Source organism: Novosphingobium sp., from assembly GCF_027531025.1.
Taxonomy (GTDB): Bacteria; Pseudomonadota; Alphaproteobacteria; order Sphingomonadales; family Sphingomonadaceae; genus Novosphingobium.
Genome location: NZ_JAPZQX010000003.1, coordinates 168177 through 393682, shown reverse-complemented (window position 1 = coordinate 393682; position 225506 = coordinate 168177). Strand labels below are relative to the sequence as shown.

The 225506-nt window shown below is 66.5% G+C and carries 218 protein-coding genes, 7 tRNA genes and 1 pseudogene (2 of these 226 cut by a window edge); 94 read left to right on the top strand and 132 right to left on the bottom strand.

The genetic code is table 11. The features are described 5' to 3' along the window. The 3 genes from O9281_RS04965 to O9281_RS04955 all read right to left on the bottom strand — a co-directional run. A protein-coding gene (locus O9281_RS04965) for a DUF6504 family protein (RefSeq protein ID WP_298183461.1) crosses the window boundary here: on the bottom strand, positions 1–338 show its 5' end (the start). 1234 nt of this gene lie to the left of the window's left edge; only the first 338 of its 1572 coding nucleotides appear in the window; its start codon is at positions 336–338; its stop codon lies off the left edge, out of view. Beyond that, positions 241–1020: a hypothetical protein gene (locus O9281_RS04960; RefSeq protein ID WP_298183460.1), complete on the bottom strand. Its 780-nt coding sequence runs from the start codon at positions 1018–1020 to the stop codon at positions 241–243. Before O9281_RS04960 ends, O9281_RS04965 begins: the two co-directional genes overlap by 98 nt. A 153-nt stretch (positions 1021–1173) precedes the next feature. Then, entirely contained in the window at positions 1174–2724 is a 1551-nt protein-coding gene (locus O9281_RS04955) for an amino acid permease (protein ID WP_298183459.1), read from the bottom strand. 143 nt (positions 2725–2867) lie between these two features. On the opposite strand from O9281_RS04955, the gene panB reads away from it, so the two are divergent. Further along, positions 2868–3737, top strand: a complete 870-nt coding sequence (gene panB / locus O9281_RS04950; protein WP_298183458.1) for a 3-methyl-2-oxobutanoate hydroxymethyltransferase — start codon at positions 2868–2870, stop codon at positions 3735–3737. A gap of 34 nt (positions 3738–3771) precedes the next feature. After that, entirely contained in the window at positions 3772–4839 is a 1068-nt protein-coding gene (locus O9281_RS04945) for a DUF475 domain-containing protein (protein ID WP_298183921.1), read from the top strand. On the opposite strand, the gene O9281_RS04940 is transcribed toward O9281_RS04945, so the two are convergent. From O9281_RS04940 to O9281_RS04910, 7 genes are all read right to left on the bottom strand, one after another. Beyond that, entirely contained in the window at positions 4836–5789 is a 954-nt protein-coding gene (locus O9281_RS04940) for a bile acid:sodium symporter family protein (protein ID WP_298183457.1), read from the bottom strand. The two genes, O9281_RS04945 and O9281_RS04940, sit on opposite strands and share 4 nt — an antisense overlap. Positions 5790–5793: 4 nt before the next feature. After that, positions 5794–6855, bottom strand: a complete 1062-nt coding sequence (locus tag O9281_RS04935) for a CaiB/BaiF CoA-transferase family protein (RefSeq protein ID WP_298183455.1) — start codon at positions 6853–6855, stop codon at positions 5794–5796. Positions 6856–6929: 74 nt separating this feature from the next. Further along, complete coding sequence (locus tag O9281_RS04930) at positions 6930–8756, bottom strand: tetratricopeptide repeat protein (protein WP_298183454.1); 1827 nt, start codon at positions 8754–8756, stop codon at positions 6930–6932. Continuing rightward, positions 8749–10113 (bottom strand): PEP-CTERM-box response regulator transcription factor, encoded by a 1365-nt coding sequence (gene prsR / locus O9281_RS04925; protein ID WP_298183453.1) that lies wholly within the window; start codon positions 10111–10113, stop codon positions 8749–8751. Before prsR ends, O9281_RS04930 begins: the two co-directional genes overlap by 8 nt. Further along, positions 10113–12245, bottom strand: a complete 2133-nt coding sequence (gene prsK / locus O9281_RS04920; RefSeq protein ID WP_298183452.1) for an XrtA/PEP-CTERM system histidine kinase PrsK — start codon at positions 12243–12245, stop codon at positions 10113–10115. Before prsK ends, prsR begins: the two co-directional genes overlap by 1 nt. Then, the gene (locus tag O9281_RS04915; protein WP_298183451.1) at positions 12246–13631 is read right to left on the bottom strand and encodes a TIGR03013 family XrtA/PEP-CTERM system glycosyltransferase; all 1386 of its coding nucleotides are present in this window, start codon (positions 13629–13631) and stop codon (positions 12246–12248) included. Positions 13632–13708: 77 nt separating this feature from the next. Continuing rightward, the gene (locus tag O9281_RS04910; protein ID WP_298183450.1) at positions 13709–15100 is read right to left on the bottom strand and encodes a short-chain fatty acyl-CoA regulator family protein; all 1392 of its coding nucleotides are present in this window, start codon (positions 15098–15100) and stop codon (positions 13709–13711) included. A gap of 143 nt (positions 15101–15243) precedes the next feature. Between O9281_RS04910 and O9281_RS04905 the strand changes: the two genes are divergently transcribed. The 3 genes from O9281_RS04905 (at position 15244) to O9281_RS04895 (ending at position 17714) form a co-directional block, all read left to right on the top strand. Beyond that, positions 15244–16830, top strand: coding sequence for an isocitrate lyase (locus O9281_RS04905; protein WP_298183449.1), 1587 nt, complete (start codon positions 15244–15246; stop codon positions 16828–16830). A gap of 32 nt (positions 16831–16862) precedes the next feature. Continuing rightward, positions 16863–17039 (top strand): hypothetical protein, encoded by a 177-nt coding sequence (locus O9281_RS04900; protein ID WP_298183942.1) that lies wholly within the window; start codon positions 16863–16865, stop codon positions 17037–17039. 129 nt (positions 17040–17168) lie between these two features. Continuing rightward, entirely contained in the window at positions 17169–17714 is a 546-nt protein-coding gene (locus tag O9281_RS04895) for a hypothetical protein (RefSeq protein ID WP_298183448.1), read from the top strand. 28 nt (positions 17715–17742) lie between these two features. On the opposite strand, the gene O9281_RS04890 is transcribed toward O9281_RS04895, so the two are convergent. The 5 genes from O9281_RS04890 to efp all read right to left on the bottom strand — a co-directional run bounded on the left by O9281_RS04890 (position 17743) and on the right by efp (position 21159). Then, positions 17743–19062, bottom strand: coding sequence for a M20 family metallopeptidase (locus O9281_RS04890; protein WP_298183447.1), 1320 nt, complete (start codon positions 19060–19062; stop codon positions 17743–17745). A gap of 146 nt (positions 19063–19208) precedes the next feature. Beyond that, a tRNA-Leu gene (locus O9281_RS04885) sits at positions 19209–19292 on the bottom strand. A 54-nt stretch (positions 19293–19346) separates the two neighbouring features. Beyond that, the gene (locus O9281_RS04880) at positions 19347–19676 is read right to left on the bottom strand and encodes a hypothetical protein (RefSeq protein WP_298183446.1); all 330 of its coding nucleotides are present in this window, start codon (positions 19674–19676) and stop codon (positions 19347–19349) included. 86 nt (positions 19677–19762) lie between these two features. Continuing rightward, entirely contained in the window at positions 19763–20584 is an 822-nt protein-coding gene (locus O9281_RS04875) for an inositol monophosphatase family protein (RefSeq protein ID WP_298183445.1), read from the bottom strand. Between the two features lie 8 nt (positions 20585–20592). After that, entirely contained in the window at positions 20593–21159 is a 567-nt protein-coding gene (gene efp / locus O9281_RS04870; RefSeq protein ID WP_298183444.1) for an elongation factor P, read from the bottom strand. A 169-nt stretch (positions 21160–21328) separates the two neighbouring features. Here efp and O9281_RS04865 point away from each other — a divergent pair, with 169 nt between their 5' ends. Next, positions 21329–21688, top strand: a complete 360-nt coding sequence (locus O9281_RS04865; RefSeq protein ID WP_298183443.1) for a hypothetical protein — start codon at positions 21329–21331, stop codon at positions 21686–21688. A 9-nt stretch (positions 21689–21697) separates the two neighbouring features. Here the strand turns inward: O9281_RS04865 and thiE are convergent, their stop codons facing one another. Next, positions 21698–22315, bottom strand: a complete 618-nt coding sequence (gene thiE / locus O9281_RS04860; RefSeq protein WP_298183442.1) for a thiamine phosphate synthase — start codon at positions 22313–22315, stop codon at positions 21698–21700. Between the two features lie 42 nt (positions 22316–22357). After that, complete coding sequence (locus O9281_RS04855; protein ID WP_298183441.1) at positions 22358–23005, bottom strand: lysoplasmalogenase; 648 nt, start codon at positions 23003–23005, stop codon at positions 22358–22360. Between the two features lie 71 nt (positions 23006–23076). On the opposite strand from O9281_RS04855, the gene trmFO reads away from it, so the two are divergent. The 3 genes from trmFO (at position 23077) to O9281_RS04840 (ending at position 26248) form a co-directional block, all read left to right on the top strand. Beyond that, positions 23077–24438: a methylenetetrahydrofolate--tRNA-(uracil(54)-C(5))-methyltransferase (FADH(2)-oxidizing) TrmFO gene (gene trmFO / locus O9281_RS04850; protein WP_298183440.1), complete on the top strand. Its 1362-nt coding sequence runs from the start codon at positions 23077–23079 to the stop codon at positions 24436–24438. 108 nt (positions 24439–24546) lie between these two features. Then, positions 24547–25308 carry an outer membrane beta-barrel protein gene (locus tag O9281_RS04845; RefSeq protein WP_298183439.1) on the top strand — a complete coding sequence of 254 codons (762 nt, stop codon included), beginning with the start codon at positions 24547–24549 and terminating at the stop codon, positions 25306–25308. Positions 25309–25486: 178 nt separating this feature from the next. Beyond that, positions 25487–26248, top strand: a complete 762-nt coding sequence (locus tag O9281_RS04840; protein ID WP_298183438.1) for an outer membrane beta-barrel protein — start codon at positions 25487–25489, stop codon at positions 26246–26248. Positions 26249–26308: 60 nt separating this feature from the next. On the opposite strand, the gene O9281_RS04835 is transcribed toward O9281_RS04840, so the two are convergent. Together O9281_RS04835 and O9281_RS04830 are read right to left on the bottom strand one after the other, a co-directional pair. Next, positions 26309–26776, bottom strand: a complete 468-nt coding sequence (locus O9281_RS04835) for a hypothetical protein (RefSeq protein WP_298183437.1) — start codon at positions 26774–26776, stop codon at positions 26309–26311. Positions 26777–26797: 21 nt separating this feature from the next. Then, a complete protein-coding gene (locus tag O9281_RS04830) occupies positions 26798–27454 on the bottom strand; it encodes a squalene/phytoene synthase family protein (RefSeq protein WP_298183435.1) in 657 nt (218 codons plus the stop codon). Positions 27455–27649: 195 nt separating this feature from the next. Here O9281_RS04830 and O9281_RS04825 point away from each other — a divergent pair, with 195 nt between their 5' ends. The 6 genes from O9281_RS04825 (at position 27650) to O9281_RS04800 (ending at position 33111) form a co-directional block, all read left to right on the top strand. Next, entirely contained in the window at positions 27650–28870 is a 1221-nt protein-coding gene (locus O9281_RS04825; protein WP_298183434.1) for a Tad domain-containing protein, read from the top strand. Beyond that, positions 28867–29334 carry a TadE/TadG family type IV pilus assembly protein gene (locus O9281_RS04820; protein ID WP_298183433.1) on the top strand — a complete coding sequence of 156 codons (468 nt, stop codon included), beginning with the start codon at positions 28867–28869 and terminating at the stop codon, positions 29332–29334. Before O9281_RS04825 ends, O9281_RS04820 begins: the two co-directional genes overlap by 4 nt. Beyond that, positions 29331–29765: a TadE/TadG family type IV pilus assembly protein gene (locus tag O9281_RS04815; protein WP_298183432.1), complete on the top strand. Its 435-nt coding sequence runs from the start codon at positions 29331–29333 to the stop codon at positions 29763–29765. The genes O9281_RS04820 and O9281_RS04815 overlap by 4 nt, the downstream gene beginning before the upstream one ends. A gap of 141 nt (positions 29766–29906) precedes the next feature. Beyond that, positions 29907–31844, top strand: coding sequence for a TadE/TadG family type IV pilus assembly protein (locus O9281_RS04810; RefSeq protein WP_298183431.1), 1938 nt, complete (start codon positions 29907–29909; stop codon positions 31842–31844). Beyond that, on the top strand, positions 31841–32440 hold the full coding sequence (locus tag O9281_RS04805) for a TadE/TadG family type IV pilus assembly protein (protein ID WP_298183430.1): 600 nt from the start codon (positions 31841–31843) through the stop codon (positions 32438–32440). The genes O9281_RS04810 and O9281_RS04805 overlap by 4 nt, the downstream gene beginning before the upstream one ends. Then, entirely contained in the window at positions 32437–33111 is a 675-nt protein-coding gene (locus tag O9281_RS04800; RefSeq protein WP_298183427.1) for a pilus assembly protein, read from the top strand. The genes O9281_RS04805 and O9281_RS04800 overlap by 4 nt, the downstream gene beginning before the upstream one ends. 23 nt (positions 33112–33134) lie before the next feature. Here O9281_RS04800 and O9281_RS04795 read toward each other — a convergent pair whose 3' ends face one another. The 7 genes from O9281_RS04795 to grxC all read right to left on the bottom strand — a co-directional run bounded on the left by O9281_RS04795 (position 33135) and on the right by grxC (position 38023). Further along, on the bottom strand, positions 33135–34487 hold the full coding sequence (locus O9281_RS04795; protein ID WP_298183425.1) for a pyruvate dehydrogenase complex E1 component subunit beta: 1353 nt from the start codon (positions 34485–34487) through the stop codon (positions 33135–33137). Next, positions 34487–35563, bottom strand: a complete 1077-nt coding sequence (gene pdhA / locus O9281_RS04790) for a pyruvate dehydrogenase (acetyl-transferring) E1 component subunit alpha (RefSeq protein WP_298183424.1) — start codon at positions 35561–35563, stop codon at positions 34487–34489. The genes O9281_RS04795 and pdhA overlap by 1 nt, the downstream gene beginning before the upstream one ends. A 133-nt stretch (positions 35564–35696) precedes the next feature. Further along, on the bottom strand, positions 35697–35966 hold the full coding sequence (locus tag O9281_RS04785) for a septum formation initiator family protein (protein ID WP_298183421.1): 270 nt from the start codon (positions 35964–35966) through the stop codon (positions 35697–35699). 149 nt (positions 35967–36115) lie between these two features. Continuing rightward, a tRNA-Arg gene (locus O9281_RS04780) sits at positions 36116–36192 on the bottom strand. A 224-nt stretch (positions 36193–36416) separates the two neighbouring features. Continuing rightward, entirely contained in the window at positions 36417–36908 is a 492-nt protein-coding gene (locus O9281_RS04775) for a DUF1178 family protein (protein WP_298183420.1), read from the bottom strand. 8 nt (positions 36909–36916) lie between these two features. Then, positions 36917–37735, bottom strand: a complete 819-nt coding sequence (locus O9281_RS04770) for a carbon-nitrogen hydrolase family protein (protein ID WP_298183418.1) — start codon at positions 37733–37735, stop codon at positions 36917–36919. A gap of 9 nt (positions 37736–37744) precedes the next feature. Then, positions 37745–38023 carry a glutaredoxin 3 gene (grxC, locus tag O9281_RS04765; protein WP_298183417.1) on the bottom strand — a complete coding sequence of 93 codons (279 nt, stop codon included), beginning with the start codon at positions 38021–38023 and terminating at the stop codon, positions 37745–37747. Between the two features lie 136 nt (positions 38024–38159). On the opposite strand from grxC, the gene O9281_RS04760 reads away from it, so the two are divergent. Further along, entirely contained in the window at positions 38160–38633 is a 474-nt protein-coding gene (locus O9281_RS04760; RefSeq protein ID WP_298183416.1) for an Hsp20 family protein, read from the top strand. Between the two features lie 240 nt (positions 38634–38873). Here the strand turns inward: O9281_RS04760 and O9281_RS04755 are convergent, their stop codons facing one another. The 3 genes from O9281_RS04755 to tpiA all read right to left on the bottom strand — a co-directional run bounded on the left by O9281_RS04755 (position 38874) and on the right by tpiA (position 41827). Beyond that, positions 38874–40508, bottom strand: a complete 1635-nt coding sequence (locus O9281_RS04755) for a CTP synthase (protein ID WP_298183415.1) — start codon at positions 40506–40508, stop codon at positions 38874–38876. A 107-nt stretch (positions 40509–40615) separates the two neighbouring features. Further along, a complete protein-coding gene (gene secG, locus O9281_RS04750; RefSeq protein WP_298183919.1) occupies positions 40616–40984 on the bottom strand; it encodes a preprotein translocase subunit SecG in 369 nt (122 codons plus the stop codon). 84 nt (positions 40985–41068) lie between these two features. After that, the gene (gene tpiA, locus O9281_RS04745; RefSeq protein ID WP_298183414.1) at positions 41069–41827 is read right to left on the bottom strand and encodes a triose-phosphate isomerase; all 759 of its coding nucleotides are present in this window, start codon (positions 41825–41827) and stop codon (positions 41069–41071) included. A 235-nt stretch (positions 41828–42062) separates the two neighbouring features. Here tpiA and O9281_RS04740 point away from each other — a divergent pair, with 235 nt between their 5' ends. From O9281_RS04740 to lexA, 11 genes are all read left to right on the top strand, one after another. Further along, a complete protein-coding gene (locus O9281_RS04740; protein ID WP_298183412.1) occupies positions 42063–43994 on the top strand; it encodes a peptidylprolyl isomerase in 1932 nt (643 codons plus the stop codon). Between the two features lie 10 nt (positions 43995–44004). Then, entirely contained in the window at positions 44005–45516 is a 1512-nt protein-coding gene (locus O9281_RS04735) for an anthranilate synthase component I family protein (protein WP_298183410.1), read from the top strand. Between the two features lie 185 nt (positions 45517–45701). Beyond that, positions 45702–46310: a hypothetical protein gene (locus O9281_RS04730; RefSeq protein ID WP_298183408.1), complete on the top strand. Its 609-nt coding sequence runs from the start codon at positions 45702–45704 to the stop codon at positions 46308–46310. Positions 46311–46317: 7 nt separating this feature from the next. Then, a complete protein-coding gene (locus tag O9281_RS04725) occupies positions 46318–47388 on the top strand; it encodes an alpha/beta fold hydrolase (RefSeq protein WP_298183406.1) in 1071 nt (356 codons plus the stop codon). 8 nt (positions 47389–47396) lie between these two features. Further along, entirely contained in the window at positions 47397–48353 is a 957-nt protein-coding gene (gene pip, locus O9281_RS04720) for a prolyl aminopeptidase (protein WP_298183404.1), read from the top strand. A gap of 183 nt (positions 48354–48536) precedes the next feature. Then, positions 48537–49127, top strand: coding sequence for an aminodeoxychorismate/anthranilate synthase component II (locus O9281_RS04715; RefSeq protein ID WP_298183402.1), 591 nt, complete (start codon positions 48537–48539; stop codon positions 49125–49127). Between the two features lie 38 nt (positions 49128–49165). Continuing rightward, positions 49166–50089: an anthranilate phosphoribosyltransferase gene (gene trpD / locus O9281_RS04710; RefSeq protein ID WP_298183918.1), complete on the top strand. Its 924-nt coding sequence runs from the start codon at positions 49166–49168 to the stop codon at positions 50087–50089. Then, positions 50086–50862, top strand: a complete 777-nt coding sequence (gene trpC / locus O9281_RS04705; RefSeq protein WP_298183400.1) for an indole-3-glycerol phosphate synthase TrpC — start codon at positions 50086–50088, stop codon at positions 50860–50862. The genes trpD and trpC overlap by 4 nt, the downstream gene beginning before the upstream one ends. Before the next feature lie 184 nt (positions 50863–51046). Continuing rightward, a complete protein-coding gene (gene moaC, locus O9281_RS04700; protein WP_298183398.1) occupies positions 51047–51517 on the top strand; it encodes a cyclic pyranopterin monophosphate synthase MoaC in 471 nt (156 codons plus the stop codon). After that, positions 51517–52731 carry a molybdopterin molybdotransferase MoeA gene (locus tag O9281_RS04695; RefSeq protein WP_298183397.1) on the top strand — a complete coding sequence of 405 codons (1215 nt, stop codon included), beginning with the start codon at positions 51517–51519 and terminating at the stop codon, positions 52729–52731. Before moaC ends, O9281_RS04695 begins: the two co-directional genes overlap by 1 nt. Positions 52732–52842: 111 nt before the next feature. Then, a complete protein-coding gene (gene lexA, locus O9281_RS04690; RefSeq protein ID WP_298183395.1) occupies positions 52843–53532 on the top strand; it encodes a transcriptional repressor LexA in 690 nt (229 codons plus the stop codon). Here the strand turns inward: lexA and O9281_RS04685 are convergent. After that, positions 53526–55739 (bottom strand): ComEC/Rec2 family competence protein, encoded by a 2214-nt coding sequence (locus O9281_RS04685; protein ID WP_298183392.1) that lies wholly within the window; start codon positions 55737–55739, stop codon positions 53526–53528. The two genes, lexA and O9281_RS04685, sit on opposite strands and share 7 nt — an antisense overlap. A gap of 29 nt (positions 55740–55768) precedes the next feature. Here O9281_RS04685 and gltX point away from each other — a divergent pair, with 29 nt between their 5' ends. Both gltX and O9281_RS04675 read left to right on the top strand, forming a co-directional pair. Beyond that, positions 55769–57211: a glutamate--tRNA ligase gene (gene gltX / locus O9281_RS04680; RefSeq protein WP_298183390.1), complete on the top strand. Its 1443-nt coding sequence runs from the start codon at positions 55769–55771 to the stop codon at positions 57209–57211. 13 nt (positions 57212–57224) lie between these two features. Continuing rightward, positions 57225–58508 carry a citrate synthase gene (locus O9281_RS04675; protein ID WP_298183388.1) on the top strand — a complete coding sequence of 428 codons (1284 nt, stop codon included), beginning with the start codon at positions 57225–57227 and terminating at the stop codon, positions 58506–58508. Here O9281_RS04675 and O9281_RS04670 read toward each other — a convergent pair. The 4 genes from O9281_RS04670 to O9281_RS04655 form a co-directional block, all read right to left on the bottom strand. Then, positions 58505–59932, bottom strand: coding sequence for a HAMP domain-containing sensor histidine kinase (locus tag O9281_RS04670; protein ID WP_298183386.1), 1428 nt, complete (start codon positions 59930–59932; stop codon positions 58505–58507). The genes O9281_RS04675 and O9281_RS04670 overlap by 4 nt on opposite strands. A 3-nt stretch (positions 59933–59935) precedes the next feature. After that, positions 59936–60889 carry a hypothetical protein gene (locus O9281_RS04665; RefSeq protein WP_298183384.1) on the bottom strand — a complete coding sequence of 318 codons (954 nt, stop codon included), beginning with the start codon at positions 60887–60889 and terminating at the stop codon, positions 59936–59938. A gap of 24 nt (positions 60890–60913) precedes the next feature. Next, the gene (locus tag O9281_RS04660) at positions 60914–62089 is read right to left on the bottom strand and encodes a hypothetical protein (protein WP_298183383.1); all 1176 of its coding nucleotides are present in this window, start codon (positions 62087–62089) and stop codon (positions 60914–60916) included. 118 nt (positions 62090–62207) lie between these two features. Then, entirely contained in the window at positions 62208–62510 is a 303-nt protein-coding gene (locus tag O9281_RS04655; protein ID WP_298183381.1) for an Hpt domain-containing protein, read from the bottom strand. 70 nt (positions 62511–62580) lie between these two features. On the opposite strand from O9281_RS04655, the gene O9281_RS04650 reads away from it, so the two are divergent. Then, a complete protein-coding gene (locus O9281_RS04650) occupies positions 62581–65163 on the top strand; it encodes an ATPase (RefSeq protein WP_298183378.1) in 2583 nt (860 codons plus the stop codon). Between the two features lie 59 nt (positions 65164–65222). Here the strand turns inward: O9281_RS04650 and O9281_RS04645 are convergent, their stop codons facing one another. From O9281_RS04645 to rpsB, 23 genes are all read right to left on the bottom strand, one after another. Then, positions 65223–67184: a potassium transporter Kup gene (locus tag O9281_RS04645; protein WP_298183376.1), complete on the bottom strand. Its 1962-nt coding sequence runs from the start codon at positions 67182–67184 to the stop codon at positions 65223–65225. 89 nt (positions 67185–67273) lie between these two features. Next, complete coding sequence (locus O9281_RS04640; protein ID WP_298183374.1) at positions 67274–67954, bottom strand: tetratricopeptide repeat protein; 681 nt, start codon at positions 67952–67954, stop codon at positions 67274–67276. Further along, complete coding sequence (locus O9281_RS04635; RefSeq protein WP_298183372.1) at positions 67951–68367, bottom strand: cytochrome c-type biogenesis protein; 417 nt, start codon at positions 68365–68367, stop codon at positions 67951–67953. Before O9281_RS04635 ends, O9281_RS04640 begins: the two co-directional genes overlap by 4 nt. After that, complete coding sequence (locus O9281_RS04630) at positions 68364–68912, bottom strand: DsbE family thiol:disulfide interchange protein (RefSeq protein ID WP_298183370.1); 549 nt, start codon at positions 68910–68912, stop codon at positions 68364–68366. The genes O9281_RS04635 and O9281_RS04630 overlap by 4 nt, the downstream gene beginning before the upstream one ends. After that, positions 68909–70852 carry a heme lyase CcmF/NrfE family subunit gene (locus O9281_RS04625; protein WP_298183367.1) on the bottom strand — a complete coding sequence of 648 codons (1944 nt, stop codon included), beginning with the start codon at positions 70850–70852 and terminating at the stop codon, positions 68909–68911. Before O9281_RS04625 ends, O9281_RS04630 begins: the two co-directional genes overlap by 4 nt. After that, positions 70849–71295: a cytochrome c maturation protein CcmE gene (ccmE, locus tag O9281_RS04620; RefSeq protein ID WP_298183365.1), complete on the bottom strand. Its 447-nt coding sequence runs from the start codon at positions 71293–71295 to the stop codon at positions 70849–70851. Before ccmE ends, O9281_RS04625 begins: the two co-directional genes overlap by 4 nt. Beyond that, positions 71292–71432: a hypothetical protein gene (locus tag O9281_RS04615; RefSeq protein WP_298183363.1), complete on the bottom strand. Its 141-nt coding sequence runs from the start codon at positions 71430–71432 to the stop codon at positions 71292–71294. Before O9281_RS04615 ends, ccmE begins: the two co-directional genes overlap by 4 nt. A gap of 13 nt (positions 71433–71445) precedes the next feature. Next, positions 71446–72210 carry a heme ABC transporter permease CcmC gene (gene ccmC, locus O9281_RS04610; protein ID WP_298183361.1) on the bottom strand — a complete coding sequence of 255 codons (765 nt, stop codon included), beginning with the start codon at positions 72208–72210 and terminating at the stop codon, positions 71446–71448. Positions 72211–72275: 65 nt separating this feature from the next. Next, the gene (locus tag O9281_RS04605; RefSeq protein WP_298183359.1) at positions 72276–73340 is read right to left on the bottom strand and encodes a Glu/Leu/Phe/Val dehydrogenase dimerization domain-containing protein; all 1065 of its coding nucleotides are present in this window, start codon (positions 73338–73340) and stop codon (positions 72276–72278) included. Positions 73341–73382: 42 nt separating this feature from the next. Next, positions 73383–73459: transfer RNA gene (locus O9281_RS04600), tRNA-His, on the bottom strand. Between the two features lie 254 nt (positions 73460–73713). Further along, on the bottom strand, positions 73714–73944 hold the full coding sequence (gene rpmE / locus O9281_RS04595) for a 50S ribosomal protein L31 (protein ID WP_298183356.1): 231 nt from the start codon (positions 73942–73944) through the stop codon (positions 73714–73716). Between the two features lie 127 nt (positions 73945–74071). Then, positions 74072–74560 carry a 3-hydroxyacyl-ACP dehydratase FabZ gene (gene fabZ / locus O9281_RS04590; RefSeq protein WP_298183354.1) on the bottom strand — a complete coding sequence of 163 codons (489 nt, stop codon included), beginning with the start codon at positions 74558–74560 and terminating at the stop codon, positions 74072–74074. A gap of 22 nt (positions 74561–74582) precedes the next feature. Continuing rightward, positions 74583–75365 carry an OmpH family outer membrane protein gene (locus O9281_RS04585; RefSeq protein ID WP_298183350.1) on the bottom strand — a complete coding sequence of 261 codons (783 nt, stop codon included), beginning with the start codon at positions 75363–75365 and terminating at the stop codon, positions 74583–74585. Continuing rightward, entirely contained in the window at positions 75365–78091 is a 2727-nt protein-coding gene (gene bamA / locus O9281_RS04580) for an outer membrane protein assembly factor BamA (RefSeq protein WP_298183916.1), read from the bottom strand. Before bamA ends, O9281_RS04585 begins: the two co-directional genes overlap by 1 nt. 161 nt (positions 78092–78252) lie before the next feature. Next, entirely contained in the window at positions 78253–79368 is a 1116-nt protein-coding gene (gene rseP / locus O9281_RS04575; protein WP_298183347.1) for an RIP metalloprotease RseP, read from the bottom strand. After that, positions 79365–80522 (bottom strand): 1-deoxy-D-xylulose-5-phosphate reductoisomerase, encoded by a 1158-nt coding sequence (dxr, locus tag O9281_RS04570; RefSeq protein WP_298183343.1) that lies wholly within the window; start codon positions 80520–80522, stop codon positions 79365–79367. Before dxr ends, rseP begins: the two co-directional genes overlap by 4 nt. Then, on the bottom strand, positions 80522–81163 hold the full coding sequence (locus tag O9281_RS04565; RefSeq protein ID WP_363321447.1) for a phosphatidate cytidylyltransferase: 642 nt from the start codon (positions 81161–81163) through the stop codon (positions 80522–80524). The genes dxr and O9281_RS04565 overlap by 1 nt, the downstream gene beginning before the upstream one ends. 22 nt (positions 81164–81185) lie before the next feature. Continuing rightward, on the bottom strand, positions 81186–81857 hold the full coding sequence (gene uppS / locus O9281_RS04560) for a polyprenyl diphosphate synthase (protein ID WP_298183914.1): 672 nt from the start codon (positions 81855–81857) through the stop codon (positions 81186–81188). 17 nt (positions 81858–81874) lie between these two features. After that, positions 81875–82432, bottom strand: coding sequence for a ribosome recycling factor (gene frr / locus O9281_RS04555; protein WP_298183338.1), 558 nt, complete (start codon positions 82430–82432; stop codon positions 81875–81877). Positions 82433–82436: 4 nt separating this feature from the next. Next, positions 82437–83156: a UMP kinase gene (gene pyrH, locus O9281_RS04550; protein WP_298183336.1), complete on the bottom strand. Its 720-nt coding sequence runs from the start codon at positions 83154–83156 to the stop codon at positions 82437–82439. An 87-nt stretch (positions 83157–83243) separates the two neighbouring features. Then, positions 83244–84260 (bottom strand): aldo/keto reductase, encoded by a 1017-nt coding sequence (locus O9281_RS04545; protein ID WP_298183334.1) that lies wholly within the window; start codon positions 84258–84260, stop codon positions 83244–83246. 148 nt (positions 84261–84408) lie between these two features. Next, entirely contained in the window at positions 84409–85353 is a 945-nt protein-coding gene (tsf, locus tag O9281_RS04540) for a translation elongation factor Ts (protein ID WP_298183331.1), read from the bottom strand. An 88-nt stretch (positions 85354–85441) separates the two neighbouring features. Then, on the bottom strand, positions 85442–86239 hold the full coding sequence (gene rpsB, locus O9281_RS04535; protein ID WP_298183328.1) for a 30S ribosomal protein S2: 798 nt from the start codon (positions 86237–86239) through the stop codon (positions 85442–85444). Positions 86240–86577: 338 nt separating this feature from the next. Here rpsB and O9281_RS04530 point away from each other — a divergent pair, with 338 nt between their 5' ends. Further along, a complete protein-coding gene (locus O9281_RS04530) occupies positions 86578–86853 on the top strand; it encodes a hypothetical protein (RefSeq protein ID WP_298183326.1) in 276 nt (91 codons plus the stop codon). Here O9281_RS04530 and O9281_RS04525 read toward each other — a convergent pair. The 3 genes from O9281_RS04525 to O9281_RS04515 are packed head-to-tail and all read right to left on the bottom strand — an operon-like array spanning position 86789 to position 89472. Next, complete coding sequence (locus tag O9281_RS04525; protein ID WP_298183912.1) at positions 86789–87541, bottom strand: phosphatidylcholine/phosphatidylserine synthase; 753 nt, start codon at positions 87539–87541, stop codon at positions 86789–86791. The genes O9281_RS04530 and O9281_RS04525 overlap by 65 nt on opposite strands. 50 nt (positions 87542–87591) lie before the next feature. Continuing rightward, complete coding sequence (locus O9281_RS04520) at positions 87592–88341, bottom strand: phosphatidylserine decarboxylase (RefSeq protein ID WP_298183323.1); 750 nt, start codon at positions 88339–88341, stop codon at positions 87592–87594. Between the two features lie 3 nt (positions 88342–88344). Beyond that, positions 88345–89472 (bottom strand): beta-ketoacyl-ACP synthase III, encoded by a 1128-nt coding sequence (locus O9281_RS04515; RefSeq protein ID WP_298183322.1) that lies wholly within the window; start codon positions 89470–89472, stop codon positions 88345–88347. A gap of 153 nt (positions 89473–89625) precedes the next feature. On the opposite strand from O9281_RS04515, the gene O9281_RS04510 reads away from it, so the two are divergent. The 5 genes from O9281_RS04510 (at position 89626) to O9281_RS04490 (ending at position 93467) form a co-directional block, all read left to right on the top strand. Next, positions 89626–89711, top strand: a tRNA-Tyr gene (locus tag O9281_RS04510). A gap of 41 nt (positions 89712–89752) precedes the next feature. Then, on the top strand, positions 89753–90559 hold the full coding sequence (rlmB, locus tag O9281_RS04505; RefSeq protein ID WP_298183320.1) for a 23S rRNA (guanosine(2251)-2'-O)-methyltransferase RlmB: 807 nt from the start codon (positions 89753–89755) through the stop codon (positions 90557–90559). A 5-nt stretch (positions 90560–90564) separates the two neighbouring features. Continuing rightward, on the top strand, positions 90565–91431 hold the full coding sequence (locus O9281_RS04500) for a hypothetical protein (RefSeq protein WP_298183318.1): 867 nt from the start codon (positions 90565–90567) through the stop codon (positions 91429–91431). Positions 91432–91440: 9 nt separating this feature from the next. Further along, positions 91441–92667, top strand: coding sequence for a bifunctional glutamate N-acetyltransferase/amino-acid acetyltransferase ArgJ (gene argJ, locus O9281_RS04495; protein ID WP_298183316.1), 1227 nt, complete (start codon positions 91441–91443; stop codon positions 92665–92667). Beyond that, the gene (locus O9281_RS04490) at positions 92664–93467 is read left to right on the top strand and encodes an inositol monophosphatase family protein (RefSeq protein ID WP_298183314.1); all 804 of its coding nucleotides are present in this window, start codon (positions 92664–92666) and stop codon (positions 93465–93467) included. The genes argJ and O9281_RS04490 overlap by 4 nt, the downstream gene beginning before the upstream one ends. On the opposite strand, the gene trxA is transcribed toward O9281_RS04490, so the two are convergent. The 9 genes from trxA to O9281_RS04445 form a co-directional block, all read right to left on the bottom strand. Then, complete coding sequence (trxA, locus tag O9281_RS04485) at positions 93464–93784, bottom strand: thioredoxin (protein ID WP_298183312.1); 321 nt, start codon at positions 93782–93784, stop codon at positions 93464–93466. The two genes, O9281_RS04490 and trxA, sit on opposite strands and share 4 nt — an antisense overlap. 66 nt (positions 93785–93850) lie before the next feature. Further along, the gene (addA, locus tag O9281_RS04480; protein ID WP_298183310.1) at positions 93851–97357 is read right to left on the bottom strand and encodes a double-strand break repair helicase AddA; all 3507 of its coding nucleotides are present in this window, start codon (positions 97355–97357) and stop codon (positions 93851–93853) included. Next, on the bottom strand, positions 97354–100347 hold the full coding sequence (addB, locus tag O9281_RS04475) for a double-strand break repair protein AddB (RefSeq protein ID WP_298183308.1): 2994 nt from the start codon (positions 100345–100347) through the stop codon (positions 97354–97356). Before addB ends, addA begins: the two co-directional genes overlap by 4 nt. Further along, on the bottom strand, positions 100340–101074 hold the full coding sequence (locus tag O9281_RS04470) for a nucleotidyltransferase family protein (protein ID WP_298183305.1): 735 nt from the start codon (positions 101072–101074) through the stop codon (positions 100340–100342). Before O9281_RS04470 ends, addB begins: the two co-directional genes overlap by 8 nt. After that, positions 101071–102054, bottom strand: a complete 984-nt coding sequence (locus tag O9281_RS04465) for a phosphotransferase (RefSeq protein ID WP_298183303.1) — start codon at positions 102052–102054, stop codon at positions 101071–101073. The genes O9281_RS04470 and O9281_RS04465 overlap by 4 nt, the downstream gene beginning before the upstream one ends. Next, positions 102045–102494, bottom strand: coding sequence for a tRNA (adenosine(37)-N6)-threonylcarbamoyltransferase complex ATPase subunit type 1 TsaE (gene tsaE / locus O9281_RS04460; RefSeq protein ID WP_298183301.1), 450 nt, complete (start codon positions 102492–102494; stop codon positions 102045–102047). The genes O9281_RS04465 and tsaE overlap by 10 nt, the downstream gene beginning before the upstream one ends. 13 nt (positions 102495–102507) lie before the next feature. After that, positions 102508–104865 (bottom strand): PAS domain-containing sensor histidine kinase, encoded by a 2358-nt coding sequence (locus tag O9281_RS04455; RefSeq protein ID WP_298183299.1) that lies wholly within the window; start codon positions 104863–104865, stop codon positions 102508–102510. A 140-nt stretch (positions 104866–105005) separates the two neighbouring features. Then, a complete protein-coding gene (ahcY, locus tag O9281_RS04450) occupies positions 105006–106418 on the bottom strand; it encodes an adenosylhomocysteinase (RefSeq protein ID WP_298183297.1) in 1413 nt (470 codons plus the stop codon). Positions 106419–106540: 122 nt separating this feature from the next. Continuing rightward, positions 106541–106999 (bottom strand): S-adenosyl-L-homocysteine hydrolase, encoded by a 459-nt coding sequence (locus O9281_RS04445; RefSeq protein ID WP_298183295.1) that lies wholly within the window; start codon positions 106997–106999, stop codon positions 106541–106543. A gap of 176 nt (positions 107000–107175) precedes the next feature. On the opposite strand from O9281_RS04445, the gene O9281_RS04440 reads away from it, so the two are divergent. Next, positions 107176–107655, top strand: coding sequence for a peroxiredoxin (locus tag O9281_RS04440; RefSeq protein WP_298183292.1), 480 nt, complete (start codon positions 107176–107178; stop codon positions 107653–107655). A 4-nt stretch (positions 107656–107659) separates the two neighbouring features. Next, positions 107660–108016, top strand: coding sequence for a DUF3147 family protein (locus O9281_RS04435; RefSeq protein WP_298183290.1), 357 nt, complete (start codon positions 107660–107662; stop codon positions 108014–108016). On the opposite strand, the gene O9281_RS04430 is transcribed toward O9281_RS04435, so the two are convergent. From O9281_RS04430 to O9281_RS04420, 3 genes are read right to left on the bottom strand one after another with little or no spacing between them, the layout of a single operon-like run. Beyond that, a complete protein-coding gene (locus O9281_RS04430) occupies positions 108017–108445 on the bottom strand; it encodes a PaaI family thioesterase (protein ID WP_298183288.1) in 429 nt (142 codons plus the stop codon). A 1-nt stretch (position 108446) separates the two neighbouring features. Further along, on the bottom strand, positions 108447–109046 hold the full coding sequence (folE, locus tag O9281_RS04425; RefSeq protein WP_298183286.1) for a GTP cyclohydrolase I FolE: 600 nt from the start codon (positions 109044–109046) through the stop codon (positions 108447–108449). Beyond that, positions 109043–110545 (bottom strand): phospholipase D-like domain-containing protein, encoded by a 1503-nt coding sequence (locus tag O9281_RS04420; protein WP_298183284.1) that lies wholly within the window; start codon positions 110543–110545, stop codon positions 109043–109045. The genes folE and O9281_RS04420 overlap by 4 nt, the downstream gene beginning before the upstream one ends. An 81-nt stretch (positions 110546–110626) precedes the next feature. Between O9281_RS04420 and O9281_RS04415 the strand changes: the two genes are divergently transcribed. Next, entirely contained in the window at positions 110627–112003 is a 1377-nt protein-coding gene (locus O9281_RS04415; RefSeq protein ID WP_298183281.1) for a phospholipid carrier-dependent glycosyltransferase, read from the top strand. Positions 112004–112043: 40 nt separating this feature from the next. Here the strand turns inward: O9281_RS04415 and O9281_RS04410 are convergent. Together O9281_RS04410 and O9281_RS04405 are read right to left on the bottom strand one after the other, a co-directional pair. Continuing rightward, positions 112044–112120 (bottom strand) — tRNA-Arg (locus tag O9281_RS04410). A 45-nt stretch (positions 112121–112165) separates the two neighbouring features. After that, the gene (locus O9281_RS04405) at positions 112166–112570 is read right to left on the bottom strand and encodes a (deoxy)nucleoside triphosphate pyrophosphohydrolase (protein WP_298183278.1); all 405 of its coding nucleotides are present in this window, start codon (positions 112568–112570) and stop codon (positions 112166–112168) included. 81 nt (positions 112571–112651) lie between these two features. Here O9281_RS04405 and O9281_RS04400 point away from each other — a divergent pair, with 81 nt between their 5' ends. Further along, a complete protein-coding gene (locus O9281_RS04400; RefSeq protein WP_298183275.1) occupies positions 112652–112846 on the top strand; it encodes a Flp family type IVb pilin in 195 nt (64 codons plus the stop codon). A 96-nt stretch (positions 112847–112942) separates the two neighbouring features. Next, entirely contained in the window at positions 112943–113122 is a 180-nt protein-coding gene (locus O9281_RS04395) for a Flp family type IVb pilin (protein ID WP_298183273.1), read from the top strand. Between the two features lie 90 nt (positions 113123–113212). On the opposite strand, the gene O9281_RS04390 is transcribed toward O9281_RS04395, so the two are convergent. The 5 genes from O9281_RS04390 to O9281_RS04370 form a co-directional block, all read right to left on the bottom strand. Next, positions 113213–114700: a M48 family metalloprotease gene (locus O9281_RS04390; RefSeq protein WP_298183271.1), complete on the bottom strand. Its 1488-nt coding sequence runs from the start codon at positions 114698–114700 to the stop codon at positions 113213–113215. Positions 114701–114777: 77 nt separating this feature from the next. Then, entirely contained in the window at positions 114778–115737 is a 960-nt protein-coding gene (locus O9281_RS04385; protein ID WP_298183269.1) for an acetyl-CoA carboxylase carboxyltransferase subunit alpha, read from the bottom strand. 10 nt (positions 115738–115747) lie between these two features. Next, positions 115748–116650 carry a tyrosine recombinase gene (locus O9281_RS04380; RefSeq protein ID WP_298183267.1) on the bottom strand — a complete coding sequence of 301 codons (903 nt, stop codon included), beginning with the start codon at positions 116648–116650 and terminating at the stop codon, positions 115748–115750. Continuing rightward, complete coding sequence (locus O9281_RS04375) at positions 116637–118493, bottom strand: hypothetical protein (protein WP_298183266.1); 1857 nt, start codon at positions 118491–118493, stop codon at positions 116637–116639. The genes O9281_RS04380 and O9281_RS04375 overlap by 14 nt, the downstream gene beginning before the upstream one ends. Next, a complete protein-coding gene (locus O9281_RS04370; RefSeq protein ID WP_298183263.1) occupies positions 118490–118636 on the bottom strand; it encodes a hypothetical protein in 147 nt (48 codons plus the stop codon). Before O9281_RS04370 ends, O9281_RS04375 begins: the two co-directional genes overlap by 4 nt. A gap of 67 nt (positions 118637–118703) precedes the next feature. Between O9281_RS04370 and O9281_RS04365 the strand changes: the two genes are divergently transcribed. The 3 genes from O9281_RS04365 (at position 118704) to O9281_RS04355 (ending at position 121957) form a co-directional block, all read left to right on the top strand. Next, positions 118704–119288: a shikimate kinase gene (locus O9281_RS04365; protein ID WP_298183261.1), complete on the top strand. Its 585-nt coding sequence runs from the start codon at positions 118704–118706 to the stop codon at positions 119286–119288. Further along, complete coding sequence (gene aroB / locus O9281_RS04360; protein ID WP_298183258.1) at positions 119279–120385, top strand: 3-dehydroquinate synthase; 1107 nt, start codon at positions 119279–119281, stop codon at positions 120383–120385. Before O9281_RS04365 ends, aroB begins: the two co-directional genes overlap by 10 nt. Before the next feature lie 63 nt (positions 120386–120448). Continuing rightward, positions 120449–121957, top strand: a complete 1509-nt coding sequence (locus tag O9281_RS04355) for a peptide MFS transporter (RefSeq protein WP_298183255.1) — start codon at positions 120449–120451, stop codon at positions 121955–121957. Here O9281_RS04355 and O9281_RS04350 read toward each other — a convergent pair. Beyond that, positions 121954–122730 carry a thioesterase family protein gene (locus tag O9281_RS04350; RefSeq protein ID WP_298183252.1) on the bottom strand — a complete coding sequence of 259 codons (777 nt, stop codon included), beginning with the start codon at positions 122728–122730 and terminating at the stop codon, positions 121954–121956. The two genes, O9281_RS04355 and O9281_RS04350, sit on opposite strands and share 4 nt — an antisense overlap. 48 nt (positions 122731–122778) lie before the next feature. Between O9281_RS04350 and O9281_RS04345 the strand changes: the two genes are divergently transcribed. Then, a complete protein-coding gene (locus O9281_RS04345; RefSeq protein ID WP_298183251.1) occupies positions 122779–123549 on the top strand; it encodes a cyclase family protein in 771 nt (256 codons plus the stop codon). Continuing rightward, a complete protein-coding gene (locus O9281_RS04340) occupies positions 123546–124334 on the top strand; it encodes an enoyl-CoA hydratase/isomerase family protein (RefSeq protein ID WP_298183249.1) in 789 nt (262 codons plus the stop codon). Before O9281_RS04345 ends, O9281_RS04340 begins: the two co-directional genes overlap by 4 nt. Before the next feature lie 3 nt (positions 124335–124337). Here the strand turns inward: O9281_RS04340 and O9281_RS04335 are convergent, their stop codons facing one another. The 7 genes from O9281_RS04335 to O9281_RS04305 are packed head-to-tail and all read right to left on the bottom strand — an operon-like array spanning position 124338 to position 132221. After that, a complete protein-coding gene (locus tag O9281_RS04335) occupies positions 124338–126356 on the bottom strand; it encodes an acetyl/propionyl/methylcrotonyl-CoA carboxylase subunit alpha (RefSeq protein WP_298183247.1) in 2019 nt (672 codons plus the stop codon). Positions 126357–126367: 11 nt separating this feature from the next. Further along, the gene (gene scpA / locus O9281_RS04330; RefSeq protein WP_298183244.1) at positions 126368–128494 is read right to left on the bottom strand and encodes a methylmalonyl-CoA mutase; all 2127 of its coding nucleotides are present in this window, start codon (positions 128492–128494) and stop codon (positions 126368–126370) included. Between the two features lie 11 nt (positions 128495–128505). Further along, a complete protein-coding gene (locus O9281_RS04325; protein WP_298183242.1) occupies positions 128506–129117 on the bottom strand; it encodes a glutathione S-transferase family protein in 612 nt (203 codons plus the stop codon). Continuing rightward, a complete protein-coding gene (locus O9281_RS04320) occupies positions 129117–129905 on the bottom strand; it encodes an enoyl-CoA hydratase-related protein (protein WP_298183238.1) in 789 nt (262 codons plus the stop codon). Before O9281_RS04320 ends, O9281_RS04325 begins: the two co-directional genes overlap by 1 nt. A 35-nt stretch (positions 129906–129940) precedes the next feature. After that, positions 129941–130393, bottom strand: coding sequence for a methylmalonyl-CoA epimerase (gene mce, locus O9281_RS04315; protein ID WP_298183236.1), 453 nt, complete (start codon positions 130391–130393; stop codon positions 129941–129943). Continuing rightward, a complete protein-coding gene (locus tag O9281_RS04310) occupies positions 130390–130665 on the bottom strand; it encodes a hypothetical protein (RefSeq protein WP_298183231.1) in 276 nt (91 codons plus the stop codon). Before O9281_RS04310 ends, mce begins: the two co-directional genes overlap by 4 nt. An 8-nt stretch (positions 130666–130673) precedes the next feature. Beyond that, positions 130674–132221, bottom strand: coding sequence for an acyl-CoA carboxylase subunit beta (locus O9281_RS04305; RefSeq protein ID WP_298183228.1), 1548 nt, complete (start codon positions 132219–132221; stop codon positions 130674–130676). Positions 132222–132340: 119 nt separating this feature from the next. Between O9281_RS04305 and O9281_RS04300 the strand changes: the two genes are divergently transcribed. After that, positions 132341–133735, top strand: a complete 1395-nt coding sequence (locus O9281_RS04300; protein ID WP_298183225.1) for a short-chain fatty acyl-CoA regulator family protein — start codon at positions 132341–132343, stop codon at positions 133733–133735. Positions 133736–133738: 3 nt separating this feature from the next. Here O9281_RS04300 and O9281_RS04295 read toward each other — a convergent pair whose 3' ends face one another. The 3 genes from O9281_RS04295 to pgi all read right to left on the bottom strand — a co-directional run bounded on the left by O9281_RS04295 (position 133739) and on the right by pgi (position 137766). Then, on the bottom strand, positions 133739–134779 hold the full coding sequence (locus O9281_RS04295) for an NAD-dependent epimerase/dehydratase family protein (RefSeq protein WP_298183222.1): 1041 nt from the start codon (positions 134777–134779) through the stop codon (positions 133739–133741). Between the two features lie 59 nt (positions 134780–134838). Beyond that, positions 134839–136185, bottom strand: coding sequence for a glutathione-disulfide reductase (gorA, locus tag O9281_RS04290; RefSeq protein WP_298183219.1), 1347 nt, complete (start codon positions 136183–136185; stop codon positions 134839–134841). Positions 136186–136251: 66 nt separating this feature from the next. Beyond that, positions 136252–137766, bottom strand: a complete 1515-nt coding sequence (gene pgi, locus O9281_RS04285; RefSeq protein ID WP_298183217.1) for a glucose-6-phosphate isomerase — start codon at positions 137764–137766, stop codon at positions 136252–136254. Between the two features lie 164 nt (positions 137767–137930). Here pgi and lepB point away from each other — a divergent pair, with 164 nt between their 5' ends. The 4 genes from lepB to O9281_RS04265 all read left to right on the top strand — a co-directional run bounded on the left by lepB (position 137931) and on the right by O9281_RS04265 (position 141201). Next, the gene (gene lepB, locus O9281_RS04280) at positions 137931–138764 is read left to right on the top strand and encodes a signal peptidase I (protein ID WP_298183214.1); all 834 of its coding nucleotides are present in this window, start codon (positions 137931–137933) and stop codon (positions 138762–138764) included. A 7-nt stretch (positions 138765–138771) separates the two neighbouring features. Further along, on the top strand, positions 138772–139440 hold the full coding sequence (rnc, locus tag O9281_RS04275) for a ribonuclease III (RefSeq protein ID WP_298183211.1): 669 nt from the start codon (positions 138772–138774) through the stop codon (positions 139438–139440). Between the two features lie 50 nt (positions 139441–139490). Continuing rightward, positions 139491–140399 carry a GTPase Era gene (gene era / locus O9281_RS04270; protein ID WP_298183208.1) on the top strand — a complete coding sequence of 303 codons (909 nt, stop codon included), beginning with the start codon at positions 139491–139493 and terminating at the stop codon, positions 140397–140399. An 82-nt stretch (positions 140400–140481) separates the two neighbouring features. Beyond that, a complete protein-coding gene (locus O9281_RS04265) occupies positions 140482–141201 on the top strand; it encodes a sterol desaturase family protein (protein WP_298183205.1) in 720 nt (239 codons plus the stop codon). A 30-nt stretch (positions 141202–141231) separates the two neighbouring features. On the opposite strand, the gene O9281_RS04260 is transcribed toward O9281_RS04265, so the two are convergent. From O9281_RS04260 to O9281_RS04235, 6 genes are all read right to left on the bottom strand, one after another. After that, positions 141232–141741 (bottom strand): hypothetical protein, encoded by a 510-nt coding sequence (locus tag O9281_RS04260; protein WP_298183200.1) that lies wholly within the window; start codon positions 141739–141741, stop codon positions 141232–141234. A 13-nt stretch (positions 141742–141754) separates the two neighbouring features. Continuing rightward, a complete protein-coding gene (locus tag O9281_RS04255) occupies positions 141755–141934 on the bottom strand; it encodes a hypothetical protein (protein WP_298183911.1) in 180 nt (59 codons plus the stop codon). A 49-nt stretch (positions 141935–141983) separates the two neighbouring features. After that, positions 141984–142472, bottom strand: a complete 489-nt coding sequence (locus tag O9281_RS04250; protein WP_363321446.1) for a response regulator — start codon at positions 142470–142472, stop codon at positions 141984–141986. Positions 142473–142480: 8 nt separating this feature from the next. After that, positions 142481–142618: a hypothetical protein gene (locus tag O9281_RS04245; RefSeq protein WP_298183197.1), complete on the bottom strand. Its 138-nt coding sequence runs from the start codon at positions 142616–142618 to the stop codon at positions 142481–142483. A 191-nt stretch (positions 142619–142809) separates the two neighbouring features. Beyond that, on the bottom strand, positions 142810–145371 hold the full coding sequence (topA, locus tag O9281_RS04240; protein ID WP_298183194.1) for a type I DNA topoisomerase: 2562 nt from the start codon (positions 145369–145371) through the stop codon (positions 142810–142812). Between the two features lie 65 nt (positions 145372–145436). Further along, a complete protein-coding gene (locus tag O9281_RS04235; protein WP_298183192.1) occupies positions 145437–145799 on the bottom strand; it encodes a hypothetical protein in 363 nt (120 codons plus the stop codon). A 42-nt stretch (positions 145800–145841) separates the two neighbouring features. Here O9281_RS04235 and O9281_RS04230 point away from each other — a divergent pair, with 42 nt between their 5' ends. Continuing rightward, positions 145842–146804 carry a 2OG-Fe(II) oxygenase gene (locus tag O9281_RS04230; protein ID WP_298183189.1) on the top strand — a complete coding sequence of 321 codons (963 nt, stop codon included), beginning with the start codon at positions 145842–145844 and terminating at the stop codon, positions 146802–146804. Positions 146805–146815: 11 nt separating this feature from the next. On the opposite strand, the gene O9281_RS04225 is transcribed toward O9281_RS04230, so the two are convergent. From O9281_RS04225 to plsY, 3 genes are all read right to left on the bottom strand, one after another. Next, positions 146816–148348: a VWA domain-containing protein gene (locus O9281_RS04225; RefSeq protein ID WP_298183186.1), complete on the bottom strand. Its 1533-nt coding sequence runs from the start codon at positions 148346–148348 to the stop codon at positions 146816–146818. 99 nt (positions 148349–148447) lie between these two features. Further along, entirely contained in the window at positions 148448–149536 is a 1089-nt protein-coding gene (gene dprA / locus O9281_RS04220; RefSeq protein WP_298183183.1) for a DNA-processing protein DprA, read from the bottom strand. Continuing rightward, the gene (plsY, locus tag O9281_RS04215) at positions 149533–150114 is read right to left on the bottom strand and encodes a glycerol-3-phosphate 1-O-acyltransferase PlsY (protein ID WP_298183908.1); all 582 of its coding nucleotides are present in this window, start codon (positions 150112–150114) and stop codon (positions 149533–149535) included. Before plsY ends, dprA begins: the two co-directional genes overlap by 4 nt. Before the next feature lie 76 nt (positions 150115–150190). Here plsY and murI point away from each other — a divergent pair, with 76 nt between their 5' ends. Genes murI through hemA form a run of 3 tightly spaced genes read left to right on the top strand, consistent with a single transcriptional unit; the run spans position 150191 to position 153186 of the window. Continuing rightward, a complete protein-coding gene (gene murI / locus O9281_RS04210) occupies positions 150191–150994 on the top strand; it encodes a glutamate racemase (protein ID WP_298183180.1) in 804 nt (267 codons plus the stop codon). Next, on the top strand, positions 150994–151920 hold the full coding sequence (locus O9281_RS04205) for an MBL fold metallo-hydrolase (protein ID WP_298183177.1): 927 nt from the start codon (positions 150994–150996) through the stop codon (positions 151918–151920). The genes murI and O9281_RS04205 overlap by 1 nt, the downstream gene beginning before the upstream one ends. A 51-nt stretch (positions 151921–151971) precedes the next feature. After that, positions 151972–153186: a 5-aminolevulinate synthase gene (gene hemA / locus O9281_RS04200; RefSeq protein WP_298183174.1), complete on the top strand. Its 1215-nt coding sequence runs from the start codon at positions 151972–151974 to the stop codon at positions 153184–153186. A gap of 75 nt (positions 153187–153261) precedes the next feature. Here hemA and O9281_RS04195 read toward each other — a convergent pair whose 3' ends face one another. From O9281_RS04195 to O9281_RS04175, 5 genes are all read right to left on the bottom strand, one after another. After that, positions 153262–154467: a type III PLP-dependent enzyme gene (locus tag O9281_RS04195; RefSeq protein WP_298183171.1), complete on the bottom strand. Its 1206-nt coding sequence runs from the start codon at positions 154465–154467 to the stop codon at positions 153262–153264. 162 nt (positions 154468–154629) lie between these two features. Beyond that, positions 154630–155874, bottom strand: a complete 1245-nt coding sequence (locus O9281_RS04190; protein ID WP_298183168.1) for a serine hydrolase — start codon at positions 155872–155874, stop codon at positions 154630–154632. 36 nt (positions 155875–155910) lie between these two features. Next, positions 155911–157110 carry a carboxynorspermidine decarboxylase gene (locus O9281_RS04185; RefSeq protein WP_298183165.1) on the bottom strand — a complete coding sequence of 400 codons (1200 nt, stop codon included), beginning with the start codon at positions 157108–157110 and terminating at the stop codon, positions 155911–155913. Between the two features lie 3 nt (positions 157111–157113). Then, positions 157114–157875, bottom strand: coding sequence for an alpha/beta hydrolase (locus O9281_RS04180; protein ID WP_298183162.1), 762 nt, complete (start codon positions 157873–157875; stop codon positions 157114–157116). Between the two features lie 2 nt (positions 157876–157877). Beyond that, a complete protein-coding gene (locus O9281_RS04175) occupies positions 157878–159089 on the bottom strand; it encodes a saccharopine dehydrogenase family protein (RefSeq protein WP_298183159.1) in 1212 nt (403 codons plus the stop codon). Between the two features lie 49 nt (positions 159090–159138). On the opposite strand from O9281_RS04175, the gene O9281_RS04170 reads away from it, so the two are divergent. From O9281_RS04170 to O9281_RS04160, 3 genes are all read left to right on the top strand, one after another. After that, positions 159139–160116 carry a threonine/serine dehydratase gene (locus tag O9281_RS04170; protein WP_298183157.1) on the top strand — a complete coding sequence of 326 codons (978 nt, stop codon included), beginning with the start codon at positions 159139–159141 and terminating at the stop codon, positions 160114–160116. A 71-nt stretch (positions 160117–160187) separates the two neighbouring features. Continuing rightward, positions 160188–160622 carry an MAPEG family protein gene (locus O9281_RS04165; RefSeq protein ID WP_298183154.1) on the top strand — a complete coding sequence of 145 codons (435 nt, stop codon included), beginning with the start codon at positions 160188–160190 and terminating at the stop codon, positions 160620–160622. A gap of 16 nt (positions 160623–160638) precedes the next feature. After that, positions 160639–161082, top strand: coding sequence for an MAPEG family protein (locus O9281_RS04160; protein ID WP_298183151.1), 444 nt, complete (start codon positions 160639–160641; stop codon positions 161080–161082). 45 nt (positions 161083–161127) lie between these two features. On the opposite strand, the gene O9281_RS04155 is transcribed toward O9281_RS04160, so the two are convergent. Further along, positions 161128–163677: a TonB-dependent receptor gene (locus O9281_RS04155; RefSeq protein ID WP_298183148.1), complete on the bottom strand. Its 2550-nt coding sequence runs from the start codon at positions 163675–163677 to the stop codon at positions 161128–161130. A 230-nt stretch (positions 163678–163907) separates the two neighbouring features. Between O9281_RS04155 and infA the strand changes: the two genes are divergently transcribed. The 5 genes from infA to O9281_RS04130 all read left to right on the top strand — a co-directional run bounded on the left by infA (position 163908) and on the right by O9281_RS04130 (position 166013). Continuing rightward, positions 163908–164156, top strand: coding sequence for a translation initiation factor IF-1 (gene infA, locus O9281_RS04150; RefSeq protein WP_147090742.1), 249 nt, complete (start codon positions 163908–163910; stop codon positions 164154–164156). 8 nt (positions 164157–164164) lie between these two features. Continuing rightward, positions 164165–164743, top strand: coding sequence for a nucleoside triphosphate pyrophosphatase (locus O9281_RS04145; RefSeq protein ID WP_298183144.1), 579 nt, complete (start codon positions 164165–164167; stop codon positions 164741–164743). Next, the gene (locus O9281_RS04140) at positions 164736–165686 is read left to right on the top strand and encodes a ribonuclease E/G (RefSeq protein WP_298183141.1); all 951 of its coding nucleotides are present in this window, start codon (positions 164736–164738) and stop codon (positions 165684–165686) included. The genes O9281_RS04145 and O9281_RS04140 overlap by 8 nt, the downstream gene beginning before the upstream one ends. Continuing rightward, positions 165683–165853 carry a DNA gyrase inhibitor YacG gene (gene yacG, locus O9281_RS04135; protein ID WP_298183137.1) on the top strand — a complete coding sequence of 57 codons (171 nt, stop codon included), beginning with the start codon at positions 165683–165685 and terminating at the stop codon, positions 165851–165853. The genes O9281_RS04140 and yacG overlap by 4 nt, the downstream gene beginning before the upstream one ends. A gap of 84 nt (positions 165854–165937) precedes the next feature. Further along, positions 165938–166013: transfer RNA gene (locus O9281_RS04130), tRNA-Phe, on the top strand. 18 nt (positions 166014–166031) lie between these two features. Here O9281_RS04130 and O9281_RS04125 read toward each other — a convergent pair. Then, the gene (locus tag O9281_RS04125) at positions 166032–166664 is read right to left on the bottom strand and encodes a glutathione S-transferase family protein (RefSeq protein ID WP_298183134.1); all 633 of its coding nucleotides are present in this window, start codon (positions 166662–166664) and stop codon (positions 166032–166034) included. A gap of 178 nt (positions 166665–166842) precedes the next feature. On the opposite strand from O9281_RS04125, the gene O9281_RS04120 reads away from it, so the two are divergent. The 3 genes from O9281_RS04120 to O9281_RS04110 all read left to right on the top strand — a co-directional run bounded on the left by O9281_RS04120 (position 166843) and on the right by O9281_RS04110 (position 169635). Then, entirely contained in the window at positions 166843–167514 is a 672-nt protein-coding gene (locus tag O9281_RS04120) for an energy transducer TonB (protein ID WP_298183131.1), read from the top strand. 107 nt (positions 167515–167621) lie between these two features. Next, a complete protein-coding gene (locus O9281_RS04115; protein ID WP_298183127.1) occupies positions 167622–168965 on the top strand; it encodes a TrkH family potassium uptake protein in 1344 nt (447 codons plus the stop codon). After that, complete coding sequence (locus O9281_RS04110) at positions 168958–169635, top strand: TrkA family potassium uptake protein (RefSeq protein WP_298183124.1); 678 nt, start codon at positions 168958–168960, stop codon at positions 169633–169635. Before O9281_RS04115 ends, O9281_RS04110 begins: the two co-directional genes overlap by 8 nt. Positions 169636–169644: 9 nt before the next feature. Here O9281_RS04110 and O9281_RS04105 read toward each other — a convergent pair whose 3' ends face one another. After that, positions 169645–170433: an enoyl-CoA hydratase/isomerase family protein gene (locus tag O9281_RS04105; protein ID WP_298183121.1), complete on the bottom strand. Its 789-nt coding sequence runs from the start codon at positions 170431–170433 to the stop codon at positions 169645–169647. 5 nt (positions 170434–170438) lie between these two features. After that, on the bottom strand, positions 170439–171689 hold the full coding sequence (locus O9281_RS04100) for an acetyl-CoA C-acetyltransferase (protein WP_298183118.1): 1251 nt from the start codon (positions 171687–171689) through the stop codon (positions 170439–170441). Between the two features lie 99 nt (positions 171690–171788). On the opposite strand from O9281_RS04100, the gene O9281_RS04095 reads away from it, so the two are divergent. Next, positions 171789–173279, top strand: coding sequence for an acetyl-CoA acetyltransferase (locus O9281_RS04095; RefSeq protein WP_298183116.1), 1491 nt, complete (start codon positions 171789–171791; stop codon positions 173277–173279). A 3-nt stretch (positions 173280–173282) separates the two neighbouring features. On the opposite strand, the gene O9281_RS04090 is transcribed toward O9281_RS04095, so the two are convergent. The 5 genes from O9281_RS04090 to O9281_RS04070 form a co-directional block, all read right to left on the bottom strand. After that, positions 173283–174260, bottom strand: coding sequence for a nitronate monooxygenase family protein (locus O9281_RS04090; RefSeq protein ID WP_298183113.1), 978 nt, complete (start codon positions 174258–174260; stop codon positions 173283–173285). Between the two features lie 14 nt (positions 174261–174274). Further along, entirely contained in the window at positions 174275–175432 is a 1158-nt protein-coding gene (locus O9281_RS04085) for an acyl-CoA dehydrogenase family protein (protein ID WP_298183111.1), read from the bottom strand. 7 nt (positions 175433–175439) lie between these two features. Next, on the bottom strand, positions 175440–176651 hold the full coding sequence (locus tag O9281_RS04080; RefSeq protein ID WP_298183108.1) for an acyl-CoA dehydrogenase family protein: 1212 nt from the start codon (positions 176649–176651) through the stop codon (positions 175440–175442). Beyond that, complete coding sequence (locus O9281_RS04075) at positions 176648–177742, bottom strand: acyl-CoA dehydrogenase family protein (protein WP_298183105.1); 1095 nt, start codon at positions 177740–177742, stop codon at positions 176648–176650. Before O9281_RS04075 ends, O9281_RS04080 begins: the two co-directional genes overlap by 4 nt. Before the next feature lie 134 nt (positions 177743–177876). Continuing rightward, positions 177877–179031: an alpha/beta hydrolase gene (locus O9281_RS04070; protein ID WP_298183102.1), complete on the bottom strand. Its 1155-nt coding sequence runs from the start codon at positions 179029–179031 to the stop codon at positions 177877–177879. 68 nt (positions 179032–179099) lie between these two features. Between O9281_RS04070 and O9281_RS04065 the strand changes: the two genes are divergently transcribed. The 10 genes from O9281_RS04065 (at position 179100) to O9281_RS04020 (ending at position 187930) form a co-directional block, all read left to right on the top strand. After that, entirely contained in the window at positions 179100–179786 is a 687-nt protein-coding gene (locus tag O9281_RS04065) for a VOC family protein (protein ID WP_298183100.1), read from the top strand. A gap of 62 nt (positions 179787–179848) precedes the next feature. Then, the gene (gene purB / locus O9281_RS04060) at positions 179849–181162 is read left to right on the top strand and encodes an adenylosuccinate lyase (protein WP_298183097.1); all 1314 of its coding nucleotides are present in this window, start codon (positions 179849–179851) and stop codon (positions 181160–181162) included. 69 nt (positions 181163–181231) lie between these two features. Next, complete coding sequence (locus tag O9281_RS04055) at positions 181232–181552, top strand: DUF1049 domain-containing protein (protein ID WP_298183095.1); 321 nt, start codon at positions 181232–181234, stop codon at positions 181550–181552. A gap of 1 nt (position 181553) precedes the next feature. After that, positions 181554–182228, top strand: coding sequence for an orotidine-5'-phosphate decarboxylase (pyrF, locus tag O9281_RS04050; RefSeq protein ID WP_298183092.1), 675 nt, complete (start codon positions 181554–181556; stop codon positions 182226–182228). 57 nt (positions 182229–182285) lie between these two features. Next, entirely contained in the window at positions 182286–183044 is a 759-nt protein-coding gene (locus tag O9281_RS04045) for an SIMPL domain-containing protein (protein WP_298183089.1), read from the top strand. A 25-nt stretch (positions 183045–183069) separates the two neighbouring features. Beyond that, a complete protein-coding gene (locus O9281_RS04040; protein WP_298183087.1) occupies positions 183070–183711 on the top strand; it encodes a phosphoribosylanthranilate isomerase in 642 nt (213 codons plus the stop codon). A gap of 78 nt (positions 183712–183789) precedes the next feature. Next, a complete protein-coding gene (gene trpB, locus O9281_RS04035; protein WP_298183084.1) occupies positions 183790–184998 on the top strand; it encodes a tryptophan synthase subunit beta in 1209 nt (402 codons plus the stop codon). Beyond that, positions 184995–185786, top strand: coding sequence for a tryptophan synthase subunit alpha (gene trpA, locus O9281_RS04030; RefSeq protein WP_298183081.1), 792 nt, complete (start codon positions 184995–184997; stop codon positions 185784–185786). Before trpB ends, trpA begins: the two co-directional genes overlap by 4 nt. A 3-nt stretch (positions 185787–185789) precedes the next feature. After that, on the top strand, positions 185790–186638 hold the full coding sequence (gene accD / locus O9281_RS04025) for an acetyl-CoA carboxylase, carboxyltransferase subunit beta (RefSeq protein WP_298183078.1): 849 nt from the start codon (positions 185790–185792) through the stop codon (positions 186636–186638). Between the two features lie 5 nt (positions 186639–186643). Further along, entirely contained in the window at positions 186644–187930 is a 1287-nt protein-coding gene (locus O9281_RS04020) for a folylpolyglutamate synthase/dihydrofolate synthase family protein (RefSeq protein ID WP_298183075.1), read from the top strand. Here the strand turns inward: O9281_RS04020 and O9281_RS04015 are convergent, their stop codons facing one another. Continuing rightward, the gene (locus O9281_RS04015) at positions 187931–189262 is read right to left on the bottom strand and encodes an MFS transporter (RefSeq protein ID WP_298183072.1); all 1332 of its coding nucleotides are present in this window, start codon (positions 189260–189262) and stop codon (positions 187931–187933) included. Positions 189263–189325: 63 nt separating this feature from the next. Here O9281_RS04015 and O9281_RS04010 point away from each other — a divergent pair, with 63 nt between their 5' ends. The 3 genes and pseudogenes from O9281_RS04010 (at position 189326) to rsmD (ending at position 191998) form a co-directional block, all read left to right on the top strand. After that, complete coding sequence (locus O9281_RS04010; protein WP_298183069.1) at positions 189326–190486, top strand: aromatic ring-hydroxylating dioxygenase subunit alpha; 1161 nt, start codon at positions 189326–189328, stop codon at positions 190484–190486. Positions 190487–190517: 31 nt separating this feature from the next. Further along, positions 190518–191270 (top strand): annotated as a pseudogene (locus O9281_RS04005) (pseudouridine synthase); the annotation flags it as partial. Between the two features lie 176 nt (positions 191271–191446). Beyond that, positions 191447–191998, top strand: coding sequence for a 16S rRNA (guanine(966)-N(2))-methyltransferase RsmD (gene rsmD, locus O9281_RS04000; RefSeq protein WP_298183066.1), 552 nt, complete (start codon positions 191447–191449; stop codon positions 191996–191998). Here rsmD and O9281_RS03995 read toward each other — a convergent pair. Then, on the bottom strand, positions 191982–193235 hold the full coding sequence (locus tag O9281_RS03995) for an MFS transporter (protein ID WP_298183063.1): 1254 nt from the start codon (positions 193233–193235) through the stop codon (positions 191982–191984). The genes rsmD and O9281_RS03995 overlap by 17 nt on opposite strands. A gap of 86 nt (positions 193236–193321) precedes the next feature. On the opposite strand from O9281_RS03995, the gene O9281_RS03990 reads away from it, so the two are divergent. Together O9281_RS03990 and O9281_RS03985 are read left to right on the top strand one after the other, a co-directional pair. Continuing rightward, entirely contained in the window at positions 193322–195607 is a 2286-nt protein-coding gene (locus O9281_RS03990) for an ATP-dependent helicase (protein WP_298183060.1), read from the top strand. 94 nt (positions 195608–195701) lie between these two features. After that, positions 195702–197216: a M20/M25/M40 family metallo-hydrolase gene (locus O9281_RS03985; RefSeq protein ID WP_298183058.1), complete on the top strand. Its 1515-nt coding sequence runs from the start codon at positions 195702–195704 to the stop codon at positions 197214–197216. Between the two features lie 21 nt (positions 197217–197237). Here the strand turns inward: O9281_RS03985 and O9281_RS03980 are convergent, their stop codons facing one another. Beyond that, complete coding sequence (locus O9281_RS03980; RefSeq protein WP_298183055.1) at positions 197238–198644, bottom strand: DEAD/DEAH box helicase; 1407 nt, start codon at positions 198642–198644, stop codon at positions 197238–197240. Positions 198645–198754: 110 nt separating this feature from the next. Then, complete coding sequence (locus O9281_RS03975) at positions 198755–199360, bottom strand: hypothetical protein (RefSeq protein WP_298183051.1); 606 nt, start codon at positions 199358–199360, stop codon at positions 198755–198757. Positions 199361–199477: 117 nt separating this feature from the next. Here O9281_RS03975 and O9281_RS03970 point away from each other — a divergent pair, with 117 nt between their 5' ends. Both O9281_RS03970 and O9281_RS03965 read left to right on the top strand, forming a co-directional pair. Next, a complete protein-coding gene (locus O9281_RS03970; protein ID WP_298183049.1) occupies positions 199478–200935 on the top strand; it encodes an FAD-binding oxidoreductase in 1458 nt (485 codons plus the stop codon). 57 nt (positions 200936–200992) lie between these two features. Then, complete coding sequence (locus tag O9281_RS03965; protein ID WP_298183047.1) at positions 200993–201781, top strand: SapC family protein; 789 nt, start codon at positions 200993–200995, stop codon at positions 201779–201781. 184 nt (positions 201782–201965) lie between these two features. On the opposite strand, the gene O9281_RS03960 is transcribed toward O9281_RS03965, so the two are convergent. Continuing rightward, the gene (locus O9281_RS03960) at positions 201966–202919 is read right to left on the bottom strand and encodes an N-formylglutamate amidohydrolase (RefSeq protein WP_298183044.1); all 954 of its coding nucleotides are present in this window, start codon (positions 202917–202919) and stop codon (positions 201966–201968) included. A 126-nt stretch (positions 202920–203045) separates the two neighbouring features. Here O9281_RS03960 and cpdR point away from each other — a divergent pair, with 126 nt between their 5' ends. Continuing rightward, on the top strand, positions 203046–203420 hold the full coding sequence (cpdR, locus tag O9281_RS03955; RefSeq protein WP_298183041.1) for a cell cycle two-component system response regulator CpdR: 375 nt from the start codon (positions 203046–203048) through the stop codon (positions 203418–203420). A gap of 82 nt (positions 203421–203502) precedes the next feature. Then, positions 203503–203577 (top strand) — tRNA-Val (locus O9281_RS03950). Positions 203578–203714: 137 nt separating this feature from the next. Here the strand turns inward: O9281_RS03950 and O9281_RS03945 are convergent. After that, positions 203715–204482, bottom strand: a complete 768-nt coding sequence (locus O9281_RS03945; protein ID WP_298183038.1) for a crotonase/enoyl-CoA hydratase family protein — start codon at positions 204480–204482, stop codon at positions 203715–203717. Between the two features lie 147 nt (positions 204483–204629). Here O9281_RS03945 and O9281_RS03940 point away from each other — a divergent pair, with 147 nt between their 5' ends. Then, positions 204630–205853, top strand: coding sequence for an NADP-dependent isocitrate dehydrogenase (locus O9281_RS03940; protein ID WP_298183035.1), 1224 nt, complete (start codon positions 204630–204632; stop codon positions 205851–205853). A gap of 89 nt (positions 205854–205942) precedes the next feature. Next, complete coding sequence (locus tag O9281_RS03935; protein WP_298183032.1) at positions 205943–207721, top strand: cation:proton antiporter; 1779 nt, start codon at positions 205943–205945, stop codon at positions 207719–207721. A 29-nt stretch (positions 207722–207750) separates the two neighbouring features. Here O9281_RS03935 and alaS read toward each other — a convergent pair whose 3' ends face one another. From alaS to O9281_RS03895, 8 genes are all read right to left on the bottom strand, one after another. Then, entirely contained in the window at positions 207751–210399 is a 2649-nt protein-coding gene (alaS, locus tag O9281_RS03930) for an alanine--tRNA ligase (RefSeq protein ID WP_298183029.1), read from the bottom strand. A 70-nt stretch (positions 210400–210469) separates the two neighbouring features. Then, a complete protein-coding gene (locus O9281_RS03925; RefSeq protein ID WP_298183026.1) occupies positions 210470–211288 on the bottom strand; it encodes a class I SAM-dependent methyltransferase in 819 nt (272 codons plus the stop codon). 66 nt (positions 211289–211354) lie between these two features. Then, positions 211355–212164, bottom strand: a complete 810-nt coding sequence (locus O9281_RS03920; RefSeq protein WP_298183025.1) for an agmatinase family protein — start codon at positions 212162–212164, stop codon at positions 211355–211357. Positions 212165–212246: 82 nt separating this feature from the next. Continuing rightward, entirely contained in the window at positions 212247–212633 is a 387-nt protein-coding gene (locus tag O9281_RS03915; protein ID WP_298183022.1) for a hypothetical protein, read from the bottom strand. Further along, positions 212621–212896: a hypothetical protein gene (locus O9281_RS03910; protein ID WP_298183020.1), complete on the bottom strand. Its 276-nt coding sequence runs from the start codon at positions 212894–212896 to the stop codon at positions 212621–212623. The genes O9281_RS03915 and O9281_RS03910 overlap by 13 nt, the downstream gene beginning before the upstream one ends. 186 nt (positions 212897–213082) lie before the next feature. Then, complete coding sequence (locus O9281_RS03905) at positions 213083–213277, bottom strand: hypothetical protein (RefSeq protein ID WP_298183016.1); 195 nt, start codon at positions 213275–213277, stop codon at positions 213083–213085. Between the two features lie 260 nt (positions 213278–213537). After that, positions 213538–214605: a recombinase RecA gene (gene recA / locus O9281_RS03900; RefSeq protein ID WP_298183013.1), complete on the bottom strand. Its 1068-nt coding sequence runs from the start codon at positions 214603–214605 to the stop codon at positions 213538–213540. A gap of 153 nt (positions 214606–214758) precedes the next feature. Then, on the bottom strand, positions 214759–215223 hold the full coding sequence (locus tag O9281_RS03895; protein ID WP_298183011.1) for a hypothetical protein: 465 nt from the start codon (positions 215221–215223) through the stop codon (positions 214759–214761). On the opposite strand from O9281_RS03895, the gene O9281_RS03890 reads away from it, so the two are divergent. Both O9281_RS03890 and O9281_RS03885 read left to right on the top strand, forming a co-directional pair. Further along, positions 215222–215827 (top strand): TetR/AcrR family transcriptional regulator, encoded by a 606-nt coding sequence (locus O9281_RS03890; protein ID WP_298183008.1) that lies wholly within the window; start codon positions 215222–215224, stop codon positions 215825–215827. The genes O9281_RS03895 and O9281_RS03890 overlap by 2 nt on opposite strands. A gap of 56 nt (positions 215828–215883) precedes the next feature. Beyond that, on the top strand, positions 215884–217110 hold the full coding sequence (locus tag O9281_RS03885; RefSeq protein WP_298183005.1) for an NAD(P)/FAD-dependent oxidoreductase: 1227 nt from the start codon (positions 215884–215886) through the stop codon (positions 217108–217110). Here O9281_RS03885 and O9281_RS03880 read toward each other — a convergent pair. From O9281_RS03880 to smpB, 3 genes are read right to left on the bottom strand one after another with little or no spacing between them, the layout of a single operon-like run. Further along, positions 217107–219524, bottom strand: a complete 2418-nt coding sequence (locus tag O9281_RS03880) for a response regulator (protein ID WP_298183002.1) — start codon at positions 219522–219524, stop codon at positions 217107–217109. The two genes, O9281_RS03885 and O9281_RS03880, sit on opposite strands and share 4 nt — an antisense overlap. After that, positions 219521–220102 carry a DUF2062 domain-containing protein gene (locus O9281_RS03875; protein WP_298182999.1) on the bottom strand — a complete coding sequence of 194 codons (582 nt, stop codon included), beginning with the start codon at positions 220100–220102 and terminating at the stop codon, positions 219521–219523. The genes O9281_RS03880 and O9281_RS03875 overlap by 4 nt, the downstream gene beginning before the upstream one ends. Then, positions 220099–220581, bottom strand: coding sequence for an SsrA-binding protein SmpB (smpB, locus tag O9281_RS03870; protein ID WP_298183906.1), 483 nt, complete (start codon positions 220579–220581; stop codon positions 220099–220101). The genes O9281_RS03875 and smpB overlap by 4 nt, the downstream gene beginning before the upstream one ends. Positions 220582–220820: 239 nt before the next feature. On the opposite strand from smpB, the gene O9281_RS03865 reads away from it, so the two are divergent. Together O9281_RS03865 and O9281_RS03860 are read left to right on the top strand one after the other, a co-directional pair. Beyond that, a complete protein-coding gene (locus tag O9281_RS03865) occupies positions 220821–221252 on the top strand; it encodes a hypothetical protein (RefSeq protein ID WP_298182996.1) in 432 nt (143 codons plus the stop codon). 96 nt (positions 221253–221348) lie between these two features. Beyond that, entirely contained in the window at positions 221349–221786 is a 438-nt protein-coding gene (locus tag O9281_RS03860) for a hypothetical protein (protein WP_298182993.1), read from the top strand. On the opposite strand, the gene O9281_RS03855 is transcribed toward O9281_RS03860, so the two are convergent. Beyond that, the gene (locus O9281_RS03855) at positions 221783–222292 is read right to left on the bottom strand and encodes an MAPEG family protein (RefSeq protein WP_298182990.1); all 510 of its coding nucleotides are present in this window, start codon (positions 222290–222292) and stop codon (positions 221783–221785) included. The two genes, O9281_RS03860 and O9281_RS03855, sit on opposite strands and share 4 nt — an antisense overlap. Beyond that, positions 222292–223173, bottom strand: a complete 882-nt coding sequence (gene dapA / locus O9281_RS03850; protein WP_298183904.1) for a 4-hydroxy-tetrahydrodipicolinate synthase — start codon at positions 223171–223173, stop codon at positions 222292–222294. The genes O9281_RS03855 and dapA overlap by 1 nt, the downstream gene beginning before the upstream one ends. 116 nt (positions 223174–223289) lie before the next feature. Between dapA and O9281_RS03845 the strand changes: the two genes are divergently transcribed. Continuing rightward, positions 223290–225218, top strand: coding sequence for a lytic transglycosylase domain-containing protein (locus tag O9281_RS03845; protein WP_298182987.1), 1929 nt, complete (start codon positions 223290–223292; stop codon positions 225216–225218). Between the two features lie 38 nt (positions 225219–225256). Further along, a protein-coding gene (locus tag O9281_RS03840) for a GreA/GreB family elongation factor (RefSeq protein ID WP_298182985.1) crosses the window boundary here: on the top strand, positions 225257–225506 show its 5' portion. 245 nt of this gene lie beyond the right edge of the window; 250 of the gene's 495 nt are visible here — the first part of the coding sequence; the start codon lies at positions 225257–225259; its stop codon lies off the right edge, out of view.

Here is a 225506-nt window from a genome sequence, read left to right as displayed (position 1 = left end):
CACGGCCCCCAGCGCTGCGCCCACAGCGCCAGCGCCTCCAGCGCGGCGCGGTCCCCCGCCGGATCGGCCGGGGCAACCGCCAGTTCGGGGCAGAGCGCGCGAGCATCGGCCAGCAGCATGTCAGACCGCACCCCGGCCTGCCGGGCGGCATCGTTCACCGCGGCCAGGCGCGGGCCATGGGCGGTTTCGGCAATCAGGGCCAGCGGGGCGGCGTCGCTACCCTGCCCCGGCCGCAGCCCTTCAGCCAGCCGCCAGCGGTCGATCGCCAGCCGGGGCAGCCAGATCGCCATGATGCGGCGCTGGCTGGGCCGGCTCGGCGGTGAGGACCTGTCCGTCATTGCGCAGGATCCATTCTCCGGGCGGGTGATTACGGGCGCGGAACAGTTCGGCCTGCCAGGCGGGTGCGCCGGGGGCCTGGGCATTCCAGCGTGGCGGCAGCGAGGGCGCAGCACGCACCGTCCAGCGCTGGCGGGCCGAGGACAGGTCGCGCTCTGCCCCCACCCGCAACAGCCACAGCGGCACGCCATGCTTTTCCGCCACCAGGCTGAGCCGACGCTGCGCGGTGAGCGAAAGGGCGCGGGGATTGCCTGCGATTTCGCCCACCACGAAAGCCAGGTCGCGGCAGCGCAGCCCCTCTTCCAGCGCGAACAGCGCATCCTCGGGCGTTTTCGCCGCGACATGGATCAGCCGGTGCCGCAGCATCGGCGGCAGGCCGGGTCGATAGGGCCGCCCGGTCAGCCGCAGCGCGGCGGCATCCTGCACCCACAGCCAGGGCCGCTCGTCCGGATAGTCGGCCACCGGATCGGCCGCCTGGCCGCGCAGCTGGGCCATTGCGAAAGCCAGCGCCAACCCCGCCCCGGCGGCATCGCCGGGTGCGGCGAACAGCTCGCTGTGCCGCTCATCGGGCCGTTCATTGGGCCCCGGCTGCCAGAGGCGGGTTTCCGCAGGCGCGGGCAGAACCGCGCCAAAGCGGCGGCGGCGGGCAAAGGCGGCCAGCGGGGTGGGAGCAGAAATGGTCATCGCATCGGTTCCAATGTTCTATTTATGTTCTCATCGGGTGCGATTCGCAACGAGTCTTTGCAGGGGCGGCTGGCAGGCAAAAAGAAAGGGCCGCTTCCCTTTCAGGAAGCGGCCCCTCTCCCCACCCGCTGGGGGGTGTCTGGTTATGCCGGATCAGTTGACATCGGCACCCGGCATCGGCGGCACGGGCAGGCCCGGCGCGTCCTTGTCGGTTTCATGCACTTCGACCAGGCCGCGGCCCACGTGGCTCTTGCGCCGACCATAGGCGAAGTAGACCACCAGGCCGATCAGTGCCCAACCCAGGAACATCAGCTCGGTGTAACCCGACAGGTTGAAGAACAGGTAGGCGCAGCCGATCACCGCCAGCGGACCGACCAGCCAGATCGCGGGCGTGCGGAACGGACGGTGGCGATCCGGCGCGGTGCGGCGCAGGATCAGCACGCCGATCGCCACGGTCATGAAGGCGAACAGGGTGCCCGAGTTCGAGATGTCAGCCAGTTTGCCAACCGGGAAGAAGGCGGCAGCGCAGGTCACGAAGATGCCGGTGATGATGGTCACCACGTGCGGCGTCTTGAACTTCGGGTGCACCTTGGCCAGCCCTTCGGGCAGCAGACCATCGCGCGCCATCACGAAGAAGATGCGGGTCTGGCCGAACAGCATCATCAGCACGACCGAAGGCAGCGCCAAGAAGGCGGCGAGACCAAGCAGGTTGCCGACGTTGACATAGCCGATCTCGCGCAGGACGTGGGCCAGCGCCTCGTCCGAGCAGACCAGCGGCACATTGCCCGCGCTGGTCAGCGCGGCGCACTGGGCCTGCAGCTCCTTGCTGCCCGTGGCCAGCACTTCACCCGCCGCGCCGAACACCGGCTGGGCGCCCACCGCACCGATCGCCCCGGCGGCGACCAGCAGGTAGAAGATGGTGCAGATCACGAGGCTGCCGATCAGGCCGATCGGCATGTTGCGCTGCGGGTTCTTGGTTTCCTCGGCCGCGGTGGAAACCGCATCGAAGCCGACGTAAGCGAAGAAGATCGAGGCTGCCGCCGCCGACACCCCGGCAAAGCCGAGCGGGGCGAAGGGTTCGAAGTTCTCCATCTTCATCACCGGCACGGCCAGGATGATGAAGGCGGTGAGCGCGACGACCTTGATCACCACCAGCACGGCGTTGAACGTGGCCGATTCCTTGGTGCCGACCACCAGCAGGGCGGTGACCAGCAGGGCCACGAAGATCGCCGGCAAGTTGATCCCGCCACCGACAGCCGCGAAAGCGCCCTTGGTGAAGAAGGCTGGCAGTTCCACCCCTAGCCCGGATTGCACCAGCCCGACGAAATAGTTGGACCAGCCGACCGAGACCGCCGAGGCGGCAATCGCATATTCAAGGATCAGCGCCCAGCCCACGATCCAGGCGACAATCTCGCCCATCGAGGCATAGGAATAGGTATAGGCCGAACCCGAAACCGGCACCATCGAGGCCATTTCGGCATAGCACAGCGCCGCCACTGCGCAGACGAAGCCCGCGATGATGAAGCTGACCATCATGCCCGGCCCCGCCTTTTGCGCGGCTTCGGCGGTCAGCACGAAGATCCCGGTGCCGATGATGGCACCGATCCCCAGCATGGTCAGCTGGAAGGCACCAAGCGAGCGATGGAGTGATTTCTTTTCGGCAGTGGCCAAAATGGCGTCGAGTGATTTGACGCGACCGAACATGCAAGTCCCCTAGAATCGTGCAGCCGGATGCAATGCCCGGCCGACCATTAGCTATGGCGGCGGAAGCTAGCGGCAACTATGTCATTGGCAAGCGCTAAAAGCCGGGCCTTCCCCAGATTTGCGAGACGGTCTAAGGCTCGGTTATGTCCACGACCTTCCAGCTCGACACGGCGACCAGCCGCGCCAACCCCACCCCGGCCCCGATGAAGCGGCTGACCATCCCGGCGATCCGTCGTCGCAAGGTTGACGGGGTGACCGCCGAACCGATCGTCATGCTCACCGCCTATACCGCGCGGCAGGCCCAGCTGCTCGACGCCCATTGCGACCTGCTACTGGTGGGGGATTCGCTCGGCCAGGTGATCTATGGCCTGCCCTCGTCGGTGCCGGTGACGCTAGACATGATGGCGGCGCATGGTGGTGCCGTGGTGCGGGGTTCGTATCACGCTGCTGTGGTGGTCGACATGCCCTTTGGTGCCTATGAAGCATCCCCTCAGCAGGCCTTCGAGAGTGCAGCACGGCTGCTCAAGGAAACCGGCTGCGCGGCAGTGAAGCTCGAAGGCGGCGCGGCCATGGCCGAAACGGTCGCCTTCCTCAGCCAGCGCGGCATCCCGGTCATGGGCCATGTCGGCCTGACCCCCCAGGCGGTCAACGTGCTGGGCGGCTACAACGCCCGCGGCCGGAGCGATGCCGAAGCGGAGAAAATCGTCAACGATGCCAAGGCATTGGATGACGCCGGGGCTTTCGCGATCGTCGTCGAAGGCGTGGTCGAACCGATCGCCATCGCGGTGACCAAGGCGGTCAGCTGCCCGACCATCGGTATCGGCGCCTCGGCCCAGTGCGATGGACAGGTGCTCGTCACCGAAGACATGCTGGGCATGTTCGAGCGCGTCCCCCGGTTCGTGAAGCGCTACGAGGAAATTGCCGAAACCATCTCCGCTGCCGCCGCCCGCTATGCCGCCGAAGTTCGGGATAGATCGTTCCCGGGGATTGAACAGACCTACCAGCCGAAATAGGGCGATCCGCTCAAACTGGTGGGGGGTCACCGTGCTGCTGCGTTATTACAAATTCTCGATCCTGTTCACGCTCGCCTGCCTGGGGCTGGGCGTGTGGTACGGCTGGGCACAGACCGGCAGCGTGGCGGCGACCGCCTCGCTGCTGTGGATCATCTTCGTCCTGTCGATCCTCGAAGTGTCACTCTCGTTCGACAACGCGGTGGTCAATGCCTCGGTGCTGAAAGACATGAGTGAGATCTGGCAACGCCGGTTCCTCACCTGGGGGATGCTGATCGCCGTGTTCGGGATGCGGATCGTCTTCCCGCTCGCCATCGTGGCTGTCGCCGCCGGGATCGGCCCGATGGATGCCGTCACGCTCTCGCTCAACAGCCCCGAGGAATACGAGCGGATCGTTTCCGGCGCCCATGTCGGCATTGCCGGGTTCGGCGGGGCATTCCTCGCCATGGTCGGTCTGTCGTTCTTTTTCGACGGCGAGAAGGATGTTCACTGGATCAGTTGGATCGAGGAAAAGCTGAGTGTCGTTTCAAACATCAAGGCCGCCGAAATCGCCCTGCTGCTGCTGGTGATCTATGGCATCTCGCTGCTGCTGCCGCCTGCTGACGCGCTGACCTTCATGGTCTCCGGCACACTCGGTCTTGTCACCTTCATCGCGGTCGAGGCGATCTCCACGATCCTTGAAATGCGCGAGGAAGCGCTGAAGCTGCAGGGCGCGGTGGTGCGTTCCGGGCTTGGCGGGTTCCTCTATCTCAATATCCTCGACGCCTCATTCAGCTTCGATGGCGTGATCGGGGCCTTTGCCCTTTCAAACAACATGGTGGTGATTGCGCTTGGCCTGTCGATTGGGGCGATGTTCGTCCGCTCGATGACGATCCACCTGGTCAAGCAGGGTACGCTGGCGCAGTACCGCTATCTTGAGCACGGCGCGTTCTGGGCCATCATCGCGCTTGGCGGCATCATGCTGTTTTCGGCCGTGATGCACATTCCCGAAACTATCACCGGGCTGATCGGGGCCGTGCTGATCGGACTGTCGCTGTGGTGGTCGATCCGCCACAACAAGCGCAACCCGGACAGCGAGATCGAGGACGCGGTCCGGGCCGACTAACGGACAGGCGGATTGAGCCGGGCTGCAATCGGCGCGGCGATCACCAGCTGAACCAGGTGGTAAAGCAGGATCGGCAGCAGCACGATCCCTGCCGCCGCCGGTGGGAACAGCACGGTGGCCAGCGGGGCGCCCATGGCGATGCTTTTCTGCGCGCCGGCAAACAGGAAGGTGATCCTGGTGGGCCGGTCCAGCCGCATTGACCCCGCCAACAGCCAGGCCCCAAGGTGACCAAAGACCAGCAGCAGCATTGTACCGCCCAGCAGCCAGCCCCACCCCGCCAGGTCGATCCGCTCCCAGAAGCGCTGCTCGACCGCACCCGAAAAGGCGACATAGACCGCAATGGCGATCGAGCTGCGATCCATCCGCGTCACCAGCTGGCGATTGCCCGCCACCCAGCCGCCGAGCCGCCCCTGCAAGGCCTGACCCAGCAGGAACGGGATCAGCAGGATCGTGACCACCTTGAGCAGGCCAGAGGCATCGAACGTCGCCGCCCCGCTCCCCGCCAGCAAGGAGAACAGCGGGGCGGTGAAGAACACGCCGAGGATATTCAGCAGCGCCGCCGCGACAACCGAGGCGGCAACATTGCCCCCGGCGAGCGAGGAATAGGCCGTGGCCGATTGCACGGTTGAAGGCAGGCACCCCAGGTACAGGAACCCCAGCGCCAGCAAGGGTGGCATCCACCCCTGCCCGCCCTGCCAGACCAGCCAGCCGCCCAATGCCATCGCGCCATAGACCCAGCCAACCAGCGGCCAGAGCAGGCGGTGATTGCCCATGCCGGCCAGCACCTCGTGGCGCGGCAGGCGCAAGCCATTCAGGAAAAACAGCAGGAAGACTGCCGCGTTGGCAACAAACTGCGCGGCATCGCGCCAGCCCCCGTGGACCGGCACGAGCAGCGCCAGGCCGATCGCCAGCGCGAGCAGCCGCACCATCGGGTCGATGCGGCTCAGCAAGCGATCAGCGCCCGGCCAGCGAGACCGGCGGGGCCGGCGTGGCCGAGAAGCGCGGCGCCGGGGCCGGCTGGACCATGCCGCCATCCTCCACGAAGGTGCTCCGGGCCACGTTGTGCGGATGCTGCGGCGCTTCCTTGAGACTCAGCACCGGCGCGAAGCAGATATCGGTCCCGTCCATGATCGCGCACCATTCGTCGCGCGTCTTGGTCAGGATCAGCGCGGTCATCCGGGCCTTCAGTTCGTCCCACTTCAGCGGGTTCATCTGCTGGGCGAAATCGGGATCGCCGGCGAGGCCGGTCTTTTCCAGCAGCAGGGCATAGAACTGCGGCTCGATCGAGCCGAGCGAGATGTACTTGCCGTCGCTGGTTTCATAGGTGTCGTAGAAGTGCGTGCCGCTGTCGAGTAGGTTGACCCCACGCTCATCGCGCCACTGGCCATTGCCCAGGAAGGTATAGGTCATGGCCGAAAGGATCGCCGCGCCATCGACCATCGCGCAATCGACCACCTGCCCCGCGCCGCCTGAGCGGGCATGCAGGATCCCGGCCACCACGCCGAACGCCAGCATCATGCCGCCGCCACCGAAATCGCCCACGGCATTGACCGGGAAGATCGGCTTTTCGCCCTTGCGGCCATAAGTGTGGAGCGCCCCGGACAAGGCGATATAGTTGATGTCATGCCCGGCCAGCGGCGCCATTGGTCCCTCCTGCCCCCAGCCGGTCATCCGGCCGATCACCAGCTTGGGATTGATTGCCAGCAGCACTTCGGGACCGATCCCCATGCGCTCGATGACGCCGGGGCGATAGCCTTCGATCAGGGCATCGGCGCTCTTCACCAGTTCCTTCAGCTCGCTGATCGCCGCCGGATCCTTGAGATCCAGCTCGATCCGCTCACGATTGCGGTTCAGGATATCGCGATTGCCGCCATCGCCGAACCGGCTGGAAGTGCCGGGCCGCTCGATCCGGATCACCCGCGCGCCGTGATCGGCCAGCATCATGCCGCAGAACGGACCCGGGCCAATCCCGGCCAATTCGATCACCGTCACTCCCGCCAGAACACCGCCAGACATGCTTTTCGCTCCCAAGTTTAATCGACCGATTAAGCTTGGCGATTGGCGCGCCGCTTGTCGAGAGGCAATGCGACCTAATGCGCCCGCAATTGGCCGCGCGCTTCCTGCAGCAACAGATTATCGCCACCGATGCGCTGCGCCTTGGCCAGCAGGGCCGCCGCCGCGTCCGGCTCGCGCTTCAGCGCGGCCAGTGCCATGCCCTTGGCCTGGGCCGCAACCGGGCTGGCCCGCTGCAATCGCCGCGCGGTTTCGGCGGTGGCGAGCGCCGCAGTGGCATCGCCCGTCCGCAGTTGAGCCAGCGAAAGATCGGCCAGCAGGCGAACATCGCGGCCGCCGGTGCGGCGGTTGAGATGTTCCAGCAGTTCTCGAGTGCGCGGCCAATCGCCGGAAAACGCGGTGGCCCCGGCCAGCAGGCGCAGGGCGAGATGGTTGTCGGGAAATGCGGCCGCATAGCGCGCCGCCACGGCTGCCGCCTCCCCGCCCCGTCCGGCCTTGTCGAGCGCTTCGGTCGCCCGCAGCATCAGCCAGTCGGGATAGCGAACGAGGGCTGCCCGGTCATAGGCCGCGAAAGCCTGGTCATAAGCGCCCGCAACCAGCGCTGTATCGCCGACCAGGACCAGCGCATCGGCCGCAGCCGGACGGCTGGCCAGCAACCGGGCAGCAACTGCCCCGCCCTCCGCCTTGTTCCCCGCCATCAGCAGGCTGCGAACATAGGGGACTGTTGCGGCCGGAAGGTCCGGGCTGTCCCCCCACCTTGCGGCCAGGATCCCGAGTGGTTCGGGCTCGGCCATCGGCAGGATTGGGGGCAGGCTGGGCGCGGCAGCGCGATCCAGCAAGGTGGCGGCGGCGGCACGATTGCCGGTCCGTTCATAGGCCCGGCCCAAGAGGGTCAACAGATAAGGCGACGCATCAGGCCGCGCGGCCAGGCCATCAAAGCGCTGGTGCAGGCGATCGAAATCTCCCACCGCAAACAGGGCCCGGGCATAGAGCACCTGAACCCGTGGGTTGGCCGGCTGGCGCTGGTCGAGCCGTTCGAGCAGTTCGACCGCCATCGTGACATTACCGGCCTCCAGCTCCAGCGCGCCCTGCAGCAGCATCGCCGCTGGCAGTTCGCGCAACTGGCCGCGCGTGCGATTGAACAGGTTGCGCGCCAGATCGACATTGCCGGCGCGGGCCGCGATTACGGCCTGCTGATAGAACGGCACCACCTCGCGCGGGTTCCGTTCATGGACCTCGCGGGTTACCGCGACCATCTCCGCCGCCCGTCCGGCATCGCCCAGGGTGGCGGCATATTCGTTGGACAGTCGCAGGTCGTCCGGCGCCAGTTCCAGCGCCCGTTCGAACAGCGGCAAGGCCGCGAGCGGCCCGGTCCGATCGCGCAGCAATTGCGCCTGCAATTCCAGCGCCCGGGGCTCTTCTGGCCCAAGCTGGACGGCCCGGTCGGCTGCCTCGACCGCTTTCAGGTCTTCCCCGCCGATATAGCGCAGCCGCGCGATTTCAACCCACAGCAGGGGATCATCGGGCGCCAGCTGCAGCGCCTGGTCGAGCGCTTGCCCGGCTTCAACCAGCCGTCCTTCCAGCCGCAGCAGGCGGCCAAGCATCCGCCAGCCATAGGCTTCCTGCCCCGGCGCGAAGCTGCGCCCTTCAAGCCATTGCCGCGCCCGCACCAGGTCACCCTGAAGCAGGGCGGCCTCGCCCATCGCGGCGGCCACATCGGTGCGGCTTGCTCCAACGGCCAGCGCCTTGCGCAGTTCGGCTTCGGCAGCAATGCCATCGCCGCGCGCCGCTGCCGCCCGCGCCTGTGCCATCTGTTCGCCGACCGCTTCGGGTGCGGCAGCCAGCGGCCCGGCCAGGGCCAATGCGGCAGCACAGACCAGCAACAGGCGGCGCGGTTCAGGCATGCAGGTCGTATTGCTTCAGCAGGTCGTAAAGCGTCGGGCGGCTGATCCCCAGCAACTTGGCCGTGTTCGAGATGTTCCCCTCGCACCGGGCCAGGGCATGGCGGATGACGCGCCGGTCGGTCGCCTCGCGCGCGCTCTTGAGGTTCAGCGCCTCGTCCTCCGCCTCGCCCGGTTCCGACAGGTCGAGGTCGGCGGCGCTGACCAGCTTGCCATCGGCCATGATGACCGCCCGCTTCACCCGGTTTTCGAGTTCGCGGACATTGCCGGGCCAGTGCCAGGCATCGATCGCGGCCAACGCATCGGCGGCAAAACCCTTGACCGATGGGTTCATCTCGCGCGCGAAACGGGCCAGGAAGGCCTTGGCCAGCAGCGCTGCATCGCCGGGCCGTTCGGCCAGGCTCGGAATCTTCACCACGATCTCGGCCAAGCGATAGAACAGGTCCTCGCGGAAGCTGCCGGCGGCGATCATCGCTTCGAGGTCCTGGTGCGTGGCGCAAACGATGCGGGTATCGACCGCGATCGACTTGCGCGATCCGATCCGCTCGATCACCCGTTCCTGCAGGAAACGCAGCAGCTTGACCTGCAGCGGCAGCGGGATGTCACCCACTTCGTCGAGGAACAGGGTACCCCTGTGCGCCAGTTCGATCTTGCCCTCGGTGGTCTTGACCGCGCCGGTGAAGGCGCCCTTCTCGTGCCCGAACAGTTCGCTTTCCAGCAGGTTTTCAGGGATCGCCGCACAGTTTATCGCAACGAAGGCCCCGCCGGCGCGGTCGCTGGCCTCGTGCAGGCCGCGCGCCAGCAGTTCCTTGCCGGTACCGCTCGCACCCAGCAGCATGACCGAGACATTGGTGTTGGCCACCCGCTCGATCGTCCGGGCCACCTTCACCATTTCCGGCGCACCGGTGATCATCCGACCCAGCACCTTGTTGCCATCGTCGCTCTTGCTGGCCAGCCGCCGGTTTTCGGCCTCGATCTGGTGCAAGCGCCAGGCGCGCTGGACGATCAGCCCCAGCGTCTCGATATCGACCGGCTTCTGGTAGAAATCATAAGCCCCGCGCGCGATGGCCTGCAGCGCGCTTTCCCGCGCACCGTGGCCCGAGGCGACAATCACCTTGGTATCGGGCTTGAGTGCCATGATCGCATCCAGCACGGCGAAGCCTTCGCTGGTGCCGTCAGGATCGGGCGGCAGGCCCAAGTCCAGCGTCACAACCCCGGGCTCTTCCGAGCGCAAGGCAGCCAGCGCGCTCGCGCGGTCACCGGCGATGATCACCGAAAAGTCGGGATAGGCCCATTTGAGCTGCGCCTGCAGCCCCGGGTCATCCTCGATGATCAGCAGCTTGGGTTTGGGATCGGACATCATGCGACCTTCTGGTCAGAAGTGGTGAGATGGGTGATCAGTTCGGCCGTTTCAGCCAGGGGCAGGCGCAGGGCAAAACGGGTGCCCAGCCCTTCGCGGGATTCGACATCGAGCCGCCCGCCCATGGCCCGGATCAGTTCGCGGGCTTCGTAGGCCCCGATCCCGAACCCGCCGGGCTTGGTGGAAACAAACGGCTTGAACAGGCCGTTGCGGATGAATTCGGCGCTCATGCCGGAGCCGGAATCGATCACTTCGACCACCCCGCCAAAGCCATCCTGGCCGACTTGCAGGAACACCGGGCTATCGGGCGGGCTGGCGTCGATCGCGTTCTGGACCAGGTGGACCAGCACCTGTTCTGCCAGTTCCTCGCGCGCGGTGACCCGGCAAGGCTGACTGCTGATGACCTCGACCTGGTGGGCCGCCCGAAACTGCCCTGCGACCCGCTTTGCCACCTGTTCCAGATCGACCGGGACGAGCCGCTCCACCGTGCTGTGGCCATAGCGCGACAGCCGCGCCAACAGCGCGTTGAGCTTGTCGGCGGCATTGCGCAGGGTCACCAGCATGTCGGCCCGGAATTCGGGGTTCTCGGCATGGGCTTCGGCGTTGCGGGCCAGCAGGCCGAGCTGGCTGGCCAGGTTCTTGATATCGTGCATGACGAAGGCGATGCGGCGGTTGAAATCGTCGAACCGCGATGCCTCGGCCAGCGCCTCCTGCCCGGCCTGCTCGGCCAGGTAGCTGGCCAGCTGCTGGCCCGCCACGCGCAGCAGGTCGAAATCTTCCCAGTCGAGCCGGCGCGTCACGGTCGGCCGCGCCAGCACGACCATCCCGACCAGCCGGTCGAAATGAAGTAGCGGAACCATCGCCCAGGCGCGCGGTTCGTCCATTAGCCATTGCGGCACGGCTTCCTGGGGCGGTGCCCACTGTCCCTGCCTCGGTCCATCGCCGCCGCGCAGTTCATCGAGATCGATGATGAACCCGCCCGAACCATCCACCTCGAAGGCCTGCACCGCCCTGGCCGGGAGTGCCTCGGCCGGAACATCGGCGGTCGGCCACTGCCATCGGGCGGCCAGGCCCAGCTTGCCATGCTCGGTTGGGGTCAGCAGCAGGCCTCCGGGGCTGTCCGTCATGTCGGCCACGGCCCGTATTGCGCGTTCCTGCAAGGGCGCTTCCTCAGCGCCACCGCGCCCCATCGTGCGGGTAAACCGCAGCCATTCCTCGCGGTAGTCGTAGCGATGCTGGAACAGGTGCTTGGTCAGCATGACTCGCAACCGGGCCCGCAAGACCCGCGACGAGACCAGCGCGGCCAGTAGGACGGCAGCGGTGCCGACCAGCACCAGTTGCAGCTCGGCAGTGAACCCCTGTCCCGCCCAGGCCAGCCAGCGCGAGATGATCACCATGAAAACCAGGTATCCGCCAATGATCAGCAGCGAAGCCGACTGGAACATCACCGAGCGCGAGGGCTGAAACCGCAGCGCGTCGCTGCCCCGCCGCAGGCCAATGGCAATCAGCGCGGCGGCCGCGAGGGCCTCGATGCCGCGCATGGCCGCCAGACCGTCCGGCGTGGCACCGGCCAGGTACGAAACCGTGAAGTAATTGAGATCAAACCCCCACAATCCGGCAATCGCGAGGGCCGGCCAGCGCAGGACCAAGCGCGCCTCGCGCGCGGCCCCGGCATAGAGGTTGTGCGCCAGCATCAGCCCGCCGGTTGCCACCAGCAGCCGCAGCAGGGTGGCCGAATGGAAAGCCAGTGCGCTGGCGATCATTCCGGACGAAATCAGGAAGCCGATTGCCATTTGCAGCATTTCGACAAAGGCAATCGCCAGCAGCAAGGGACGCACCGGCCCAAGGCTGGCATGGCGTCCATCGACCGCGAACATCCGGTAAATCAGCAGCAGCCAGCCGAGGTTTCGCGCCGTATCAGCGAGGTCGGTCCACTGTGATGCCGGGCCGGCCAGTGCTCCGGTCAAAGCCCACAGCCCGGTCAGAAACAGTGCAAGGGCAATCGGCGGGCGCAGTGCGCCAAATCGCTCGCGTCGCCCTGGCAGGGTGGCGGCCATTGCCAGGCACGCGAAAGCACCCGTGCCCCAGGCAAAGGTGCCGATCGCATCCCACAGGGTCGGGCTCGTCACCATTTACCGCGCGCCCTCGTTCCACAGCACCACGCGCAGCGTCTGCAGCAGGATCAACAGGTCGAGGAACGGCGTGTAATTCTTCGCGTAGTAGAGATCGTATTCGAGCTTGTGGCGGGAATCCTCGATCGAGGCACCATAGGGGTAATTGATCTGCGCCCAGCCCGTGATGCCGGGCTTCACCATGTGCCGCTCGGCATAATAGGGCAGCTGCTGCTCGAGGTCGGCGACGAATTCCGGCCGTTCGGGCCGGGGGCCGACAAAGCTCATCTCGCCCTTCAGCACTGCCCAGGCCTGCGGCAGTTCGTCGATCCGGGTCTTGCGGATGAACTGGCCGATCCGGGTGACGCGCGGATCGTCCTTGCTGGCCCACTGGGCGCCATTGGCCTCGGCATCGGTGCGCATCGAGCGCAGCTTGATCACGTCGAACGGTTCGCCAAACAGGCCAACGCGGGTCTGGCGGTAGAAAGCGGGGCCACGACTGTCGAGCTTCACCAGCAGCGCGAACAGCAGGATGACGGGGCCCGTCAGGGCAAGTAGCAGCGCGCTGGCGGCGATATCGAACAGCCGCTTGGCCGCGCTCGAAACGGCCCGGCCGGATGAGAACCCGTCGGAAAAGATCAGCCAGCTGGGATTGACCGTATCCAGGTCGACCCGCCCGGTCTCGCGCTCGATGAAGCTGGAGAAATCGTTGACGTGCACCCCGGTGGTCTTGATCCGCAGGAGATCGGCCAACGGCAGGGCATTGCGCCGTTCCTCCAGCGCCAGCACCACTTCGCTTACCCCCAGGTTTTCGACGTGGCGGGTCAGGTTGTGGATCGCGGTGCGGGCGATGGAATCCTTCACCAGCGGCTCGGCCTCGGTCATCGCCACGAAGCCGACGATCACGAAGCCGCTTTCGGGACGTTCCGAGAGATGGCGCAACCGTTCGGCACGCTGGCCGGCGCCCAGCACCAGCACCCGCCGGCGAAAGGCCGCCGCGCCCAGGATTCCACCCACGACCAGGCGGTTCATGACCAGCGCGACAATCGATCCGGCCATGGCGTAAGCCATTGTCGAACGCCAGAAATTCCCGCCACCGATAGTGAAGTCGACAAAGACCAGGGCGATGATCCCCAGCGAGATCGCCACCAGCAAGCGGGCCGTGGCATAGCGCATCGAACGGAGCGCCTCGGGGCCGTAGACCCCGACCGAAATCATCGCCACCAGCGTGACCGAGGCATAGGCCGTCAGCTGCCACAACCGATCCTCGACCGATCCCGGCAACATCCCGATCTGCGATGCCCTGAGCCGCCATGAAAGGTCACCTGCGAGGTACAGCAGGAGCACATCAATGGCACCAAGCAGGATCACCGCATGGGGTATATAGTGCTTGAACAGTCGGACCATGTCCCCGTGGCTCGTGCAGTCTCTGGACTGCCTGCCTAACGGGGAGGTGTGAAATGTCGGTAAACTTTACAGCGCGGTCACTCGGCAAAGCTGAACGGCGTCAATCCCCGGGCGCGTTCGTCGAATGACAGGTCCGCGCCGCGCGGGGGCAGCGAGCGTTGCATGCAGTCCTTGCGGTGGCACCCGGCACAGCCCGGCCCGATCGGCACGGCTTCCGCCGGGGTCAGCGCCAGACCGCGCGCCTGGGCGAGCGATCCGGCGAGGCCCGCCTCGATCCCCAAGGCCACCACGAACCGCGCGCCGTCGGCACCGGGCGCGCCGCTGCCATCGACCGTGCGGGCAATGGTCAGCCACTGGCTGGCCGTGCCGTTCGGTTCCTCGAAGCTGGCCAGCTGGACGCAGAGCTGCCCGGCCCGCTCGAAGGCCCGGTGCGCCACCCATAAGGGGCAGCCGGTGCCGCTGTCGAGCAAGGCCGTGCCGCTGGCCCCGGCATAGCGCTTGGAGAACTGCCCGGCCCGGTCGACCCGCGCCATGAAGAACGGCAGGCCGCGCTGGCCGACGCGTTGCAGCGTGGTCAGGCGGTGAGCCAATTGCTCGAACCCCACGCCGAAGCGGCGCTGCAGGATCGGCAAGTCATAACCGGTCGCCTCGCAGGCGCGCAGCAGCCGACCATAGGGCATCAGCACGGCGGCTGCGAAATAGGCCGCCAGGTGGCGGCGAAACAAGCGCCAGGCGGCGCGGTCCGCGAACTGCGCGCCATTGGCGATGCCCGTGATCTCATCCCGCTGTTCGAGCAGGGCCAGCTGCAAGGCCACCTGGAAATTGCGCGAGGCGGGATCGAGCAGTTCGGACAATTGCAATTGCCGGGCGTGGAGGTCCAGCCGCCGCAGGGCATCGGGCATCACTTCCACCGGCAGGGTTCGTACCGCGATCTGGTGCTTTTGCCGCAACCGCTCGGCCAGCGCCGCGCCCGTATCGGCGCTCGACAGGCGCAGTTCGTCGGCCAGTTCCTCGGCCGCGGCATCGAGATCGGGAAAGTGGTTGCGCCAGCGCTCGATCTCACGCCGGACCAGTTCCATCGGATCGCCCTCGCCCGCCACGTCCCCGCCGGGCCCACTGGCATCGAACAGCCGGGCAAAGGCCAGCGCCGCCTGGGGCGCGGCGCTCAGCCATTCGGCGATCTCATCGCGGTCGATCGCCAGGTCGGCAAAGCGGGCATCGGCCAGGCGGCGGCGCAGGCCATCGACCCCGCCCACCGCCTCGTCCTGACGCAGGCTGCGCGGATCGAAGTCAAAGGCTTCGGCCAGCCGCACCAGCAGCCGGGCGGAGAGTGGCCGCTGGTTGCGCTCCACCAGGTTCAGGTAACTGGGCGAAATCCCCAGCTGGGCCGCCATGGCGGACTGGGTCAGCCCCTCGCGCCGACGCAGGCGGCGGATGGCGGGACCGGCAAGCAGGGTCGTCTCGGGCATGGCCTGCTTTGTCACATAATTTACAACTTTGCAAGAAGAATGCCCCGATTGGCGGCAGTCATACAATTTATTTTGTGATTTGTTGCACTCGAATCAGCAGCGCGGGGTTAGGCAGGGATCATTCAAACCCCTGGAGGTTCCCCGTGTCCTATACCGATACCATCGCCGCCGCTGACAGCCAGATCAGCCGTTTCAGCAACTGGGACGGGATCGATGCCGAATCCGTTGCCCGCATGCAGCTGCAGAACCGCTTCAAGACCGGCCTCGATATCGCCAAGTACACGGCCAAGATCATGCGCGCCGACATGGCCGCCTATGATGCCGACCCGGCCAACTACACCCAGTCGCTGGGCTGCTGGCACGGCTTCATCGGGCAGCAGAAGCTGATCTCGATCAAGAAGCACTTCGGCACCACCAAGGGGCGCTACCTGTACCTCTCGGGCTGGATGATCGCCGCGCTGCGCAGCGAATTCGGCCCCCTGCCCGACCAGTCGATGCACGAGAAGACCAGCGTTCCCGCGCTGATCGAGGAACTCTACACCTTCCTGCGCCAGGCCGATGCCCGCGAACTCGGCATGATGTTCCGCGAGCTCGACGATGCCCGCAAGACCGGCGACGAGGTCAAGGCCAAGGCCATCCAGGCCAAGATCGACAGCTATGAAACCCACGTCGTGCCGATCATCGCCGATATCGACGCCGGGTTCGGCAATGCCGAGGCGACGTATCTGCTCGCCAAGAAGATGATCGAGGCGGGCGCCTGCGCGATCCAGATCGAAAACCAGGTCTCGGACGAAAAGCAGTGCGGCCACCAGGACGGCAAGGTCACCGTGCCGCACGAGGACTTCCTCGCGAAGATCCGCGCGGTCCGGTACGCCTTCATGGAACTGGGCGTCGAGGACGGCATCATCGTTGCCCGCACCGACTCGCTGGGCGCTGGCCTTACCAAGCAGATCGCCTTCACCCGCGAAGCCGGCGACATCGGCGATCAGTACAACAGCTTCCTCGATTGCGATGAAGTGACCGAAATCGGCCACGGCGATGTTCTGATCAGCCGCGATGGCAAGCTCTTGAAGCCCAAGCGCCTGCCCAGCAACCTCTACCAGTTCCGCGCCGGAACGGGTGAAGACCGCTGCGTGCTCGATTGCATCACCTCGCTCCAGAATGGCGCGGACCTGCTGTGGATCGAGACCGAAAAGCCGCACATCGGCCAGATCGGCGGGATGGTCAGCCGCATCCGCGAAGTGATCCCCAATGCCAAGCTGGTCTACAACAATTCGCCCAGCTTCAACTGGACGCTGAACTTCCGCCAGCAGGTGTTCGATGCCTGGACCGCCGAAGGCCGCGACCTGTCCGCCTATGACCGCGCCAAGCTGATGAGCGTGGACTATGACGGCACCGACCTCGCCGCCGAAGCCGACGAGCGCATCCGCACCTTCCAGCGCGATGCGGCGGCGCAGGCCGGGATCTTCCACCACCTGATCACCCTGCCGACCTATCACACGGCCGCGCTCAGCACCGATAACCTCGCCAAGGAATACTTCGGCGAACAGGGCATGCTGGGCTACGTCAAGGGCGTCCAGCGCCAGGAAATCCGCCAGGGTATCGCCTGCGTGAAGCACCAGAACATGTCGGGCAGCGACATCGGTGACGATCACAAGGAATACTTCGCCGGTGAGGCCGCGCTGAAGGCCGCTGGCGAACACAACACGATGAACCAGTTTGCCGCATAACGACCAATAACTCGCAGCAAGGAGAAGGTGCGATGACGACCATGACCGCTACCGAAACCCGCGAACCGCAGCGCGCCCGCGCCCTGCTTTCGACGGCCGACTTCCAGCTGCTTCGCGCAGCCCTGGCCAGCCATGCCCGGGCAGTAGATGCGCCTGAAGAGATCGCGCGGATCAACGCGCTCTATCATCGGCTCGGTACCTACAACTGAGCCCACCAGTCTCCTGGGGAGGAGAAACGGCGGTCGTCGGGGTGCCCCTTTCACCCCGGCGACCGTCAATTTTTTGGCAACCATGATCCTGCGCCGGGCGATTAACCTTCGCCTGCTAGCCAATCGGCCATGCGACGCCCCGCACCCACCCTGCCGATTTCACCAAGCCTGCTGAAGCATTTTGCTGCAGCAACCCTGGCGATCACGGTCTGCATCGCGCTGTTTGCCGATGGCGGCGCCAGCGAAGCCGCGGCCGATCAGGTCAAGGCCAAAGACACGAAGCAGGCCGAGGTGGACATGGCCAAATCGCGCAAGCAGACCCAGCAAGGCTTGAAAGTCCGCAGCGGCGGCCCGGTGCCGGTTGAAGGCGGCGAAGGCCCGGACGGCGGCGGCGAGACATATTTCGATGGCGGGGCTGCGTCGGCACCAATCGCTAGCGGCCCGCCGCAGCTGGCCGCCGGACCGGCCGTCGTAGCCCCGCCCCCGCTGCCAATGACGCCCGGCGCCTCGGTAACGGTCAAGGGCGTGCCCGAGGACCAGTTGCCCGATACGCCCACCAGCGCCGCACGCCGGAAAGCGAACCAGCCGCAAGGCTCGATCCGCCCCACCGAGGAGCAGATCGCCGAAATCCACGAAGCCTCGCGGCTACGGAGCGGATCGAACGCGGTCGACTAGGCCGGCGGGCGCGAACCGGACGCGCCAATCAGCGGCGCGGCATCAGTTCCAGCGTGGCGGCGACCAGGGCTTCGGCCCCGGCAGAGATCACCTTGTCAGCCTCGGGCGCCCAGAACGGGCTGTGCAGTCCGGGCAATTGCCGACCCTCTTTCGCCGCTGCCTCAAGCTCGGCCTTGGGTCGTCCGCCGATCCACAGGATCAGCGATTGCGTGTTCGGCCCGGCCGCGCGGGCGATCTCGCCAAAGTCCTCGCCCGCCATCGACGGCTGGGGGTTCGCGATCCGCTCGGCACCGAACCGCTTGGTCAGCACCCCGCGCATCCGTTCGGCCAGTTCGGGGGTGTTATAGGTCGCCTTGGCATAGGGATCGGCAATGGTCACCACCGGCATCCGGTCGTCCGGCAGGCCCGAAGCCTGGGCCTCGGCCCGCGCGATGCGCTTGATCCCGTCAAGCAGCAGCTTGCGAGACGCGTCCGAATAGGACCGCACCGTCAGCTGCATCTTGACCTCGTCGGAGATGATGTTGTGCTTGGCCCCGCCGTGGAACGCCCCGACCGTCACCACGCTGGGGTCCATCGGATTGCTTTCGCGGCTGACCAGCGTCTGCAGGCGCATCACGATCGCGCTGGCCAGCACGATCGGATCCTTGGTGGTATGCGGATAGGCGCCATGCCCGCCCAGCCCCTTGACCGTGATGTCGACGCTATCGACATTGGCCAGGGCGAACCCAGCCTTCACCCCGACCGTGCCGGATGGCAGTTCGGCGCTATCGTGGAAGGCGAGCGTGTAATCGGGCTTGGGCCAGCGGGTCAGCAGCCCGTCCTTGATCATCTCCAGCGCGCCCAGGTTGATCTCCTCGGCAGGCTGGCCGATCATCACGAGCGTCCCGGACCACTTGTCCTTGTTGGCCGCCAGCACGCGGGCTGCGCCGATCCAGCCGGCCATGTGGGTATCGTGCCCGCAGCCATGCATGATCCCGCTTTCCACGCCCGCGGTCGAAACGCCGCGCGCCTTCGAGGCATAGGGCAAGCCGGTCTGTTCCTCGATCGGCAGGCCGTCCATATCGGCGCGGACCAGCACGACCGGGCCGGGGCCGTTGCGCATCACGGCGACGACGCCGGTCCTGCCCACCTTCTCGGTCACCTCGAACCCGGCGGCGCGGGCGGCATCGGCCATGATCCTGGCCGAGCGGACTTCCTGGAAGCTGAGTTCGGGATGCTGGTGCAGATCGCGATAGATCGCCATCAGCGAAGGCATTTCCGCCGCGATGCGATCGCGGATCGGATCGGCCTGGACCGGAGCGGCAGTGGTAGCGAGGAGCGCGGCGGCGAGCGTGACGATGTGCTTCATGCCCGCAGGCTAGGCGGTGTATTGCAACCTAGCAAGTGCAAGCCTCGGACCCGTAGGGTCCGCAAGGCCGACCGGCCACCCGAGCTTATGCGAGGATAGCCAAGCGGGCGGATGCCCGCGCCGGCGCTTGAGGCTCATCAACAAACTGGTGCCCCTGGCCCGACTCGAACGGGCACGTCTTGCGACAACCGATTTTGAGTCGGTCGCGTCTACCATTCCGCCACAGGGGCACTGCGACGCCGGGCGGCTTAGCCGCGCTGGCTGCATGGTTCAAGCAAGCTGGTTCAGAAATCCCAATCGAAGGCGATGTGGGCCAGGTCGGGGAACCGCTTGTCCGTGGTGCCCAGCGCACCAACCTGCAGGATCGGGCCGCTGGCGCGGTTGCCCCAGGTCTTGCTGGGCGGGGTCCATTTCGCGCCCGCCAGTTCCACCCGATCGTGGCGCGACGCAGCCAGGCGCTCGGCCGGTTCGCCAGCGGCATTGGCCAAGGGCCGGGCCAGCGTCAGCGCGGCAAGATCGAAGCGATGATCGGCAAGGCGCGGCGCGGCCTGGTCGTCCGGCACGGGAACGGACAGGGCCAGCACGACGAATGCCATTCCGCTGCTGATCGTCACTGCCGGCACAACCCGTCTCCCGCGTTCCCGATGGGAAACACGGCATGACAGATCGTGGTTAGCAATTGCCTAATGCGGGCGAGAAATCAGGCCTTGAGGCCGGTCACCAGCGCCTTGTGCAAGCGGGCATGGAGCGCATCGTTGGCGGCCAGCACCTGGCTATCGCAGATCGGCTGCGAGATCCCGCGCCAGTCGGACACGAAACCACCCGCCTCGCGCACCAGCAGGCAGCCGGCGGCGGTGTCCCAGGGGGCCAGACCGCTTTCCCAGAACCCGTCATAGCGGCCAGCCGCGACCCAGGCGAGATCAAGCGAAGCCGCGCCGAAGCGGCGGATGCCAGCCACCTGCGGGGCCAGCGCGGCATAGATCTTCATCCATTCCATGCTGTCACCGCGCCCGGCAAAGGGAATGCCGGTGGCGATCAGGCTTTCATCCATGTGGCGGCGCGAGGAGACGCGCAGGCGGCGGTCCTGCAGCCAGGCGCCACGGGCCTTTTCGGCCCAGAAGCTTTCATCGGTGATCGGCTGGTAGACCAGCGCGGCTGTGACCTCGCCCCAGCCCTTCCCGTCGAGCCGGGGTTCCTGCACCGCGATCGAGATCGCGAAATGCGGGATGCCGTGGAGGAAATTGCTGGTGCCATCGAGCGGATCGATAATGAAGCGGGGCTTGCCCTCTTCCCCGGCGATCTCGCCGCCCTCTTCCATAAGGAAGCCCCAGTCCGGCCGCGCGGCGCGCAGCTCGTCCCACAGGGTGCGTTCGGCGTGCTGATCGGCCTTGGACACGAAGTCGGCCGGGCCCTTGCGGCTGACCTGGAGGTGCTCGACCTCGCCGAAGTCGCGCCGCAGGCGGCCACCCGCCTTGCGGGCGGCCTTTTCCATCACGCGAATGAGGCCGGAAATGGCTGCCATGGTCTGGTTCAGCCCGCCTTGCCGACGTAGGCGCGCTCGTAGACGTCGACCACGATGCGGGTGCCGCTTTCGATGTGCGGCGGCACCATCACGCGCACGCCATTGTCGAGGATCGCCGGCTTGTAGCTGGACGAGGCGGTCTGCCCCTTCACCACGGCATCGGCTTCGACAATCGTGGCTTCGACATGTTCGGGCAGCTGGACCGAGATCGGACGCTCGTCGTACATTTCCAGCAGCACGGTCATGCCGTCCTGCAGGAAGGCTGCGGCATCGCCCAGCAGGTCAGACGGCAGGGTAATCTGGTCATAGGTTTCGGTGTCCATGAACACCAGGTCATCGCCCTCGGCATAGAGGAACTGGAAGTCCTTGGTGTCGAGGCGCACGCGCTCGACCGTGTCGGCGCTGCGGAAGCGGACATTGGTCTTGCGGCCATCGATCAGGTTCTTCATCTCGACCTGCATGAAGGCCCCGCCCTTGCCCGGCTGGGTGTGCTGGGTCTTGGCAACCTTCCAGATGCCCTTTTCATACTCGAGAATGTTGCCGGGACGGATGTCCACGCCGCTGATCTTGGCCATGTGCCGCTGCCTTCATGGATTGAGAAAGAACCGCCCGCCGCAAAGCGGGTGAAGGCGCGCCCTTAGCGTCTGCATGGCAACTGGGCAAGGGTGACGGGGCGTGGCGGCGCTAGCTGCTGGCCAGCCCGTTCAGGTGCTGCTAAGCGCCGAACAATAACGAGCTTGTCCGATGCACCGATCCACACTCATCCTCGCCCTGTTGGCCACTGGTCCGGCCCTTGCCACCCCCGGCGGGGCAATCGGCACGTTGCAGCAGGGGGAATACCGTTGCGAACTGCCCGGTGATGCCACCGGCCCGGCCGGGATCCGCCAGCCCGGACAGGATTTCACCGTGCACAATTCCTCGCGCTATTCGACTGGCGATGGTCGCGGTACCTACCTGCTGACCGGCGATCAGGTGATCATGACCAGCGGCCCCAAGAACGGCCAGCGATTCAAGCGGCTCTCGGCCAATTTCCTGCGTGAGGTCGACGCGGCGGGCCAGGACACCCCGCTGCGCTGCGTGCGCCGGGTTCGCAATAACGACTAGCAAGCCGACTCAGGCTGGGCCAAGCACCTCGGCAAAGGCCTTCACCGCCGCTGCCTCGTCACCGTTCCAGACCGCGCCGGACACGGCGAGGAAATCGGCCCCGGCTGCGACCAGCGGCGCGCAGTTTTCGGGCGTGATCCCGCCGATCGCCACACAAGGGATTTCCATGATCGCCTGCCACCATTCGAGCAGGTCCGGCGTGGCGTGATGCTTCACGTCCTTGGTGGTGGTCGGGAAGAAGGCTCCGAAGGCGACATAGTCCGCCCCCGCCTCGCCCGCTTCCATCGCCAGGTGGCGGCTGTTGTGACAGGTCACGCCGATCTGCGCCTCGCGCCCCAGGCGCTGGCGGGCCTCCTCGACCGTGCCGTCATCCTGCCCCAGGTGGACGCCATCGGCCCCGATCCGCTTGGCGAGGCTGATCGAATCGTTGACGATGAAGGCAACCTCGCGCTCCGCACAGATCGCCTGGAGCGGTTCGGCAAGACGCGCGGCCTCGTGCTCGTCGATCCCCTTCACGCGGAACTGAAACGCAGCGACCGCCCCGGCATCCAGCGCGCGGGCCAAGCGGTCCGGGAAGTTGCCGCCGACTTCGAGCGGCGAGATCAGGTAAAGCTGGCAATTGCTCATGGGCGGCGCCCTATTCGCTTGGCCCGGCAGCGGCAAGCGCGATCACGCCGCCCCCGCCCGCCGCCGCAATTCGCCCACCACGCCGACGCAGATCAGGAACTGCCCGAAGTAATAGAGCGGCCAGATCAGCAGGTCGGGCAGCGGGCTGTCCGCCAGCACGCCCATCCGCGCGAAGATCAGCAGGTCCGAGATAACGAACAGGACCGCGCCCAGCCCGACCCGATAGCGCGAGAACGTGCTGAGCCAGGCCGTCGCCGCCATGGCCCCCAGCCCGAGCGCATAGACCGCGACCAGCGCCCCACCGAGCTGGAACGAAACCAAGGAGGTCAGCACCAGCAGCGCCAGCGCCGCCGCGCGCTGGCTGCCCGAAGGATTGGGCCGGCGGTGCTGCCAGTAGAGCCGGATCGCGATCAGGTGGCCGATCAGGAAGGCCACCGCCCCGGCCTCCAGCCGGAACTCGATCAGCACGTCCCCCAGTGCACCAAAGGCCATGACTGCCGCGATGGTATTGGCATCGTGCCCCTTGTGCCGCGCGAGCGCATAGACCGCGAGCAAGGCCACCCCCGCCCCCTTCAAGGCGATCTGGTAAAGCCCGGGCAGGCCGGTATCCTTCAGCAACCAGAAGCCAATCCCGGCGGCCAGGCTGGCCAGCAGCCAGGGGCGTTTCTCGATCAGGGCTTGATGCGGCATTTGGTCTCCCCTTCCCTCTGGCGCAGGCTTGCCGCTGGATTGTCGGCCTTGCAAGCGTTAGGGGCGCGGGCATGGCATATGACGTTCATATCATCGGCGGGGGAATGGCCGGCAGCGAGGCCGCCTGGCAGCTAGCCCGGCGCGGGCTGAAGGTGCGCCTGTCGGAAATGCGCGGCAGCGGAGAGATGACCCCCGCGCACCAGACGGCGGGCCTGGCCGAGCTGGTCTGCTCGAACTCGTTCCGGTCCGACGACGATGAGAAGAACGCCGTTGGCCTGCTGCATTACGAGATGCGCCAGCTGGATTCGCTGATCATGGGTGCCGCGGCCAAGGCGCGGGTTCCGGCCGGATCGGCGCTGGCGGTCGACCGCGATGTCTTTTCCGCCGAAGTAGAAGCCGCGCTGGCCGCCCAGCCGACGCTGGACGTGATGCGCGAACGGATCGACGTGCTGCCTTCAGCGGGCCTCACCATCGTCGCCACCGGGCCGCTGACCGCCGAAGCCCTGGCCCGCTCGATCGGCGCGGCGACCGGGGCCGACAGCCTCGCCTTCTTCGATGCGATCGCCCCGATCGTCTATCGCGATTCCATCGACATGGACGTCGCCTGGATGGCCAGCCGCTGGGACAAGGGGGCCGAAGCCTCGCTCGAGATGGGCGGCGACGGGCGCGATTACATCAACTGCCCGATGACCAGGGGCCAGTACCTCGCCTTCCGCGAAGAGCTGCTGGCGGGCGAAAAGACCGAGTTCCGCGAGTGGGAGGCCAATACCCCCTATTTCGATGGCTGCATGCCGATCGAGGTAATGGCCGAGCGCGGGGTGGAAACGCTGCGGTTCGGGCCGATGAAGCCGGTCGGACTCGATAACCCGCACTGGGCGACCCCTGAGCATCCCAATGGCCGCTGGCCCTATGCCGTGGTCCAGCTGCGCCAGGACAACAAGCTGGGTACGCTGTGGAACATGGTCGGCTTCCAGACCAAGCTGAAGTATGCCGAGCAGGTCCGCGTGTTCCGGACCATTCCGGGGCTGGAGAATGCGGAATTCGCGCGCCTCGGTGGCCTGCACCGCAACACCTTCCTCAATTCGCCCACCCTGCTCGATCGCCAGCTGCGGTTGAAGAGCGCCCCGCATATCCGCTTTGCCGGGCAGATCACCGGCTGCGAAGGCTATGTCGAAAGCGCCGCCGTGGGCCTGCTGGCCGGGCTGATGACGGCGGCGGAAGCGGGCGGGCGCGATTGGTCTGCACCGCCGCGCACCACCGCGCTGGGCGCGCTGCTGGCTCACATCACCGGCGATGCCGAGGCCGACAGCTATCAGCCGATGAACGTCAACTTCGGGCTGTTCCCGCCGGTTGATCCGTCGGTGAAGAAGAAGGTCCGCAAGGAAGCCTATACCGCGCGGGCCAAGGCCGACCTCTCCGCCTGGCTCGGCTAGACCCCGAATCGGCGCAAATCTGCGCAAAAGTCGCCTCCTTACAATTCCCCATCAGTGAAACTTCGTATATTACATCCTGACCGGGTCGCGCTGGTTTGAAAGGACGAGATGAAATCTATCGTCACGATCACAGCTATTGCGCTTGGAGTTACCGCCAGTCCGGCATTGGCCCAGGACGAAGAGGACTGGTCCGGGGCCTATATCGGGATCCAGAGCGGGTATACGGGAACAAAATCCGACACTACCGTTGCGCTGAGCGGCCAATGGTCGGTTGAAACCCAGGCGCTGCGGGATTTCTTCAGCAACAACATGGGAGCACGCCAGTCCGATGGCAGCCCCAACACCGGTGTCGTGCTGGGCTACAACGTCCAGACCGGCGGTGCCGTGCTGGGTGTGGAGGGTGAGTTCACTTACCTGAACGGCGGTGAGACGATCCAGCGCGGGCCGCTGGCCGTGCCCACATTCCCGACGCTCAGCTACAGCTACATGAACATTATCGAACCCAAGCACCATTTCGCCCTCAAGGCAAAGGCCGGGGTGCCCCTGGGCAGGACCCTGCTCTATGTCGATGGCGGTTGGGCCTGGACCAAGGCCAGACTGGGCGTCAACGTCCAGTCCAACGGCAATTACCGCAAGGCCGCGCTGGTTGACCGGACCATGGACGGCTTCATCGTCGGAGGCGGGATCGAACACCGCCTGGGTAACAACGTTTCGGTGCGGTTGAGCTATCAATATGCCGATCAGGGCGACGAAACCTATACCACGGCCTATCAGCCGGGCAGCAGTTTCACGACGCCGGCCTATACCGAAACCGTGACGCAGGACCTCAGGCTGCACCTGGTGCGGGTGGGCGTGTACTACCGGTTCTGATCAGTCCGGGATCAAGACATGGACGCCCGTCCGGGAAGCCCCCGGGCGGGCGTCTTGCCGTTCAGTAACCGCAGGTTGAGGTACCGGTACAGCGCGAAGACGGCTTCGTACAACTTGCAGCAAGGTTCGGGTCAGCACTGGCGTGCGAGGGTGGCAAACCTGACACGGAGTACTGACAATGAACCGCTATCTGACCCTGACCGCCCTAGCGCTGGGCCTGACCGCCTCACCCGCACTGGCAGACGATGAAGCCGACTGGACCGGTTTCTATGCGGGTGTCCATGGCGGGTTCAACCAGACGCGCTCGGCCACCGATGTCACCCTGGGCGGAGCCTGGTCGACCGAAGCCGCCAGCTTGCGCGGTTTCGTTGCCAACAACATGGCCGAGCGCCAGCGCGATGACGGTTACAACCTCGGCGCACAGATCGGCTACAATTACCAGACCGGCTCGCTGGTACTGGGGGTCGAAGCGGACACCTCGTTCCTCCCCGGCTCCGAAACGGTCAGCAGCGGAGCACTGCGGGTTCCGCGCACGCCGACGCTGAGCTATACCTTCACCAACTCGATCAACGCCAAGCGCATGTCGTCGATCAAGGCCAAGGCCGGCGTCGCCTTTGGCAACACGCTGATCTATGGCGAAGGCGGCTGGGCCTGGACCAAGGCCCGGTTCGGGGCGACCGTCACCTCGAGCGGGAACTACCTGAAGAGCGGCGAACTGGAAAAGACGATGGACGGCTTTGTCGTGGGCGGCGGCCTTGAGCAACGGCTTGGCGATAACCTCTCCGTTCGCCTGTCCTACAATTACGCCGATCAGGGGACGGCCACCTATGCCACCGCCTATCGCCCAGGCAGCGCCTTCACCAGCCCGGCCTACAGCGAAACGGTGCGCCAGGACCTGCGGCTGCATCTGGTTCGCGCTGGTGTGAACTATCGCTTCTAAGCCTGGCCAAAGGCCGAAAGTCAGCGCCCGTCCGGTTCTGCCGGGCGGGCGTTGCCACAATCAGCACTTGCACTGGGGCCGCGCGGGGCGCGGGGGCCGGGTCTTTTCGAATTCCGTGCGGGTCAGCTGGCCATTGCCATCACCGTCCGCCCCCTTGAACCGGTTCGAGGTGGCCACGGCCCATTCCTCGAAGCTCAGCAGGTTGTTGCCATCGCGATCAAGCTTGCGGAAGGCGGCGACGCGGGGCTGCAAGGCCTCGTTGCGATTGATCAGGTTGTCGCGGTTGCGGTCCAGCCGGTTGAAGCGGCGCTCCTCGCGGGTGTCCTCGTCCACTTGCGGCAGCGCGGGACCATACAGTCCGTCACCATCTTCGGTTGGGATGGCCTCAAGGTCAGCCTCGGCGGGGATCTCGGCCATGGTCGGCGGCGGCGGGGCCGCGCTCTCCACCGCGGCCCGGCCCTGCCACCAGAACAGCCCGGCGGCAGCCAGCAGCAGGCCGATCACGGCACCCAAGACAGTGCGATTCATCAACTGACTCCCATTGCCGCCCTAGCGGCCCAGCATGCCGATGCGAACGGCAACTGCCAAGGCCCCCGGCCCATCGAGCAAGGGACCGGTGCCCCGCGCACGGCGAGCCAGGCCGTGCAGGATCGCCAGGCTGCGCAGTCTGCGCGGCAAGGCCACCGGGTTCCAGTCGCAAGCGGCCAGCAGCGGCGCAATCGCGGCCCGGTCCTCGGCCTGGCCCAGTCCAGCAGCCAGGTCGGCCAGGGCCCATTGGTAGCCCGCGTGGCCGGCGGTACCAGCCGCGCCATCCCCCGCCAGCATGCGGGCCAGGGCAGCCCAGCTCCGCCCGCGTGCCTCGGCCAGGGCTTCAAGGCCACGCCGGTCGACCGCCGCAGGATCAAGCAGCTCCTCCCAGCCGTTGACCAGCGCAACCAGCTCGTCAGCCTGGCCTTCAAGGCTTGCCAGCAGTTGCAGCAGCGGTTGGCCCTTCGGCCGGCTCGCCGGTTCACGCTGCAACTGGTCGCGCCACCATGCGAGCTGCATCTGGCCCAGCAACGGTTCGCGGGCCCGCCGGACGATCCCCGCCAGCCGCGCGTCGAAGGCCAGCAGCGCCAGCACGCCGCCGCGCGCCGCTGCGGGCGCATAGGCCAGCGCCAGGCGCGACGCCTGCGGCAGTTCGGCAAGGTGGTCGGCAATGTCCATCGCTGGTCGTTCCGGGCGTCTAAATGGTTCCGAGGTGTCAGGGTTTACGCCGCCTTAACCAGGCTCCTTCAACTGGCATAGAGGAAGAACCGCTAGAAAGATCGCGAAAGAATCCGGTCGACGAGGAACAAGATGCTGCTTCGGATCGCAAAAACCCTGCGCAGGCTGCGGAAAAACTCGAGCGGGAACGCCCTCATGCTCGTCGCGGTCGGCGTGCCGATGCTGATCGGCGGCGCTGGCGCGGCGGTGGATGTCGCCCAATGGTATGCCTGGAAGCGTGAGCTTCAGCAGGCAACCGACCAGGGTGCACTGGCCGCCGCCTGGGCCCTGTCCAACGCCAACAGCCGCACCAGTTACACCACCCGCGGCACGCAGGATTACAATAACAACCTGGCTTTGACCCGTGGTTTCGCCTCAACGCCCACGTTCCAGCTGGCCAGTTACGCCAACGGCTCGAACAACAGCGTGATCGTGCGCGCCACGGCCACTCGCGCCCTGCCCTTCTCCAGCTTCATCACTGGATCCGCCGTGACGATCGGCGCCTATTCGCAGGCCAGCTTCCAGGCCGGGCAGAACTATTCGGCCTGCCTCATCGCGGTGGGTGACAGTGGCACGACGTTCAGCGTTGGCGGCAATGCCAACATCCAGGCACGCTGCGGCCTCGCGGCGCTGTCCTGCTCGGACGATGCGATCACGATCGATGGTTCGGCCACCGTGGTTACCGATTCGATTGCGACCTGCGGCACGGCCTCGGTTCCGGCAGCCAACGAATCCGTGCTGACCGAAAAGGTCACCGGTCTGACCGACACCTTTGCCGACCTGACCCCGCCGACCAACAATACAGCCCGCACCTATGCCTGTACCGGCGGCCGCAACGCCCAGGCGTCGCCCCTGGCCGGGACCTATAACGGGCTGACCGTGCGATGCCGCACCACCTTTGGTTCGGGCATCTACGTGATCAATGGCGGCGAACTGGACCTGACCGGCAACTTCACGGTGACCGGGGCCAACGTCATGTTTGTCCTGCGCAACGGCGCGACACTGAAGCTGGGCGGCAGCGGCAACGGCAACACCTTGTCGCTGACCCCGATGCAGGCATCAAACTTCATCGCGCTGGGCTATTCGACGACCCTGGCCAACCGCTATGCCAACATGCTGATCTTCGAGGATCGCAACAGCAACCCGACCCAGGATCACATCATCAACGGCAATTCCACGTCGTTGTTCCAGGGTACGATCTACCTGCCCAAGGGGACCGCGCGACTGAACGGTACGTCCAGCATCAGCAGCACCTGCCTGCAGATCTCGGCGCGCCGGATCAACGTGCTGGGTAACGCCTATCTCGACACGCGCTGCACCACCAACCAGACCAACAGCGCCGGCACCTCGATCGCCAAGGTCAACCTGGTGGCATGATGGCCGGGGTACTGTCCTTGTTGCTCGCGCGGCTGCGTCACTCGATCGCCGGCTCGGTGGTGGTGGAAACCGCCATTGTCGCGCCGGTGCTGGTCCTGCTGGCCCTGGGCACTTTCGACATCAGCCGGATGATCGGCCGTCAATCCGATCTCCAGGCCGGCGCAACCGAAGTGCAAAGCATCGTGCTGGCCGTCGCCAATGGCACGGCGACCGATGTGAACACGATCCAGAGCGTGCTGATGAGCACCCTGTCCCTGCCGTCAAACAAGGTGGCAGTGGTCAAGATGTTCCGCTGCGGCAACAACACCACGCTGGTTGCCGCCAGCAGCAGCTGCAACAGCAATGCCGTGATCTCCACCTATGTCCAGGTCACGCTGACCGATACCTACAACCCGATGTGGACCAATTTCGGGGTCGGCCAGGCGATGAACTATCGCGTGCAGCGCACGGTGCAAATCTCGTGATCGGCGGGCGCTTCCTTCATCAGCTGCGGCACGACCGGCAGGGCAGCACGATCATCGAGTTCGCCATCCTGGCACCGGTGCTCTTCTCGCTAATGCTGGGCGTGCTGCAGGTGGGCCTGCACATGCACGCCTATAACGCGGTCCGCTCGGTGGTGACGGACACGGCGCGCTTCACGACGGTCGAATACCAGAAGGACAACGATCTGACCGCCGAGCAGGTCGAAAGCCGCGCGATCGCCTATGCGGTCAATCCGCCCTATGGCCTGCAAATCGACAACCTGACGGTAAATGTCACCCAGCCAGCCTCGGCCATTACCGGCACGAAACGGTTCAACATCCAGGTCAGCTATGTCCCGCAGGGCCTGCTCGGCTTCATTGGGGTTGGCGCGCCGACAATCACAGTCAACCGCCCGGTCTACGTCGCGACTTGACCGCCGGAGAGCGATGGCACGGCTGGCCCTCGACACCGGCCAATCAATGGTTTTGCTTACGTAATTAACCATATATCTTTGCCGCGCCGTTACCCAGCCTGACTAACGCCGAAGCCTCGGTGCAGGAGGTTTCGGCCGGGGATGGATCACGCAACTGCCAGCAAGGCTTCGGCGCAGCCGGCGGGCTTTCTCCGCCAGCTGGCGCACGACCGGGCCGGCAATACGCTGGCGATGATCGCTGCGGGCCTGTTCCCCCTGCTGGCCATGGTCGGCGGCGGGATCGACATGGGCCGCAGCTACCTGGCGCAGAGCCGGTTGCAGCAGGCCTGCGACGCCGGGGTGCTGGCCGCGCGCAAGAAGCTGGGTTCGCAATTCATCGCCAGCGGAGAAATCCCGGCCGATGTCGATACGGTGGGCAACCGGTTCTTCAACCTAAACTTCCGCGATGGCGCCTATGGCACGCGCGAGCGCAATTTCATCATGACGCTGGAACAGGACTACGCGATCTCGGGCACCGCCTCGGTCGAGGTGCCGACCACGATCATGAACCTGTTCGGCTATGACCAGGTCGACGTGGCCGTGGGCTGCGAAGCGCGGCTGAACTTCAGCAATACCGACATCATGTTCGTGCTGGATACCACCGGATCGATGAACTGGACCAACCCGGGCGACAGCCAGACCCGGATCCAGGCGCTGCGCAGCGTGGTCAGGTCGTTCCATGCCCAGGTCGAAGGCAGCAAGACGCCGGGCACTCGCGTGCGGTACGGCTTCATGCCCTATTCCACCAACGTCAACGTCGGCTTCCTGCTGAAATCGGACTGGGTGGTGGACCGCTGGCAATACAACGGGCGGGTCAACCGGGAGACCGGCCGGACCGAAAGCTACGACATCTTCGACACGACCTATACCTACATCAGCGGCACGCAGAGCCCGGTCGCCAGCTATCCGGCCGCAAGTTGCCCCGCGAGCACGGCGGTATCGACCAACCTGGCCTATTCGGTCGCCCGGGACGGCACCGAAAGCGGCACGACCCGGATCAACGGCACCAGCTATTCCTGCGGGGTCTCCTCCGACGGGCTGACCGTCGATGTGACCGGATCGATCTACAACAATTATACCTATTCCTGGACCCGGCGGAAAACCGGCACCGGATCGCGGGTTGTCTACAACTGGCACTACCGGCCCGTCACTGTCGACGTCAGCTTTCTCAAGGGCGCGACCGGCGACGATCCGCTGAAGCCGGGTTCGATCAACGTGATGATGGAAGGCTATCCGGCCCCCACCGTCCAGCCGCTGACCGCCTGGTTCCGCGGCTGCATCGAGGAACGCGATACCTACGAGATCGACGATTACGACAATGTCGACCTCTCCAAGGCGCTCGACCTCGACATCGACCTGGTGCCCAGTGCCAATGATACCAAGTCGCAGTGGCGGCCGATGCTCAACGAGATTTCCTATGAACCGGAAATCTGGTGGAACGGACGCGGCACCTTCCGCAGCCCGGTGATGACCAGCAACGGCTATCTCCAGGCCCAGTGGGCCGGGCTGTCGGCCTGCCCCGCCCCGGCGCGCAAGCTGGCGGAAATGTCGTCGAGCGAAGTCGATGGCTATGTCCGGTCGCTGTTTGCCCAGGGTTCGACCTATCACGATATCGGGATGATCTGGGGCGGGCGGCTGCTTTCGCCAACCGGGCTGTTCGCGGATGAGAACGCGGACCTGGGCGGACGGCCGACCAGTCGCCACCTGATCTTCCTGACCGACGGGGAAACCGCCCCGCTTGACCTGTCTTACGGTACCTACGGGATCGAACCGCTCGACAAGCGGCGCTGGAACCCGGCCCGGCCGGCTGGCGGCCTGACCCTGGCCAACGTGGTCGAAAACCGCTTTGGCGTGGCCTGCAGCGAGGTGAAGAAGCGCAATATCACCGTCTGGATCATCGGCTTCGGCACGCGGCTGAACCCGGTGATGACCGAGTGCGCCGGACCCGGCAAGTTCTTCGAGGCCGACAATTCCGCCGAACTGAACGACGTTTTCAGCAAGATCGCAGCGCAAATGGGCGATCTGAGGGTGTCGCGATGATCCGCCGCCTGCTGACCGACCTGTGGCGCGACGAACAGGGCGCTGCGCTGACCGAGTTCGCGCTGATCGCCCCGGTGCTGCTCATCACCCTGCTCGGGCTGTTTGACCTGGCCTACAACATGTACACCAACGAGATGCTGCAGGGCGCGATCCAGCAGGCCGCCCGCAATTCGACCATCGAAGGCGCCGCCGGCAGCACCGCGCAGGTCGATGCGATCGTCACCCGCGCGGTCCAGGCCGTGGCCCCTCAGGCCCAGCTGACCTTCAACCGCGCATCCTATACCAACTTCACCGAGATCAGCCGACCCGAAGACTATACCGACGTCAACCGCAACGGCACCTGCGATGGCGGCGAGCCGTTCGAGGATGCCAATGGCAATGGCACCTGGGACCTCGATCCCGGCCAGGGTGGCCTTGGCGGCGCGCGCGATGCGGTGCTTTATACCGTGACCGTGCGCTATCGCCGCCCCTTCCCGGTCGCGGCGCTGATCCCCGGGCAGAGCGAGACCTTCGAACTGCGTTCCGCCACGGTGCTGCGCAACCAGCCCTATGGCACCAGCGAGCAGGCCGCACCGGAAGTGGGGGCCTGCTCATGACCCGGCGCAGCCTGTTTGCCCGCCTGCTGCGCAGCCGTTCGGGCGTGGCGATGACCGAATTCGCGCTGGGCGCGCCGCTGCTGCTGATGGCCGGGCTGTGGGGCACCGAGACGGCCAATTATGCCCTGGTCAACATGAAGGTCGGGCAATTGGCCGTCCACCTGGCCGACAATGCCTCGCGCGTGGGCGACACCTCGACCCTGCGCGAACGCAAGGTCTATGAATCCGATATCAACGACCTGCTTTATGGAGCCCAGCTCCAGGCCGGTTCGCTGAACCTCTTCGCCAATGGCCGGGTGATCATCTCCAGCCTCGAGGTCGATCCCGTCTCGGGCAGCCAGTACATTCACTGGCAGCGGTGCCGGGGCGCAAAGCGGGTCCAGCCGGCCTATGGCGTGGAAGGCAGCCGGGTCGGCGCCGGGATGGGGCCACCGGGCGAAGAGGTCTTCGCCCAGGATGGCGAGGCGGTGATCTTCGTCGAACTGCGCTTCACTTACCAGCCGCTGGTCTCGCACCGGTTCGTGACCAATCCCGAGATTTCCTCGGTCGCCTCGTTCACGGTGCGCGACAATCGCGATCTCTCGCAGTTGTACCAGCGCGATCCGGTGCAGCGCTGCGGCGCCTACCGCGGGCCGATCAACCTGACCAGCGATGGCCGGATCGCCAGCTGATCCCCGATCAGCTGGCGCGCACCTCAGCGATAGCAGACCTTGCGCACGGCGGCGGCGATCCGGGCGGCGTCGATGATCGCGGCCTTTTCCAGGTTCGCGGCATAGGGCAGCGGCACGTCCTCGTCGCAGACGCGCAGGACCGGGGCGTCGAGGTGGTCGAAGCCCTCTTCCATGCAGATCGCCATCACTTCCGAGGCGATCGAGCACTGCGGCCAGCCCTCTTCCGCCACGACCAGGCGGTTGGTCTTGGCGAGCGAGGTCAGCACGGCTTCCTTGTCGAGCGGGCGCAGGGTGCGCAGATCGAGCACTTCGGCCTCGATCCCCTCGGCCGCCAGCAGCTCTGCCGCTTCCAGCGCAAAGCCGACGCCGATCGAATAGGACACGATCGTCACGTCCTTGCCTTCGCGCATGATCCGCGCCTTGCCGATCGGCAGGACGTGATCGTCCAGTTCCGGCAGTTCGAAGCTGCGGCCATAGACCAGCTCGTTTTCGAGGAAGACCACCGGATCCTCGCAACGGATCGCCGCCTTGAGCAGGCCCTTGGCATCAGCCGCGTCATAAGGCGCGATCACGACCAGGCCGGGGACGCTGGCATACCACGGGCCATAGTTCTGGCTGTGCTGCGCGCCAACGCGGCTGGCCGCGCCATTGGGGCCGCGGAACACCACCGGACAGCGCATCTGCCCGCCCGACATGTAATTCGTCTTGGCGGCCGAGTTGATGATGTGATCGATCGCCTGCATGGCGAAGTTGAAGGTCATGAACTCGACCACCGGGCGCAGGCCGCCCATCGCCGCGCCCGTGCCGATCCCGGCAAAGCCGTATTCGGTGATCGGGGTGTCGATCACGCGGGTCGGGCCGAATTCCTCCAGCAGGCCCTGGGTCACCTTGTAGGCGCCCTGGTATTCGGCCACTTCCTCGCCCATCACGAAGACACGGCTGTCGCGGCGCATTTCCTCGGCCATGGCATCGCGCAGGGCCTCGCGCACGGTCGACATCTTCATGTTGGTTCCGGCCGGAACCGCCGGATCGGCCTTGCGCGGCGCGGGTGCCGGGCGTTCGGCCGGGGCGGCGGCAACGGGAGCGGACGCTGCGGCGGCGACAGATGCCGGAGCCGGAGCGGGAGCCGCTTCGCCTTCATCGCCGATCACGGCGATCACGGTGCCAACCTTCACGCCTTCAGTGCCTTCGGCCACCAGCAGCTTGCCGATCACGCCTTCGTCGACCGCCTCGAATTCCATCGTCGCCTTGTCGGTCTCGATCTCGGCCAGGATGTCACCGCTTTTCACGGTGTCGCCTTCCTTGACCAGCCACTTGGCCAGGGTCCCCTCTTCCATCGTCGGGGACAGGGCGGGCATCTTCAGTTCAATGCTCATCAGTAGCTCTCCACCAGCACGTCGGTGTAGAGTTCGGTCATTTCGGGCTCCGGTGAATTTTCTGCAAAATCAGCGGATTCGGCCACGATGCTGCGAATTCGCTTGTCGATTTCCTTGATCCGGTCCTCGGCCACGCCGCGCGCCAGCAGTTCGGCCTTGGCGCCCTCGATCGGATCATGCTTGTCGCGCATTTCCTGCACTTCCTCGCGGCTGCGGTACTTAGCCGGGTCGGACATGGAGTGGCCGCGATAGCGATAGGTGTTGAGCTCCATCAGCACCGGACCATTACCGGCGCGGACATAGTCGAGCGCGATATTGGCGGCGGCGCGCACTTCCAGCACGTCCATCCCGTTCACGTCCATGCCGGGGATGCGGAAGGCCGTGCCACGGCGATAGAACTCGGTTTCGGCCGAACCGCGCTTCACCGCCGTACCCATGGCATAGCCATTGTTCTCAACCACGAAGACGATCGGCAGCTTCCACAGCGAGGCCATGTTGAAGGCTTCGTAAACCTGGCCCTGGTTGGCCGCGCCATCGCCGAAATAGGCCATGCAGACGCCGCCATCGCCGCGATACTTGTGGGCGAAGGCCAGCCCCGCCCCCAGCGGCACCTGCGCGCCGACGATGCCGTGCCCGCCATAGAACTTGTGGTCGGTCGAGAACATGTGCATCGACCCGCCCTTACCGCGCGAAATGCCCGCCGCACGACCGGTCAGCTCGGCCATGATCACCTTGGGATCGATGCCATAGGCCAGCATGTGGCCATGGTCGCGATAGCCGGTGATCACGCTGTCCTTGCCCGCTTCCAGCGCCGACTGCAGGCCCACCGCCACGGCTTCCTGGCCGATATAGAGGTGGCAGAAGCCGCCGATCAGGCCCAACCCGTAAAGCTGCCCGGCCTTTTCCTCGAACCGGCGGATCAGCAACATCTGTTCGTAGAAGTGCAGCAGTTCCTCGTCGCTGGCGGCATAGCGCTTGTTGGCGGCGTGGGCTTCCTGCAGGCTGCGCAGGGCGAATGTTTCTTCGGTTGCCGCGGCGGCCTTTGCAGCTGCGGCGGCGGTTGGTTTCTTGGCCAAGTCTGGTCCCCTGGGGTGGAATCCTCTGATCCGCCTATAGGGCGGGCGCGCCGTAAGGGAAACCGGTGCATTCGTATTTTTGAGAGGGCCCGCTATCCGGACAGCGCAAGCGGGGGCCCATCGGCCTTACCGGTCAGTTGAGTAGGATCACCATCTCGTCCGGGTGGACGACATTCAGATCCTTGCGCAGCAGTTCGCCAGCCATGTCAGGATCGACATTGCGCGGATTGAGCAGGGCGACGCGGTTCTTCAACTCGTCCCGCTCAGCCTGCAGCCTGGCGAGCTGCTCCTGCTTCTCGTCGAGGGTGCGGTTGTAATCGCTCCAGGCGAGGATCCCGCTCGGCCCGGCCAGGGCGATACCCAGGAGGAAGAGAAGCGCAAACCATGGCGACGCCTGCCGCACATTCTGATTCGCGATCTTTGGTTCGTTCCTACCACCCATGAGCACTAGGAATCACAATCGATTCAGTGATTCAAGCGATAATTGTAAGAAAACTGACCGAATTGCCGTTCGCGAGGAAAAGCAGGACAATTTCAGCTGGTTGGGGGGGATGGTGCGCCCGACGGGATTCGAACCCATGGCCCCCAGATTAGGAATCTGATGCTCTATCCTGCTGAGCTACGGGCGCCCACCGAACGCTCTAGGTGCGAGTTGACTTGGGGGCAAGCGTCGGTGTGCGACGGGATTGTCCTCCGCTGCGCTCCGGACGTCTCCGCCGCTACGCGGCTCCGACTCCGAACCCATGGCCCCCAGATTAGGGAAGCGAAGCTGACCGCAGGTCAATCTGATGCTCTATCCTGCTGAGCTACGGGCGCCCGCGCTTCCCTTAGGCGCGGCGAAAGCGGCTAGCGATCAGTTCGCCTGTTCGGGCGGGACCACCGGGAATGGCAGCGGCATGACCGGAACGCCCTCCTCCAGCAGTTCGCGCGCTTCCTGCAGGCTGGCCTGGCCGTGGATGACCTCGGCCTCGCGCTCGCCATAGAACATGGCCCGCGATTGCTCGGCAAAGTCTTCCCCAACCCAACGCGATTGCTGCAATGCCTCGGCCTGGGCCTTGGCCAGGGCCTGGAGCATTTCGACCGCTTCGGGCGGCAACTTGCCTCCGGCCACGGCTGTGGGCTGCGCGGCCGCGGGCAGCTGGTTGCCCTTCTTCGGCACGGCCGGGGCCATCGGGGCCTTGATCACTTCCACCGAACCGCAGGCTGGGCAGGTCACCAGCCCGCGCTCCTGCTGGCGCGCGAAATCGTCGGACGAGGAAAACCACCCCTCGAACCGGAACCCGCCGGTCTGGTTGGCGGCACTCGCACAGGCCGCGTTCTGGCAGCAGAGATCGTAGACGATCATGGCTGCCTCTATGTGTGGATTGCGCGCCGATTGGCAAGACTGGGCAATTGCGCGCGCACTTCCGTCAGCCGCGCGGGATCGAGTTCGGCAAAAGCCAGTTCGGCCGCCTCACCACCCATGTCGAGCAGGACATCGCCCCAGGGGTCGATCACCAGGCTGTGACCATAGGTTTCGCGCCCGTCCGCATGCTTGCCCACCTGCGCCGCGGCGATGACAAAGGCGCTGGCCTCGATCGCGCGGGCGCGTTGCAACACGTGCCAGTGGGCCGCACCGGTCGGGCGGGTAAAGGCGGCGGGAATGGCGATGGCATCGCAGCGGGCCTGGCCCAGCGCCTCGAACAGCGCGGGGAACCGCAGATCATAGCAGACGGTCAGCCCCAGCCGGCCAAGCGGAGTGTGGTCCACCGTCACCACCCGGTCGCCGGCGGCATAGGCATTCGATTCCCGCCAGGATTCGCCGGTCGCCAGATCGACATCGAACATGTGGATCTTGTCGTAACGCGCGGCAATCTCTCCGTTGGGATCGATCACCAGGCTGCGATTGGCCCAGCGGCCATCCTCGCGCGCCACGGCCAGGCTGCCCAGCGCCACCCAGATGCCCGCCCCCGCCGCCGCCTCGCGCACGGCGGCCAGCACCGGGCTGGCTTCCTCGCTGACGATGTGCGGTGTGGCCCGCGCCCGGTCACGGTCGATCAGGCCGGACATCTCGGGCGTGAAAACCATCTGCGCCCCGCCACTGGCCGCGCCGCCGATCGCCCCGACCAGCAGCTGCGCATTCGCCGCCGGGTCGATCCCGGCGGTCATCTGCAAGACGGCGATCCGGGTCATGCGGGCCTTCTACAGGCCCAGCAGTGGGTCGAGCTTGCCGGCCGCATCCAGCGCGAAGATATCGTCGCAGCCGCCCAGCGCCTGATCGCCCACCAGCACCTGCGGTACGGTGGAGGCGCCCGGCACGCGGCGCAGCATTTCGTCCCGGTCCTTGCCCCCGAAGGTGATGTCGATTTCGGTATAGCTGACGCCCTTGGCATCCAGCAGTGCCTTGGCGCGCACGCAGAACGGGCAACCCCACTTGGTATAGATTTCGACCTTGGGCCCAGGGGCTCCCTCGACAGACATGCAGGCTCCTCTTGAAACGCGGGACGGGTAACATACATCGGGTGCGGTGTCATGGCCCGCAAGGGGATGATGCCGCAACGCGGGGTGCCACACCGGGCCCCGGACCTGACAAGATTGCTCAATGGAGGATTTTGCGATGAACCGTTTCGATTTCACCCCCTATCGCCGCACCATGGTTGGGTTTGACCGGCTGTTCGACCTGCTGGAGAACCACAACCGCCTGAACAGCGGAGACAACTACCCCCCCTTCAACATCGAGCGCCGCGGCGAGGAAAGCTATCGCATCACCCTGGCGGTCGCGGGCTTCAAGCCGGCCGATATCGACATCACGGCCCAGCAGAACCTGCTGGTGGTCCAGGGCAAGAAGGCTGACGAGGCTCCCGCAGGCCAGTATCTGCATGTCGGCATCGCCCAGCGCGGGTTCGAGCGCCGCTTCGAACTGGCCGACTATGTCCGCGTCGATGCCGCCAACCTCGAGGACGGGCTGCTGACCATCGACCTGGTGCGCGAAGTGCCCGAGGCCATGAAGCCGAAGAAGATCCCGGTGGGCACGCAAAAGGTGCTGACCGTGGTCAGCGACACCGACCAGGCCGGTAGCGCCGCCGCCTGAACCTGAAACCCGGAACCTGAAACGAAGTGGGGGTGGCGCCTGGCGGTGCCACCCCCGCGATGCCTGCGCATCGCCCCGTCGCGGCTTGATCGTCCGGGTCGCAATTAGACGATCAGACCTGCGCCAAGCCCTGAAACTCGCAGCTTGAATGGGCTGGCGAAGACCCGTTCGCTAGGGCGATTTCCACTCTTTTCGCAAGACCAATCGGCCAGAAACCGCGCGTTCAAGCAAACGATACGGTTACACGAGTCGCGCCTGCTGCACCGCCGCCGCGATGAAGCCAGCGAACAGCGGATGCGGTTCGAACGGACGGCTCTTGAGTTCCGGATGGAACTGCACCCCGATGAACCACGGATGGTCCGGGCGCTCGACGATTTCGGGCAGCAGCCCATCGGGCGACATGCCGGAAAAGACCAGGCCGCCGGCTTCCAGTCGCTCACGATAGGCCGAGTTGACCTCGTAGCGGTGGCGGTGACGCTCGGAGATGCTGGTCGCGCCGCCATAAATGGCGGAAACGTGGCTGTTGGCACCCAGCTTCGCCTCATAGGCGCCGAGCCGCATGGTGCCGCCCATGTCCGTATCCGCCCCGCGGGTCTGCAGGCCTTCGGGGCTCATCCATTCGGTGATGATCCCGACCACCGGCTCGCTGACTTCGCCGAATTCGGTCGAACCGGCCCCGACGATCCCGGCCGTGTTCCGTGCTCCCTCGATGCAGGCCATCTGCATGCCAAGGCAGATCCCGAAGAACGGCACCTTGCGTTCGCGGGCAAAGCGCACCGCGGCAATCTTGCCCTCGCTGCCGCGCACGCCAAAGCCGCCGGGCACCAGGATCGCGTGCATCGGTTCCAGCCGGGTGACGATCTCGTCATCGCCGGCTTCGAACAGTTCGGCGTCGATCCACTTGATGTTGACCTTGACCCGGTTGGCCATGCCACCGTGGACCAGCGCCTCGTTGAGGCTCTTGTAGGCATCGGGCAGGCCGACATACTTGCCCACCACGCCGATGGTCACTTCGCCTTCGGGGTGCTGGTAGCGGTCGACGATGTCTTCCCACCGCGACAGGTCGGGCGCCGGGCTGGTCAGGCCGAAATGGTGCAGCACTTCGGCGTCCAGCCCTTCGGCATGGTACTGCAGCGGCACGGCGTAGATGCTGCGGGCATCGAGCGCCTGGATCACCGCTTCCTTGCGGACGTTGCAGAACAGCGCGATCTTGGCGCGCTCGTTTTCGGGCAGCGGGTGTTCGCAGCGGCACAGCAGCACGTCGGGCTGCACGCCCAGGCTGGTCAGTTCGCGCACCGAGTGCTGGGTCGGCTTGGTCTTGAGCTCGCCCGCCGCCGAGACATAGGGCACCAGCGTTACGTGGACCGAGCAGAACCGCTCGCGCCCCAGCTCGTTGCGCAGCTGGCGAATCGCCTCGATGAAGGGCAGCCCCTCGATATCGCCGACGGTCCCGCCGATTTCGCACAGCACGAAATCGAGATCCTCGGTATCGGCCAGGGCGAAGCGCTTGATCTCGTCGGTGACGTGGGGAACCACCTGCACGGTCGCCCCCAGGTAATCGCCGCGGCGCTCCTTGGTGATGATGTCGCGATAGATCCGGCCCGAGGTGATATTGTCGGCCTGGCGCGCGGAAACGCCGGTGAAGCGTTCGTAGTGCCCCAGATCGAGGTCGGTCTCGGCCCCGTCGTCGGTCACGAAGACCTCGCCGTGCTGATAGGGGCTCATCGTCCCCGGATCGACGTTCAGATAGGGATCGAACTTGCGGATGCGGACCTTGAATCCGCGCGCCTGCAGCAGCGCTGCGAGGCTTGCCGCCATGAGACCTTTGCCGAGCGAGGAGACCACGCCGCCGGTAATGAAAATGAACCGCGCCATGGGAGCCGCGCCTTAAGCCGTAACAGGGGCTGCGGGCAAGCGCTGCCTGCCGCAATCCACAATTGAGAGAGATTGAGCGGTCGCCGCGCGGCTCCGCCCGCTGCAGCTTACTGCTTGGCGGGCGGGACTGCGAGCGGATCGGCCGCCGGGGCAGCCGCCGGAGCGGCGGGCACGGCCAGCGGATCGCTGCTGACCGGCGGTCCGGCCGGAGCAACGGTGCGATCGAGCGAGGTATCAAGCCCCCCGCCCGACGTGGAGCCAGCCGCCATCGCGGCCAGAATGATCGATAGCACCACGAATACCGTGGCGAGGATCGCCGTGGTCCGGGTCAGGAAATCCGCCGCCCCGCGCGCCGACATCAGGCCCGACGGGTTGCCCCCTACCCCCAGGCCGCCGCCTTCCGACTTCTGCATCAGAATCACGACAACCAGCAGCGCGGCGACAATCGCCTGCACAACGGTAAGGAAAATGAACAAGGACATGGCGGCTTTCCGCTGGAAGAAACTGGAGAAAGGCGCATCTAGGCGCCTAAGGCCCGCTGCGCAAGGTGCAGGGGTTGCCTACTCGCTGGGCGGACCGGCCGCGGCCAGCACGATCGGCAGGAAATTCTCCGCCGTCAGGCTGGCCCCGCCAACCAGGGCGCCGCCGACTTCGTCCGCCGCCATCAGTTCGGCCGCGTTGCCGGGATTGACCGACCCGCCATAGAGGATCGCGATACCGGCCCCGTCCTCGCCATAGATCGCCAGCAGCCGGGCCCGGATCGCGCGGTGCATCGCGCCGACATCGGCCACCGACGGCACGCGCCCGGTGCCGATCGCCCAGACCGGTTCGTAAGCCACGGTGACCCGCGCGGGCACGCCCTCGCCGGTTGGCAGCGAGCCATCGAGCTGGGCGCAGACGACAGCTTCGGCTTGCCCGGCATCGCGCTCGGCCTCGGTCTCGCCCACGCAGACGATCACTTCCAGGCCGGCAGCCAGCGCCGCTTCGGCCTTGGCCCGGACCAGCGCATCGCTCTCGCCGTGATTGGCCCGGCGCTCGCTGTGGCCGAGGATGGTGAACACCGCCCCGGCATCGGCCAGCATCGGCGCGCCGATATCGCCGGTATGGGCGCCACTGGCCGCCACGTGGCAATCCTGCCCACCAATCGCCATGGTTTCGGCCTGTTCGGCCATGGCGGCAATCAGCGTGAACGGCGGGGCAATGGCCACGCGCACGCCGGGATGCCGGGCCGCGCCGCGATCAATCGCCCGCGCCTCGGCCAGGTTGGCGCGCAGGCCGTTCATCTTCCAGTTGCCGACGACAAAGGGCCGGTTGGTCATGGTGTGGGGATCCTGCCTGACTGATTCTGACTGCACGGGTCGCGCCCGCTGTTGCCTTTGCGCCTAGGCCAGCGGCGGGCCGATTGTCAAAGCGGGCTGTGGATCAGGCTGTGCGAATTTCGCCTTGCCACCCCCCGGTATCTGCCATGCGCCATTGCCCGCACGGCATTTGCTGCCTAAAGCCCGCAGCGGTACGTCCGACGGGGGCGCTGACAATCAAATCTGGCGAGTTGGCATGCTGCAGTTTTTCCGCAAGTCCTTCGGATCAAAGCTTGGTCTCGGGCTGGCCATGGCGTTTCTCGGCCTGATCGCGCTGGCCTTTGCGGCGGGCGACATTTCGAACGTCGGCAACTTCGGCGGCGTGGCCGGGGGCGACCGGGCAGCTACCGTCGGCAAGGCACGGGTCGATACGGTCGATCTTGAACGGGCCGTCAGCAGCGCAGTGGAGAACCTGCGGCGCGAACAGCCGACCATCACCATGCGGGAGTTCATCGCCCAGGGCGGGTTCGACCAGGTGGTGCGCAACGTGATCGACCTCGCCGCGATCACCGAATTCGGCCGCAAGCACGGGGTACTGGTGGGCGATCGGCTGATCGACAGCGAAATCGCCAAGCTGCCCGATGTGCAGGGGCCCGATGGCAAGGTCAGCGACCAGCTTTACCAGGCCTTCCTCAGCCAGCGTCAGCTGACCGATGCCCAGCTGCGGCGCGAATTGCGCCAGTCGCTGCTGGCCCGGCAGCTGCTGATCAATGCCGACCTGGGCATTGCCGTGCCGAATGACCTGGCCATGCGCTATGCCGCCGTGGTGACCGAACGTCGCACCGGCGCGATCGGGCTGCTGCCCGCCGCGCTGTTCGCCCCCAAGACCGTGCCGAGCGAGAGCGAGCTGGCCACCTGGTACGCCGCCAACCAGGGCGATTACCTGCGCCCTGAACGGCGCGTGATCCGTTACGCCACCTTCACCGATGCCGTGCTGAAGACCGTGCCCGCCCCGACCGAGGCCGAAATCGCCGCGCGTTACAACGCCAACAGGGCAAAGTACGAAGCCAGCGAAAGCCGCCGGATCAGCCAGCTGATCCTGCCGACCGAAGCTGCCGCCAAGGCGGCGCTGACCGAAGCGGCCGGCAAGTCGCTTGATGCCGTGGCCGCGACCAAGGGCCTCAGCGTGGCCAAGCTGGCACCGCTGACCCAGCGCGCGCTGGCCAGCCAGTCCTCGCAGGCGGTGGCCGATGCCGCCTTTGCCGCGCCGCAGGGCAAGGTGCTTGGCCCGATCCGCGCCCCGCTGGGCTGGGTCCTGGTGCGGGTCGACGCGATCGAGGGCAAGGCCGGCAAGACGCTGGACCAGGCTCGCGCCGAACTGGTGGCCGAACTGGCCGTTGAAAAGCGCCGCGCCGCGCTGACCGATTTCTCCGCCGGGATCGAAGACGAATTCGACAATGGCTCGACCCTGGGCGACGTGGCCAAGGAACTGGGCTTGACCCTGACCGAAACCGCACCGCTGCTGGCCGATGGCCGGGTATTCGGCCAGGAAGGCGCCACCGCCCCGGCTGACCTTGCCCGGGTCATCTCCACCGCCTTTGCGATGGAAGGCGAAGGCCAGCCGCAATTGGCCGAAATCGAGCCGGGCAAACGCTTCGTGGTGTTCGACGTGGCCCAGATCGCCCCTGCCGCGCCGCCGCCGCTGGCGGAAGTGCGCGCCCAGGCCCTCGCGGAATACCAGCTGGCCAAGGGCAACATTGCCGCCAAGGCCGCCGCGCAGAAGGTTGAAGCCATGGTGCGCAAGGGCACGGACCTGGGCACGGCCCTGGACTCGCTTGGCCTGCCGCTGCCCCCGGTCGACCGGATCGACATGCCGCGCGAGCAGATCCAGGCCATGGGCCAGCAGACCCCGCCGCCGCTCGCCATGTTGTTCGCGATCGCCAAGGGCCAGGTCAAGCTGATGGGTGCGCCGCGCAATCGCGGCTGGTACGTGGTCAAGGTCAACGAGGTGATCCCCGGCAAGGTCGAAGCCAACGATGCCCGCCTGCCCGATTTCCGCCGGACCATCGCCCAGGTCACCGCCCAGGAATACTCCCAGGCGCTGCGAGCGGCGATGCGGAACGACGTTGGCGTGAAGCGCAACGAGCCCGCGATCGACGGCAGCAAGTCGCGCCTGCGCGGCAACTGAAGCAGCGGCGATGGCGGGCTTGCTCAATCGCGCGGCAGCGCTGGCGGCCCTGGCCGATGGGCAGCCCGCGCTGGTCTGGCAGCGGCTGATCGCCGACACCGAAACCCCGGTCGGCGCGGCGCTGAAGCTGACCGTACCGGGGCGCGGCGATTTCCTGCTCGAATCGGTTCAGGGCGGCGAAGTGCGCGGGCGCTACAGCCTGCTGGGCCTCGATCCCGACCTGGTGTTCCGCGCCAGCGGCAACAGCGCGGAAATCAACCGCAACTGGCAGACCGATCCCGCCGCCTTCGCGCCGCTGACCGGCGGCAGCCTCGATGAACTGCGCGCGCTGGTGAACGCCTGCCGGATCGACGTGCCGGCCGAGCTGCCCCCGGCGCTGGCCTGCCTGGTCGGCTATTTCGGCTATGAAACCTTTGGCCTGATCGAAACCTTGCCGCGCCCGGCGCCCAACGCGCTGGACCTGCCCGACATGCTGTTCGTACGGCCCACGGTGCTGCTGGTGTTCGATCGCCTGTCCGACGAACTGTTCACCGTGGCCCCGGTCTGGCCCGGCAGCGAGGCGCCCGAACGCGCGGTCGAGCGGGCGAGCGAACGGATCGAGGCCGCTCTTGCGCGCCTTGCCGGGGCACCCCCGGCCGCGACCCGCGCGGCGGACCTGCCGGTTCCCGCGCTTCAGCCTGTGCTGGCGCCGGGCCAGTACGAGCAGATGGTGCTGAAGGCGCAAGACTACATCGCCGCCGGGGACATTTTCCAGGTGGTGCTGGCCCAGCGCTTCACCACGCCCTTCACCCTGCCGCCGCTGGACCTTTACCGCGCGCTGCGCCGGGTCAACCCCTCGCCCTTCCTCTATTTCCTTGACCTGCCCGGCTTTGCCCTGACCGGCTCCAGCCCGGAAATCCTGGTCCGGGTGCGAGATGGCGAAGTGACCATCCGCCCGATCGCCGGGACTCGCCCGCGCGGCAAGACGGCCGAGGAAGACCGCGAGAACGAGCTGAGCCTGCTGGCCGATCCCAAGGAGCGCGCCGAGCACCTGATGCTGCTCGACCTCGGCCGCAACGATGTCGGCCGCGTGGCCGAAGCGGGCACGGTGCAGGTCACCGAAAGCTATACGATCGAACGCTACAGCCACGTGATGCACATCGTCTCCAACGTGGTCGGGCGGCTGGACAGCACGAAGCACGATGCGATCGATGCCATGTTCGCAGGGTTCCCGGCTGGCACCGTCAGCGGCGCGCCCAAGGTGCGGGCCTGCGAGATCATTGCCGAGTTGGAGCCCGAAACGCGCGGCGCCTATGCGGGCGGCGTCGGCTATTTCGCGCCCGACGGCAGCCTCGATTCCTGCATCGTGCTGCGCACCGGAGTAGTCAAGGACGGCATGCTCCACGTCCAGGCCGGGGCGGGGATCGTGGCGGACAGCACCCCCGAATACGAACAGCGCGAATGCGAGGCCAAGGCCGGCGCCCTGATCGCTGCGGCACGCGAGGCGGTGCGCGTGGCGGGCGAAGCGGAGTTCGGTCAGTGAGCTTGAATTTTCATTGGTAGAGTGTATCTTACCGAAATGGCTTCTCGCGCAATCAAACCATCTCGCAAAGCGAAGCGCCTTGGCCGTAGCCGCACGACAGGACTTTTCGTTCTGAAACCAGTGGCCAGCCGTAAGACACCTGCGCTGCGTCCTGACAATTCAAATAGCTCTGAACAAGAGCGCCGTTGAGTCTCGTATCTTCTCCGGATGACGTTTTCATAAACTGCCCGTTCGACGCGGAGTATGATCCGCTGTTCAAGGCAATTGTGTTTACGGTCTTTGCGTGCGGTTTCCGTCCCAGGTCAGCAAAAGAACTGGATGACGCAGGCGACACTCGCTTCGACAAGATCATGCGCATTATTGGCGAATGCAGGTATGGGATCCACGACATCTCGAGAACCGAGCTAGATCCGGTGTTCGGACTTCCTCGTTTCAATATGCCATTCGAATTAGGCCTGTTTCTTGCAGCCAAGCAGTTTGGCGGTGATGACCACTCCAAAAAGCGGGTTCTTGTGTTCGATACGGAACCCTATCGGTATCAGCGGTTTCTCTCGGATTTGAACGGCATGGATATAACCCCGCATGGCGGTGACCAGATTCTGCTGGCTCGAGGGGTTAGAAACTGGCTTGCCAATGCTTCTCGGCGCAGGCTGATTACCGACTTAGCTATCGCGGAACTCTTGAACCGATTTCGAGCTGAGCTACCCCAACTGGCCGCAGAAAAAGGCTACGACGCCAACGACATTCCGTATGTCGACTATGAGTACCTGGTAACTGATTGGCTGCTGGCTTGAGGTGTCCATGCGCAAGTACCTGCTTCCCCTGCTCGCCCTGATCGCCACCCCTGCCGCTGCCCAGCAGACCGACTGGCGCGCGCAAGCGAGCGAGCGGACCGTCGTGCTCAAGGATTTCGCCTTTGCCGAAGGCGGCAAGCTCGATCTCAACATGCATGTCACCACGCTGGGCACGCCGCGCCGCAATGCCGCGGGCGAGATCGAGAACGCGGTGATGGTGCTGCACGGAACCGGCGGTTCGGGCCACCAGTTCTTCCGGCCCCAGTTTGCCGATGAGCTGTTCGGCCCCGGCCAACCGCTCGATCTGGCGAAGTATTACGTGATCCTGCCCGACAACATCGGCCACGGCAAAAGCGGCAAGCCCAGCGATGGCCTGCGCATGGCTTTCCCGCGCTATAACTGTGCCGACATGGTGGCGGCGCAGGAACGGCTGCTGACCGAGGGGCTGGGCGTGAAGAAGCTCAAGCTGATCCTCGGCACCTCGATGGGCTGCATGCACGCCTTCGTCTGGGGCACCACCCGCCCCGGCTTTGCCGAACGCCTCGCCCCGTTTGCCTGCAACGCGATGGAAATCGCCGGGCGCAACCGGATGTGGCGGCAGATGTCGATCGACGCGATCAAGGCCGATCCCGCCTGGAACGGCGGCAATTACACCAGCCCTCCGGAAAGCGGCCTGCGCACCGCGCGGTACCTGTCGATCATCGCCGGGGCGAACGCCTGGGCGCTGCAGAACGAATACCCGACCCGCGAAAAGGCGGTGGCTGCGCTGAATGCCGCCTATGCCGCCAGCGCCAGGAACGCTGCCGACGCCAATGACCAGATCTACCAGATTGACAGCTCGCGCGATTACAACCCCGCGCCGAACCTGGCGAAGATCACGGTGCCGGTGCTGTGGATCAACAGCAGCGACGATTTCATCAATCCGCCCGAATTCGGCCTGGCCCAGCAGCACGCCAAGCTGATGCCGAAGGCGCGGTTCAAGCTGTTGCCGTTCAGCCCGGATACCAAGGGCCACGGCACCCACACCTGGGCGAAGTTCTGGAAGGCTGACCTCGCCAAGCTGATGAGCCAGAAATGACCGAAACAATGACTGACGGACGCCGCACGCTCTATCCGCCGATCGAACCCTATGCGAGCGGGATGCTCGACGTGGGCGATGGCCACACGCTCTACTGGGAGCGCTGCGGCACGCCCGGCGCCAAGCCGGCGGTCATGCTCCACGGCGGCCCCGGCGGCGGCTGCAGCGACAACCATCGCCGCCAGTGGGATCCGGCGCGCTATGACGTGCTGCTGTTCGACCAGCGCGGCTGCGGGCGGTCCTCGCCCTTTGCCAGCCTCGAGGCCAATACCACCTGGCACCTCGTCGCCGATATCGAGCGCCTGCGGGAACTGTGCGGGCATGAACAATGGCAGGTCTTCGGCGGCTCGTGGGGCTCGACCCTCGCGCTCTCCTATGCCGTCACCCACCCGCATCGCGTGACCGAACTGATCTTGCGCGGGATCTTCCTGTCCGGCCGCAAGGAACTGGAATGGCTTACCCGCTTTGGCGCCAGCGAGCTCTATCCCGAAGAGTGGGATCGCTTCGTAGCCCATGTGAACGGGCGCGCGGGCGAGGATATGACTGAGGCCTATTGGGCCCTGCTCGACGATCCCGATCCCGCCGTGCGCCGCGCCGCCGCGGCCGCGTGGAACCGCTGGGAAGGCGTGACGGTCACCCTGCTGCCGTCCACCGAGACGGTTGATCACATGGCCGAAGGCGACAATGCCGTGGCCACTGCGCGGATCGAGAACCACTATTTCCGCCATCAGTGCTGGCTGAAGGAAGGCGAATTGCTGGAACGCGCCGCCGCCACCCTGCGCGGCATTCCGGGGATCATCGTCCAGGGGCGGCACGATTGCTGCACGCCCCCGGCGGCGGCCTGGGCTTTGAAAAAGGCCTGGCCAGAAGTGGACCTGCAGATCGTCCCCGATGGCGGCCACCTGTTCAGCGAGCCGGGCATCACCGACGGACTGGTTCGCGCGACGGACCGGTTTGCGGGGTAGCTTTGCCGACCCTGGTCAGCCCGGACCTGTTCCGGGCCAGTGCTTTCCTTCCGCAACCTCGGCAAGCGGAAGCACCGCCCCGGAACAAGTCCGGGGTGACAAGATAGTTGCGTGAGGGGTAACCAGGTATCTCGCGATATCCGCCACTGGCCTTTCCTGGCGGCTCAGCCTAAGGCGCCTCGCATGGCCGACATTCTCGTCATCGACAATTACGACAGCTTCACCTGGAACCTGGTCCATTACCTTATGGAACTGGGCGCCGCGGTGGACGTGGTGCGCAACGACGCGCTCTCCGCCGGGCAGGCTGTCAGCACGGGCGCGAAGGGTTTCCTGATCTCGCCCGGCCCCTGCACGCCCAATGAGGCGGGCATCAGCCTCGACCTGGTCGGGGCCTGCGCGGACGCGGGGAAGCCGCTCTTGGGCGTGTGCCTGGGCCACCAGTCGATCGGCCAGTACTTTGGCGGCAAGGTGGTGCGCGGCGGGCTGATGCACGGCAAGACGTCGCCCGTCACCCACAATGGCACCGGCCTGTTCAGGGGCCTGCCCTCACCCTTTACCGCCACGCGCTATCACTCGCTGATCGTCGAGGACATTCCCGAGGCGCTGGTGGTCAATGCCCGTTCTGATGACGGCCACGTCATGGGCTTCCACCATGCCAGCCTGCCGATCCACGGTGTGCAGTTCCACCCCGAGTCCATCGCCACCGAGCACGGCCACGCCATGCTGGCCAATTTCCTGGCGATCTGCGGGATCGAGGCAAGGGAACCGGCGTGACCCTGTCACTGACTGATGCAGAGGCCCTCTTCGGGCGGATGCTTGATGGCGGCCTGAGCGACGCCGAAATCGCCGCTACCCTCGTTGAAATCGCCGACCGAGGCGAGACCGCCACTGAAGTTGCCGGCCTCGTCCGCGCCATGCGCGCGCGGATGAAGACCATCTCGGCTCCATCAGGCGCAATCGATGTCTGCGGCACGGGCGGCGATGGCCAGCACAGCCTCAATGTCTCGACCGCCGTGGCGCTGGTCGTCGCGGCCTGCGGCGTGCCGGTGGCCAAGCACGGCAACCGCGCCGCTTCGAGCAAGGCTGGCGGGGCCGATACGCTGGAGGCGCTGGGCCTAAACCTAGCTCGCGCCTCGGAACTGGCGGAGGAAACCCTGCCGGACCTCGGCATCGCCTTCCTTTTCGCCCAGGCGCATCATCCCGCGCTGGCCCGCGTCGGCCCGATTCGCAAGGCGCTGGGCCGCCGGACGATCTTCAACCTCTGCGGGCCATTGGCGAACCCGGCCGGGGTCACCCGCCAGCTGGTGGGTGTCGCTCATCCCTCGCTGATCGCGCTCTACAAGGACGCGATGGACCTGCTCGGCACCGAGTCGGCGCTGATCGTCTCCGGCGCCGAGGGTCTCGATGAACTGTCGATCGCCGGCACCAGTTACATGGCCGCAATCGGCCTGCCGCCGCTGCCCGCCGAACTGCGCCCCGAGGATGCCGGCCTGCCCAGCCACCCGCTGGAGGATCTGCGCGGGGGCGATGCGGCCCATAACGCCGAGGCGCTCCGCCGCCTGCTGCTGGGCGAAGCGGGTGCCTACCACGACGCCGTCCTCCTCAACAGCGCCGCCGCGCTGATCGTTGCCGGCGAGGCCGAGGACTGGTTCGAAGGTGTCGAGGAAGCCGCCGAGGCGATCGACAAGGGCCTCGCCAACGCCCTGCTCGATTGCTGGATCGAGACCGTGAAATGACCGACAAGCTCGCCGAAATCTGCGCCACCAAGCGCGTCGAGGTCGCCGCCCGCAAGCCGCGGGGCCTGGCCCATTGGCCCGCCCCGAGCCCGGTGCGCGGGTTCGAGGCGGCGCTGCGCACCGAGGCAACCGATGGCTTCGCCCTGATTGCCGAAATCAAGAAGGCCAGCCCGTCCAAGGGCCTGATCCGGGCGGACTTCGACCCCCCGGCCCATGCCCGCGCCTATCAGGCGGGCGGCGCGGCCTGCCTGTCGGTGCTGACCGACGCACCCTATTTCCAGGGGCACGAGGATTACCTGATCGCCGCCCGCGCGGCCTGCGACCTGCCGGTGATCCGCAAGGACTTCATGGTCGATCCCTGGCAATGCGCCGAGGCCCGCGCGATGGGGGCCGATGCGATCCTGATCATTGTCGCCGCGCTGGAAGATGCCGCCATGGCCGAGATCGAGGCCGCTGCGCGAGAGCAGGGCCTCGACGTGCTGGTCGAAGTGCATGACGAGGCGGAAATGGCGCGGGCACTGAAGTACCTCCGCTCGAAGCTGATCGGGGTCAACAACCGCAATCTCAAGACCTTCGAGGTCGATCTGGCGACGACCGAGCGGCTGGCCGGAATGGTCCCGGCCGATGTCCTGTTGGTCTGCGAAAGCGGGATCGGCAGCAACGCCGATTGCCTGCGCATGGCGGAGAGCGGCGTGCGGACCTTCCTGGTCGGCGAAAGCCTGATGCGCCAGCCCGATGTTGAGGCAGCGACACGGACCCTGCTGTTCGGCTGAGCCACCTGGGCTCTTTCCACCGCAGCCCCCTGTCCTACGGCGCCGAAACCGTGCCATAATGCGCCGCGATGATGACTTTTTCCGCCCTTTTCCGACCTCTTTCGGCGCGAAATGCGGCGGTAGCTTTTCTTGCTCCTGAACAGTGGTCCATGTGGTCCATGACTTGCGCGAAAGGATCGGCCCGATGAGCCTCACCCATCTCGATGATGCCGGCAATGCCGCGATGGTCGATGTCTCCGCCAAGCAGGATACCCTGCGCGAAGCCTTGGCCGAAGGCCGGATCACCATGTCGGCCGAGGCGCTTGCCGCGATCCGGGAAGGCGCGGTCAAGAAAGGCGATGTCCTCGCCACGGCGCGGATCGCCGGGATCATGGCCGCGAAGAAGACCAGCGAACTGATCCCGCTGTGTCATCCGCTGATGCTGTCCAAGGTGGCGGTGGACTTCGCCTTCGAGGATGACGGCATCCGCGTCACCGCCCTGGTGCGGTTGTCCGGACCAACGGGTGTGGAAATGGAAGCCCTTACAGCAGCTTCCGTCGCACTCCTGACAATTTACGACATGACCAAGGCACTCGACAAGGGTATGGTGATTGGCGGGGTGCGCCTGCTGGAAAAGCGCGGTGGCAAGTCGGGCGACTGGCGGGCGGAGGCTTGATGCCCGAACCGCTGAACGCCCCCCTGCCGCTGGAGGAAGCCCAGGCCCGGCTGCTCGCCCTGGCCGATCCCTTGCCGATCGAACGGGTCGATCCGCCCTCGGCGCTGGGGCGCTGGCTGGCCGAACCGCTAGTGGCCGAACGGACCCAGCCGGCCTGCGATGTTTCGGCCATGGATGGCTATGCCGTGGCCGCAGACGACCTGGCCGGCCCTTGGCAGATGATCGGGGAAAGCGCCGCCGGCCACCCCTTCGCCGGGTTCGTTGGTCCGGGCCAGGCGGTGCGGATCTCGACCGGGGCGGTCCTGCCCGATGGGGCCGGGGCCGTGGTGGTGCAGGAAGACGTGGCGCGCGAGGGGGACCGGCTGGTGCTGACCGGCACTGGCCCCGGCACCCCAGGCAAGCATATCCGCCGCGCCGGCGCGGACTTCGCCACCGGTAAGGTGCTGGCCGCGCTGGGCACCCGGCTCGGCCCGGCCCATGTTGCCCTGGCGCTGGCTGCCGGGCGGCGGCTGGTGGCGGTGCGGCGGCTACCGCGACTTGCGATCATCGACAGCGGCGATGAACTGGCCGCCGATCCGGGCGATTGCGCCCCGCACCAGGTGCCGGCCAGCAACGGGGCCATGCTGGCCGCGCTCGCTACCAGCCTGCCCTGCGAGGTGACGCGGCACGGGCCGGTGGCCGACCGGCTGGAGGCACTGATCGCAGCGCTCGATGCGGCTGCCCCGGCCGATGTGATCGTCACCAGCGGCGGGGCGTCGGTGGGCGATCACGATCTGGTCATCCCCGCGCTCAAGACCTGGGGGGCCGAACTCGATTTCTGGAAGGTGGCGATCAAGCCCGGCAAGCCGCTGCTGGTCGCGCGGCGGGGGCGGCAGCTGGTGATCGGCCTGCCGGGTAACCCGGTGTCGAGCTTCGTCACAGCCTGGCTGTTCCTGCTGCCGCTGCTGCGCCAGCTGTCTGGCGCAGGCGACCCCCTGCCCGTCACCCGCCGTGCCCTGCTCGCCGAAGCGCTGCCCGCCGGGGGCGACCGGCGCGAGTTCCTGCGCGGGTCGTGGGATGGGGGAACGGTGATGCCGGGATTGGTGCAGGATAGCGGCGCCCTGGCAGCCCTGGCCGGGGCGAATGCCCTGATCGATCGCCCCGCCCATGCCCCAGCCCTGCCTGTCGGAACGCCGGTGACGATCTATCCGCTCGAAAATGGCGGCATTGCCTGACTCACCTTGGCTTGACTCGGATTCGAATGTTGCTTAGTTGTTCCACATTCGTTCACTGAACGGCACGGGAACATCTTGGGCGTCCCGGCCGCGAATGGGAGGTTTTTGGCGATGCTGACCCGCAAGCAGCACGAATTGATCCGGTTCATCCAGGTCCGGCTTGAAGAGACCGGGGTCTCCCCTTCGTTTGAGGAAATGAAGGAAGCGCTCGACCTCAAGTCGAAGTCGGGCGTGCACCGCCTGATCTCGGCGCTGGAAGAACGCGGCTTCATCCGCCGCCTGCCTAACCGCGCCCGCGCGCTGGAAGTGCTGCGCCAGCCGGAAGACGTGACCAACAAGGCTCCGACCAAGGCTGCGAACAGCAATTCGGCGGCCGCCGTGATCCGTCCGCCCGAAGCCAAGCCCGCCCCGGCCAACGACGTGATCGAGATTCCGCTGCACGGGCGGATCGCCGCCGGTGTGCCGATCGAAGCACTGGAAACCAGCGCCACCCTGCCGGTACCCGCCGCCCTGCTCGGGTCGGGCGAGCACTACGCGCTGGAAGTGTCCGGGGATTCGATGATCGAGGCCGGGATTCTCGACGGCGACTATGCCCTGATCCGCAAGACCGACACCGCCCGCGATGGCGAGATCGTCGTCGCGCTGGTGCGGGGCGAGGAAGCGACGCTCAAGTACCTGCGGCGCGAGAACGGCATGGTCCGGCTCGATCCGGCCAATGCCGCCTATGAACCGCAGATCTATCGCCCCGGCGAAGTGCTGGTCCAGGGCAAGCTGGCCGGCCTGCTGCGCCGCTATCACTGAGGTTTGGGCAATCCGGTGCGGGGCCGCCGTGGTGGCGGCTCCGGCCACCAGCCGTGTTCGCCCTGGCCATCGGCCACGCGGGTAATGCGCCCGGCCGCAAGATCGATCGCCAGCCCGCCGCTGCGCTCCAGGTAACGCAGGTCGGCCTTGAGCCAGCGCGGGCGGCAGGACCGGGGCAGCCAGCGGTCGGACACGACGATATCTACCCGTTCGCAGGCCGCAGCCAGGTCGCGCTCGGCAAAGCGGTCGCGGGTGCGGGTCAGCAGCAGGGTCCAGGAGCGTCCGTCTCGCGCCAGCCTGACCATGCACAGGTCAGTATTGCAGCGGGCGCCGGGCCAGTCATCGAGGCTGCGGGTCTCGCCATCCATCCCCGCCAGTTCGAGCAGGGTGTCGCGGGCATAGCTGCTGCGTCCCTCGCGCAGGACCAGCAGTTCGCCGGGCACCGCGCCGGTCAGGCCGACATGGCGGCCGTCGCCCGATACCAGCAGGTCGGGCGGCTCGAGCAGGGCCAGCGACAGCGCGCCCAGCCCGGCCGGAACCAATCCCCACAGCCGCACCCGCCCGCTCCACAAGGCCAGCCAGATGCCCCCCGCCACGAACAGCAGGAACGCACCCCGCCCCATCGCCGGCATGGTCGATACGGCCCCCGGCTGGCTGGCGGTCAAGTGTGCCAGCGCCAGCAGCGCCTCCAGCGACTTGCCCGCCAACCACCAGACCGGTGCGCCCAGCCCGACCGTATCGGCCAGCAAGGCCAGCGCGATCAAGGGCATCGAGACAAAGGTCGTCAGCGGGATCGCCACCACATTGGCCAGGGCGCCGTAGACTCCGGACTGGTGGAAATGGAACAGCCCGATCGGCATCAGCGCCAGCTCGATCACCACCCCGGTGAGCAGCAGCATGGCCAGGTTGCGGCCCGCCCGGGCCAGCCAGCCCTCTTCGCGCGGGGCCAGGAAAGCGCGCACCCCGGCGGTCCCGCTGAGTGCGACGATCGCAATCACGGCGGCAAAGCTCATCTGGAAACTGGGGCCGACCAGCGCCTCGGGCCAGAACACCAGCACGACGAAGGCCGCCACCGCCACCATCCGCAGCGACAGCGCTTCGCGCCCCAGCGCGAGCGCGATCAGGACCAGAAGGGCGGCGATGCAGGATCGCACCGTCGGCACTTCGGCCCCGGTCAGCAGGGTATAGCCGATCCCGGTCAGCGCCCCGCCCGCCGCCGCGACCAGCGGCAGGCGCACCCGCAGCGCCAGCCAGGGCCACAGCGCCCCCAGCTTGAGGATCAGCAGGTATGCCGCCGCGATCACCGCACTGACATGCAACCCGCTGATCGACAGGAGATGCGCCAGCCCCGAATTGCGCATCGCCTCTTCATCAGCTTCCGGGATCGCCCCCCGGTCACCGCTGGCATAGGCGGCGGCAATTGCCCCGGGCGTGCCGGGCAAGGCCGCGCGCACATGGGCGGAAAGCGACTGCTGCAGGCCGGACAAGCCGCCACCAGTCCCCGGCCGGATCACAGTCACCCCATCCAGCGCGCTGCCGGTCGCCGCGATCCCCTGGAACCAGGCGGCGCGGGCAAAGTCATAGCCGCCGGGCAGCATCGGCGGCGCGGGCGGGATCAGCCGGGCGCGCAGCCGCACCTCGGCCCCGGGGCGCAAGGCCTTGCTATCCTGTGCCAGCGGCACGTTGATCCGCGCCTTGATCGCCCGTCCGCTAATCGGATCGCGGGTCGCGAGCAGCAGGCGCACCCGCCCCTCGGCCGGTTGCTCCTGCCGGGCCAGCACCCTGCCCTCGATCGCCGCCACTTGCGGGCGCGCAATCGGTGCCGCGCCGACCAGTTCGGACTTGATCCAGACATGCCCGCAGCCCAGCCCCACCGCGAGCGCAAGCGCCACCATGGCCTGCCGCAGATAGGGATAGCGCCCGCCGCTCCGCAGCAGGACCAGCGCGGTCAGCGCCATCAGCCCGCAACCAACCAGCAGCGCCAGCCACAGGCCCCGCGTCGGCAGGGCGAACCAGGCGGCGATGCCCCCGCCAAAGGCCACTACCAGCCAGGGTGCGCGATCGAACCCGGCTCGTGCCAGGAAGGCCTCGATGGACGTAAGTCCGCTTGCCAACTCGGCGCGCTTGCGCCAAGGGCCATGCTGCATTGCAGCGTCCCCTTGCGGGTTGGCGCCAAGGGGCACTTCGGGCAGGGCTTCGCGGGCCATCCCGATGAGAAGACAGGATGGAACGGGTAATGGCAAGTACCGGTGAAACAAGCGAAAAGGCAACGGGGCGCCCGGTCGTTACCCGCTTCGCGCCTTCGCCCACCGGCTATCTCCACATCGGCGGGGCGCGCACGGCGCTGTTCAACTGGCTCTATGCCCGCCATCATGGCGGCACCTACCTGCTGCGGATCGAGGATACCGACCGCGCCCGCTCGACCGAACCGGCAATTGCCGCGATCTTCGATGGCCTGGAATGGCTGGGCCTGGCCGGCGATGAGCCTGCCACGTTCCAGTTTGCCCGCTCCGATCGCCATGCCGAGGTGGCGCACCAGCTGCTGGCCGCCGGTCATGCCTATCGCTGCTACCTGACGCCTGAGGAGCTGACCGCCCGGCGCGAAGCCGCCCAGGCCGAACGCCGCACCTTCCGCATCGACAGCGAATGGCGTGATGCCGACCCGGCCAGCGCGCCCGCCGACCAGCCTTACGTTGTCCGCATCAAGGCCCCACGTGAGGGCGAGACGGCGATCGATGACCAGGTCCAGGGCCGGGTCACGGTCAGCAATGCCGAACTGGACGACTTCGTTCTGCTCCGCTCGGACGGGACGCCCACCTACATGCTGGCCGTGGTGGTCGACGATCACGACATGGGTGTGACTCACGTGATCCGCGGTGACGATCACCTCAACAACGCCTTCCGCCAACTGGCGATCATCCGCCACATGGGCTGGCCGGAACCGGTCTATGCCCACGTTCCGCTGATCCACGGCCATGACGGGGCCAAGCTGTCCAAGCGGCATGGCGCGCTGGGCGTCGATGCCTATCGCGACGAGCTGGGCATCTTGCCCGAGGCCATGTTCAATTACCTGTTGCGGCTCGGCTGGGGCCACGGCGACGAGGAAATCATCAGCCGCGACCAGGCGGTGGAATGGTTCGATATTGCCCATGTCGGCAAGAGCCCGTCGCGCTTCGACCTCGCCAAGCTGCAGAACCTTAACGGCCACTACCTGCGCGAGGCCGACGATGTGCGCCTGGCCGCGCTGGTCGCCCCGCGCATGACCGGGTCGGTGGACGAGGCGCTGCTGGCAAAGGCCATGCCGGTGCTGAAGGTGCGCGCCAAGGACCTCAACGAGCTGGCAGCCGGTGCAGCCTTCCTGTTCGCCCAGCGTCCGCTGACGATCGAGGACAAGGCCGCCGCCCTGCTGACCGACGAGGCACGGGCCCTGCTGGGCCGGATCCACGCCCAGATCGAGGCGCAAAACGACTGGACTCTGGAAGGGCTGGAGGCCAGTCTCAAGGCAATGGCGGAGGAGCTTGGCCTCGGTCTCGGAAAGCTTGCGCAACCCCTGCGGGCCGCGCTAACGGGCCAGACAACCTCCCCGGGTATTTTCGACGTATTGGTTCTGCTTGGTCGGGACGAGAGCCTGGCGCGGATTGCCGCCCAGTCGATCCCGGCCGGTGCGGCGCAGGATTGAAGGAGCAAGACAGGTGGGCAACCAGGTTAAACTGAACGCGAACGGCCAGGATTACGAATACCCGGTGCTGTCGGGCAGCGTCGGTCCGGACGTGATCGATATCCGCAAGCTCTATGGCCAGACCGGCATGTTCACCTTCGATCCGGGCTTTACCAGCACGGCGAGCTGCGAATCGGCGCTGACCTACATCGATGGCGATGAAGGCGTGCTGCTGCACCGCGGCTATCCGATCGGCCAGCTGGCCGAGGATTCCAGCTTCATGGAAGTCTCCTACCTGCTGCTGAACGGCGAACTGCCCAGCCAGGCCGAACTGGCGGACTTCACCCGCACCATCACCCGCCACACCATGCTGCACGAACAGCTCGCCACCTTCTATCGCGGGTTCCGCCGCGATGCGCACCCGATGGCGATCATGTGCGGCGTGGTCGGCGCGCTGTCGGCCTTCTACCACGACAGCACCGACATTTCCGATCCGATGCAGCGCAAGATCGCCAGCCATCGCCTGATCGCCAAGATGCCGACGATCGCGGCCATGGCCTACAAGTATTCGGTCGGCCAGCCGTTCATCTATCCGGACAACAACCTGTCCTACACCGGCAATTTCCTGAAGATGACCTTCGGCGTGCCGGCCGAGGAGTACGAAGTGATCCCGGCGGTCGAACGCGCGATGGACCGGATCTTCATCCTCCACGCCGACCACGAGCAGAACGCCTCGACCAGCACGGTGCGCCTCGCCGGTTCGTCGGGCGCCAACCCGTTTGCCTGCATCGCGGCGGGGATCGCCTGCCTGTGGGGTCCGGCGCATGGCGGCGCGAACGAAGCCGCGCTCAACATGCTCAAGGAAATCGGCACGCCCGACAAGATCCCGCACTACATCGAGCGCGCCAAGGACAAGAACGATCCGTTCCGCCTGATGGGCTTCGGCCACCGCGTCTACAAGAACTATGACCCCCGCGCGACGGTGATGCAGAAGACCGTGCGCGAAGTGTTCGACGCGCTGAAGGTCACCGATCCGCTGTTCGAAACCGCGCTTCGCCTTGAAGAGCTCGCGCTGAACGATCCCTACTTCATCGAGAAGAAGCTGTTCCCCAACGTGGACTTCTACTCGGGGATCATCCTGTCGGCGATCGGCTTCCCGACCACCATGTTCACCGCGCTGTTCGCCCTGGCCCGCACGGTCGGCTGGGTGGCCCAGTGGAACGAGATGATCAGCGATCCCGGCCAGAAGATCGGGCGTCCGCGCCAGCTCTACACCGGCCCGACCCAGCGCGATTACGTGCCGCTGAGCCAGCGTTAAGCGTCTGGACCACCCTCCTCGTGCCCCGTCGTCGGACGGAGCGCGAGGAGATCGGCCGGAACCTCGAGGATGAAGCGCGCGCCCTGCCCCAGAGCGCTTTCCACGGTCAGTTCGCCGCCCATCGCGCGGGCGAGGCGGCGCGAGATATAGAGGCCGAGGCCCGATCCGCCATCCTCGCCACTGCGGCCCAGCCGCTCGAACTTCTCAAACACGCGGGCCTGCTGCTCGGGGCTGAGGCCCGGCCCTTGGTCCGCCACGATAAGCCTTGCCCGAGCGCCGGCATCCTCCAGCCTGATCCAGATCTGCGAGTTCTCGGGCGAATAGCGGATCGCGTTGCCGACGAGGTTGAGCAGCACCTGCAGAACCCGGCGAAACTCGGCGATCGCGGGCAAGTGCTCACCCAGGCGCGGCGCATCTATCGTGATCCCGCGTTCGGCCGCACGGACCCCCAGGATGCCCGCCGCCCGGCGCGCGACATCAGCGAGGTCAATGCGATCTGGCGCGGTGTTGAACTCTTCGGACTCGACCACCTCCAGGTCAGCCAGATCTTCCACAAGCGAAAGCAGGTGCTGCCCGGCCGCGGCGATATCGGCGGCATAGGCGGCATATTCCTCGGCCAGCGGCCCCGCCAGCCGCGTGCGGATGGTCTCGGCATTGGCGATGATCCGGGCGATCGGCTGGCGCAGCACCGGGGCGATGTCGCGGCCAACCGGACCTGGTTCGTTGCTGGGCATGGCCGGCGCGCTGCGCGGGCGCTGCGGCACTGGTGCGGGCGCCTCTTGCGAAGTCAGGCACAGCTCGAAGCCGCGCAGGGCACCATCGGCGCCCGCTTCGGGCAGCAGCGTCGCGCGCCAGCTGCGCTGTGATCCGGCCACTTCGATCTGCGCACCGTCCAGCAACCGCCAATGGAGCGGCTGATGGTGATCGCTGCCGGCCACCGTCACGAAGTCGGTCCAAGGCTGCCCTACCCCGGAAGTCATGGCCGCGGCCAGATCGGCCAGGTCAGGCGCCGCAGCATCGACGGCCAGAACCCCCTGGGCCGCATCCAGCCGGGCGGTCAATTCGGCGACCGTGCGATCGATCGCCGCGCGGCGCTGCGCCGTTTCCGCCGGATCTTCGGGCGGCAGCGGGCTGGCCTGCCAGTTCGAGACGACAATGCTGCAACCGCCCGTGGCGGGATCCGGCTCGACCTCGACCCAGGCCTGGATCTGGTCCTGGCCATCATTGGCCATGATCCGACGGGCCAGCCTTAACCCCAGCGAGCGCGCCTTCGCCACGAGCTCGGCCAGCGCCGGGATCGCCAGCGGACCGGGCAGTTCCCCGCCGCAGCGGCGCTGCAGCCCGACCAGCGGCTCATCCGCCGCAGTCAGGCAATCGCGCGCATCACACTGGGCGCGAGCCTGCCAGGCACCGCCTTCGGCCATGGCTCAGCCTCCCGCAGCGACCGCGCGCGCCAGCAAGGCTGCGGCGCGATCAGCCCCAAGCTGCTCGAAACCCTCCGGCAGGGCGATATCAGGATGAATGGCCAGGAACTGCTCCTCGACCATCTCGATCCGCGCGCCAGCCGCACTCAGGGCCAGCGCCAGCCTGGCCAGCTGGGTCTCATTGGTGGACAGCGCCGCCAAGTCGCGATCGATCCCGGCACCCAGCGCCAGTGCGGTCAGGAACAGGCCCACACCGGCATGGCTGATCGACAGCGCCGCACTGGCCCCGCCGCCCAGCCCCATCACCAGCCGGGTCATCAAGCCGATCCGTGATCGCCCTTCATCGTAATTCGCCCGCAGCGTGGCTAAGGCGCGCTCGATCGCCTCGGCCGGAGCATCGACCGTCCGCATGGCCTCCAGCGCAAGGTGAAACAGTTCGGGTGGTAATTCGCCCAACGCCACCTGCATCCGCCGCTGCGCCTGAGCAAAGCGGACCTGCGCCGCCAGCAGCGCCATCCCACCGCTCGCCTGCCCAGCGTCGGTCGAGGCAATCAACGACTGCAACAAAGGCGACAGCGCCGGATCGATGGCAAGCCGCGCCTGCAAACGCTCGGTCAGCTGCCATTCGACGGCCAGGGCATGAAGATGGGCCAGGAATGCAGCCTGTTCGGCCAGTCGCTGTTGCAGCGGCTGAACCAGATCTGCCGCGTAGTCCCGGGTGGCGAAGCCTGCACCAGCATCGTCAAGCGCATCGAGCAGCTGGGTAGCGACATGGGCCGACATCCCGCGCAACCGGGCGATGATTTCGTCACTGAACAGTGAATGATCGTCGTTGGCCAGCAGATGACGCAGGATCGGCGCAATGGTGCCGATCACGGCATCACCGTGCGTCAGCTCGTCGCGCAGGACGGTTTCCACCGCGGCGTCGGGTCGGGCCTGGACGTTCGTCTCACTCATCCCATCGGCCATAGCCGGGTTTGGTTAAGGTGGCGTTAGCCGCGTAGATGCCCGTGGCCAGAGGATTCCCGCAATGGCCAGCAGTACCGCTGCCCAATGCACGGCGGGGCCGATCATGCCCGCGATCATGGCGCATCCCGCCAGCAGCACCACCAGCGCGCGGTCTTCCAGCCAGGCAGTCCAACCCATCGGCAAGGCGCGGGGCACCAGCCGCAGCAGCGCCAACAGCATCAGCGGGGGAAAGAACCGGTCATGCTGTGGCTGCCAGGGCTGAAGCGGTTCGGCCCAGGCCAGCAAGCCGACCAGCACGGCATCGCTGGCCCAGCCATAGGCTGTGTGCCACGACCAGCAGACCTCCGACCCCGGTCCGGCGCGGCTTTCGATCCGGGCCAGCAACGCGGCCGCTTCTACGCAAATCCACCCAAATCCGGCACCAATCAAGCCGAGGCCAGGGAACCCGAACCACCCGGCGAACAGCGCCAGCAGAAGCAAGGTACCCGCGCCGATGGCGACCAGACGGGTACCGCTTCCGGCATGCAGCAGGGCCGGACCGAAGCTGCGGACCACCACCTGGGCCAGCCAGCGCGAAGGATTGAACGGCAAGGTCTGCGCGGTGCGGCTGCGGATCCACAGCGGCTCAAGCGCGTGGGCTTCGGCCTCGCTGCGGACCAGCGACCAGAAGCCCCGCCCACTGGTTCCTCCTGCCACCATTGCCGTTGATGGCAAGGCCCGCTGGCTTATGCCGGCCTGCAAGGCAATCCGCATCAGCGCCGAAAAGGCATCGCAATCGGCCGGGAGATCGGCCAGCCGTTCGATCAACCGGCCGGGAATGCGCAAGGCGCCGCCGCTCGCCAGCAGCGCATCGATCCGCTCGAACCCGGCGTCCAGCCCGATCTCGACCGGCTGGACCAGTACCGCCGTGCCCTGCCCGAGGAGTTCCTGCGCGGTATCGACCGAGGCGAACAGGCCGTCCGCCAGCGCGAAGAGCTCGTCGGTCGAGGTCAGTTGTCCCAGCAGTCCGCGCGGCCCCGCGATCACCTGGAACCGGGCGCCGCCCCGTTCGGCGGCGTGCTGCAGGGCCAGGGCATCGGCAGTCATCCCCGGGGCGAGGCAAAAGATCCGCTCTGCGCCCAGCGCCAGGGCCACCGCCAATTGCTCCTGCGCCACGGAAATCCCGCCCACGCGCAAGGCACCGCGCACGGTGCCGGCACTATCGAGCAGTGAAATCAGGGCGACGAGCAGGCGCGGTCTCCGCTACGGCAAGGGAGGCAAGCCGCGCGTTCTACCGGCAAGGCCGGGTACAAACAAGCGCCGGGGCTCAGCCTGCGGCGTAGTTGTCGAGAAAGGACCGGATCTGGCGCACGACCACCGGATCGCCGGGGGCGGCATCGAGCGCCTCTTCCGCCAAGGACATCAGCGGATCGGCATGGAAGCTGGCGGCCAGACCCTTGATCCGCAGCGCGGTGATCTGCCAGTTGCCGTCGCAACGCGCCCGCCCCAGCAGGTCAACCTGCCGGGAAAGGCTTTCGATGAATGCCTCGCGCAGCTCGGAAAACAGCTGTGCATCATCCCCCGCCGCAGCGGCCAGGGTGGCATCAAGGGCTCCTGCTTCATAGGCCATGATCAGGGTGAATAACGGCAAGGGGTTAAACTCGGGTTTATCCACAGCCCAAACATGGTAAACAGCTGGAATGACCAGGGGATCAAAGATCGTGGCGATCGATGCGGCCGAGCCGCAGGACGCGCCTGCCGCCGAACCAGCCGAGGCGATTGCCGAAGCGCCGCTCGCGCTGGAGGACGATTGGGTCGAGGATCTTCCCGCGCCGCGCGGTGCCCGCTGGCCGCTTGCCCTGGCAATCCTGTCAGTACTGGCCATTGCTGGCTGGACCGCGCTGTTCGTCATGGCCAACCTGCCCGCAATCCAGCGCGGCGGAACCGTGGCCGAATGGTCCGCCTGGATTCGCGACTGGTCGCTACCGGTCCTGCTGGTCGCGGTGGCCTGGCTGCTGGCCATGCGCAACAGCCGCCGCGAGGCCGATCGCTTTGCCGATGTCGCCCAGTCCCTGGCGCGCGAATCCGCAGCGCTTGAGGAGCGGCTGAGCCGGGTCAATAGCGAGCTCAGCCTCGCCCGCGAATTCATCGCGGCCCAATCGCGCGATCTCGAGTCGCTGGGACGCGTCGCTACCGAGCGCCTGTCCGAACATGCCGGCCAGCTCGCCAGCCTGGTGGCTGACAATGGCACCCGGGTCGAAACGTTGGGCACGGTCAGCGCCGCCGCGCTCGAAAACATGGAGAAGCTGCGCGGCCAGCTGCCGGTTATTGCCAGCTCGGCCAAGGACGTGACCAACACCATCGCCGCCGCCGGTCGCACCGCCCATTCCCAGATCGAAGACCTGATCGCCGGATTCAACAAGCTCAACCAGTTCGGCCAGGCCAGCGACCGACAGGTTGCAGCGCTCAGCGCGCGGGTCGATGCGGCGATTGCCGAGTTCACCCGCCAGGCCGAGCAACTCGACCAGATCGCGACCGCCCGTTTTGCCGCCCTGGCCGAGCGCGGCGAAGCCTTCCGCAGCGAGCTGGACGGAGCAGAAGTTGCCGCCCTCGCCGCGATCCGCACCCGCGCCAATGCCCTGGCCGAGGAACTGACGACGGTCCGCGCTGCGCTCGACGAAGCCGAAGCCGAAAGCCTGACCTCGCTGCGGGCGCGGCTCGGGGCGATCCGCGACGAAGGCGCCGCAATTGGCAGGTCCCTGCGCGAAGCCGAGGCGGGCGCACTCGAAGCCTGGCAGAACGCCACCACCCGGCTGGTCGATGACCTGCGCGCGGCGATTACCCAGGTTGGCGAGATCGACCAGAAGGCTCTCGATTCTGCGCGTCATCGCCTGGCCGAGCTGGCCAAGGAGGCCGAGGAAGTCGACGGCCGGCTGGTCGAACGTGACCGCCTGTTCGCCGCCGAGCTGGAAAAGCGCCGAGAAGATCTGGCTGCCCGCCATGCCGAATTCGGCGAAACGCTGAAAGCGCAACTGGCCGAACTGGACGAAGTGCTGGCCGCGCGCCGGGCCGAACAGGAACAGCGCGCTGCCCAGGTGGTGGCCCACACGGCCGAAATTGCCGCCCAGCTCGACGTGTTCGCCGCCCGGATCGGCGAGGCCCGCAACCAGGGCGCTTCCGCCCAGAACGAGCTATCCGCCGCCCTAGCCACCCTGGCCGAACGGCTTGCCGCCAGTCGCGAAGCCCTGGCCGGGACCGACCGCGCCGTGGCTGAGCTGACCGACAATTCGGTCCGCCTGCTCGAACTGATCCAGGCCAGTGTCACGCACACCCAGACCGAACTCCCCGCCGCGATGGGTGCAGGCGAGGCCAAGCTGGCCGAGATCGAGGCCCGCACCCTGGCGCTGCGCGATACGGTGGGCGAGGCCGAGGCCAAGGGCGAAGGGCTGGCAGCGCACGTGGCCCGCGCCGAGGAACTGCTCCAGTCCCTTGCCGCCCGGACCGAAAGGCAGGCTGGCGCGCTGGGCGCCATGCAGCAGACCCTGGCGGCCACCCGCGGCGAAAGCCTGGCCCTCGCCGAACAGGCCCAGGCCGAACTCAAGAGCGCGATCGAAGCACTGGAAGGCCGCGCCCGCGATGCGGTGACCGATCTGGAAAGCACCAGCGCGACCGCTGTCAGCGCGCTTGCTGCACGACTGGCCGAGGAAAGCGGTGCAGCCATCGACGTTGCCATGCGCGCCCGCGCCAGCGAGGCGGCGGAACAGCTGGAACTGGCCGCCGTCAAGGCTTCGGGCATCAGCCGGGAAGCCGCGATCCAGCTGCGCGACCAGCTGGCCAAGGTCAACGAACTGGCCGGCAACCTGGAGCGGCGGGTGGCCCAGGCCCGCAGCCGGGCGGAAGAGCAAGTCGACAACGATTTCGCCCGCCGCGTCGCGCTGATCACCGAGGCGCTCAATTCGAACGCGATCGACATTGCCCGCGCGCTGGACGCCGATGTGGCGGACACGGCCTGGGCAGCCTACCTGCGCGGCGACCGGGGCGTCTTTACCCGCCGGGCGACCCGCCTGCTGGAACCGGCCGAAGCCAAGGCCATTTCCCGCCTGTTCCAGGACGAGCCGGGCTTTCGCGAGCATGTCAGCCGCTATATCCACGATTTCGAAGCCATGCTGCGCCAGCTGCTGTCCACCCGCGATGGGCACGCCCTGGGCGTGACCATGCTGAGCAGCGACATGGGCAAGCTTTACGTGGCGCTGGCCCAGGCGATCGAACGCCTGCGCAACTGATCGCCGAAATCCAGCCCTGCCGAACTTGCGATTGCCCGCAGGGTGGGGCTGTTCCGCGGCTAGATTTCGACCTGGCTGCCCAGTTCGACCACGCGGTTAGTGGGCAGGCGGAAGAATTCCATCGCGCTGGCAGCGTTGCGCAACATCCAGGCGAACAGCTTTTCCCGCCACAATGCCATGCCCGGTTTGGCCGAGGGCAGCAGGGTCTGGCGCGACAGGAAGAAGCTGGTCTTCATCATGTCGAACGGCCCGCCGCAGATATCCGCACGCTTCAGGGCATCGGGCACGTCGGTTTCCTCAAGGAAGCCATAACGCAGGCTCATCCGGTAGAAGCCCTGGCCCAGGTCCTTGACACTGCACCGCTCACCCTCATCGACATAGGGCACGTCCTGGATCGCCACGGTGAGGATCACCACGCGCTCGTGCAGCACCTTGTTGTGCTTGATGTTGTGGAGCAGCGCCGAAGGGACACCGGCAGCGGTCGAGGCCATGAAGATTGCCGTGCCGGGCACGCGGGTGGCGCTGGAATGGGCGCTCTTGGCGAAGACTTCCATCGGGATGGAGCCTTCGGCCATCGAGGCCCGCATCAGCGCGCGGCCGCGCGACCAGGAAGTCAGCAGGGTGAAGATCGCGAGGCCAATCACTAGCGGCACCCAACCGCCATAGGGCACCTTGAGCAGGTTAGCGCCGAGATAGGCCATGTCGACCGTGAAGAACACCGCCACCAGCGGTGCAGCCTTCCACCAGGGCCAGCGCCACAGGCTGACCAGCACGGCCGCAAGCAGGATCGTGTCGATGAACATCGCGCCTGTGACCGCGATGCCATAGGCAGCGGCCAGATTGCTGGAGGAGCGGAAGAACAGCACCAGCAGCAGCACCATGATCATCAGGCCCCAGTTGACCACCGGGATATAGATCTGACCGGCCTTCGAGGCGCTGGTGTGCTTGATCTGCATGCGCGGCATGAAGCCCAGCTGGATCGCCTGCTGGGTCAGGCTGAACGCTCCGGAGATCACCGCCTGGCTGGCAATGATCGTGGCCAATAGCGCCAGCACCACTACAGGCAGCTGGATCGCATCGGGGATCATCAGGAAGAAGGGGTCTTTGATCAGCGCATAGGCCTGTTCCGGCGTCGGCTGCGAAAGGACCATGGCCCCCTGCCCCATGTAATTCAGCATCAGCGCGGGCAGCACGAAGGTCAGCCAGCTGAGCCCGATCGGCTTGCGGCCGAAATGGCCCATATCGGCGTAAAGCGCCTCGGCCCCGGTCACGGCCAGTACCACGCTGCCCATGGCCACAAAGGCGCGGAAGCCATCGGTGACAAAGAACTGCACCGCGTTAAGCGGGTTGAGCGTTTCCAGCACGATTCCGGGCATGGCAGTCAGGTGCATCAACCCCAAACCGGCCAACGTGGCGAAATAGACCAGCATGATTGGACCGAACAGCTTGCCTACTCGCTCTGTCCCGCGCGACTGGATCGCGAACAGGCAAACGAGGATCGCGATGGCAATCGGCACGATCCACGCCTTGAAGCCCGGATGCACGTACTGCAGGCCCTCGGTGGCGGATAGGACCGACATGGCCGGGGTGATCATCGAATCGCCATAGAACAGCGCCGTCGCGAACACGCCCAGCAGCACGAAGGGCGCGGCCCATTTGCGCCCGCGCGACTTGCGGTTGATCAGCGCCAGCAGCGCCAGGCTGCCGCCCTCGCCCTTGTTGTCGGCCTTCATGATCGTCAGGACGTACTTGAACGTCACCACGATCATCATCGACCAGAACACGAGGCTGAGCACGCCGTGGATGTGGACCGGATCGACCTGGATCCCCGGCACACCGTGATGCGAAGCAAAGGTTTCGCGAAAGGCGTAAAGCGGGCTGGTGCCGATATCGCCGAACACCACGCCAACCGCACCAATCGCCAGCTTGACCACGCCGCCCTGGGCATGGCCGCTGCTGTGGCCGTGCTGATGCGCGAACCGCGCCGCAGCGTCACCGTCGGTCTTGTCGGAACTGCTCATCGATGCGCCCCAATCCCGGACAGACTCACCTGCCCCCGTGCCGCAAGGCTCGCGCCCTTAGCAGCGCCGCACGCCCCCGGCAAACGACTTCAACGGCTTGTCCCTGGCTGGTTCGGGCCAGCCTGCGCGGCCTGCCCCGCGGCCTGCATGGCGATGAAGGTGTCGAGCCGCGTCAGCCGCTCGGCGAGGTCCGCCCGCCACGGCGCATCGGCCGGGCTGCGCGCCAGCAGATCGGCCCACAACTGCCGCCCTTCGGCCAGCTTGCCCGACTGGATCAAGGCCAGCCCCAGGAAGAACGGCGGCCCCGGATGGGCCGGATCGGCCTGGGCCGCACGGCCCAGCGAATAGAGCGCTGCGGGTGTCAGCGTGCCTTCGGCATGGCCGACCAGCGCATTACCCAGCGCCAGCCAGGCATTGGCATCCTTGGGATTGTTTTCGACCGCACCCAGGATCACCCCGGCGGCATCGCCGAACTGGCCGTTGCGGGCAAGAGCATCGCCGATCACCAGCCAGCGGTTGAGCCCTTCGCCGCTGGCCTGGGCCTCGGCCAGTTGCTGGCGTGCCTCGACCAGGGCGGTGCCGCTCTTAGCCGATTGCTGCGCGGCCTCCTTGGGGGCGCCGGGCAGGCTGGGCGAGGCTTGCAGGGCATAGCCCGCAATCCCCACCAGCAACGCCGCGCCCACCGCTTCCCAGCCGACGCGCGGCGCGCGCAGGGCCAGGATCAGGCCAAAGGTGGCCACCGCGAACAGGATCACCATTACCCAGGTCATGCGCTGTCTCCCTTGCGCAGGCGTCGCCGCAAAACCAAACCAACGGCCGCCAGCAAGACCAGCGGGATGACGTAAAGCGGCCAGGTCAGCGGCGTGACGCGCGGTGCATAGCTGACATAATCGCCATAGCGTTCCACCAGCCAGGCGCGGATCGCCTCGGGATCCTCACCCGCAGCAATCCGTTCACGTACCAGGCTGCGCATGTCACCCGCCATCGGCGCGTCGGAATCGGCGATCGACTGGCTCTGGCACTTGAGGCAGCGCAAGGTCAGCATCAGCGCGTGGGCCTTGGCCTCCTGCGCCGGGTCGGCCAGCTGGACATTGGCATAGGGCGCGGGAGGAACACCGTCCTGCGCCTGCAGCGGCGCGGCCCACACGGCCAAGACGGCAATGAGCAACCAGGCCCGCGTCACGATCCCGCCTCCTTCAGCTTATCCCGCAGCAGAGCAAGATGCTCGGGCCGGATCTCACCAATGTGCTGATAGCGGATTTTGCCCTGGCCATCGATCACGAAGGTTTCCGGCACCCCCGACGAGCCGATGCCCAGCTGCACCTCGCTGCGATCATCGGCTCCGATCCGGCTGAAGGGATTGCCGTGACGGGCCAGGAATGCGGCGACATCTTCGGGCCGGTCACGGATGGCCACGCCGACGATCTCAATCCCTTCGGCCTCTAACGCGGCCAGTTGCGGCGCCTCGACCGCGCAGGGCAGGCACCAGCTGGCAAAGACATTGAGCAGGCGCGGCTTGCCATCAGCGAGGTCAGCCGTCGACAGGCCCGGCCGCTCCGGCACGGCGGCGCGCAGCGTGAACTGCGGCATAGGCTTGCCGATCATCGCGCTTTCCACTTCGCGCTCGGCCGGCCGAAACAGGCCCGACATGGCAAGGCCAGCAAAGCCCAGGAACAGCATCAGCGGCAGCCAGAGTGTCCAGCGCGAGGGCTTGTGCGGCTCGCTCATCGACCCTGCCTCGAACGCCGCCAGGCGATCTTGTCGCGCGCGACGAACCGCCGCAGGTCACTGGCCACCCGGCCCCACAGCGCCAGCAGGCCACCCAGCGCAATGAGCAGCCCGCCATACCAGATCATCGGCACGAAGGGCTTCCACCACAGCCGCAGCTGCCAACGTCCGCCCTGCGATTCCTCGCCCAGCACGGCATAAAGCTGGCCGTTCCAGCGGGTCTTGAGTGCAGCTTCGCTCGTCTCGGTCGGTGGCGACCAGAACGAGCGCGCGGCGGGATGCAGCTCGCTAACCTTACCGCCCGCATAGCTGGCGGCCAGATCGGCCCGCAGCGCGGTCCAGTTCGGGCCGGCCACCGGTTCGATCCGCTGAAGCTTGACGGTCCAGGGGCCGACCTCGGTCACCTCGCCTTCACGCAGCGCGACCAGCCTTTCCTTGGTAAAGGCGGCATCGCTGGCCATGCCGAGTAGCGCGACCGCCACCCCGAAGTGGGCCACGACCATGCCCCACAGCGGCAACTTGACCTGCCGCAGCTTGCGACCCTTCAGCGGCAGGAAGCTGGCCACCGCCAGCATCGCAGCCAGGGCCAGGCCCAGCGCGGGCAGGATACCCATGGCATCGCTCGCCCCCCAGACCAGCGCGCCGACAAACAGCAGCACCGGCAGCACCAGTTGCAACCTGATCCGGCTCAGGCTGTCACGCCGCCAGCGCAGCAGCGGGCCGACCGCCAGCACCAGCAGCATAGGCACGGCAAAAATCGCGCTCACCGGGTTGAAATAAGGCGGACCGACCGAAACCTTCGCCCCCAGCGCTTCCGCCAGCAGCGGATAGAGCGTGCCGACCAGCACGATGCCCAGGATCGCGCTGAGCATAACGTTGTTGAACACCAGCGCGCCTTCGCGGCTGGTTGCCGCAAAGCGCTCACCCTCGGACACGCTTGAGGCGCGCAGGCCGAACAGCAGCAGCGCGCCCCCAATGTAGAGCACCAGCAGCCCCAGGATGAAACTGCCGCGCTGCGGATCGACCGCGAAGGCATGGACCGAGGTGAGGATGCCGGAGCGCACCAGGAAGGTACCGACCATCGACATCGAGAAGGCAACCACCCCCAGCATCACCGTCCAGGCCCGCAGCGCATTGCGCGCGGCGAGGACCGAAACCGAATGGAGCAGCGCCGTCGCCGCCAGCCAGGGCATCAGGCTGGCGTTCTCGACCGGGTCCCAGAACCACCAGCCGCCCCAGCCCAGCTCGTAATAGGCCCAGTAGGAGCCCGCGACGATGCCGATGGTCAGGAATATCCACGAACCCAGCACCCAGGGCCGCATGGCGCGGGCAAAGGCCGGGCCAACCTCGCGCGTGACCAGCGCACCGATCGCGAAACTGAACGCCACCGACAGCCCGACATAGCCGATGTAAAGCGTCGGCGGGTGGAAGGCGAGCCCGGGGTCCTGCAGCAGCGGGTTGAGCCCCGCCCCCTCGATCGCCGCCGGATTGAGCCGGGTGAAGGGGTTGGACGAGGCAAGCAGGAAGGCATAGAAACCCAGGCTGACGAAAGCCTGACCAGCCAGCGTTGCCAGCATGGTCGGCTCGGGCAGACGCCGCTCGATCAGCGCGACCAGGCTGCCCGACAGGCCCATCACCATGGCCCAGAGCAGCATCGACCCTTCGTGGTTACCCCAGGTGCCGGTCAGCTTGTAGAGCAGCGGCTTGGCCGAATGGGAGTTCTTGGCGACCAGCTCGACCGACAGGTCGGTCTGCCAGAACAGCACCACCAGCGCTAGGAATGAGACCAGCGCCAGCACGCCTTGCGCCACGGCGACTGGTCGAACGATGCCCGCCAGGGCCGCGCCCCGCTGGGTCAGGGCCAGCGCGCCTGCGATCAGCTGCAAGGCAGCCAGCGCCGCGGCCAGCCAGAGGGCGGCCAGGCCCAGTTCGGCGATCACGACGCACCCTCGATCATCTTGCGGGCTTCCTCGTTGGTCATGCCCTTCATTTCGCGCGGCACATAGTTCTCGTCATGCTTGGCGAGGATGTTGTCGGCCACGAACTGACCATCAGCAGCGCGGCGGCCCTCTGCCACGGCGCCCGATCCTTCGACGAACAGGTCGGGCAGGATGCCGCGATAGGTTACCGGGACGCGCGCCTTGTCATCGTGGATCACGAAGCTGATGGTCACGCCATCGGCCGCGGTCTTGATCGATCCCTTCTCGACCATGCCGCCCAGCCGCACCGCGCGCCCTTCCTCGGGCGGCTTGGCGGCATATTCGGCCGGGAGGTAGAAGAATGAGGCCTGGCTGCGCAGCGCCCAGGCGGCCAGCATGCCCGCACCGACTAGTGCGACGACCGCGATCAGCGCTAGGGTCAGCCGCTGGTGTTTCGCCTTCATCGGTCGCGGCTCCGCTCACGCCGGGCCTCGGCCTGCTTCATCGACAGCCAGCTTTGCGCCACCAGCAACAGGGTGCCGCCGATGGTCAGCGCATAGGAGGCCAGGATGAATGGCCAGTGGTCGAGACCTTCACGCATTGTCGTGCTCCGTTCAGTCCCGCTTCCCAAAATCGTCGAAGTCCTGATCCATCGCCCGGCGGCGCAACCGCGCCTCGGCCTGGGCATTGGCCAGGATCGCCCGCATCCGCGCCAGCACCACGCCGCCAAACAGCAGCGAAAAGCCGATTACCGCGGCCAGCAGGCCATAAAGGAACACCGGCGCCATGGCCGATTCGCCCACTGAGATACTCGGGGGCTGGTGCAGCGAATTCCACCACAGCACCGAATAGTGGATGATCGGGATGTTGATCGCGCCAACCAGGCCGAAAATCGCCGGAATCCGGCTTTGCCCGCTGCCACTGCCGTTGCCCGCATCGCGGTCCGCCGCCTCGGCCAGGGCCATGTAGGCGAGGTAGAGGAACAGCAGCACCAGCATCGAGGTCAGCCGCCCGTCCCAGACCCACCAGGTGCCCCAGGCCGGTCGCCCCCACAGCGATCCGGTGGCCAGACACAGGGCGGAGAACCAGGCCCCCGGCAGGGCAATCGCCCGCGCCGCGATGGCCGCCAGCGGGTGCCGCCAGACCAGCTCGGTCAGGCTGGCAATCGCCAGGGCGCTCCAGCCCCCCATGCCCAGCCAGGCAGCAGGCACATGAACGAACAGGATCTTGGCGGAATCGCCCTGCAATCGCTCGGGCGGAGCAGAGGTCAGCGCCCAGGTCAGCGTGGCGCCCGTCACAATCAGTCCGGCGATCAGCAGCAACGGCGTCAACCAGCGCGCAAGACGCAGGAAACGGGCAGGATTGGCAAAGCCGTGCATGAGTGGCGAAAAGCCCGAAAAAAGGTCAGCGCCCTTTGGCAGGGTGCGGGGATTCGGGCAAGTGACTAACGCCCGATCAGGCGCTGCGCCATGGCATCGGCCACCTGGTCGGCAGGGCGACCGCTGGCCTTGCTTTCATCCCAGATCGCGGTGAGTCGGCCAGGGATTTCCGCCAGTCGGCGGTGCACTTCGTCGAGCGAGCCGGGCTGACCATGCTCGCGCGCCAGGTATTCCAGCGCCACGGCGATGATGCCGCCGGCGTTGATCACATAGTCCGGCGCATAGAGGATGCCGCGTGCGGCCAGAACCTGGCCATGTTCGGCGCGGGCCAGCTGGTTATTGGCGCCGCCAGCCACGATCGGCGCCTGCAACCGGGCAATCCCGGTATCGTCGAGAATCGCACCAAGGGCGTTGGGGCTGAACACGTCGCAGGCCACGTCCATGATGCGGTCGGCGGAAACGGCTTCCGCACCCAGCTCGGCAGCGAGGCTGGCGGCGCGTTCGGCGTTGACGTCCGCCAGGGTCAGTTTTGCGCCATCGGCGGCGAGCAGACGGGCCACGCCGCCGCCGACACTGCCGGTACCCTGGATCGCCACGTGGATCCCGACCATGTCATCCCTGCCGAGGCGATAGGCCACTGCCGCCTTGATCCCATAGTAGATCCCGCGCGCCGTGAACGGCCCCGGATCGCCCCCGGCCTGGCTGGCATCCTTGGCCGGAAGGCCAGTGACATGGCGAGTGCGGGCGGCGATGGCGACCATGTCGGCCTCGCTCATCCCCACGTCTTCCGCAGTGACATAGCGGCCGCCCAGCGCCTCGATCGCGGCGCCAAAGGCGGCGAGCATTTCGGGAGTCTTCGTGCCCGCCGGATCGGCCAGGACCACGGCCTTGCCCCCGCCCATCGGCAGCCCGGCCATGGCGTTCTTGTAGCTCATCCCGCGCGACAGGCGCAGGGCATCGCGCATGGCCATGGCCGGTTCGCCATAGTGCCAGAACCGCGTGCCGCCCGCGCCGGGGCCAAGGTGGGTGGAATGCAGCGCGATGATCGCGGTCAGCCCGCTGGCGCGATCGCGCACCACCTGGACCAGTTCGTGATCGTCGAAATCGGGCTCTTCCCAGATCGCCGGCATGGTGCGCTTCCTCCCGCCGGGGGCATGTGAGGAAAGGGAGAATGGGGCGATCGATGGGGTTCGAACCCACGACCTCCGGTACCACAAACCGGCGCTCTAACCAACTGAGCTACGATCGCCATATCTCCCGGCGCCCGCCGGACTGCGCGCTGTTAGGCAGCGCCCGCCCGCCTCGCAAGCAGCGATTGGGAGAGGCGCGCGCTCTTGCACAGGACCGCGCAAATGGGAAGCGAAAAATCGTCTGGCCTAGCGAGCCGCGTAATTAAATTACGCGCCGCTGAAATCCCACCGATCGCGAATCGCGCCCACCCCGCTGCAACGCAAAAGGGCGACCAATCGGCCGCCCTTCGCGCATTCCCATTAGGAAAGAGGATCAGCCCTTCTTGAGGGTAAGCCCGCCGAAACGCTTGTTGAACTGGGCAACGCGGCCACCCTGATCGAGCAGGCGCTGGTTGCCACCGGTCCAGGCCGGGTGCGAGGTGGGATCGATTTCGAGCACCAGCGTGTCTCCTTCCTTGCCCCAGGTGGAGCGGGTTTCGAACACGGTGCCATCGGTCATCTGCACCTTGATCATGTGATAATCGGGATGGATATCGGCCTTCATCGTTCGGTCTTTCGCTGTGGCCGGTTCCGACCGGCCTGAAAAGGAAGCGCGGCGCATAGCTTCGCTATGCTGTCTTGTCCAGCCCTTCGGCCGGTGCCGCAGGTCTAACGCGGATGCGCCTGGCCAACTACGAAGAGGGCGGGTCGGCGACCATGGCGGTGAACTGCACCTCGCAGGTCACCTTCCCCTCGATCGAGGCCTTGCCCCAGAACTTGCAGACCCGCGCCCGCTTCTGGACGAAGCCGACTTCAAGGTCGAGCAGAACGCCCGGCTCCACGGGAGCGCGGAACTTGGCCTCGTCGATCGACATGAAGTAGACCAGTTTGCCCGACCCGGCGAGTTCCAGCGTTTCGATCGCGAGGATCGCCGCGGTCTGGGCCAGGGCCTCGATCTGCAGCACGCCCGGCATGATCGGCCGTCCGGGGAAGTGCCCCTGGAAGAACTGCTCGTTGAAGGTCACCGCCTTCACCGCATGGATCCGCTCGCCGATTTCCAGCGACTTGACCCGATCGACCAGCAGCAACGGGTACCGGTGCGGCAGGGCGTTCAGGATCGCGCGGATATCATAGACGGGTGCGGCGCTGGCCGCACCCGTCGTTTCGGTAGTCTCGCTCATCGTTGCCCCCGCTCCGATGTGCTTAGCGGCCTTCGGGCTGCGGCCCGGCCGGGGTGGTCGGGCGCGGCGCGGGCGCAGCACCGGCAGCAGCCGGCGGCGTGCCAGCGGCGGCGGCCTGCTGGGCCGCCTGCTGCGCGCGGGCTTCGCGGATCTCGCGCGGTTCCCAGCCCTGCGGCGGGACGAGCTGCGCGGTCGGGATCAGGGTGTTGAGCTCGGCGACGATCTCGTCGGTCAGATCATAGGCATTGGCGCGGGCCACGACGGCACCGGGCTGCAGCACCAGCGAGACGCGGGCCTTGGCCATCGCCTGTTGCACGGCCTGGTCGATCTTTTCCTCGATCTGTTCGTTCACGAAGGCTTCGGACAGCGCGATCGGCAGCAGCTGCTGCTGGATTTCCTGCTTGCCCTTTTCCTGCAGCTCCTGGATCGTCCGGGCTTGCTGCTGCAGCGACTGCTGGGCTGCCGGGGTATTGGCCGTGGGCGCGGCCCGCGCCGCGGTAAAACGGTCGATCAGCGGCTTCAGCTGGGCTTCCAGCGCATTGCTGCGGGCCTGGGCACTGTCATAATTGCTCTTGTAGGTGACCGGGCGCTGCTGCTGGGCCACGCGGAAGGCATCGGTGTTGACAATGGCGGCCTGAAGGTTGGCGACAGCAATGCCCTGAACGATCGGCGCACCGGTCGAGGCGGTCGGCGCCGGAGCCGGTTCCTGGTTCTTGTCGCGGTTCTTCTGGGCCACGGCCGGATTGGCCGAAAGCGCGGCAAACGAAATGGCGGCGACCAGCGCCGAGGTGCGAAGCAGTTTCATCAGAATTGGGTTCCCACGTTGAAAGTGAAGCTCTTGGTGTCATCGCCGGGGCGCTTCAGCAGCACGTGGGCGAAGTCGATGCGGAACGGGCCGAACGGCGAGTTCCAGTTCACGCCGATGCCGACCGAGACGCGCGGCCGCGCCGAATTGCCGACAAAGATTTCCTGGAACGGACCGACATTGCTGCCGATCGGCGAGTTGTTGGGCGAAGCAAGGCAGGCCGGCGGCGCCGGGTTGACCGGATTGGTGACCTGCGAGGTCTTGGTCGCCTGGCAGGTCGAACTGACCTCGTCGATCTGGACGTAGAGCGCCTGGCCAGCGGCATTGCGGGTCGGGATGAAGATCCCGTTCGGGAACGGACTGGATTGCAGCAGCGGCGTCTTCACGCCCCAGACCGCGCCGGCATCGAGGAAGATCGATGGCCGCAGCCCGAGTTCGCGCGCGCCCGAACCCAGCGGAATCTCGAGCTCGATGTGACCGAGGTAGTAGTACTTGCCGCCCAGCGCGTCATCGATCACCGAATTGCGATCAGTGATGACCTTCGGGTTGCCGTTGCCATCATCGACAATCGGCTGGCGGATCACGCGCGGGCCCACGCCGCGAATGTCGAACCCGCGCATTTCCGGCTCACCAAGGTAGAAGCGATCGGTCAGGCGGACCGGGTCAACGCCGGCCCCGCGGTTTTCGAACGACTTTATCAGGCCGCCCTCACCCCGGACCGAGAAGATCCAGCCCTTGCCCACCGGCCAATACTGCGCGGCATTGGCGCGCAGGCGGCCGTACTTCACCGAACCGCCCAGCCCGGCGAACTCCGCCGTGACCGAAATGGCGCGCCCGCGCGAGGGGCGGACCCGGCTGTCGAGCGAATCGTAAATCAGCGAGAGGCCGAGGATCGACGAAGTGCGCTTGCCGATCGCTTCGCACAGGTAACGGCCGGCCAGCAGCGAATCGCACTCCTGCACGCCCGGATTGACCCGGTCGGTGAAGAACTGCGTGCGGTCGAGCGTCACGTCGTCAATGTTGAAGGTGTAGCTGCCCACCGCCGAGATATATTCGGTCAGCGGGATGCCCGCACGAACCTGGAAGCCGGTGGTGGCCTGCTTGTAGGTCGTGTTGCGATCGTTGTTCAGGTAGTTGAAGCTGTTGTAATCGCGCCGGTAGAGGTTGAAGCCCAGCGAGATGTTGCGATCGAACAGGTAAGGCTCGGTGAAGCTGACTTCGGCGCTCTTCGAATAGTTCGAATAGCTCAGCGAGAGGCCGATGGTCTGGCCGCGCCCGCGGAAGTTGCGCTGCTGGATCGAACCCTGGAAAATCAGCTTTTCAAGGCTGGAATAGCCGGCCGAGAGCTGGAGTTCGCCGGTCGGCTTTTCCTCGACATTGGCTTCCAGCACGATCCGGTCGGGTGCCGAACCGGGCTTCTGCTCGATCTCGAACTTTTCCTGGAAATAGCCCAGCGAGTTGATGCGGCTGGTCGAACGCTTGACCTGGAGCGAGTTGAACGCATCCCCTTCGGCCAGGCGGAACTCGCGGCGGACCACCTTGTCCTGGGTCAGGGTGTTGCCGTTGACATCGATCCGCTCGACGTAGACGCGCGGCGCCTCGGCGATCTGGAACGTGATGCCCATCGTCAGATCGTCCTTGCTACGATCATAGCTGGGACGGACATCCGCAAAGGCATAGCCAAAGGCGCCGGCGGTTTCATTGAGCTTCTCGATGGTGTCTTCCACCATCTTGGCGTCGTACCAGTCGCCCTTCTTCATCGGCAGCTGGGTGGCCAGGCGGTCGCTGTCGAAATCGCGCAGCTGGCTGTCGACCTTAACTTCGCCGAACTTGTAGCGCTGCCCTTCCTCGACCACGTAGGTCAGGATGAAGTCCTTCTTGTCCGGCGTCAGTTCGGCCACGGCCGAAACGATGCGGAAATCGGCATAGCCCTTGGTCAGGTAGAACTGGCGCAGCTTCTGCTGGTCGAAGGCCATCCGGTCAGGGTCATAGCTGGTACCGGAACTGAAGATCTTGGTGATCCCGGTTTCCTTCGTGACCATCTCGTCCTTCAGGTCGCCATCGTCGAACTGTTCGTTGCCGATGATGTTGATCTTGCGAACCTTGGACTTCGGGCCTTCCTGGATTTCGAAGACGATATCGACGCGGTTCTGGTCAAGCAGCACCATCTTGGGCTCGACCTCGGCGGCGAAGCGGCCCTGGCGCTTGTAGAGCTCGATGATGCGGGCCACGTCGGCACGCACCTTGGACCGGGTGAAGATCTGGCGCGGGGCCAGCTTGATTTCGGGGAGGATCTTGTCCTCCTTCAGCCGCTTGTTCCCTTCCAGGATGATGCGGTTGATGACCGGGTTTTCCTTCACCTCGATCGTGACCTTACCGCCTTCGTTGCGAACCTTGACGTCCGAGAACAGCTCGGTCGCGAACAGGTCCTTCAGCGCCTGGTCGGCCCCCTGCTGGGTATAGGGCTGGCCGATCCGCAGCTTGATGTACGAGCGGATCGTGTCAGGCTCGAGCCGCTGCGAACCCAGCACGGTGATCGACTGGATGGCGGTTTCGGCCGGCGCTGCCTCGGCAGGCGCAGCGGGCGCGGGCGTGGTGGCAGCCTGGGCCAAGGCGGCCTGGGGCAACCCGGCCAGTATCGTGGTCCCCATCAGCGCTGCAGTAATCCGGAGCGTCGAGTGGCGATCCTTGGCAATTCGGTTCTTCGGCACGGCTGTTCCCGTCATCATGCTTTGCTTCGCCTGCCCATCCCCCTGAACCCCGCAGGGCCCACCCAAGGCACGTCAGCCGTCGCGCTGCTGGCAATCCGCCGCCCTGTGCCCGATGCAGCCACGCCGATCAAGCAAAGTTCCCGCGTTTTGCCCGCAGTTTTACCCTTACCCTTCGCCTAACCGCCGAAGATCGACAGCGAGGCGATGTCATTCAAAGTGACGAACAGCATGAGGGCCAGCATGAATGCCAGACCGGTGCGGAACGCCCACTCCTGACTGCGAACACCCAGAGGCCTGCGACGGACAGCTTCTGCCGCGTACATAGCCAGGTGCCCGCCGTCGAGTGTGGGGATTGGCAGCAAGTTAATGAATGCCAAATTAATTGAGATCAGCGCGGCGAAGGAGACGAACGAAAGCCAGCCGAGCGAGAGCTGTTCGCCCGAGAACTTGGCAATCTTGATCGGCCCACCCAGTTCATCGAGCGGCCGTTCGCCGGTCACGATCTGGACCAGCCCCGCCGCCATCGTGCGAATGATCCCCACGGACTGGTCGGCCCCGGCGGTCACCGCCGTCACCAGGCCCACCTGCTGGAATTCCAGCGCGGTCGGTCGGATGCCAAGCAGGCCCCGGCGCATTTCGTTGCCGAAGCGGTCCTTCTGCACGTCCTCGGCCAGCTTGACCGGCAGCGAGAAGCTGACCCCCTTGCGCTCGGCCGCAACGGTAACGGTGCGGCCCGGATAAAGCGCGACCCGCTCGGCGATGTCCATGAAACTGTCGACCCGTGCGCCATCGATGGCGACAATCCGGTCGCCCACCTTAAGCCCGGCGGCCTGGGCCACCGAACCCTTGGAAAACTCACCAATCACGGGGGCGGCGGTCGGCACGCCATAGGCCATGTTGAACCCGGCGAAGATCGCCACCGCGACCACCAGGTTCATCATTGGCCCGGCCAGCACGATCAGCGCGCGCTGCCACAATGGGGCATACTGGAACATCCCGGCCTTTTCGGCAGCCGGGGCCTGAGCCGCCCCGGGATCGGGCACCGAGGTGGCGTTCATGTCGCCCGCAAACTGGACATAGCCGCCCAGCGGCCAGGCGGCGAGCCGCCAGCGGGTGCCGCGCCCATCGGTCCAGCCGGCCAGTTCACGCCCGAAGCCGACCGAAAAGACATCGGCCTTCACGCCAAACCAGCGCCCGACCAGGTAATGACCCAGCTCGTGCAGAACCACCAGCGGCCCAAGGACCAGCAGGAACGCCCCGATCATCATCAGGACAGAGGGAGATTCGGTCACTTCGTTGCCAACTCCAGAACGCTGCGCGCTTCGGCCCGCGCCGCCGTATCCACGGCCATGACATCGGCCAGCGAAACGGGCGGTGGCGGAGCATAGCGCGCCAGCACCTGTTCCACCACTACCGCGATGCGGGTGAATGGAAGCTTTCCGGCGAGAAATGCCGCCACGGCCACTTCGTTGGCCGCATTGAGCACCGCCGGGGCCGCACCGCCGGCTTCGGCTGCCAGCCGGCACAACCGGGTTGCGGGAAAGCGCTCCTCGTCCGGCGCGCGGAACGTCAGCTCGCCAATCGCCGCGAGATCCAGCGGGGCCAGCGGCGTATCCATTCGTTCCGGCCAGGCCAGGCACGAGGCAATCGGCACGCGCATGTCAGATGGGCCAAGCTGCGCGAGGGTCGATCCGTCGCGGTACTCGACCATCGAATGGATTACCGATTGCGGGTGGACGATGATCTTCAGACGGTCGAGGCCAACCGGAAACAGATGATGCGCCTCGATCAGTTCCAGCCCCTTGTTGAACATGGTGGCGCTGTCGACGCTGATCTTGGCGCCCATGTCCCAGTTGGGATGCTTGATCGCCTGCGCGGGCGTGGCCGCATGCAGCTGTTCCATCGTCCAGTCGCGGAAAGGGCCACCGCTGGCGGTCAGCGTGATCGACCGGACATGATCGTAACTATTGTCCGCAAGACACTGGAAAATAGCATTATGTTCGCTGTCTGTCGGCAGCAGGGTAGCGCCGGAACGGGCTACTGCGGCGGTCATCACCTCGCCTGCGGCAACCAGTGCTTCCTTGTTGGCCAGGGCCACGCTGCGGCCCTGCTCGATCGCCGCCATGGTCGGCGCGAGGCCCGCGCAGCCGACAATCGCGGCCACGGTGATGTCGGCCGGGCGGGTGGCCGCCTCGACCAGCGCCGCTGCCCCGCCCGCCGCGACGATCCCGCTGCCGGCCAGTGCCTCGCGCAGTTCGGGCAGGCTGTTTTCATCTGCAACAACCGCGATCTCGGCGCGGAATTCTATCGCCAGCCGGGCGAGACCGGCCGCATTGCCATTGGCGGTCAGGGCCACGATCCGCCACTTGCCCGGCTCCCGCCGGATCAGGTCAAGCGTCGAGGCACCGATCGAACCGGTGGCACCCAGGACCGAGACCGAGCGCATCACATCGCCCCGCCCAGGGTCAGCATGGCCAGCACGAAGCAGACCGCGATCAGGCCATCGACCCGATCGAACAAGCCGCCATGACCAGGGATCAGCTTGCCCGAATCCTTTACCCCGGCCCGGCGCTTCATCCAGCTTTCGAAAAAGTCCCCAGCCTGGGCAATCACCGCCGCCACCGCCCCCAGCGCGAGGATCTGCCACCAGGCCGCGGTCGCCCCGCTCAATCCGGCCGACAGCCAAAGCAGCCCGGTTGCCCCCAGCACCCCGCCCAGCAATCCTGCCCAGGTCTTCGAGGGACTGATCGACGGCGCGATCTTCGGCCCGCCGATGGAACGACCGGTGAAATAGGCCCCGATATCGATGGCCGCGACCAGCGCGATCACGGTCAGGACGTTGGCAAAGCCGTTCTCGCCCTCGCGCAGCATCAGCAGCATGGCCGCCGCCGGGGCGATGTAAAGGATGCCGCCCACGGTCCACAGCAGTTGCCGGGCAAGGCCAAGGTCCATCGCCCGCACCAGCGCGCGCCATTCGAACAGCACGCCCGCGGCGACCACCATCACGAAGCCCGCCCAGACCCAGCCGCCGAGCCATTCCGCGCCGAGCGCAATCGCGACCACCACCAGGGCGGAGGCAATCCGCACCGGCAGATCGGCGTTCCTGCGCTCAGCGCCCGCCATAACGGCGCTCGCGCTTGGTGAAGGCGTCCAGCGCCTCCTGCAGGTGTTCGGGCTTGAAATCGGGCCACAGCACTTCGGTGAACCACATTTCGGCATAGGCCGCCTGCCACAGCAGGAAGTTCGACAGCCGGACCTCGCCCGAAGTGCGGATCAGCAGATCGAGCGACGGGAGTTCGGCCGTATCGAGTTCCGCCTCGATCGTTGCCGGGGTGATCGGTCCCTTGGCCGCAGCCCGGGTGGCGGCGCGAGCGATCTCGTCCTGCGCGCCATAGTTCAACGCGATCACCAGCCAGGTGCCGGTGTTGGCGGCCGTCCGCGCCAGGGCGTCGTCGATCAGGGTCACCACATCGGCCGGCAGCGCAGAATAGTCGCCGATCACCTTGAGCCGGATGTTGTTCTCGACGAATTCGTCGATGTCGGCGATGATGTAGCGCTTCAACAGGCCCATCAGCGCCGCGATTTCATCTTCCGGACGGCGCCAGTTTTCGGTGCTGAAGGCATAGAGCGTCAAGGCATCCAGCCCCATGTCGCGCGCCGCGCGCACCACGGTGCGCACGGCTTCCACCCCGCGCTGGTGCCCTACGGCGCGCGGCAGGTGGCGTTTCTTGGCCCAGCGCCCGTTGCCATCCATGATGATGGCCACGTGACGCGCGCCCATGGTGGCGCGCTGGCCGGTCACTTGCCTAGGATTTCCTGTTCCTTTTGGGCCGCGACCGTCTCGACTTCCTTGATCATCTCGTCGGTCAGCTTCTGGACCTCGGTCTCGCCACGCTTGCGATCGTCTTCCGAGATTTCCTTCTTGGTCTCGTCGGCCTTCAGCGCATCGATCCCGTCGCGGCGGACGTTACGGATCGCAACACGGGCCTTTTCGGCATAGGAATGGACCAGCTTGGCCAGTTCCTTGCGGCGGTCCTCGGTCAGGTCCGGGATCGGCAGGCGGATGTTGTTGCCATCGTTGATCGGGTTGAGGCCCAGACCCGCCGAACGGATCGCCTTTTCAACCGGACCGATGTTCGACTTGTCCCACACCTGCACCGACAACAGGCGCGGCTCGGGCGCCGAAACGGTGGCCACCTGGTTGAGCGGCATCTTGCTGCCATAGACCTCGACCGTGATCGGATCGAGGAGCGCGGTATTGGCGCGTCCGGTGCGCAGGCCGCCCAGGTCACTGCGCAGCGATTCCACGGCGCCCTTCATCCGGCGCTCGAGGTCTGCCTTGTCATACTTGGCCATCTGATCAGCCCTTCTTCACGATTGTTTGCGTCCCCTCACCCGCCAGCACCTTGGCCAGGTTGCCCTTTTCGCGGATCGAGAAGACGACGATGGGAATGCTGTTGTCCCGGCACAGCGCGACGGCACTGGCGTCCATGACCTTCAGGTTGTCAGCCAGAACGGTATCGTAATCGACTGTATCGTAACGCTTTGCCGAAGGATTGGTCTTGGGGTCGCTGTCATAGACCCCATCGACCGAGGTGCCCTTGAGCAGGGCATCGCACTTCATTTCGGCGGCGCGCAGCGCGGCCCCGGAATCGGTGGTGAAATAGGGTGCGCCAACCCCGGCGGCGAAGATCACCACCCGGCCCTTTTCGAGATGCCGTTCGGCCCGGCGGCGGATCACCGGTTCGCAGACCTTGTCCATCTCGATCGCCGACTGGACGCGGGTTGGCACGCCCAGCTGCTCCAGCGCGTTCTGCATGGCGAGCGCGTTCATCACGGTCGCCAGCATGCCCATGTAGTCGGCCTGGGCCCGGTCCATGCCCTTGGCCGCCCCGGCCATGCCGCGAAAGATATTGCCGCCGCCGATCACCAGGCAGATTTCGAGGCCCGATTCCTTGGCCGCCTTCACCTCTGCCGCCAGCTCGGCCACGAATTCGGGATCGATCCCGAACTGCTGCTGGCCCATCAGCACTTCACCGGACAGCTTGAGAAGGATGCGCTTGTAAGCGGGCTGGGTCATGGGTTGTAGTGTCGCTCTCGCTGGGGTTTGCGGGGCCTTATACCGATGGCCCCGCAAAGCCAAGCCGGGAGGCGATCTTGCCCCCGCCTAGCCCATCGGATAGCGGATCTCGCGCGAGACCTTGTCGATCGCTTTCATCAGGTCGGCAGGCAGTACCAGGTCGATCGCGGCCAGGATTTCATCCAGCTGATCTTCGCGGGAAACGCCGACAATGGTCGAGGCCACGAAATCGTGCTGCTTCGACCAGGCGACCGCCATGGTCACCGGGCTCATCCCGGCATCGGCGGCCAGCGCCATGAACCGCTGTGTCGAGGCCAGCGACTGCTCGTTGACGAACCGCCGTCCCATTGCCGCCTGGCGCCCTTCCATCGCTAGGTAACGCGAAAAACGCGCGCCCTCGGGCGTGGCGCCGTCCTGGTACTTCCCACTCAGGACCCCCCCGGCGATCGGCGAATAGGGGATCAGGCTGACCCCTTCCTGACGGCAGACCTGGGCCAGTTCATCCTCGAACCGGCGGTTGTTGAGGCTGAAATTGTTCTGGATCGTATGGTAGCGCACCGTGCCGAGCCGCTCGGCGGCGGCGATCGACTTCATCAGGCCCCAGGCCGTCTCGTTCGAACAGCCGGTGATCCGCACCTTGCCAGCGCGCACCAGCTCGTCGAGCACTTCCATCGTCTCGTCATAGGGGGTGTCGTGATCGGGCCAGTGGGTCTGGTAGAGATCGATGTAGTCGGTCTGCAGCTTGACGAGGCTGTCTTCCACCGCGGTCATGATGTTGCGCCGGTCCAGCGCGGTCATGCCCGACCGCTTGGGGCTGCGGAACCAGACGTGGCTGGGGCCGGAAACCTTGGTGGCCATGATGATCGCATCGCGCGGCTTGGTCTTCATCCAGCGTCCGACGATCTCCTCGGTCCGCCCCACCCACTTGGTGTCGGGCGGCACGGGATAGCCCTCGGCCGTGTCATAGAAGCTGATCCCGGCATCGAAGCAGCGATCGAGGATCCGGTGCGCGGCCGCTTCGTCGGTCTGGCTGCCGAAGGTCATCGTCCCCATGCAGATATCCGAAACGACGATGGCCGACTTGCCGAGCCTGCGGGTCTGCATGATCAATTCCCCTTCCGATGAACCAGCTTTCCCGCACAGTGGCGGAGCGCCGCGCACGACGTCAACCTTCCGCGCAGCAAAAGGGCCCGCCTTGCGACGAGCCCCTGATGCCTGGCGCCGCCGGGCAAGCCCGGCAGGCCAAAACTGCTTAGTTCAGGCCGGCGGCAGCGGCGACTTCGGCGGCGAAGTCGCTCACTTCCTTCTCGATGCCTTCACCCAGCTGGAAGCGGACATAGTCCTTCAGCACGACCGCCGCGCCCGCGTCCTTGGCCGCATTGGCAACGACCTGCGCGATCGGGGTCTTGTTGTCCATCACGAAGACCTGGCTGAGCAGCGCGTTGTCCTTGGCGAACTTCGCAGCCGCACCATCAGCGCGCTTGGCGAGGATGTCGGCCGGGATTTCCTTGCCGCTCTTGCTGGCTTCCTCGGTGGCCTTTTCCAGCGCAATCTTGCGTTCGCGCTCGAGCACTTCGGGATCGAGGTCATCGGCCGAAAGTGCCATCGGGAAGGCAGCCGCGATGTGCATCGCGATCTGCTTGCCCAGCGCTTCGAGCGCGGCCTTGTCACCTTCGCTTTCGAGCGCGACCAGCACGCCGATCTTGCCGAGGTTCGGCGCGGCGGCGTTGTGCATGTAGGGCACGACCACGCCATTGCTGACCGAAACGGTCTTCATGCGGCGAACTTGCTGGTTCTCACCGATGGTCGCAACGTTGTTGGTCAGGGTGTCGGCCACGGTGCCGCCGCCCGGATAGGCCGCAGCCTTCAGGGCTTCGACATCGTCGCTGTCCAGGCCCAGGGCAGCTTCGGTGGTCTTGCGCACGAAGTCCTGGAACTGGTCGTTCTTGGCGACGAAGTCGGTTTCCGAGTTGACCTCGACGGCCACGCCCTTGGTGCCCGAAACGGCCACGCCGACCAGGCCCTCGGCCGCGGTGCGGCTGGACTTCTTGGCAACGGCAGCCAGGCCCTTGGCGCGCAGGGCGTCAACGGCGGCTTCGAAATCGCCGCCGGTTTCGTCCAGCGCCTTCTTGCAATCCATCATGCCGGCGCCGGTGCGCTCACGCAGGTTCTTCACGTCAGTGGCGGTGTAAGCCATTGAACTGGTCCTTCTTGAATGGAACTGGCGGCCGGGGCGCTAACCCCGGCACGCTAAAGGTTTGTGACTTGAGCCGGCCCGGACGGGCTCAGGCTTCGGTCGAAGCTTCTTCCGCAGCCGGAGCTTCGGCGACTTCCACCACGGCTTCTTCAACCGGGGCTTCTTCCAGCGCACCCACATCGACGCCCGAATCGATCACGCCTTCGCGGCGGCCCTTGGTGGCGGCAGCGGCAACGGCTTCGCAATAGAGGCGGATGGCGCGGCTGGCGTCATCGTTGGCCGGGATCGGGAAAGCGATGCCATCGGGCGAGACGTTCGAATCGAGGATCGCCACGACCGGGATACCCAGCACGTTGGCTTCCTTGATCGCCAGCTCTTCCTTGTTGGCGTCGATCACGAACATCACGTCCGGGATACCGCCCATGTCACGGATGCCGCCCAGCGACAGTTCGAACTTGTCGCGCTCGCGGGTGAGCTGCAGCACTTCCTTCTTGGTCAGGCCGGTGGTGTCACCCGACAGCTGCTCTTCCAGCGCCTTGAAGCGCTTGATCGACTGGCTGATGGTCTTCCAGTTGGTGAGCATACCGCCCAGCCAGCGGTGGTTGACATAGTGCTGGCCCGAAGCGCGAGCGGCCTGGGCAATCGGCTCCTGCGCCTGGCGCTTGGTGCCGACGAACAGCACCTTGCCACCAGCCTGGACAGTGGCCGAGATGAAGTCGAGCGCGCGGGCCATGAGCGGCACGGTCTGCGACAGGTCGAGGATGTGGATGCCGTTGCGGGCGCCGAAGATGTACGGCTTCATCCGCGGGTTCCAGCGGTGGGTCTGGTGGCCGAAGTGTGCGCCGGCCTCGATCAATTGCTGCATGGTGACGACGGGAGCCGCCATAATCATTTCCTTTCCGGTTTACTGCCTCTGGAAAGCTGGGACCGTGCGGAGCTCCCGCTGCGGAACCGGCATGTGCGCTTTCCATGTGGATTTGCCCTGACCGGAGGGAATCCCCGGCTCGGACGAGCGGGCCCTTAGCGGCAAGTTTCCGGGGAATCCAGCCCTAATCACAGGCCTGGGGGCGGCGGCGCCAACGCAAGCGCGAAAAAGCCGCTTGACAGCATAGAACAAATAGAGAACATAGCGACTCAACGGAGGAACATCCGCTGTTCGCTCCAGCAAAGTTATCAACAGGCAATCCACAGGGCAATCCACGCCCTGCAACGGGGAACGGAACGATGTTCGCAGGTCTGGCTCTTGGCATCGTGATTGCAGCCTTCGCCTTCACCGGCGCGCTGATCACCTGGCGGCACTATGGCGCTCTGGCGCTGGGTGCGCGCGGCGTTCTGGCAGCCTGCCCCGAAGTGCTGGAAATGCGCTACCGGATTGTCGAACACGGCGGCCGCGATGGCGGCAATGCCGGGAATGGCAAGGTGGTGTCGCTGCCGGTCAGACCGCGCCTGGCCCCGCTTCACCCGGCCCTGGCTCGTTCTGCCCTGCGCGCTGCCGCCTGACCCGGGCATAAACGGCCATGCCAACCGGCATCAGCGCAAGATAAACGACGCAGATCGCCACCAGCGTCCACCACGGTTCGGTCAGCAGCGCCGCACCGACCAGACCGACAAAGGCCAGTAATTCGAGGCGAACCGAGCGCCGCGGCCGCAGTCGCCCCCAGGTCAGCGTTGGCAAGGCCGAAATCAGCAGGAAGCCGACAAAGACCAGCCAGCCGCCAACCAGCAGCGGCTCTCGGAATTCCTCGCGGCCAGTGGCCACCCACAGGTACATCGGCAGGAAGGCCAGCCCGGCCCCGACCGGCGCGGGAACCCCAGTCAGGAACCCGGCGGCCTTGCGCGGTTCATCCGCCAGGTCGATCCGGGCATTGAAGCGCGCCAGGCGCAGCGCACAGCCAATGGCAAAGGCCAAGGCAGCGAACCAGCCGAGGCGCGGCAGGTCCTGCAACGACCATAGGAACAGGATCAGTGCCGGGGCCACCCCGAACGAAACGTTGTCCGCCAGGCTGTCGAGTTCAGCCCCGAAGCGCGACTGGGCTTTCAGCAGACGGGCGATCCGCCCGTCGATCCCATCCAGTACGCCCGCCGCCACTACCGCCAGGATCGCCTTGTCCCACTCGCCGGTCACGGCAAACCGGATCCCGGTCAGCCCCATGCAAAGCGCGGCGGCGGTGATCGCATTGGGCACCATCGCCCGCAGCGTCAGCCCCCCCGGCACATCCTTGGGCAGACCGGGCTCGGTCACTGGCTGATGCCCTCCAGCAGCGGGGTCCGGCCCAGTTCGGCCAGGATCGTCTCGCCAGCCACGATCTTCTGCCCCAGCAGGACGCGCGGTTCGGTCCCGGCGGGAAGGTAGACGTCAACCCGGCTGCCAAAGCGGATCAGGCCAACCCGCTGCCCCACCGCCAGGATATCGCCCGGCTTGACGAAAGGCACGATCCGACGGGCCACCAGCCCGGCGATCTGGGTGAAGCCGATCGACACGCCATCGCCGCGTTCGATCAGGATGTGCTGGCGCTCGTTCTCCTCGCTCGCCTTGTCGAGATCGGCATTGAGGAACTTGCCGGGGATATAGACCACCCGGCGCACCGTACCGCCGATCGGGGCGCGGTTGATGTGAACATCGAACACCGACATGAAGATCGAGATCCGCGTCACCGACCCCGGGGCCAGGCCACGGGTGCCGCTGCCATCGTCGATCACCAGTTCGCGCGGCGCCTCGACCTGCTGGATCAAGGTCACCAGCCCATCGGCCGGGGCGACGATGAAGCGATCATCCTGCGGCGTGACGCGCACCGGATCGCGGAAAAAGGCGCAGATGCCCAGCACCAGCGCCCCCAGCGGCCAGGCCAGCGTTTCCCAGGCGAAGATCGCCGTGCCCACGCAAGCCACGGCAGCGATGGCCGCGAACTTGTGCGCTTCGGGGTGAACGCGCGGCCACTGCCAGTGGGCTTCACCGCGTCCACGGTTGTCGAGAATTTCATTGGCCATGGATCAGGCTGCCTTGCGAATGAAGACGGTGCCAGCGGAATAGCCCGCACCGAAGGAACAGATCAGCGCGGTGTCCCCCGCGGCCAGATCTGCATTGTGAAGATGGAAGGCGATGATCGAGCCGGCGCTCGACGTATTGCCATAGGTATCGAGCACGGTCGGGCTTTCGTCCTCGTTCGCCTCGTGCCCCAGCACGCGCTGGGCGATCAGGCGGTTCATGCCTGAATTGGCCTGGTGCAGCCACAGCCGGCGCAGGCTGGCGGGATCGATGCCCAGGTCATTGGCATGATCGACGATCATGCTGGCGACCATCGGCACCACTTCCTTGAACACCTTGCGCCCTTCCTGGACGAAGAGCTTGTCGGGCGTACCGATCGTTTCGGGTGTCGCGCAGTTGAGGAAGCCGAAATTGTTGCGGATGTTGTTCGAGAACACCGTCTTCAGCCGGGTGCCGACGATTTCCCAGTGCCTGGCCGGGGCCATGTCCCTGGCTTCGACCAGCACGGCCGTTGCCACATCCCCGAAGATGAAGTGGCTGTCGCGGTTCTTCATGTTGTTATGGCCGGTGCAGATTTCCGGGCTGACCACCAGCACCGAGCGGGCATTGCCCGAACGGATGAAATCGGCCGCGGTCTGGATGCCGAAAGTGGCGGAAGAACAGGCCACGTTCATGTCGAAAGCGAAACCCTCGATCCCCAGCGCCTGCTGGATCTCGATCGCCATGGCGGGATAGGGTCGCTGCATGTTCGATGCGGCGCAGAGCACGGCATCGACATCCTCGGGATCGCGGCCAATCGATTCCAGCGCGGCGCGCGCCGCCTTGACGCCGATCTCGGCCATCACCGAAATCTCGTCGTCCGGCCGTTCCGGCCAGCGCGGGCCCATGGTCTCCGGATCGAGGGTCGAGGCCTTGCTCATCACGTGGCGCGACTTGATGCCGCTGGCCTTCTCGATGAACTCGGCCGAACTGGGCTGCAGGGGCTCGACCGCGCCTGAGGCAATCTCAGCCGCATGCCGCTGGTTGAACAGCTCGACGTAAGCATTGAAGCTGGCGACGAGTTCTTCGTTCGAGATCGTCTCGGGCGGGGTGTAGAGGCCTGTGGCCGAGATCACTGGGGTAATTTCGCTCATGGCCGGGCTTCCTATCCGCCCCTTGCCCGCACGACAAGTCGATTGGCCCATTGACAGCGCGCGCCGCCTTCGCCAAAGGCGCGCTCTCTCGGCCGGACAGGCTCCCTTGCGGGGCCGCAATTCCGGGGCAACCCGGCACCGGCAGACTGGTGTGGACAGGTGGCCGAGTGGTTAAAGGCAGCAGACTGTAAATCTGCCCGCGCAAGCGTACGCTAGTTCGAATCTAGCCCTGTCCACCACCATCCCCTAGTGACCGACCGATGATCAGGGGATTCGCCACATGAGCCGCAATCGAGACAGCAAACCCAGCCGCGCCCTTCGGGGTCGTGCGGGCCGCATGCAGGGCGGACGTGGCTCGGGCCGGGCCAGCGCGGGCGCCGTGCGCCTGTGGGGCCGCCACGCGGTCGAAGCCGCCCTCCTCAATCCCAACCGCCGCCACCGCAAGCTCTGGGCGACCCGCGAAGGGGTCGCATCGCTTGATGGCGAGCTGCCGGCCGATTTTCCGGTCGAGTACGCCCAGGCCGCCGACCTTGCCCGGCTGGTTGCCCGTGACGCGCCACACCAAGGGCTGGTGCTCGATTGCGATGCGCTGGAAGACATCTTCCTCGACGAGGTGCTGGACGGCGATCCGGCCCGGCCGATCGTCGTGCTCGACCAGGTGACCGATCCGCACAATGTCGGCGCGATCATGCGTTCGGCCGCTGCGTTCAATGCCGCCGCCATCGTCACGCAGGATCGCCACTCGCCGCCCGAATCGGGCACCCTCGCCAAGTCTGCTTCTGGTGCGCTTGAGGTACTGCCGTGGGTACGTGTGGTGAACCTGGCCCGTGCCCTTGAGGACATGTCAGAGGCCGGTTACTGGCGCATCGGGCTTGATGGCGAAGGCCAGGTGACGCTGGGCGATGCCCTGCCGACCGGTCCCGTTGCCCTGGTGCTCGGTGCCGAGGGCGAAGGGATGCGCCACAACATCATGCAGCACTGCGATGCCATCGCCCGCCTGCCGATGTCGGGCGCGGTGGAAAGCCTCAACGTATCGAACGCCGCCGCAATCGCGCTCTATGCGCTGGCCGCCCGCCCGCAGGAGTAATGCCCATGACCGGTCCCGCCCGCCGCATCGCCGCCACGCTGGTGGCTGCCGCCACGCTGCTCCTGAGCGCATGTTTTGTCTCGCCCGGAAGCTTCACTTCGGCGATCGATCTCAGGAAAGACGGCCGTTTCAGCTATTCCTATGCGGGTGAAATCTACCTGCTGGGCCTCAGCAATCTGGCGGAAATGGGCAGGAAATCGAAGTGGAACGAGCCGTTCAAGGCCGAACCCTGTCACAACGATGATCCCGATATGACCGAGCGCGCCTGTTCGAAGGACGAGATCGCAGACCAGAAGGCCGACTGGGAAGAAAACCGCAAGGCTGATTCGGAACGCCAGAAGCGCGATGCCGAAATGATGAAGGTGATGCTGGGCGGGATCGATCCCAGCAATCCCCAGGCGGCCGAGGAGCTGGCCGCGCGCCTGCGCAAGCAGGCCGGCTGGCGCAGCGTCGTTTACAAGGGCGATGGGCTGTTCGTGGTCGATTTCGCGATCAGCGGACGGCTTGATCACGATTTCCAGTTCCCGACGATGGAACGCTTCCCGATGGCCAATGCCTTCGTGGTCCTGAACAAGCGTGCTGACGGATCCGTACGGATGGATGCCCCTGCCTTTGGCCAGCCAGGCCAGAACAATCCCATGGCCAATTTCGCCCAGTTCGCGGCATTGGGAGCGGGCAAGTCGGGCGATGACGAGGCGATGCCCAAGCTGCCAGAACTCAACGGCACACTGGTCCTGACCACCGACGGCACGATCCTCGCCAACAATACCGACGATGGTCCGGCGGCAACCACGACCGGCCAGCGGCTGGAATGGAAGGTGACCCCGCGTTCGGCCACGACACCGACCGCACTGGTGCGGCTGGGAAGCTGAGGTTCGTCAATGGCACACGATATTTCCCCCCTTGCCCAACCCTTTCCCGCCATCCCGCCGATTGCCGGCGTAACCCCGCGCGTCGCGCGCGCCGGATACAAGGATTGGGGCCGCTGCGACCTGACCTATGTCGAACTGGCCGAAGGCACCGCCGTCGCGGGTGTGTTTACCCGCAATGTCTGCTGCTCATCCGAAGTCGAACTGGGCCGCCAGAATGTGGCGCAGGGTCGCGCCCGCGCATTGGTGGTCAATGCCGGCAATTCCAACGCCTTCACCGGCTATCGCGGGCGCGAGGCGGTCGAGGCGATCATGGCGCAGGTTTCGGCCCACCTGGGTTGCCCGCCGGAGCAGGTGTTCGTTTCCTCTACCGGGGTGATCGGCGTCCCACTGCCCAAGGACAAGGCGAAGGCCGGGATCGAAGCGGCCTTGCTGGCCCAGCCCTGTGACTGGGAAACCGCTGCCAACACCATCGGCACCACCGATACCTTCGCCAAGGGGGCCATGGCTCAGGCGGTGATCGATGGCCGCACGGTCACCCTCGGGGCGATCATCAAGGGCAGCGGCATGATCGCGCCCGACATGGCGACCATGCTGGGTTACATTTTCACCGATGCTGCTGTGGAGCCAGCTTTCCTGCAGGCGTTGCTATCGGCCGCCAACCAGCAGACCTTTTCCTGCATCACGGTTGATAGCGACACCTCAACCAGCGACACGGTGCTGGCCTTCGCCACCGGTGCGGCGGGCAATGCGCCGCTGGCTTCGTTCGACAGTCCGGGAGCCGATGCCTTTGCCGCCGCGCTGAACGACGTTTGCCGCCAGCTCGCCCACCTCGTCGTGCGCGATGGCGAAGGCGCGCAGAAGTTCATCGCTGTCACCGTGAGCGGCGCGGTGAGCGATGAAAGCGCCCGCAAGGTGGGTCTCGCCATCGCCAATTCGCCGCTGGTCAAGACCGCCATTGCTGGCGAGGACGCCAATTGGGGCCGCGTGGTCATGGCCGTCGGCAAGGCGGGCGAACTGGCCGACCGCGATCGGCTGTCAATCGGCTTTGGCGGCTCCTGGGCCGCGCGCGATGGCCAGCCGCTGGCCGATTATGACGAAGCGCCGGTCGCCGCCCATCTCAAGGGCCAGGACATCAGCATCGAGGTTGACCTGGGCCTGGGCGAAGGCCGGGCAACGGTGTGGACCTGCGACCTGACCCACGGCTACATCTCGATCAACGCGGATTACCGTTCGTGAGCACGGCGCTCGACGCGGCCGTGCTGGCCGTGATCAAGGATGCGGCAGCCCGGGCGGTGATGCCCCGCTACCAACAGCTTGAAGCCCACGAGGTGATCGACAAGTCGCCCGGCGAGCTTGTCACCGTCGCCGACCGCGAGGCCGAAGAGATCCTCGCCGAAGGGCTCGCACGGATCCTGCCCGAAGCCGCCATCGTTGGCGAGGAAGCCTGCGAGGCAAACCCCGCGCTGATGGACCGGCTGGGCGATGCGCTGTGCTGGATCATCGACCCGATCGACGGCACCAGCAATTTCGCCGCCGGCAAGCCTCCCTTCGGGATCATGGTCGCCCTTGCGGAAGCCGGAGAGACGATTGGCGGCTGGATCTACGATCCTCTGCACGGCCGGTTCTGCACCGCGCACAAGGGCCATGGCGCCTTCATCGACGGCAGCGCGGTCACCGCCCGGACCTCCGGCCAGACTCCGCCCATAGCCGCCATTTCGCTGGTCTTTGCCGATCCCACGCGGCGCGAGGCGCTGAAAACGCACATCGCCCCGCACTATACCCTGGTCGATATCCCGCGCTGTGCGGCCGAGCAGTATCCGCGGATCGTGCTGGGCCAGAATGACATCACGATCTTCGAGCGGACCCTGGCCTGGGATCACGCCGCCGGGGTCCTGTTCCTGAACGAAGCGGGCGGCAAGGTCGCCCGGCCCGATGGCGCGCCCTATCGCGTCGATCAGCACCTGCGGCCCAGCCTGATCGGCGCCGCCAGCCCAGCCCTGTGGGACGAGCTGGCGGAGCGGATGGCTGCGCTTTAGAGTATGCTTTCCAGCCAGCCCTTGAGCTGGCTCTTTGGCGCAGCACCCAGCTTGTGGGCCACGGCCTCACCGTTCTTAAACAGCACGAGCAGCGGGATCGACTGGACGCCGATCTTTGCCGCCACGTCGGTGTTCTCCATGATGTCCACCTTGGCGATGGTCACCTTGTCTGCCAGTTCCTCGCTTATCTCTTCAAGCGCCGGGGCGATCATCTTGCAGGGACCGCACCAGTCGGCCCAGAAATCGACCAGCACGGGCTTGTCGGAATTGAGGACGTCGGCGTCGAAGCTGGCATCGGTAACGGCTTTGGTGGCCATGGGGGAATCTCCTGATCTGTTGCCTGCCAATTTAGGACTTCACCCGGCCTTGGCAATCGCGGGTGCTCAAAAGCTTTCCTGCGGCGCGGTCAATGCCTGCTTGTGCAGGTTCAACAGGTCTGCCGGGATCGTCAGCAGGCGCGGCTGCTGGGTGTAGAGCAGTGCGGCCTCGACCGAGCGCCCCGGATAGGTCACCTCAAGCGCGGCAGCATAGGCCGCCATTTGCCGCAGGATCGCCACCGGCACCTCGTCCAGCGCGGCGGGCGGGCGGCGGGCGGTCTTGAAATCGACCAGCCGGATCCGCTCCGGCTCGATCAGCAGCCGGTCGATCGTGCCGGCCACAACCTGTCCCGCCACCACGGCGGCGATCGGGACTTCGGCCAGTGCGGCAGGGCCAAAAAGGCCGGCCCAGGCTGGCTCAGCGAGGACCTTCAAGGCGGAATCGACCATTTCAGCGCGGGCCGGGCCATCAAGGTCAGCGGCCTGCTGCGCGAGCCACGCTTGCGCCGCCGCCTTGCGCTCGGCTGCGGGGAGTTCGGGCAGGCGTTCAAGCAGGCGGTGCAGCAGCACCCCGCGCCGCGCGGCCGCAGCGCCCGCAGCGCCCGCACCGGGCGGGAATGGCGGGTCGCTGGCAAGGTCCTCGCCCAAGGCCGATGGAGCGAGGGGCTTCGGTGGGCGCGGTTCGGCGGCAACAGCGCGCTCGGCCCAGGGCGGGAGCAGTCCCAGGTCCCGGGCCTCGCCACTCCGCGGTGGCACTGCCACTTCAGCCTGAGCGCCGTGGAGCTTGATCCCGCCCCACAACGGGTCGGATTGCCAATCACCAGCAAACAGCGGCTCCAGCCGGGCATACCAGCTGTCGGGTTTGGGCGCCTTCTCACGGCCAGAGAGCGCACCGCCGATGAACAGGGCTTCCTCGGCGCGGGTCATGGCCACGTACAGCAGCCGCCAGTGTTCCTGCAGTTCCTCTCGCGTGACGTGCGCGCGTTCCTCGGCGAGGCGGCCCAGTTCCTGGCCTTTCGGCAGGGGCGGCATCGGGATACGACGCGGATTGTCCGCCGGGCTGGCCGGATCGGTGATTTCCAGCGGGCTAGGCTTGCCCCCGGCCGGATCATCGGCCGCATCGGCCAGGATCACGATGGGAGCCTGCAAGCCCTTCGATCCGTGCACGGTCATCACCCGCACCTCGTCGCGAGCCTTGCCGGATTCGCGCTTCAGTTCGCCTTCACCGGCATCGAACCAGCGAATGAACCCGTTCAGGCTCGGCACATTGCCCGCCGAATAGGCGCTGGCGGCGTTGAGCAGTTCATCGATCGGATCGTTGGCTTCGGTCCCCAGCCGCGCGACCAGCCGTTGCCGACCCTGCCAGGGCCCGACCAGCAACCAATGGAGCAGCGCCTGGGGCGGCTCGTAATCGGCAATCCTCAGCAGTTCGGCAATCTGCGCCCAGGCCCTTTCGACCACCGGTTCCCCGCGCGTCGCGCGCAAGTGATCGAACAGCCGCACGCCATCGGGCCGCCAGCCGTGCCGCATCAGTTCGTCCTGGCTCCAGCCCAGCATCGGCGAAACCAGGAGATTTGCCAGGTTCAGGTCATCGAGCGGCAAGGCGGCAAAGCGCAGCGCCGCCATCAGGTCGCGCACGGCCAGCGGCGCCGCCAGCCGCAACCGGTCAACCCCGGCCACGGGTACGCTCGCGGCATGCAACCGCGCCACGATCAGCCCGGCCAGTTCCTTGCGCTTGCGCACCAGCACCATGATGTCACCGGCCGTGGCCCGGCGTGCCTTGCCCGGCGCTTCGCCCTTGACCAGCGGAAAGCCCTGTTCCAGCCAGTCGCGGACCTGCCGCGCGATCTTGTCCGCCAGCTTGCGATCGCTGCGCGAGAGCCAGCCTTCATCGCCCTCGTCATCCGCCTCGGCCGGGGTATCCTCGGCGGCATCGGCTTCGGATTCCGCTCCGATCACGCGCCAGAGCGTGACCAGGCCCGGACGATCCTCGCCGAGGTGCGGTGCCGACGGGATTGCCAGCCCCAGCCCTTCGTGCCCGATGGCGTCAATCGTGCGATCGACGAAGGCCAGAATCTCATGCGCGGTGCGAAAGCTCTGCCCCAGATCGAGGTCCTGCAGGCTGCGCGTCGCAAGGTTCCTCTGCAAGGAGCGGATATTGGCCGCCAGACCATCGAGCTGTGCCCGTACGCGCTCCTTGGCGCGGGCGAAGTTCTCGGGGCTGGTGCCCTGGAAACGGAAAATGGCCTGCTTGTAATCGCCCACCACGAACAGCGTCCGCAGCTTTTCGCCGTGGGCGCCCTCGCCGCTGAAGAAATCGCCGGTCAGGGCGTCGATGATCTGCCACTGCGCGGCATTGGTATCCTGGGCTTCGTCCACCAGGATATGATCGAAGCGGCGATCCAGCTTGTAGCGAATCCATTCGGCCAGTTCATGCCTGTTCAGCAGGGCCGCCGCCCGGCGGATCTGGTCATCGAAATCGATGAACCCGGCCCGCGCCTTGGCCTCGTCCCAGGCCAGCGCGAATTTGCGCCCCACTTCGAGCGCCGGGGTAAGGAAATCTGCGAGATCGAGCAGTGTCGCCAGGTCCCTGATGGCGAGGCGGGCCACCAGCACCTGATTGGCCGCATCGCCGAAATGCTCTTCGAACTTCGCGAGGCTGGTTTCGTCCTTGACCGTGTCCTTTTGCGTAAAGAGCACCTTGTGCAGGTCTGGCAGACGCTCGAGCCGCTCGGCGGGACCGGCCGACAGCCAGTCGGCAATCACGATCCGGCCATCCTGACCCTTCTTGCCGTTCCACTGCGAATAAGCCGACAGGCACAGGCGCAAGGCATCGACCGGGAACCGGTCATCCCCGCATAGCGCCAGCAAGTCATCCCGGCTGACATCGCCCGGCAGGCCCAGCACCCGCAGAACCCCATCGCGCATCGGCGGTTGCCAGCTACCCGGCCCTTCCCAGGCCTCGCGCGCCGTGGCGCAGCGCAGCAGCCAGGCGGGTACCTTGTCAGGCCCCATCCGGATCGACAGGGCTTCCAGCGCGGAAAGCGTGGCCGTGTCGTGGCTCGACTCGGCCTGTTCGACCAGTGCGGCCAGCACTTCGCGCAGCAGCAGTTCGCGGTCGCGGTCCTCCATCGCCTTGACGCCGGGAAGCAGCCCCGCCTCGCTGGGGAAAGCGGAGAGCAGCCATTGCGAAAAGGCATGGATCGTGGCGATCCGCAGCCCGCCGCCGGGGCAATCGAGCACTTCGGCAAAGAGGCGGCGCGCCCGCTCGCGCGCGGCTGGCCCGGATGCTGCCCCGATCGCCTCGAGGTCCTTGAACAGGTCATTCTCCGAGGCACGGACCCAACGGGCCAGCACTTCGTTGATGCGGGTCGCCATTTCGGTCGCCCCGGCCTTGGTAAAGGTCAGGCACAGGATCTGTTCGGGCCGCACTCCGTCATCGAGCAGGAGCCGCAGGACACGCGCCGACAGCACCTGGGTCTTGCCCGTTCCGGCCGAGGCGGAAAGCCACACCACTTCGCCCGGCGCGACGGCCGGCACCTGGTTGCCGCGCAGGGGATAGACCCGGCTCATGCCCCGTCCTCGCTGCGCGCCTGCCACTCATCGAGCCGCATCAGCTGGTCGAAATCGTTATAGCCGCCGATGTCGGGGTTGAGACGGGCCGTGAACGGCGCATCACCCCTGATCCAAGTTTCGATTGCCTCGCGCAGGTAGTCTTCGGTCTTGCTGAGGAATTCGGCGCGCGGCAGGCCGGACTTTTTCTGGCCATCCTTCACCGGTTCGGACGAGTATCCGAACCCGGTCTCGCTTTTGACGCTCTTGCCAAACGACCAGTATTCGAACCCGTCAGGATCGCCCGCCACGCCAGTGAAACCGCCATCGGCGGCGATCAGGCCCAGGGTGCCAAGCTGCAGGGCAAAGCCGTTCTCAACCATCTTCCCCGATGGGGGCGTGCCGGTCTTGTAGTCGACCACAACCAGCTTGCCGTCGGCCTTGCGGTCGATCCGGTCCACCCGGCCGTGGATCCTGACCCCGGCCAGCTGCATTTCGCCCCGGGCCTCGCTGGCGATCACCTCGCGGCCTTCGCCCCGGTCCCTGGCGATCTGGGCATCGACCCACTCGAGCCCCTTTTGCAGGCGCGGCCACCAAAGGCTGCGGACCACCGGGTGGGCTTCCAGCCTGGCCAGTTCGGCCTTGGCGATGCTCACCAGCGCACCTGCCTGACCGCCCTCCTTGTGCCAGCGTTCCATCACGGCGTGGACGACCGTGCCCTGCCAGGCCGCCGAGGGATCGGCATCGAGCGGATCGAGGCGCTTCAGCCGCAGGATGGCCCCGGCATAGAACTGGTAGGGATCGCTGCGCAGCCGGTCGATCGCCGTCACGGCCAGCGGCACATCGCGCTGCACTGCGGTTGGCCTTGGCTTTGGTTGCGGATAGGCTGGCGCTGTGCTTGCCCGGTCCAGCTGCCGGGCGAGGTCGATTGCCGTATGCTCGCGGTGACTGGCTGCCAGTTCGCCCAGCATCGCCTCGACCCGCAGGACGAAGCGGCTGGGGATCACCGGCCCGCCCTCGCCGCGCTGGGCCCAGCTGAGCACCACCTCGGGCGCGCCAAGTGCAGCCGCCAGGTCGTGCGCTGAAAGGCCGATGCGAAACTCGCCGCCCGGCACGCCCAGGGCGCGCAGCACGGCAGGCGGAAGCAGGGGTTCGGGGCTGGGCGCAGCGGGCCAGGTTCCTTCGACCAGGCCGGCACAGATCACCAGATCGGCCCGGCTCATCCGCGCTTCCAGCAGGCCATAGATCGCCACGCGCGGATGGCCGCCCCAAGGTGGGCGGACGGCAACGCGGTCCATCGCCTCGCGCAGGACGCGCGGTAGATCGGCGGGGGGCAGCGCAGTGCCGACCGCTGCGGCAGCCTCGCGCAGTTCCTCGAGCCAGGCCGCCAGCGCGCGGCCATCGGCTTCGCCCCAGATCCGCGGGCCGCAAAGGGCCTCGGCAGCGGTTGCCAGCCGGTCGAGCGCGTCGGCGAGTGGCAGTTGCTCGGGCAGGTCGGTCAGCGGGGTGAGAACCAGCTCGACCTCCTGCCACCAGGCCGCGATCGCGCTGCCGGCACCGCGCTTTTGCTGCCGTTCGACCGCCGCCTGGATCGGATGGAAGCCCGGCGCGGGCCGCGGGCCGCGCAGGGCAAGGTCCAATGCGCGCACATAGTCGAGCCAGGCCGCACGCCCTTCCCCCGCCCCCACAAAGGGATGGCCGAGCAGCGCGAGCAGCGGAACCGGAGCGATCCGCGTGGCGGCGACCTCGGCCAGCAGCAGCAGGACCCGCCCCGCTGTCGTCTGCGGCAGCGGCTGGCCGGCGGTATCGTCGGCCTGGACGTTCCAGCGGCGGAGATGGGCGACAACCCGGGCCGCCAGACCGCGATCGGGCGTGACCAACGCGACCCGCTTTTCCGGCACTTCCAGCGCCTCGCGGATCAGCAGGGCGATGGCCTGGGCCTCTTCCCCTGGGTGGGCGGTTTCCATCAGGCGAACGCCGGCAAGGCGGCGCTGATCGGGCTTCAGCCTGACCCAGCCCGCACTGCCTTCAGGCGGCAGGAACAGGTTGCTTATCGCCTTGCTGCGCTCGGGCGGAGCGGCGGCCAGACCGGCCCGGTGCCAGGGCTCGACCTCGTCGCGGGCAACGCCCATCCGGTTAAGCAGCAGCTTGAGGTGATATTGCGGATGGGTGAGCGCGTCACGGTCACCAAAGGGTGCCTCACCGGGCACTTGCGGTACACCAGCCTGCCCCAAAGCGTCCCACACGGACTGCTCAAGCGCCAGGTCAAGGTCGGGCAGGATCACCGCCCCGCCGGGCAGCCGCGCCACCACCGCCAGCAGCCGCGCCAGCGCAGGCGAAGCGCTGGTGATCCCGGCGGCCACCACCGGATAGGGTGGCGGCGATGCCGCCCAGCGCCGCGCGGCATGTTCGAACAGCAGGTTGCGCCGGACCGGAGCATCGACCTCGCCCCGCGCGGCCAGCTCGGCCAGCCAGAGCGCCTGGACGCGGGCGAAGGCGCGGGTCGAATGCCGCCAATGCTCGGCCAGTTCCCCGACGATCCCCGCGACGCGCTCCTGGAGCAGGTCCCCCAGCTCGATCCCCTCGACCGACAGGCGGTCCATCGTCCGCGCGGTCTCGAAGGCGAGGTTGAGCAGACCCGAACTTCTCAAGCGATCTTCACCGACCTCTGGTCGAAGCAATTCGGCCAGCCGCAGCCAGCGCCGCACCGGATCGGCTGCCGGTGGAATGGCAGCCCCTGCCCCCAGCGGATCGAGCAGCGGTCCGAGCGTCTCGTCAAGGTCGAGGTCGCCCACCACCGCCATGCGCGGCAGCAGCATGCCGCCGCCCGACAGGCGCACGAAGGCTTCGGTGACGATGCGTTCGGCGCGGCGATTGGGCAGCAGCAGGGTGAGCCGCGCCAGGCCCAGCTCCTTGTCCGCGTAACGCGGGATCAGGCCCGCTACCAGCGCATCGGCAAAGCCGCGGTGCGCGGCGATCGAATAGACCCGTGGTCCGGCCCGTTCAGCCATCGGCGAGGTGCATCTGGGCCAGCCGGGCCTCGGTCAGGGCAATCGCCTCGGGATAGCCGACATCGAACCATTCGCCCTGGTGGACCAGCCCGAAGCAGCGCCCCGCCGCGATCGCGCGATCCCAGAACAGGTTGGTGGAGAACACCTCGCCCGGCGGATCGACGATCAGGCGTTTGGAGAGCAGCTGCACCCCGGTCCAATCAAAGCCGCGCGGCTGTTTCGGACCCTCGCGCGACAGGCTTCCGTCCGCGCCCAGGTCGAAATCGCCGATGCCCTTGCTGTTGTTCGCGCGTTCATGCGGCACGACCAGCATCAGCACGTCCATCCGTCCGCCATCCCAGGCCTTGGCCAGCCGAACCAGCGGGTTCTCGCTGGCCCAAGTGAACCAGTTGTCGGCATTGATGCAGAAGAAAGGATCATCGGGGATGAGGGGCAGGGCCTGGACCAGCCCGCCGCCGGTATCGCGCAAAAGGGCGCGCTCGTCCGAGATCGTCACGTCGAACCGGCCGCGCTGTCCGGCCAGATGCGCCTCGATCTGGTCGGGCAGGTAATGGACATTGACGACGATCCGCCCCACCCCGGCATCGGCCAGGAGGTCCAGCACGTGATCGAGCAGCGTGGTTCCGGCCACTTCGATCAGCGGCTTGGGGCAATTGGCGGTCAGCGGCATCATCCGCGTGCCCTTGCCCGCCGCCATGATCATCGCCGTGCCGGGCAATGTGGTCATACCGGCCAGGTTCCCCCGCCCGCTGCGCGCAAATGCGCCGGGATATTGGCATCGAACCAGCGCGCCACCGGGGCCAGCGCCGGATGGGCCAGATCGCGTTCGAGCAGCGCCCAGACGCGCGGGATGTAATTCAGGTAACGCGGCTTGCCATCACGCTTCCACAGCCGCACGAAAATGCCGACGATCTTGGCATTCCGCTGCGCCCCGAGGCGGGCATAATCGGCGAGGAAATCCGGGCCAGCTCCCACCTTGCCGATGTAGTATTCGAGCATTTCCGCTTCGAGCGCGGGCGCCACGTCGCGCCGGGCATCCTGCAGCAGCGAAACCAGGTCATAGGCCGGATGGCCAACCAGCGCGTCCTGGAAATCGAGCAGGCCCTGGCTGTGCAGCGAGCCGAGCAGCATGATGTTTTCGGCATGGTAATCGCGCAGCACCACCACACCGGGGCGCTGGCGCGGCAACATCGGGCCGAGCACCTCTTCCCAGGCCGCAGCATAGCCCGGTCCATCGACATAGAGGTTCTGCGCCGGGCAATACCAGTCCACCAGCAGCTTCGCCTCGCGCTGGTATTCGGCCAGCGAATAGTCGCGGAATGGCCCCGGCGGCAAACGGTGGAGTTCGACCAGGGCATCGATCGCCGCCTGATAGACCGCGCGCTCGTCATCCGCCCACTGATCAAGATACTCACGCATCCGTACTTCGCCGAAGTCTTCCAGCAGCACCAGCCCGCGCGGCGCATCCTCGGCCAGGATCCGCGGGGCGCGCAGACCATTGGCATCGAGCCACTTGGCCGCGCGCAGGAACGGCGCGGGATCTTCTTCCGGCGGCGGCGCGTCCATCAGCATGGCGGTCTTGTCGCCCCGCCGGATCCGGAAATAGCGCCGGAACGAGGCATCGCCAGCCAGCGGGTGCACCTCGGCCCCGGCCCAGCCGGCGGCGGCGAGAAAGGCATCGAGCCCATCGGGAAGCTTCACGTCCATCCCTCTCGCCCTAGCCAATCGGCGCCGGGTTCCACAATCGCAATCCGGCCCGTTTCCGCAGTTTCGATCCTGATCGAGAGGCAGGCCGGTTCATGGGCGAAACCGCCCGCATGCTCGGGCCATTCGGCCAGCAGCGCGGCACCCTGACGATAGTCGTCGAGGCCCAGTTCCTCGGCCTCTTCCGGCCGTTCGAGCCGATAGAAATCGGCATGGACCAGCGGCAGCCGCACGGCGGGAGGATCGTAAGTCTCGATGATCGCGAAACTGGGCGACGGCACTTCGCCCGTATGGCCCAGCGCGGCGATGATCGCGCGGGCCAGGGTGGTCTTGCCCGCACCCAGCCCGCCGGACAGCGCCACAACATCGCCGGGGCGCAGCGCGGCGGCGATCCGCTGGCCCAGCGCGGCAGTCGCGGCCAGATCGGGCAGTGCAATCTTCATGCCCCGTCCCTACTCATGGAAGATCGATGATCGCGGCGGTGCCTTGCCCCGGTTCGGACAGCAGTTCCAGCGTGCCGCCGTGCGCCTCGACCAGGCGGCGGGCGAGCGGCAGGCCGATCCCCTGGCGGCGCTCAACCGCCTTGCCATCGGGCGAGAGCTTGATGCCCTCCAGCGCGCGGGCCAGCGTGGCTGCGTCCATGCCGGGGCCATTGTCGGACACGACGATCCGCGCCCGCCCCTTGCGGCCCGAAAGCTCCACCAACACCCGGCCACCGGAGGGCGTGGCAGCAATGGCATTGTCCAGCACGTGGCCGACCGCGCGGGCCAGGCGGCGCGGATCGCCCGTGATCCGCCCCACACCGCGGTCGCCACGCAGGTCCAGCGTCAGGCCCGCCTGACGGATGCGCTCGGCCCGGTCCTCGACCAGCTTGGTCACCAGTGGGTAGAGCTCGACATCCTCCTGGACCAGCGGCAGCAGCCCGGCCTCGCTTTGCGACAGGTCGAGCACGGATTCGATCTGGTCCCCCAGCCGTGCGACGGATGACAGGATCGCCCCGACATATTCGCGCCCCTGTTCGCTCAGTTCCCCGCCCAGCCCGGCCTCAAGCAGCTCGGCAAAGCCGCCGATCGAGGTCAGCGGCGTGCGGAATTCATAGCTCATGTTGGCGAGGAACCGGGTCTTCAGGGCATCGGCCTCTTCCAGCGCGGCGGCGCGCTGCTTCAGCGCTTCCTCGGCCTTTTGGCTGTCGGTGATGTCGAGCACGGTCAGCAGCCCGTTGCCATCGGGCAGCGGCACCCCGGCATATTCCAGCGTGCGCCCATCGGCGAGGACGGCGCGCCCACCGGTCTGCTTGCGATCGAGCGTGGCCGCGCGGACCACATCCCCCACCGCCTTGGCCTTGACCGGCTTGGCCAGCCGCCGCGCGATCCGTTCCAGCAGGCTTTCGATCCGGGGGTGGGTATCGAGGAAGCTGTCCTCCAGCCCCCAGTCGGCGGCAAAGCGCCGGTTCCACAGCTGCATCCGGCCATCGGGCGCAAACACCGCAACCGATTCAAACAGGCTGTCGAAAGTGGCGGTGCGGGTGCGGAGCAGGGTGTCGCGCGTGGCGGACAGGCGCAGCTGCTCGGTCCGGTCCTCGGCAATCAGCAACAGTCCGCCATCGGGCAGCGGCTGGGCGACGATCCGCAGGTGCGAGCCATCGGCCAGCGACCAGGCCTCTTCCTGGGCCTCGCTGGCCAGGAACCAGCCCGCCCGTTCGCGCCGCCAGGCGGGGAAATCGCGCGCTTCGGGGGCACGGCCATTGTCGCGCGCCAGGTCGAGCAGGCGCTCGAACGGCGGCGGATCGACCAGCACGGCCGGCTTCAGGGCGAAGATCCGCAGGAATGGCTGGTTGGCAAAGGTCAGCTGGCGGCGGGCATCGAACTGCGCCACCCCGGCCGAGAACTGGTCTAGCATGGCCCGCTGGGCGTCGCGGAAGGCGCGGAAATCGCGGGCGAGCTGCTCCATGTCCTCGATATCGACCGCATAGCCGGCCACACCTTCCTGACCCAGCGGCAGGTCGGTAACGCGGAACGAGCGCCGCGCACCGGCAATGGTCACCGGCACGATCCGTTCGATCGGCAATTGCTTGCCCGCCGCCTGGAGGGCGACCTGACGCGCGGTCAGGCCATCGACGCTTTCGATCAGCTCGATCCCGTCAGCCACGACCTGGCGGGCATCTTCACCGGCGACGGCCTGAACATAGGCGGCGTTGACCAGCCGCAGCTCGCCGTCGGGACCGCGGAACCACATCGGCATTGGCGCGGCCTCGATCAGGCCGACCAGGGCCGCGAAATCATCCTGCGCGCGCCGGGCCGCATCGCGCAGCTGGACCAGCTCGCTCTCGCTATCGGAAAAGTCGAAGACCCAGACCAGCGCCGCGCCGCCGGGGGAGATTGCCGGATCGGCCAGGTGGCCGCGCAGCGCCAGGCTGCGCTTCGAACCCTTGGGTGTCACCACCAGACGGAACGGGTTAGCAGTGCGCTGGCACCGGCGGACCGCTTCGCTCAGTTCAGTGAGCTGTTCGGTGGTCAGCCCGCCGCCGCCGCCATCGATCCGGCCCCCGTCCAGCTCGGTCAGGAATTGCGGTACGGCATCGAGGCCCAGCCAGTTGGCCAGCCGCTGCGGTGCCTCGATCCGGCCATCGACCCGCACCAGCAGCGGGATCGCCGGGCTTTCGTCGACCATCCGCGCCAGCCGCCGGGCCTGGCGCTGGCCTGCCTCGGCCCGCTTTTCCCGCCAGCGCGCAGCCAGCACGGCCCAGGCCGCCGCGACGGTCCAGCCCGCCAGCAGCAGCCCGATCAGCGCAAGGGCGGTCGGGGAAAGCGTCATGCCTTCCAGCTATGCGCGGGGGGGCCGCTTGGCAAGCGCAGCAAAGCCGTCATCCCCGCGAAAGCGGCGATGACGGCCGGATTGCCTAAGGGCCGCGCCAGGCGGAGAGCGGTCCCGGGGCCAGGCCCGGGACGACGCCATCAGTACCGGTAGTGATCCGGCTTGAACGGACCCTGCTCGGGCACGCCGATGTACTTGGCCTGCTTTTCGCTGAGCTTGGTCAGCTGGACGCCCAGCTTTTCGAGGTGCAGCGCCGCGACCTTCTCATCGAGGTGCTTGGGCAGGACATAGACTTCGTTCTTGTACTGCTCGTTCTTGGTGAACAGCTCGATCTGGGCCAGCGTCTGGTTGGTGAAGCTGGCCGACATCACGAAGCTGGGGTGGCCGGTAGCGCAGCCCAGGTTCACCAGGCGGCCCTTGGCCAGCACGATGATCTGCTTGCCGTCCGGGAATTCGACCAGGTCGGTACCCGGCTTCACTTCGGTCCACTTGTAATTGTCGAGCGCGGCGATCTGGATCTCGCTGTCGAAGTGGCCGATGTTGCAGACGATGCTCATCGGCTTCATCGCCTTCATGTGTTCGGCGGTGATCACGTCCTCGTTGCCGGTGGCGGTGACGAAGATGTCGCAACGCTTCACCGCTTCTTCCATGGTGACGACTTCATAGCCTTCCATGGCGGCCTGCAGCGCGCAGATCGGATCGATTTCGGTGACCATCACGCGGGCGCCGCCCTGGCGCAGCGAAGCGGCCGAACCCTTGCCGACATCGCCGAAGCCGGCCACGCAGGCGACCTTGCCGGCGAGCATCACGTCGGTGGCACGGCGGATCGCGTCGACCAGCGATTCCTTGCAGCCATAAAGGTTGTCGAACTTCGACTTGGTGACGCTGTCATTTACGTTGATCGCCGGGAACGGCAGCTTGCCGTCCTTGGCGATCTGGTAAAGGCGGTGCACGCCGGTGGTGGTTTCTTCCGAGACGCCCTTGATGTGGGCGACCGACATGGTGAGGTAGCCGGGCTTGCGCTTGAGGAAGGCCTTCAGTGCGCGGCAGAACTCGATTTCCTCGGCATTGGTGGGCTCGAACAGGTCTTCACCCGCTTCGACCCGCGCGCCCCAAAGCGCGAACATGGTGGCATCGCCACCATCGTCGAGGATCATGTTGGCAGTGCGGCCGGTGCCATCGTCCCAGTCGAAGATCGAACCGACATAGTCCCAGTAATCGGCCAGGCTTTCACCCTTGATCGCGAAGACCGGGATGCCCGCGGCGGCAATCGCGGCGGCGGCGTGGTCCTGCGTCGAGAAGATATTGCAGGTGGCCCAGCGCACTTCGGCACCCAGCGCGACCAGCGTTTCGATCAGCACGGCGGTCTGGATCGTCATGTGCAGCGAACCGGTGATCCGCGCACCCTTCAGCGGCTTGCTCTCGCCAAATTCCTGGCGCAGCGCCATCAGTCCGGGCATTTCGGTTTCGGCGATCCGGATTTCGGCGCGGCCGAAGTCGGCAAGGCCGATGTCGGCAATGGCATAGTCGTGAGTCTGGGCAGCGGTGGCCACGGGTCTTCTCCTGAACAGCGGGAGCCGCCGCAGAAGGCAGGCGGCTCCGGTAATGCGCCGCCCTTAGCCGTTCACCCTTTTGGAGGCAAATATAAAGATTGCTTTATATGTTCCTCGGAACGCTACCGCGCCCAGGCGAAGCGCGGTGTGCCGCTACCCGCCAGCAGCTGGTCAGCCGCTTCCAGCAGCACGGCCGAACCCTGGGCATTGGCCAGCCCCCGCGCCGCGACCTTCAGCTGGGCGCAAGTCAGCCAGGGGTGGCCCTGGCCATAGCTGTTGGCCATGGTCACGCTGACCCGGTCGAGCGCGCGCTCTGCTCCGCCAGTCCCGAACCGCGCGGCATAGGCAGCTTTCAGCTGGTCGCTGGCACCGTTCAACACCGCAATGTGCCGGGTGGTGAAGCGCTGGTAGTCAGGCTGGAAATTGTCCGCCGTGTTGCGACACCTGAGGCCGGTGACCATCAGCATGATATCCAGCCGCCGCAGCTGCTCGGCCTGCTGGACCGGATTGGCCATCGCCGGTGCCGTCAGCAGCAATCCCGTAGCCGCGAGGCCCGCCAGCCCTCCTGTGATGCGTCTCATTGCCAGTCTCCCTCAGGCGGGACCCTGTTCCCGCTTGTTGAAGACTGCGCCCTTGCGTTTACCCGTTCTTAAACCGGCGCGGTAAAGCGAAATTAACCATCCGCGGCGGTTGCCCTGCCGCCCGCACCGACTATATCGCCAAGGCAAGCCTACCCCCACTGTTCAGGAGAACGAAAATGACGATTGCTGTTGGCGACAAGCTGCCCGACGTGAAGCTGGTCAAGGCCACCGAAAACGGCCCGGAAGCCGTGCAGAGCGCGGACTATTTCAAGGGCAAGCGCGTGGCGCTGTTCTCCGTTCCGGGTGCCTTCACCCCGACCTGCTCGGCCAAGCACCTGCCGGGCTTCGTCGAGAAGGCCGATGAACTGAAGGCCAAGGGGATCGACGAAATCGTCGGCACCGCGGTCAACGATCCCTTCGTGATGGGTGCCTGGAACAAGGCCGCCGGTTCGTCGGACATCACCATGCTGGCCGATGGCAACGCCGATTTCGCCAAGGCGCTGGACCTGACCATGGACGGTTCGGGCTTTGGCCTGGGCCTGCGCGGCCAGCGCTTCTCGATGGTCGTCAATGATGGCGTGGTCGAACAGCTCCACGTCGAAGCGCCGGGTGAGTTCAAGGTCAGCTCGGCCGACTACCTGCTCGAGAACCTCTGAGCCAATGGACTGGGGGCAGCTGGCCATCAAGGCCCTGATTTCAGGCGTCCTGATCGCCGCTGCCTCCGAAGTGGCCCGCCGCAGCCCCGGCTGGGGCGGGCTGATCGCCAGCCTGCCGCTGGTTTCGACCCTCGCGATGATCTGGCTGTGGCGCGATACCGGCGATACGGCCCGCGTCGCCACCATGGCGCTGTCATCCAGCCTCTATGTGCTGGCCTCGCTGCCCGCCTTTGTCATCCTGGCCATGCTGCTGCGCAAGGGCGTGGCTTTCCCCGCCGCAATGGTCGCTTTCGCCGTAACCGGCTGGATCGGCTATGTGCTGATGCAGTTTGCGGGCAGGCGGCTTGGCTGGCCGGTCTGATCAGCCGGGAATCGCATAGGTCACCACAGCCTGCGCAACGACATTGTCCGGCGCATCCTGCCACAGCCGGCAATCGACCGTCGCCAGCCGCTTGCCCAGCTTCAGCAATTCGGCATCGCAATGGACCGCGCGCAATTGTACTCCGCGCAGGAACGAGAAGTTGAGGTTGCTGGTCACCGCCATGGCGACCGGGCCGATGTGCGCCAGAATCACCGCATAGGCCGCCCGGTCGGCCAGCCCCATCTGGGTGGGGCCAGAGACCAAATTGCCGGGGCGCAGGTGGCGCTCGTCCGGTTCCAGCACCAGCCGCACCCGGCCGGGCCGGATTTCGACTATGCTGGTGCTGTCCTTGCCTTCACGGGTCGGGAACGCCCGGTCGAAGAACGCTTCCAGTTCGGCAACGTCCATCACCGGCACAGGCGCAGCCATCTCAATAACCCATCAGGCTGAGCACTTCCTTGCGGCTGCGGTCATCGTCGAGGAAACAGCCCAGCAGGCGGCTGGTCACCATGCCCACGCCCGGCGTGCGTACGCCGCGCCCGGTCATGCAACCATGTTGCGCCTCGATCACCACGGCCACGCCATGCGGCTGCAAGTGATCCCAGATGCACTGGGCGACTTCCGCCGTCAGCCGTTCCTGGATCTGCAGGCGGCGGGCATAGCCGTGCAGCACGCGCGCCAGCTTGGAAATGCCGACCACGCGGTTCTTGGGCATATAGGCGATCGCCGCCTTGCCGGTGATCGGGGCCATGTGGTGTTCGCAGTGCGACTGGAACGGAATGTCCTTCAACAGGACCAGCTCATCATAGCCGCCCACTTCCTCGAACTGGCGCGAGAGGTGGACAGCGGGATCCTCGCCATAGCCCTGGCAGTATTCCTTCCAGGCGCGCGCGACGCGCGCGGGCGTATCGAGCAGGCCTTCGCGCTGCGGATCGTCGCCCGACCAGCGGATCAGCGTGCGGATCGCCTCCTGCACGTGATCGGGCACCGGCAGCTTGCCGTCTTCATCGTGATCGTGATCGCAGCTCATTTCAGTCCCTCCAGTCGCGGGCGGCGCAAAAAGCTGCCGCGGCGAAACAGCCCCCGACGCTTGCTGAACGGCTCGAACAGTTCTTCGGGCCGTTCGGGATCGAACAGGGCGTGGTCAGCCACCGCTCTCTCTGTTTCAGTGAGGGCGCGCAAGGCAAAAGGTTCAAGGAACTTGCCCCGGCGCGGCGCATTTTCGATCAGGGCAAGCATCGATGGATCCCGCTCCAGCGCGGCTGCCACCTCGCGCCGGGGCAGGCCGAGATGTTCGGCCAGCAGGGCATGGCGCACCTTGGTGATGCCCGGCCGGGCATGACCATTGCCGGGCCGCGCGGCATCGATGAACAGGTCGCATTCGCTATCCAGCCCCAGCGAGCGGTTGTTCATGTTGGCCGAGCCGATCCGCAGCACTTCGTCATCGACGATCATCATCTTGGAATGGACATAGATCGGCGCGCCGGCGGCATTGCGCGGCACATAGATGCGGAAGCGCTGGCGGTGATCGCGTTCGGCTATGGCATGGGCCAGCCGCACCCGCGCCCCGTCCATCGCCACCACTTCCAGCCAGCCTTCGGCGGTTAGCGGGTTGATCAGCACGATTTCCGGCGGATCCGGCTCGCTCACCCGCTCGGCAATCGCCTCGGCAATGGTGCGCGAGGCGAAGTACTGGCTTTCGGCGTAAATGAAGCGCTTCGCGCGGCGGATATGTTCAAGGAACAGCGCCTCTACCTCGCGCACTTCGCTGATCCCGTTCCAGGCCGAACGGGTGCGGGCAATGCCCACCTCGACATCGGTGAAATCCGGTTTCAGGTTATGCGGCCAGGGGCTGGTGATCTGCGGTTCGCACGGTTCCAGCGGCGGCGCGCCGGACTGGGCCCAGCGTTCCCGGCCCAGTTCGGCCAGGGCCACGGCCACTTCGCCTTCGACCAGCAGCGACAGATCATGCCACGGGGCAAAGACCTTGGGCGAAAAGGGCATCCGGCGGCGCAGATCGCCCTCGCGGTGTTCGGGCGTATCCCAGCGATAACCGGTCATGTCGATCCCGCCGCAAACCGCAAAGCGATCGTCGATCACGATCACTTTCTGGTGATGGCTGCACCCCAGCGGATGCGCGGAATCGAACTTGAAGTCGATCGACGGATTGCGCCACCAGCGGAACAGGTCGAGGATCATCGACCCCCGGAAGATGAACTTCAGCGCGCCGAAGTTCCATTTCAGCACCCGCACCTGCAAGCCGCGGGTGCGCTTGACCAGCCAGATCATGAAGGGGCCAAGCCGGGCGGGCTGCTCCAGCCGGTCGGGCTTGCTCCACCACCGCCGCCCCTGGCCCAAGTGGATACGAGTATCGAAATCCCAGCCGATCATCATGATCCGCTGGCGCGCACGCAGCAGCGCCTGCTGCATCAGCGCGTAGTAGGGCGCGGCGTCGATTACCACGTGCACGCGGCTGGCCCTGGCAAAGCGCCAGGCCGAGGGACTGCCGGATGAAGGTTGATCGGCCACGGCCCTTCCTATCCCCCGCCAAGTGCGGCGTCACGCCCCGCGCAGCTTTTCCGCGCGCGCGCCCTGTGACATGGGAGGCGGGTGAGCGAACCGCAATCCCCCGGCCCGGCCGCGCCGGCCGCCCTGCCCCGCCCCCGCCCGCTGCATGCGCGGCTGTTGCTGGCCCTGCTGGCCCTGGCCGCCGCCGCGCTGTACCTGCCGGGGCTGGACCGGGTCCGCGCCTCGATCTGGGATGAGGCCTATTACCTCTCCACCTCGGCCCGCTATGCCGCAGGGCAAGCGCATTTCGCCGCGCATCCGCCACTGGGCACCATGCTGATCGCCGTCGGCACCGTCCTTGTCGCGGACAACGACCGGGTCGACTGGAAACCGCTGGGGGCCGAGCGCGCTGTTGCCGACAAGGTTATGCCAAAGGACTTCGACTGGGGGGGAATGCGCATTCTGCCCGCGCTGTTCGGGGTGGCCTGCATTGTCCTGTTCGGCGCCTTGCTGCTGGAACTGACCGGCAGCCTGGTTGCGACCGCGCTGTTTTCAGCCCTGCTGCTGTTCGACACGGCGATTGCAGTGCAGATCCGCAGCGCCCAGCTCGATGCCTTCCAGCTCGCCTTCGTGATCGGGGCCTTGTGGGCGCTGGTCCGGGCCTGGCGAACCGGCAGCTATGTGGCGCTGTTCGCCTTCGGGGCGCTGGTCATGGCCGCCGCGCTGGTGCGGGCCAATGCCCTGATCCTGGGCGCGCTGGCCGTGCCGATCCTGTGGCGGCAAGTGGCCGCGCGCGACTGGGCGGCGCTGTGGCGCACCTGCCTCGCGGGCGGACTGGGCGCGCTGCTGGCGCTGGGCCTGACCCTGACGGCTAACCTGGCCGCCACCCCCAACCCGCCCGATCCGGCCACCGAGATGGGGCGGATGGACCTGCCCTTCTTCTCGCCCGAACAGCGCGCCGCCCAGGCCCGCGGCGCGCTCGATCCGGCGCGCTATCCGGCGGCAGCGCGCGATATCGTGGCCTTCATGCAGCATGACCTGGCGATCATGCCGCCCACCGACGCGCACGGATCGCGCCCGTGGGAATGGCTGCTGGGACGCGGCCTGATCGCCTATCGCTCGGACGTGGATGTCAGCCCGCCCTGGGCAATCGGCCTCATTCCCAACGCTGTTGTCTGGCTGATCGCGCTGGCCGGCGTCGTGGCCTGCGCCTTTCCGGGGCGGCTGCGCAACGATCCGCTGCGGGCATTGCTGCTGGGCGGATGGCTGATCACGCTGGGCGCTCTGCTGGCGCTCGACGGATCGCGGGTGCTCTATCTCTACCACTATTTCATCCCGCTGCTGTTCGGCCTGGCCCTGGCCGCACGGGAGTGGTCAAGCGCCCGGCTGGGCTGGCGCCCGGCGCTGGTCGTCGCAGTCCTGGCCGGTGCCTATGGCGCGCTGCGGCTACCGATTGCGCTGGGCCTGCCGACGGGCTGAGGACAACAAAAAACCCCGCTGGCATGACCAGCGGGGTTTTTGGCGCGCCCGGAACGATTCGAACGTCCGACCCTCAGATTCGTAGTCTGATGCTCTATCCAGCTGAGCTACGGGCGCGTTGGAGAGGCGCACATAGGCAGGTCATTCGCGCTTGGCAAGCGGCTAAATGACCTTTTGCAAAGCCTTGGCCAGCGGCACGTCCAGCGGCGGCATGGGCAGGTCCGGCAGGGCTTCGGCATGGGTCCAGGCCAGCCCCGCGCCGACCAGGCAGCGCGGCGCGCCTTGCCAGCGGCGGCAGGTGTAAAGGTTCAGGACATAGGGGTTACCCGGCAGCTCCGCGCGCGCCAGCCAGGCCAGGTCAGCCGGATCGACCGTGATCCCCAGTTCCTCTGCCAGTTCCCGAACAAGCGCGGATTCGGGGGTTTCGGCGGGATCAACCTTGCCTCCGGGAAACTCCCACAAGCCGCCTTCAGCCTCGCCATGGCGGCGCTGGTGCATCAGCACGCGCCCCTGCTGATCGATCAGGGCTGCTGCAACCACCAGGATGGCTGTCGGATTTTTTTGCATCGTCAACAACTCCTTAAACCATTCCTTAGGGATGATCTGCGATGAACCGCGAAAGGCCCGCATTATTTGCGAGGGAGCGCCATGAAGATCGCAATACTCAAGCGGCTGATCCGTGACCAGCGGGGCACCTCTGCGCTCGAGATGGGCCTGATCGCCTGCATGATCGTGCTTGCGATGTTTGCGGCCCTCCAGGGCTTCGCCAACGAGAACGACCGCACCTGGATTTCGATCTCCAGCAAGGTGTCAGAAGCCTCGCAAAAGGCAAACGCAGGTTAAACATTTTTCAAGACTTTACCCTTAGCCCGGTGATTGCTCGATCCGGGTGACAGGGAAAGAGCCGGGTACTTTGAGACTGCCAACAGGAGACTGACCATGAAGTTCATCAACAAGCTGTTCCGTGACGAAGCTGGTGCCACCGCCATCGAATACGGCCTGATCGCCGCCCTCATCGCCGTTGCCGCGATCACCGCGATGCAGGGCCTGGGCAACGAACTGCAGACCACCTTCACCACCACCAAGGATGCGATGTCGACCGCGAACGCTTCGGCTTAGTAATCGACCCGTCCGGGAACGGACAAAGATCAGGGGCGGCAGGGAAACCTGCCGCCCCTTTTCGTTTGGACACCCAGAAAACGCCGAAAATCAGTAGGTAACCAGCTTGACCCTTTGCCCCGGCACCAGCCGGCTTGATGCGGTCAGGCCATTCAGCACCAGGAACCGGTCGAGCGGCGCATCGCTGAAAGCCATCCGCTGGCCCAGTGATTGTACGGTGTCGCCTGCCTTGACAGTTACCAGGGTGACCTTGCGCGGCTTGATTGCCGTAGCCTCGCTGTCCGAGATCCGCCGCAGCGAACGGTACATCGGATCGAACACCGCCGCGCTTCCGGCCGCGGCGATCGTCACGAAGTGATAGGCCCGATCGCGGGCGAACTCATAAGCGAACACCGTCACGTCGACCGTGCTGCTGCCGGTATTCACCCGCGTGGTGGCATAGGCGGTCGGCAGGCCGTTGATCGTGGTGCGGCCGATCGGGCCGGGATCGATCCGGGCCTGGCCCTGTTCGGTCAGCCCGCCGAACACGGCGCGGACATAGCTGTCGAGATCGCCCGAATAGGGCCCAGTGGAGAACTGCCCGCGCCCGGACTGGCCATTGATCGCCACGGCGCGGGTGCCGTTCATCATGTAGAACCCGGCCGGCGCTTCGTAAGCGAGCCTGAGGTCGGGGTGGGTAAACCGGCGACCATCGACGATCCCCTGCTTGGGATCGTCGCCATAGGTCATGCCAGCAATCCGGCCCAGGAAGATGTCGCGATTGGTCACCCCGCTCGGGCTGGTCCCGGCCCGGGCCAGCGCCGCCCGCACGCGCGAGGCGGGATCAGGGTGAGTCGAGGCCCATTCGGGCACCTTGGCATTCGATCCCATCAGCCGCGCATCGAGCGCATTCTGGTTCGCGAGCGATTGCAGGACAGTGCCCATCGCCCGCGGATCGTATCCGGCCCGGCGCAGATATTCGACACCGAGGTTGTCGGATTCGGTTTCCTGGCTGCGCGAATAGCGCAGGGTCAGCAGTTGCGATCCCTGCAGGAAGCCGCGCTGGACCACCTGGCCGACCTGGCTGTTGCCCAGCAGCACACCCGACAGCACCGCGCCCAGCACGCCAACCACCGCGTTGCGGGTCGCCGCACTCTGCCGCTTGCGGCCATGCTGGGCCGCAACATGGCCAACCTCGTGCCCCAGCACGGCCGCCAGCTCCGCCTCGCTGTTCATCAGGGCCACCAGCTGACGCGTGACGTAGACATAGCCGCCAGGGATGGCGAAGGCGTTGTTGACCGGCGAGTTCAGCAGGGTGACGGTGAAATCGTTGCGGGCATTGCTGAGCCCGGACTGGACCGCGATGGTCTTGCCCACGGTCTCGACATAGGCGGCCTGCGTCCCCGTTTCCGCGCCGCCGAATTCGGCCAGCAGTTGCGGATGCGCCTTGGCCCCTTCGGCCTTGTCCTTTTCGCTGATCGACTGGACGGGGGCCGCACCCGTCTGGGCCACGCCCACCTCGCCCGGCAGGACCACCAGCCCCGCAACCAGGGCCGCGCCCGCCAGGAAACGGACACGATGTCGGGAGATCTGGTTCATCGAAGGGCTCCTCTCGCTCGGCCGATCTGACCGAGGGCAAGGCTAGGCCCATGGCAAGCGGTTGAAAAGCCCTGTCGCTACGCTTCGCCGATCCGCAGGAACCGCTCTTCGCGCAGGGCCTTGAGCTTGGCCGGGCTGTGCTTGCCCAGCGCGTCCAGTTCCTCGCCGATGGCCTTGACCAGCGCGGCGATCGCCAGGTCGGGTGCACGATGCGCTCCGCCCACCGGCTCCTTCACGATCCGGTCGATCACGCCCAGCGCCAAGAGGTCCTGGGCAGTCACCTTCATCGCCTCGGCCGCATCGGCCGCTTTTTCCGAGGTACGCCAAAGGATCGAGGCGCAGCCTTCGGGCGAGATCACCGAATAGACCGCATGTTCGAACATCAGCACCCGCTCGGCACTGGCCAGCGCGACTGCTCCGCCCGAGCCGCCCTCACCCACGATCGCGGCCACCATTGGCACGTCCAGCGCCAGGCAGGCCTCGGTCGACCGGGCGATGGCTTCGGCCTGGCCGCGCTCTTCGGCCTCGATCCCGGGAAAGGCGCCGGAGGTATCGACCAGGGTGACCACCGGCAGCTTGAAGCGGCTGGCCAGCTCCATCAGGCGGATCGCCTTGCGATAGCCTTCGGGCTTGCCCATGCCGAAATTGTGCCTGATCCGGCTCTGCGTGTCGTGGCCCTTCTCATGCCCGATCAGCATTACGCGCGGGCCATCGCCATTGGTGCCCAGCCGGGCGAATCCGCCGATGATCGCCTGATCCTCGCCAAAGCAGCGGTCTCCGCCCAGCGGCACGAAATCGCTGAAGCCCTGGGCGACGAAATCGCGGAAGTGCGGGCGCATTGGATGGCGCGCCACCTGGGTCTTCTGCCAGGGGGTCAGCGCGGCATAAGTGCTGGCAAGCAGGTCGGCGCTCTTGGTTTCAAGCCGCCGCAGTTCGGACGAAATGTCCACATCGCCGCCACTGGCCGTTTCGCGCAGTTCGGCGATCCGGGCTTCCAGTGCCGCAACGGGCTTTTCGAACTCCAGGTACGAGATCATGCCCCGTGCGCTAGCCCGCCCGGCGACGTTGGGCAAGGGGATGACGCGCGTTGACCAGTTCGACCAGTCGCGCCGAATCGACATGGGTATAGATCTGCGTCGTCGCGATATCGGCGTGGCCGAGCAGCGTTTGCAGCACGCGCAGGTCCGCTCCCCCTTCCAGCAGGTGCGTGGCAAAGGCATGGCGCAGCACGTGCGGGCTGACCTTTTCGGGATCGATCCCGGCACGGCCGGCGAGGGCCCGCAACAACTGGAACAGCCGCACCCGCGTCAGGTGGCCGGACTGCCCGGTCGAGGGGAACAGCAATCGGCCCTTATCGCCCCGCACCGCCAGCCAGCGCGACAGCGCCTGCCGCGCCCGGGTGCTGACGGGCACCAGCCGCTGCTGCCCGCCCTTGCCGGTAATCGTCAGGAATGGCGCATCGCGCGGGACGGCGGCAAGCGGAAGTGAAACCAGTTCGGTCGCGCGCAGGCCCGAGCCATAGAGCAGTTCCAGCAGGGTCAGCAGCCGCACCGCCTCGGGCCGGTCAGCCGCCGCCTCCGCCTCGGCTGTGGCGAACAGCGCCTCGACCTCGGCGTGGGACAGGATCCGGGGCAGCGGCCGACGGCTGCGTGGGCGCGGCAGGGCGGGCGATGGATCGTCGGCCCGCCATTGCTCGTCGACCAGGAAGCCGAAGCACTGGCGCAGGGCGGAGCAACGCCGCGCCAGGCTGGACGGGGCCAGGCTGGCCCAATGCTGCGCCAGCCGTTCCACCCCGGCGCGGTCGGCCCCGGCCAGCGGACCGATCAGCGCCTCGGCAGCGGCAAGATCACGGGTATAGGCGGCCAGGGTATTGGCCGCAGCGCCGCGTTCGGCGGCCAGCATGGCCAGGAAGGCCTGCGCCCCGGCAGACAGGGGATCAGGCGCGGGCAACGGCCTCGGCGGCGATCATCCGCGCCTCGGCGGAAAGGCCGACGCGATTCAGCGCCGAAACGATGTGGTAGAGATGGACGCTGGTCATCTTGTCCCAGCCATCGCCCTGCATCCCCACGCCCGCCAGCAGCACCACCAGCACGGGGTTGTTGGCATCGGCCGCCTGCGTGATCAGCCGGGTCCAGCGAGTCTGGCGGTTGAGATCGATCGCCACCTTGTCCGAAAAATCAGCCACGGCGCCCGGTTCGACCCGGCCCAGCCCGGCAAGGCCCGCCAGCAGGAAGCGCGACTTGCGGTGATTGTCGCTCTCGTCATTGTCGTAGAACGAATCGAGCGCGCTGCCCGGCACCGGGGTGGGGCGCGCCGGGGCGGCCAGCACCAGCTGCGCCCAGGCGAGCGAACCCACATCGGCCATCTCGGCCCAGCGCAGCGCATTGCCATCCAGACCGGCGGCCAGCATCGAGGCGATCAGGTCGGCGCTCTGGTCGGCAAAGGCGCTGCCCGGCGGCATGCGCGCGGCGGCATAGGCGGTCAGCACCTGGCGTGAATAGCGGACCTGCGGGCTGTCCGCCGCGTCCCACAACTGGCTGATTGCAGCCATCCGGGCGTCAGGCGTCTCCCCGGTATAGGCCGTGCGCAGCAGGGCGGCGCGATCGGCCCATTCGCCGGTGATGTCTTCCTGGGCATAGATCTGGCCATAAAGGTCAACCATCGCCGCGCTGGACAGGATGCCCAGGCCAGCGGCCCGGTCCGCCCCGGCCGCGCGCGTTGTCAGCGGCAGCATCGGCGCAGTGGCAGAGGCCAGGGTATAGCGCAGCGGCGCATTGCGCAGCAGCTCCGCCGGGGGTTCCAGCCCGACGGCAATGGTAAAGGCATAGCGCCAGGGGTTGAGCTCGCTCACCCCATCCCATTCGATCGTCACCGCCCGGCGCGCAGAGCCTGCCGCACCGGCGTATTTCTGGGCCAGCAGCATGTCGATCTTGGGCCAGACCTTGCCGCCCTCCATCCGGTCGAGCGCGGCCATGGCCGCGGCACCGTCGCCCGAAAAGGCCTGGCAGACGGTGCGCAGCACCCGCCATTCGGCATCCTTGCGCGCCCCGCCCTGGACCGAGGCCACCGGGCAGATCCCGGTAATGTCGGCGGTAAAGGCATAGGCATCCAGCGCGGCGCGGGTCAAGGCATCGGTATAGTTTCCGGCATCGACATCCTGGACCACGGCGCGGGCCGCCTCGCCCTCGCCCATCCGCACCAGCAGGGCGGCGCGCAGGCCGGCAAAGTCGGCCGGGTTCATCCCCGCCGGAGCATCCAGCCGCGAGGCCAGCGCGCGGCGGAGCAGGATATGGCCCCAGCGCGAGACCAGCGGCCCCTTGTTGCCGTCCAGCGTTGCCTTGACCAGGGCCGCGTTCTGCCGCGCCAGCGATCCGGCGGGCAGGCCACCCTCGTAACTGGCCAGCACGCCCACCTGCCGCAGCGAGCGGCGCGCGGCGGCGGGCATGTCGGACCGGGGCTTCAGGCCCAGCAATTCGTCCAGCTGCTCGGGCGACATCGCCTCAAGCTCTTGCAGCGTTGGCAGTTTCACGCCCGCGGGCAGCGCAGGGACAGCCCCCGCCGCACCGGGCACGGCCTCGACTACCGGAACCGAAACTGATCCAGCGGGCGTGGCGGCATTGCTGCCCCTGGTCACCGTGGGGGTCGCGGGCGGACTGGCGGCGCGGGTGGCGCTGGGCCGGGGACGGTCAAAGCCGGGCGGCAGCAGCGATTCCGGCGCGTCCTGCGCCACGACCAGCGCGGACGACAGGGCCAAGACGGTGCCGCCCGCCAGCAGGATCAGGTTGCGTCTCATGGCCGCACCTCGGGCAGGGAAACGGGTTCGGCGATCAGCCGCAGCGGCTCCTTGCCGGCGTCCTGCCAGGCCAGGCCCAGCAGCCCGGCCAGCGCCACCAGCAGCGCCGTTCCACCGATCAGCCACCCCGTTCGCACCCTCACCGCCACACTCATTCCTTCACGTCCGATGCTTGCACACGCGGTTAGCCTATCTATAGGCAGGCCCGCAATGGACCATGACGCAACCGAGCTGTCAGCGGCACAGATCGCCGCGATCGCCAACCGGATCGACCGGCCGGTGGTGCTGGTTGGCATGATGGGCACGGGCAAATCGAGCATCGGCAAACGGCTGGCCGCGCTGCTCAACCTGCCTTTCGTCGATGCCGACGAGGCGATCGAGGAAGCCGCGCAGCTGACCATCGCGGAAATCTTCGAGCGCCACGGCGAGGCCCATTTCCGCGACGGCGAACGCCGGGTGATCGCGCGGCTGATGGATGGGGCCAATCCCGCTGAACGCCGCAAGATCATCGCGACTGGCGGCGGGGCCTTCGTCAATCCGGAAACCCGGGCGCTGATCCTCGACCAGGCGATCACCGTCTGGCTCGATGCCGATGTCGATACGCTGGTGGAGCGCACCGGCCGCAAGGATACCCGCCCCCTGCTGCGCCAGGGTGACCCGCGCGAGATCCTGACCCGCCTGCGTACCGAACGCGCGCCCGCCTATGCCGAGGCACCGATCCATGTCATGTCGGGGCGCGGGCCCGCCAGCCGCACCGTGACGCGGGTCCTGCAGGAGATCGACAAATGGCTGTGATCCCGGTCGACATCGCCGGCCGCCCTTACGAGGTCCACGTCGGTGCCGGCCTGCTGGCCGAACTGGTCCCGCTCTGCGCAGGGCGGCTGCGCAAGCGCAGCGTGCCGGTGGTGACCGATGCCAATGTCCACGCCCGCTGGGGCGCGGTGGTGGAAAATGCGCTCCACGCCCACGGGCATGAGGCAGCCTGGCGGATCCTGCCCCCCGGCGAGGCAACCAAGAGCTGGGAGCAGCTGGCAGCCACGGTCGACTGGCTGCTGGCCGAGGAAGTGGAACGCGGCGATCACGTGCTGGCGCTGGGCGGCGGGGTGATCGGTGATCTCACCGGCTTTGCCGCCTCGATCCTGAAGCGCGGCTGCAATTTCATCCAGATCCCCACCACGCTGCTGGCCCAGGTCGATTCGAGCGTCGGCGGCAAGACCGCGATCAATACCCCGGCGGGCAAGAACCTGGTTGGTGCCTTCCACCAGCCCTCGCTGGTCCTGGCCGACCTCGCCGTGCTCGACAGCCTGCCCCGGCGCGAGCTGCTCGCCGGCTACGCCGAAGTGGTGAAATACGGCCTGCTGGGCGATGCCGATTTCTTCCGCTGGTGCCAGGCCCATGGCGCGGCCATGCTGGCGGGCGATGCGCGCTCACGCGAATATGCCGTCAGCCACTCGGTCGCCGCCAAGGCCCGGATCGTCAAGGCAGACGAGCGCGAGACGCTGGGCCTGCGCGCCCTCCTCAACCTTGGCCATACCTTCGGCCATGCGCTCGAAGCCCAGACCGGCTTTTCCGACCGGCTGCTGCATGGCGAAGGCGTGGCCCTCGGCATGGTCCTCGCCGGCCGCTTCTCCGCCCGCCGCGGCCTGATCCCGGCCGCCAGCGCCGAAGCCATCGCCAGCCACTTCGCCGATCTGGGCATGGCGAGCGAGATTGCCACGCTCGGCCTCGACTGCGATGGCCAGGCCCTCGTCGCCCACATGCTCCACGACAAGAAGATGGACGCCGGCACCCTGCCCTTCATCCTGCTGAAGAGCATTGGCGAGGCCTTCCTGGCGAAGGATGTGGACCTGGGCGAGGTTGCGGCGTTTCTGGACGGGGAACTGGCGCGGTAATCGCTTGCGCCCGCGCGCAACCACGCTAACCCCTTACTTACGAAACCATCCGGGGGGGATGCGATGACTGTTTCCGAAGCCACGCCAGAGCTTGAACTGCCCGCGCATGACCGCGCCTTCCTGGGCCACCCCAAGGGCCTGGGTTACCTCGCCTTTGTCGAGGGGTGTGAGCGGTTTTCGTACTATTCCATGCAGACGCTACTGGTGCTCTACATGGTCAAGTATCTGCTGCTGCCGGAGAATATCACCGGCGTGATCGGGCTGCAGTGGCTGCAAGCCATCGCCTATGACGGCAAGGAAGGTCAGCCGCTCGCCTCGGCTATCTTCGGAGACTATTCAAGCCTGGTTTACCTGACGCCCATCGCGGGCGGTCTGATTGCCGACCGATGGCTGGGCCGGCGCGCGACCCTGCTGGCAGGCGCGGTGGTGATGGCGATCGGCCATTTCCTGATGGCCTTTGAGGGGCTGTTCCTGTTTGCCCTGCTGGCGCTGGTCGTCGGCGTCGGGCTGTTCAAGGGCAACATCGCCAGCCAGGTGGGAGAACTCTACGGCCCCAAGGACCTGCGCCGGGCGATGGCCTTTCAGATCTTCTACATCGCGATCAACGTCAGCGTGATCATCGCGCCGCTGATTTCGGGCACGCTGGGTGAGAAGGTGGGCTGGCATTACGGCTTTGGGACGGCCGGGGTGGTGATGGTCGCGGGCCTGCTGCTCTACATCAAGGCCGGGCCCTGGCTGCCCAAGGAGGACAGGGCGGCGGACGCCAGGGCTTCGGCGGACGGGATCGATGGCAAGCGCCTGCTGGGCTTTACCGCCGCTGCGCTGCTGGCGTTGTTCGCGCTGGGCAAGGTCGTGCCGGACTTCGCAGCCATCGGCATTTCGGGGGAAGTGGGCCTGGCCGTTGCGCTCGGCCTGCTGGCGGCAGTCGCCGCCGCCGACCGGCCCCGCGTCTTCGCGCTGCTCATGCTGATCCCGGTCCTGGCCCTGGCCATGCTGACCAATCAGCAGATCTTCAACGCCTACCTGGTCTGGGCCGACGAGCATTTCCAGCTGACCTTCTTCGGCACCACACTGCCCACCAGTTACATGATCACAATCGATGCGGCGCTCAGCTTCTCGATGCTGGCGGCGGTCGCGCTCTACTGGAAATGGCGCAGCGACAAGGGCGGCAGGGAGCCGGACGAGATCGGCAAGATGATCATCGGCAGCTTCTTCGTGATCGGCGGCGGGCTGTGTCTTTACCTCGCAGCCATTACACAGGGTACAGGCAAGATCGGGCTGTTCTGGCCGGTGATGTTCCACCTGCTGAACTCGATCGGCTTTGCCCACATCATGCCGGTCAGCCTGGCGCTGTTCACCAAGGTGGCGCCCAAGGCGATCGTCGCGACAGTGGTGGGGATCTATTACCTGACCTTCTTCACCGCCAACAAGACGGTGGGGATCATCGGCGGCTGGTATTCGACAATGGACACGCCAACGTTTTGGCTGGTCCATGTCGGCACGGCGGTGGCAGGGCTGATCGGCTTTATCGGCTTCAAGATGGTGATCGGCCAGCGGCTGAATGATGCCTAGCCGAACAGGGCGATCGACTGCATCCCGGCGGCCACCGCCTCGCCATCGGCGTTCCAGATACCCATGTCCTGGCTGGAGCAGCCGTGCTCGGCATAGTTGCCGGCGGCGCGCAGCAGCCACCAGCCATCGCGGCTGACTGGGGCCGGAGTCAGCAGGTTGACGATCCAGGTCATCGAGCTGATCGCCGTGCCCTTGCTCATCAGCGGCATGACGCCGGGCGGCAGGGCATCGGCGCAAAGCAGCAGCTCAACCATCGGATCGAGCCCGGCCTTGTCCTTGAGCCGGACCCACCAGACCAGTTCGGGCTGCTTGTCCTCGCTGCGCGGCATGGCAAAGCGCCGCTCGAAATTGCGGGTAAAGCCGGGGCCGAGGTGCTCGGGCAGGATCGCAGCCTCGTCCACCTGGATCAGCCCCTTGGGCGGCGGCGCATCGTGGAGGTGCAGACTGCTCTCCACCGGGCCCATGAAGACGAAGGTCGCGGTCAGGCCAACGCCGGCCTCACCAGTGACTTCGGCACTGACCCAGGTGGCATTGCGGCCGCGCCGCAGCACGCGGGTGGCAACTTCCACCTCGCCCGCCAGCGGGCCGACAAAGTTGATCGTGGCCGAACGCAGCGGAGGCAGATCGTCCGCCACCTTGCGCGCGGCCTCCAGTGCCAGCGCAGAGGACAGCCCGCCGTATGAGGTGCGCCCCTGCATCCACTCTTCGGGGATCGTGGCGACGAGACCGGTTGCGGTCGGGCGGGCAGCGGCTAGGATCGAAGGCAGGCTCATGGGCTTTCCTTTGACGTAAACGGAAACCCCGTCAAGGCAGGTGGCGAAATGCAATTCATCGACCTCTCGATCCCGATCACCAACCACGTCGTCTCCGACCCGCCGGTGATGCGGCCCCAGATCCACTACACCACGCACGAGACCAGCTGGGAACAGATCGCCATGTTCTTTCCCGGCCTCGAGAAGGACGATCTGCCCGATGGTGAAGGCTGGGCGGTGGAAACGCTGACCCTTTCCACTCACAACGGCACCCACATGGACGCGCCGTGGCATTACCATTCAACCACCGACAGCGGTGCGCGCAAGGCCCCCAGCATCGACGAAGCTCCGCTTGACCGGTTCTTCCGCCCCGGCGTGAAGCTGGATTTCAGCGCGCTTCCCCACGGCACCGTGATCAGCGCCGCACAGGTCGAGGCGGAGCTTGAGCGGATCGGCTACACCCTGCAGCCACTCGATATCGTGCTGGTCCAGTCCGGCGCGGTCTATGGGACGGAGAACTTCACCGATCAGGGCGTGGGCCTTGGCGCGGAAGCGACGCTCTACCTCACCGAACGCGGGGTGGAGGTAGTCGGCACCGATGCCTGGTCTTGGGATGCCCCGTTCAGCCACACCGCCCGCCGCTGGGCGGAAAAACGCGATCCAGCGATCATCTGGGAAGGCCACAAGGCTGGCCGCATCCGCCCCTATTGGCAGATCGAAAAGCTGACCAACCTGGCCGCCCTGCCCCCCTTCGGCTTCACGCTCAGCTGCTTTCCGGTAAAGATCGAAGGGGCCAGCGCCGGGTGGATCCGGGCGGTGGCGATGGTCGATCAGGGATGAGCGGCCACGACCACTTCCGGATCGAGCGCAGCGGCGCGGTTACCACCGTATCGCTCAACCGGCCGGAGCGGCGCAATGCCCTGACCCCGGAAATGCTGGTCGCGCTGCGCGAAATCGCCGAGGGCTTTCGCGGCGATGCCGAAACCCGCGCGGTCATCATCCGCAGCGATTGCCCCGATTTCAGCGTAGGTGCCGATATCGGGCGGATGGGCGGTGAAGTGCCAAGCGTGGCCGAACTGCGCCGCACGGCCGAGAACGGCGCCTTGCTGCTCCGCGCGATCCGCGAAATCCACCAGCCGACGCTCTGCCTGGTGCGCGGCGTGGCGACCGGCGGCGGGGCCTGCATCCCCACGGCCTGCGACTTCCGCTTCGGCACCCCCGATGCGCGGATCGGTTATGGCGAGGTGAAGCTGGGCATCAACCTGATGTGGCATGCGCTGCCGCTGGCAATCCAGACCGTCGGGCTTGCCCGGGCCAAGCGCATGGTGATGACCGGCGATCTGTTCGATGCCGAAACCATGCGCGACTGGGGTTTCCTGGACGAGGTCCTGGCACCCGACACGATCGAGGATCACGTCATGGCCATCGCCCGGCAATACGCCGCGCTCCCGCCCGTTGCGGTCCAGATGATCAAGCGCAGCGCCAACGCTTGGGCCGGCGCGCTGGACCAGGCGGTGATGCATGCCGACGCCGACCAGTGGCTGCTCGCCACCCGGACCGACGATTTCCGCGAAGGCGTGGCCGCCTTCCGCGAAAAGCGCGACCCGACCTATCGCGGCGATTGAAGCCTACTCCAGCTCCAGGATCACCGCGTCGACCGCCAGGCTATCGCCGGCCTTGGCATTGACCTTCTTCACCGTGGCGCTCTTTTCGGCGCGGAGGATGTTTTCCATCTTCATCGCCTCGACCACGGCGAGCGGCTGCCCGGCCTCGACCTTGTCGCCCTCGCCCACGTGCAGCGCGACCAGCAGGCCGGGCATCGGGCAGATCAGGAACTTCGACAGGTCTGGCGGGACCTTTTCGATCATGTGCCGGGTCAGCGGCGCGATCCGGGCGGGCAGGATCTGGACGTTGTGGATCGCCCCGCGCGTAGTCATCTTCAGACCCATCCGGCTGGGCTCGATCTTCACGCCATAGCTGACATCGCCGATCTCGGCCTCCACCAGCCGATCGCCCGGGGTGTATTCCATGGCAAGGTCGACCACTGCGCCGTTGACGGTGATTTCCTCGTCCAGGCTGACGGCAAAGTCCTCGCCGCCAATCCGCACCGCCCAGTCATAGGGCGGCTCGAGCGCGCCATCGAGCTGGCCGTCGATCTGGCGCGCGCGGTCGGCACGGGCCGTGGCGATGAACCCGGCAATGGCGCCGAGGTGCTTCAGCGTCTCGCCATCAGTTGCCGCGCCGGTGAAGCCCTCCGGATATTCCTCGGCGATGAAGCCCGTGGTCAGTTCGCCACTGCGGAAGCGCGGGTGCTGCATGATGGCCGAGACGAAATCGACGTTATGGCCCAGCCCCTCGATCTCGAACCGGTCAAGCGCGGCGATCTGAAGGTCGGCCGCTTCATCGCGGGTCTGGCCCCAGGTGATCAGCTTGGCGATCATCGGGTCATAGAACATCGAGACTTCGCCGCCTTCATAGACGCCGTCATCCACGCGCACGCCATTGAGGCCGCGCCGTCCATTGGCTTCGCCATCGTCCTCCCAGCCCGGCACCGGCGGCTGGTAACGCACCAGGCGGCCCGTCGAGGGCAGGAAGCCGCGATAGGGGTCTTCGGCATAGACGCGGTTCTCAATCGCCCAGCCATCGATCTTGATGTCGTCCTGGGTGAAGGCCAGCTTCTCGCCAGCGGCCACGCGGATCATCTGTTCGACGAGGTCGATCCCGGTGATGCATTCGGTAACCGGGTGCTCCACCTGCAGGCGGGTGTTCATCTCGAGGAAGTAGAAGCTCTCGCCGCTGGGGTCGGCGCCCGAGACGATCAGCTCGACCGTGCCTGCGCTGTAATAGCCCACGGCCCGCGCCAGGGCGACGCACTGCTCGCCCATCGCTTTCCGCATCTTCGGCGTGACGAAGGGCGAAGGCGCTTCCTCCACCACCTTCTGGTGGCGGCGCTGGATGGAGCATTCGCGCTCGTTGAGGTAAAGAATGTTGCCGTGCTGGTCGCCCAGGATCTGAATTTCGATGTGGCGCGGATTGAGGATGAACTTTTCGATGAACACGCGGTCATCGCCGAACGAGTTCAGGCCTTCGCGCTTCACCGCCTCGAAGCCCTCGCGCACGTCCTTTTCGTCATAGGCCAGGCGCATGCCCTTGCCGCCGCCGCCGGCGCTGGCTTTCATCATCACCGGATAGCCGATCTCGTTCGAGATCCGCACCGCGTGCTCGGTATCCTCGATCTCACCCACGAAACCGGGGACGACATTGACCCCCGCTTCCTTGGCGAGCTTCTTGGACTCGATCTTGTCCCCCATCGCCGCGATCGCGCCCACGGGCGGGCCGATGAAGGCAATGCCCTCGGCCTTGAGCTGCTCGGCAAAGCTGGTCCGCTCGGACAGGAAGCCATAACCTGGATGGACCGCCTCGGCCCCGGTCGCCTTGCAAGCGGCGATGATCTTGTCCGCTATCAGGTAGCTTTGCGCGGCCGGCGACGGGCCGATGTGCACGGCTTCGTCGGCCATCTGCACAAACGGCGCGCGGGCATCGGCATCGGAATAGACCGCGACGGTCTGGATACCCATGCGGCGGGCGGTCTTGATCACCCGGCAAGCGATTTCGCCACGGTTGGCGATGAGGATTTTCTTGAACATCGTCTTGTTTCCTATGCCTCGAGTGGCGGCATGTTGTGGCCGAGCAGGCGCAGCATATCCGCCGCGCATTCGACCACGTTCGAACCCGGCCCATAGATCCCCTGGACCCCGGCTTCGCGCAGGAAGTCATAGTCCTGCGGCGGAATCACGCCCCCGGCGATCACCTTGATATCGGGGCGCCCTGCATCGCGGAGCAGGCCGATCAGTTGCGGGATCAGCGTCTTGTGCCCGGCGGCGAGCGAGCTCGCGCCGACCGCATCGACATCCTTCTCCAGCGCCAGCGCGACCGTTTCTTCCGGCGTCTGGAACAGCGGGCCGGAGGTCACGTCAAAGCCCATGTCGGTGAAGGCGCTGGCGATCACGTTGGCGCCGCGGTCGTGCCCGTCCTGGCCCATCTTGGCGACGAGCAGCCGGGGCTTGCGGCCCAGGCGGCGGGTGACCGCCTCGACGCCTTCGATCACCTGGTTGTAACGCGCGTCCTCGGCATAGGCGGGGCCATAGACCCCGGTCACCGGCACCGGCTGGGTGCCATAGCGGCCGAACACGCTTTCCATCGCGTCCGAGATTTCGCCCAGCGTCGCGCGGTGGCGGGCGGCTTCGACGGCGAGCGCGAGGAGGTTGTCCCCGCCCTTCGCCCCGGCGGCCAGCGCGGCCAGCGCGGCCTGGCATTTCGCCTCGTCCCGCGCGGCCTTGACCGCCTTGATCCGGGCGATCTGGGCATCGCGCACGGCGTGGTTGTCCACCTCGAGCGTGTCGAGCTGGTCTTCCTGCGCCAGCTTGTACTTGTTGACGCCGACGATCACGTCCTCGCCCCGGTCGATCCGCGCCTGCTTGGCGGCGGCGGCCTGTTCGATCCGCTGCTTGGGCATGCCGGAGGCGACCGCCTTGGTCATGCCGCCGAGCCGGTCGACTTCCTCGATCATGGCCCAGGCCTGATCGACCAGTTCCGCCGTCAGCGCCTCGACATAGTAGGAGCCGCCCAGCGGATCGACCACCCTGGTGATCCCGCTTTCCTCGGCCAGCACGATCTGGGTGTTGCGGGCGATCCGGGCCGAGAAATCGGTCGGCAAGGCAATCGCCTCATCCAGCGCATTGGTGTGCAGGCTCTGCGTGCCGCCCAGCACGGCGGCCATCGCCTCGATCGTGGTGCGGATCACGTTGTTGTAGGGGTCCTGCTCTTGCAGCGAGACGCCCGAAGTCTGGCAGTGGGTGCGCAGCATCTTGCTGCGTTCGTCCTTGGAGCCAAGGCCATCCATCACCCGGTGCCACAGCGTGCGCGCGGCGCGCAGCTTGGCCACTTCCATGAAGAAGTTCATGCCGATGCCGAAGAAGAAGCTCAGGCGCCCGGCGAACTTGTCGATGTCCAGCCCGGCGGCCATCGCCCGCTGCACGTATTCCTTACCGTCGGCGATGGTGAAGGCCAGTTCCTGCACCGCCGTCGCTCCGGCCTCGTGCATGTGATATCCCGAGATCGAGATCGAGTTGAACTTGGGCATTTCCGCCGAGGTATAGGCGATGATGTCCGAGACGATCCGCATGCTCGGCTCGGGCGGATAGATATAGGTGTTGCGGACCATGAACTCCTTGAGGATGTCGTTCTGGATGGTCCCGTCGAGCAGGTTGCGGGCAACCCCCTGCTCTTCCCCGGCAACGATGAAGAAGGCCAGCACCGGGATCACCGCGCCGTTCATGGTCATCGAAACCGACATCTGATCGAGCGGGATCCCGTCAAACAGGATCTTCATGTCCTCGACCGTATCGATCGCCACGCCCGCCTTGCCGACATCGCCGACCACGCGCGGGTGATCAGAGTCATAGCCGCGGTGGGTGGCAAGGTCGAAGGCCACCGACAGGCCCTTTTGCCCCGCCGCCAGGTTGCGGCGATAGAAGGCGTTCGATTCCTCGGCGGTCGAGAATCCGGCGTACTGCCGGATCGTCCAGGGGCGCCCGGCATACATGGAGGCGCGCACGCCGCGCGTGAACGGGGCGAAGCCCGGCAGGCCGGGATCGGCGGTCACGTCCTCGCCGGTATAAAGCGGCTTGATCGGGAACCCTTCAGGGGTGTTCCAAGTGAGGTCCTTGCCCTTCACTTCCTTGGCCGCAGCGGCCTGCCAGTCGGTAACGGTCGGTTTGCTCATATTCACACCATTCAGGCCGCGGCGCTGGGCCGGGCGGATACGCGCGCGTGCCAGGCGCGCAGGGAAGCCAGGTCTTCGGGGATCGGAATGCCGACAAAGCCCGCGAAATCGACCGTGGTCAGCAGCAGGATATCGGCATTGGTAAAGTGATCGGCGGCCAGGAACTCGCATCCCGCCAGCGATTCATCGAAGAAGCGCATGGCTTCATCAACGCGCGGGCGGTTGGCTTCGCCCCATTCGGCATTGCGGCCGGGCAGCCGCGCGGTGAAGGGATGGGTGTGGACCCAGACCGCGCCGATCGGCGGCATCAGGATCATCTCGACCCGGCGGCTCCACATCTCGACCAGCGCCTGCTCCCTGGCATCGCGGCCGAACAGCGGCGGCTCGGGCTGCAGCCCTTCCAGATAGCGGCAGATCGCCACGCTTTCGGCGATCACCGTGCCATCATCGAGCTGAAGCGCCGGGGTCTGCCCGCGCGGGTTGAGCGCGCGAAACTCTTCCGACTTGTGCTCACCCGCCGGGATCGAGAGATCGCGCGTGGGCAGCGCGATCCCCTTCTCCGCCGCGAAGATGCGGACCCGGCGCGGGTTGGGCGCCGGGTTCGGGCTGTTGAAGAACAGCATCAGCGGCCCTTGAACTCGGCCTTGCGCTTTTGGAGGAAGGCCATGCCCCCTTCCATCGCGTCCTGGCTGGCCCCGGCAATGCGCTGGCCTTCGGCTTCGGCGAGCAGCACCTGGCTGAGGTTGCCATCCAGCGCGGTCATGATGTTGGCCTTCATGGTCGAATAGGCCAGGGTCGGCCCCTCGGACAGGCGGGTGGCCAGCGCCATCGCCTCATCCAGCAACACGGCATCGTCGACCGCCTTGTAGATCAGGCCCCATTCCTCGGCTTGGCTCGCGCTGATCTTCTCGCCCAGCATCATCATCCGCGTGGCGCGGGCGCGGCCAATGGCGCGGGCCAGCAGCCAGGTCGAGCCGCCATCGGGCACCAGGCCGATGTTGACGAAGGCCTGAAGGAAATAGGCGCTCTTGCCCGCCAGCACGAAATCGCCGGCGAGCGCGATCGAGCAGCCCACGCCTGCCGCCGCACCGTTCACCGCCGTAACGACCGGCACCGGCGCGCGCATGATCTGCGTTACCAGCGGGTTGTAATGGTTCTGCAGCGCGCGGTGGCTGCCGCCCTTCTGCTCCAGCGGGCTGCGATCGCCGCGCGCCGCGAGGTCCGCGCCCGAGCAGAAGCCCTTGCCCGCCCCGGTGATCACCACCGCGCGCGCATCGCCCAGGTCATAGAAGGCCGCGCCCAGCTCGTCTGCCAGGGGGATCGAGGCCGCATTGAGCCGCTCGGGCCGGTTGAGCGTGATCTTCAGCACGTTGCCCACGCGCTCGGTCAGGATCGTTTCGTAGTCTGCCATGTCTCTCTCCAACTTCCCTTGTCTTGGGCACCGGGTCAGTTCGACCAGTGCGTGTCCTCGCTCGGCGTTTCCATGATCTCGGTCAGCACCCCGCCCATGTCCTTGGGGTGGACGAAGAAGATCAGCGTGCCGTGGGCGCCGATCCGCGGTTCGCCCAGCACGCGCTTGCCCATGGCCTCGAATTCGGCCTTGGCGGCATGGATGTCAGGCACTTCGTAACAGACGTGGTGCTGGCCACCGGCGGGGTTCTTTTCGAGGAACCCGGCGATGCTGGTGTTGCCCGGCAGCGGCTCGATCAGTTCGATCTGCGTGCCGTTCAGCTCGCCATCCGCGCCCGGCGTATCGACGAAGCAGACCTTCACGCCCTGCGATTCCAGGTCGAACGGCTCATGAATCTTCGTCGCGCCCATGACGTCGCGGTAGAAGACGATGGAGTCCGCGATGGACGGCGTCGCGACGCCGATGTGGTTGAGGCGGCCCAGTTTCATTCAGCGTCTCCAGAGGTTTTCGACCCCATAACAGCCACACGGATGGACCGCGCGACCCAATAGATGACCACCAGTGTCAGCATACGCTGGTCGTTTTGCTCACCAAACCAACACCAGCCGACCAACGAACTGAAAAAGAGTGCAAGGCTAACCGGACCAATCACGCGAGTGATCGGATGATCTCGCGAGGTTAGAGGCCGCAGTGGTATGTCGCCAAAGAAGGCGATTGGCAGCCCAACTGCGGCAATCGTGATCCAGTATTCTATGTCCATTTCGCGTCCTAAAGCGGAATGTTATCGTGCTTCTTCCATGGGTTGGCGAGCTGCTTGTTGCGCAGCTTGCGCAGCCCCAAGGCGATCCGGCGGCGGGTGTTGCGCGGGTGGATCACCTCGTCGATGAAGCCCTTGCTCGCCGCCACGAAGGGGTTGGCGAAACGGTCTTCGTATTCGGCGGTGCGCTCGGCGATCTTTTCCGGATCGCCCAGGTCCTGGCGGAAGATGATCTCGACCGCGCCCTTGGCGCCCATCACGGCGATTTCGCCGGTCGGCCAGGAATAGTTGAGATCGCCGCGCAGGTGCTTTGAGCTCATCACGCAATAGGCGCCGCCATAGGCCTTGCGGGTGATCACGGTGATCTTCGGCACGGTCGCCTCGGCATAGGCGAACAGCAGCTTGGCGCCGTGCTTGATGATCCCGCCATATTCCTGAGCCGTGCCGGGCAGGAAGCCGGGCACGTCGACGAAGGTCAGAATCGGGATATCGAAGGCATCGCAAAACCGCACGAACCGCGCGGCCTTCTTGCTGGCGTTGATGTCGAGCACGCCGGCCAGCACCATCGGCTGGTTGGCGACCACGCCCACGGTGCGCCCTTCGACCCGGCCGAAGCCGACGATGATGTTGGCGGCGTGGGTCGGCTGGATCTCGAAGAATTCGCCCTCGTCCAGCACCTTCCTGACCACTTCCTGCATGTCATAGGGCTGGTTGGCATTGGCCGGGATCAGGGTGTCGAGGCTTTCCTCGACCCGGTCATAGGGATCGCTGCTCGGCCGCTCGGGCACGCCGCCGCCATGGGCAAACGAGCGGTTCGACAGCGGCAAGTAATCGATCAGGTCGCGTGCGGTCAGCAGCGCCTCGATATCGTTTTCGAGCGCCAGGTCCGCGACCGAGGTCTTGGTGCTGTGCGTCACCGCACCGCCCAGTTCCTCTTGCGTCACGATCTCGTTGGTCACGGTCTTCACCACGTCCGGGCCGGTCACGAACATGTAGGAGCTGTCCTTCACCATGAAGATGAAGTCGGTCATGGCGGGCGAATAGACCGCCCCGCCCGCGCAGGGTCCCATGATCAGCGACAGCTGCGGCACCACGCCCGATGCCAGGACGTTGCGCTGGAAGATCTCGGTATATCCGCCCAGCGAGGCCACGCCCTCCTGGATGCGCGCGCCGCCAGAGTCGTTCAGCCCGATCACCGGCGCGCCCACCTTCATCGCCGCGTCCATGATCTTGCAGATCTTCATCGCATGGCGTTCCGACACGGCCCCGCCGAACACAGTGAAATCCTGGGCATAGACATAGACCAGCCGACCATTGATCGTGCCGGAACCCGTCACCACACCATCGCCTGGGATCACCGTATCGGGCATGCCGAAATCGACGCAATTGTGTTCGACATACATGCCGACTTCTTCGAAGCTGCCTTCATCGAGCAGGATCGAAAGACGCTCGCGCGCGGTCAGCTTGCCCTTGGCGTGCTGCGCGTCGATGCGCTTCTGCCCCCCGCCCGCGCGAGCGGCATCACGGCGGCGTTCCATTTCGGCGATGTTTGCGGACATGCGTTCCCTCGTCCCGGTAATTCCAAAGCAGGCGGGATGGAACGCGGCGGCGGCAATGTCCAATGTGAATTTGCAAAGTTGCGAAGTCATACTTTGCAAAGTATCGTGTAGGGGTGTCGATGCGCCGCCTCTTTGCCGGATCGCGCCTGCGGGCCATCCGCGCCGAGCACCACCTGAAACAGGCGGAGCTGGCCGCGCGGCTGGCAATCAGCACCTCCTACCTCTCGCAACTGGAAAACGACGACCGCCCGCTGACCCCGGCCCTGGTCGAGCGGCTGAGCCGGGCCTTTCCGCTCGACTGGCGGGAAATTGGCGCGGGCGATGCCGAAGCGCGCCTCGCCGCCCTGCGCGAAGCCAATGCCGACCCGCTGTTTGCCGAGCCGATGGATGCGGCGCAACTGGCCCGCTTTGCTGAGCAGCAGCCGGTTCTGGCGGAACGGTTCATTGCGCTCCACGAAGCCTATCGCCGGTCCGGCCAGCGCTTGCAGATGGTGGACGAGGCGCTCGCCTCTGAAGCCACTGGCGTTGCCCGCCTGCCGTGGGAAGAAGTGCGCGACTGGTTCCACCTCGCCAACAATTACGTGGACAGTCTGGACCGCGCGGCCGAGGCGCTGGCGACCAGGCTGGGCACGCCCTCGCCCGATACGGCGGCGATCGAGGTCTATCTGCGCAATGCCCTGTCGGTTTCGCTGGTCTATTCGGGGCAGGCGGGCCTGCGCGCCTATGATGCCGAGATGGGTCACCTGACCATCGATCCCGGCCAGCCCGCCGAAACGCGCCGCTTCCAGCTGGCCCACCAGCTCGCCGCGCTGGCCCTGAAGGACGAGATCGCCGCCGTGGTCGAAAGCGCGGAGCTGCGCAGCACGGCCAGCCGCCAGCTGCTGTTCGTGGGCCTGTGCAATTATGCCGCCGGGGCCCTGCTGATGCCCTATCGCCGGTTCCGCGCCGCCGCGCGCACCGTGCGCCACGATATCGACCGGCTGGCCCAGCAGTTCGGCGTCAGCTTCGAACAGGCCTGCCACCGCCTCTCCACCCTGCAGCGCGAGGATGCACGCGGGGTGCCGTTCTTCTTCTGCCGGGTCGACATGGCCGGCAACATCACCAAGCGCCATTCCGCCACCCGGCTGCAATTCGCCCGGTTCGGCGGGGCCTGCCCGCTGTGGATCGTGCACGAGGCCGTGGCGATCCCCGACCGGATCCTGGTCCAGTTGGCCGAAACGCCCGATGGCGTGCGCTATGTCTCGATGGCCAAGGGCCTGGTGAAGGCCTCTGGTTCATACGAACGCGCGCCGCGCCGCTATGCCGTGGCGCTGGGCTGCGAGGCGGAACATGCCGCCGAGTTCATATATGCCGATGGCCTCGACCTGACGGCGGAACGCGCCGCCACCCGGATCGGCATATCCTGCCGCATCTGCCCGCGCGCCGATTGCGACCAGCGCGCCTTCCCGCCCAGCGACCGCGCGATCAGCGTCGATCCCGACCAGCGCGGCGTGGTGCCTTACCGCGTCGGTTAGGCCTCAAACCTTCACGATCCCCAGCCGGATCATGTCGCGCGCGGTATCGAGGATGCTTTCCTCGACCGGGCGCGGGACCCAGCCCAGCACTTCGCGGGCATGATCGGCCGGGCTTTCGCGCCGCCCGCCCAGTTCGCCAATCACTTGGCGAACAATCGGATCGAACAGCGCGGCCAGCCGCACGGCCCAGTTCGGCAGGCGCAGCTTCGGCACCTTGCGCGCCTGCGGCCCCAGCCCGGCGTGCAGGATTTCAGCGATTTCCGGCATCATCAGGAACGGACCGGAACAGATGAAGCGCTCGTTCGCCATGTTGGGTGCAGTCAGGCAGCGCACGTGCATGTCGGCCACATCGCGGACATCGACCACGCCGAAGCCGAAATTGGGCAGCCCCGGCATCGAGCCTTCAAGCAGCTTCTTGATCGCTTCGAGCGAGGTCGAAAAATCGCCCGATTGCAGTGGCCCCAGCACCAGCGACGGGTTGACGGTAACGAATTCCATATCGCCGCCCTCGGCCGCCACCCAATCGCGCGCGGCGCGTTCGGCGATGGTCTTGGACTTCACATAGGCATAGGCATCGGGGCTATCGACGTTGGTCCAGTCGGCCTCGGTAAAGCGGGTCTTGCTCCGCGGGTGGCCATAGGCGATCGCGGCCATCGAACTGGTCATCACGAAACGCTTGATCCCGGCCGCCTTGGCGGCCTTCAGCGCGCGCAAGGCACCGTCGCGCGCCGGAATGATCAGCTCGTCATCGCTCTTCGGGGCATTGCTAGGCAGAGGCGAGGCGACGTGAGCAACGTGGCTGCAACCCGCCATGGCCTCGGCCCAGCCGGCATCGCTCATCAGGTCGGCGGCAAAGAATTTGACCTTGCTGTTGTCCACCCCCAGCGCGGCGCGCACTTCGGCTTCGCGCGCCAGGTTGCGGATCGTGGTGTGTACGGTCCAGCCCTCGGCGACCAATTGGCGAATAATGAACCCGGCGATGTAACCGCTGCCGCCTGAAACGAAGACTGTACCTGACTTTGGGCCTGACTTTGAGCCTGCCATTGGAAAGTTCCCCTTACCGCTCTGGCAGGCAGCTTACCCCTTTGGTTTCGAATTGCAACTTAGCGCATCAGTACCAGTTCCTCGGCCATGCTGGGGTGCAGCGCGACCGTTTCGTCGAACTGCGCCTTGGTCAGCCCGGCCTTTACCGCAATGGCGGCGGCCTGAAGGATTTCGGGCGCGTCCGGCCCGAGCATGTGGATGCCCAGCACCCGGTCGCTCGCCCCGTCGACCACCAGCTTGTAGTAGCCGCGCTCCGCCGTGGCCGAAAACATGTTCTGCATCGGCCGGAAGTCCGACTTGAACACCTTCACTTCCGGATACTGCGCCCTCGCCTCGTGTTCGGTCAGTCCGACGGCGGCGATCGGCGGCTGGGTAAAGACCGCGCTGGGGATGTGATCATAGGCCACTGTGCGGGGTGCCTTGCCGAACACGGTATCGGCAAAGGCATGGCCTTCGCGGATTGCCACCGGGGTCAGCTGAACCCGGTCGGTCACGTCACCCACGGCATGGATGCTGGGGCAGGTCGTGGCGTTGTATTCGTTGACCGGGATCTCGCCATTGGCCCCAAGCGCAATCCCGGCGTTCTCCAGGCCAAGGCCATCGGTCTTGGGGCGGCGTCCGGTGGCGACCAGCACGACATCGGCGGCAATCGGCTCGCCCTCGCCCGCATGGACCAGCAGCGAACCGTCGGCCGTCTTCTCCACCTTGCGGATCGGGCGGTTGAAGCCGAACTCGATCCCGCGCGCTTGCAGGATCGGCAGCAGCCGGTCGGTCAGGTCATGGTCATAGCCGCGCAGGATCTTGTCGCTGCGGTTGACCACGGTCACCTGGCTGCCCAGCGCGTTGAACACGCCGGCGAATTCCAGCGCGATATAGCCCGCGCCCTGGATCGCCACCCGCCGGGGCAGTTCGGGCAAGTGGAACACCTCGTTCGAGGTGATGCAGTGCTCCACCCCTTCGAACTCGGGCATGACCGGCCAGGCGCCGACCGCGATCAGGATATGCCGCGCGGTAATCTCGCGCCCGCTGGCCAACCGCACGGTGTTCGGCCCGGCTACCGTGGCGCGTTCGTGGAAATGCTCGACCTTGTTGCTGTCGAGCGTCGAGGTGTAGGCGCGCTCCAGCCGGTCGACATCGCTGGCGACGAAATCGCGCAAGCGGTTCCAGTCGAAGCTCTGGCCCTGCAGCGTCCAGCCATAGGTCGGCGCATCGTGCAGCGAGTGGGCAAAGTGGCTGGCGTAGACCAGCAGCTTCTTGGGCACGCAGCCCCGGATCACGCAGGTGCCTCCAACGCGGAACTCTTCCGCCACGGCCACCCTGGCGCCATGCGAGGCGGCGATCCGGCTGGCGCGGACCCCGCCCGAACCGGCGCCGATCACGAACAGGTCATAGTCGAAGTCTGTCATGGGCGGGATATGGGGTGCCTGTAGGGTGTTTGCCAAACGGTTTTGCTGTGACCGCCGATAGCGGGCCTATGCCAGCCCCGCCTCGGCCAGCAGCGCGCTGGTGCTGGCATCGAACTGCGCCCCCGCCGTGCCGATCGACTTGGCGATTTCCTTGCCCAGCTCGACCCCGAACTGGTCAAAGGCGTTGATCTCCATCAGCACGGCATTCGCGAAGGTGCGGTGCTCGTGGAAGGCGATCAGCGCGCCGAGCGTTGCCGCGTTCAGTTCCTCGCACAGGATCGTGGCCGAAGGGCGATCACCCGGATAGGCGCGCGCCGGATCTTCCGCCGCCTTGCCCGCCATCAGCGCCGCCCCTTGCGCAAAGCAGTTGGCGAGGAGGTTGCGGTGGTGTTCGGCCGAAAGCTCGTCGCCCGCAGCAATGCAGGCGATGAAGTCGACCGGGACCACGTGGGTCCCCTGATGAAGCAACTGGAACACGGCGTGCTGGGCGTCGGTCCCCACCCCGCCCCAGGTGATCGGCGCGGTGGCCCCGTCGACCGGGTGGCCATCGGCCTTCACGGCCTTGCCGTTACTCTCCATCTCCAGCTGCTGGAGGTAGGAGGGGAACAGCCGCAGCCGCTCGTCATAGGCAAAGACCGCGCGGGTCTGGCACCCGCGCAGGCGGGCATAGGTCAGGTCGGCAAAGGCGGCGCGCAGCGGCAAGTTGGCCGCGCCCTCGGCCTGCAGGAAATGCCGGTCCATCGCCGCCGCGCCGTCGAGCAGTTCGGCAAATTCGTCCATGCCCAGCGCGAGGGCAACCGGGAACCCGATCGAGGACCACAGCGAATAGCGCCCGCCGACGCTTTCGGTGAAGGGCAGGACGCGGGTTTCATCGACGCCCCATTCCACCGCCTTTTCGGGATTGGCGGTCAGCGCGACGACCCGGCCATAGGGATCTTCGACGCCATTCTCCTTCAGCCAGGCCAGCGCCGACATTGCGTTGGTCATGGTCTCGGTGGTGGTGAAGGTCTTGCTGGCGACCGCGACCAGCGTGGTGGCCGGATCGCACTTGGCAAAGGCCGCTTCCAGCGCGCAGCCATCGATATTGGCGACCACCTGGACATCGACCACCGCCCCGTCGCGGGTCAGCGCGTCCAGTGCCAGCGCCGGACCCAGCGCAGATCCGCCGATGCCGATGTGGATAAGGTGCCGCACTTCGCCCAGTGCACCGCCGTGGATCGCGGCGACGAGGCCGGCCATCCGGGCGTGGAGCGCGTTCGCCTCTTCGACGGTACTGTCGCGCCCGATGCCACGCTGGGCGGTATGCTCCACCGCGCGGCCTTCGGTGACGTTGATCGGCTCGCCCGCAAACATCGCCCCGCGCGCCTTCTTGAAGCCCACCGCTTCGGCCAACGCCTCGAACCCGGCAATATGCGCCGCGTCGAGGTGGGTCTTGGACCAATCAAACCGGATCGCCCCGCCGGGCAGGTCAAGCCTGCTCGACAGGCGGGCAAGCCGCTCGGGATCGGCGAACAGCTCGCTCAGGCGCGGCCGGGGCAGGCTGGCAAGCTGCTGCCAGGCGGCGGCGACGGGATCGGACATGGCAAAGGGGCTCCCCACAGGATTCGACCGACCTAATGCCCGCCCGCACCGCGCGGGCCAAGGGGCTAAAAACGTATTCGCGCGGCAGTTTGCCCGGCTCTGGCAGGCTAGCCGCGCCGCCTTGCCCCTTGACGCGCGCCGCCTGCCCTCCGATGGACTTGGCCATGAGCGAAACCACTCCCGCCCCGTCTCCCGCCACAGGCTCCGACAAGCCGGCGAAAGAGGAAGAGAGCTTTCTTGTCTTCCTGCTCAAGCTGGTCGTGCTGGTCGCGATCTTTCGCAGTTTCATCTTCGCGCCGTTCAACATTCCAAGTGAATCGATGCTGCCGCGGCTGGTGAATGGTGATTACCTGCTGGCGGCCAAGTGGCCCTATGGCTTCTCGCGCTATTCGCTGCCCTTTGCCCTGCCGCTGCTGCCCGAGGAGCGGGTGCTCGCGAGCCCGCCGGAACGCGGCGACGTGGTGATCTTCAAGCAGCCGCCGCTGAAGGACCTGGACTATATCAAGCGGGTGATCGCTCTGCCCGGCGATACGGTGCAGATGGTCGAAGGACAGCTGATCCTCAACGGTCAGCCGGTACCCAAGCAGCGCCTGACCGATTTCGAGATCGCGATCAGCCCCAATACCCGCTGCTATTCGCCGCAATATGCCGCGCGGCGCGCCGACGGCATTGACGTCTGCCGCTATCCCCGCTTCCGCGAGACGCTGCCGGGCGGGCGGAGCTACGAGGTGCTCGACCTTGGCCCGCGCGAGAAGGACAATACCGATCCGGTGATGGTCCCCGAAGGCCACCTGTTCCTGATGGGCGACAACCGCGACAATTCCGAAGACAGCCGCTTCCCGGCCGAACCCGGTCGCGGCATCGGGCTGGTGCCGATGGACAACCTGGTGGGCAAGGCCCAGGTGATGATGTGGTCCACCGATGGCAGCGCCGAATGGCTCAAGCCCTGGACCTGGTTCAGCGCCGCCCGCTGGGACCGGATCGGCAGCGGGTTCTGACCCGGCCATGCTCAGCCCAGAAACCCGCGCCTTCCTGACCGAGCTGGCCGGCCGCCCGCCGGTGGACGAGCCCCTGTGGGTCGAGGCGCTGACGCACGGATCGACCGGGGCGGCGCGGGATTACCAGCGGCTGGAATTCCTGGGTGACCGGGTGCTGGGCCTGGTCGTGGCGGAATGGCTCCACGCGGCCGAAACGGGCGACGAGGGGCGACTCTCGCAGCGGCTCAATGCGCTCGTCTCGCGCGCCACCTGCGCCCGGGTGGCGCGCAGCCTTGGCCTTGGCGGCCACATCCGGCTTGGCAAACAGGCCCGCGACGATGGCGGCGCGGACAGCGACAATATCCTGGGTGACGTGATGGAAGCGCTGATCGGTGCCAGCTTCGTGACGCACGGGTTCGAGGATACCCGTATGATGGTCCGCCGCCTGTGGGCCGATGCAATGGCCGGCAAGACCGGTCAGGCCAAGCATCCCAAGTCCGCCTTGCAGGAATGGGCCGCCGGCAACCGCCGCCGTATGCCCGAATACCGCCTGGTCGAACGCTCCGGCCCCGATCACGCCGCCCGCTTCACCGTGGCCGTCTCGATCCACGGCGTGGGTGAGGCCGAAGCCACCGCCGGCAGTAAGCAGGAAGCGGAAACCAAGGCGGCCGAGGAATTCATGCACCGCTTCGGGTAGCGGCACCCGCCCCTTCGACATTCCGGCCCCGTTCCGCTAAGGGCCAGTCAATGACTGACAATCCGAACCCCGAACGCTGCGGCCTGGTGGCCGTGCTTGGCGCCCCCAATGCGGGCAAGTCCACCCTGGTCAATGCCCTGGTCGGGCAGAAGGTGGCGATCGTTTCCGCCAAGGCGCAGACCACGCGGGCGCGCCTGCTGGGCATCGCACTGGAAGGCTCGGCGCAGATCATCCTGGCCGATACCCCGGGCCTGTTCGCACCAAGGCGGCGGCTGGACCGGGCCATGGTCAACGCCGCCTGGGAAGGCGCGGTGGAAGCCGATGCCATTTGCCTGGTGGTCGATGGCCGCAAGAAGAAGCTCGATTACCTCGATCCGATCCTGGAAAGCCTGGCCGGACGGCCGGAGCGCAAGATCCTCATCCTCAACAAGGTCGATGAAACGGCCAAGGAGCCGCTGCTGATCACCGCGCAGAAGCTGGCCGGAGAAGGACAGTTTTCGGAAGTGTTCTTCGTTTCCGCGCTGACCGGCGATGGCGTGCCCGAACTGAAGGCGCGGCTGGCCGAACTCATGCCCGAAGGCCCCTGGCACTATCCCGAGGACCAGGTCTCCGACGCCAGCGAACGCCTGCTCGCCGCCGAAATCACCCGCGAACAGCTCTATCGCCAGCTGCATGACGAACTGCCCTATGACAGCACCGTGCGGCCCGAAAGCTACACCACCCGCAAGGACGGCTCTATCGAGATCCACCAGCAGATCGTGATCGCGCGCGACAGCCAGAAAGGCATTGTCCTGGGCAAGGGCGGCAGCAAGCTGAAAGCCATCGGCGAGGCCGCGCGCAAGGAGCTGACCGAGCTGCTCGGCGCGAAGGTCCACCTGTTCCTCCACGTCAAGGTCGACGAGAAGTGGGGCGACGACAAGGAAATCTACGAGGAACTGGGGCTGGAATGGGTGCGCTAGGCACCGCACCGATCGCCGGATTTGTCAGCTGACGGAAGACAGGTTACCTTCCCCGACAGGTCGCCGCCTGGGGGGAGCACCTATGACCACCTATCACTACATTGCCTTCGGCATGTTTGGCGTCCTGGTCCTGATCGATCATTTCGGGCGGGGGCACAGGTTGGCCGAGGTGCCGCATTGGCGCCTGCTGGGCACGATTTCGATGCTCAGCTATTTCGCGATCCTCACTTATGCCCCGCTGCTGTGGGACAGCCTGCTGGGCCAGTACCGGATCATCCCGGCCGACCAGCTGCCGCTGTGGCTGCAAGTGATCGGCGGCCTCTTCTTCTATGAATTGGGGGTCTATTGGTGGCACCGGACCATGCACGCTTCCGACTGGCTGTGGCGTCACACCCATCAGCTGCATCACAGCGCCGAACGGGTCGATATCTGGGGCGCGTTCTGGTTCCATCCGCTTGATTCAGCGGCCTGGGCCCTGCTCGGCTCGCTCGCGCTGGTCTGGCTGTTCGGCGTTTCGGCCGAGGCCGGCCTGATCATCAACGTGCTGGGCACCTTCCCGGCAATGTTCCAGCACCTCAACATCCGCACCCCGCAATGGCTGGGCTACATCGTGCAGCGTCCGGAAAGCCATTCGATCCACCATCAGCGCGGGGTCCATGGCTACAATTATGGCGACCTGCCGATCTTCGACATCCTGTTCGGCACCTTCAGAAACGCGAAGGAATGGCAGGAAGAAGCCGGCTTCCACGAAGGTTCGACCCGGCAGATCGGCGAGATGCTGGCCTTCAGGAAGATCAGCTAGCGCGGCCAGCGCGCCCGGGATCGACGACGGCTAACGATGACTCGCTTCTGGCGGAAACATCACCTTCCGCAGATCCTGCGGCTCCGCCCCCGTGACCGCATCAGTGATCGACAGGAAGCAGGGACCATAGGGGCTGCCGGTCTGCTTGACGCGGTAACGGGTGTTTGGCTGGGGCGTGAAGTACGAGCCGTTCATGCAGCCGTTATTGCCGGAAGTGGTGATGCCCGGAGCGCCGAACATTCGATCCATCTGCGCATAGACATAAACCGGCTTGCCGGCGGGCAACAAAACCGTCTTCGGCTTCTTCGAGGCCCAGGTAAACAGCTTGATGAACCGCCCGGAGTCCCAATCCTCGATTTCTGATACCCGGTATTGCTGATTGGTAGCGCTGCCCAGGCTGACCGTGTCGGTTACGCCAAGCTCAAACACCACTTCTGCATTGTCAGGCCCGAACTTGGCCCCCTTGGGAGCGAGCGGGTTGCCTGCACCCCCGACCAGCGCGGCACCGGCAAGCAGCAGCACAAGCCGTCCGAACTTCATCCCTGATCCACCCCTAACGCAGCTTGGCGATCCCGATCCCGTCAAGCTTGGCCCGTTCCTTCGTCGATTCCTCGCTGCGGTTCAAGGCCTTGGCGATTTCCTTGAGGCCCTTGCCCTTGGCGGCAAGGGTGCGCAGCTTGGCGAGCTCGTCGGCTTTCCACGGCTGGCGGTGCTTGGTGAATTGTTCGGCCATCGCCATGGCATAGCAGGCGGCGCGCAGTGCGCCAGACAATTGCCAGCGTTCAGGCCGCCCCGATCGCGTCCAGCTTGGCCCGCAGCGTTGCTTCGTCGAACGGCTTGGTGACGTATTCGTCGGCCCCGGCGCCAATTCCCTTGTGGATGTCGTGCGCACCGGACTTGCTGGTGCAGAACACCACCTTGGTGCGCTGGTTACCGGGCAAGGCACGCAGCGCGGTGACGAATTCGATACCGGTCATCACCGGCATGTCCCAATCGACCAGCACCAGGTCGGGCATGGCCTGCTGGCAGCGCGACAGCGCTTCCTGGCCGTTCTCCGCCTCGATCACGACATAGCCGAGCTTGTCGACGATGCTGCGCGAGACCTTTCGCACCACCCGCGAATCGTCGACGATCAGGCAATGGCGCCGGGCGGGGGGCGCGGCAGGGCGCGGCACTGGGGCAATGGCGACCGGATCGGGCACAGGGACCGGAGCAGGCGCAGGCGGGATCGCCGCGCGGCCCATCTCGGTGGGCGCGACCGGCGTGTTCATCCGTTTGATCAGGTCGCGAATGGCACAACCTCCCCGCCAAAGTGGCCAGTCAGCTGGCCGCCCGCCTCGCCCGCCGTGCGGCGGACATGGAGGTAGGGCACCCAGACATCGCCATATTCGGCCTTCTGGTACCACACGTCGAGCACATCGAAGGACGCCTAGAACCCGTTGGGTTCCTGCAGGCGGATGCCCTCGCCGATCCGCGGCACGGAAGCAAAGCGGATCCGTTCCTGGCTCTGGTAGCCTTCGTTCTGGACTTCGATCTCGATCAAGGCGCAGCTCCCTATGACCAGGATGCTAGCCCGATAATCCTTTCCGAATTCCCAATGCCGTCTGGTCAGCCTTGCTTGGTCGCGGCCTTCTTCTTGGCCGGAGGCTTTTTCGCGGTTGCCTTCTTGGCTGCCGGCTTCTTCCGCCCGCCTTTCTTGGCTGGGCCCTTGGCCGCCTTCTCGGTCAGCAGGATGGTGGCCTGCTCGGCGGTCAGGTCTTCGGGCTTCTGGTCGCGCGGCAGGGTGGCATTGGTGGTGCCATCGGTCACATAGGGACCATAGCGACCGGCCATCAGCTTCATCTCGCCGCCGCTTTCCGGGTGCGGGCCGAAGGTCTTGAGCGGTTCGGCCGCGGCGCGCGCGCCCCGCCCACCGCCGTTCGCCGCCTCGGCCAGCTTGGCCACCGCGCTGTTCATGCCGGTCTCGAAGATCTCGGCCGTGGAGCGCAGCTTGGCGTACTTGCCGCTATGCGCCAGGTAAGGGCCATAGCGGCCAAGGCTGGCGGTAATCAGCTCGCCGGTTTCGGGGTGATTGCCGATCGTGCGCGGCAGGCTTAGCAGCTTGACCGCCCAGTCGAGGTCCAGCTCGCCGATGTCCTTGGGGATCGAGCTGCGCTTGGCCTCCTTGCCGCTGCCCATCTCGATATAGGGACCGAACCGCCCGGCCTTGCGGCTGATCGGCTCGCCGGTTTCGGGATGCTTGCCGATCTCACCGTCAGCCTCGCCCCCGTTGCCGCCGGGCTGGGCGAACTTGCGGGTGAACTTGCACTCCGGGTAATTGGCACAGGCCACGAAGGCCCCGAACCGGCCGCCGCGCAGCGACAGGCGGCCGCCGGGCCGGTGCTCGGTCTTGCACAGCGGGCATTCGCGGGGATCGCTGCCATCCTCGGTCGCGGGGAACAGGTAGTCTGACAGGTATTCGTCCAGCGCCTCGGTCACTTCCGAGGGCTTCTGGCCCATTACCTCGTCGGACTTGGGTTTGAAGTCCTTCCAGAACTCGGCCAGCACGGCCTTCCATTCGGCCCGCCCGCCGGACACGTCATCCAGCTCCTCCTCCATGCCCGCCGTGAAATCATAGGCGACATAGCGGGGGAAGAACCGTTCCAGAAACGCTGTTAGGAGTCGCCCCGATTCCTCTGCAAAGAAACGGTTTTTCTCGGTCCGCACATAATTGCGGTCCTTCAGCACCTGGATCGTCGCGGCATAGGTGGAAGGCCGGCCGATGCCGAGCTCTTCCAGCCGCTTGACCAGGCTGGCTTCGGAATAGCGCGGCGGCGGCTGGGTGAAGTGCTGGCTGGCCTCGACCTTGCGGCACTCGGGCCGGTCGCCCTTCTGCATGGCGGGCAGCAGGCCGTCCTCGTCGTCCTCGCCTTCCTTGGGCTGGTCGCGGCCTTCCTCGTAGACGGCGAGGTAACCAGGAAACTTCACCACCTGGCCATTGGCGCGAAGTTCGTGCATCCCGCTTTCATCGACCAGCGACACGGCGGTGCGTTCCAGCTGGGCATCGGCCATCTGGCTGGCGATCGCGCGCTTCCAGATCAGCTCGTAAAGCCGCACTTCGTCGCCGCTACCAAAGCGGTCGCGGCCGAACTCGGTCGGGCGGATCGCCTCGTGCGCTTCCTGCGCGTTCTTGGCCTTGGTCACATAGTGGCGCGGCTGTTCGGGCAGGTAGTGACCGTTGTAACGCTCCGCCACTTCGCGGCGGGCGGCGGAAATGGCGCTGCCATCCATCTGCACCCCATCGGTGCGCATATAAGTGATTGCGCCTGCCTCATAGAGCGTCTGGGCGACCCGCATGGTATGGCTGGCGGAAAAGCCCAGCTTGCGCGCGGCTTCCTGTTGCAGGGTGGAGGTGGTGAATGGCGGCTGCGGGCGGCGGCGCTGGGGCTTCACCTCGACCTCGGCGACGCGGAACTTGCCACCCTCGACATCGTGTTTGGCATCGCGCGCGGTGCCCTTGTCGGACAGGGTCAGCTTGTCGAGCTTCTTCCCCCTCCACTTCACCAGCCGCGCGGCAAAGGCGCTGCCGTTCTGATCGAGCGTGGCGGTAACCTGCCAGTACTCCTGCGCGCGGAACAGTTCGATCTCGTGCTCACGCTCGCAGATCAGCCGCAATGCGACCGACTGAACGCGGCCCGCGCTCTTCGCGCCGGGCAGCTTGCGCCACAGCACCGGTGAGAGCGTGAAGCCGAACAGGTAGTCCAGCGCGCGGCGGGCGAGGTAGGCGTCGATCAGGTCCTGGTCCAGCGCGCGCGGCTGGGTCATCGCTGTGGTCACCGCATCCTTGGTGATCGCGTTGAAGGTGACGCGCTGCACGTCCTTGGGCAGCGCCTTGCGCTTGGCCAGCAGTTCCTGGACGTGCCACGAGATCGCCTCACCCTCGCGGTCGGGGTCAGTGGCCAGGATCAGGCGATCAGCCTGCTTGGCGGCATCGGTGATCGCCTTCACCCGGCTGGTCTTGTCGCCATAGAGCTCCCAGTCCATCGCGAAGTCTTCGTCCGGACGGACCGAGCCATCCTTGGGCGGCAGGTCGCGGATGTGGCCATAGGACGCCAGGACGGTGAAGTCCTTGCCCAGGTACTTCTCGATGGTCTTGGCCTTGGCCGGGGATTCTACAATGACAAGCTGCATGACGGTGGGGTGCAATCCTTACGCGTATACGTGTGCGCGAGGGTGGGGAGCGACCGGGGGCAACGTCAAGAGGGCGAAAGGGGCGTACGCCGCCACGCCAGCCAGAAGCCCAGCCCCAGCGCCACGTCGATCCCGGCGAAGAAGGCAACCGGCGGCGGCACCGGATAGCCCTGTGCGAAGAGCGCCAGTGCCGGAACGCCGAACACCAGCTTCTCCGCAACGGCGGGCAGCATCAGCGCACGGTACTTCAGCGGATCGCTGCCGATGATCCAGAACACCGCCTGGAACACCAGGGCCAGGCCGATGAAGCCCAGCAGCGTTTCCCCACCCACAGGCGGCAGCGGGGTGAGATAAAGCGGCAGCAGCACGATCACGCCATAGATCGCGGCCCAGCGAAACATCCGGCGCGGAAACAGCAAGTCTGGCATGGTCCCTTCCCCCACAGGCTTGGTAATGTCATAGCCCCGCCCATGTCGGCAAACCACCCCCTCCTGCAACCGGCGCTGGACCTCTTCGCCGCAGGCCGCACTGCCGAGGGGATCGCCGCCGTTGCCCGGCTGGCCGAGGACGGTCTGGCGCCTGCGGTGCGGTTGCAGGGCGAGATCGTGTGGAACGGCCTTGGTGGAAGCCCCGATCCGGTCGCGGCCCGGCACCTGTTCGAGCGCGCCGCCGCGCTGGGCGATGCGCAGGCGGCAATCTATGCCACCAACTTGCTCGCCAGCGGCATCGCCGGGCCGCGCGACTGGACCGGCGCGATCGCCAGGCTACGCGCCCAGGCGGCGGCCGACCCGGCGCGCACCGCAGTACTGGATCTGGTCGAGGCCATGGCGCTGGACGATGTCGGCTATCCCACCGTCCTGGCGCAACCCGAGCCGGTCAGTGAGACACCGCGGATCCGCATCTATCGCCAGTTCTTCAGCGAAGCCGAGTGCGATCACGCGCTACAGGTTGCGCAAGGACGGTATCAACCGTCGATGGTATACAATGCCGCACGGCAACTGGTGCGCGATCCGATCCGCACTTCGGACGGTGCCACGCTGAACTGGCTGACCGAGGATCCGGCGATCCACGCCCTGTTGCGCCGGATCGGACGCGCCACCGGTACCGACCCCGGCCAGGGCGAAGCCGCGCAGGTACTGCGCTATGCGCCGGGGCAGGAATACCGCCCGCACTATGACTACCTGCGCGGCACCGCCAACCAGCGGATCGTGACCGCGCTGGTCTGGCTGAACGAGGATTACGCGGGCGGCGAGACCGCCTTCATCCGCACCGACATCAAGCTGCGCGGACGCAAGGGCGATGCCGTGGTGTTCTGGAACGCGCTGGCCGACGGCCAGATCGACCCGCTGACCGAACACGCCGGGCTGCCGGTCTGGCAAGGCACCAAGCTGCTGTTCAATCGCTGGATCAGGGCCGCCCGCTGGCAACCCTGATCGACCCGTCCCTATTGCTGGCCAAAGTCGGGCGGGACCATGCAGCGGCCCTGATCGTACTGGCCAACGCTGCGGATGATCTCGTCCTTGTTCGGTTCGATCCGGCGACCGGAAAGCTGGCTGTCGATCACCCGCCGCAGCAAGGCATCGAGCCGGGTGACAAGGTAGCAATCGATCGCCGGCGGGGCGTGCGGATTGCCGATCCCGCTATCGTCGGTCAGGAAGGTGTAGCGCGACTGGGTGGCCGCAGCCATGGCCCGCATCGCGTACTCGGCCTTGTCCGCCACGCCCGATGCCGCAACCGGAACGATATGCACCCGCGCATGGCGCAGGTGCTCAGCCGCGCGCCAGGTCAGGCCGAACTTGTCGTCATGCGGCGGGGCATCGGCCACCAGCAGCATGGTCTTGACCGCATCGGGCCGCCAGTCGAGCCGGGCGACGCGGACCAGCGCCTGGTCCATCGCTTCGGGATAGTCACCCCCGCCCCCCGCAAAGCGCTGCCGCAGTTCGGCCTGCGCGGCATCGATATCGCGGCTGAGCGGCACCGTCGCGGTGACATAGTCATCACCCACGTCGCGGTAGAAAACGAAGCCGACCCGCAGGTCCAGCCCCGGATGGCGCGCGCGGATCGCGCCAACAATCGCGCCGAGTTCGGCCTGTAGATAGCGGATCTCGTCGCCCATCGAACCGGTCGTGTCGATGGTCAGCACCAGGTCGAGCTTCTCGGCGGTGCGGGCGGCCTGACCCAGGGTGAAATCGACCCGCTGGCCGCCCCGGCTGCGCGCAATGGACACGCGCCGTTCTTCCTCGCGCCCGGCGCGGACCCGCACTTCGCGCCCCAATCGGTCAAGATCGGGGAAGAACACCGCCGTGCCATCGGCCGTGGTGCGCAGCGTCAGCTGGCCACCATCGGCGCAGGTCACCACCACCGGCGCGAAGGGCACCGGGCGGCCGGCGCTGTCCTTCACGGTAACGGTCAGCACCCGCTCGGTATCGAGCCGAGGCAAGTCAGGGATGGCCTGGCCCAGGTTCGAGCGGCGAACATAATCGGCGTAGAGTTCGGGATTGAGCAGATCGTCATGCTCACCCGCCGTCAGCAGGCCCGATTGCGGGCGCGGCTGGGGACGCGGCGGATAGGGCGGATAAGGCGGCATGATCCGCGTGGTACCATCGGTGGTTCGGCTGGCCTCGGAGGTGACGGGCCGGGCCTCCGCCGGGGCAGCACCGTCCGTCGGAACCGGCAGGGCGACCGAGAATGCGTCGCTGGCGGGAGCGGGTGGTGCCGGTGGCGGGGGCGCCGGGACGGCTATCGGGGCTGCCGCCACGCGAACCGGGCGCCCGCCCTTGCCCATCGGCTCGGGCCGGGGACGCTGCTGGCCCTCGAACGTCTCGACGCCGAGCAGCGGCAGCGGGTCGGGGCTCCGGCAGAGCCCCTGCGGCCCTGCTCGCGACGCGGCTTCGGGCGCGGCGACCGCTACCGGCCCTTGCGCCAGCATGGCCACGATCGCGAGTGCTGAGAGACCCTTGTGCATCCGGCGTTCCATGCGGTTCCTCCATCCCGGCCGATCCTGTGGCCGCGATGAAGCGTGCGCCGCTATCGCTGAACGGTGGATTAGCGAAGCCGACCGCCCCCGTTCAGGCTTTCAGGCGCGGCTGACACGCCCCCCGGCGTGGCGCACCAGCGCTCCGGCCAGTTCCAGTTCCAGCAAGGCCAGTTGCACCGCCCCGGCGCTGGCCCCGCTCTGCCGGACCAGTTCATCGACCGCGACCGGTGCCGTGGTCAGCAGGCCGGCAATGTCGGCGGGATCCTGATCGAGGTCCTCTGCCCCGCCCCAGCCCGCGGCCACTTCGCGCAAATGGTGGCGCGGCTGGCCATCGAACCCGGTCAACGCCTCGATCACGTCGGCCGCCGATTGCACCAGCGTTGCCCCGTCGCGGATCAGCTGGTTGCAACCCTGCGACCGGCTATCGAGCGGGGAGCCGGGCACGGCCAGCACATCGCGCCCGGCCTCCGCCGCCAGCCGGGCAGTGATCAGCGAACCCGATTTCGGCGCCGCTTCCACCACCAGCGTCGCCGTGGCCAGCCCGGCGATGATCCGGTTGCGCGAGGGGAAATGGCGCGCCAGCGGCTCGGTCCCCGGTGGCTGTTCGGCGAGCAACAGGCATTGCGTGGCGATAGCTTCCTGCAGTTCGGCATGTTCGGGGGGATAGGAAACGTCGATCCCGCTGGCGATCACCCCGATGGTGCCACCCATCAAGCTGGCCTGGTGCGCCGCCCCGTCAATCCCGCGCGCGAGGCCCGAGACAACGACATAGCCGGCCTCGGCCAGATCGCCCGCGAACATCCGCGCCAGCTTGACTGCCGCCGCCGAGGCATTGCGCGCCCCGACGATGGCGACGCAGGGCCGCGCCGCCAGCGCCGCGTCGCCGCGCAGGGTCAGGATCGGCGGGGCGCTTTCCAGTTCGGCCAGCAGGGCGGGATAATCCGCCGAATCGTGGAACAGGTACCGCGCCCCCGCCGCCCGGACCGCCTGGATTTCCTGGGCCACGCGGCCCTCGTCCGCAACGCGATAACCGCTGCCGCCCCGCCCGGCGAGATCGGGCAGTGCCGCCAGTGCATCGGCGGCCGTGCCGAACCGGCGCAGCAACTGGCGGTAGGAAACCGGCCCGACATTAGGGGATCGGAGCAGGCGGATGCGCGCAAAGGCTTCCTCCTGCGAGAGCGCGGTCATGCCTTGCTGCCAACCTTCGGCTCGGTTCCGGCCAGCAAGCGCTGGATATTGGCGCGGTGGAGCACCAGCACCAGCACGGCGATGGCCGCCAGCACCGGCACATAGTCGGCATGGCCGAGCCACCAGGCGGCAATCGGCGCAACCACTGCGGCGGTCATCCCGGCCAGCGAGGAAATGCGGGTGATCGCCAGCAGCCCCAGCCAGGTGACGGCATAGGCCAGGCCAATCGGCCAGGCGAGCGCCAGCGAAACGCCCATCATCGAGGCCACGCCCTTGCCGCCCTTGAACTTCAGCCAGACCGGGAAGCAATGGCCCAGGATCGCCCCCAGCGCGGCCAGCGCCTCATGCCCCGGCCAGAAATGCCGGGCGATCAGCACGGCGGCCAGCGCCTTGGCCAGATCGAGCAGCAGGGTGGCCGCGGCAATGCCCTTGCGCCCGGTGCGCAGCACGTTGGTGGCGCCGATATTGCCCGAACCGATGGAACGCAGGTCCCCCGCGCCGGACAGGCTGGTCAGGATCAGGCCAAAGGGGATCGAGCCAAGGGCGTAGCCCAGTGCAAGCGAATAGAAGCTGTCCATCGGCATTGGTCCCTTCCTTTTTCCATCCCCTCGTAGCTACAAGGGGCCCGCACCGGCAAGTCCGGCCCGGGGGAATATGTCCGAAATCGATCCTGCTGCACCCTTGCTCCTGTTCGATTCGGGCGTCGGCGGGCTGTCCGTGCTGGCCGAGGTGCGCCAACTCCTGCCCGCAGCACCGGTAATCTATGCGGCGGACAATGGCGGCCTGCCCTATGGCCCCAAGACCGAGGCGGAAGTCGCCGCGCGGGTCTGCGGCCTGCTCGGCCGGATGGCCGAACGCTATCGCCCGCGGCTGATCTGCATCGCCTGCAACACCGCTTCGACCATTGCGCTGGGCATGGTGCGTGACGTGCTGGAAATCCCGATTGTCGGCACGGTCCCGGCGATCAAGCCTGCCGCGGAACAGACCCGCAGCGGCACGATCGGCCTGCTCGGCACCGCAGCCACGATCCGGCAGCCCTATGTCGACCGGCTGGAAGCCGAATTTGCCCAGGGCAAGCGTCTGCTCCGCGCCGCCGCGCCCGAACTGGTCGCCGCGGCCGAGGCCAAGCTGCGCGGACAGACGGTCGATCCGGCGGTCTATGCCCGCGCCGCCGCCTCGCTGCGCGACCAGCCCGGCGGCGATGCCATCGACACGGTGGTGCTGGCCTGCACCCACTTTCCCCTGCTGGAGCCGGAACTGGCCGAGGCCTTCGGACCGGGCGTCGGCTTCGTCCATGGCGCGGGGGGGATCGCGCGACGGATTGCCCGGCTGCTCGATGGCCAGCCGCTGCACCGCGCCACGCCCGATGCCGCGCTGTTCACCCGCGCCGACCCCGGACTTGCGGAACTGGCCGGAACGCTGGCAAGTTATGGCCTGCACAGGATCGAGGAACTCTGATGCGTCGCAAGCTGAACCTGACGCTGCTGGCGCTGATCGTGCTGATCGGCGCACCCTATTACTGGCTGATGCTGGACAACCGACCCGGCCAGGCCCAGCCCAAGCCGGTGACCATCACGCAATTGCGCGAACTTGCCCAGAGCATGCCCGGACCTGCTCCCAGCGCGGCGGAGGTGGAACTGGTGGCCTATCGCGAACTGCCCGGCAACCTGTTTGCCGCCGGGTCGGGTATGCGCAACGCGTTGATTGGCATCATGGCCTGGCGGCTGCCGGTACCGGATGGCCGGGCCATCATGATCGATGGCGGGATCACTGCCCGGGATGCGCGCGAGATCGAGGTCGACCGGTTCTTCCGCGATCGCCAGGACCTGGTTCGGGCAGCCTTGCGCAACGCCGGGATCGTGCTGGCCACCCACGAACATGTCGATCACCAGGGCGGAATCGTTCAGGCTGGCGGCGATGTCGTCAGAAAGCGGGCCTGGTTCAATCCGGGTCAGTTGCCGCCCAGCCCCTATGCCACGCAGCTGCGCTGGGGCAGCCAGCCCGTACCAACGCCGCGTATCCGGCCCGGTCCGCCCCAGGCAGTCGCGCCTGGTGTCGTGGTAGTCCCGGCGCCCAGCCACACCCCCGGTTCGCAGATGGTCTTCGTCCGGCTCGGCAATGGCCGAGAGTTCCTGTTCACCGGCGATATCGCCACGCTGCAGACCAGCTGGCAGGACCTGCGCGCCCGCGCCCGGCTGGTGGGCGACATCATCGCGCCTGAGAACCGGGCCGAGGTCCATGCCTGGCTAAAGACGATCAAGGCGCTCAAGGCGCAGGCGCCGGGCCTGGTGGTGATCCCGGGGCACGACTGGCGCACCATCGTCAGCGATCCGGAAATCGTTTCGTCGATCCGTATCGGTTTTGGACAACAACCCACTGGCTAAGCCCGGCCGCATTCGCTAGAGCGCGCGGCGAGGCAAGAAGCGGAACCCCGCGTGAACTACGACCAGATTTTCGACGAGGCGATCAAGCGGCTCCACTCCGAGGGGCGCTATCGGGTGTTCATCGACATCCTGCGCAACAAGGGCGCCTATCCCAACGCGCGCTGCTTTGCCGGGCACAATGGCCCCAAGCCGATCACGGTGTGGTGCTCCAACGATTACCTCGCGATGGGCCAGCACCCCAAGGTGATCGCCGCCATGGAAGAGGCGCTGCACGATGTCGGCGCCGGTTCGGGCGGTACCCGCAATATCGGCGGCAACACCCATTATCATATCCAGCTGGAGCGTGAACTGGCCGACCTGCACGGCAAGGAATCCGCACTGCTGTTCACGTCGGGCTATGTCTCGAACGATGCCACGCTCTCCACCCTGGCCAAGGTGCTGCCGGGCTGCGTGATTTTCTCGGACGAGCTCAACCACGCCAGCATGATCGCCGGGATCCGCAATTCCGGCGCGCCGAAGAAGGTGTTCCGTCATAACGACGTGGCCCATCTCGAGGAACTGCTGGCCGAAACCGATCCCGCCCTGCCCAAGCTGATCGCCTTCGAATCGGTCTATTCGATGGACGGCGATGTCGCCCCGATCCACGCGATCTGCGACCTGGCCGACAAGTACAACGCGATCACCTATATCGACGAGGTCCACGCCGTCGGCATGTATGGCGCTCGCGGTGGCGGCATTTCCGAGCGCGACGAAGCCGCGCAGCGCATCACCATCATCGAGGGCACGCTGGGCAAGGCGTTCGGCGTGATGGGCGGCTATATCGCGGCCGATGCCAAGATCATCGACGTGATCCGGTCCTATGCCCCCGGCTTCATCTTCACCACCTCGCTTTCGCCGGTGCTGGTTGCCGGGGTGCTGGCAGCGGTGCGGCATCTCAAGGAAAGCTCAGTCGAGCGCGAGGGCCAGCAGGCCGCCGCCGCTTTCCTGAAGCAGTCCTTTGCCGAAGCCGGCCTGCCCGTGATGCCCAGCACCACGCACATCGTGCCGCTGATGGTCGGCGATCCCGTCCGCGCCAAGCAGATCAGCGATATCCTGCTGGCCGAATATGGCGTCTACGTGCAGCCGATCAATTTCCCGACCGTCCCGCGCGGGACCGAGCGGCTCCGCTTCACCCCCGGCCCGGCACATTCCGAGCCGATGATGCGTGAACTGACCGCCGCGCTGGTGGAAATCTGGGAACGGCTGGAACTGAAGCTCGCGGCCTGAGGCCCCATGACAGCAAAAAGGCGGGACACCCTAGGGTGCCCCGCCTTTTTTGTGCCTGACAGCTTGTAGCAGCGATCAGCGCAGGCTGACCACGTTGTCGCTCTGGCGCGGGTCGCTGCGGTCGCCGCGATAGAGGCTGGCCATCGGTTCGTCGCTGGCTTCGATCACGGTGGCGCTGCCAAAGCCGTTGAACGCGGTCTTCATCGCCGCGCCGTAGGCCCCCAGCATGCCGACCTCGATATAGTCGCCCGCCTTGATGCCCGCCGGGAGCATGAAGGGGCCTTCCATGAAGTCGGCATCGTCGCAGGTCGGGCCATAGAACGAGAAGCCTTCCTCGCCCTCGCCGCGCCCTTCGCTCAGGCAGCGAACCGGGAAGCGCCAGCCAACATGCGCCGCATCATAGAGCGCGCCATAGGCCCCGTCGTTGATGTACAGCTCGTCCCCGCGGCGCTTTTCCACGCGCACGATCATCGAATTGTACTCGGCGCACAGCGCCCGGCCAGGCTCGCACCACAGCTCGGACGAATAGGACACCGGCAGCGATTCGAACGCACGGTGGATCACGCCGAAATAATCTTCCAGCGGAGGCGGTTCCATGCCCGGATAGACCGAAGGGAAGCCCCCGCCGACATCGACGATATCGACCGTGACCGAGGCATCGACAATCGCCGCGCGGACCCGCTCCATCGCCTGGACATAGGCGAAGGGCGTCATCGCCTGGCTACCGACGTGGAAGCAGATGCCCAGGGCATCGGCCACCTGACGGGTCGCCTGAAGCAGCGGAGCGGCATCGGCCAGATCGACGCCGAACTTGGCGGCCAGGCTCAGTTCCGAATAGTCGGACGAGACGCGCAGCCGCACGCAGAGCGACAGGTCGGTGGCCGGATTGCCCGCCTCATCGGCAGTGGCGGCCACGATCTTTTCCAGTTCTTCCTGGGTATCCAGGCTGAACACGCGCACGCCATGCACCTTGTAGGCTTCGGCAATCGCGCTGCGGGTCTTCACCGGGTGCATGAAGCACAGCACGGCTTCGGGCAGCGTGGCGCGCACCTGCCGGACCTCGGCGATCGAGGCGACGTCGTAATGGGTCACGCCGGCGTCCCACAAGACCTTGAGCAGGTCCGGCGAAGGATTGGCCTTCACCGCATAGAGCGACTGGCCCGGGAACTTCTCGGTAAAGAAGCGGGCAGCGCGCGCGGCGGCGTGCGGACGGTTGAGAATGACCGGTTCGTCGGGCGCGAGCGCGCGAACTACGGACAGAGCGTCAGGATACTGGTGCAACTCAAGGGACCCCCAATAGGCCTTGCGGCCAGGTAACACGAAAGACGAGGCTGCCTTGCGGTTATTGGAAGTCCCCTTGGGGCAGCGGGGGCGGGCTATAAAGATTCGCGTCTTAACTGCAAGTGAAAATCACCCCCACAGCCCCCGCGATCCACACCCGTTTCACCCCCGCATCAGGTGCTCGGCAATGGCGCGATAGGCGGGCAGCGAAGTGGGGTCGAAGGCGGAGTTCGCGGCGACCGGATGCGAGCCGAACCGAGCGATCACCAGCTCGGCCACGGGGTCGACATAGATAGCCTGGCCGTGGATCCCGCGCGCCGAAAATGCACCATGATTTCCGGGCATTATCCACCATTGGTGCTTGTAGGAACCGCCTGGCAGCCACTGGTATCCGGCCGGTGCAAACTCTGCCGCAGAGCCGCCGGCCTTGACCGTCGCGACCACTTCGCGGGCAATCGCCTGGCCGCCGTTGCCATGGCCATCGCAGCGCATCGCTTCGCCAAACCGGGCCATGTCGCGCAGCACGGGATTAAGCCCACCCCCGGCGAAGGGCATGCCGGTCGAATCGATCAGGAAATCGGCATCCTGTTCCATGCCCAGCGGGGTCCAGATTCGCTCGGCCAGCACCCGGTCGATTCGCTTGCCTTCGGTCCGGGCGACGATCCAGCCCAGCACCTCGGTATTGCAGGTGCGATAAGTGAAGCGCTCGCCATGCTCGCCATTCTTCCGGATCGTGGGCAGGAAGGCATAGACATCGGTCGCGCCTGCATAGCCGGGCGCGCGCGGGGTCAGGCCCAGGGCATTGCTCATCGCGCCGATGCCGGAACTGGGGTCGGTATATTCCTCGCTGAAATCGAGCGCGGTGGTCATGTCCATGACCTGGGCCAGGGTCGCATCGCCAAAGCCGCTGCGTGCCAGCTCCGGGATCAGGTCACCAACCGGTGCGGCTGGATCGAGCCGCCCTTCCTGGACCAGCATTTCGGCGAGCGTGCCGACGAAGCTCTTCGTCACTGAAAAGGCGATGTGCGGCGTGTCGCGCCGGGTAACGCCCAGGTAGCGTTCGTAAACGATCGTGCCCCGGTGCAGCACCAGCACGGCATCGGTGAAATTGACGGACAGCGCCTGTTCCCAGGTCAGTTCGCGCCCATCGTCCATCGCATTGAACCGCACCGCGTCCAGATCGTCGCGCAGCGCCACCGGCAGGTCCCAGACCGCCCCCTGCCCCCGGCTGACGCGCGCCGTCGGCAGGAATTCGCGCATGTGCGAATAGGCATAGCGGTGGGTCGGAAACCGCATGTGATCCGCGCGGCCCCAGGCCAGCCGCTTATCCGGCGGCGGCGGCAAGCCCTCCATCCAGCCCATGACGGTAGGATCGGAGGTGTGGGCATCGAGGATCTTGTCGGGCATCGTTCTCTCCGGCGTAGTTATGCCGGAGACTGTGCCTCAGGAAAGCCGGTCGCGGAAGTCCTCGTAACCGAACCGCTTGATGCATTCGAGGCTGTCGGTCTCGCTGTCCCACAGCCAGATCGACGGCAAAGGCACCCCGTTGAAGGTGGTGGTCTTGACCATCGAGTAATGCGCCTGGTCGAGGAAGGCGAAGCGCTGGCCCACGGCCGGGCCGCTGGGGAAGCGATAGTCGCCGATCACGTCGCCCGCGAGGCAGCTCGGCCCGCCCAGCCGTACCGCGCCGCCCGCGCCCTCGTCGACCTCGGTATCGACCTGCGGCAGTTCGCCCAGCATGGCCGGGCGATAGGGGGCTTCGATCACGTCAGGCATGTGGCAGGTCGCGGAGATGTCGACGATGGCCACCGGCATCCCGTTCTCGCCTAGGTCGAGCACGGTGCCGACCAGGATCCCGGCATCGAGTGCCACGGCCTCGCCCGGCTCGAGATAGACCTCGGCCCCGGTATCGTCCTTCAGGTCCTGCAGGAATTCGACCAGTTCGTCGCGCTGGTAATCGGCGCGGGTGATGTGGTGCCCGCCGCCCAGGTTGATCCACTTGATCTCGCCAAAATAGGGCTCGAGGTAATCGAAGGCCACGTCCCAGGTGCGCTTCAAGGGCTCCAGATCCTGCTCGCACAGGGTGTGCATGTGGATCCCGTCGACCAGCGCCATGTGCTCCGCGGTCAGCTGGTCGATCGGAAAGCCCAGCCGCGAATGGGGCGCGCAGGGGTCATAGCGCGGCACTTCGCCTTCGGGATGCAAGGGATTGATCCGCAGGCCGATGTCGAAGCTTTCGCCCCGCGCCCGGGCCGCCTCGATGATCGCCGAGCAGCGGATGATCTGCTGCGGGGAATTGAAGATCACGTGGTCCGACAGGCGCAGGATCTCGTCGAGGTCCTCCGGCTTGTAGGCCGCGCAATAGGTCGCGATCTCGCCATCGTAGAATTCGCTGGCGAGCCGCGCTTCCCACAGGCCCGAAGTGCAGACGCCATCGAGGTACTCGCCCACGATCGGCGCGACCGACCACATCGAGAAGGCCTTGAGCGCGGCCAGCACCTTGACCCCGGCCCGGTCGCGGACATCTGCCAGGATCGACAGGTTCTGCCTGAGCCGCGCCGCATCGACCACGAAGGCGGGGCTATCGACACGCGAGAGGTCAAAGTGGGCAAAGGCTCCGGGATCGCCGGCTCTGGTTTCCATGGGTCAGGTTCCTGCCATCCATTCGCCAATCAGCGCGGCGAAGCGTTCGGGCGCCGTTTCCGGCAGCATATGATCGGCCTCTGCCACGATCAGCGGTTCGGTTCCACCTGTTGCTCGGGCCAGCCCGCGCGAGGGGACTTCGAACACCGGCCTCGTCCGGCTGCCCATCGCCACGGTCAGCGGCACCTGCAGTGCGGCGATCTCGCTGGCGCTGACCGGCGTGGGAGGTTGGCCCCCGCCCATCAGCAGCGGCATCATCGCCTCGCTTTGCAGGTAGAGCGCGCGGCGCTCTGGCGAGAGGCTGGCAAAGCAGCCCGGTCCGCCCGAGGCATCGAACAGCAGCGCAACCGCCGCCGCATTGTCGCCGCTCATCACCGCACCGGCGATCGGGCCGAATGCTACCCCTGCATCGGCCCCGAAGCGCTCCAGTTCGGCATCGTCCTCGACCCAGCTGGGCAAGCCCGGTTCATAGACCAGCAGCGCGGCGAACAGTTCTGGCCGCCGCAGCGCTGCGAGCAGCGCGGGGAGGACCGAGAAAGACCAGGCGACCAGCCTTACCGGTTCGCCCTGGGCGGCGGCGGCAGCGATGATCTCTGCCGCGTGGAGCTCGGACCCGAACCCGCTGCCATCATCCGGCCAGGGCGCATCGCCAAAGTAGGTCAGCGTCGGCGCCACGGCCTGCGTACCGGCCGGGAGACGATCGATCACCGGTTGCCACAGCCGCCCGTCACCCGGCGCGCCGTGCAGCAACAGCAGCGGAGCCATCGTCAGAACTCCAGCGGCCCGGCCAGTTCCTTGACCTGCCAGGGCAGCCCCTGGGTGTTGAGCATGTCCATGAACGGATCGGGGTCCAACTGCTCCATGTTGAACACGCCTTCGCCGCGCCAGGCGCCAGTCAGCATCATCGCCGCGCCGATCATTGCGGGCACGCCGGTGGTATAGCTGATCGCCTGGTTGCCGGTTTCGTGGAATGCGTCCTCGTGGTCGCAGATGTTGTAGATGTAATAGGTCTTCTCGCCCGAGCCATCGAGCGCCATGCCGGTGGCGATATCGCCGATGTTGGTCTTGCCCTTGGTGGTCGGCCCCAGCGTTTCCGGCTTGGGCAGCACGGCAGCGAGGAACTGCAGCGGGACGATGTCCTTGCCCTGGTAATTGATCGGCTCGATCCCGGTCATACCGACGTTCTGCAAAACGGTCAGGTGGTTGATATAGGCATCGCCAAAGGTCATCCAGAACCGGCCGCGCTCCAGCTCGGGCAGGAACTTCGCCAGGCTTTCCAGCTCTTCGTGGTACATCAGGTACATGTTCTTGGGGCCGACGCCCTCGAACTCGAAGTTCTGGCGGATGGTCATGGCCGGGGTTTCCACCCACTCGCCATTGGCCCAATGCCGCGCCGGGGCGGTCACTTCGCGGATGTTGATTTCCGGGTTGAAATTGGTGGCGAAGGCCTGGCCATGATCGCCGCCATTGCAATCGAGGATGTCGAGCGTGCGGATCGTCTTGAGCTTGTGCTTCTTCAGCCACATCGCGAAAACGCTGGTCACGCCCGGATCGAAGCCCGAACCCAGCAGCGCCATCAGGCCCTTTTCCTTGAACCTGTCCTGATAGGCCCACTGCCAGCTGTATTCGAACTTGGCCTCGTCCTTGGGCTCGTAGTTCGCGGTGTCGAGGTAATCGACCCCGGCGGCAAGGCAGGCGTCCATGATCGGCAGGTCCTGGTACGGCAGCGCCAGATTGACGACCAGCTTCGGCCCGATCTGCTGGATCAGGCGGGTCAGCGCGGGGACTTCCTCGGCGTCGATCTCATAGGTGTGGACTGTCTCGCCGGTGCGTTCCTTGACCGAGGCGGCGATCGCATCGCACTTGGCCTTGGTCCGGCTGGCGAGGTGAATCTCGCTGAAAATCGACGCATTCATTGCCATCTTGTGGACGCAGACCGAGCTGACGCCGCCCGCACCAATCACCAGAACCTTGCTCACTTCCAACACTCCTTTGCGTGGCGCGAAGGCGCGCATATAGGCTGGTTTCATGACGACACAACCGATGCGTACTCCGACTGCCGATGGCGTGGCTCGCGCCGCCGCCAAGATCGCCGAACTGTTGCCGCAGACACCACTGCTGGAGGCCGAGGTCAACGGGGCAAAAGTCTGGTGCAAGGCCGAAAGCCTGCAACCGATCGGCGCCTTCAAGATCCGCGGCGCCTGGCACCGGCTGAGCGACCTGTCGGCCGAGGAACGCGCCCGCGGCGTGGTGGGCGTGTCCAGCGGCAACCACGCGCAAGGGGTGGCCTGGGCCGCGCAGCGGCTGGGGATCGACGCGACTATCGTCATGCCGGTCGATGCCCCGCAGGTGAAGCTTGAGGCCACCCGGGCGATGGGCGCCAATGTCGTGCTTTACGATCGGCCCGGCGGGGAAGACCGCGATGCCGTGGCCCAGCGGCTGATCGACCAGAGCGGAGCCACGCTGGTCCACGCCTATGGCGATCCCTGGGTAATCGAGGGCCAGGGTTCGGCGGGGATCGAGATCGCCGCGCAAATGGCGGCGCGCGGGCTGGAGGGACCCAGCCGGATCGTGGTGTGCTGCGGTGGCGGCGGGCTGGCGGCGGGGCTGGCGCTGGCCTGCCCCGAGGCCGAGATCGTGCCGGTCGAACCGGAAGGGTGGGACGATGTCGCCCACAGCCTCGCCAGCGGCGAAATCCAGCGCGTTGCTCCCGATGCGCCGCCTACGGCCTGCGACGCGCTGCAGACCCCCGCCACCTGGCCGATCAACTTCGCGATCCTGAAAGAGCGCTGCACCTTTGGCCTGTCGGTCACCCCGGCCGAGGTGCGGGCGGCCCAGCGCTTTGCCTTTGCCAAGCTGCACCTGGTGCTGGAACCGGGCGGTGCGGCGGCGCTGGCGGCGGCGCTGGCCGGCAAGTTGGCGCTGGACGGGCGGACCGCGATCATGCTGACCGGCGGCAACACCGATCCCGAAAGCTTCGCTAGGGTGCTGTCCGGCCACGATTAGTTGCGTTTGACAATCGGTTGCCGCCGTAACACCCTGCACCCCTCGGGTCACACGAGACAAAGGGGGAGTTTATGCAGGCACAAGTCCTTGCACCGGCGGCCGTGCTGGTGCTGTGGTCGCTGGTGATGCTGTTCTGGACGGCGGGCACCCGGCTCGGCGCGATGAAGCAGGCCGGCGGCGGGCTCGGCAAAGCCAAGCCCGGCGGGCGCGGCCAGGATCTGGAGGGCGTGCTGCCCGACGAGGTCAACTGGAAGGCCCACAACTATGCTCACCTGATGGAACAGCCGACGCTGTTCTATGCGACAGTGGCGATCCTCGCGATCATGGGGCCGGTGGAACACGACGTGCTGTTCGCGTGGGCCTATGTCATGATCCGGATCGTCCATTCGGTCTGGCAGGCCACGGTAAACACCATCCCGGTACGCTTTACCCTGTTCCTGCTTTCGACGGCGTGCCTCATCATGCTGGCACTGCACGCTGCCAAACTGACGCTGCTGGCAGCCTGACGGGGGAGAAGAAGAAATGATCGGAATGGAAATCCTGAAGCCTGTCGCCGTGCTGGCAGGATGGACGCTGGTAATGTGGCTGTGGATGTATGCCACCCGCATCCCGGCGATCGGCAAGCTGCCGAAAAGCAACGAGCCGGGGGCTGACCAGGGCTGGACCGGGGCCAAGCTCGAAGCCCTGCTGGATCCCCGGATCCAGTGGAAGGCACACAATTACAACCACCTGCACGAGGCGCCGACGGTGTTCTATGCCGTCGCCCTTGCCCTGGCGCTGATCGGCCAGGGCGACGGCCTCAATGCGCAGCTCGCCTGGGCCTATGTCGGCCTGCGGATCGTCCATTCGATCTGGCAGTCGACGGTCAACAAGGTGGCGGTGCGCTTCCTGCTGTTCGCACTGTCGAGCTTCGCGCTGATGGCGCTGACCGTGCACCTGCTCCTGGCAGTGTTCCACGGCGGTTGACCAAACGGACGGCCCGGCACGCACCAGCGAGCCGGGCCGGTTCGCTCAGAACATCTTGCGGAATTCCAGTTCGACCAGGCGCCCGCGCGGATCGAGCAGGTCGGCCTGATAGCTGATCGGCACCGCGCCGGTCCGGTCGGTCACCTTCTGGCGCGAATCGAACAGGTTCTCGAACCGGAGCGAGACCTGCGATCCCTTGAAGAAGGGCGCCTTCTTGACCAGCCCCTGCTGCTGGCCCAGCGCCGCGAAGAAGCTGATGTTCATCCGCGTGACGCTGCCAAAGCGCAGGTCGCTCGCCCCCGGCAGACCATTGCCGAAAATCCGCGAAGGACCGGTCCAGGTGCCGTTGAAGAAAGTGCCGAACCCGCTCTTGAACAGGCCGCCGTTGAACTGGATCGAATGACGCGGCGAACCGGCGGACGAAAGAGAATCCCCGCCCAGCAGGTCCAGCACCGGGCCACCCGGCGCGATCAGCACGGTGTTGTCGAACTGGGCAGTGTGGAACAGGCCCAGGCTCCAGCGGCCGACGCCGCCGCCGCCCATCATACCCATCATGCTGCCACCGCCGCCGCCGCGGCCACCGCCGGCACCCGGCGGACGACCGCCGCCCGCACCCGGCGAGCGCGGCGGACCGCCCATCATGCCCATCATCCCGCCGCCAGCCGGCGCCTTGCCAAGCTGGCCGGACAGGTTGACCCCCCAGCGCAGGCGCGAGCTGCGCTGTTCGGCAAAGGTAACCGAACGATCGTCGATCGAGACCAGCCGCCCGGTGCCATCGCGCGTTACCCGGCCCGGGAACGCGGCTTCGATCGCCGGGGTCAGCAGCGGGAAGCCAGCGGTGACATCGTCCGACCGGTTGCGGAAGTATTCGACCAGCAGGCTGGAGTTCTGGAGGAACGGCAATTGCCAGGTCGCCCCGAACTTCAGGTCGCGCTGCTGTTCCTTGCGCAGCGCCGGATTGCCGCCGCTGATCACCGTGGCCAGCACCGTCTCGCCGCGGGTGAAATCGAAGACCGGCACGTTGAAGGTCACGGTCTGCGGATTGCCCAGATCGGATACGCCAGGCGCCGATTCATTGACCAGGTAGCTGGCCGACAGGCTCAACTTTTCGAGGCTCAAGGGCGACCAGGTCAGCCCCGCGCTCCAGTCGTTGACCGAGCCGAAATCCGAGAGGTGATCGTAACCGAGGCTGAAATTGAGCGCCAGGTCGCCCAGCCCCGCGCCAAAGTTCTCGCGGCGGCTGGTGATCGGGACGCCGACGTTGCCCCCGATGGTGAACCGGTCGCGCCGCAGGTTGACCTTGCCGACCAGGCTGCGCGTATCCGCGGTGTCGAACGAGAGATAGGTGAAGCCGGTCCGCACGGTGGTGGTCACCTCGCCGCCGGGCAGGCGCACCGGGCGGCCGATTAGCGTGACCAGGCTTTCAAGCCGATCCGAATTGGAAGTGGCCACGTCCTGGCCAGCCGCCGCTACGGCCGGCAGCGGCCCGGTGATCGGCAGGGTACCGGCAGCAGCCGCGCTGACCAGCGCGGCGGTATTGGCGCGACGGTCGATCACAGTGCGCACTTCGGTGTGGGTGCCGTCCAGCGTGGCGCTCAGCTGCCAGTCACCGAACCGGGTATTGAGCGATGCGCCGCCTTCGCCCGTCGTTGTGCGGCTGCGCCGTTCCAGCGGATCGGCCAGGCTGCGGATCGCGCGCGAGCTGTCGGGCGCGACCAGGGTCACCAAATCGAGGCCGGAATAACGGCGGCTGTCGACGCGCAGCAGGCTGGCATTGGCCCCGATCGAACCGCCCAGCCCGTCCTTGCCCAGCCCCTGCGACCAGGACAGATTCAGCGACAGGTCGCGCGAATCCGCCACCAGCGTGCGAAATGCGGCGGGGTTGGGATCGGTCGCCACGGTCGGGATCGTGCCCGGCGTCTGGATCACCCCGCGCTCAGCCTCGGTCAGCGGCGAGGTATCATCGATCTTGGCGGTAATGCTGAAACGCTGCGGCCCCTTGATCCGCAGCATGGTTCCCTCGACCTCATAGGTCTGAAACCCGCCGCGCGTCGGGAAAGCGGTTTCCGCCTCGATCGTCCGCGACGAGAAATTGTCTTTCAGGATCATGTTGACCACGCGGCTGTTCGGCGGAAAGCCGAAGCGCAGCGCCACTTCCTCAGGCAGGATCTCGATCCGGCGGATCGCTTCCTGCGGGAAGTTGCGCATTTCGCGGAAGTTGCCGATCCGCTGGCCGTTGATCAGCACCACCGGCGGGCCACCCGCGCCGCGCCCCCGGCCCGATCCGGTCTGCGGCGCCAGCTGGGTCAGCACGTCGGCCAGGGTAGTTGCCCCCAGCGCCTGGATATCCTTTTCATCGAGCACCGCGATCGGCGGCTGCGGCGCTTCCACCTGGCCGCGGATGCGTTCGGCCACCACCAGGATTTCCGAACCAGCCGGCTCGGCCACTTCCGGCCCGGTGTCAACCTGCCCCTCGGCCGGCGGCGCGGCGGCGCTGGCGGTATTCGCAGCTACTTCATCGCCGGCGAAAGCCGGGCTGGCCAGCAATGCCAAAGGCAGGGCCAGGGAGATGGAACGGCTTGGAATCTTGCGCATGTTCACTCCGGCAAAGCGGTCGAAAGCTGTCAGGCTCCCCTGCCCGGCGCCGCAAATGGCCATGCCCTTGCCCAAAGGCAACCCCTGCTTTGGTAACATTATGTCTATGTTCGACAAAGCGCGCCCCTGCTCCGGCGAACGTCCGATATGCGCCAAAGGCTTCCCTTTTGCCCCATCCATCGCTATGGGCCGCCCCGACGAAGCCGAACAAGAATGGAATACAGGCCAGGATGGCGAAGGAAGAACTGCTCGAAATGCGCGGAACGGTGGTGGAACTACTGCCCAACGCGATGTTCCGCGTCCGCCTGGAAAACGATCACGAGATTCTGGGCCACACCGCCGGCAAGATGCGCAAGAACCGCATCCGCGTGCTGGTGGGGGACGAGGTGCTGGTCGAGCTGACCCCCTATGACCTGACCAAGGGCCGGATCACCTATCGCTTCATGCCCGGCCGTGGCGGCCCCGGCCAGTTCGGCTAACCGCCGGTTTGGCCAGCCCAGCGCTCGTCCTTGCCAGCTCTTCTCCGCGCCGGCGCGATCTGCTCGCCCGGATCGGCATTGAACCTGCCCGGATCGCCAGCCCCGATATCGATGAAAGCCCGCTGAAGGACGAACTGCCGCGCGCCTACGCGCTGCGCCTGGCCCAGACCAAGGCCGCCGCCGTGACCCGCGCACCGGGCGAGATCGTGCTGGCCGGCGATACCACCGTGGCGGTTGGCCGCCGCATCCTGCCTCCGGCCGATACGGTGGAAATCCAGCGCGATCTGCTGAACCTCATTTCCGGGCGGCGGCATCGCTGCATTTCCGCCGTCTGCGTGATTGACGCGGCCGGCAAGGCCCGGACCCGGGTGGTGGAAACCGTGGTGATCTTCAAACGCCTCTCGGACGATGAGCGCGAAGCCTATGTCGCCAGCGGCGAAGGGCTGGGCAAGGCGGGCGGCTATGCCATCCAGGGCCGGGCCGAAGCGCTGATCCGGCAAGTGGCGGGCAGCCATTCGGGCGTGATCGGCCTGCCGCTGTTCGAAACCCGCGCCCTGCTGCGCGCGGCGGGCTATCCGCTTGGCTGAGTGGCTGGTCGAGGCCGGGATCGGGGAAACCCGCGCCCTGCTGATGGGCGGCAAGGAAGCGATTGCCGCGCGGCTTGACTGGCCGGGCGCGCTGGCCGCCGGGCAGATCGAGGATGCCCGCCTTATCGCCCGCAGCGCCGGATCGCGCCGGGGCACGGCCCGCTTTGCCAGCGGCGAGGAAGCCCTGGTCAATCAATTACCCCGGGACGCGAGCGAAGGCGCCATGCTGCGCCTCGTTGTGACCCGAGCTGCCTTGGCCGAGGCGGGCCGCCTGAAGCGCGCCCAGGCCCGCCCCACGACCGCCCCATGCTGTCCGCCACCGCCCCCGCCAGGCCGCACCGTCCACCGCTTGCCCACCGGCCTGTGGGAAGCGATCTGGGCCGAGGCATGGAGCGGCGCAGTAGAATTTTCCGGCGGCGCGCTGACGATTACTCCCACCCCGGCGATGACCGTGATCGATGTCGATGGCGATCTGCCGCCCCGCGCGCTGGCGCTGGCCGCAGTGCCCGCGCTGGCGGCTGCGCTGCGCCGGATGGACCTGGCTGGGTCGATCGCGGTCGATTTTCCCTCGCTCGAGGCCAAGGCCGATCGCCAGGCGGTCGACGCCGCGCTGGCCGATGCCCTGCAAGACTGGCCGCACGAACGCACCGCGATGAACGGGTTCGGGCTGGTCCAGCTGGTCGCCCGGCTGGAACGGCCCTCGCTGCTGCACCGCCTCGCGCTCGACCGCGCGGGGGCGGCGGCGCGGCTCTTGCTGCGGCGCGGGGAACTGGTGGCGGAACCCGGCCCCGTCCTGCTGTTGACTGCCCATCCCGCGGTGCGCGCCGCGGTGTTGCCCGAATGGGAAGCGGAGCTGGCCCGGCGCGCTGGTCGGGCGATCCGCTGGCACGAGGACCCGGCCCTTGCACTCGACGCCTGTTTCGCGCAGGCGCTGGCCGCATGACCAGTCCCGCCACCCGCAAATGCCCGCTCTGCGGCAAGCCGCGCAGCGCCGAACATGCGCCGTTCTGCTCGAAAGGGTGCAAGGACCGCGACCTGATGCGCTGGCTGGACGATGGCTATGCCCTGCCCGGTCCGCCCGCCTTCGATGAAGAAGAAGGAAAGGCGTGATAGCCTCTTGCCAAGCTGCTTTCGCTTCGCCATAGGCGCGCTTCCAACCGCCTGACGGCCCTTGCGGCCTTCATTGGACGAGTTGCCCGGATAGCTCAGTTGGTAGAGCAGCGGATTGAAAATCCGCGTGTCGGTGGTTCGAATCCGCCTCCGGGCACCACTCCCCCAGATCAGCCCCCTACAGCGACCAGCTCGGTCGCGCCGCCAGCCGCGCGCGCCAGGCCGCCACGTTCGGCCGCCCCTCGCCCGGATCGATCCGCAGCACCCGCGAGAAATCGACCGCGACGCCGCAAGTGATGTCAGCGATCGAGAAGCCGCTGGCGGCGAGGTAATCGCGATCCGCCAGGTGGGCATCGAGCTTGTCGAGAAAATGCATCAGCCGCGCCTTGCCGCGTTCGGCCAGCTCGGGGATCTGGGCATAGTTGACCGGCCCGGGCAGAGCGCGGTCCTTCATCGCGGGGGCGGTGTTCCGCATCGCCTCGGCAATCGCCATCAGGCATTCGCCTTCGGCCTTGCTGTTCCAGCTGGCGATCTCGGCCTTGTCGGTGGGGCTGGTGCCGAACAGCGGTGGCTCCGGCTTGTAGGCTTCGGCCCAGGCGGCGATGCCGGCATTGTCGGTCAGCACCGTGCCATCCTCAAGTGCCAGCGCAGGTACAGTCAAGCCTGGGTTGAGTGCACGGTAAGTGTCGCTCAAGTGCTCGTTCGCGGCCAGATCAACGATCCGCGTTTCATGCGCGATGCCCTTTTCGGCGAGCAGGATCCGGGCCCGGCGCGGGCTGGGAGCGCGGGGGTAATCATAGAGAATCGGCATCGGTCACTCCTTTGCAGAGCAGCCTAGCAGGGCGGCGAAGGATTGCGATTGGCAACTGATTGACGCTACGGAATCCTGAACTTTATTCATCGACTGGTCATGTTATTCTGTTACATATGCAGTCAGTCGCCCTGGGCGACTCGAAGGCCCAGGGCGCCCAACCAGCGAGAGGTGACCCATGGCCTATGTCGATACCCGCAACACCCGCCGCAACTACCCCGCCCTGGTCCTGGTCGGGGCCGTCGAACTGGCGGTAGGATATGCCCTGATCATGGGCCTGGCGGCGAAATTCGCCCCGCCGAAGGACAATCGCGTCACTTCCACCTTCGTTCCCCTGCCGCCCAGACCCGAACCCAGCCCCGAGGTAACCCCGACCCGGCCCGAGCAGAGCAATCCGCTGGCCCCGCCGCCGCCCCGGACGGAAACCCCGTTCCAGACCCCCGGACCGCTGCCGCTGCCCAGCTTCGCGCCCATTCCGACCCCCGGCGGCGGCGATGCGCTGGGCGAAGTGGCCTTTCCCACGCCCAGCCCCTCCCCCAGTCCACTGGCCAGCACCCGTCCGGCCCGACCCAAGGGCAACCCTGGCCTGTGGGTGACCACCAACGACTATCCGCAGAGCGCGATCCGCGGCGAACTGGAGGGCGTGGTCAGGTTTCGCCTGACGGTGGGCACCAATGGCCGCGTGACGGGGTGCGAGGTCACCGGTTCCAGCGGCCACCCGGCGCTCGACCAGGCGGCTTGCGCCAAGCTGATCCAGCGCGGCCGCTTCGAACCGGCCAGCGATGGCAGCGGCGCGCTGGTCGCAGGCAGCTATAACGGCGCGGTGCGCTGGCAGCTGCCCAAGGAATAGCCTGACCTGCAATCGTCAGGTGATGGCGCGGCGATCCCTCCTAGGAATCGCCGCGCCGTATCATTATGTTCACATCATCTGATATCAGGGGTCAGTCTGGTCGAGCGATGAACAAAGGCCTGATGCACCCCACCCGGATCGTGCCGGCTGGCTTCCTGCTGGCAATCGCGCTCGGCACCGTCACCCTGATGCTGCCGATTGCCACCCGCAGCGGCGAGAGCGCCGGCTTCCTGACCGCCCTGTTCACCGCCACCTCGGCGATCTGCGTCACTGGCCTGATCACAGTGGACACACCCACCTTCTGGTCTCCCTTCGGGCAGGTGGCGATCATGTTGATGATCAAGATCGGCGGCCTCGGCATCATGACTGCCGCTACCCTGCTGGGGCTGGCGGCCGGACGTCGGCTCAGCCTGTCTGACCGGGCCGTGGCGCTGACCGAACATGGCCATCTCAATCGGGCCGAAGCGATCAGCCTGGTCAAGCTCGTCTTCGTGGTCAGCATAGCGATCGAGGCAATCGTGGCGCTGGCGCTGTGGCTGCGCTGGTGGCTGGGCTATGGCATGGCGGCGGGGGAAGCGGCCTGGCACGGCCTGTTTCACGCCATCTCGGCTTTCAACAACGCCGGTTTCTCGACCTTCTCGGCCAACCTGATCGACTGGCAGGCCGATGCTGCGATCCTGCTGCCGATCATGGCCGCGATCGTGATCGGCGGGATTGGCTTTCCTGTGCTGCACGAGGTCTGGGCGCGGCGGAATCCTGATCGGCGGCGGCGGCCCTGGTCGCTGCACAGCCGCCTGACGCTGGCGACCACGGTCGTGCTGCTGGTCATGGGCACATTGCTGGTGCTGGTGGCTGAATGGGCCAATCCGAAAACACTGGGCGCAATGCCATTCGGCACGGCCCTGCTCAACGCCGCGTTCCATTCGGTCTCGATGCGCACGGCCGGGTTCAACGCAGTGGACATCGCCGCCTTTGCCGATCCCACCCTGTCGATCAACTATGTCTTCATGCTGATCGGCGGCGGCAGCGCGGGCACGGCGGGTGGCCTCAAGGTGACAACCTTTGCCCTGCTGGGCTTCGTCGTCTGGTCGGAGGTGCGCGGCCATGCCGAAACGACCATGTTCGGCCGCCGGGTCGGCTCCGCAGTGGTGCGCCAGGCCCTGTCGATCGTGCTGATCGCGATCGGCCTGATCGGCATGGTCACGCTGATCATCGACTGGATCGAACCGGCGATCGATTTCCGCTACATCTTGTTCGAGACGATTTCCGCCTTTGCCACGGTCGGCCTTTCCGCCGGGATTACCGCCCAGCTTTCAACCCCATCGCAATTGCTGCTGGTCTTGCTGATGTTCGTCGGCCGGGTCGGCACGATCACCTTCGTCACAGCGCTGGCCCTGGCGCCGCGCTCGGTTCATTATCGCTATCCGCAGGAGCAACCCATTGTTGGCTAAATCCAGACGCCGCAAACCCGCCCCCGAAGCCGTGGCCGTGATCGGCCTGGGCCGGTTCGGCACGGCCGTGGCCGAAGCGCTGCTCAAGTCCGGCCATGACGTGCTGGCGATCGATTCCGACGAAAAGCTGGTCCAGCTGATGGCCGACGAAATGCCGCACGTGCTGCAGGCCGATACCACCGATCCCGACGCACTGCGCCAGATCGGCCTCGCCGATTTCCAGCGCGTGGTGGTGGGCATCGGCAGCGATGTGGAGGCAAGCGTCCTGACTGTGATGGGGCTGACCGACCTCGGCATTCCCCAGATCTGGGCCAAGGCCGTGCACCGCACCCATGGCCGCATCCTCGAACGGGTCGGCGCGCATCACGTAGTCTATCCCGAAGAGCGGATGGGCCGCCAGGTGGCCCGACTGGTCACCGGCAAGATGATCGACGCGATCGAATTCGACGAGGATTTCTCGATCATCAAGACCCGCGCGCCCAAGGCGCTGGTCGGCAGCCTGCTGGGGATCATCGATACGATGAAGGATCACGGCGTGGCGATCATCGGCGTGAAGCCGAAGGATGGCCCGTTCCGCCATGTGACGCAGGACATCGTGATCCAGACGGAAGACCTGCTGGTCGTCGCCGGTTGCAACGAGGCTTGCGAGGCCTTCGCCGCGCTGGATTGAGGCCTAGGCTCAGCGCCCTTTGAAGGCGGCTGGACGCTTTTCGAGGAAGGACTGCACGCCTTCCTTGAAATCCTCGCTGGCGAACAGCGGGAGCAGCTGCAGGTACACGTGCTGGACATGGGTTTCGAAGCTTTCATCCAGCCCCATCCGCATCATCCGCTTGGATGCCAGCACCGCCAGAGGTGCATTGGCGGCAATTTCCTCGGCCATGGCCCGAGCCTTGGCAGCGACCTCGTTGGCCGGAACCACATGGTTGGCGAGGCCCTCGGCCAGGCAATCGGCCGCGCTGAGCGTGCGGCCGGTGAAGATGATTTCCGCCGCCTTGGCCCAGCCGAGCATGCGCGGCAGGAACCAGGTGCCGCCGCTTTCAGGCACGATCCCACGCTTGACGAAGGCGGCGGCCAGCTTGGCATTGTCGGCCATGATGCGGATATCGCAGCCCAGCGCGAGGTCCATGCCATAACCCGCGGCCGAGCCATTGAGCGCGCAGATCACCGGCTTGTCCATCGCGAAGAGGACCGTCGGCGGCGTGTTGCGCAAGTCGATCGTGGCAGGAAACTTGCGATTGGCACCGCCGATCCCCTCGCCCGACGATGCCTCGTTAAGGTCAAGACCAGCGCAGAACGCCCGGCCTGTCCCGGTCAGGATGACCACCCTGACCTGCGGGTCCTCGTTCACTGCCACCAGCGTCCGCGTCAGCTCATCGAGCATGGCCGAGGAGATGGTGTTCATCCGCTCGGGCCGGTTGAGCGTGATGGTGGCGATGTGGTCGGAAACCTCGCAGATCAGGGCGCTCATGTGGTTCAGATCCGCTCGATGATGACCGCCGGAGCCATGCCGCCGGCGGCGCACATGGTGACGAGGCCATAGCGGCCGCCCGAACGCTCAAGCTCGTCCAGCGCGGTGCCGATCAGGATCGAGCCGGTGGCGCCGATCGGGTGGCCCAACGCCATCGCGCCGCCGTTGATGTTGACCTTGTCGCGATCAAGCTCGAGGTCGCGGATGAACTTCTCGGCCACCACGGCGAAGGCCTCGTTGATTTCCCAGACGTCGATGTCGTCCTTCTTGAGGCCGGCCTTTTCCAGCACCTTCCTGGCCGCCGGAACCGGGGCGTTGAGCATCAGCGTGGGGCAATCGCCCTGGTTGGCATAGGCCACGATCCGGCCGCGCGGCTTGAGGCCGTGCTTTTCGGCGTATTCCTTGCTGGTGATCAGCAGTGCGGCCGCGCCATCAACCACGCCCGAGCTGTTGCCAGCATGGTGCACGCCCTTCCAGTCGAGTTCGGGATAGACGCGCTGGATCTGCTTCTTGAAGGTCATCCCGCCGCCAAGGTCGAAATCGGCCATGGCATCGAAGCTGGCCTTCAGCGCCGAAAGCCCTTCCATCGTGGTTTCGGGGCGCGGGAATTCCTCGTGGTCGAGCGCCACGGTGCCGTCCTCGTTGTAGACGGTGACCACCGACTTGTCGAAGCGGCCTTCGCGGATCGCCCGGGCGGCGCGTTCCTGGCTGACGAGGGCCAGGGCGTCGAGCGCCTCGCGCGGGATACCTTCGCGTGCGGCGATCGCATCACCGCACACGCCCTGGTGGCTCTGCGGGTGGATCGCGTCGAGCGCGCGGTTGCCCGAACCCATGCCCAGCGGCCGGATCCCGGCATTGGCCAGCTCGGCGCCATAGGCAGCGGTGAAGCTCATCATCTCGGTCCCGCCGGCGATGACGCAGTCTTCCATGCCCGACATGACCGTGGCTGCGGCGAGGTTCACCGAGGTAATGCCGCCGCCGCAGAACCGGTCCAGCGTGGTGCCGCTGGCCGAAATGTCATAACCGGCGGCCAGTGCGGCCATGCGGCCCAGGTCGCCACCCTGCTTGCCGTTCTGGCTGGAGGTCGACCAGATGATGTCATCCACCGTGGCGGTGTTCAGGTTGTTGCGATCCTTGATCGCCTTGAGGCACGTGGCGGCAAGGTGCTGCGGGTGCAGGTGCGACAGGGCGCCCTTGCCGGGCTTGCCGATCCCGCGCGGGGTGCGGACGGCGTCGATAATATAGGCTTCGGCCATGGCGGTTCCTCCTCGGTCAGAAATGCAGTTGCGGGCCTGTTGCAAACCTGCTTTGACTCCGGTTTAACCGATCAATTAAATTGCGCAAGGATTGATGCAATGAATCCCGACCTGCTGCCTGTCATCGTTGGCGTCGGCCAGATCAACGATCGGCCCGAAAACCCGCTGGAGGGCCGCGATCCGGTGGCGCTGATGGCCGATGCCCTGCGCGCGGCAGAGGCTGATGCCGGGGTGCCACTGCTGGCCGATGCGGACTGGCTGGGCGTGGTGGCGCAGATCGCCTTTCCCGACATCACCGACGCCAGCGCGCCGGTCGCCGCCGCAATCGGCGCGGCCAAGGCCGAATTGACCCAGTCGAAGGGCCCCAATGGCGACAGCCCGATCCTGCTGCTCAACGAAGCTGCGAACCGGATCGGCGCGGGCGAGATCAGCATCGCGCTGGTCACCGGCGGTGAGGCACTGCGCACCGCCGGGGCGCGCAAGGCGGCCGCAACGGGCGGGCAAAAGGGCGATGCCCTGCGCGATGCCACCCATCGCGTGCGGCTGGGCTATGCGCAAAGCCACGGGCTGGTCGTGCCGACCGATGTCTATCCGCTCTACGAGAATGCCCTGCGTGCCAAGCTCGGCCAAACTCTCGCCGAGGCCCAGGCCGAAAGCGGCGAGATCTGGAGCCGCTTTTCCGAAGTGGCCACCGCCAATCCGGCCGCCTGGATCAGGAAGCCGGTCAGCGCCGCTGATGTGGTGACGCCCAGTGACAAGAACCGCCCGATCGCCTTCCCCTATACCAAGCTGCAGGTCGCCAATGCGGCGGTCAACCAGGGCGCAGGGTTCATCGTCATGTCGGCTGGCGAAGCCCGGCGACGCGGCATTCCTGAAGCCAAGTGGATCTATGTCGGCAACGGCGCCGCCGCGCACGAGCCGGGCGCGATCCTGGCCCGCGATGGCTATGTCCACAGCGCCGGGATGGAAGTCTCGATCCGCAAGACGATGGAACTCAACCAGCTTAGCACGGCCGATCTCGACGCGGTCGAACTCTATTCCTGCTTCCCCTGCGTTCCCAAGATGGCGCGACGGGTGCTGGACTGGCCTGTCGAAAAGCCCGCGACCGTATTCGGCGGGTTGACCTTTGGCGGTGGGCCGATCGGCAATTACATGAGCCACGCGGTCGCCAGCATGGTGCTCAAGCTGCGCGAGGGCGGCGGCACCGGCCTGCTCTTCGCCAATGGCGGCTATGCCACGCACAACCACACCATCGCGGTCAGCACGGCCCCGATCCCGGCGGCGAGCTTTCCCCGGGCCTACGATTTCCAGGCCGAAGCCGATGCCCTGCGCGGGCCGGTGCCGGAACTGGACGAAGGCTATGTCGGGCCCGCCACGGTCGAGAGCTATACCGTGTTCTATGACCGCGAAGGCCAGCCCCGCTCGGGCGTGGTCGTGGCGCGCACCGAGGCAGGCAAGCGGACGCTGGCGCACGTTCCTGCCAATTATGTGGCAACCATCGCGCGGCTGCAGGGCGAAGGCGCCGAGCCGGTGGGTGCCAGCGGCACGATCACCACTGGCGAGCCGCTGCGCACCTGGCGGTTTGCCTAGGCCTTAGGCCACCATCCCGGCAAGGCGGCCCTTGATGATCGCCTCGGCATCCTTGACGATCCGGCTGACCAGTTCCTGGCAGGTCGGGATGTCGTGGATCAGACCCTGGATCATGCCCGCGCTCCAGATGCCGTGATTGGTGTCGCCGGTCTGCAGCCCTTCGCGGCCGCGCACGCCCTTCACCAGGTGGGCGACTTCCTCGAACGGCTTGCCTTCTCGCTCGGCGGCGACAACCTGCTGGCTGATCTCGTTCTTCGCCACCCGCGCGGTGTTGCGGAAGGTGCGGAAAATGAGGTCGGTCGAGCGTTCGTCGTTGGCGACCATCGCATCCTTGAACGACTGGTGGATCGGCGCCTCGACCGTGGCGGTAAAGCGGGTGCCCATGTTGATCCCGTCGGCCCCCAGCGCCAGCGCGGCAGCAAGGCCGCGCCCGTCGCCAAACCCGCCCGAGGCCAGCATCGGGATCTTCACCTTGTCGGCCGCCGCCGGGATCAGGATCAGGCCGGGGATGTCATCCTCACCCGGATGGCCGGCGCATTCGAAGCCGTCGATCGAGATCACGTCCACCCCGGCGCGTTCGGCCGAGAGCGCGTGGCGCACCGCGGTGCACTTGTGGAGGATCTTGATGCCGTGGGGCTTCATCATCTCCCACAGCTCGCGCACCGCGGGCGTCCCGGCGGTCTCGACGATCTTCACGCCGCTGTCGATGATCGCCTGGGTATAGGCCTTGTAATCGGGCGGATTGATCGTCGGGAACACGGTCATGTTCACGCCGAACGGCTTGTCGGTCATGCCCTTGCAGCGCTCGATCTCGGCGGCGAGCGCCTCGGCGCTGGGCTGGGTCAGGCCGGTCAGGATGCCAAGCCCCCCGGCATTGGAGACGGCGCTGGCCATTTCGGCCACGCCAACCCACTGCATGCCGCCCTGGACGATCGGATGCTCGATTTCGAGCAGTTCGGTGATGCGGGTCTTGATGGCCATCGGTTGTCTCCCCCTCAATAGGAACGCGGCAGGCCCAGCACGTGCTCGGCCAGATAGGACAGGATCAGGTTGGTGCTGATCGGCGCGACGGTATAGAGCCGCGCCTCGCGGAACTTGCGTTCCACATCGTATTCCTCGGCAAAGCCGAAGCCGCCGAAGGTCTGGACGCACATGTCGGCGGCGGCCCAGCTGGCCTCGCTGGCCAGCATCTTGGCCATATTGGCCTCCGCCCCCGGATTGCCGCCGCTGTCATAGACCGAGGCGGCGTGATGGACCATCAGCTCGGCCGCGCGCATCTGGGCATAGCACCGCGCGATCGGGAACTGCACGCCCTGGTTCTGGCCAATCGGGCGGTTGAAGACCTTGCGCTCCTTGGCATAGTCGCTGGCCTTCTGGATGAACCACTTGGCATCGCCGATGCATTCCGCCGCGATCAGGATGCGCTCGGCGTTCATGCCGGAGAGGATGTAGCGAAAGCCCTGCCCTTCCTCACCGATCAGGCTGCTGGCCGGGATGCGCAGATCATCGAAGAACACCTCGGTGGTCGAGTGATTCATCATCGTGCGGATCGGCTTGATCGTCATGCCGCTGCCAACGGCCTGGCGCATGTCGACGAGGAAGATCGAGAGCCCTTCGGTCTTCTTCGCCACCTGTTCGCGCGGGGTCGTGCGGGCGAGCAGCAGCATCAGGTCGGAATGTTCGGCGCGGCTGGTCCAGATTTTCTGGCCATTGACCACGTATTCGTCGCCATCGCGGACCGCGACGGTCCGCAGACTCAGTGTATCGGTCCCGCTGGTCGGTTCCGAAACGCCGAAAGCCTGCAGCCGCAGCGAACCATCGGCAATGCCCGGCAGATAGGCGCGCTTCTGCTGCTCACTGCCGTACTTCAGCAGCGTGTTCATGATGTACATTTGCGCGTGGGCCGAAGCCCCGTTGCACCCGGCGGCCTGGATTTCCTCCATGATCACCGCCGCGGCATCGAGCTTCAGCCCCGAGCCGCCGTATTCGGCCGGGATCAACGCTGCGAGGAACCCAGCCTGGGTCAGCGCATCGACGAATTCACCCGGATAGTCCCGGGTGCGGTCCTTCTCGCGCCAGTATTCACCCGGAAACTCCGCGCAGAGCGCCTGCACTGCGCGGCGGATTTCCGCGATGTCCTCGCTTTCGGTCATGCCGCGATCAGGCCGGGATCGCGTTGAACGGCACGCCCTTGTCCGGACGGTGGTCCTGCGGCAGGCCCAGCACCTTTTCGGCGATGGTGTTCAGCAGGACCTCGTCCGAACCGCCGGCGATGCGGCCCGTGGGCGCATTGAGCCAGCTGGTGCCCCAGTCTTCCTTCACATAGGCATGGGGATCGAAATCGAAGGCCTGGTTGCCTTGCAGGTCGAGCGCCATTTCCGACAGCTTCTGACGGCTGCGCACCGCGACCAGCTTTTGCAGCGAACCTTCCGGCCCCGGCTGCATCCCGGCCTGCATCATCGCGAAGGCGCGCTTGGTGATGCTGTCCAGCCCCGCGCGCATCGCGTGGTTGCGGGCGATGGCCGAACGGATGCGGCCGTCCTTCAGCGCGGGCTTGCCATTGATTGCCAGATCGCGCGCGGTATCGACAAACAGGTCGAGGTGCGGGCCGAACCCGGCGCTGTCGGTGGCGATGTAGCGTTCGATCATCAGCGTGTGCAGCGCGACGCCAAAGCCGCCGCCCACTTCGCCCATGCGCTGGCTGTCTTCCAGCCGCACGGCATCGAAGAAAACCTCGTTCACATGGCTGTCACCGCCGGCGAGCTTGATCGGGCGGACCTCGACGCCCTCGGCGCGCATGTCGACCCAGAAATAGGTCAGGCCCTTGTGCTTCTCGACCGTCGGATCGGTGCGGACCACGATCACGCCATAGTCGCAATACTGCGCCCAGCTGGTCCAGATCTTCTGCCCGGTCATGCGCCAGCCGTTGCCATCAGGCTCGGCCTTGGTGCGCAGCGCCGCAAGGTCGGAGCCGCCCGAAGGTTCGGAGAACAGCTGGCACCAGATTTCCTCGCCCCGCAGCGCCTTGATCACGCGCTCCTTCACCCAGGCACGGTCCTGCCCATAGTGGATCAGGATCGGGATCGGCATGCCCAGCGAAATGCCGAAATAGACGTTCGGCATGCCGAACTGCATCTCTTCGCTGTCATAAGCGATCTTGTGCATGTTCGAGAGGCCCTGACCGCCAATTTCGGTCGGCCAGTTGATCCCGGCAAACCCGGCATCGAACTTTTCCGCCATGTACTGGCGGCCAAGCGCCAGGTCTTCCTCGACCGTCAGGTTCAGCTTGCCACGGGCTGCGCGCGAATACTTCGGCGCCACCGATTCAAGCCAGGCACGCGCCTTGGCGCGATAGGTTTCGATCTCGCTCATGCGGCTTCTCCCGTAAGCTTTTCGACCAGCAGGTCTTCCCAGAACAGCAGGTTGCCCTGCTCGATCGCCAGGCTGCGAGCCCGGCGCATGTGGAGATGGAGGCCCTGTTCCCAGGTCACGCCGATCCCGCCGTGGATCTGCACGCAATCGCGCGCGCAGGTGTCATAGGCTTCGGTGGCAGTGAGGCGCGCGTCGGCAGCGGCGACGAGGAACTCGTCGGTTCCGGCCACGGCAGCGGCGTGGATGCAGTTCGCGCGGGCGATTTCCACCAGGCCATACATCTCGGCAATGCGGTGCTTGACCGATTGGAAGGCACCGATCGGCTGACCAAAGGCCTTGCGCATCACGGCATAGTCACGCGCGATGTGCAGCAGCGCCTCGGACCCGCCGACCTGCTCGTGCGCCGTCACTACGGCCATCCGGGCGAGGACTTCGCGGGCAAGGTCAAGCGCCGCGGCACCCTCGGCCAGGATGGTCGCCGGGGTGCCGGCAAAGGTCAGGTCGGCATAGAGCCGGCTGTTGTCGAAGCTGGAAACAGGCTTGCGCTCCGCCCCGGCCAGTTCGGCAATCGCCAGTACCGGGCCATTCGCGCCGCTGGCCCAGACCAAGGCCAATTCGGCCTTGATCGCGCCGGGCACGGCTGGCTTGCTGCCGGTCAGCTTGCCATCGGCAAACTTGGTTGCGGGCGTGGCGGGGAGGATGTCGGTCCCTTCTGCGAAGGCCACCGCACCGCGCACATCGCCGCTGGCGATCTGCGGCAGGTACTTGGCGGCAAGATCGGCATTGCCCGCGGCAACCAGCGCATGGGTAACCCCATAGCCGGGGGTCAGGAAGGGCGCACCGGCAGTCGCCGCGCCGCTCGCCTGGGCCACCAGACCCAGCTCGACCAGGCCAAGGCCCAACCCGCCATGCTCTTCCGGCACGGCCAGGGCGGTCCAGCCCTGTTCGACCGCCGTATCCCAGAAGGTGGCGTCATGTTCGCCGACCTGCTCCAGCAGCTTGAGCAGCCGGTCTTTGGCCACGCGGGCATCGAGCACGCGGCGCGATTCGGTCGCTATCGCCTGTTGGCCTTCATCATAAAGGATTGACATATCGTCCTTTCCTGTCTCCCTATGGCGCGAGACCTGAATTCAGCCAGGTCGCTTTGCCGACGATTTAATCGAACGATTAAACGCTTGCTGTGCGACCGACAAGTGGGCTTTCGGTCAGGCCGCAGATGAGCGGATCACAGCGCGCGCTCGGCCATCCAGCCGCGCACGATACCTACCGCCTCGGGCAGCAGGTCCGGGCGCGAAGTATAGTAATGATCGGCCCCCACCACGTCGCGATAGGTCTTGTCGAAGCTGCCCAGCGCCGCGAACAGGCGGTGAGCGTGGCTGGGCGTGCAGGCCAGGTCGGCGGTGTTGTTGAGCACCAGCGACGGGGCTGAAATCCGCGCGCCATTGACAAGGCCGTTGGCGTTGCTGGCCGAATGGCTCCACTGTGACAGCCAGGACCGCGCCGTGGTGAACCGCGCCAGGCCCACTGGCCCGTCGTTCACAATCCGGGGATCGCCAAGGTAGCAGGTATAGGGTTCCCGGTCGGACGGGTCCTGCGCGGGATCGAGCCAGCGCACGTCGCACATCGTGCCCTGTACCGTGAAGCAGCGCTCGCCATCGGGCACGCGCGAAGCCCGGATTTCGGCCAGCATGGCGCGCGCCCGCTCGGTAATGCGGTCATTGCGGGCGATCTGCGCCGCGCGGAACCGGGCGACGAATTCGGGGGTGAACGGGGCCTGGTTGGGGCAATCGGGGTGATGGATATCGAGTTCGATATCCCGCTCGAACGGGCGATCCTCGTCCACCACCGAAGGGTCGAGCCACTCCGTCATCGTCACGGCACGGCTGATGTGTGCGGCCAGCAGCATGACCCCGTCGGCCGGTTGCAGCCCCGCGTTGACCAGATCGACCGCATCGCCCGCCGGGGTTTGGGTGATGGTCGGATGCTCGGCCTGGTCCTGATAGAACAGCGAGAGCGATCCCCCGCCCGACCAGCCGCCGAGCACCACCTTCTCGTAACCGAACCGCCGCTTGCAGTCGGCAATCGCTGCGCCCAGGTCGAGCACGCATTTTTCCATGATCAGCGCGGTATCGTTGCCGCGATAGCGCGGGTTCACATAGATCACGTGGCTTCCGGCGTGGGCCAGGGCCGAAACCAGCGGCAGGAAGGCCCCGCCGCCGATCGGGTGAGAGAACACTATCGCCGTCTGTGCCCGCTCGCTGCCCTCCGGCCGGATCCGCATGCATTCGATGAAGACGCGGCCGGTCGGCCCGCCATAGGTTTCCTTCAGCGGCGAAGGGTCCTTGTAGATGAAGCCATAGGGCTCGCGAACGATAGTCATCGATTCTGCTTCCTCTCCACCCCCAGCGTGGATAGGATTTCCCCGCTTGTCGAGACGGGAGAGCAACGATGCGCGTGCAGCAGCCGGACGGGATCCACCACATCGCGATCATGAGCGCGGACATGAAGGCGCAGCTCACCTTCTTCACCCAGGTGATGGGCTTTCCGCTGAAGGGCCTGTTCGAAATGCACGGCGTGCCGGGCGGCAAGCATGCGTTTCTCGAGATGGGGCCGGACAGCTTCTTCTCGGTGGTCGAACTGGCCGGGATTGATGAAGTCCCCAGCACGATCGGAATCACCCATGCCGGGACCGGCGCCGGCAAATGCGCCGCCGGGACCATGCAGCACATCGCCTTCCGCGTGCCGGACGAGGATGGCCTGATCGCCATGCGCGACCGGATCCGCAGCCATGGCGTTCCTGCCATCGGCCCGATCGGCCACGGCTTCTGCAAGTCGATCTATTTCGCCGGGCCGGAAGGCCTGACGCTGGAGGTCTCTACCCAGGTCGCCCCGCTCGATCCGGCGCGGTGGGTCGATCCCAATATGCTGACCGAATGCGGCATCTCCGGGGCCGAGGCCGAAGCCATGCTGAACCCGCCACCCTGCAACCCGGACGGGCCGGTAGCGCAACCGGCTTACGATCCGGCCGTGCCGAACCTGGCCTATCCGCCCGAGGCGCTGAAGGCGATCCTCGCCGCGCCCGATGCCGCGATCACGGCGCAGGGGACCTATGACGAGCCCCCGGTCCTGGCGTGACGCCCCTTGCCTTGACGCGCCCCGCCCCCTAGCGGCTCCGGCAACAGCGCAAGGAGTCGAACATGGTCCCCCGTTATGCCCGCCCCGCGATGGTTGCCATCTGGGAACCGGAAGCGCGTTTCCGGATCTGGTTCGAGATCGAAGCCCATGCAACCCAGAAACTGGGCGAACTGGGCGTCGTCCCGCCCAGCGGCGCCAAGGCGCTGTGGGACTGGTGGGCGACCAACCCCGCAATCGACGTGGCCGCGATCGACGCGATCGAGGCGGTGACCAAGCACGATGTGATCGCCTTCCTCGATTGGGTGGCCCAGCAGGTCGGCCCGGAAGCGCGCTTCATGCACCAGGGCATGACCAGCAGCGACGTGCTCGACACCACGCTGGCCGTGCAGCTTGCCCGGGCCAGCGATATCCTGCTGGCCGATCTTGACGAGCTGCTGGCCGCGATCAAGCGTCGCGCCTTCGAGCACAAGTACACCCCCACCATCGGCCGCAGCCACGGCATCCACGCCGAGCCAACCACTTTCGGCAAGAAGCTGGCCGAGGCCTATGCCGAATTCAGCCGCTGCAAGGCACGGCTGCTCGCCGCCCGCGCCGAAGTGGCGACCTGCGCGATTTCGGGGGCGGTCGGCACCTTCGCCAACATCGATCCCTCGGTTGAGGAGTACGTCGCGCAGCAACTGGGCCTGGCAGTGGAGCCGGTTTCGACCCAGGTCATCCCGCGCGATCGCCACGCGATGTTCTTCGCCACCCTGGGCGTGATCGCCAGCAGCATCGAGCGCCTTGCAGTCGAGATCCGCCACCTCCAGCGGACCGAAGTGCTGGAGGCCGAGGAATACTTCTCGCCCGGCCAGAAGGGCTCGAGCGCCATGCCGCACAAGCGCAATCCGGTGCTGACCGAGAACCTGACCGGCCTCGCCCGCATGGTCCGCTCGGCCGTGACCCCGGCGCTGGAAAACGTGGCGCTGTGGCACGAACGCGATATCTCGCACTCCTCGGTGGAACGCTTCATCGGCCCCGACGCGACGATCACGCTCGACTTCGCGCTGGCTCGCCTGACCTCCGTGGTCGACAAGCTGGTCGTCTACCCGAAGCGGATGCAGAAGAACCTCGACAAGATGGGGGGCCTCGTCCACTCGCAGCGCGTGTTGCTGGCCCTGACCCAGGCCGGGCTGGAGCGCGATGCCGCCTACCGCCTGGTCCAGCGCAACGCGATGAAGGTCTGGGAGAGCGACGGACAGCTCAACCTGCTCGAACTGCTGAAAGCCGATCCGGAAGTGACCGCGGCGCTCTCGCCTGCTGAGCTCGAGGAAAAGTTCAATCTCGATTACCACTTCAAGGCGATCGACACGATCTTTGCCCGCGTGTTCGGGGCCTAACTTGCCCTTGCCCGCCATCCCGCCTAGCATCGCGAGCAAGCAAGCAGCGGGTAAAGGAGACATGGGGCCATGCAGGTGATCCGGACAGTGATCTGGGTGCTCGTGCTGGTGGCGCTGGGGCTGTTCACGCTGAACAACTGGCAGCCGGTGGAAGTGAAGATCTGGGAAGGTCTGATCCTTGAAACCAAGCTCCCGGCGCTGGTCATCATCTCGTTCCTGATGGGCCTCCTGCCGATGTGGCTGCTGCACAAGGGCGTAAGCTGGCGGTTGAACCGCCGGATCGGCCTGCTCGAAAACACCGTCAAGGCCACCAGCCAGGGCAGACCGGTAGCCGTGGCCACCGCCACCCAGCTTGAAGCCGAAGCCAGCAAGAACGAGGGCGCCGCCTGACATGTCGAACCCGATCTATCTCGCGCTCGACGTTCCCCGGCTGGATGCCGCCGAAGCCCTGGCCCGCAAGGTCAAGGGCCATGTCGGCGGGCTGAAGCTGGGCCTCGAATTCTTCTGCGCCCATGGCCATCACGGCGTGCACGAACTGGCCAAGGTCGGTCTGCCGATCTTCCTCGACCTCAAGCTGCACGATATTCCTAACACCGTAGCCGCAGCGATGCAGGCGATCCACGTGCTGGAGCCGGCCATCGTTACCATCCATGCTGCCGGTGGCCGCGCGATGATGGAAGATGCCAAGGCGGCGGCGGGCGAGCATACCAAGGTCGTGGCCGTGACCCTGCTGACCAGCCTTGACGAAACCGACATGGCCGCCACCGGCGTTGGCGGCAGCGCGCATGATCAGGTTATGCGCCTGGCTGACCTCGCCCATCAGTCCGGCCTCGATGGCATCGTCTGTTCGGGACACGAAGTGGGCGCGGTCCACAAGCAGTGGAAGGACGGCTTCTTCGTTGTCCCCGGTCTGCGCCCGGCCGGCGGGGCCATGGGTGACCAGAAGCGTGCGGTAACCCCGCGCCAGGCCCGCGATGCCGGGGCATCGGTGCTGGTCATCGGCCGCCCGATCAGCCGCGCCGAGGATCCGGTTGCCGCCGCCCGGGCAATCGAGGCCACGCTCTGACGTTCAGCGAGCGGCAAGCATCGTGGGTGCAAAGAGGCAATCCATAAGGAGAACCTCATGAAATTCCTGCGTTTTGCTGCCGCCCCTCTGGCCCTTGCCCTCGCCCTGCCGGGTGCTGCCGCCATGGCCCAGACGGCCAGCCCTGTGGCCGCCATCGCCCCAACGTCCACCCTGCTTTCGATCAGCGCCGAAGCACGCACGTCACGCAAGCCGGACCTTGCCGTGTTCAGCGCCGGGGTGACCAGCCAGGGCAAGACCGCTGCTGCTGCCCTTGCCGCCAATTCGGCCGACATGAACCGTTTTATCGGCGCGCTGAAGGCGGCCGGGATTGCTGACAAGGATATCCAGACCAGCAACCTCAACCTCAATCCGGTCTATGCCCCACCCGTAATCGGCCCCAACGGGCAGGTCGAAAACCAGGAGCCGCGGATCATTGGCTACCAGGTCAACAACCAGGTGACAGTCCGCCAGCGCAAGCTGGCTGAGTTCGGCAAGGTGCTGGACACCCTGGTTGCCGCAGGAGCAAACCAGATCAACGGACCCTCGTTCGAGCTGGACGATGCCGATACCGCGCTGGACGAAGCCCGCAGCGCCGCCATGACCAAGGCCCGCAAGCGCGCCGAGCTTTATGCCAGGGCCGCGGGCCTGAAGGTCAAGCGGATCGTCTCGATCAGCGAGGGCGGCGGTTTCACTCCGCCAGTGCCGATGGTCTACGCCAAGGCCGGGATGATGGCAGAGGCAGCCGCCACACCGGTCGCCTCGGGCGAGCTGACCATGGCCACCACGGTTTCGGTGCAGTTCGAACTGGCACCCTAGGGCTCTAGGGTTTAGGGGGGCGGCAATGCCCGCCCCCGCCATCAAGATCTGCGGCGTTGCCGCTGCCGACGCGCTGGAAGCCACCATTGCCGCGCGCGCGGATTGTGTCGGCTTCAACTTCTATCCGCCCAGCCCCCGCTTCCTGCCGCTGAACCTTGCAGCCGAGCTGGGCGCGCGGGCGGAAGGCCGGATCAAGCGGGTGGGCGTGTTCGTGGCGGCCGAAGCTGCCGCAATGGCCGAAGCTGTGGCGGCGGCCCGGCTCGATGCGATCCAGCTCCACGGCGGCGAATCTCCCGCCCAGGCGGCGGCAATCAAGGCTCGCTTCGGGCTGCCGGTGTGGCAAGTGATCAGCGTCGCGGGTGCTGGCGACATTGCCAAGGCCGAAGCCTATGCCGGCGCGGCCGATTTCATCCTGTTCGATGCCAAGACGCCCAAGGGCACCCTGCCCGGCGGGATGGGGCTGGCTTTCGACTGGTCGCTGCTTACGGCCTATCGCGGTGCGCTGCCCTGGGGCCTGGCGGGCGGTCTCTCCCCAGCGAACGTGGCCGAAGCCGTGCGCATTTCGGGCGCGGGGATGGTCGATACGGCATCGGGGGTCGAATCCGCGCCAGGCGTGAAGGACCCGGCCCTGATCGCAGCCTTCTGCGCCGCGGCACGATCCGCCTGACAGTCTGACGCAGCGACCAGTATCTGGACTTTCGCCCGCTGGACAGCGCCCGCCCGCCGTGCCAAGCGCCTTTGCGTCATGACCGCAGCCAACTCATACCGCAACCAGCCTGATGATCGTGGCCACTTTGGCCAGTTCGGTGGACGCTATGTCGCCGAAACGCTGATGCCACTGATCCTCGATCTTGAGCAGAACTACCGCGCGGCCAAGGCCGACCCGGCGTTCCAGGCCGAATTCGACGACCTGCTGGAACATTACGTCGGCCGCCCCAGCCCGCTCTATTTCGCTCCCCGCCTGACGGAAGAATTGGGCGGCGCGCAGGTCTGGTTCAAGCGCGACGAGCTCAACCACACCGGCGCGCACAAGATCAACAATTGCATCGGCCAGATCCTGCTGGCGATCCGCATGGGCAAGACCCGGATCATTGCCGAAACCGGCGCGGGCCAGCACGGGGTTGCCACGGCCACGGTCTGCGCCCGTTTCGGCCTGCCCTGCGTGGTCTACATGGGCGCGACCGACGTCGCTCGCCAGGCGCCCAACGTGTTCCGGATGAAGCTGCTTGGCGCGGAAGTGGTGCCAGTCACCTCGGGCGCGGCGACGCTGAAGGACGCGATGAACGAGGCGCTGCGCGACTGGGTCGCGAACGTGCACGACACTTTCTACATCATCGGCACCGCTGCCGGCCCGCACCCCTATCCCGAGCTCGTGCGCGATTTCCAGTCGGTGATCGGCAAGGAAGCCCGCGCGCAGATGCTGGCCCGCACCGGCCGCCTGCCCGACCTGCTGGTCGCGGCGATCGGCGGGGGCAGCAATGCCATCGGCCTGTTCCACCCGTTCCTCGATGATCCCTCGGTCAGGATGCTGGGCGTGGAAGCGGCTGGCTATGGCCTCGACAAGGAACACGCCGCCTCGCTCGCGGGCGGGCGTCCGGGCATTCTCCACGGCAACAAGACCTACCTGTTGCAGGACGAGGACGGCCAGATCACCGAAGGCCACTCGATCAGCGCGGGGCTGGATTATCCGGGCATCGGGCCGGAGCATTCGTGGCTCAAGGAAGTGGGCCGGGTCGACTATACCAGCGTGACCGATACCGAAGCACTGGAAGGCTTCCAGCTGCTCTGCCGGACCGAGGGGATCATCCCCGCGCTCGAGCCCAGCCACGCCATCGCCGCCGTTACCAAGGTCGCCCCGACCATGAGCAAGGACCAGATCGTGCTGGTCAACCTCTGCGGCCGCGGCGACAAGGACATCTTCTCGGTCGCGGAGCACCTCGGGGTGAAGCTGTGACGCGCCTTGCTGCCGCTTTTGCCAAGGGCCGCCCGGCCCTCGTCACCTTCGTCACCGGGGGTGATCCGACGCCGGAAGCGACCCCCGCGATCCTCGATGCGCTGGTAGTCGGTGGGGCCGACGTGATCGAACTGGGCATGCCCTTCACCGATCCGATGGCCGATGGTCCGGCGATCCAGAAGGCCAACCTGCGCTCGCTGGGCGCGGGCACCCGCACGGCGGACATCCTCAAGATCGCGACCGATTTCCGCGCCCGGCATCCAGACGTGCCGCTGGTGCTGATGGGCTATGCCAACCCGATGACCATTCGCGGTTCCGACTGGTTCGCTGACCAGTGCACCGCTGCGGGCGTCGACGGGGTCATCTGCGTCGACATTCCGCCCGAGGAAGACCCGGAACTGGGCCCCGCGCTGCGCGCCAAGGGCATCTCGCTGATCCGGCTCGCCACCCCCACTACCGATGCAGCGCGGCTGCCGGCGGTGCTCGATGGTTCGTCGGGCTTTCTCTACTACGTCTCGGTTGCCGGGATTACGGGCATGCAACAGGCCGCCGTCGGTTCGATTGCCGAGGCGATGGCACGGATCAAGGCCGCAACCGATCTTCCCGTTGCCGTCGGCTTCGGCGTGCGCACCCCCGAACAGGCCGCCGCCTTTGCCAAGGTGGCGGACGGCGTGGTGGTCGGCTCGGCGCTGGTTGATCTGGTCGGTGAGCATGGCGTGAATGCAGCTGGTCCAGTGCAGGAATTGACTGCGGCATTGGCGGCGGCGGTCCATTCGGCTAGGGACTGAGCCATGAGCTGGATCGACCGCGTTCGCAAAGCGCTGCCCTTCAAGGACAAGCGCGACACTCCGGACAACCTCTGGATCAAGTGCCCTTCGTGCAGCGAAATGCTGTTCACCAAGGAGTACGAGGAAAACCTCAACGTCTGCCCGCGCTGCGAGCATCACGGGCGGATCGGTGCCGATGCTCGGTTTGCCCAGTTGCTCGATCCCGGTTTCACGGTCCTGCCTTCGCCCAAGGTCAAGGAAGACCCGCTGAAGTTCAAGGACCAGAAGAAGTATCCCGACCGGCTGAAGGCCGCCCGCGCCGCCAATCCGCACCCCGATGCGCTGACCAATGCGCTTGGCGCGATCGGCGGGCACAAGGCGGTGCTGGGTGTGCAGGACTTCGCCTTCATGGGCGGATCGATGGGCATGGCCGTGGGTGCGGCTTTCGTCGCAGGGGCGGACAAGGCGCTCAAGGAAAAATGCGCTTACGTAATCTGCACCGCTGCCGGCGGCGCGCGGATGCAGGAAGGCATCCTGTCGCTGATGCAGATGCCCAAGTGCACCGTGGCGATCCGCCGCCTGAATGCCGCTGGCCTGCCCTATATCGTCGTGCTGACTGATCCGACCACCGGTGGCGTCACCGCCTCCTACGCCATGCTCGGCGATGTCCAGATTGCCGAGCCGGGCTGCCTGATCGGCTTTGCCGGCCAGCGCGTGATCCAGGACACGATCCGCGAAAAGCTGCCCGAAGGCTTCCAGCGCGCCGAATACCTGCATGAGCATGGCATGGTCGACATGGTGGTCCACCGCCGCGACCTGAAGGATCGGCTCGCGCTGGTGCTGGACTACCTGGGGACTGCCAAGGCAGCCTGACCCCGGTGCGCGATTTCGCCACGTCTGAGAACCCTCGCGTCCAGGCGCAGCTTGACCGGCTGGGCGCGCTCTCCGTGCCGGAGGGGCGGCTGGGGCTGGAAACGATCCGCGCGCTGCTGTCGCGCCTTGGCGATCCGCACAAGCGCCTGCCCCCGGTGTTCCATGTCGCCGGCACCAATGGCAAGGGCAGCACCTGCGCCTTCCTGCGCGCCATGCTGGAGGCCGAGGGCCATCGCGTCCACGCCACGATCAGCCCGCACCTGGTCCGCTATAACGAGCGCATCCGGCTGGCCGGAAAGCTGATCGACGATGACCGGCTGGCCGATGTGCTGGCCGAAGTGCTGGACCTTGGGCATGATCTCAACCCCAGCTTCTTCGAAGTGACCATCGCCGCTGCCTTTGCCGAGTTCGCGCGGGTTCCGGCCGATGCCTGCGTGGTCGAGGTGGGCATGGGTGGCCGGTTCGACGCGACCAATGTCCTTGAGCAACCCGTCGCCTGCGGGATTGCCGCGCTGGGTCTGGATCACGAACGCTTCCTGCTCGCCCCCGAAGACGGCGTGCCGACCGTGCCGCTGGAACGGATCGCCTTCGAAAAGGCCGGGATCGCCAAGCCCGGTGTGCCGCTGGTCACGCAGGAATATGCGACCGGCATGACCAAGGCCGTGCTTGACCAGGCGATGCGGGCCGGGGCCCGCCCCGCCCTGCGCGGGCTGGACTGGTTTGCCGAGCTGGGTGAAACGATCGCCTATCGTGACCGGCATGGCATGCTCGACCTGCCACTACCCGCCCTGCCCGGCCCGCATCAGGCGGACAATGCGGTCCTTGCCGTGGCCATGCTGCGGCATCAGAGCGCGCTCGCCGTGTCCGAAGCGGCGATCCGCGCCGGGTTGGACGCCGCCACCTGGCCCGCGCGGATGCAGCGACTGCAGCCGGGCCCGCTGACCGGCAGTCGCGAGGTCTGGCTTGATGGCGGGCACAATCCTTCGGCCGGAGCCGCGCTCGCCGCGCACTTCAGGGACCAGCGCTTCCACCTGATCATTGGCATGCTGGCCAACAAGGACCCCGCCGCGCTCACCGGCCCGCTGGCCGCCAATGCCGCGACGATCTCGGCAGTCCCGGTGCCAACGCACGAATGGCATGATGCCGCCGCCTTTGGCCCCGCAGCAGTCGCCCTCCCCGATGTACCCAGCGCACTTGCCGCCCTGCCGCAGGATGGCCTGCCGGTGCTGATCGCGGGCTCGCTCTATCTCGCGGGCGAGGTGTTGAAACTGAACGGCGAAGTGCCGGATTGATCAGCCGGGCTTTTCCGCCTCGCTCCCCGCGCTGCCCATCGCCGCGTCGACCAGCCCGGTCCGGCTCATCCACCAGAACAGCACGATCCCCGGCACGGCCAGCACGGTGGTAAGCACATAGAACTGGACGTAACCGATGCCCTCGATCAGGCCGCCCGCAGTGGTGCCGGTCACAAAGCGACCGATCACGCTCGCCCCGGCTGAAATCAGGGCATACTGCGCGGCGGTAAAGCGCAGGTCGCACAGCGCCGAGAAATAGGCGACGACCACCACGCCACCATAGCCCGAAGCCGCGTTCTCAAACCCGATTGCAGCCGCCATGCCCAGGTTCGAATGGCCCGCTGCCGCCAGTCCGGCAAAGCTGAGGTTGGAAATGCACATCAGCACCAGCGCGATCAGCACCGACTTCTTCAGCCCAAGCCGGGCATAGGCGACGCCGCCGATGAATATTCCGATCAGATAGGCCCAAAAGCCGACGCCGACATCGTAGATCGCGATCTCGTCATTGCTGAAGCCCAGGTCATCGAACAGCAGCCGGAACGTGAGGTTTGCCAGCGTGTCACCGATCTTGTGGACCAGGATGAACAACAGCACCAGCAGCGCCCCGTTGCGCTGGAAGAACTCCGCGAAAGGCCCGGCGATCGAGGTCCAGACCTCAGCCAGGCCGCGGCGCGCGGCAGCCGCGCGGTGGCGGGCCGGTTCGCCCATGAACAATGCGGTCAGCATGGCTGGCAGGGCAAAGCTGGCGCAAGCGATATAGGCCATCGACCAGTCGCTGCGCGCCGCTACGACCAGCGCCAGCGCCCCGGCCCCGGCCGAGCCGATCCGCCAGCCATACTGGCTCATCCCCGAACCGGTGCCGAGCTGGTAGGGCTTCAACGTCTCGATCCGGTAGGCATCGATCACGATATCGAAGGTCGCCCCGGCAATCCCGACCAGGATCGCCGCAGTGGCCGTGGCCGCGATATCGGCGCTTGGGTCGATCAAAGCCAGGTTCACCACGGCCGCGATCACGAGCAGGCCGGACACGATCATCCACGAGACCCGCTGGCCGAGCCGGCCGATCAGCGGCAGGCGCACGCCATCGACGATCCAGGCCCAGAACACTTTCAGATTATAGACCAGGAAGGCCAGGGTGAAGGCGGTAACAGTCTTCTTGTCGATCCCGTCCTGCGCCAGCCGCGTGGTCAGCGTCGCGCCGATCATGGCATAGGGAAAGCCGGAGGAGACCCCCAGGAAAAAGGCGGCAAGCGATTCCTTTTCGAGGTATGGCTTGATTGAGCCCAGCAAGCTGCGTTCGCCGGACGCTACGGTTTGACTGGCTTCGTTCACGGCGCTTGCTCCCGGGTCGATTTCGCGCGAACCTAGCGCGGGAACGGAGGATTGGTAGCCCGCATGGCAACAGCATCCACACTTCCGGGCACTAGCCCTACCCCTGGCCAGCTCGCCCTGGCGCAAGCGATTGTCGATGGATGCGGGCGCAGCGGCAGCGGGATCACCCGGGTGCCGGCCAGCGTCTATACCGATCCGGCGCACTGGGCGCGCGAGCAGGCCGGGCTGTTCGGCCGTCTGCCGCAGGTGCTGTGTCCTTCGGCGCTGCTGCCCGATCCCAACATGGCCGTACCGCACGATGCCACTGGCCGACCGCTGCTGATCACCCGCGATGGCGACGGGCAGGTCCATGTCTTCCTCAACGTCTGCAAGCATCGCGGCACCCGGCTGGTCGAAGGGCAAGACGTGCAATGCGGCAAGCGGCTGACCTGCCCCTACCACGCCTGGACCTATGCCACCGATGGCCGCCTGTTGGCCCTGCCCCGCCCCGATTCGTTCCCGGGACTGGACAAGGCCGGTTATAGCCTGGCCGAATTGCCCAGTTGCGAGGCGGGCGGACTGATCTGGTATGCGCCGAAAGGTGAGGCCGACTTCGGCCACGCGATCACCCTCGGCGCCGATTTCGATGCCTTCGCCATGCGCGACCTGCACCTGTTCGCGCGCAAGACCCATGACGTTGCTTCCAACTGGAAGCTGATCATGGATGCCTTCCTCGAAAGCTACCATGTGCTGCGCCTGCACGCCTCGACGATCGCGCCGTTCTTCAAGGATGGCGTGACCAGCGGTGACCAAATCGGCCCGCACCAGCGCAGCTTTGTAGGCCGCGCGGCCGAGATGGAAGGCGTGGACCTGACCGACATGGCCGCGCTGCGGCGGCTGGGCACCTTTGCCTATCAGCTGTTCCCCGCCACGGTGGTGATCATGAGCCCTGACTACATCAACGTCATGTCGTTCTGGCCGCAGGCGCATGACCGCACCCTGGTCGAGGATTTCATGCTGATCCCCGAGGCTCCGCAGACCGACAAGGCCCGCGACCACTGGGAGCGGAGCTGGGCGCTGCTCGACGGCGGAGTGTTCGGCGCCGAGGATTTCCGCGCCGCGGCGCTCGGCCAGCAGGGATTATCGACCGGCGCGGTGCCCGAACTGACGCTTGGTACGCTGGAAGGCGGGATCCGACGGCTGCACGAGATCTGCGAAGAACAACTGGCGCTTGCCGAAGGGTGACGCGCGGGCGTTCTGCCGCTAAGGCCGCGCCATGACTGCATCCGACAATCCCCGAACAGGCGATCGCATCGCCAAACTCCTTGCCCGCGCCGGCATCGCCAGCCGCCGCGAGGTTGAGCGGATGATCGCGGATGGCCGGGTCAAGATCGGCGATGAAGTGGTCACCACCCCCAACACCGTGCTGACCAGCCTGAAGGGCGTGAACGTGGACGGCAAGGCGGTGAAAGACCCCGATGCCGCGCGGCTGTTCCTGTTCCACAAGCCTGCCGGGCTGATCACCGCCGAGCGCGATCCCGCGGGTCGGCCAACGATCTACACCGCGCTGCGCAATGCCCTGCCCGCCAACGCGGGCCGCGTGATGCCGATCGGGCGACTGGACTTCAACACCGAGGGACTGCTGCTGCTGACCAATGATGGCGGCCTGAAGCGAACCATGGAGCTGCCTTCCACCGGCCTGCCGCGCACCTATCGCGCCCGCACCTTTGGCGATGTCACGCAGGACCAGCTGGAGGAGCTGATCGAGGGGATCGAGATCGAGGGCATCCGTTATGGCCCGATCAACGCCAACATGGAGCGCAGCACCGGGCGCAACCAGTGGATCGAAGTGACGATCACCGAAGGCAAGAACCGCGAAGTGCGCCGTGTGCTGGAGCATCTCGGCCTCGAAGTCAGCCGCCTGATCCGCACCGCCTATGGCCCGTTCGAACTGCTTGACCTGCCACGCGGCCAGGTGGTCGAGATCCGCCAGGTCGAGGTGGAGCGGTTCGTCAAAAGTCTCAAGGTGCCGGGCGAAACAGAAGCCGCGCCGCCGCGCCCTGCGCATGACCAGGCCCGGATGCGTATCCGCCGCGATGGGCCGCGCAAGCCTTCCGGGCCGAAGCCGGCTGCGGGCAAGCCAGCTGCCCGCAAGGGCCCGCCGCGCAAGCCGGGCCCACCGCGCAAACCTGGGACGCCGCGCAAATGAGCCTGCGGATCATTGCCGGGCAATGGCGCGGCAGGAAGCTCGTCGCGCCGGTGGGCGATGCCACGCGCCCCACTGCCGACCGCACGCGTGAAACGCTGTTTTCGATGCTGGTCAGCCGGATCGGCGATTTCGAAGGACTGACCGTGGCCGACCTGTTCGCCGGATCGGGCGCGCTGGGGCTGGAAGCGCTATCACGCGGTGCCGCCTCGTGCCTGTTCGTCGAGCAGGATGCCCCGGCCCTGCGCGCGCTGCGCAGCAATATCGCCAACCTCCACGCCCAGCCGCAAAGCGAGGTGCGCGCCGGATCGGTGCTGGCGATGGGGCCGGCCAAGACCCCACTCGACCTGATCCTGCTCGATCCGCCTTATGGCACTGGCGCGGGCCAGGTAGCGCTCGACAAGCTCAACCGCCTCGGCTGGATCGGCCCGGCGACCTGGATCAGCCTTGAAACCGGGTACGACGAAGTGCCGCAGGTCAAAGGCCTTGAAGCCCTCGCCGATCGCAAAGTCGGCAAGGCGCGGCTGACGCTGTTCAGGCTTGCGGCCTAGCCGCGAGGATTCCCGCCAGCGTCACCAGCCCGGCCACGCTTAGCAGCAGCCCGGCCTGCGCGCCCATCCCTTGCCCGGCCAGCCATTGCGCCGCCAGAGGGGTCAGCGCCCCGCCAACGATGCCGCCCGCGTTGAAAGCGACCGAAATCCCGCTGTAGCGCACCCCCACTGGGAACAGCGTCGGCAGCCAGCCGCCAAGCGGGCCATAGACGAAGCCCATCACCAGCAGCGCTGCGGCGAGCGTCGCGAAGATTGTCGGCAGCGAGCCGGAAGCCAGCCCTGGCCCGAAAGCAAAGCCCAAAGCTACGGTGGCCAGCGCGCCGAGCAGCAGCGTGCGCCCCGGCGCGGTCCGGTCGGCATGGATCGCGGCCAGAATGATGCCAAGCGCCAGGAAGGTATTGGCCCCCAGCTGCACCGCCAGGAACGTCTCGCGACTATAGCCGAAGGTGGTCGTCCCCTGGGCCAGGGCATAGGCCGTGGCGAGATAGAAGATCGCGAAGCAGGCGATCACCCCGGCGCTTCCGGCCAGCAGCGCACCCGAATGACGCCGCAGTTCCCATAGCGGCACGGCATGCGGCGGAGCCTTGTCGAGCGCTTCCTGAAAGGCAGGCGTTTCGCCGATCTTCAGCCGCACCCACAGGCCGATGATCACCAGCACGGCGCTGAACAGGAACGGGATGCGCCAGCCCCAGGCATTGAACGCGGCATCATCCAGCCACAGCCCCAGCACCAGGAATAGCCCGTTGGCGGCGAGGAAGCCCAGCGGCGCGCCCAGTTGCGGGGCAGCGCCAAACCGGGCGGTCCAGCCCTGCGGCGCGTTTTCCACCGCCAGCAGCGCCGCTCCACCCCATTCGCCGCCCAGGCCAAACCCCTGCCCGAACCGCAGCACGCAGAGCAGCGCCGGAGCGACCCAGCCGATCATCGCGTAGGTGGGCAAGAAGGCAATCAGCAGCGTCGATCCGCCCATCAGCAGCAGCGAGGCGACCAGGGTCGACTTGCGCCCGATCCGGTCCCCGAAATGGCCAAAGGCGATCGCCCCCACCGGCCGCGCGAAGAAGGCAATGCCGAAGCTCATGAAGCTGAGCATCACCTGCGTGGTCGGATCGCTGGAGGGGAAGAACAGCGGCCCGAACACGAGCGCCGCGGCCGTGGCGTAGATGTAGAAATCATAGAATTCCACCGCGGTGCCAACGAGGCTGGCGGTGAGGATGCGGGCGTGCTGGCGGATCGGGTGCATGGGCGCAAGTGCTGCGGGCCAAAGACGCTGGTGTCAACCGGCGCGATGCCCTTGCGCCGCGCGGCGATGTTCCCTAGCCGTTCCGCGTGACCACGCTTCCCGACTCAAGCTCCGATCCCCTGCTCAGCGGGCTCAATCCCCCGCAGCGCGAAGCCGTGCTGGCGACCGAGGGCCCGGTGCTGATGCTGGCCGGGGCGGGCACCGGCAAGACCGCGGCGCTGACCGCGCGGCTGGCGCACATCATCCGCAGCCGCCTGGCCTGGCCGAGCGAGATCCTTTGCGTCACCTTCACCAACAAGGCCGCGCGCGAGATGAAGGAGCGGGTCGGCCACCTGGTCGGCCCGGCGGTGGAAGGGATGCCCTGGCTCGGTACCTTCCATGCGATTGCCGCCAAGATGCTGCGCCGCCATGCCGAACTGGCTGGCCTGCAACAGAACTACACGATCATCGATACCGACGATCAACTCCGCGTGCTCAAGCAGCTGATCCAGGCCGAGGGGCTGGATGACAAGCGCTGGCCGCCGCGCCAGCTGGCCCAGTGCATCGATCGCTGGAAAAACAAGGGCCTGCGCCCCGAAGATCTGGATGCACTTGAAAACGAGAGCTTCGCCAATGGCCAGGGGCAGAAGTTCTACCGGCTTTACCAGGACCGGCTGAAGGCGCTGAATGCCTGCGATTTCGGCGATCTGCTGCTGCACATGCTGACCATCCTGCGCAGCCACCCCGAGGTGCTGGAGCAGTACCGGCAGCGCTTCAAATACATCATGGTGGACGAGTACCAGGATACCAACCAGGTCCAGTACCTGTGGCTGCGCCTGCTGGCCCAGCCACGCCACAACATCTGCGTGGTGGGCGATGACGACCAGTCGATCTATTCATGGCGTGGCGCAGAAGTGGCCAATATCCTGCGGTTTGAAAAAGATTTTCCGGGCGCAAAGATCATCAAGCTGGAGCAGAACTATCGCTCCACGCCAGACATTCTAGCCGCCGCCTCTGGCCTGATCGATGCGAACAGCCAGCGGCTGGGCAAGACGCTGTGGACCGAGCGCAACGGCGGCGACAAGGTTCGCGTGATCGGCGTGTGGGACGCGCCCGAGGAAGCCCGCCGGGTCGGCGAGGAGATCGAGCGGCTGGAGCGCGAAGGGGCCAGCCTCAACCAGGCGGCGATCCTGGTCCGCGCCCAGTTCCAGACCCGCGAGTTCGAGGACCGCTTCATCGCGATCGGCATGGGTTACAAGATCATCGGCGGCTTCCGGTTCTACGAACGTGCTGAAATCCGCGATGCCCTCGCCTATCTCCGCCTGATCGCCCAGCCGAGCGACGACCTGGCTTTCGAGCGGATCTACAACACCCCCAAGCGCGGCCTGGGCGACAAGACGCTGGAAAAGCTGCACCGCCATGCCCGCGCGCGCGGCGTGCCGCTGAGCCTGGCGGCGGTCGAGATTGCCGATACCGACGAGCTGCCCGCGCGGGCACGCAACACGCTGCTGGCCTTCATGCGCGACATCGCCCGCTGGCGCGACCTAGCCAAGACCGCCTCCCCGGCTGAACTGGTCCGCACCCTGCTGGACGAGAGCGGCTACACCGCCGCGCTTCAGGCAGAAAAAAGCGCGGAGAGCGCCGGCCGCCTAGAAAACCTGGTCGAACTCGCCCGCGCCATGGAGGATTACGAGACGCTCGGCGATTTCCTCGAACACGTCAGCCTGGTGATGGACAACGAGGCCGCCGACGATGCCGAGAAGGTCACCATCATGACGATGCACGGCGCCAAGGGGCTGGAATTCGACAACGTCTTCCTGCCCGGCTGGGAAGAAGGCGTCTTCCCCAGCCAGCGGTCGCTCGATGAGGGCGGGCTTGCCAGCCTGGAGGAGGAACGCCGCCTGGCCTATGTCGCGATCACCCGCGCGCGGCGGCGCTGCACGATCCTCCACGCCGCCAACCGGCGGATCTATGGCCAGTGGACCAGTTCGATCCCCAGCCGCTTCATTGCCGAGCTGCCCGAAGCCCATATCGAACAGGAATCGAGCCTGTCGGGCGGAGCCTCGCTGTGGCGGGCACAGTGGAGCGAATGTGACGATCCCTTCGCCCATGTCGCACGCGACAATGCCAGCCGCAGTGCCGCGCGCGGACCGGGCTGGCAGCGCGCCGCCGCGCAAAGCTATGATCCCACCCCGCGCCGCCTGCCCGAAGCGACCCGCTCTGCCGCCAGCTTCGCCGCCAAGCAGCGCAGCGACGTGCGGGTCGGCGCGCGTGTGTTCCACGACAAGTTCGGTTACGGCACGATCACCGCGCAGGAAGGCAACAAGCTGGAGATCGACTTCGAGACCGCCGGGCCCAAGCGCGTGATCGACAGTTTCGTGAAACTGGCCTGAGTACCGGTTGCCAAGGCGGCTTGCCTGATCATCCCCGTCCGGCCATCCTTCGCCCTCGATTTCGGGGGGCCTTCGAGATGGGGAGAACAGACCAATGCATGACCGCCGCACGCTGATCCGCAATTCCCTGCTGCTGGGGGCTGGAGCCGCGTTCCTGCCGAACCGCGTCTTTGCCAAGGCCGATGCCCGCGCCGCGATCCGCGCAGCCGCGCTGAAGAACAAGGCGGCGGACATCAAGCGCATCCAGGACTGGATCGGCCTGCCGACGATTGCGGCCGAAAACCTCAATATCGCACAGGGCGCGGCCTATATGGAGGAACTGGCCCGCGCCGCAGGGTTCACCGGCGTTCGCCAGGTTCCGACCAGCTCCGGCATTCCCGGTGTGTTCGGCGTGATGGACAACGGCGCCAAGACCACGCTGGGCATCTACTTCATGTACGATGTGAAGCAGTTCGATCCCGCCGAATGGCAATCGCACCCGCTGGAAGCGCGGATTGTCGACAAGCCCGGCTGGGGCCAGGTGATCATGGGCCGCGGCGCGGTGAACCAGAAGGGGCCGGAAGCAACCTTGCTGGCCGCGCTTCACGCCATGAAGACCGCCGGGGTGAAGCCCCCGGTCAACCTGGTGCTGGTGGCCGAGGGCGAGGAAGAGATCGGCTCCCCCAATTTCCGCCAGATCGTCGAAACGCCGGACGTGCTGGCTGCGCTGCGCAAGTGCGCCGGCATTTTCATTCCCGCCGGCTGGCAAGGCCCCAATGGCGAGGTTCAGGTCAACCTTGGCTCCAAGGGCGTGATCGAGCTGGAACTGATCGCCAGTGGCGAAAAGTGGGGCCGCGGGCCGAAGGACGATATCCATTCCAGCCTCAAGGCGGTGGTCGACAGCCCGGTCTGGCGGCTGGTCACGGCGCTCAACACGCTGGTCACGCCCGATGGCAATACGGCCGCGATCGACGGCTGGTTCGAGAATGTCCGCAAGCTGACTCCGCGCGAACGGGAACTGATCGCGCAGGTGGCGGCGGCCGGGAACGAGGCGCAGCAAAAGCAGTCGCTCGGCGTCACCCACTGGATCGACAACCTGCCCTATAACCAGGCGCTGGAGCGGCTGGCGCAGGAGCCGACCGTCAATATCGAAGGGCTGGTGGCGGGCTATACCGGCCCCGGTGGCAAGACCATCCTGCCGGGCAAGGCCACAGCCAAGCTCGACCTGCGGCTGGTCCCCAACCAGACCCGCGCCGAAGCCGAGCGCAAGCTGCGCGCGCATCTCGACAAGCGCGGTTTCCAGGATATCGAGATGAAAGTCAGCGGCGGCTATGATCCGACCGAGACCGCAGAGGACAGCCGCCTGATCCGCGCCGAGCTGGCCAGCTATCGCGCGCTGGGCGTCACCGCCAATCTCAACCCGCGGCTCGCCGGATCGTGGCCGGGCGCGGTCTTTACCGCCCCGCCCGTCTCGATCCCCGCCGGCCACTTCGGGATCGGCAGCGGCAGCGGCGCCCATGCGCCGAACGAGTGGTATCTGGTGGAATCGACCAATCCCAAGGTCGCCGGGATCACCGACGCGACGATGGGCTATGTCGAAATGATGTACCAACTGGCGGCGCTCAAATAGCGCCGCTCCAGCCGGTCCGGCTCAGCTGACGCCGAAATTCAGGAAGCCCGGGATCGGACCGTTCCATTCGCCGGGCTGGCTGGGCGGTTCGCGGTCATCGCGGCGCGGCTTTTCAGCGCGCGGCTGCACCGCGCGGACTGGCCGCTCCTCACGCACGGGCGCTTCCTCGCGCACCGGGGCTTCCTCGCGGCGCGGACGGGCCTCGCGGCGGGGCTTATCTTCGCTGCGCGGCTTTTCCTCACGCGCCGGACGATCTGCGCGGGCCTTGCGCTCACGCGGGGCGCGTTCGGGCTTGTCGGCAGCCCTGCCGCCCTCGACAGTGAAGACCGGGATCTTCATGCCGGTCAGCTTTTCGACGTTCTCGATCGCTTCCTGGTCTTCCGGCGCGACCAGGGTAAAGGCCCGGCCGGTCGCGCCCGCGCGGCCGGTGCGGCCGATGCGGTGGACGTAATCGTCCGGGTGCCAGGGCGTGTCGAAGTTGAAGACGTGGCTCACGCCCTTCACGTCCAGCCCGCGCGCGGCAACGTCCGAACAGCACAGGATGTTGATCGTGCCGTCCTTGAACTTGTCCAGCGTGGCGATGCGCGACGACTGGTCCATGTCGCCATGAATCTCGCCCGAGGAGAAGCCGTGGCTCTGCAGGCTCTTGTTCAGTTCGCGCACCGTGGTCTTGCGGTTGGCGAAGATCATGGCCGTCTTCACGTCATCGGTCCGCAGCAGGGTGCGCAGCACATCGCGCTTGTTGCGGGCCGATGGCACCAGCACCTTGTGCTGGGCAATGTTGACATTGGCCGAGGCCGGCCGCGCGACTTCGATCGACTTGGGATTCGACAGGAACTTGTCCGCCAGCTTCTTGATCGGCGGCGGCATGGTCGCGCTGAACAGCAGGGTCTGGCGCTGCGTCGGCAGCTTGGAACAGATCGTCTCGATATCGGGGATGAAGCCCATGTCGAGCATCCGGTCGGCCTCGTCGATCACCAGCAGATCGCAGCCAGTCAGCAGGATCTTGCCGCGTTCGAACAGGTCCATCAGCCGGCCCGGCGTGGCGATCAGCACGTCAACGCCCTCGTTCAGCGCCTTGACCTGGTCACCCATCTGCACGCCGCCAATCAGCAGCGCCATCTTGAGATCGTGATTGACGCCGTAAGCCTCGAAATTCTCGGCGACCTGGGCGGCGAGTTCGCGGGTCGGCTCCAGGATCAGGCTGCGCGGCATCATCGCCCGGCGGCGGCCGTGCGAGAGCACGTCGATCATCGGCAGCACGAAGCTGGCGGTCTTGCCGGTGCCGGTCTGGGCGATGGCGATCAGATCGCGCATCATCAGCACCTGCGGGATAGCCTGGGCCTGGATCGGCGTGGGCGTGTCATAGCCCTTGGCGGTCACCGCCTGGACAAGTTCGGGAGAGAGGCCGAGATCGGCAAAGGACATGTGCAATAGGGTTCCGGATGTGAGCGGCGTCTGGCCGGTCTCACGGTTCCGACACTTGCGCTGCCGCGCCCTAGGCGCAATGCAGGCCGAAAGTCAAGGAAACCCGCCGCTCAGTCCTCGACCAGCATGATCTCGCGATAGCCCTTGACCTTGCACTTGGCGCCGCTGCGGGCCAGGAGCTCGTCGCGGTCGACGCAGAGTTGCCCGTCGGCATGCTGCGCCACCAGGAAGCCCGAGTAATAGTCACGCCCCTGGCAGGCCTTTTCCAGTGTTGCACTGACCAGCCGCTGGCCGCGCATGAACAGCAGCAGCTTGTTGCCGCCGCCCGACTGGACCCCCAGCACGCCGCCCAGCGGCACGCACTTGCCCATCTTGCGCTCGATGGTGCGCGGCTCACCCATGTCGCGGCCTTCGTTGCTGGAGAATACGGCCATCGGCACCGGGGCGGGACGCGGGCTGATCCGGATCGTCACGCGCTGTTCGATCCGCACCTGGGCCGGATCGGGCAGGCGGAAGTAATCGCGGAACACCGGCACGATTTCTTCGCCCCCATCGGCCAGGCGCTGAACCGGGGCCGGCGGAATCGAGACCATCCGGGCGTTTGCCGACGGATGCGCCGGGGGAACGCGGGCTTCCTCGGCCACGCCGACGGCCGACCATCCGGCCAGAGCCGAACCCAGCGCAATCAGCGCAAACAGTTGGATGCCGCGTAGCATTGCCCCCGGGAAATAGTGTTGTTGTTTGAACGCGCGCTTAACCCAGCCAAAGCGCCCGCCGCAAGGGGCTGGAAAGCCGTAGTGCCCCATGCGATAGGCCATGGCATGGCAGACCCGATGGCAAGTAAGCGCGAGAGCGATACCGATACCTTCCTAGCCGAGGCGACAGCCTTGCTCGGACCGCGCGGTTTGACCCGCGATGCCGACCTGATCACCCCCTGGCTGACCGACTGGCGCGGGCGCTATACCGGCACCGCCCTGGCCCTGGCCTCCCCCGCGAGCACGGCCGAAGTGGCCGACCTCGTTCGGCTCTGTGCGCGCCACGGCGTGCCGATCGTGCCGCAGGGCGGCAATTCCGGCATGTCGGGCGGAGCCACCCCGGATGACAGCGGGCGGGCGATCCTGCTGTCGCTGCGGCGGATGCAGGCGATCGGGCCGGTCGATCCCACCGCGCGGCAGGTCACCTGCGAGGCGGGCGTGGTGCTCCAAAACCTGCATGCTGCCGCCGAAGCTGCGGGCCTGCGCTTTCCGCTGACCCTTGGCGGCAAGGGTTCGGCCACGGTCGGCGGGCTGATTTCCACCAATGCCGGCGGCACCCAGGTGTTGCGCCACGGAGTTATGCGGGCGCTGGTGCTGGGGATCGAGGCGGTGCTGCCAGATGGCTCGATCTATTCCGCCCTGACCCCGCTGAAGAAGGACAATCGCGGGTTCGACCTGAAGCAGCTGTTCATCGGCAGTGAAGGGACGCTGGGCATTGTCACCGGCGCGACGCTGAAACTGGAACCTGCGCTGGCCGACCGGGTGGTGCTGTGGGCCGGGGTGCCAACGATCCACGCCGCGCGCGCACTCCTGCTGCACAGCGAAAGCATGGCGGGTGACCTCCTGGAAGGGTTCGAGGTCATGCCCCAGGCGTGTCTCGAAGCCGTGCTGGAATACCTGCCCGATGCCCGGGCGCCGCTGGCCCAGCCCCATGGCTGGCATGCGCTGATCGAACTGGGCGCCGATGCCGCCCAGGCCGAGAGCCTGCGCGAGCGGGCGGAGGCCCTGCTGGCCAGCGCCTTTGAGGCCGGACTGGTCGAAGATGCGGCGATATCGTCCAGCGAAGCTCAGGCCGAGGCCTTCTGGGCGCTGCGCGATTCCGTCGCCCCGGCCGAACGGGCCAAGGGTCCGGCCATGCAGCACGATGTTTCGGTTCCCGTGGCCGCCATGCCAGATTTCGTCGATGCCGCCGTCCCCGCGATCGAGGCCGAGTTTCCCGGCACCCAGGCGCTCGGCTTCGGCCACCTGGGTGATGGCAACATCCACTTCCATGTGCTGGCCCCAAGGGGTGCCGTGCGCGGCGAATGGGAAGCGGGCGAAGGCAAGGCGATCAGCGCGCGCGTGCACGACATGGTGACCCAGTGGCACGGTTCGATCAGCGCCGAGCACGGCATCGGCCAGATGAAGCGCGACGAACTGGCCCGGCTGGGCGATCCGGTTGCGCTGGCCCTGCTCCGCACCGTCAAGGCGGCGCTCGATCCGCAAGGGTTGATGAACCCCGGCAAGCTGCTTGCGCGCACGCCGCGCAACGCTTAAAGGCGCGGCTTTCCGCCCGGATTCATTCCGCTTTCGGGCCAATTTCGGAGAGACTTCATGGCCAGCGCGCCGAACGCCACCAACCTGCCGCTGTTCTACAAGGACCTGATGCCGCTCAACAGCCGCGACCACGTCAATTACAAGTCGCGCTCGACCGATCAGGCCACCTGGCTGGTCGGGGCCCACGCGGTGCCGCTGACGGCCGAGGAATTCATCCACGCCGGGCGTCATTACCCGATCGTCTTCGCCGCTGCCGACCAGCCGGTGCCGCTGGCGCTGATGGGCCTGAACGAAGGCGTCAACATTTTCGTTGACGATGAAGGCAAGCTGCTCAGCCCGGCCACCTACATCCCGGCCTATGCTCGCCGCTATCCCTTCATGCTCGCCAAGCTGCAGGCCGACAGCGATGAACTGTCGCTGTGCTTCGACCCGACCACCGACCTGGTCGGTGAAATGGACGAAGGCAACGCCCTGTTCGAAAATGACGAGCCGACCGAAACCACCAAGGGCATGCTCGAGTTCTGCCGCAACTTCGAGGAAGCCGGCATCCGTACTCAGCAGTTCGTCGACGAACTGAACAAGCACGGCCTGCTGATGGACGGCGAAGTCTCGATCAACCAGCCCGGTTTCGACCAGCCCTTCGTCTATCGCGGTTTCAAGATGGTCGATGGCGAGAAGTTCCGCGAACTGCGGGGCGACGTGCTGCGCTCGATGAACCAGAGCGGCATGCTCGCGCTGATCTTCGCGCACCTGACCTCGCTTGACCTGATCAGCGATGTCTTCGCCCGCCAGGTCCAGTCGGGCAAGGGCCCGGTCAAGGTGGAAGACCTGCAGCCCGCCGGCTGAGGCAGCGGCAGCGCCGGGGCTTGCCTAAGCCCCGGTAGCGTCCTATTTACCGGAATGTCGTGTCGGGCTGCCCTCATGGTCCGGCAAGGCGTGGTGCACTTTGTGCACCTCCTCCCTGAACCTTGGCCACCTCGTGCCTGTCACGAGGTGGCTTTTTTCTGGCCTGAAGCGCTGAAAAGGCGGGTTATTCCGCAGCCTGGGCCCAGCTGCTCGCCTCGCCCTGGCCCGCTGCAGCCACCTCGCCCGCCAGCCGTCTGACCAGGCCACTCAGCACCTCGACAACGGCTTCGAAGCCGGGGCCAAGCTCGGCGAGTCGCGCATCGAGGTAGCGCGAACGATCGACTTCCAGCTGCAGGGCATGAATGCCTTCAGCGGGCGCCGCATGGCGATCCAGCACATAGCCCCCGGCATAGGGCCGGTTGTGCGCCGCCACGCGGCGCTGCGCGGAGAGATAACCAAAGCAGCTGGCCACCAAGGCACCATGGCACGAAGCGCCGAAACGGTCGCCCAGCACGAATTCGGGCGGCGGCAGGCCATCCTGGTGGCCCAGTGGCGGCATCGAATGCAGGTCGATCAGCAAGGCCGCACCCCAGCGGCGACGCAGGCTGCCCAGCGTTTCGGCAATGCAGGCATGATAGGGGGCGTGGATCGAATCGATCCGGGCGGCCAGCTCCGCCTCGTCCAGCCGCCGCTTCCACAACTCGCCCAGTCCCGGCAGGCGGCGGGGGATCAGGCCCAGCCCGCTGCGCACGCGCAGGCCCGGCACATGGCTGTCCAGCCCGTCCGGCCGCCCGCGCGCCAGCATGTCCCAATCGACCTCTTCCGGCGCGCGGTTGAGGTCGATCATCGCCCGCGGGGCATGGGCGATCAGCAATCCTGCCCCGGTCGCCTCGGCCACCCGCTCGGCCAGGCGATCGACCAGCCGGTCCTCCAGCCGCAGGGCGGCATGGCCGGGATTGCGCATCCGTTCGATCAGGCTGCCCGGATAGGCCCGCCCGGCATGCGGCACGGCAATCAGCACCGGCACCCGCGAGGGTTCGGGCAAGCGCAGGGTAAAGGCCGGACGCCCATCCCCGCCCGGGATCGTGCCGCCGTGGCGCAGCGGCGAATCGCTTGGCGGAGGGGCGGACTTGTCCATCGGCCAAGGCTGGCCTGCCGCTGCGGCTGTGTCAAAGCCGGTCACCCCCGAAATCGGGCAAGAATGTTAACCGGTTCCGCGCTATGAATGGTCGCGCGCCAGAACAACAGACTGCCGGGACCGCCAATGATCCGCATCCTCCTTGCCGAAGACGAAGACGCCATGCGCACCTATCTCGCGCGCGCTCTGGAGAATGCGGGGTATGAAGTGGTGGCAGTCGATCGCGGCACGGCGGCCCTGCCCTGGCTGGAATCCGAGCATTTCGACCTTCTCCTGTCCGACATTGTCATGCCGGAAATGGACGGGATCGAACTGGCCCAGCGCTGTGCCGACATCAGCCCGGCCACCAAGGTGATGTTCATCACCGGCTTTGCCGCTGTCACCCTCAAGGCCAGCCGCGAGGCGCCGCAGGCCAAGATGCTGTCCAAGCCATTCCACCTGCGCGACCTGGTGCTGGAAGTGGAACGGATCTTCGAAAATCAGGCCCAGGCGCTCAACTAAGACGCTTGCATCGGGTGGGGAGGCTCGCTAATGGCGCATCCCTGCCCGGGGCGACGGCCCCGGGTGGAACCTGAATGGTGCCGGGCGTATAGCTCAGTGGTAGAGCACTATGTTGACATCGTAGGGGTCGCAAGTTCAATCCTTGCTACGCCCACCATTCAAGGCCGAGACGCAGAAGACCCGCCTGAAAGGCGGGTTTTCTTCTTTCAGGACGTCACCCCGGACTTTATCCGGGGTCGCAAAAAAGGCCCCGGATTTCCGGGGCCTTTTTCATTGTCGGCAAGTTGCTGAGGCTTACTTGCCCTGCCAGTTCGGCTTGCGCTTTTCGGCGAAGGCGGCCGCGCCTTCGCGGGCGTCCTGGCTGGCGAAGACCGGCATGACGATCGCGCCCTGCTTCTGCCACATCTCGGCCTCGGTCCATTCGTGCGACTGACGAATCACCGCCTTCGAGGCGATCAGCGCCAGCGGGCCGTTCTCGGCCACGCGCGCCGCCAGTTCGAGCGCGGCGGGGAGCGCCGGGCCTTCGACCACGCGGTTGACGAAGCCCAGCTCATAGGCGCGGGCGGCGTCGATGAAATCGCCGGTCAGCGCCAGTTCCATGGCAATGCGCGGCGGAATCTGGCGCGGCAGCTTGATCAGGCCGCCAGCCGCGGCGGCAAGGCCGCGCTTGGCTTCGGGAATGCCGAACTTCGAACCGGCACTGGCGACGATCAGGTCGCACGACAGCGCCAGTTCCATGCCGCCAGCCAGGGCAAAACCGTCAATCGCGGCGATCACCGGCTTCTTGGGGGTCCACTCGGTCAGGCCGCCAAAGCCGCGCCCTTCGATGCTGGGGCGCTCACCGCGCAGGAAGCCCTTGAGGTCCATGCCCGAGCAGAAAGTCCCGCCAGCACCAGTCAGCACGGCACAGCGCAGGTCATCCTCGGCTTCCAGCCGGTCCATCGCCGCGCTGATGCCTTCGGCCTGGGCCTTGTTCATCGCGTTCTTGGCTTCGGGCCGGTTCATGGTGACAACCAGCACGCCATCGCGCACTTCGGTAAGAACTTCGGGAGCTTCGCTCATGATCGGGGGTCCTCTCGTCAGGGTCTTTAACCGGACGATTAAAGCGCCTGAGACGCAAGGTCCAGCCCTTACTTGCACCGCGCCGCACCTCTGCTAAGGGGACGCCACATTTCCGCTATTCACTCCCCAGCGAAAGACACGAACGCGATGGCCAAGATCAAGGTGAAGAACCCCGTCGTCGAAATGGACGGCGATGAGATGACCCGCATCATCTGGCAGTGGATCCGCGAACGGCTGATCCTGCCATACCTCGACATCGACCTGAAGTATTACGACCTCTCGGTCGAAAAGCGCGACGAGACCAACGACCAGATCACCGTCGATGCCGCCAATGCCACCAAGCAGTATGGCGTGGCCGTGAAGTGCGCGACGATCACCCCGGACGAGGCCCGCGTCGAGGAATTCAAGCTCAAGAAGATGTGGAAGTCGCCCAACGGCACGATCCGCAACATCCTGGGCGGCGTGGTGTTCCGCGAACCGATCGTGATCCAGAATGTGCCCCGCCTGATCCCGGGCTGGACCGACCCGATCGTCGTCGGCCGTCACGCCTTTGGCGACCAGTATCGCGCCACCGACACGCTGATCCCCGGCCCCGGCACCCTGCGCCTGGTCTTCGACGGCGATGACGGCCAGACGATCGACCTCGAAGTGTTCAAGTTCCCCAGCTCGGGCGTCGCCATGGCGATGTACAACCTGGACGATTCGATCCGCGATTTCGCCCGCGCCAGCCTGAACTACGGCCTCGGCCTTGGCTGGCCGGTCTACCTGTCGACCAAGAACACCATCCTCAAGGCCTATGACGGTCGCTTCAAGGACCTGTTCCAGGAAGTGTTCGACACCGAAGGCTTCAAGGAAAAGTTCGCCGCAGCCGGTATCGTTTACGAACACCGCCTGATCGACGACATGGTCGCCTCGGCGCTCAAGTGGTCGGGCAAGTTCGTCTGGGCCTGCAAGAACTATGACGGCGACGTCCAGTCCGACCAGGTCGCCCAGGGCTTCGGCTCGCTCGGCCTGATGACCTCGGTGCTGATGACCCCGGATGGCCAGACGGTTGAGGCCGAGGCTGCCCACGGCACCGTTACCCGCCACTATCGCCAGCACCAGCAGGGCAAGGCGACCAGCACCAACCCGATCGCCAGCATCTTTGCCTGGACCCGCGGCCTGATCTATCGCGGCAAGTTCGACGGCACCCCCGATGTGGTGAAGTTCGCCGAAACGCTGGAGCGGGTCTGCATCGAGACCGTCGAAAGCGGCAAGATGACCAAGGACCTCGCGATCCTGATCGGTCCGGACCAACCCTGGCTGACCACCGAAGGCTTCTTCGAGGCGATCGTCGAGAACCTCGAGACCGAAATGAAGGCCTGGGCCTGACGCCTAAGCCCCAACTGGCTTGAGAAAGCCCCCTGCCCGCAAGGTCAGGGGGCTTTCTTTTGGTCCACGCCTCCCGCTAAGGGTGGGTCATGGCCGGACCTACCGAACTCACTTCCCCCGCAATTGCCGATGCCCTGGTGATCCTCGGCGCGGCCGGGCTGGTGATCCCGGTCTTTGCCCGCTTCCGGATCACGCCGATCATCGGGTTCATCCTGGTTGGCCTGCTGATCGGGCCGTTTGGCCTGGGGCAATTGGTGCCATTCGCACCCTGGCTCGAAGCCTTCACCATTTCCGATCCGGCGGTGCTGACGCCGTTTGCGGAGATGGGCATCATCCTGCTGCTGTTCTCGATCGGGCTGGAACTGTCGTTCGGGAGGCTCTGGGCGATGCGGCGGCACGTGTTCGGCCTGGGCGCCCTGGAACTGATCATCAGCGCGCTGCTGGTGGCGGGCGTGCTGGTGCTGCTGGGCAATTCGGGGCCGACCGCGCTGGCGCTGGGCCTGGCACTGGCGCTGTCCTCCACCGCGCTGGTGCTGCGCATCACCGATACCCGCACCGCAGTGGGCAAGGCGGCGCTGGCCATGCTGCTGTTCGAGGACATTGCCCTCATTCCCATTATCTTCCTGCTTGGCGCGCTCGGCCGGGGCGGCGCAGCCCAGGGCGGTGAGGAACTGGTCACCACGCTGTGGCAGGGCGGGCTGGTGGTCATCGCGCTGCTGGTGCTGGGCAAACTGCTCTTGCCGCGCCTGTTCGCCCAGGCGGCCCGCACCAAGAGTCCGGAACTGTTCCTGGCCGCCACCCTGCTGGTGGTGATCGGATCGGCGCTGGCAACGGCAGCCGTCGGCCTCTCGCCCATCGTCGGCGCGCTGATCGCGGGGCTGTTGATCGCCGAGACCGAATACCATGCCGAGGTCGAGCGGATCACCGATCCGTTCAAGGGCCTGGCTCTGGGGGTGTTCCTGATCACCATCGGCATGAGCCTGGACCTGGCGATGATCGCCGACCAGCTGGGCGCCATCGTCATTGCCGTGGTCAGCGTGCTGCTGATCAAGGCCGCGGTAACCGCTGCCCTGCTGCGCATGACGGGCGCGCGACCCGGCACGGCGACCGAAACCGGCATCCTGATGGCCAGCCCCTCGGAAACCACGCTGATCGTGCTGGCCACGGCCAGCGCGGTGCAACTGATCAACCCGCAAGCCGCGCTGTTCTGGCAGGCCGTCACGGCCATCGGCCTGACCGTCACCCCCGGCCTCGCCTGGCTGGGCAAGCGGCTGGGGCGGCGGGTCGATGCGCAGCGCCCGCAGATCGATCCCGCCGTCGCAGACGGGCCGCGCGCGATCGTGGTCGGCATGGGCCGGGTCGGACGGCTGGTGGCCGACATGCTGACCCGCCACGACAAGCCCTTCGTCGCGATTGATGGCAACCCCGATATTGTCAGCCAGGCTGTGGCCGATGGCTATCCGGTGCTGTTCGGCGATGCCGGGTGGGAACAGACCTTGCACCGGCTAGGCATCGAGCAAGCCACAGCGATCATCCTGACCATGGATGAGCCGGTCGCCTTGCAGCGGCTGGTGCGCAAGCTGCGCGCCAAGCATCCGGACCTGACCATCATTGCCCGTGCCCGCGATGTGGGCCATGCCGCGCAGCTCTATCGCGCCGGGGCCAGCCATGCGGTGCCCGAAACGCTGGAAGCCTCGCTTCAGCTGTCCGAAGCCGTGCTGGTCGATCTGGGCGTGCCGATGGGCCCGGTGATCGCCAGCATCCACGAAAAGCGCGACGAGTTTCGCCAGCAGATCATGGACGAAGGTGAACTGGACGAAAAGCCAAGCCTGAAGAGCGGAACTCTGCGCGAGCGGACTGCCAGCTAGGGCATCCTGGCAGCTAGGGCATCCTGGCGTCAGCCCGCCAGCACCGCCTTCACCGCCGCGATTGCTTCCGCCGCCTTGGCACCATCGGGGCCGCCGCCCTGGGCCATGTCGGCGCGGCCACCGCCGCCCTTGCCGCCCAGCGCCTCAACGCCCGCGCGGACCAGGTCGACCGCGCTGACCTTGGCGGTCAGGTCGTCGGTCACCGCCGCCGCGATGCTGGCCTTGCCTTCGTTGACCGCGACGATCACCGCCACGCCCGAACCGAGCCGGGCCTTGGCCTGGTCCAGCAGCCCGCGCAGTTCCTTGGGATCGAGCCCGTCAAGCACCTGGCCTGCGAACTTGACCCCGCCCACTTCCTCGTCGGCGGCTTCGGCCTTGGCCCCGCCGCCGCCCAGCGCCAGCGCCTTCTTGGCTTCGGCCAGCTCGCGTTCCAGCTTGCGCCGCTCATCCAGCAGCGCGGCAACGCGGGCTTCGACATCGTCCGGCGTGGTGCGCAGCACGGCTGCCGCTCCCTTGAGCGCGTCCTCGCGGGCTGCGAGATAACGGAAGGCGCCCTCGCCGGTCATTGCCTCGATCCGGCGCACGCCCGAGCTGACCGCGCTTTCGGAGACGATCCGGAACAGGCCGATATCGCCGGTGGCGCGCACGTGGGTGCCGCCGCACAGTTCGACCGAATAGGCGTGGGCTTCCTTGACCCGACCCATCGACAGCACGCGGACCTCATCGCCATACTTTTCGCCGAACAGCGCCATGGCCCCGGCGGCAATGGCATCGTCGGGCGACATCAGACGGGTCACGACCGGCTCGTTGGCGCGGATCTCGGCGTTCACTTCGGCCTCGATCACGGCGACATCCTCGGCCGACAGCGCAGTCGGATGCGAGAAGTCGAACCGCAGGCGATCGGCCGCGACCAGCGAGCCCTTCTGCGTGACGTGATCACCCAACCGGTTGCGCAGCGCGGCGTGGACCAGGTGGGTGGCCGAATGGTTGGCGCGGATCGCATCGCGGCGGGCGACATCGATATCGAGCTTGACCACGTCACCCACCTTGACCGTCCCTGCCTGAACCGTGCCGTTGTGGGCGTGGAGCCGGCCGAGCGGCTTGGCAGTGTCGGAGACAGCGATGGTCAGGCCATCAGCCCCGGCAATCGTGCCGCTGTCGCCGGTCTGGCCGCCGCTTTCGCCATAGAACGGGGTCTGATTGGTAATCACGGTCACACTGTCGCCCGCGCTGGCCGACTGGACCTCGGCCCCGTCCTTGACCAGGGCGACGACCTGCGCCTCGCCCGTGGTGGCGGTGTAACCGGTGAACTCGGTCGCGCCGACGCGTTCGGCAATGTCGAACCACACTTCGGCATCGGCGGCCTGGCCCGAACCCTTCCAGGCGGCGCGCGCAGCGGCCTTCTGCTGGGCCATGGCGGCATCATAGCCGGCCCGGTCGATCCCGATCCCGCGCGAACGCAGCGCGTCCTCGGTCAGGTCATAGGGGAAGCCATAGGTGTCATAGAGCTTGAACGCGGTTTCGCCGGGCAGCTCGCCGCCCTCGCCCAGGCTGGCAGTCGCCTCGTCCAGCAGCTTGAGGCCATTGGCGAGCGTGCGACGGAACTGCACTTCCTCGCGCTGGAGGGTTTCCTCGATCAGCGGCTGGGCGCGGCCCAGCTCCGGATAGGCAGCGCCCATTTCCTGCACCAGCGCCGGGACCAGGCGGTGCATCAGCGGCTCCTTGGCGCCCAACAGGTGGGCATGGCGCATGGCGCGGCGCATGATGCGGCGCAGCACATAGCCGCGCCCTTCGTTTGACGGCAGCACGCCATCGGCCAGCAGGAAGCTGGTCGAGCGCAGGTGATCGGCGATCACTCGGTGGCTGGCCTTCTGCTCACCCGCCGCCTTGACGCCGGTCAGGCCTTCGCTGGCGGCGATCAGGGCCTTGAAGGTGTCGGTATCGTAATTGTCGGGCACGCCCTGCAGCACGGCGGCGATGCGTTCCAGCCCCATACCGGTATCGATCGAGGGCTTGGGCAGTTCGCCGACGATTTCGTCCGCGGCCTGCTCGAACTGCATGAACACCAGGTTCCAGACCTCGACGAAGCGGTCGCCATCCTCGTCCGGGCTGCCCGGGGGGCCACCGAATATATGATCGCCGTGGTCGTAGAAGATCTCGCTGCACGGCCCGCAGGGGCCATCGCTGCCCATGGCCCAGAAGTTGTCCTTGGTCGGGATGCGGATGATCCGCTCTTCCGGCAGACCGGCGATCTTGCGCCACAGGCCAAACGCCTCGTCATCGGTGTGATAGACGGTGGCGGTCAGCCGGTCCGGGTTCAGGCCCCATTCCTTGGTCAGCAGGGTCCAGGCGTGGATGATGGCCTGTTCCTTGAAATAGTCCCCGAAGCTGAAGTTCCCCAGCATTTCGAAGAAGGTGTGGTGCCGCGCGGTATAGCCGACATTGTCGAGGTCGTTGTGCTTGCCCCCGGCGCGCACGCACTTCTGGCTGGATGTGGCGCGCGGCACGGCGCGGGTCTCCAGCCCGGTGAACACGTTCTTGAACGGCACCATCCCCGCGTTGGTGAACATCAGGGTGGGATCGTTATAGGGCACAAGCGGCGCGGATTGCACCACCTCGTGCCCGTTCGAGCTGAAGTATTCCAGGAAGGAGCGGCGGATGTCGTTGGTCGAGGTCATAGCGCCCCGGCCCTAGGACAAGCGTGGTTTTCCGGCAAGCGCGAAGGCACGATCCGATTGATCGGATGGATCAATCAGTCCGGGCCGTAACCAGCCAGGCCGCCGCCGCCATCGCCACCAGGTTATCGCTGCGATGCCGCTCCAGCCACTCGGCGATCCGCTCCTCCGCCGCGCGCAGGCCATCGCCTTCCAGGCTGCGCAGATAGGGTGCCGCCGGACCGATCCGGCGGAACAGGTTGAGCGCATCGCTGACCGGATCATCGCCCACCCCGGCGACATAGGCGAAATCGACCGGTTCGAAGGCGATGTCCCGCCAGCCCGCCGCCGCGAGGATCGGCTCGACATGGTCGGGATCAGCAAAGGCGAAGGGGCCCGGCGCGGTCGGATTCGGTGACGGTGGCAGGCCCAGCAATTCGGCAAGACCCGCCGCCCAGGCGTTTTCGCGCGGGGCGCGAAAGCAGCTGAACAGCAGCCGCGCGGCCGGTGCGGCCAGGAACCGCAGATTGGCAAAGGCGGCCACGGGATCGGCAAAGAACATCACGCCATGGCGCGAAACGATCAGATCTGGCACGAATCCCGGCTCGCGCCAGTTCCCGGCGTCGGCTTCGACAAAGCGGACATTGCCAAGCTGGGCCGCGCGGGCCTGCGCCGCATCGATCAGGTCGCGCGAGATATCGACGCCCAGCACCTGCGCCGCCGGATGCTGCCGCGCTAGTGCCAGCGAAAGCTCACCCGCGCCGCAACCGACATCGAGCACGGCCTTGTCGACCAGCGGCCGGGCCCGTTCGAGCAGCGCGTGCGTCAGCCCGGCAAAGGCCCGGTCAGTCAGCGCATAGTTCTGCGCCCAGCTGCGCCCGACCTGCGAGCGCCAGTCCATCTCGGTCGTCATGGGCGAAGGCTAGGTCGGTCCGCGCGCGGGCACAACAGCGAAGTCGCGGGCCAAGGGTCTGGCAGCCTAGCGCCGGTTGCGCGCCGCCAGCGCGGCCACTTCGCGCACCAGCTTGGCGGCGAGGATCGCCGTGCGATCATGGGCATCGAAACGTGGGTTCAGTTCGACGATGTCGGCGGCCACGATTGGCGCGGTCTGGCGGCGCAGCACGGCCAACACCTCGCGCGTGGTCAGGCCGCCCGGCTCCGGATGCGAAACGCCGGGCGCCTCTGACGGGTCGATCCCGTCGAGGTCGATGCTGAGGTAGAGCGGGCCTTCAAGAACCGGCACGCGGTCCGGCGTGAAGTCCGCCAGTGGCACGATCTCCACACCGAACCGCTCGGCCTGTTCGCGGCAATGGCGGTTCAATGTGCGGATGCCGACCTGCACGAGCCGCGTGGCAAGCCCCGCTTCCATGATCCGGGCAAAGGGCGAAGCGTGGCTGCGCGGGTTGCCTTCGAACAGGTCATACAGATCGGGGTGGGCATCGAAGTGCAGGATAGTGACCGGTCCGTGCCGCGCGGCAACCGCCTCGACCACGGGGTAAGTCACGGCATGATCGCCGCCAAGCAGCAGAGGGATTGCTCCAGCAGCAAGGCTGTCGGCGACGCCCGCGCGGATCACTGCATCGTCGGACAGCGCCTCGACCAGCGGCAGGTCGCCGCGGTCCTCGAGCAGGAAATCGAGGCCGATCTCCTGCCCGTCCTCGCAGGCCAGGTTGCCGCGATCGGACCACAGTGCGACCCGGACTGCGGGCGGGGCCAGGGCAGGCCCGCGCTCGAACGAGGAATTGCGGTCGGTCGGCAGGCCGATCAGATGGAACAGCGGCTGGGTCATGGCCCTGTTCCGACCCGACCGGACAGGACTCTGTCAAGCACCTTCGGGCGACTGACAGAGCCTTTCCGGCTATCCGGGCCGATCAACTCTTGGGCGGCTCGGCCGGCGCTGCAGGAGCGGCGGCTGGTGTTGCCGGAGCAGCGGCAGGCGTTTCCGCCGTTGGCACTGCGGGGGCCGCGGCCGGTTCAACCGGCTTCACGTCAGCCGAAACGGGAAATGGGGCGACTGGCGCCACAGGTTCCCAGGTGCCGGGCTCGCCGACGAGACCCTTGCCCAGCGATTCGTTGAGATCGCCACGCACCTTGTCGTTGTGCGCCGCAATCGTGGCGATGACCTTGCCCTTCTTGGTGAGCAGTTCGGGTTCGCCAGCCGCGCCATCCTTGATCAGGCGGACATTGACGGGATTGGGATAGAGATGGTTGGTCGATCCGTTCGCGCCATCGACCACGCCGCCGATCAGGCCGCCCAACAGGACATTGCCGGCAACCGCACCGCCTGTGGCACATAGGCCGAACGGTAACCCGGAGCCGCGAAATCGACCCGGAAATCGCGGCGGCGCTTCATGTCGAGCTTGCACGGGGCCACGCAGGTGATGCCCGTGCTGATCTTGACTGTGGTCTGCTTGGCGTTGCTATCGAACTTGATATCCTGGCTGGTGCCGTTGATCACAGTGGCACAGCCCAACAGCAGAACCGCCGCAAAAGCGGCGGCAACAAATTGATTTGCCTTCATTGATACCCCCCCGGAACAAGTCGCCAAGCTAGGAAACTCGCGGGAGGTGTCAAGCGGATTTCAAGAACCCAAGGGGGGTGGTAAGCCTGCTGCACATTGGCAAGGCAAGCTCGCCACGGCCCGGAACCGCAGAAGCGGGAGGCGAACTACTTCGTCCGCCCCCTGCCTCGGCCGGTTCGATCGCACTCAGCGTTCGCCGCGACTGCCGCCAAAGCTGCCTTCCTTGCCGCCGCCGGTCTTGCCCGATCCACCCGGGGCAGCGCGGTCCGCATCGGCCCCATTGCCGAAACCGTTGTTGCCCTTGCGGCGGTCATGCGGGCAGCAGCAGGTGCTGCCGGCGCCGAAGACAAGGTCAAGCTCTGCCTGTTCGAGAAGTCGCATGTCTGTTCCTTTCGCTTGGTGTGTGCGTTTGTTTGCTAACAACGGATCAGCAAGCAAGCGACGCGATCGGGCAGTGCCATTCTGGATCAGCAGCTGCGGCAATTGTGAATCGACGCGCGATCGCCGGGTCGAGCCGGTCCGGCAGACATGGCAGTCGACACGAAAAGACCGGCGCGGGGCCTTGATGGCTCACCGCGCCGGTCCTGTTTCGTGGAGGGTGCCCGGGGTATTGGGGATGCGGACACCCTCCCCTGGGAAGATTAGATGTCGTCGTCCGCGTCCGGACCCGTCATCATCTCCCCGGCAAGACCTTCGGTCTGGCCGCGGATCGCAGCCTCCAGCCGGTCGCAAACTTCGGGATTTTCCTTGAGGTAGGTCTTGGCGTTCTCACGCCCCTGGCCGATCCGGATCGAATCGTAGGAGAACCAGGCACCGCTCTTCTCCACCAGTCCGGCCTTCACGCCGAGATCGAGAATTTCGCCGATCTTGGAAATGCCTTCGCCATACATGATGTCGAATTCGACCTGCTTGAACGGCGGGGCGACCTTGTTCTTGACCACCTTCACGCGGGTGGCATTGCCGACGATATCGTCGCGATCCTTGATCTGGCCGGTGCGGCGGATGTCGAGCCGGACCGAGGCGTAGAACTTCAGCGCGTTGCCGCCGGTGGTGGTTTCCGGGTTGCCGTACATCACCCCGATCTTCATGCGCAGCTGGTTGATGAAGATCACCATGCAGCGCGAGCGGCTGATCGAGCCGGTCAGCTTGCGCAGCGACTGGCTCATCAGGCGGGCCTGGAGGCCGACGTGGCTATCGCCCATCTCGCCCTCGATTTCGGCCCGCGGCACCAGCGCGGCGACCGAATCGACGACTAGCACGTCGATCGCGTTCGAGCGGACCAGGGTGTCGGTGATTTCCAGCGCCTGTTCGCCGGTATCGGGCTGCGAGACGATCAGTTCATCGATGTTGACGCCCAGCTTTTTCGCATAGACCGGATCGAGTGCGTGCTCGGCATCGATAAAGGCAGCCGTACCGCCGCTCTTCTGTGCTTCGGCGATCACGTGAAGCGCCAGCGTGGTCTTGCCCGAGCTTTCCGGACCATAGACTTCGATCACCCGGCCACGCGGCAGGCCGCCGATGCCCAGGGCAATGTCGAGGCCGAGCGAACCGGTGGAAATCGCCTCGACCTCCATCGTTTCCTTCGAGCCCAGCTTCATCGCGCTGCCCTTGCCAAACGCGCGATCGATCTGGGCCAGCGCCGCTTCCAGCGCCTTCTGACGATCCATGGTGTCCTTGCCTTCCTGAATCAGCTTGAGTTGCGCACCCATTGTTCATCCCCTTGCCTAACCAGCCGACCAAGCAGGTCAACTGCGACTCGGTGTACCCAATTTGTTCCATGAGAACAAGTAGGGAACTGGAACATTTTTAGAACGCCGCTGTTCGCATGTATTTTCAACAACCTATGACAGGTCGAAGGGGTTCTAGCGGTGCTTGAACGCTCCGCGCAACAGGCCGAGCAAGCCAATTGTGGAAAGCCCGATCACGATCACCGCAACATTGATCCCGCCGACCGCCAGTTCGGTGCCATCGGCATGGCGCATGGTACCGCCATAAAGCGGTGAGAGCGCGAGGGCGGCGAGGAATCCGAGGCACTGGATCAGGCCGATCCCGCAAGCGATCCGCTCCAGCCCGCGCCGCCAGGCCAGCCAGAAGGCGAAGAGGGCCAGCGCGCTGTTGGTGATCAGCTGCCAGACCTCGTGCAGGCGCGCATGGCCCGGCCAGGCGGGGTTGAACACGTGGGTCGGCCCCACTTCCAGGATCGGAACCAGCACGGTCACGGGGGCAAGGCACAGGGCCAGCCAGAACAGGCGCATCGACAATCCCTCTCTTCGATCAGCCACGCCCAGCCGTTGACCTTCGCGGTAGACAGTGTCAACTAGGCGCATGGTACGGGGACATCGACGCAAGACCGAAGGGCCGACCGGGCTGGGGCTCAACCTGTTGCTGGCGGCGCGCGGCCTGCTGGACTCCGAGGGGATCGAAGGCGTCACCATTCGCGCCTGCGCGCGGGGAACCGGGGTTTCGCACGCCGCCCCGGCCAAGCATTTTGCCGACCGGCGGGCGCTGCTGACTGCACTCGCCATCGATTGCATGGCCGACCTCGACCGGGATATCCAGCGCGGCTGCGAACAGGCCGACGAGACCCCGCGCGAGCAACTGGCCGCGATCATCGATGCCAGCGTCGGCTATGCCCTGGTGCACCCTCACCGCTACCGCCTGATGTGGCGAACCGACCTGCTGGCCGGCGACAATCCCGAGCTTGACGCGCTGACCTGGCGCATCTTCGAGCGGATCGGCCAGATTGTCGACAAGCTGCCGCCACGCGATGGCGGGATCACCCGCGACACCCGGATCATCGCGATCTGCTCGATGATCCATGGCTATATCTCGATGCGGATCGACCGCAATTTCCGTCCGGCCAGCGACGAGGCGGCACCCCGCCCGCGCCACCTTGCCCTGGTCGACCTGCTGCTGGCGGGAGAGCACTGACCGCGCAGGGAAATCCGCGTGGCGCCCGAACGCGATCGACGCTATCCAGAGCACCGATGCAGGGGTTCGAGATAGCGATTGCCGGGTGCGGACCGGCCGGGCTGGCGACGGCGCTGTTGCTGGCCCGAGGAGGCCATCATGTCACCCTGTTCGACCGCTTTCCCGAGCCGCGCCCGCTCGGTTCGGGGCTGATGTTGCAGCCCAGCGGCATGGCGGTACTGGCGCAGCTGGGCCTGGCCAGGGCGGTCTTGGCGCGCGGCGCGCCGATCGAGCGGTTGCTGGGCCGCTCTGCCACCGGCCGGACCGTACTGGATGCCCGCTATGCCGACCTGTCCGGGCCGACCAGCCTGGGCCTGGGCATTCACCGCGCCAGCCTGTTCGAAGTGCTCTATGACGCAGTCCGGGCGACCGGTGTGACGGTTCATCCCGATCACGCCGTTGCCGGCAGCCACACCACCGCGGGCGGGCGGATGCTCCAGTTTGAACGGCAGGGCGACCTTGGTCCATTCGACCTGGTGATCGACGCGCTGGGCCTCCACACCACGCTGGCGCCGGAATGCGGGCGGATGCTGCCCTATGGTGCCTTGTGGGCCAGCCTGCCCTGGCCCGAAGGCGGCCCGTTCGACCGGCGGCGGCTGGAGCAGCGCTATCGCGCGGCGCGCGAGATGGTGGGCGTGCTGCCCACCGGCCAGCGGACTGGCCGGGGCGAGGAACTGTCGCTGTTCTGGTCGCTGCGCGGCGATGCCCATGCGCGCTGGCTCGACCGGGGGCTGGAAGCCTGGCGCGAGGAAGTTGTGGCGCTCTGGCCGGACTGCGCCGAACTGGTGGCGCAGATCACCGATCCCGGCCAGCTGACCATGGCCCGCTATGCCCACCGCGCCCTGCCCGCCCCGGCGCAGGACCGGCTGGTCCACATCGGCGATGCCTGGCACACGGCCAGCCCGCAGCTGGGCCAGGGGGCGAACATGGCCCTGCTTGATGCCATGGCCGCGGCCCGCGCGGTGGAGTTGACCCGCGATCCGCGCGCCGTGCCGGACATGGCGATCCACCTGCGCCGCTGGCACGTGGAGCTTTACCAGGCCGCCACCGCCTTCTTCACCCCGCTGTACCAGTCCGATGCGGAAGGCCCCGCCGCGCTGCGTGACCTGGTCTTTGCCCCGGCCTCGCAGTTCTGGCCAGGCAAGCAGGTCCAGGCGCAGATCATGAGCGGCCTGCTGGGCAATCCGCTGGGCATGCTGGGGCTGGGCCGGGTGGACTATGCCGAACTGTTGGCAACGGCCTAGAGCTGCGCCGCCAGCACGGCCCCCACCTTGTCGGTGATCTGCTGGACGGTGAAGGGCTTGGGCAGGAAGTGGACATCGGCAATGTCGATTTCCTTGCGCAGCTGTTCCTCGGCATAGCCCGACATGAACAGCACCGGCAGCGCGGGATGGCGCTTGCGGATCTCGCGGACCATGGCCGGACCGTCCATGCCCGGCATGACCACGTCGGACACGACCAGGTCGAACTCCTTGCCGGCCTCGATGTATTCCAGCCCCTCATCGCCATCGGCGGCACTCGTCACGGTATAACCCGCCCGGGTCAGTGCGCGCTCGGCGACGGTGCGAACCATGTCCTCGTCCTCCACCAGCAGCACCCGCCCGCCGCCGCCCCATTCGCGCTGCGGCTCGGCCTTGATCACCTTGGCGGCCTGCTCCTCGGCCGTGGCGTGGTGAACCGGCAGGTAGACGGTGAACTTCGTGCCCCGGCCCACTTCGCTCTCGGCAAAGATGAACCCGCCCGATTGCTTGACGATGCCATAGACGGTCGAGAGGCCCAGGCCCGTGCCCTTGCCCTGTTCCTTGGTGGTGAAGAAGGGTTCGAAGATCTTGCCGAGATGATCGGGCGAAATCCCGGTGCCGGTGTCTTCCACCACCAGCGCGGTGTAATCGGCCTGCGGCATGATCGCGCTGCGCATCGCGCGCACATCGGCGGCGGTGACCCGGCGGGTCGACAGCGTGATCCGCCCGCCCCCGATCTCGCCCTTGGCCAGCACGGCATCGCGGGCATTGACCACCAGGTTGACGATCACCTGTTCCAGCTGGCTGGGATCGGCGCGGACCGGGCCAAGATCGCGATCGTGGGTGACGGTCAGCTTGACCCGTTCCCCGATCAGCCGCTTGAGCAGGTTCGAGACGTCCTGCACCACATCGGGCAATTGCAACACTTCGGGCCGCAGCGTCTGCTGGCGACTGAAGGCCAGCAATTGCCGGGTCAGGCTGGCCGCGCGGTTCGAATTGGCGCGGATCTGCTGGATATCGTCATAATCGCTGTCACCGGGCGTATGGCGCAGCAGCATCAGGTCGCAGGTGCCCAGGATCGCGGTCAGCACATTGTTGAAATCATGCGCGACGCCCCCGGCCAGCTGCCCCACGGCCTGCATCTTGGTGGCCTGGGCCACCTGGCGCTTGAGCCGGGTCTCCTCGGTCGTATCGGTCAGCCCCAGCAGGACGGCGGCTTCGCCCAGCCCGCGCACCCCGGCCAGGCTCAGCGTGACCGGATCCTCTGGCTGGCTGCGCAGGCGCACGGCAATATCGCCGGCGGCGGCGGGCCCTTGCGCAAAGCGGCGGATTGCCTCGGAAATCGCGCCCTTGTCTTCCTGCACGACGAGGTCGGTCGGATAGACCGGCGGTGGCTGCCCTTCCCGCCCGGCGGCACGCATGAAGGCGGGGTTGGCGAACAGCAGCCGCCCGTCGCGGTCGGCCATGGCGAGGCCCAGCGGCAGGTTGCCCAGCAGCGCTTCGAGGTGCGGCACGGCCGCGGTCCCTTCGACCGCCGCGCCGCCCAGCCCCACTCCGGCTTCGACCAGCAGCATCAGCGAGGGCGTGTTGAGATAGTCGACATCGCCCGGCGCATCGGGATCGCGCACCGGCAGGTAATACATCGTCAGCGGATTGCCGCGCTTGCCTTCGCGGGCCCAACTGACCTGGTCACGCTCGTCCTGGCGCAGGAAGCCGGTGAACTCCTGCCCGGTCAGGAGCGCCGCCGGATCGCCCGTGGCGCGCGCGGCAAAGCCGGCGCTGGCGGCGCGGATCTTGCCATCGGGATCGACGATCGCCGCCGCGATCCCGGCATTGGCCAGCGCACGGCCCAGCTTGCCATCGAGGTGTGGGACCAGTTCGGCCACCGGATCGGGGTTGGCAAGCGGGGCAATGGTCCAGACCAGGTAATCGTCACCGCGCCCGGCGCGCTGGGCTTCGGCCCGCCATTGCCCGGTGGCATTCTCGATCTGGTCGGCCCGGCCCTGTCCGTCGCGCCAGCCGGCCCGCGCGGCCTTGGCGAGCCGTTCGAGCGAGGCATTGTCCACCGGCAGGCGCGGCGGGGCATGAGCCACGCCGAACCAGCTTTCATAGGCCCGGTTGGCGCAGACCAGCCGCCCGGCGCGGTCCGTGATCGCCACCGCGCAATCGGGCCGCTCGATCGCGGAGACCGTTACCGACCAGTCGGGCAGCGCATATTCCACTTCGCGCACGGCAGCTTGCGGCCGGGTCAGCGCCCAGACGATCGCCCCCAGCGCAATGAGTCCGGCGAGGAAGCTGGCGAGCACGAGCCATTCGCTTGTGGCAAACCAGACCAGCGCAAGACTGCCGGCCAGCGCCGCTCCCAGCGCCAGCCGCTCGCCGCCGCCGCTGGGCAGGCGAGAGCCGGGCGCGCTCACGGCTGGAGCGGCTCCTGCCCGGCCCGCGCGCGCAGCAGCCGTTCCTGCGCGGCGCGGCGCTTGCGGCGGATCCAGGCAGTCCAGCTGAACGAGGCGATCAGGTAACCGATGGCCGCGCTGATGGTCGAAATGATGAACAGGCCGATCAGCATCGCCGGGGCGGCATCGGACAGCAGCCAGCCGGTCCAGTCGCCCAGGCTCGCCCCGCGCTCATAGAGGCCATAGAAAGTGTCCACGTCCGCGTGATAGCCCAGCTTGTTGCCCAGCCAGATCGAGGCGGCCAGGATCAGCGGGGTGGTAGCCGGGTTGGACAAGAAGGTCATCAGCGCGGCAATCGGAATGTTGCCCCGCACCGGCACGCACATCAGCGCCGCACCCACGATCTGGATACCCGGGATCAGCGCGAAGATCCCCACCAGCAGGCCCACGGCCACGCCGCGCGGCACCGAGCGGCGGGTAAAGCGCCACAGTTCCTGCCGCCGGGCAAAGGGGCCGACCCAGCGGCTGTGTTCCAGGTCTTCGCGCCGGGGCATGTTGCGCTTGGACCAGCGGATAATGCGAGTTGACAGGCCGCTCATTTGTAATCCCGCATAATCCGCGCCTGATCGCGCTTCCAGTCGCGTTCCTTGATCGTCGCGCGCTTGTCCGCCACGTTCTTGCCCTTGGCCAGCGCCAGTTCCACCTTGGCCCGGCCGCGCCCGTTGAAGTAGATGGAAAGCGGCACCAGCGTCATGCCCTTGCGCTCAACCGCCCCCTGCAGGCGATCAACCTCGCGCCGGTGCAGCAGCAGCTTGCGCGGGCGCTTGGGCTGGTGATTGAAGCGGTTGCCGTGGCTGAATTCGGGCACGTTGGAATTGACCAGCCAGACCTCGCCGTTCTTCACCTCGGCATAGCTTTCGGCGATTGATCCTTCACCGAACCGCAAGCTCTTCACCTCGGTCCCGGTCAAGGCAATCCCGGCCTCCATCGTATCGTCGATGAAATAGTCGAACCGCGCCCGCCGGTTTTCGGCGACGACTTTCTTCTTGTCGAACTGGGCGTGGGTCGGGCGGGCCATGATGGGGGCCATGTAGGGGGGGTGGGCGAAAAAGGAAAGCCGCTCGGCAATTGCCGGATCAGGCACCGGATCAGCCATCGGATCAGGCCCAGCGTCGGTCGGTTGCCGCCACCGGCCCGGATGGTCTGACGCCGCCTGATGAACAGGGTCAACAATTGGCGTCAGATGTCATCGTGCGTGTCTTGCATGGCCAATACACCCTTGGCAGGATTGCCCGGAAACACAGCCAAAGGACCACCATGACCGCGACCAATCCCACCCTGCCCTCCGTTCCAATGTGGCGCATTCATGCACTGCGGTTCCTGTTCCTGCTCATGGCCGTGGTGATGGGCACGGGCGTCTGGGGCCAGATGCTGTTCCAGCCCGAACCCTGGCCCTCCAGCCGGATCATCGCCAAGACCATGCTGGGGGCCCTGGCGGTGATGAGCCTGCTGGCCGTTCGCTATCCCCTGCAAATGCTGCCGCTGATGGTTTTCGAGATCATCTGGAAGACCACCTTCATTCTGCTGTTCTTCGTCCCTGCCTGGCTCAAGGGCGCGGTGCCACCCGATATGCAGATCCTGTTCTGGGAATGCATCGGCATTATCGTGGCCTATTTCATCGTGCCCTGGCGCTACTTCTGGGTCCGCTATTTCAACCAGCCTGCGGAGCCGTGGCGCAAGGCTGGATGAGGTGAAAGCTGACCAGATCTGCTGCCAGCTGGCGCATGGATCCAGCGATGTTCCGCCTTTAGCGAACCCGGTTTCGAACCACGCAAGGATTGCCTGATGACTACCGCCCAAGTTTCCTCCCTGCCCGCAGTCGCCATGTGGCGCATTCACCTGCTGCGGCTGCTCTATCTGCTGATGCTCACGGTAATGGGCCTTGGCGTGTGGAAATACCTTCTGTTCGCGCCGGATCATGGATCGATCGATCGGATGACGTCGGCATCGCTGCTTGGCGGGCTTGCCGTCGCTGCTGCGCTGGGGATCCGCTACCCGCTGCAGATGCTGCCGCTCTTGCTGTTCGAACTGATCTGGAAGACCGTTTACATCCTGGTCCTGTATACGCCGGCCTGGCTGGCTGGTGAGGTTACGCCTGACATGCATTCGCTTTTCCAACGATGCATCGGAATTGTGGCGCTCTATGTGGTGATGCCATGGGGCTATGTCTGGACGCGTTACTTCGCCCAGCCTTCGGAGCCGTGGCGCAAGGCCAAACCCTAGGCGCCGAAGATCAGCCAGCCATAGATCAGCGCCGTGGGATAGAAGGTCAGGCCAAAGCCGACCCCTCTCGCCCACGGTGCGATCATGTAGCCGATCAGGAAGGCCAGCCGACCGGCGCCGAAGAACGCCGCGACGATCGGCAGCAGCACGGGCGCGAAAGTGGGGACCGCCAGGGCGAAGGCGGGCCAGGCGATGATCACCAAGATCGCCTGCTCCAGCGTGTTGCGATTGTAGCGCAGCAGGATTTCGAGCCGATCCGGCACATTGCTGGCCTGTCCATCGATAATCCGGTCATCCGAAAACCGCATCGAGGCGGTCAGCACGATCCCGGCAGCGATGCACAGGCCGGGCACGACCAGCCAGCCGATGGCCTGGGCCAGCCGGTCGGCCACTTCCGGCAGGGGCGTGGCGGGATGGCCCAGCACCCACCAGCCCGCCAGGGCGATCGCCACGAAGACTGGCGCCTCGCTGATCGCGATGCGCCAGCGCACCGGCAGCGCCCCCATCAGATCAGCCCCGCGTGGGCCAGCCCGGCATCGACCGCGCGGCGGCTTTCCGCGCTGCATTGGACGAGTGGCAGGCGCACTTCCTCGTTCAGCCAGTCGCACACCCGGGTCAGGGCATACTTGACCGGACCGGGCGAGGCATCGGTGAACAGCGCCTGGTGCAGCGGGAACAGCCGCTCGTTGAGTTCATGGGCCCTGGCCCTATCGCCCGCCAGGGTCGCCGCCTGGAATTCGGCGCAGAGCCGCGGCGCGACATTGGCGGTGACCGAAATGCAGCCGGTCCCGCCCCCGGCATTGTACTGCAGCGCCATGTCATCGTTGCCGCACAGCTGGATGAAGCCCGGCCCCAGCGCCAGCCGGTGCGCGGTCAGCCGGGTCATGTCGCCGCTGGCATCCTTGATGCCCACGATCCGGCCGGGGAAGCGGCGGGCCAGCTCGATCACGGTCTCGGGCTTGATGTCGGTCACCGTCCGGCCGGGCACGTTGTAGAGCACGATTGGCAGGTCGACCCGTTCGGCCAGATAGGAAAAGTGCGCCAGCAACCCGGCCTGGCTGGGGCGGTTGTAATATGGCGCAACCATCAGCGCGGCGTCCGCGCCCAGTCCCTTGGCCTCCTGCATGTGCCACAGCGCGGTCTGGGTATCGTTGCTGCCACAGCCCGCGATCACCGGCACCCGGCCCGCCGCCGCCTCGACACAGACGGCGAACAGGCGGTGCTGCTCGTCATTGGTCAGGGTTGGGGCCTCGCCGGTGGTGCCGCAGGGGACCAGCGCGTTCGAACCTTCGGCAATCTGCCAGTCGACCAGCCGGCGAAAGGCCGCTTCATCGATTCCATCCCCGGCAAATGGGGTGACCAGAGCCGGAATCGAGCCAGAGAACATGGACATATCCCTTCCACTTGGCCCATAGATCGGGCCATCCGCGCCGCCGTTCAGCGCCTGATAAGGAGCCTTTGCCGAGAATGTCCAGCATGGTCCGCATGACTTTTGCTTTGCTGGTGGCAAGTCTGGCAATCGCTCCGGCCGCAGCAAGCGCGCAGGATGCCGCCGAATGGGACCGGGCCCGCGCCGCCCAGGCCACCGCCGCGCCCGGCGCCATGGCCCAGGCAATCAACCGCTGGCGCCAGCTCTCCGCATCGGACCTGTTCACGTTTGAGGACTATGCCGGGTTCCTGCTGACCTACCCGGGCTTCCCCGAAGAGGCCAAGCTGCGCGGCTATGCCGAACGCGCGCTGGACCGCGGCAATCCTGATCCGGCGCGGATCGCGGCCTATTTCGCGCGCTTCCCCGCCATCGGCAACGCCGCCCGCGCCCGCCATGCGCTGGCCCTGTTCGCGCTTGGTCGGCCAGAGGCAGCCGAGATCGGCCGCGCCGCCTGGCGGGGCGGGGCAATGAGCGATGCGAGCGAGGCCGCCCTGTCCGCCCGGCTGGCCAGCGTGCTGACCCCGGCCGATCACGATGCCCGGATGGACGCCCTGCTGTGGAGCAGCAACGCCGGCCAGGCCGAGCGCCAGCTGCTTTATGTTTCGCCTGCAGCCCGGCCGGTGTTCCTGGCGCGGCTGGGGCTGGTCAATGGCCGCAACCCGCTGATCGCGGATGTCGACCCCACTGCGCCGGAGATGCGCGATGCGGGCTATGTGTTCAACCATGTGCGCCTGCTGCGGGCCAGCGGTCGGGCCGATGTCGCTGCCCAGGTACTGGCCACCCGCCCGCCGCTTGCCGCCCCGCCGCGCGAGCCGCGCCGCTGGATTGCCGAACTGCTGGCCACCGCCCGCCGCACCGATGCCGCCACTGCCGTGCGGATCGCCGCCAGCATCGACGATACCTTTGCCCCCGGCACCGATATCAGCCGCGAATCCTTCGGCATCCGCGATGATTACACCTCGCTGATGTGGCTGGGCGGGACCAAGGCGCTCAACGAACTGGGCGATGGCGCCCGCGCCGCCACGCTGTTCTGGCGCTATGGCGCTGCCGCCCGCACCCCGCAGACCCGCTCCAAGGGGTTCTACTGGGCGGGCCGCGCCATGGCCCGCGCCGGGAACCTGGCCGAAGCCAACCGCTATTTCGAAATGGCGGCGCGGCATCCGGAGCATTTCTATGGCCAGCTCTCACTCGAACGGCTGGGCCGCGCCCTGCCCGCTTTCGACCGGGCGCCGCAGGCCGTGCCGACCGCCGCCGAGCGCACCGCCTTCAACGCCCGCCCCCTGACCCAGGCCGTGCGCGAAGTGGCCCGCGCCAGCGACTGGCCGACCGGCATCCGCTTCTTCCGCGAAATCGCCAACCAGGCGGAAACCGAAACCGATCACGTGCTGGTGGCCGACCTGGCGCGCGAGGTCGGCCGGCGCGATCTCGCCGTGATCCTGGCCCAGGCCGCCCATGTCGATGGCTATGGCGAGTTTCACAAGACCGGCTATCCACTGATGCCGGTCACGCCCGAAGCCAACTGGACCATGGTCCACGCGATCACCCGGCAGGAAAGCCAGTTCGCGATGAACGCGGTCAGCCATGCCGGGGCGCGCGGGCTGATGCAGCTGATGCCGGGCACCGCGCGCGAACAGGCCGGCAAGCTGGGCATGGTCTACGATCCCCAGGCGCTGATGAGCGATGCGGCCTACAACATCACGCTGGGCAACGCCTATTTCGTGCGGATGCTTGACTACTACAACGGCAGCTATCCGCTGGCCGTGGCCGCCTATAACGCCGGGCCGGGCAACGTGAACCGGTTCCTGCGGAGCAACGGTGATCCGCGCGATGGCACGATCGACTGGATTGAATGGATCGAGCGGATCCCGCTGTCGGAAACCCGCGGCTATGTGCAGCACGTGCTGGAAAACGCGGTCGTCTATGAAGCTATGCACCCCCAGCGCGCCCGGATGCGCGGACCCAATCCGCTGAGCCAGTTCATCGGCAAGCGCACACCGGGATGAGGCTTTGGGGATGAAGCCCGCCAGATGAAACCTGCCAGATGAAACCTGAAGGCCCGCCCATTACCCCAGCCGGCATGGCGGCGCTGCGCGCGCGCTATGACCACCTGCTCGGCACCGAGCGCCCGGCGATTGTCGAGATCGTCAGCTGGGCGGCCGGCAATGGCGACCGCAGCGAGAATGGCGATTACCTCTATGGCCGCAAGCGGATGCGCGAGATCGACCGCGAGCTGGCCCACCTCGCCCGGCGGATGAAGACCTGCCGCATGGTCGATCCGGCCCGGCAGGAAG

Bases quoted from the DNA above. Each gene is read 5' to 3' on its own strand.
- O9281_RS04960 (WP_298183460.1), bottom strand. From the start codon at position 1,020: ATGACCATTTCTGCTCCCACCCCGCTGGCCGCCTTTGCCCGCCGCCGC.
- O9281_RS04955 (WP_298183459.1), bottom strand. From the start codon at position 2,724: ATGTTCGGTCGCGTCAAATCACTCGACGCCATTTTGGCCACTGCCGAA.
- panB (WP_298183458.1), top strand. From the start codon at position 2,868: ATGTCCACGACCTTCCAGCTCGACACGGCGACCAGCCGCGCCAACCCC.
- O9281_RS04935 (WP_298183455.1), bottom strand. From the start codon at position 6,855: ATGTCTGGCGGTGTTCTGGCGGGAGTGACGGTGATCGAATTGGCCGGG.
- O9281_RS04930 (WP_298183454.1), bottom strand. From the start codon at position 8,756: ATGCCTGAACCGCGCCGCCTGTTGCTGGTCTGTGCTGCCGCATTGGCC.
- prsR (WP_298183453.1), bottom strand. From the start codon at position 10,113: ATGTCCGATCCCAAACCCAAGCTGCTGATCATCGAGGATGACCCGGGG.
- prsK (WP_298183452.1), bottom strand. From the start codon at position 12,245: ATGGTGACGAGCCCGACCCTGTGGGATGCGATCGGCACCTTTGCCTGG.
- O9281_RS04915 (WP_298183451.1), bottom strand. From the start codon at position 13,631: ATGGTCCGACTGTTCAAGCACTATATACCCCATGCGGTGATCCTGCTT.
- O9281_RS04910 (WP_298183450.1), bottom strand. From the start codon at position 15,100: ATGCCCGAGACGACCCTGCTTGCCGGTCCCGCCATCCGCCGCCTGCGT.
- O9281_RS04900 (WP_298183942.1), top strand. From the start codon at position 16,863: ATGACGACCATGACCGCTACCGAAACCCGCGAACCGCAGCGCGCCCGC.
- O9281_RS04895 (WP_298183448.1), top strand. From the start codon at position 17,169: ATGCGACGCCCCGCACCCACCCTGCCGATTTCACCAAGCCTGCTGAAG.
- O9281_RS04890 (WP_298183447.1), bottom strand. From the start codon at position 19,062: ATGAAGCACATCGTCACGCTCGCCGCCGCGCTCCTCGCTACCACTGCC.
- O9281_RS04875 (WP_298183445.1), bottom strand. From the start codon at position 20,584: ATGGCAGCCATTTCCGGCCTCATTCGCGTGATGGAAAAGGCCGCCCGC.
- efp (WP_298183444.1), bottom strand. From the start codon at position 21,159: ATGGCCAAGATCAGCGGCGTGGACATCCGTCCCGGCAACATTCTCGAG.
- O9281_RS04865 (WP_298183443.1), top strand. From the start codon at position 21,329: ATGCACCGATCCACACTCATCCTCGCCCTGTTGGCCACTGGTCCGGCC.
- thiE (WP_298183442.1), bottom strand. From the start codon at position 22,315: ATGAGCAATTGCCAGCTTTACCTGATCTCGCCGCTCGAAGTCGGCGGC.
- O9281_RS04855 (WP_298183441.1), bottom strand. From the start codon at position 23,005: ATGCCGCATCAAGCCCTGATCGAGAAACGCCCCTGGCTGCTGGCCAGC.
- trmFO (WP_298183440.1), top strand. From the start codon at position 23,077: ATGGCATATGACGTTCATATCATCGGCGGGGGAATGGCCGGCAGCGAG.
- O9281_RS04845 (WP_298183439.1), top strand. From the start codon at position 24,547: ATGAAATCTATCGTCACGATCACAGCTATTGCGCTTGGAGTTACCGCC.
- O9281_RS04840 (WP_298183438.1), top strand. From the start codon at position 25,487: ATGAACCGCTATCTGACCCTGACCGCCCTAGCGCTGGGCCTGACCGCC.
- O9281_RS04835 (WP_298183437.1), bottom strand. From the start codon at position 26,776: ATGAATCGCACTGTCTTGGGTGCCGTGATCGGCCTGCTGCTGGCTGCC.
- O9281_RS04830 (WP_298183435.1), bottom strand. From the start codon at position 27,454: ATGGACATTGCCGACCACCTTGCCGAACTGCCGCAGGCGTCGCGCCTG.
- O9281_RS04825 (WP_298183434.1), top strand. From the start codon at position 27,650: ATGCTCGTCGCGGTCGGCGTGCCGATGCTGATCGGCGGCGCTGGCGCG.
- O9281_RS04820 (WP_298183433.1), top strand. From the start codon at position 28,867: ATGATGGCCGGGGTACTGTCCTTGTTGCTCGCGCGGCTGCGTCACTCG.
- O9281_RS04810 (WP_298183431.1), top strand. From the start codon at position 29,907: ATGGATCACGCAACTGCCAGCAAGGCTTCGGCGCAGCCGGCGGGCTTT.
- O9281_RS04805 (WP_298183430.1), top strand. From the start codon at position 31,841: ATGATCCGCCGCCTGCTGACCGACCTGTGGCGCGACGAACAGGGCGCT.
- O9281_RS04800 (WP_298183427.1), top strand. From the start codon at position 32,437: ATGACCCGGCGCAGCCTGTTTGCCCGCCTGCTGCGCAGCCGTTCGGGC.
- O9281_RS04795 (WP_298183425.1), bottom strand. From the start codon at position 34,487: ATGAGCATTGAACTGAAGATGCCCGCCCTGTCCCCGACGATGGAAGAG.
- O9281_RS04775 (WP_298183420.1), bottom strand. From the start codon at position 36,908: ATGATCGTCTACGATCTCTGCTGCCAGAACGCGGCCTGTGCGAGTGCC.
- O9281_RS04770 (WP_298183418.1), bottom strand. From the start codon at position 37,735: ATGACCCGGATCGCCGTCTTGCAGATGACCGCCGGGATCGACCCGGCG.
- grxC (WP_298183417.1), bottom strand. From the start codon at position 38,023: ATGTCTGTCGAGGGAGCCCCTGGGCCCAAGGTCGAAATCTATACCAAG.
- O9281_RS04760 (WP_298183416.1), top strand. From the start codon at position 38,160: ATGAACCGTTTCGATTTCACCCCCTATCGCCGCACCATGGTTGGGTTT.
- O9281_RS04755 (WP_298183415.1), bottom strand. From the start codon at position 40,508: ATGGCGCGGTTCATTTTCATTACCGGCGGCGTGGTCTCCTCGCTCGGC.
- tpiA (WP_298183414.1), bottom strand. From the start codon at position 41,827: ATGACCAACCGGCCCTTTGTCGTCGGCAACTGGAAGATGAACGGCCTG.
- O9281_RS04740 (WP_298183412.1), top strand. From the start codon at position 42,063: ATGCTGCAGTTTTTCCGCAAGTCCTTCGGATCAAAGCTTGGTCTCGGG.
- O9281_RS04735 (WP_298183410.1), top strand. From the start codon at position 44,005: ATGGCGGGCTTGCTCAATCGCGCGGCAGCGCTGGCGGCCCTGGCCGAT.
- O9281_RS04725 (WP_298183406.1), top strand. From the start codon at position 46,318: ATGCGCAAGTACCTGCTTCCCCTGCTCGCCCTGATCGCCACCCCTGCC.
- pip (WP_298183404.1), top strand. From the start codon at position 47,397: ATGACTGACGGACGCCGCACGCTCTATCCGCCGATCGAACCCTATGCG.
- O9281_RS04715 (WP_298183402.1), top strand. From the start codon at position 48,537: ATGGCCGACATTCTCGTCATCGACAATTACGACAGCTTCACCTGGAAC.
- trpD (WP_298183918.1), top strand. From the start codon at position 49,166: ATGCTTGATGGCGGCCTGAGCGACGCCGAAATCGCCGCTACCCTCGTT.
- trpC (WP_298183400.1), top strand. From the start codon at position 50,086: ATGACCGACAAGCTCGCCGAAATCTGCGCCACCAAGCGCGTCGAGGTC.
- moaC (WP_298183398.1), top strand. From the start codon at position 51,047: ATGAGCCTCACCCATCTCGATGATGCCGGCAATGCCGCGATGGTCGAT.
- O9281_RS04695 (WP_298183397.1), top strand. From the start codon at position 51,517: ATGCCCGAACCGCTGAACGCCCCCCTGCCGCTGGAGGAAGCCCAGGCC.
- lexA (WP_298183395.1), top strand. From the start codon at position 52,843: ATGCTGACCCGCAAGCAGCACGAATTGATCCGGTTCATCCAGGTCCGG.
- O9281_RS04685 (WP_298183392.1), bottom strand. From the start codon at position 55,739: ATGGCCCGCGAAGCCCTGCCCGAAGTGCCCCTTGGCGCCAACCCGCAA.
- gltX (WP_298183390.1), top strand. From the start codon at position 55,769: ATGGCAAGTACCGGTGAAACAAGCGAAAAGGCAACGGGGCGCCCGGTC.
- O9281_RS04670 (WP_298183386.1), bottom strand. From the start codon at position 59,932: ATGGCCGAAGGCGGTGCCTGGCAGGCTCGCGCCCAGTGTGATGCGCGC.
- O9281_RS04665 (WP_298183384.1), bottom strand. From the start codon at position 60,889: ATGAGTGAGACGAACGTCCAGGCCCGACCCGACGCCGCGGTGGAAACC.
- O9281_RS04655 (WP_298183381.1), bottom strand. From the start codon at position 62,510: ATGGCCTATGAAGCAGGAGCCCTTGATGCCACCCTGGCCGCTGCGGCG.
- O9281_RS04650 (WP_298183378.1), top strand. From the start codon at position 62,581: ATGACCAGGGGATCAAAGATCGTGGCGATCGATGCGGCCGAGCCGCAG.
- O9281_RS04645 (WP_298183376.1), bottom strand. From the start codon at position 67,184: ATGAGCAGTTCCGACAAGACCGACGGTGACGCTGCGGCGCGGTTCGCG.
- O9281_RS04640 (WP_298183374.1), bottom strand. From the start codon at position 67,954: ATGACCTGGGTAATGGTGATCCTGTTCGCGGTGGCCACCTTTGGCCTG.
- O9281_RS04630 (WP_298183370.1), bottom strand. From the start codon at position 68,912: ATGAGCGAGCCGCACAAGCCCTCGCGCTGGACACTCTGGCTGCCGCTG.
- ccmE (WP_298183365.1), bottom strand. From the start codon at position 71,295: ATGAAGGCGAAACACCAGCGGCTGACCCTAGCGCTGATCGCGGTCGTC.
- O9281_RS04615 (WP_298183363.1), bottom strand. From the start codon at position 71,432: ATGCGTGAAGGTCTCGACCACTGGCCATTCATCCTGGCCTCCTATGCG.
- ccmC (WP_298183361.1), bottom strand. From the start codon at position 72,210: ATGCACGGCTTTGCCAATCCTGCCCGTTTCCTGCGTCTTGCGCGCTGG.
- O9281_RS04605 (WP_298183359.1), bottom strand. From the start codon at position 73,340: ATGCCGGCGATCTGGGAAGAGCCCGATTTCGACGATCACGAACTGGTC.
- rpmE (WP_298183356.1), bottom strand. From the start codon at position 73,944: ATGAAGGCCGATATCCATCCCGATTATCACATGATCAAGGTGCAGATG.
- fabZ (WP_298183354.1), bottom strand. From the start codon at position 74,560: ATGAGCGAGACTACCGAAACGACGGGTGCGGCCAGCGCCGCACCCGTC.
- O9281_RS04585 (WP_298183350.1), bottom strand. From the start codon at position 75,365: ATGAAACTGCTTCGCACCTCGGCGCTGGTCGCCGCCATTTCGTTTGCC.
- bamA (WP_298183916.1), bottom strand. From the start codon at position 78,091: ATGACGGGAACAGCCGTGCCGAAGAACCGAATTGCCAAGGATCGCCAC.
- dxr (WP_298183343.1), bottom strand. From the start codon at position 80,522: ATGCGCTCGGTCTCGGTCCTGGGTGCCACCGGTTCGATCGGTGCCTCG.
- uppS (WP_298183914.1), bottom strand. From the start codon at position 81,857: ATGGGCGCGCGTCACGTGGCCATCATCATGGATGGCAACGGGCGCTGG.
- frr (WP_298183338.1), bottom strand. From the start codon at position 82,432: ATGGCCAAGTATGACAAGGCAGACCTCGAGCGCCGGATGAAGGGCGCC.
- pyrH (WP_298183336.1), bottom strand. From the start codon at position 83,156: ATGACCCAGCCCGCTTACAAGCGCATCCTTCTCAAGCTGTCCGGTGAA.
- O9281_RS04545 (WP_298183334.1), bottom strand. From the start codon at position 84,260: ATGCAGACCCGCAGGCTCGGCAAGTCGGCCATCGTCGTTTCGGATATC.
- tsf (WP_298183331.1), bottom strand. From the start codon at position 85,353: ATGGCTTACACCGCCACTGACGTGAAGAACCTGCGTGAGCGCACCGGC.
- rpsB (WP_298183328.1), bottom strand. From the start codon at position 86,239: ATGGCGGCTCCCGTCGTCACCATGCAGCAATTGATCGAGGCCGGCGCA.
- O9281_RS04530 (WP_298183326.1), top strand. From the start codon at position 86,578: ATGTTCGCAGGTCTGGCTCTTGGCATCGTGATTGCAGCCTTCGCCTTC.
- O9281_RS04525 (WP_298183912.1), bottom strand. From the start codon at position 87,541: ATGGTGCCCAATGCGATCACCGCCGCCGCGCTTTGCATGGGGCTGACC.
- O9281_RS04520 (WP_298183323.1), bottom strand. From the start codon at position 88,341: ATGGCCAATGAAATTCTCGACAACCGTGGACGCGGTGAAGCCCACTGG.
- O9281_RS04515 (WP_298183322.1), bottom strand. From the start codon at position 89,472: ATGAGCGAAATTACCCCAGTGATCTCGGCCACAGGCCTCTACACCCCG.
- rlmB (WP_298183320.1), top strand. From the start codon at position 89,753: ATGAGCCGCAATCGAGACAGCAAACCCAGCCGCGCCCTTCGGGGTCGT.
- O9281_RS04500 (WP_298183318.1), top strand. From the start codon at position 90,565: ATGACCGGTCCCGCCCGCCGCATCGCCGCCACGCTGGTGGCTGCCGCC.
- argJ (WP_298183316.1), top strand. From the start codon at position 91,441: ATGGCACACGATATTTCCCCCCTTGCCCAACCCTTTCCCGCCATCCCG.
- trxA (WP_298183312.1), bottom strand. From the start codon at position 93,784: ATGGCCACCAAAGCCGTTACCGATGCCAGCTTCGACGCCGACGTCCTC.
- addA (WP_298183310.1), bottom strand. From the start codon at position 97,357: ATGAGCCGGGTCTATCCCCTGCGCGGCAACCAGGTGCCGGCCGTCGCG.
- addB (WP_298183308.1), bottom strand. From the start codon at position 100,347: ATGGCTGAACGGGCCGGACCACGGGTCTATTCGATCGCCGCGCACCGC.
- O9281_RS04470 (WP_298183305.1), bottom strand. From the start codon at position 101,074: ATGACCACATTGCCCGGCACGGCGATGATCATGGCGGCGGGCAAGGGC.
- O9281_RS04465 (WP_298183303.1), bottom strand. From the start codon at position 102,054: ATGGACGTGAAGCTTCCCGATGGGCTCGATGCCTTTCTCGCCGCCGCC.
- tsaE (WP_298183301.1), bottom strand. From the start codon at position 102,494: ATGAAGATTGCACTGCCCGATCTGGCCGCGACTGCCGCGCTGGGCCAG.
- O9281_RS04455 (WP_298183299.1), bottom strand. From the start codon at position 104,865: ATGACGCTTTCCCCGACCGCCCTTGCGCTGATCGGGCTGCTGCTGGCG.
- O9281_RS04445 (WP_298183295.1), bottom strand. From the start codon at position 106,999: ATGAGACGCATCACAGGAGGGCTGGCGGGCCTCGCGGCTACGGGATTG.
- O9281_RS04440 (WP_298183292.1), top strand. From the start codon at position 107,176: ATGACGATTGCTGTTGGCGACAAGCTGCCCGACGTGAAGCTGGTCAAG.
- O9281_RS04435 (WP_298183290.1), top strand. From the start codon at position 107,660: ATGGACTGGGGGCAGCTGGCCATCAAGGCCCTGATTTCAGGCGTCCTG.
- O9281_RS04430 (WP_298183288.1), bottom strand. From the start codon at position 108,445: ATGGCTGCGCCTGTGCCGGTGATGGACGTTGCCGAACTGGAAGCGTTC.
- folE (WP_298183286.1), bottom strand. From the start codon at position 109,046: ATGAGCTGCGATCACGATCACGATGAAGACGGCAAGCTGCCGGTGCCC.
- O9281_RS04405 (WP_298183278.1), bottom strand. From the start codon at position 112,570: ATGCAAAAAAATCCGACAGCCATCCTGGTGGTTGCAGCAGCCCTGATC.
- O9281_RS04400 (WP_298183275.1), top strand. From the start codon at position 112,652: ATGAAGATCGCAATACTCAAGCGGCTGATCCGTGACCAGCGGGGCACC.
- O9281_RS04395 (WP_298183273.1), top strand. From the start codon at position 112,943: ATGAAGTTCATCAACAAGCTGTTCCGTGACGAAGCTGGTGCCACCGCC.
- O9281_RS04390 (WP_298183271.1), bottom strand. From the start codon at position 114,700: ATGAACCAGATCTCCCGACATCGTGTCCGTTTCCTGGCGGGCGCGGCC.
- O9281_RS04385 (WP_298183269.1), bottom strand. From the start codon at position 115,737: ATGATCTCGTACCTGGAGTTCGAAAAGCCCGTTGCGGCACTGGAAGCC.
- O9281_RS04375 (WP_298183266.1), bottom strand. From the start codon at position 118,493: ATGAGACGCAACCTGATCCTGCTGGCGGGCGGCACCGTCTTGGCCCTG.
- O9281_RS04365 (WP_298183261.1), top strand. From the start codon at position 118,704: ATGGACCATGACGCAACCGAGCTGTCAGCGGCACAGATCGCCGCGATC.
- aroB (WP_298183258.1), top strand. From the start codon at position 119,279: ATGGCTGTGATCCCGGTCGACATCGCCGGCCGCCCTTACGAGGTCCAC.
- O9281_RS04355 (WP_298183255.1), top strand. From the start codon at position 120,449: ATGACTGTTTCCGAAGCCACGCCAGAGCTTGAACTGCCCGCGCATGAC.
- O9281_RS04350 (WP_298183252.1), bottom strand. From the start codon at position 122,730: ATGAGCCTGCCTTCGATCCTAGCCGCTGCCCGCCCGACCGCAACCGGT.
- O9281_RS04345 (WP_298183251.1), top strand. From the start codon at position 122,779: ATGCAATTCATCGACCTCTCGATCCCGATCACCAACCACGTCGTCTCC.
- O9281_RS04340 (WP_298183249.1), top strand. From the start codon at position 123,546: ATGAGCGGCCACGACCACTTCCGGATCGAGCGCAGCGGCGCGGTTACC.
- O9281_RS04335 (WP_298183247.1), bottom strand. From the start codon at position 126,356: ATGTTCAAGAAAATCCTCATCGCCAACCGTGGCGAAATCGCTTGCCGG.
- scpA (WP_298183244.1), bottom strand. From the start codon at position 128,494: ATGAGCAAACCGACCGTTACCGACTGGCAGGCCGCTGCGGCCAAGGAA.
- O9281_RS04325 (WP_298183242.1), bottom strand. From the start codon at position 129,117: ATGCTGTTCTTCAACAGCCCGAACCCGGCGCCCAACCCGCGCCGGGTC.
- O9281_RS04320 (WP_298183238.1), bottom strand. From the start codon at position 129,905: ATGGCAGACTACGAAACGATCCTGACCGAGCGCGTGGGCAACGTGCTG.
- mce (WP_298183236.1), bottom strand. From the start codon at position 130,393: ATGAAACTGGGCCGCCTCAACCACATCGGCGTCGCGACGCCGTCCATC.
- O9281_RS04310 (WP_298183231.1), bottom strand. From the start codon at position 130,665: ATGGACATAGAATACTGGATCACGATTGCCGCAGTTGGGCTGCCAATC.
- O9281_RS04305 (WP_298183228.1), bottom strand. From the start codon at position 132,221: ATGTCCGCAAACATCGCCGAAATGGAACGCCGCCGTGATGCCGCTCGC.
- O9281_RS04300 (WP_298183225.1), top strand. From the start codon at position 132,341: ATGCGCCGCCTCTTTGCCGGATCGCGCCTGCGGGCCATCCGCGCCGAG.
- O9281_RS04295 (WP_298183222.1), bottom strand. From the start codon at position 134,779: ATGGCAGGCTCAAAGTCAGGCCCAAAGTCAGGTACAGTCTTCGTTTCA.
- gorA (WP_298183219.1), bottom strand. From the start codon at position 136,185: ATGACAGACTTCGACTATGACCTGTTCGTGATCGGCGCCGGTTCGGGC.
- pgi (WP_298183217.1), bottom strand. From the start codon at position 137,766: ATGTCCGATCCCGTCGCCGCCGCCTGGCAGCAGCTTGCCAGCCTGCCC.
- lepB (WP_298183214.1), top strand. From the start codon at position 137,931: ATGAGCGAAACCACTCCCGCCCCGTCTCCCGCCACAGGCTCCGACAAG.
- rnc (WP_298183211.1), top strand. From the start codon at position 138,772: ATGCTCAGCCCAGAAACCCGCGCCTTCCTGACCGAGCTGGCCGGCCGC.
- era (WP_298183208.1), top strand. From the start codon at position 139,491: ATGACTGACAATCCGAACCCCGAACGCTGCGGCCTGGTGGCCGTGCTT.
- O9281_RS04265 (WP_298183205.1), top strand. From the start codon at position 140,482: ATGACCACCTATCACTACATTGCCTTCGGCATGTTTGGCGTCCTGGTC.
- O9281_RS04260 (WP_298183200.1), bottom strand. From the start codon at position 141,741: ATGAAGTTCGGACGGCTTGTGCTGCTGCTTGCCGGTGCCGCGCTGGTC.
- O9281_RS04255 (WP_298183911.1), bottom strand. From the start codon at position 141,934: ATGGCCGAACAATTCACCAAGCACCGCCAGCCGTGGAAAGCCGACGAG.
- O9281_RS04250 (WP_363321446.1), bottom strand. From the start codon at position 142,472: ATGAACACGCCGGTCGCGCCCACCGAGATGGGCCGCGCGGCGATCCCG.
- topA (WP_298183194.1), bottom strand. From the start codon at position 145,371: ATGCAGCTTGTCATTGTAGAATCCCCGGCCAAGGCCAAGACCATCGAG.
- O9281_RS04235 (WP_298183192.1), bottom strand. From the start codon at position 145,799: ATGCCAGACTTGCTGTTTCCGCGCCGGATGTTTCGCTGGGCCGCGATC.
- O9281_RS04230 (WP_298183189.1), top strand. From the start codon at position 145,842: ATGTCGGCAAACCACCCCCTCCTGCAACCGGCGCTGGACCTCTTCGCC.
- O9281_RS04225 (WP_298183186.1), bottom strand. From the start codon at position 148,348: ATGGAACGCCGGATGCACAAGGGTCTCTCAGCACTCGCGATCGTGGCC.
- dprA (WP_298183183.1), bottom strand. From the start codon at position 149,536: ATGACCGCGCTCTCGCAGGAGGAAGCCTTTGCGCGCATCCGCCTGCTC.
- plsY (WP_298183908.1), bottom strand. From the start codon at position 150,114: ATGGACAGCTTCTATTCGCTTGCACTGGGCTACGCCCTTGGCTCGATC.
- murI (WP_298183180.1), top strand. From the start codon at position 150,191: ATGTCCGAAATCGATCCTGCTGCACCCTTGCTCCTGTTCGATTCGGGC.
- O9281_RS04205 (WP_298183177.1), top strand. From the start codon at position 150,994: ATGCGTCGCAAGCTGAACCTGACGCTGCTGGCGCTGATCGTGCTGATC.
- O9281_RS04190 (WP_298183168.1), bottom strand. From the start codon at position 155,874: ATGCCCGACAAGATCCTCGATGCCCACACCTCCGATCCTACCGTCATG.
- O9281_RS04185 (WP_298183165.1), bottom strand. From the start codon at position 157,110: ATGGAAACCAGAGCCGGCGATCCCGGAGCCTTTGCCCACTTTGACCTC.
- O9281_RS04180 (WP_298183162.1), bottom strand. From the start codon at position 157,875: ATGGCTCCGCTGCTGTTGCTGCACGGCGCGCCGGGTGACGGGCGGCTG.
- O9281_RS04170 (WP_298183157.1), top strand. From the start codon at position 159,139: ATGACGACACAACCGATGCGTACTCCGACTGCCGATGGCGTGGCTCGC.
- O9281_RS04165 (WP_298183154.1), top strand. From the start codon at position 160,188: ATGCAGGCACAAGTCCTTGCACCGGCGGCCGTGCTGGTGCTGTGGTCG.
- O9281_RS04160 (WP_298183151.1), top strand. From the start codon at position 160,639: ATGATCGGAATGGAAATCCTGAAGCCTGTCGCCGTGCTGGCAGGATGG.
- O9281_RS04155 (WP_298183148.1), bottom strand. From the start codon at position 163,677: ATGCGCAAGATTCCAAGCCGTTCCATCTCCCTGGCCCTGCCTTTGGCA.
- infA (WP_147090742.1), top strand. From the start codon at position 163,908: ATGGCGAAGGAAGAACTGCTCGAAATGCGCGGAACGGTGGTGGAACTA.
- yacG (WP_298183137.1), top strand. From the start codon at position 165,683: ATGACCAGTCCCGCCACCCGCAAATGCCCGCTCTGCGGCAAGCCGCGC.
- O9281_RS04125 (WP_298183134.1), bottom strand. From the start codon at position 166,664: ATGCCGATTCTCTATGATTACCCCCGCGCTCCCAGCCCGCGCCGGGCC.
- O9281_RS04120 (WP_298183131.1), top strand. From the start codon at position 166,843: ATGGCCTATGTCGATACCCGCAACACCCGCCGCAACTACCCCGCCCTG.
- O9281_RS04115 (WP_298183127.1), top strand. From the start codon at position 167,622: ATGAACAAAGGCCTGATGCACCCCACCCGGATCGTGCCGGCTGGCTTC.
- O9281_RS04105 (WP_298183121.1), bottom strand. From the start codon at position 170,433: ATGAGCGCCCTGATCTGCGAGGTTTCCGACCACATCGCCACCATCACG.
- O9281_RS04100 (WP_298183118.1), bottom strand. From the start codon at position 171,689: ATGGCCGAAGCCTATATTATCGACGCCGTCCGCACCCCGCGCGGGATC.
- O9281_RS04095 (WP_298183116.1), top strand. From the start codon at position 171,789: ATGAATCCCGACCTGCTGCCTGTCATCGTTGGCGTCGGCCAGATCAAC.
- O9281_RS04090 (WP_298183113.1), bottom strand. From the start codon at position 174,260: ATGGCCATCAAGACCCGCATCACCGAACTGCTCGAAATCGAGCATCCG.
- O9281_RS04085 (WP_298183111.1), bottom strand. From the start codon at position 175,432: ATGACCGAAAGCGAGGACATCGCGGAAATCCGCCGCGCAGTGCAGGCG.
- O9281_RS04080 (WP_298183108.1), bottom strand. From the start codon at position 176,651: ATGAGCGAGATCGAAACCTATCGCGCCAAGGCGCGTGCCTGGCTTGAA.
- O9281_RS04075 (WP_298183105.1), bottom strand. From the start codon at position 177,742: ATGTCAATCCTTTATGATGAAGGCCAACAGGCGATAGCGACCGAATCG.
- O9281_RS04070 (WP_298183102.1), bottom strand. From the start codon at position 179,031: ATGACTATCGTTCGCGAGCCCTATGGCTTCATCTACAAGGACCCTTCG.
- O9281_RS04065 (WP_298183100.1), top strand. From the start codon at position 179,100: ATGCGCGTGCAGCAGCCGGACGGGATCCACCACATCGCGATCATGAGC.
- purB (WP_298183097.1), top strand. From the start codon at position 179,849: ATGGTCCCCCGTTATGCCCGCCCCGCGATGGTTGCCATCTGGGAACCG.
- O9281_RS04055 (WP_298183095.1), top strand. From the start codon at position 181,232: ATGCAGGTGATCCGGACAGTGATCTGGGTGCTCGTGCTGGTGGCGCTG.
- pyrF (WP_298183092.1), top strand. From the start codon at position 181,554: ATGTCGAACCCGATCTATCTCGCGCTCGACGTTCCCCGGCTGGATGCC.
- O9281_RS04045 (WP_298183089.1), top strand. From the start codon at position 182,286: ATGAAATTCCTGCGTTTTGCTGCCGCCCCTCTGGCCCTTGCCCTCGCC.
- O9281_RS04040 (WP_298183087.1), top strand. From the start codon at position 183,070: ATGCCCGCCCCCGCCATCAAGATCTGCGGCGTTGCCGCTGCCGACGCG.
- trpB (WP_298183084.1), top strand. From the start codon at position 183,790: ATGACCGCAGCCAACTCATACCGCAACCAGCCTGATGATCGTGGCCAC.
- accD (WP_298183078.1), top strand. From the start codon at position 185,790: ATGAGCTGGATCGACCGCGTTCGCAAAGCGCTGCCCTTCAAGGACAAG.
- O9281_RS04010 (WP_298183069.1), top strand. From the start codon at position 189,326: ATGGCAACAGCATCCACACTTCCGGGCACTAGCCCTACCCCTGGCCAG.
- rsmD (WP_298183066.1), top strand. From the start codon at position 191,447: ATGAGCCTGCGGATCATTGCCGGGCAATGGCGCGGCAGGAAGCTCGTC.
- O9281_RS03995 (WP_298183063.1), bottom strand. From the start codon at position 193,235: ATGCACCCGATCCGCCAGCACGCCCGCATCCTCACCGCCAGCCTCGTT.
- O9281_RS03985 (WP_298183058.1), top strand. From the start codon at position 195,702: ATGCATGACCGCCGCACGCTGATCCGCAATTCCCTGCTGCTGGGGGCT.
- O9281_RS03980 (WP_298183055.1), bottom strand. From the start codon at position 198,644: ATGTCCTTTGCCGATCTCGGCCTCTCTCCCGAACTTGTCCAGGCGGTG.
- O9281_RS03975 (WP_298183051.1), bottom strand. From the start codon at position 199,360: ATGCTACGCGGCATCCAACTGTTTGCGCTGATTGCGCTGGGTTCGGCT.
- O9281_RS03970 (WP_298183049.1), top strand. From the start codon at position 199,478: ATGGCAAGTAAGCGCGAGAGCGATACCGATACCTTCCTAGCCGAGGCG.
- O9281_RS03965 (WP_298183047.1), top strand. From the start codon at position 200,993: ATGGCCAGCGCGCCGAACGCCACCAACCTGCCGCTGTTCTACAAGGAC.
- O9281_RS03960 (WP_298183044.1), bottom strand. From the start codon at position 202,919: ATGGACAAGTCCGCCCCTCCGCCAAGCGATTCGCCGCTGCGCCACGGC.
- cpdR (WP_298183041.1), top strand. From the start codon at position 203,046: ATGATCCGCATCCTCCTTGCCGAAGACGAAGACGCCATGCGCACCTAT.
- O9281_RS03945 (WP_298183038.1), bottom strand. From the start codon at position 204,482: ATGAGCGAAGCTCCCGAAGTTCTTACCGAAGTGCGCGATGGCGTGCTG.
- O9281_RS03940 (WP_298183035.1), top strand. From the start codon at position 204,630: ATGGCCAAGATCAAGGTGAAGAACCCCGTCGTCGAAATGGACGGCGAT.
- O9281_RS03935 (WP_298183032.1), top strand. From the start codon at position 205,943: ATGGCCGGACCTACCGAACTCACTTCCCCCGCAATTGCCGATGCCCTG.
- alaS (WP_298183029.1), bottom strand. From the start codon at position 210,399: ATGACCTCGACCAACGACATCCGCCGCTCCTTCCTGGAATACTTCAGC.
- O9281_RS03925 (WP_298183026.1), bottom strand. From the start codon at position 211,288: ATGACGACCGAGATGGACTGGCGCTCGCAGGTCGGGCGCAGCTGGGCG.
- O9281_RS03920 (WP_298183025.1), bottom strand. From the start codon at position 212,164: ATGACCCAGCCGCTGTTCCATCTGATCGGCCTGCCGACCGACCGCAAT.
- O9281_RS03910 (WP_298183020.1), bottom strand. From the start codon at position 212,896: ATGAAGGCAAATCAATTTGTTGCCGCCGCTTTTGCGGCGGTTCTGCTG.
- O9281_RS03905 (WP_298183016.1), bottom strand. From the start codon at position 213,277: ATGCGACTTCTCGAACAGGCAGAGCTTGACCTTGTCTTCGGCGCCGGC.
- recA (WP_298183013.1), bottom strand. From the start codon at position 214,605: ATGGGTGCGCAACTCAAGCTGATTCAGGAAGGCAAGGACACCATGGAT.
- O9281_RS03890 (WP_298183008.1), top strand. From the start codon at position 215,222: ATGGTACGGGGACATCGACGCAAGACCGAAGGGCCGACCGGGCTGGGG.
- O9281_RS03895 (WP_298183011.1), bottom strand. From the start codon at position 215,223: ATGCGCCTAGTTGACACTGTCTACCGCGAAGGTCAACGGCTGGGCGTG.
- O9281_RS03885 (WP_298183005.1), top strand. From the start codon at position 215,884: ATGCAGGGGTTCGAGATAGCGATTGCCGGGTGCGGACCGGCCGGGCTG.
- O9281_RS03875 (WP_298182999.1), bottom strand. From the start codon at position 220,102: ATGAGCGGCCTGTCAACTCGCATTATCCGCTGGTCCAAGCGCAACATG.
- smpB (WP_298183906.1), bottom strand. From the start codon at position 220,581: ATGGCCCGCCCGACCCACGCCCAGTTCGACAAGAAGAAAGTCGTCGCC.
- O9281_RS03865 (WP_298182996.1), top strand. From the start codon at position 220,821: ATGACCGCGACCAATCCCACCCTGCCCTCCGTTCCAATGTGGCGCATT.
- O9281_RS03860 (WP_298182993.1), top strand. From the start codon at position 221,349: ATGACTACCGCCCAAGTTTCCTCCCTGCCCGCAGTCGCCATGTGGCGC.
- O9281_RS03855 (WP_298182990.1), bottom strand. From the start codon at position 222,292: ATGGGGGCGCTGCCGGTGCGCTGGCGCATCGCGATCAGCGAGGCGCCA.
- dapA (WP_298183904.1), bottom strand. From the start codon at position 223,173: ATGTTCTCTGGCTCGATTCCGGCTCTGGTCACCCCATTTGCCGGGGAT.